Genomic DNA, 230686 nt, shown 5'->3' with positions numbered 1-230686 from the left:
TCCTTGGTGTGTCAGTCAGCCAAATCTCTTTGATTATTAATACCATTTTTGCTTCATTCTTGGTGTCAGGTTCCGTTTCCTGGATGTATTACGCTGACCGTTTGATGGAGTTTCCGTCGGGGGTGCTGGGCGTGGCGCTTGGCACGATTTTATTGCCCTCACTGGCAAAAAGTTTCTCCAGTGGCAATCATGATGAATATTCCCGACTAATGGATTGGGGACTAAGGTTATGTTTCCTATTGGCGTTGCCAAGTGCTGTTGCATTAGGGATTTTAGCTAAACCGTTGGTGGTGTCATTATTCCAATACGGTAAATTCAGTGCTTTTGATGCGGCAATGACGCAACGGGCGTTAGTGGCCTATTCCATTGGTTTAATGGGGCTGATTGTAGTGAAAGTGTTGGCACCCGGTTTTTACTCGCGTCAGAATATTAAAACGCCGGTGAAAATTGCCATTATCACACTGATATTGACCCAAGTAATGAACCTGATATTCATCGGGCCGCTCAAGCATGCTGGGTTATCACTCTCTATTGGGTTGGGGGCCTGCCTTAATGCCAGCTTGCTATATTGGCAGCTGCGTAAACAGAAAATATTCCAGCCACAACCGGGTTGGGCCGTATTTCTAACCAAGCTGGTTATCGGTGTTGTGGTGATGTCGGCCGTGTTACTGGGGCTGCTCTGGGTGATGCCTGCGTGGGATGTGGGGGGGATGGCCTATCGCTTGTTACGGTTGTCTGCTGTCGTTGCCGCAGGGGTGATTGCCTATTTTGCCGCGCTGGCATTACTCGGATTTAAAATTCGGGATTTTGCCCGCAGAACATCCTGAGTCAATCAATCCAAATATAATTATAGATTAAATAAATAATCTAACCAAAGCCCCGATATTTCTCGGGGCTTTTTTTATCTTTTAACGACGCTGTTTTATTGGTTTACATAATAAAAATTTTATTTCTATTAAATAAATGCATCTAAATCGACTAATTATATTACTAATCATTAAAAAGCATCTCATTAGCTTATCATGTACTTTATTGGGCTTGGGTATTATGTATTTTGAATGGGTGTTGATATGCACATCAATTTAAATAAATTCGTTCATATTGACCTTTCACAGTATGTGATTCAATTCGTCTTTATGTTTATGAAATATTTAAAATGTACACTCAAGGTATTTGATAAATGCTTATTATACGGCTATCTATTTTAATCGCTTTTTTCATTTGTAATATTGCCCAGGCAGATAAGACTGACTTGATCGAAAATGATAAAAGAAAACAGTGCCTGGCAATGTCAGGAATTTTTGTTCAAGGGAATACACTTATTTCATTAAAGGATATAGAACGACTCATTAATATCGAAAATGACTGTATTACAAATAATGATATTAACACTCTGGCTAAAGACATTACCAAAGAGTATATAAAAAAAGGCTATATTGCTGCTCGCGTCAAATTTATACCTATAAATGCGCAGGGACAGCTTGGGCTGCGTGTGACTGAAGGTATTGTTGAAAGAATTGCCGGTGGGGATAAACGAACAGATCACAAAATGCTATTTCCTAGCGTGGTGGGTAAACCACTCCAGGTAGCACAGCTTGATCAAGCCATCGATCAGGCCAACAAATTGCAATCTAACCAAGTTACTCTGGATATATTACCGGGCAGTAATGAAAATGGCTCAATTATTCTGATAAAAAACAAACCGTCTACGTCATGGCACTTATCAGGTTCAGTCGATAATTATGGTTATAAAAATATTGACGAGTGGAAGAAAAAAATATCTTTTACCCTGGATAGCCCACTCGGACTGTCAGATGTGATCAGCATTAGCCTGAATAGAACATTAGACAGCCAAAGAGTACGTTATAAAAATGAAACTACTCTATTTTATTCAATCCCTTATGGTGCTTTTACATTTAGTGCTTTTATCAACCAAATGCAGTATAGGCGCTATGAAACACTGACTTACAATAGGGTTAAACTTCATGGGGATGTAAGAGACATTAATTTTCGCTCTGAATATACATTTGATCGCAGTAAAAACAAGATAAACACACTCAGTGTGCAGTTAAAAAACAAGAAAATAAATACCCGTTTTAATGATAAGAAAATCGAGGTAAGTAGTTACCAATTGACTACGCTGCAACTTGGTTTAAATCAATTATTCATTATGCCCACAAGTGCAATTAATATTAATTCTTATATAGAAAGAGGTGTGCCATGGTTCACTAATGATAAAGTTCGTGGTCATAAAAAGGTGTTTAAAATAGATAATGGATTCACAAAAGGAGGTGTCAATTTTAATTTAAATTACGGCTTTCTGGTCCTTAATTCACGGTATCAACTAAACAGTATTTTATCCGGACAATATAGTCATGGTCAATTGCCTGGCTCGGAGGAATTCAACATAACAGAACGTAATGCTATTCGCGGATTTAGCCGGGGAGCGAGTAAAGGGCAATTAGGTTGGTATACAAAAAATACACTTTCACGACATGTATCGAGGGCCAATTTAACCTTTATACCTCGCGTGGGTATAGATGTTGGGCGGGTATTGCAACGTGATAATAAACAAGGCTGGCAAAGCAACGCCGGTTTGAGTGCCGGAGTCACGCTTTACTACAAGAAGGTAAATCTTGATGTCGAGGTAAGTCGTGGTTGGCTGTTATCAGATAGTTCCGGCCGTAAAGAACCTGTCCAGATATTAGGTCGGCTAAGCTACGCATTTTAATATTAATACAATATTGATTAAAAAATTAATAAGGGTAATAACTCATGAGAAAAAAAGAATTTAAACTTTCACCAGCAGGAAAATTAACCGTTCTATTGGCGATGATGCTAACGCCAATATCTGTTATTCACGCAGCGGAGTCGAGTCTGGCAGCGACAGCAGGGGCGCATGGCCCTGATATCCATGTTGCTACCAATGGGGTGCCAGTGATTAATATCGCCCCACCTTCGGCATCGGGAATGTCTCACAATCAGTATGAGGCGTTCAATGTAGGCCGTGAAGGAGCGGTATTTAATAACTCCTTGGAAAGTGTTAATTCAAATGCGGGGCAACTCGGTGCCAACCCCAATCTGCAAGGCAACGCAGCCAGTTTGATTCTAAATGAAGTGGTTGGTCGTAATGCCTCGCTGTTATTGGGGCGGCAGCAAGTTGTTGGTATGGCCGCTGACTACGTTCTGGCAAATCCGAATGGTATTAGCTGTGATGGGTGTAGCTTTGATCCTAATTTCAATCAGGTAACCCTGGTGGTGGGTCAGTCGGTGGTAAATAACGGGGCATTACAGCAATTTGATACTGCAAACAACACACAAAGAATGACAATAAAGAACACCGCTGCCACCGATCTGGCTAATGTATTGACGTTAATTACCCCGACTATCGATGCTGACAGTGCTATTCGGGCGGCTAAGGATGTTAATGTTATTGTTGGGCAAAACAGGGTTTCTAGCCAAAATGAAGTACTCCAGTCTGATACTACAGAAGCCCACGAGACTATGATTGACGGATATTTCCTTGGCAGCATTGCGGCAAATCGTATTCAACTCATCGATACCCGTAAAGAGAGTGGTTTGACATTGGTGGGGGATATCACTGCCCAAGAGGAACTAAATATCAATGCAGCGGGCACCATCTGGCTACAAAGCGATGTTGTAAAGGGAGAATCTATTGATCTACAAGCCAAGAATATAATCATGGCTAAAGACCCTGTATCCACAAAAGGATCGAATAAAACAGACGAACTTATTTTTGTGGACAGCAGTAATATTAACATTACCGCAAGCGAAAATAACCAATTAACCGGTGTTACATTTAGGGCACATGATGTATTAGTCAAAGGCTCTACCGTAATCATTGAGGGTTTGGCGCGTGAAAAGAAAACCATTATAGATTCAGATAAACAGGGTGATGGCATTGGTGATAAAATTACCGAATATACTCAAAGTGTGAAGAAATTCGACGAGAGTTTAATACTCGGTATCGATAGTTTAAATATTGAGGCTACTGATGGAGATTTGGTTATAAAAGGCACGAATCTAAAAAGTGGCGGTGACACAAAATTGGATGCAAGTCGTGATTTGCTTCTCAGCGGGCATATTGGCAAGGAAACGACTGATAAATTAGTTGTAATGAACGATCTGGGGGGGGATCTAAAAAATGGCAATACAAGAGAATTAATTACATTTGAGACGTTAGGTAAAACAAATATATATGCTAATGGAAATGCTGAGTTGAAGGCTGGGCGGAACATCAATATTGCTGGCGTGAAAGTTAATGTAGATGGCTATCTTAAATTAAATAGTGGTAATAATATTAGCGTAAATCCACAAAAAATTGAAAATTCCAAAGTGAGTTATACGGGCTTTACTCAATGGGACGCGTTAGGAGGCAGTGAAAGAGATTCAGATAAAAAATATACTTATATCAATGAACCGTCAGAGTTATCTAGCAACAAGGTTTATATCAACGCCAATGAAAATATTTCTATTATTGCTAGTAAAGTTAATGCGTTAAATGATACATCGATTAAAGCGTCAGGCGATCTGATTTTGGCAGGGGTACTTAATAAAACAAGCGAACGCTCTAGCAAAGAAACAGGTGTTGCATTTAATATTATCATAGATTCTAACAACAAGAAGAACAGCAATGAGCGTTTTATTGATACTGAGATAACATCAGGGAACGGCGTTGCTTTAGATTCAAATAATGTCTTTATTGATGGTGCATTGGTTAATACTCGCGGTAAATTAGACATCGATGCCAAGGGTAACTTCGTTGTCACGGCAGCTCGCCAACAACAACAAAGTGATGAACAAGACAGTCGTCTTAGTTGGGAATGGTTCGCTAAGAAACAGAAAGATAAGCAATACCGGGCAGGGTTTGAAATTAAACATGTTAATAACAAAGAAAAAAACAGTAAAACAAAGAGTCATTTTGCCACATTAATGGGAAAGACAATCAATATTAATGCGGATAAAGACATTAGGTTTTACGGTACTGCGATAAAAACAAATCAGGGGGACTTGGCGTTATCGGCTAAAGAAGGGATCCAGTTCCTGGCTGCAATTGATTCCAATATGACGGATAAAGAGCGTACCATTTACTCCGGTGGTGCACATTATGATGGCGGAATAGATAAATTTGGTAGTGGTGTTGAAGGTAAATATAGTAATAATAAGAGCCATGAGCTAACTAATACCAGTATTGGCGCAAAGACTGATATAAATGGAAATATGACGATTACTGCTGGAGAGGATATCACTCATCAGGGCGCTCAGCATCAGGTTAGTGGGAAATATTATGAAAGAGCGAAAAATATCTATCATATGGCCAGCAATGATAAAACTATCAGTAACAGCACTGAAAAAGAAATTAAAGCAGGGCTAGGTTTTAATATTAATTACAGTAAATATACCCGGCAAATAGAAAAAGTCATAAAGGACCCTGCGAATGTACTTCATCATTTAGGCGGCACAGGGAGTATCAAAGGAATTTCAGATCCTAACGTTGGTGTGGATATCTATGCCAGTGGTGGTAAGACGACTAAATCAGGTCTCAGCTCATTGGCTTCAGTAACAGAAATAGCCGCCGCAGATATTACTTTGCTTGCCAGAGAAAATATCATTGATGATGGCACACAGTATCACGCCAAGGGTATTAATAAGCAAGGCGGACTGTTTAGTTTGGACGCAGGCCATCATTTCAGTCATGCAGCAATAAACTCCAGTCAAAATAATATTGAAAATGAGAAGGGGGAAGGCGCGATTCGGGTCTCAACCATGACAGGTAAAGACATAAAAGTAGCATTATCAGCCGCAGGCGAGACGTCTGAAAAAGATAGCGCGAGCAGCGTGTTGTTACCCTCATCTATTAAGGCGGGTAGTAATGTGCTGATTAACACAATTGGCAATGCCTATTATCAAGCGACGGAAATCTCTTCTGAGCAAGGGGGGATTCATATTAAATCTGGTGGGGATATACATTTTGATCAGGTCATTGATAACCGCAGTAATAACGCCACAGGCACTCATGGGAAAGGTAAATTAGCCGTAGGCGGTGGTGTGGGGTCTAAAGAGTTGCGCCTTGAATTGGGAGGAGGTTACCAAAAGAGTCATGGACATGAGTCAAATGCTAAAGTGGGTCAAATAAAGGCACGGCATGCTGTCACTTTAGATGCGAGTAACATTACTCTCATTGGGACTAAAATAGGTAATGAAAAAGCCAAGGTTGGCAATGTTCAGATGATGGCAGGTCAAAAATTAATATTAGGAGCCTCGCTGTCAGACAGCGCTAATAATGGTCTTAAAGCCGGTGGGAATATCAGAGTCGGAGGTAAGGTCGCCGCTTCTGAGACTGATAGCAGCAAAATGGGTTTCATTGGCGGTGATGGCAATGCAGATAAAGTCAATGAATCCAAAGTGGTCCGTAAAGGAATGAATATATACAGTGCCGGGGTGGTTTCATTGCAGGCGCACAGTGATGATAATCAGGCGATTTATACTCAAGGGCTACAGGTTGATGCAAAAAAAATGGATATCAATACCAATCAAGGGGGCATATTGATGGAGTCTGCGCTAACTGTGTTGCCAAAAGATAATTGGAACTTTGATATTAATGCCGACTTAGTGCTAACCGGTAAGTTTAATAAAGACAGCAATGGTCTTGTTGATAAAAATAGTAGCAGTAAAAGTCATTATACTGGTGCAGGAATAAAAGTGGCTGTCGATAAGCAAGATGTCGTTGAGCACCAAAACACCCATATAAAGACGGGCACTTTCACACTCAAAAGTCATAAAGATACCCGCATGTTGGGTGCTGATGTCTCGGCAGATATCGCACTCGTTGATGTCGGTGGTGATCTCAATATAGAAAGCCGGAAAGATAAACAAGATATCACGGAGGTATTGGTCAATTTTGCCCTGAGTCATACAAATGATAAAAATAGCAGTGTGATCAGCAATCTATCGAAAATTGGCACCAAGCGCTTTGAGGGGGAAATTAAGAATGTGTTAACCAAGGGTATTAATAAAATGGGTACCGCATACAATAAAAAATTTCCGGCCAAAGATACCATGGGAGGTGTTAGTTTTAGCAAAGATAAGCAAACTGTAGCATTGCCGCCACTATCAAACAAAACTCACTCACGAAACCTCGCAGATAAGACGGCCCGTTTTCTTGGCGATAAATTTAAAACAGGATTAACCGGCCCTGCTGGATTCGCAGGCCATGCTAATTTAGATGTCAATATAGTTAAAAATGATGCCGTCGATCATCTGTCAGGTATTTTTGCGCAAAAAATCGCTGATATTAAGGTGTTAGGAAAAACGACATTGATCGCCGCTCAAATAAATAACGCGGAGAGTAAAGTTATTGCTAATATCAAAGAACTGCACGTGGGGAATATAAGTAATAGCTATCATCAGGGTGGTGGTGGTTTTAATCTTGCATCTACTATCCTGGGTGTCGCCCGTGGCACCCTCGCTGATGCAGATTCAGGGAAAAAGTTACTGATACGCGCACCCTATAATACTAACAAGAATAACAATATTCAGGGCGGAATTTTTAATTATTCAAGCGGAGAGTTTATTATGCCTGACGTCCCTGAGAGTAATTAGCGGTCGGTGATTTAATCTGCTGGCTCGTATTATAACAAAGGCACCTAAAGGTGCCTTTTCACTGATATACCCGCCGCCCTGTATTTTGCCGGGCGACGAGAATCGAGAATATAGATGTAGCTACCAATTACATCCGTTCTACCGTCTGAATACCTAAAGTATCCAGACCTTGCTTCAGTGTTTTTGCTGTCAGCATCGCCAGTTTTAGGCGGCTTTGGCGGATCTCTTCACTTTCTGCATTCAGGATCTGGCAGTGTTCGTAGAAGCTGGAGAACAAGCCTGCTAAATCATACAGGTATGAACACATCACATGTGGTGTGCCTTCACGGGCCACCGTGGTGATGACCTCTTCAAACTGCAACAGGCGGGTAGCCAGTGCTGCTTCACGGTCTTCAGTGATAACCAATGGCAATGTCAGGTTGCTTTCATCAATACCGGCACGCTTAAATACTGAAACCACGCGGGTATAAGCATATTGCATATAAGGCGCCGTGTTACCGTCCAGTGCCAGCATGTTATCCCAGTCGAAGATATAGTCAGTGGTGCGGCTCTTAGACAAGTCGGCATATTTCACCGCACCAATACCAACGGCGTCCACCACCTGCTTCAGTTCATCTGCGGGCATATCAGGATTTTTCTCGGCAATCAATTTGCCGGCACGCTCGATAGCTTCATCCAATAAATCGGCAAGCTTCACTGTACCGCCGGAGCGCGTCTTAAACGGTTTACCGTCTTTACCCAGCATCATGCCAAACATATGGTGCTCAAGGGGTACTGACTCAGGAACATAACCGGCTTTACGAACGATAGTCCAGGCCTGCATCAGATGCTGGTGCTGACGGGTATCGATGTAATACAGCACGCGGTCTGCGCCCAAGGTTTCATAGCGATATTTGGCACAAGCGATATCTGTGGTGGTGTAGAGGTAACCGCCATCCTTTTTCTGAATGATGACGCCCATTGGCTCACCATCTTTATTTTTATACTCATCCAGATACACCACGGTTGCGCCTTCGCTTTCCACCGCCAGCCCTTTGGCTTTCAGATCAGCAACAATACCCGGCAACATGGCGTTATACAGGCTTTCACCCATTACATCATCTTTGGTCAGTGTGACATTTAACCGATCGTAGGCAATCTGGTTTTGCGCCATGGTGATATCCACCAACTTGCGCCACATCTGACGGCAATACTCGTCACCGCCTTGCAGTTTCACTACATAAGCGCGGGCGCGTTGGGCAAACGCTTCATCTTCGTCATAGGTTTTCTTGGCTTGCTGATAGAAAAGCTCCAGATCCGATAAGCCCATATCACTGGCATTTTCGTTCTGCATCTTTTCCAAATAGGCAATCAACATGCCGAACTGGGTTCCCCAGTCACCCACGTGGTTAGCGCGAATAACATTGTGGCCCAGAAACTCTAAAGTGCGCACCGCTGCATCGCCGATGATGGTTGAACGCAGGTGGCCGACATGCATCTGTTTAGCCACGTTGGGTGCCGAGTAGTCAACCACGATAGTTTGCGGTTCTACCGGTGCAACACCGAGTTTCGGTGCCGTCAGCGCATGTTCTACTTTTTCTGCAACCCATTGGCGGTCCAGAAAAATATTGATAAAACCGGGGCCGGCAATCTCAACTTTGCTGGCAATGCCTGAAAGATCAAGCAGCTCGATGACTTTTTCTGCCAGTTGCCTTGGTTGCATGCCAAGTTTTTTGGCAACGGCCATTACACCATTAGCTTGATAATCGCCAAATTGAGCTTTAGCAGATTGGCGAACCTGAGCTTCGCTATCTGCTGGAGCACCTGCTGCAATCAGCGCCTGGCTGACTTTATCTGAGAGAAGAGCCTGAATATTCACCGGGTTACCTTAATTACGCACAAAAGACAGATTAATGACGCACAAGAAAATCTCTGTGCCAGTTAATTCAAACAAGGCCAAAGCCTTTCACCACAAAAATGATGGGCGGCAGAGCCGTCTGGCAGAGGGTTAGTCACAAGATGGCAGGATTTATACCATATTTGACCCTCGGCGTCAGCATCAGGCCAGTGGTTGTCGCTAATCTCATGGCTAAATAGATTAACCGGTTATTTTATTAGCAATGGCGAATGCGAAAGAACAAAACGGTTAGATTAAATATGGCTGATTAGCGGTAATAACGGTAGATTATGGCCGCGTTACTGCCCGCAATAACAATTCAAAAGGAGAGCCGGATGCGTAGCCTGAAAGATATTGCCGAATTACAGGACTTATTTACTGACTTACCATGCTTTGAGCAAAAACTGGCTCGCTTCGCCACGCGATTGAATTTGGATTTAATGCAATTTAGCGCTGATCATATTTCGTTACGTTGCCACCAAGTCGAAACCGCGCAACGTTGGCGCAGTGGGTTAGCGCAGTGCGGTGATTTGATGTCCGAGACACTGATTAATGGTCGGGTGATTTACCTGTTCGACTTGGCTCAACCTCTGGTGGTCGGGCCATGGCTGATCGATTGCGTGGAATTACCCTATCCGGGGAAAACGCATTACCCCCATCAGGGATGGGAGCATATCGAGCTAGTCTTGCCAGGGGACCCGCATACCTTGAGGTCACGTGCTCGTGCTTTATTGCCAGCCACATTACCGGAGGGTATCAGCGAGAAATTCAGTTCTCCACAAGGGGAACATGAGCGCTTAGCCAACCCGACACTGGCGGTGAGTGATGGTGAGATAACCATTAAGTTCCATCCCTATACTTTGCGGCAAATTATAGCCAGTGAGCGCAATATTTAACGTTAATGGGTTATTTATTTTGATAGCGACTTTCACTTATGGTTATCACTGTGACTGACATCTACTCATAGATTTAAAATGAGTGCCATAGTAAACGCTTAAGTATGTGTTATTAGTTTCTGTTTTTACTTGAGAGCGATCTTCGCTATTTATTCAACAGGTAAATTATTTAGTTCTTATTTATATGCCCGTAAGTAAGCGGGTATAAATACTGTCGCAGTGGCGTTCGTCAAACGGGAGAGAGAATGACTATATTGGAAATTTGTTGCTATAGCGTTGATTGCGCGCAGATAGCAGAAAAGGCAGGAGCCGACCGGATTGAATTGTGCTGCGGTCAGTCCGAAGGGGGCTTAACACCCAGCGTTGGTACATTAATGCAAGCCAATGAAACTGTTACTATTCCGGTGCATCCTATCGTAAGGCCTCGAGGTGGCGATTTTTGTTATAGCAATAATGATTTTGCAATCATCAAAAATGATATCGCGCGAATCCGTGATATGGGATTTGCGGGCGTAGTGGTTGGTGTACTGGATACCGACGGCCACATTGATATGCCACGGATGCGGGAGATAATGTCCATCAGTGGCCCATTGGCGGTCACTTTCCACCGGGCATTTGATATGTGCCAGAACCCAATGATTGCCTTACAGCAATTAACTGACCTGAATGTGGCGCGGATTTTAACCTCGGGCCAGCAGCCAAATGCTGAGCTGGGGTTGGCGTTATTAAAAGATTTGCTTGCTGCAACTCAGGATAAAGGGCCGGTTATCATGGCGGGCGCTGGGGTTCGTTTGACGAATATGCAAAAGTTTATTGATGCCGGTATCCGTGAGCTGCACAGCTCTGCCGGGCGGGCGGTCCCATCGACGATGAAATATCGCAAAGCGGGCGTCACTATGTGTGCTGACAGTGATGTTGATGAGTTTGCCCATTATTGTGTTGATGGTGATGTCGTTGAGGCAATGAAGAGTTTATTAGTGATGGGCCGCCCTCTTTCACAAAGTGCCTAGCTCTTTCAAGCGTGCTGCCAACCGTTGTACACTGCCCCGGCCAATTACGCCGGGGCTGCCTTATTATGGCTTACGCGCGATTAATACCGCTCGGAGGGGAGCAGGGTAGCCTTCTACCGTTTTACTCGGGTCATGTGGGTCAAGAAACTCGGCTAACGATTCGCTGGTCATCCAGTCAGTACGGCGTTGTTCATCGGTGGTGGTCAGCGCCATATTAGCGATCCTGACATCGACAAACCCACACTTTTCCAACCAGGCTTTCAATGCCGGTGCCGATGGAATGAAATATACGTTGCGCATCTGAGCGTAACGGTCACCCGGGACTAACACCTGTTGGCTATCGCCTGCAACGACTAAGGTTTCAAGTACCAGTTCACCGTCGCTGACCAACTGATTTTTGAGCTGATAAAGGTGGTCCAAAGGTGAGCGACGATGATACAGCACCCCCATCGAGAATACGGTATCAAAGGCTGCAAGTTCCGGCAGCTGTTCGATACCCAGTGGCAACACATGCGCTCGCTGATCCCCCCCTAGCAGTTTACGAATAGCTTCAAATTGGCATAAAAACAGCTGCATTGGGTCGATACCGACGGCCAGATGGGCACCTTCGCCAATCATGCGCCACAAATGATATCCACTACCACAACCGACATCCAAAATGCTACGGCCAGCCAGTGGGCTAATATGCGGTAACACCCGTTGCCATTTCCAGTCAGAACGCCATTCAGTATCAATATCCAGCCCATATAGCGAGAATGGGCCTTTGCGCCACGGCATCAGCGCACGCAACATATTCTCCATCCCTTCCCGCTGACCGGCAGAGATCGGGGGGGACATTTCGGCCCGTACACCGTCACGCAAATCCAAGGTGGTCGGTGTAAGTAACGGCAAATGCTCTACTGCATTAAACCAGGTTTTAAATTTGCCGTGTAACGACTCACGCTGCCAGGCACTGAGCTGAGCGGGCAGGGTATCTAACCATGGGCTTAACGGGCCTTTGGCAATCAGCCGGTAAAAATCGCCAAATTCAATCATTGCGCCTCTCCTGCTTTCAGGGCGATCAGAGAACCAAAGTTAAAGCATTGAAACCAGACTTCTGCGTGTTCAAAACCCGCCTGATGCAAGCGTTGTTTATGGGTTTCAACCGAGTCGGTTAACATGACGTTCTCCAGCATGCTGCGTTTCTGACTGATTTCCAGTTCGCTATAGCCATTAGCGCGCTTAAAATCGAGGTGCATATTGAACAGTAATTCGCCAATATCGTTATCTTCAAAATTGAATTTTTCGGATAACACCAGAGCACCTCCCGGGCGTAACCCTTGGTACACTTGGTTAAGTAGCCGCTGGCGATCTGCCGGTTCAAGGAATTGTAGGGTGAAGTTAAGCACCACCATGGAGGCATTTTCCAGCCGAATATCCAGAATATCGGACTCGACAACCTCCACCGGCGTTTCCGCCCGAAAAGCATCAAGATGGCGGCGACAACGTTCGACCATTGCCGGCGAGTTATCCACGGCAATAATTTTGCAACCTTCAGCCTTAATATTACGGCGCATTGACAGGGTGGCCGCACCCAGCGAGCAGCCGAGATCATAAATCTGGCTGTGAGGCTGCACAAAACGTTCCGCCAACATGCCTATCATCGAAATAATATTGGAGTAACCAGGGACCGATCGCTGGATCATATCGGGGAACACTTCAGCAACTTTTTCGTCGAAGGTCCAGTCACCTAACTTGGCAATAGGGGCAGCAAATAGGCTGTCACGCAGTGGCTCGATAGCCCCAGCCGGATGGCGTTGTGCGTCGTTTTGAGATTGAGTGTCGCGATTTGGCATGACTGTCATTGGCATTAACAAGAAATTTAAGGCGCATATTATAACAGAAAACCAAACGCATTAGCGTGATAATGCGTGAGAAGAGGGCTGATAGACACAGATGAGCGTGAAGGCGGTAGTCAGCCGCCCAAACTAATAGAACTCCGGCGATGGGGACCTCGCAACGGAACAAGCGATAAGCCTATCAGGTCAGACTGAAAATCTGATCCCAAGGCAAGTAGTAAATATTAGCTATAACCATTAATACCAAAGAAACATAGGTGGCACTCATCCCGGAGCGACGCCAGCGAATTTCGCGATGGCGTAAACCATAATAATGTAGCAGGCGGCCAACTATCAGCATTAATCCACAGATATGGATCATCCACGTTTCAGCACCGTTCATCTCCATCATAATGAGCAAAATGACAGCAATAGGGATATATTCTACGGCGTTCCCATGTACCCGGATAGCGGTTTGTAATTCATAAAAACCGCCGTCGCCATAAGCTACCCGGTACTGGTTTCTCAATTTAACCACATCAAATGAAAGCTTTATCAATAACAGTGCGCCCAACACGACATAAAGCGAGCTAACCATTTTCAACTCCATTGCCCAACCATAGACTGGCGGAATAATGATAACCGCCTGTTGGGTCACTGTCGCTAGAAAAATCGATGGATTGTCATTTCTTGAGGTTCAGTTTAGTGTTTGGAAAGATGAGCTTAAAACAACGTCACTTGTTCAGGCCAGTCAGGTGCGGTTGCTAGCGTCGGTATGCGTGCTGCCAACTGTTGCCATAGCTTTTGTGCTTGCTGCGGCGAGTCACTGTTATCTGGTGTGTGAATGAATAAATAAGGCTGATATTGCTGTTCCCACTGTGGCAGCCTTTGTAACCATGGCGAAAATAGAGCCAAATTATCATCTATTTGGTCGCCACCAATAAATCGCACCAAGGGATGACTGCCAGTGACGACGGCATGAACAGGGAGGCGGGGTTTCTTGCTTTGTGCATCCCGTACGGCCGCAGTTGCCGGTTTGGCGGCATGAATAGCGCGGCTATCTAATATTACCCGATTGATTGACCGTTGGTGCAAACCTTGATTGAGCGCCAACTCAGCAGCACCTTTGGCAAAAAACTCAGGATGACGCACTTCGACCCCATAATTGAAGCCTGCGGGCAATTTATCGAGAAATTGCCACAAATGGTTCAACGCATTAGGCCCAAATGCTGCGGGCAACTGTAACCACAACTGGCCAATGCGTTCATGCAGTGGAGCCAAACAGTGATAAAAAGCCTGTAGATCTTGCTCACATTCGCGCAAAGCCGCCTGATGGCTAATCGTCGAGGGGAATTTAAAGCAAAAGCGGAAACTGTCCGGCGTCATATCACGCCAGCGCTGTACTATTTCCAGCCGTGGCAATGCATAAAACGTGGTATTCCCTTCAACACAATTAAAGTAGCGGCTATAGTCAGCTAAATCCTTGATACCCAGCCGGTTCCAGGTTGGATGTTGCCATTGCGGCAGTCCGATATACATATTTTACCCTTCTTACTTGGCGCTACAGCGTTGTTAGCTGCACTCATTCACCCGAATCACTGACTAATGTCAGCTCATCGGGATTCATTCATTTGCTGCCTAGCTGTAACACCAATTAATTTGGGTAAACTTTTATCACTTGGCGCTACAGCGTTGTTAGCTGCGCTGACGTTATAGCGTTACGCGTTAAGGGCCGCAAGAATTTCGCTACTGCTGCGCACGCGGGATATCCGCGGGAAAATATGGGTAAATGCGAACTGCTGCATCTCGCTGCTCGCCGTACTGCAACCATCTTCGGCAATCACCAACTCATAACCGTGCTCCCAAGCGGCACGAGCTGTTGATTCCACACCGATATTGGTGGCAATCCCCGCCAATACGATGGTCTTTATGCCGCGTCGGCGTAATTGTAAATCCAAATCTGTGCCGTAAAATGCGCCCCACTGGTGTTTAGTAATTTTGATATCTTGATCAGCCACCGCGAGTTGTTCTGGGAACGTCCACCATGAGTCTGGCAACCCACCCTCGGGGGCAGGACTTGGCTGATCTACGGGCTGTTTTAGTGCCTCGGCGAAGGAGTCAGACCAACCCACTCGCACTAAAACCACCGGAGCACCCAGCAGGCGAAACTGCTTTGCCAATTGTGCGTTGGTGGCGATGACCTGTTCAGCCCTATAGGGGCCTTTGGCAAAAGGTAAGATCCCTTGTTGTAGGTCAATCAGTACCAGTGCGGTGGTTTTTGCATCAAGTTTCATTCTGTTACGCCTCAATATCATTATGCGAAAGTCTGGATGAGCGGTTCCACCTGCTGACCCGTTGTTGCTAGCATATGTTATCGGGCGGTCCTTGTGAGGGGATAAATTTGTTAAATGATGTGTTAAAACATCGCTGAAAGGGATTTTGTCATGCCTGAGCTGTGCGTTCGCTCTTATCTATACCATGAAATTCCTTTATAATGGCCCCCATTTTTCAAGACTCTTTAATCCAAAACACCTAAGAAAACAGTCGCACGGACAGTGCATAACGCGTGTGGCATCGGCTGAGTAAAAGGATATTGTATGCGTACTGAGTATTGCGGGCAGTTGAATCTGTCCCATGTGGGCCAAAGCGTTACACTTTGTGGTTGGGTTAACCGTCGTCGTGACCTCGGTGGTCTGATTTTTATTGATATGCGTGATCGCGAAGGCATCGTTCAGGTATTTTTCGATCCAGACCATAAAGCCGCTTTTGAACAGGCTTCAGAGTTGCGTAATGAGTTCTGTATCCAGATTACCGGCACCGTGCGTGCGCGCCCAGATAGCCAAATCAATAAAGATATGTCGACGGGGGAAGTGGAAATCTTTGCCAATGCGCTGAATATCATCAACCGTTCTGAGCCGTTGCCACTGGACTCTAATCAGACCAACACTGAAGAGCAGCGTCTGAAGTATCGCTATTTGGATTTGCGTCGCCCGGAAATGGCCGATCGCCTGAAAACCCGTGCAAAAATCACCAGCTTTGTCCGTCGCTTTATGGACAGCCATGGTTTTCTCGATATTGAAACCCCAATGCTGACCAAGGCAACGCCAGAAGGTGCGCGTGACTATCTGGTGCCAAGCCGGGTACACAAAGGCAAGTTCTATGCATTGCCACAATCACCACAACTGTTTAAACAGTTGCTGATGATGTCTGGCTTTGACCGTTATTATCAGATCGTAAAATGCTTCCGTGATGAAGATTTGCGTGCTGACCGCCAGCCTGAATTCACCCAAATCGATGTTGAAACCTCTTTCATGACCGCCGATCAAGTGCGCGAAGTGATGGAGAGACTGGTGCGTGAATTGTGGCAGGAAACCAACGGTGTCGAGCTGGGTGATTTCCCGGTGATGACTTTTGCTGAAGCTATGCGTCGTTTCGGTTCTGATAAACCAGACCTGCGTAACCCAATGGAATTGGTGGATGTTGCGGATCTGGTTAAAGAGGTTGAGTTTAAAGTCTTCTCTGGCCCGGCAAATGATGTCAAAGGTCGTGTCGCTGCACTGCGTGTTCCCGGTGGCGCACAGGTTACCCGTAAGCAAATTGATGAGTACGGCCAGTTTGTCAACATCTATGGCGCGAAAGGCTTGGCATGGTTGAAAGTCAATGACCGTGCAGCCGGCGTTGAGGGTGTACAAAGCCCCATTGCGAAATTCCTCACTGCAGAGGTGCTGGAAGCCATTCTGGCTCGCACTCAGGCTGAAAGCGGCGATATCCTGTTCTTTGGTGCCGATAGCAACAAAATCGTCACTGACGCGATGGGTGCATTGCGTCTGAAAGTAGGTCGTGATCTGGAACTGACCAAACTGGGAACATGGGCGCCGCTGTGGGTGGTTGACTTCCCGATGTTTGAAGATGATAGCGAAGGCGGCCTAACGGCGATGCATCATCCGTTTACTGCACCAAAAGAGATGAGCCCAGAGCAATTGGCTGCGGCACCGACTACGGCTATCGCCAATGCGTACGATATGGTGATTAACGGTTATGAAGTAGGTGGCGGTTCCGTGCGTATTCACCGTACCGAAATGCAGCAACAGGTGTTTGGTATTCTGGGTATCAATGAACACGAGCAGCGTGAGAAATTTGGCTTCCTGCTGGACGCATTGAAATATGGCACACCACCACACGCAGGTCTGGCTTTCGGTCTGGATCGTCTGGTGATGCTGCTGACCGGTACTGATAACATTCGTGATGTCATTGCTTTCCCGAAAACCACTGCGGCGGCTTGTCTGATGACCGATGCGCCAAGCTTTGCTAATCCTGCTTCTCTGCAAGAGCTGTCAATCAGCGTAGTGGCGAAGAAAGGGGCAACAGACGTAGCGGAAGAAGAGAATAAGTAATGAATTATATATACCCAATAGATTTCAAGATGCAGGAAGGCGGCAAGCAAGAGAATCCCGGTGAGCTTACACCGGTAAGTGATTCGGATGATTGAGCGAAGCCAACACACTTGCAGTTTGAAAGATGACGGGTATAAGCGCCCAGAATCAATACTGGCGGTGATCTACGCCAGATCCAGTGGTCGGGTGTTGATGTTGCAACGGCGTGATGATCCTGATTTTTGGCAGTCGGTGACCGGCAGTCTGGAAGAGGGGGAAGCGCCGCGGCAAACCGCACAGCGCGAAGTAAAGGAAGAAGTCGGCATTGATATACTGGGTGAAAACCTTGATCTACTCGACTGCCTGCGTTGTGTGGAATTTGAACTCTTTGTGCATTTGCGCCGTCGCTATGCGCCGGGTGTTACGCGGAATAAAGAACATTGGTTCTGTCTGGCGTTACCCGAAGAGCGGGATGTGGTTATCACCGAACATCTTGCCTACCAGTGGTTAGATGCTGCAGATGCCGCAGCATTAACTAAATCCTGGAGTAATCAGCAAGCGATTGAAGAGTATGTTCTTTATTCAAGCTAGTATTTTTGGAGATACTTATTTATGGCAGGTCATAGTAAATGGGCCAACACAAAACACCGCAAAGCGGCACAGGATGCTAAGCGCGGTAAGATTTTCACTAAAATTATCCGTGAGCTGGTGACTGCGGCACGTCTGGGTGGTGGTGATCCCGGCGCAAACCCACGTTTACGTGCGGCCATCGATAAAGCGTTATCGAATAATATGACGCGTGACACCCTGAACCGCGCAATTGCCCGTGGTGTTGGTGGTGACGAAGATAACAATATGGAAACCATTATTTACGAAGGCTACGGACCTGGCGGCACTGCCGTGATGGTTGAATGTCTGAGTGATAACCGTAACCGTACCGTATCTGAAGTCCGCCATGCATTCACTAAGACCGGCGGTAATTTGGGAACCGATGGTTCTGTTTCCTATCTGTTTACCAAAAAAGGCGTCATTTCTTACGCACCAGGTCTGGCTGAAGATACCGTGATGGATGCGGCATTGGAAGCGGGTGCCGATGATATCGTGGTATATGATGACGGTGCTATTGATGTGTTCACTGCTTGGGAGTCATTGGGCGCGGTGAAAGATGCTTTGGATGCAGCGGGTCTGGTGGCTGAAGGTGCTGAAGTTGCGTTGATTCCATCAACCAAAGCGGATTTGGATGCAGAAACCGCACCAAAACTGCTGCGTTTGATCGATATGCTGGAAGATTCTGATGATGTGCAAGAGGTTTACCATAACGGTGAAATCTCTGATGAAGTGGCGGCAACATTGTAAAACAGCGTCATCTCATCCGGTTGTTCAATGAGTTATGTCATTCTCACTGGCCGCATTCTGTGGCCAGTGTTTTTAGAGGCACCCCCGGTATTGCACAGGTACGGTGCCTTTGCTCATTAATGTTACTCAACATAATATTAATGAGAAGCAATGCAGCGAATAAGGTAAAAAACTGGTATGGCGATCGTATTAGGCATCGATCCCGGTTCTCGTGTCACCGGTTATGGCGTTATTCGCCAGCAAGGCCGTCAGCTCACTTATCTGGGCAGCGGTTGTATCCGCACTGTTGTTGACGATATGCCTACTCGTCTGAAGCTAATTTATGCTGGTGTGACTGAAATTATCACTCAGTTCCAACCTGATTTTTTTGCTATTGAACAAGTGTTTATGGCGAAAAACCCGGATTCGGCGTTAAAGCTGGGGCAAGCACGCGGCGCTGCAATTGTTGCTGCGGTAAACCTGAATTTACCGGTTTCTGAATATGCAGCCCGCCAGGTAAAGCAAACTGTGGTGGGAACCGGGGCGGCAGAAAAAAGTCAGGTTCAACATATGGTGCGTTCACTGTTAAAACTGCCAGCGAATCCCCAGGCCGATGCGGCTGATGCATTAGCTATTGCGATAACCCATTGCCATCTTAGTCAAAATACCTTGCGATTGGGGAATGACCAAATGACATTGGCGCGTGGCAGAATTCGCTAACCCATTACCAGACGCGAACAGGTTAACAGTTATTGTTGGCTGGATATCCATCCAGCCTTTTTTATGCTATAAACAGCCATTATGTTTATACCCGACCGCGGGTAAACGAGGAGAGAGTCAACGTGATAGGGCGCCTCAGAGGTATCATTCTGGAAAAACAGCCACCGTTGGTGCTGTTGGAAACAAACGGTGTTGGCTATGAAGTCCAATTACCAATGACCTGCTTTTATGAGCTGCCGGACTTGGGGCAGGAAGCCATTATCTTTACCCAATTTATCGTGCGTGAAGATGCTCAGCTTTTGTATGGCTTTAATGATAAGCAGGAGCGGGCGCTGTTTCGCGAACTGATTAAAGTTAACGGTGTTGGTCCTAAACTGGCGCTGGCCATTCTCTCCGGCATGTCTGCGCAGCAATTTGTGGCCGCGGTTGAACGGGAAGACATTACCACTTTGGTTAAATTACCCGGTGTCGGCAAGAAGACGGCCGAACGGCTGGTGGTGGAAATGAAAGACCGCTTTAAAGGTCTGAATGGCGATCTGTTCAATAATACCGGCGATATTCAGTTGCCCGCCAGTTCATCGCAAACATCGGATGCCGATATTGAGGCGGAAGCTGCTTCGGCACTGGTTGCTTTGGGCTATAAACCACAGGAAGCCAGCCGTTTGGTGAGCAAAATTGCTAAACCGGGTGCTGACTGTGAAACCCTGATCCGCGACGCTCTGCGTTCCGCATTATAGAGTGAGTCATACAGGATGATTGAAGCAGACCGCCTGATATCGGCAGGTATTATCAGTGATGAAGAGAGCATTGATCGGGCTATCCGACCAAAGCTATTGGCAGAATATGTCGGGCAGCCCCACGTCCGCGAGCAAATGGAAATCTTCATTCAGGCGGCAAAACAGCGTGGCGACGCGCTTGATCATGTCCTGATTTTCGGCCCGCCAGGGCTGGGTAAAACCACATTGGCAAATATTGTTGCTAATGAGATGGGGGTGAACCTGCGAACTACCTCCGGCCCGGTCTTGGAAAAGGCCGGTGACTTAGCGGCGATGCTGACCAATCTTGAACCACACGATGTCCTGTTTATTGATGAAATCCATCGATTATCGCCGGTTGTAGAGGAGATCCTCTATCCGGCAATGGAAGATTATCAATTGGATATCATGATTGGTGAAGGCCCCGCCGCCCGTTCAATCAAACTTGATCTGCCGCCATTTACCCTGATTGGTGCCACCACTCGCGCCGGTTCATTGACCTCTCCACTGCGTGACAGGTTTGGTATTGTGCAACGCCTGGAATTTTATCAGGTGGCAGATTTAGAACATATTGTCGCGCGCAGTGCCAAGTGTATGGGGTTGGAACTGACGCCAGAAGGGGCTCATCAACTGGCGCGTCGTTCAAGAGGGACGCCACGTATCACTAACCGTCTGCTGCGCCGGGTGCGAGATTTTGCTGAGGTCAGAGCCGATGGCGCGATTAACGGCGATGTGGCGATGAAAGCGCTAGATATGCTTAATGTCGATGCCGAAGGGTTTGACTTTATGGACCGTAAGCTGTTGCTCGCCGTGATTGACAAGTTTATGGGCGGTCCGGTAGGGCTGGATAACTTGGCCGCCGCGATTGGCGAAGAGCGGGAAACGATTGAAGACGTACTGGAACCTTATTTGATCCAACAAGGTTTTATTCAACGCACACCACGTGGGCGAATTGCCACCAATCATGCTTACAAACATTTTGGGATTACCCGCGAAGAGTAAATTTTTTGATGCAGGGCTGAGCCAATGCCAGCCCTGATGGAGTGATAGTCAGGCGGTTGCTTGTTCGCCGACAGGTATGTTAATCATTCGATTAAGCCATGGAATGAGTAGCGCCATAACCAGTGCAATGGCCAGTGTGGCGATGCCAATTTTGCCAAAAACATCGGTATAGATAGGCAGTGTTTCGAGTGGGTCTGTTATCCCTTCTGGTGTCGCGGTAAAGGTGGCAACATAACCGCCAATCAGGAACGATGCGGCTTGCGTCAGGAACCACATCCCCAGAATAAAGCCCATCAGATATTGCGGTACCAGTGCCGCCACCATCGCTAAACCTAAAGCACTGATCATCAATTCCCCCAGGCTCTGGAATAAGTAAACCAGAACGATAAACCAAGGTGATGTCAGACCTTGTGCATCAGCAAACCACATCCCCGCGGCGGCCGCTGTCAGAAAACCCAGTGAACATAAAAACATACCTAAAGTAAATTTGGCCGGCATCGATAAGTCACGGTTTTTACTGCCCAGGCGGGTATAAATTGAGGCTAAAATCGGGCTGGCCACCACTACCCAGAATGGATTTAGTGCCTGGAAACTCACCGGATTGATAGTGAAACCAAGAATTTCATGATGAACATTATTGATGGCGAAGAAGTTGAGTGACGTCGGCATCTGTGCATACAGCACGTAGAAGACGATAGCTTCAATCATCAGAATAAAAGCGACATACATTTTATTGCGGCCTAATTTATCCTGCTTAAATGCTTCTTTGAAAAAGATAAATACCACAATCAACGATAAGACGATCAGCACCAGATTGGCAATCACCACATGGTTCATTAACCAAGCACAGAGACATATCATCACCGCACTACCAGCCAGTACCAGTAGCAAGTTTCGCCAATTTAACGGTTTAGCATCAGGCTCGGAACCGATATGACTCACCATATGGCGGCAGCAGAAATAGACCAACAAAGCAAAAATCAAACCAATACCGCACAAATAATAGGTCACGGTATAACCGAAGCGTTCGGCAATAACCGGAGCCAATGACAGTGAAATTAGGGAGCCGATATTGATCGACATGTAAAACAAGGTGAAGGCCCCATCAAGGCGTGGATCTTTGGGGAGATAGCATTTTGACAATAGGCTAGCCGGATTAGCTTTAAACAAACCATTACCGACAGCAATGGTCCCCAAAGCAAAGAAGATTAGATTTGGGTTATATAGTGATAAACCGGTAGCAAAGTATCCGAGAGCCAGCACGATAGCGCCTAATACCATGGTGCGTTTAGTGCCTAATAAATGGTCGCCGACATATCCACCAATCGAAATCAGGCCATAAACCAAAGCGGCAAAAGCCCCAAAAGTGACAAACGCTTGTTCCTGTGAAAACCCTAACTGCTTTACGAAGAAAACAGCAAGAATACCTTGAACACCGTAATAACCGAACCTCTCCCATAGTTCGACAAAGAAAATCATGAAGAATGGTTTGGGTTGCTGAAGTAAACCAGTGGGTGTGGATCTATCCATGAGAACCGCCTCTGCGGAATAATCATTCTGCGTAAATTGGGAGCATACAAGCCCATGCAGAAATGAAAGAGGTATCTGCATAACCATTATATTGCTCATTGATTTGAGTGATAGGCAGGGTATTACACTGCAATTTTATTGTATTTGTGGTTGATCACACTAATTAAAATATAAAATACAGAATTGATGATTGTTGGAATATTTAGCAATAGACGCTAATCGTGAACGAGGTTATTGCTATTAGTGGCGGGAGTTAATGGTTTGAGAACATTAATGGTAAGGGTGGATAGGGGGTTTATTACTCTAACCCCCCTTTAATCGAGCAATTATCCACGCGCCTTTTGTGACAGGCTGAGTACAAACATGACCGCCGCACAAAGTACCACTGAAGGCCCAGCGGGGGTGTCATAGAAAGCAGAGAATGTCAGACCACCGGTCACGGCAACAATACCGATACCGATGGCAATTCCAGCCATCTGTTCGGGGGTTCGGGCAAAACGACGAGCTGCCGCAGCAGGAATGATTAGCAGTGAGGTGATAATCAGCGCGCCAACAAACTTCATCGACAGCCCGATAGTCAGTGCGGTGACCAGCATTAGCAACATCCGTACCCGTTCTAGGTTGACCCCATCAACATGAGCCAGCTCCGGGCTAACCGTCATTGACAGCAGTGCCCGCCATTGCCAACACAGCACCGCTAACACCACAATAACACCTACGGCAATCAACCAGATATCACTCAGTGTTACGGAAAGCAGATCACCAAACAGATAGGCCATTAAATCGACCCGGACATTATGCATCAGACTCACGACCACCAGGCCCAGTGATAATGCGCTGTGAGCCATGATCCCCAGTAGCGTATCGACTGCTAACTGTGGGCGGCGTTCTAACCACACCAAAATCACGGCTAATACCATGGTCATTACAATCACGGCATAAAACGGATTCACATTTAGCAGTAAACCAAAAGCAACACCCAGTAAGGAGGCATGGGCCAGAGTATCACCAAAATAGGACATTCGACGCCAAACGACGAACGACCCCAGCGGGCCGGCCGCTGTTGCCAATAATACTCCTGCTAACCAGCCAGGTAGCAATAATTCAATCATGCCTCACGACTCCCGCTGTTCTTCAAAATAATCTTTCCGTGCAAATCGTGTCGATGATTATGGTGGTGGCGATAAACCGCTAGCTGCTCAGCGCCACGATTGCCAAACATGGCAATAAATTCAGGATGAGTGGAAACAACCTCTGGTGCACCAGAACAGCAGATATGTTGGTTAAGGCATAATACTTCATCAGTTTTGGCCATCACTAAATGCAAGTCATGGGAAACCATCATAACAGCACAGCCTAACTCTTTACGCAGTTGCTCGATTAAGTCGTATAGCGCTAATTGCCCATTAACATCAACACCTTGCGTTGGCTCATCCAGTACCAGTAACTGCGGTTTGTTCAGTAATGCACGGGCTAACAGCACGCGTTGGTTCTCACCGCCAGACAGTCTTTGCATGGGTTGGTCTAATAAATGTGCTGCATGCACACGCTTGAGTGCCGGCAGGATATCCGCCTTTTTGACACCCGGTTTCAAACGCATAAAACGGCTTACAGTGAGCGGTAATGTGGCATCCAAATGAAGTTTTTGCGGAACATAACCGATGCGTAAGCCCGGCTGACGGACAAGCGTGCCGCTGGTGGGAGGAATCAGCCCCAGTACCACGCGAACCAGCGTCGATTTACCGGCACCATTTGGCCCAAGCAGGGTGAGAATTCTTCCCGGTCGCAGTGAAAGGGAGATATCGTTCAGTACCCGCCGGCTACCAAAAGTGACGGATATATTATGTAGAGTTACCAATGTGGACATTATGATTACGTTTGCAGAACCGAGTGAATGTTATAATATTACGCTTTACCCAACAAAACGTCGAGAATTCGTATTATGTTACATAAAAAAAAATGGCTAAAGCGGGCAATGCTAGCCAGCGCAATTTTAATTGCCAACCCATTTAATATTGCCTCAGCGGCGGTCGTTACATCAGTACGGCCATTAGGTTTTATTGCCTCTGCCATTGCCGATGGGGTGTTACCAACGGAAGTATTATTGCCCGATGGTGCATCGCCACACGATTATGCGCTTCGTCCGTCGGATGTCCAGCGGTTACGCAGTGCCGAGCTGGTTATTTGGGTCGGACCAGAAATGGAAGCATTTTTAACAAAACCATTGACACAAGTTGCTGATAATAAAAAGATTGCACTGGCTGAGTTACCTTCAGTTACACCTTTATTGATCAAAGGTGACGAACATGATGAACATGAAGGTGAAACCGCAGGGCATGACCATGATCATGCTGAAGATAATCACAGTGACGAGCACCATCATGGCGAGAACAACATGCATATTTGGTTGTCGCCAACGATTGCGAAACAATCTGCAATCGCTATTCACGACAGATTATTGGAACTTATGCCACAAAATAAGGACAAATTAGATGCAAACCTGCGCCGATTCGAGGATCAACTAGCGCAAAACGAAAAAAATATTGCTACTATGTTGAAGCCTGCCCAAGGTAAGGGATATTTCGTCTTTCATGATGCCTATGGCTACTTTGAAAAACACTTTGGCTTGAGCCCGTTAGGGTATTTTACAGTCAATCCCGAAATACAGCCTGGTGCGCAGCGTTTACATCAAATTCGAACACAGTTGGTTGAGCATAAAGCGGTATGCGTTTTTGCTGAGCCACAATTCAGGCCGGCCGTCATTAATGCCGTTGCTAAAGGAACAAATGTGCGTTCAGGCACCTTGGATCCCTTGGGCAGCGGTATCGTATTAGGCAAGGACAGCTATGTGAACTTTTTGTCTCAGTTGTCGAACCAATACGTGAGCTGCCTGAAGTAAGATTAAAAGGATACTCATAAGTGCAGCAGATAGTCCGAACTATCACCTTGGCGTATAACAATCTCCCTCGACCCCACCGTATTATGCTGGGGTCGTTGACTGTAATGACACTGGCCGTAGCTGTTTGGCGGCCTTTTGTTTATCACCCCGAGCATGAACCTGTCGCTAAGAGCGTGGTATTAGATACCAGCCAAACCCGCATTTTATTACCTGAAGCCAGCGAACCCATCGATCAGCCCACGCCTGATGATGAAATTCCACAAGATGAGCTAGATGCCAAAGATGTTAGTGAAACCGGTGTTCATGAGTATGTGGTTTCAACTGGGGATACCCTGAGCAGCATTCTTACCCAGTACGGCATTGATATCTCTGATGTGTCGCTGTTGGCGACGCAAAACCGTGATCTGCGTAATCTGAAGATCGGGCAGCAAATCTCTTGGACCGTCAATGATACCGGTGATTTACAGAGCTTGACTTGGGAAGTTTCTCGTCGTGAAACGCGGACTTATGACCGTGTTGGCAATAATTTCAAAGAGACCAAAGAGCTACAAAAAGGTGAGTGGAGCAACAAGGTTCTGACGGGTCGCCTTGATGGCAGCTTTGTCACCAGCGCCAGGAAGGCAGGCTTGACGGCTTCCGAGATTCGCGCGGTCACTAAAGCATTACAGTGGCAGCTTGACTTCGCCAAACTGCGTAAAGGTGATCAATTCTCGGTTTTGATGTCACGTGAAATTCTTGATGGCCGCAGTGAGCAAAGCCAGCTGGTCGGGGTGCGTATGCGTTCCGGTGGTAAGGATTACTACGCTATCCGTGCCGATGACGGTAAATTTTATGACCGGCTTGGTTCTGGCCTGGCCCGTGGTTTCATGCGTTTCCCTACCATGAAGCAATTCCGGGTGTCGTCAAACTTTAACCCACGCCGCCTAAACCCGGTAACCGGGCGTATTGCCCCGCATAAAGGTGTGGATTTCTCTATGCCTGTCGGGACGCCAGTGCTCGCCGTCGGTGATGGTGAAGTCGTGATCGCAAAACGCAGTGGGGCTGCGGGTAACTATGTTGCTATCCGCCATGGTCGCCAATACACCACCCGTTATATGCATCTGAAAAAGTTGTTGGTCAAGCCAGGTCAAAAAGTAAAACGTGGTGATCGTATCGCATTGTCAGGTAATACTGGCCGCTCTACTGGTCCTCATTTGCACTATGAATTCTGGATGAATCAGCAAGCCGTTAATCCATTAACCGCTAAATTACCGCGCTCAGAAGGCTTGAGTGGTAAAGACCGCAGTGAATATCTGGCTATCGCCAAGCAGGTCATTCCGCAGTTACAACTGGATTAACCGCTATCCAGTAACCACTATCTACCGGAGTGTTATACCCAGACAGTGGAGTTGCAGGGGGCAGCAAACCTACGAATCCCAATGAACTTAGGTTAAGTGATTCGGGTGAGTGGGAGTAGCTAGCAACCCTGCGGCTTCAAGGAGGAAGGGTATACTATTATTAGCCCACAGAATTCCAAGAGTTCCCCCATGCATAAAGATAAACATGACGCCGCTGGCTTTATTCCGGTATTTAAGAAATCTTTCCTCCACCCACGGTTTTGGGGGGTATGGTTGGGGGCCGGTTCTATGGCCGCGATGGCTTATGTGCCACCGAAATTCCGCGATCCTTTGTTAGCAGGGATTGGCCGTCTGGCGGGCAAGTTTGCCAAGAGCGCCCGTCGTCGCGCGCGGATTAATCTTCTTTATTGTATGCCAGAGCTGCCGGAAGCTGAGCGCGAACATATCATTGACCAGATGTTTGCCACTGCGGCGCAACCGTTGATGATGATGGCAGAACTGTGCTTTCGTGAACCGAAGAAAGTACTCTCTCGGGTTCATTGGCACGGTTTGGAGATTCTTGACGAGTTGCAGCAGCAGCAGCGTAATGTCATTTTGTTGGTGCCACATGCCTGGTCGATCGATATACCGGCAATGCTGCTCGCAGAACAGGGCAAACCAGTTGCCGGTATGTTCCATCATCAGCGCAATCCGCTAGTTGATTATTTATGGAATAGTGCCCGTTTGCGGTTTGGTGGGCGAATTCATGCGCGTGAAAGTGGCATCAAGCCATTTATCAGTTCAGTGCGCCAGGGGTTCTGGGGCTACTATTTGCCGGATGAAGATTATGGCCCTGAGCAAAGTGAATTTGTTGATTTCTTTGCCACCTATAAGGCGACCTTGCCAGCAGTAGGGCGTTTGATGAAAGTATGTCGTGCGGCAATCGTACCGATGTTCCCAGTCTATAATTATCGCGAACACCGCCTTGATATCTATATTCGTCCACCGATGGATGATTTGGCTGATGCTGATGACGCCTATATTGCCCGCCGTATGAATGAAGAAGTTGAGTTGTTGGTCAAACCCAACCCGGAGCAATATACCTGGATTCTTAAGTTGTTGAAAACCCGTAAAGAGGGTGAGATAGAGCCTTATGTTCGTAAGGATATTTAACAGTCGCTATCGTGATTAAACATAAAAAAGCCCGCATATTTTAGTCGCGGGCTTTTGCATTTATTGGCTACAGCAAACTACTCAACACGTAGGATGCGGCTGGTATTGGTCGTACCAATAGTCCCCATCACATCGCCCTGCGTTACAATAACCAGATCACCTGAGACCAGGAAACCTTTATCTTTCAGTCGGCTGACAGCTTCACTGGCCGCCAGAACACCATCAGTATGGGTATCACAATAAACTGGCGTGACACCACGGTAGATTGCCGTCAGATTTAAAGTATGGTCATGACGCGACATCGCAAAGATAGGCAAACCGGAGCTGATACGGGACATCATCAGTGCCGTACGGCCAGATTCGGTCATGGCGATAATGGCCGTGATACCTTTCAGGTGGTTTGCTGCATACATGGTCGACATCGCGATAGCTTCTTCGACATTGTCGAATTGCACATCAAGGCGGTGTTTAGACACATTGATACTTGGGATCTTCTCCGCACCCAGACAAACTCGTGCCATAGCAGCAACAGTTTCTGCTGGATACTGACCGGCAGCGGTTTCTGCTGACAACATAACAGCGTCAGTACCATCTAGCACGGCGTTAGCAACGTCCATCACTTCCGCACGGGTTGGCATCGGGTTGGTTATCATTGACTCCATCATTTGAGTCGCGGTGATAACCGCACGGTTAAGCTGACGAGCACGGCGGATCAGTTTCTTCTGAATTCCCACCAGCTCTGGGTCACCAATTTCTACCCCCAAATCACCACGGGCAACCATCACTACATCAGAGGCCAGGATGATATCATCCATAGCTTCATCGGTTGCAACCGCTTCAGCACGCTCAACTTTTGCCACGATTTGTGCATTACAGCCAGCATCACGCGCCAAACGGCGGGCATAATGCAAATCTTCGCCAGTCCGTGGGAACGAAACAGCCAGGAAGTCCACCCCGATTTTAGCGGCGGTAATAATATCGGCTTTGTCTTTTTCTGTCAGCGCTTCTGCCGACAGACCGCCACCGAGCTTATTAATGCCCTTATTATTGGAGAGAGGGCCACCGACAGTAACTTCGGTGAACACTTTCATGCCCTGGACTTCAATGACTTTTAATTGTACCCGGCCATCATCCAGCAGCAAAATATCACCAGGAACCACATCAGCGGGTAGGCCTTTGTAATCGATACCGACTTTGTCTTTATCACCTTCGCCTTTTGCCATATTGGCATCGAGCAAGAATTTATCATGTACGTTAAGGAATACTTTGCCTTCCTTAAAAGTAGATACCCGGATTTTAGGACCTTGCAAATCGCCAAGAATAGCAACATGGCGCCCTAATCTTGCAGCGATCTCACGGACTTTATTGGCCCGCAACTCATGATCTTCGGCGCTACCATGGGAAAAATTCAGGCGGACTACGTTAGCACCAGCAGCAATAATCTTTTCCAGATTATTGTCGCGGTCGGTAGCCGGCCCCAGTGTAGTAACAATCTTGGTCCTTCTGAGCCGTCTGGACATCTCTTACTCCGTTGACTGATGAAGCATGGTGTTGTTAAAACAGCGGATAATGAATCCGATAGTAAAATGTAATTAAGATCAAATTTTACGACGACATGCGATACGATAACCCTGTTTTACCACACAGCGCCATGCATGTTATCCGCTTGCGGATGTAAAACGATTGATGCATAAATGGCCCCATCCGAGCACCACCAATACATCAATGACAACATTACAAAAGCGAGCTATTTACCCCTTATCGGTTTTGGTAACGTTTACCGCCGCCATACAAGGACTATTTTCCAATAATACGTCAAATTATTACTCCAGAAGATGCGCTAACACAAAACAAAGCGACTTCTGCCCTTGACGTTATTCACCGCTGTTGACGCGCGGCGAACCTTTATCAAAGCGCGATTCTTTCAAGGCGTCTTTCACACGTTTCAGGTTATCCCTGAATTTTGCTCCACGCCGTAGGGTAAACCCGGTTGCCAGCACATCAATTAATGTCAATTGAGCAATACGGGAGACCATCGGCATGTACATATCAGTATCTTCCGGCACATCCAGCAGCAGTGATAGTGTTGCTTCATTTGCCAGCGGTGTATCACGCGAGGTGATAGCAATCACTGTGGCATCGTTTTCACGGGCTAAGTGGGCCAACTCGACCAGGTTTTTCGTCCGGCCAGTGTGAGAGATCAATACCACTACATCACCCTCACTGGAATTCATACAACTCATACGTTGCATAACGATGTCATCGAAATAAATTACCGGAATATTGAAACGGAAAAATTTATTCATCGCATCGTGAGCAACCGCGGCAGAGGCGCCAAGGCCAAAGAACGAAATTTTCTTCGCCTGAGTCAGTAAATCTACTGCCCGATTAATGGCCGCAATATCTAAATTGTTTTTCGCCATATCCAAGCTGGCCATGGTCGATTCGAAAATTTTTGTCGTGTAAGCAGCTACACTATCATCTTCTTCGACATTGCGGTTCACATAAGGTGTGCCATTTGCCAGACTTTGCGCCAAATGCAGTTTAAAATCAGGGAAACCTTTGGTGTCCAGTCGGCGGCAAAAACGGTTAACCGTCGGTTCGCTAACGTTCGCCATTTTGGCTAGTGTCGCGATACTTGAATGGATGGCAGTTTGTGGGGAGGCGAGGATCACCTCGGCGACTTTCCTTTCTGATTTGCTCAGGAGGTCCAGACTATTTTGGATATTTTCCAGCGTATTCATATATCGAGAGTCACCCATGGGTTTTACCGATTTCATTTAAAGGAGAAATCTATGCCGGTTTAATGAAAATATACTACGAGCTGGGACCCGTTGGCAGTGGCATAGGGTGGGAAGTAAGGTTTTTTCACCAGAATATGACCTGTGTCTAATTTTCATAATGGTAAATAGTTGTCAAAAACGTCATAAAATTACATTTTAAAGTTGCACGGCCTGATTTGGCGCGGCTTGGCACCCTGATGGATGTTTTTTAACCTTTTTTGCTCTGCTTTTATCTGGGTTTACTGGCTATAGTCAAAGAGAGTACATTAGTAATGTAAGAAAATTACAAATATCCTGCAACGAGGAGAATAACATGGCGGTAACTAATACAGCCCAGGCAGCCCAGGCGTGTGATCTGGTGATTTTCGGCGCTAAGGGAGACTTGGCTCGCCGGAAACTGCTGCCTTCCCTTTACCAATTAGAGAAAGCGGGTCACATCCACCCAGATACTCGCATCATCGGCGTAGGCCGTGCCGAGTGGGACAAAGACGCGTACACAGCCGTGGTAAAGGAAGCCCTCGATACCTTTATGAAAGAGAAGATGGATGATGAATTGTGGCAAAAGCTCAGTTCTCGTCTCGACTTCTGTAATTTGGATGTCAATGACAGCAAACACTTTGCCAAATTGGGCAAGATGCTGGATCAAAAAAATCGTACCACCATTAACTACTTTGCCATGCCGCCCGATACGTTTGGTGCAATTTGTAAAGGATTGGGCGAAGCAGGGCTGAATAAAGAGCCTGCTCGTGTGGTAATGGAAAAACCGTTAGGGAAGGATTTGGTCTCTTCTCGGGTGATTAACGATCAAGTGGCAGAATATTTCAACGAGTGTCAGGTTTACCGTATCGACCACTATTTAGGTAAAGAGACAGTACTGAACCTGTTGGCTCTGCGTTTTGCTAACTCACTGTTTGCTTCTAACTGGGATAATCGCACTATTGACCATGTGCAGATCACGGTTGCCGAAGAGGTCGGGATTGAAGGGCGCTGGGGCTATTTTGATGAAGCCGGCCAGATGCGTGACATGATCCAGAACCATCTGCTGCAAATCCTGACCATGATTGCCATGTCACCGCCAGCAGATCTCAGTACTGACCGAATTCGTGATGAAAAAGTGAAAGTACTGCGATCATTGCGCCGTATCGACCACACCAATGTGCGGGAAACCACAGTACGTGGTCAGTATACCGCCGGTTTTGTCCAGGGTAATAAAGTACCCGGCTATCTGGAAGAGGAAGGGGCGAATAAGAACAGCAACACTGAAACGTTTGTTTCTATCCGTGTCGATATTGATGACTGGCGTTGGGCTGGGGTGCCGTTCTATTTGAGAACCGGCAAACGCCTGCCAACAAAATGTTCTGAAGTGGTGGTTTACTTTAAAAATCCGGCACTGAATCTGTTCCGCGAGTCTTATCAGCAATTGCCTCAAAACAAGCTGACGATCCGCTTGCAACCGGATGAAGGTATCGAGATTGAAGTGCTGAATAAAGTGCCAGGTCTGGAGCATAAACACCGTCTGCAAACCACAAAGCTGGACCTCAGCTTCTCCAAAACCTTTAACGAGCAGCATATTGCTGATGCCTACGAACGTCTGTTGCTGGAGACCATGCGTGGTATTCAGGCACTGTTTGTGCGCCGTGATGAGGTTGAGGAAGCGTGGAAATGGGTCGATTCCATTATGGATGCATGGGCGGCTGATAATGACGCACCTAAGCCATATCAATCTGGAACCTGGGGGCCGGTGGCATCCGTTGCCATGATTACCCGCGACGGTCGTTCATGGAATGAGTTCGAATAAATATTTAGGTTATGACTATACCCTAAATAATTCGAGTTGCAGGAAGGCGGCAAGCGAGAGACAAATCGGTCGGGAAGCGATTTGAACAGTATTTATGCTAGCCCGTAGGATGAGGCTCATTAACCCCGATGAGCTTACATCAGTAAGTGATTCGGGTTATTGAGCGTAGCCAACGTACATGCAGCTTGAAGTATGACGGGTATATTCCCGATAACAGCGCCTCACCTAGGCGCAATAATAAAGAGTCGTTAGCTGGCTCGCATTGTGATTCTTTATGGCAGACAGAAGCAGGAATACATGTTCTGCCTGCCATATTTCAACTGGCACCCTCGGGTGAGTACATGCCAATCGGCATAAGTGGAGATAACAACTGATGAAAAGCTGGAAAACGAGCGCAGAACAGATCATGACCGCAGGCCCCGTGGTCCCGGTGATTGTGATTAATAAGCTCGAGCAGGCGGTACCGTTGGCAAAAGCCCTGGTGGCTGGCGGTGTTCGGGTGCTGGAAGTGACGTTGCGCACCCCTTGTGCTGTTGAGGCTATCCGTGCTATCGCAAAAGAAGTTCCTGAGGCGATTGTCGGCGCAGGTACTGTGCTCAATCCACAGCAGTTGGCTGATGTGGTTGAGGCTGGCGCGCAATTTGCTATCAGCCCAGGGCTGACTGATGAATTACTTAAGGCAGCCACTGCAGGCTCAATCCCATTAATTCCTGGGATCAGCACCGTTTCAGAACTGATGCTGGGTATGAGTTATGGCCTGCGTGAGTTTAAATTCTTCCCGGCAGAAGCTAACGGTGGTGTTAAAGCATTGCAAGCCATCGGCGGCCCATTCTCGCAAGTGCGTTTCTGCCCAACCGGCGGCATTACCCCGAATAACTACCGTGATTACCTGGCGCTGAAAAGCGTATTGTGTATTGGCGGTTCATGGTTGGTTCCGGCAGATGCGCTGGAAAAAGGGGACTACGCTCGTATTACTGAATTAGCCAAACAAGCCGTGGCGGGTGCAACAGCATAAGCTGTTCTAACCTCCTGAACTGACGAGATAATTCGCATAATCTCGTCAAACTATAAACCTCTGCCATGCAGGGGTTTTGTTTTTTTAGAACCACTAACTTATTATTTTATAATCTCTTTTTTTAAACTATTTATAAAATTGATGGTTTGCTTTATAAAATTGGCTGTGGTAAAAATACAGCAGTGAATTATTCCATTTTGATGAGGGTTTTAGGCGTATCACACTAGGTTTGGCAAACAAGTATGTAGCTAAAGCATGTGTGGCTAAAAAAAAGAGATATATTATGATTAAAACTAATGGAATTACTTTCAAACCTTCTACCTGTCAACTTTTCCTGTCAGCCATTCTGGCCAGTGAGCATCACTGGTGTAGCGAGCTGTAGCGTCTTTATTCTTCCATCTTAAATACCCGTCATGCTGCATGTGCGTTGGCTGCGTTCAATCACCCGAATCACTTACTGATGTAAGCTCATCGGGGGTCTCTTGCTTAGCGCCTTCCGGCAATTCGAATTATTTAGGGTATAAAAAAGTTTATACGCCAAGTGAGTTTCTATTTCTTACGGCCTGCGCATGTCTATTCCTTGTGAATAGGGCATCAAATTAGGATAACCGTAACAAATAGACCTTAGCGTGCGTTTTACCCGTCACTTTTCAAATAGCAGGGATGTTGGCCACTTATTACTCGGCCGTCCATGGGCCTCGCCTCTTTGAGGTCGCTGCTTGCACTTTGAAATCGATAGGGTAGCTGTGTTAGGAGAAGAATGATGATTTATTGGATATTTTTAGGTTTAGCGATTGTCGCAGAAATTATCGGCACGTTATCAATGAAATATGCCAGTGTCAGTGGTGAAATGACCGGGCATATCGTGATGTATTTTATGATAACCGGTTCATACATTTTACTGGCTCTGGCAGTGAAGAAAGTCGCGCTAGGCGTGGCCTATGCCCTGTGGGAAGGGATTGGCATCCTGATTATTACTGTGTTTAGCGTGCTGTGGTTTGATGAAAGCTTATCACCACTGAAAATTGCCGGTTTAGTGACCTTGATCGGCGGCATAATGTTAGTGAAGTCAGGGACGCGTAAGCCGAAGAAACCAAGCAGTCCGCACAACAATTCAGGTGAGCAGCATGCAACAGCTTGAGTTTTACCATATTGCGTTTCTGATTTTGGCGGTCATCCTGGAAATCATTGCCAATATCTTGCTGAAAATGTCAGATGGTTTTCGCCGAGTATGGTTAGGCATATTATCACTGCTGTCAGTGTTAGGGGCATTCAGTGCTTTGGCACAAGCAGTGAAAGGCATTGAATTATCAGTGGCTTATGCCTTGTGGGGCGGGTTCGGTATTGCCGCCACCGTGGCCGCAGGTTGGATTTTGTTTAATCAGCGACTGAACTATAAAGGCTGGATCGGCCTGATTTTGCTACTGGCCGGCATGGTGATGATTAAGCTGTCCTGATATCCCCTTTGTACTTGAAGCAGCAGGGGTGTTGGCTGCGCGCGCAAACCCGAATCACTTACCGGTGTAAGCTCATCGGGATTTGTTTGCTGGCCGCCTACCTGCAACTCCAGTTACTTTGGGTATATCGAGTGACAGTTTTTAATCGAAGCTGATAAGCGGGGAAATGTACTGAATGGGTCCTTATTTGTTTAAAATACAAGGGGCGCGAGCCGTCAGAGTGCCCATCAGTGCAGTCGCCCCGCAGATCGCAAAATCAAATAGCCGCAATAATTTTGATTTCAACTTTGTACTTCGGATTCATCAATTTGGCTTCGACGGTACAACGCACTGGCGCATTGCCATCAACCACCCAGGCATCCCACGCCGCATTCATCGCCGCGAAGTCCGCACTGTCTGCCAGAAAAATGGTGGCATCCAAAATACGGCTTTTATCTGAACCGAGCTGATTCAACATCATATCTATTGCTGCCAGTGTGTTGGCAGTTTGCGCCGTGGCGTCTGCATCCAGATTTTCCGGTACGCTGGTGTAATAGATAGTGTTGTTAAATACCACAGCATCTGACCAACGTTTTTCTGGATTAATTCGTTCAATACTCATTTTCACTCCCTTGTGTGAATGTCAATGTCAGTTATCAGTAGTAGGGTAGCATAGCTTATGATGAGAATGTGTGGTCGCGGGGCGATAGGCTTGGCATAATCACCGCTGATTTCGCCCGGAAGAGAACGCGTGACAGACGATTTTGCAACAGACGGCGCATTAGCGCAGGCCATTACAGGTTTTAACCCCCGAGAGTCTCAGCGCCGAATGGCGGCGGCCATCAGTGAATCTATTGATGCCAAACAACAATTGGTGGTAGAGGCAGGTACCGGTACCGGTAAAACATTTGCCTATTTGGCGCCCGCACTGCGTGCTGATTGCAAAGTGATTATCTCCACAGGTTCGAAAGCGTTACAAGATCAGCTCTATTCGCGTGACTTACCCACGGTAGCGACTGCTCTCAAATACAAAGGGAAGCTGGCCTTATTAAAGGGGCGCTCAAACTATCTTTGTCTGGAACGACTTGAACAGCAATCATTGGCCGGGGGTGAATTAGCCAGTGAGACATTGGTTGATTTGGTTCGTTTGCGTGGCTGGTCAGCCGAAACCATCGATGGTGATATCAGTACCTGTGGCCAGGTGGCTGAGGATAGCTTTGTCTGGCCGTTGGTCACCAGTACCAATGATAACTGTCTGGGTAGTGATTGCCCGCTGTATAAAGATTGTTTTGTGGTCAAAGCCCGCCGTAAGGCGATGGATGCAGATATAGTGGTGGTGAACCACCATCTGTTCTTGGCGGATATGGTGGTGAAAGAGAGCGGTTTTGCCGAACTGATCCCCACCGCAGATGTGATGATTTTCGATGAAGCCCACCAGATCCCCGATATTGCCAGCCAATACTTTGGTCAGCAACTGACCAGTAGACAACTAATGGATTTGGCAAAAGATATTATTATTGCCTATCGCACCGAAGTGCGTGACTCCGCTCAATTGCAAAAAAGCGCCGACCGTCTGACGCAAAGCACGCAAGATTTCCGTCTGGTGCTCGGCGACCCGGGATATCGCGGCAATTTACGTGATGTACTGGAACAACCGGCGATTCAGCGGGCGTTGCTGTTGCTCGATGATGCGCTGGAGTTGTGTTATGACGTGATGAAGCTTTCCCTTGGCCGTTCAGCCATGCTGGATGCTGCTTTTGAACGTGCAACGGTGTATCGCAACCGCCTTAAGCGTTTAAAAGATGTCACTACACCCGGCTACAGCTATTGGTATGAGTGTAATTCACGCCATTTCGTACTGGCGTTGACACCGTTGTCGGTTTCTGATCGTTTTCGTGAGCTGATAGAAGAAAAACCGGGAAGCTGGATTTTTACCTCTGCCACACTGTCGGTTAATGATCAGTTATCACATTTCACCTCAAGGTTGGGGCTAACGAACGCCAAAACGCTACTCCTGCCCAGTCCGTTTGATTACGCCAATCAGGCATTACTCTGTGTGCCACGCAATTTGCCTTCGGCAAATGAACCTGGGGCTGCCCGTAAACTGGCGGTGATGCTAAAGCCACTGATTGATGCCAATAAAGGGCGTTGCTTCTTTTTGTGTACCTCACACCAGATGATGCGTGGTTTAGCCGAAGAGTTCCGCGCCAGCATGACGCTACCTGTTTTGGTGCAAGGCGAAACCAGCAAGGGGCAGTTGCTGGCACAGTTTGTAGCAGCAGGCAATGCACTGCTGGTGGCGACCAGCAGTTTCTGGGAAGGGGTGGATGTGCGGGGCGACGCGTTATCTTGTGTCATCATCGACAAATTGCCGTTTACCTCACCGGATGACCCTTTGTTGAAAGCCCGCATCGAAGATTGCCGTCTACGTGGTGGTGACCCGTTCAATGATGTGCAATTGCCTGATGCCGTTATTACCTTGAAACAAGGTGTGGGGCGTTTGATTCGTGACATCGACGATCGCGGCGTGCTGGTTATCTGTGATAATCGCCTGGTGATGCGCCCTTATGGCGCGATGTTCCTTAATAGTCTCCCGCCAGCACCCCGCACCCGTGATTTGGCGAAAGCCATCGCTTTTCTCAAGCAACGCGATTAAGGGAAAAGCGAGGAGGGGTGTGCTATCATGCGCGCCCTGTATTGAATTCATACTCTTTTCCTGCCGAGGTTGGCATGTCCACGCGAATTTTAGCGATCGATACCGCAACAGAAGCATGTTCTGTTGCATTGTGGAATAACGGCGAAGTTCAGGCGTTGTTTGAGCTTTGTCCACGGGAACACACCCAACGAATCTTACCGATGGTGCAGCAAGTACTGGCTGAATCAGGTTTATCACTGACGCAACTCGATGCATTGGCCTTTGGCCGTGGCCCTGGTAGCTTTACCGGTGTCCGTATTGGTATCGGTATTGGTCAGGGATTGGCTCTGGGCGCAGACTTACCAATGATAGGTATTTCCACCTTACAGACCATGGCTCAGGGGGCATTCCGTCTGACAGGCGCGTCTCGCGTATTGGCTGCGATTGATGCCCGCATGGGGGAAGTCTATTGGGGTGAGTTTGAGCGTGACGCACAAGGCGATTGGCTTGGTGAACAGACTGAGGCAGTAATGACGCCGGCACAAGTCTTGGCACACGCGCCATCACTGAGCGGCCATTGGGCCACAGTAGGCACTGGCTGGCAGACGTATCCTGATCTGGTTAGCAGCGATAACGTGGTGCTGGCTGACGGGCAGATGCTACTGCCGCAGGCAGAGGATATGTTGCCACTGGCATTATCATCATGGGCGAACGGGCGGATGGTGAGTGTGGAAAATGCCGAGCCAGTGTATCTGAGAAATGAAGTGACCTGGAAAAAACTGCCAGGCCGTTAGAACTGAACTGCGCCACGGAAATGTGAAAAATTAACGATATAGCAACTTGTCATCCTGTTTAGAGTCTAAAATATTCAGATAGCTATAGATATGATAAGGAGCAGCACACTATGGCGATAAATACGTCAGCAACTCAATCTATAAAGAATAGAAGCCGTAAATGGACGTGTGGCTGGCTAGGATTGGGCGTTTTGCTTCTGTCCGGCTGTGTTACTGTCCCGCCTGCTATTCAGGGTACCACTGCGACGCCGCAGCAAAATCTTAATTTGGTTCGAACCGATCCGAAGGTCTTTATAGGCCAGGAGGCGCGTTTTGGTGGGACCGTCATCAATGTGGCCAACGAAGCGCATCGCACCCGGCTTGAAATTGCCAGCGTACCCTTAGACTCGGGTGCCAGACCTATTTTGGGGGAGCCGTCACAAGGGCGAGTGATAGCCTATGTTAATGGTTTCCTTGAGCCAGTTGATTTTCGTGGTCACCTGGTGACCGTGGTTGGGCCGATTACCGGTGTTGAAGCCGGTAAAATTGGGATGACGCCGTATGACTTTGTGGTGATAAATGCCACAGGTTACAAACGTTGGAATCTTGCACAACAAGTGATGATGCCACCGGCAATGGGCCCGTGGGGTTACCACAACCCTGGGATGTGGGGGCCGGGATGGGGTGGTTGGTACAACCCGGGACCAGCACAGATTCAAACTATTGTTACGGAGTAGGTAGTCTGACCGGTTTCAATTGCTGCCAGATGTTAGGGTGTAATGGCATGAAGGGCGCTGAATTCAGCGCCTTTTTTACGTCGATAAAACATAAAAGATTATATAATCAAAGAGTTATGGCTTTAAATGCTAAAAATCGCCTGTAATATTTTGATTTTATTGAATTTTAATGGGCGGCATTGGCTGCCTTAGTTATTTTTGAGATCTCGGCGCCAGAAAATAGTGACGTATATCCCAACCTCAAAATTGTTTGAAAGCAAACTGGTAAGCTGAGTTAAAATATTGTTAAAGTTCTGGTGTGAATTTGCGTCTTACTCTGGCGATCAATAATAATTTCAGGAGTGCTACCTTGGAAAAAGTATGGCTAAAGCGTTATCCGGCAGATGTCCCCGCAGAGATTGACCCGGATCGCTATTCTTCTTTGGTGGAAATGTTTGAGAACGCCGCACTGCGTTATGCGGACCAACCTGCGTTCATCAATATGGGGGAGGTGATGACCTTCCGTAAGTTGGAAGAGCGTAGCCGTGCTTTCGCCGCCTATCTACAGCAAGGTTTAGGGTTACAAAAAGGTGACCGTGTCGCCTTGATGATGCCCAACTTGCTGCAATATCCCATAGCTTTGTTTGGTATTTTGCGTGCGGGTATGGTGGTGGTGAATGTTAACCCGCTGTATACCCCGCGCGAGTTAGAGCATCAACTGAATGACAGCGGAGCTGTGGCAATCGTTATTGTCTCCAACTTCGCTCACACGCTGGAAAAGATCGTTTTTAAAACCCAAGTCAAACATGTCATCTTAACTCGCATGGGTGATCAGTTGTCGACGGCCAAAGGGACGCTGGTTAATTTCGTGGTGAAATACATCAAGCGACTGGTACCGAAATATTATCTACCCGATGCTATTTCGTTTCGCACTGCGCTACAAAAAGGTCGCCGTCTGCAATATGTTAAACCGGATATTATCAATACTGACCTGGCATTTTTGCAATATACCGGAGGTACGACAGGGGTGGCGAAAGGCGCAATGCTGACACACCGCAATATGCAGTCGAACCTGGAGCAGGCGAAAGCGGCTTATGCACCTTTGCTGCAACCCGGCCACGAGCTGGTGGTCACGGCACTCCCCCTCTATCACATATTTGCTTTAACCATGAACTGCCTGCTGTTTATTGAGTTAGGTGGGCGCAGTTTATTGATAACCAATCCGCGTGATATTTCGGGAATGGTAAAAGAGCTAAGTCGTTATCCATTCACCGCCATGACGGGTGTAAATACGTTATTTAATGCTTTGTTGAATAATGAAGAGTTCACCAAGTTAGATTTCTCCACACTGCGCCTTTCTGTGGGTGGCGGCATGCCAGTGCAGAAAGCGGTTGCTGAACGATGGGAAAAACTGACTGGGAAACATCTGCTGGAAGGTTATGGTTTGACCGAGTGCTCGCCGTTAGTGACGGGTAATCCTTATGATTTGAAACACTACAGTGGCAGCATTGGTCTGCCTGTCCCTTCTACCGATGTTCGGCTGGTGGATGATGAGGGTAACGAAGTTGGATTGGGTGAACCGGGTGAACTATGGGTGCGTGGTCCACAAGTTATGTTAGGCTATTGGCAGCGGCCAGAAGCGACGGATGAAGTGCTGAAAGACGGTTGGCTGGCAACTGGCGATATCGCAACCCTTGATGAACAAGGTTTTTTACGTATCGTTGATCGTAAAAAAGATATGATTCTGGTCTCTGGTTTCAACGTCTACCCCAATGAGATTGAAGATGTGGTAGCGTTACATCCGAAAGTGCTGGAATCTGCTGCGGTTGGCGTGCCTAATGAGGTCTCTGGCGAGACGGTAAAACTGTTTGTCGTGAAAAAAGATGCCTCACTGACACCTGAAGAGCTGCTAACCCATTGCCGCCGCTACCTTACAGGGTATAAAGTACCGAAAATAGTAGAGTTCCGCGACGAGTTGCCGAAATCGAATGTCGGCAAAATTTTACGTAGGGAACTGCGTGACGAACAAGTTAAGGCTAAAGGTAGCAACCAAGACGCAGCCTAACTTAACAGCGTCACTCAATCATCATCAACAACGCCGGTCATCGCCGGCGTTGTTGTGTTTGTCATAGACTAACGACCAAGAGAATCACGTTTTGAATTATCAGTTGATCACGACCAATAGTGCGTTGCAGCAGGTCTGCGAACAAGCCCGGACACATGCTCATGTCGCGCTGGATACGGAATTTGTCAGAACGCGCACCTACTATCCTCAGTTGGGCCTGATTCAACTGTATGACGGTGAACAACTTTCACTCATAGACCCCTTGCCCATCACTGAATGGCAACCTTTCAGTGAGCTACTGCAAGATTTGAATGTGGTGAAATATCTGCATGCTGGTAGCGAAGATCTCGAGGTGTTCTTAAATGCCTTTAGCCGGATGCCAACGCCGATGATTGATACTCAGGTATTGGCGGCATTTTCTGGCCGAACCCTGTCTTGCGGTTTTGCCATGCTGGTAAATGAGTTTGAAGGTGTTGAGCTAGATAAAAGTGAATCACGTACCGACTGGATTGCCCGTCCACTCAGTGAAAAACAGTGTGATTATGCCGCCGCTGATGTTTTCTATCTGTTACCTTTGGCAGCTAAATTAGTGGAAGCCACCGAAGCTGCTGGGCGAATGGATGCAGCGATAGATGAATGCCAACTACTGTGTCGCCGTCGCAGTGAAACACTTGACCCTGAGCTGGCCTACCGTGAGATAACCAATGCCTGGCAGTTACGTGGCCATCAGTTGGCATGTTTGCAGAAGCTGGCGGCATGGCGCTTGCGTCAGGCGCGTGAGCGTGATCTGGCGGTTAACTTTGTCGTGCGTGAAGAGAATCTGTGGCAAGTCGCCCGTTATCAGCCAACCTCGCTGGGTGAGTTAGATTCCCTTGGCCTGAGTGGGCAGGAGATTCGCTATCATGGGCGTACCTTGTTGGCGCTGGTGGCTGAGGGGAATGCTGTAACGGAAGAGCAGCTGCCGCAACCGGTAGCTAACCTGATCGACCAACCCGGCTACAAGAAAGTCTTTAAAGATATTAAAGCGTTGATCCAGTCAGTCAGTGAACGTAGTGGACTGAGTAGTGAGTTACTGGCGTCACGTCGTCAAATAAACCAATTACTCAGTTGGCATTGGAAACTAAAATCAACTGACACTCAGCCTGAATTATTAAGTGGCTGGCGGGGCGATTTGTTGTCTACGGAATTGGCTGAGATTTTGAAACAGTATTAATCGATATTCAGAGTGGGGTGGGCTTCACTCTGGGTGTTTCAATTTTAATTCATAAGTACTTTATGACTAATTGAAATAGAGATTAAGATTTTTCTTGTTTCAGTGACAGATATATTGAATAGCACAATGGGCTGGATATATATACAGTTAACTAAATGAAAGTACCCCCTGTAAATAAATACAGGGGGTAGTTATTGCGAAGAAATCATTTAGGCGTTTCTTCCGTTTCCGGTAATGTCACGTTAAGTTCAAGTACCGAAATATCATCCCCTTTCTGCTCGAATTGCACATGCAGCATTTCAGGATCGATCTGTATATATTTACAAATAACCGCCAAAATATCGCGTTTCAAGTCAGGCAAATAATGGGGCTCACTGTCCCCACGACGACGCTCAGCGACGATAATTTGCAGCCGTTCCTTGGCTATATTGGCTGTCGGTTTTTTGCGGGACAGAAAAAAGTCTAACAAAGCCATGGTTTATCCCCCAAAAAGGCGTTTCAGGAAGCCCTTCTTCTCTTCTTCGATGAAGCGGAAGGGGCGTTCTTCTCCTAGCAAACGGTCAACGGTATCGTCATAAGCTTTACCGGCATCTGACTCTTTGTCCAGAATCACTGGCTCGCCTTGGTTCGAGGCGCGCAATACAGATTGATCTTCTGGAATAACGCCAACCAGTGGGATCCTCAGAATATCGAGGACATCTTCCATGCTAAGCATATCGCCGCGATTAACACGCCCAGGATTGTAGCGGGTCAACAGCAGATGTTCTTTAATTGGATCCTGGCCATTCTCTGCGCGGCGCGACTTGGAGGACAGTATCCCGAGGATGCGGTCAGAGTCACGAACCGAGGAGACTTCAGGGTTAGTGGTAATAACGGCTTCGTCAGCAAAATAGAGCGCCATCAAAGCGCCGCTTTCGATACCCGCAGGGGAGTCGCATACCACAAACTCGAAATTCATATCGCCAAGATCGTTTAAAATCTTTTCAACACCCTCTTTGGTCAGGGCGTCTTTATCGCGCGTCTGAGAAGCCGGTAAAATGTACAGATTATCTGTACGCTTATCTTTTATTAATGCTTGGTTCAAAGTGGCATCACCTTGAATCACATTAACAAAATCATAAACTACCCGGCGTTCACATCCCATGATCAAGTCTAGATTCCGTAGGCCGATATCGAAATCGATAACGACGGTTTTTTTACCTTTTTGGGCCAAGCCGGTTGCGATAGCCGCGCTTGATGTGGTCTTGCCAACGCCCCCTTTACCCGATGTAACAACAATAATGCGTGCCATGAAATGGATTCCTTGTCAAAAGGGCTTAATTTAAAGGTTGTATAGTTAATGCGTTATCCAGCAGATGCAGACGTGCGGCCTGACCAAAATACTCACGCGGGATCTGGTCACTTAACCAGTACTGCCCCGCGATAGAGACGAGCTCAGCGCCTAAATGTGTGCAAAAAATCTGGCATTGGGCATCCCCGGATGCACCTGCTAGCGCACGGCCTCGCATCATTCCATAGATATGAATATTGCCGTCGGCAATTAATTCAGCACCGGCACTGACACTGCTGATAACAATCAAATCGCAATTACGGGCATAAATCTGTTGGCCGGAACGGACAGGTGTGTTGATGATACGTGTCTTGGTCGGCGCGTTTTCCGGCGGGCTGATAACGGGCTCGGGTGCCATTTTCTGGCCTTTACCCTCACTCAATAACGGCAAACCTGCACGTGCTATCGCCCGTTTTTGACGCTCATCCTGACAACCACTGATGCCAACAATACGCAGACCTGCTGAAGTGACAGCCTGTTGGAGATCTTTCCAGTTAGCACCGTTTGGTAACGTTGCAACGTTAATCACAACAGGGGCGTTTTTCAGGAAAGCGGGGGCTTGATCCACCTTTTCCTGCAATGCCTGACGGATTACCTCCGGTCGTGAATCGTGTAAATGAACGACCGATAGGGTAAAACTACTGCCTTTTAACTCAATTGGCGATTGTGACATCTATCCTGACTCAGTTTCAGCTACGTTTAATCCCCAAAATACCACTCGGGGTACAATATTCTGATGTTCCCAAGCATGTTATAGGTAATATAAAGATAAATCTATCCGTATCAATATATTGAAATCTTAAGGTCATAATGACTTCAATCTGACAAGAAATTACAGCATAACTTCCGCTTATTCGCTAGCCCTGACCTGCCTATATTTGGCGGTTATCACTCCCACCGTTAAATTGTGTATTTTTTCAACAAGCAAACATGCTGATGGCGGGTTTGACGTCGCCCATAAAAGTGACCATTTTTAATCAGAGATGAGTCATTTTTTTATCAGATGAAGTTGTTTTTTATAAAATAGAGTAATGACTCACCATTATTATCACTTTCAAGATGATGAAATAGAGATATTGAGTGTGGTTATTATCGACTTAGTGAAATACCTCACACTATTATTTCAGAGAAATCTCACCCAGTAATCTGTGTATCACCACATTGCCGCTGGCATGGGTAATTAAAGCTGAGTGATAAATGGCACTAATCAGTGCTATTTTTAATGATTCTATATTGAGAATGATAATCATTTTGTGATATTTTGCGGTTTCTGCATCAATCTATCTGAGGAACATCAACGATGAAAAGGAATTTCATCCCACTATCATTTATCTGTGTTATGGCTTTACCTGTTGCATTTACTGCATGGGCTGACTTTGGCTATCACGCCGAAATCCCAAAAGACAGTAAGGTTCCCACCGATTATCTTGAAAAACGTAAGGCGCTTGGATCGGTGGCGACAAGTGCTGAGTCATGGCAAAAGCAATTGGATGAGGAGAAAGCGCGGATAGATGCCGAAGCGGCAAAACGGGAAAACGAAAAGCAGGCTAAATGCCAACAGCAAGAACATTACCCAGCTCGGCGCGCCGAAAATGATAAACGTCAATATGCTGTATCTGATCCCTGTGCTAGCAGTATAGGCATCAATATCTATTGATATCCCAAGCATCTGAGCCAGGCTAGCGTGTTATAATACTATGCTAACTATACCCGTAATACTTCAAGCTGCATGTGCGTTGGCCGCCTTCTTGTAACTCGAATGATTTAGGGTATATACAGTCTCATTATTGAATTTATCAAATAGAGTCCAAACATGCTGTGTGCTATCTATAGAAGCCCGAAACGGGATCAAACCTACCTATATATTGAAAAGAAAGATGATTTTTCCAGAGTGCCGGCTGAATTACTTACCAGTTTTGGCAAGCCGCAATTTGCGATGCTGCTTTCATTAAATGAACGCAAAACGTTGGCGACAGCGGATGTCGAGAAGGTAAAAAGTGCACTCATTGAGCAGGGTTTTTATCTGCAAGTCCCACCGCCACTCGAAAGTTTGTTGAAAATGCACTTGGGCGATACTACCGTATAACGTTGATTTTCATCAAAACTGCCTACCGTGATGGCATCCATCACAACCCTAAGGTGGATGTCCATGTATCAGCCCCGGTTGATTTTATATTTCCAGCTTCCTCTCTGGTTGTTGTTTTACACAGGAATGCGTCGATGAAATTGTCAATGATTGCAGTTGCTCTGGTGACGCTCATCTCAGTGGGATGTGCCAATAAAAATGCTGCGGCCCCGATTGCGGCACCAACACCAGCAACCGCGCCACCAACCATGCTGGATTCACCACCGGCTGCGGCCAAGAACAGTACTAAAATGACATTATCCCAGCAAGGGCGTGATCCAGCGCAGTTTCCTGCTTATGTCGAACAATTAAAGGCCCAAGCTCGTGCAAAGGGGATCAGCGAGGCTACGCTTGATAAAGCGTTTGCCAATATTCATTTTGTTGACCGAGTCATTCAGTCAGACCGCAATCAGTTAGAAAAGAAAGTCACACTGGATGATTACCTGACCAGAGTTCTGACAGAGGCGAAAGTCGCGCAAGGTAAAGAGATTTATCAGCGCTATCAGCCTCAGTTATCACAAGTTACTGCGCGCTATGGTGTGCCTGAGCGTTACATCGTGGCGCTGTGGGGCATGGAAAGTGGGTTTGGCAAGTTTCAAGGTAAAGAGGATGTCATCTCTGCCTTATCCACCATGGCATTTGAAGGGCGGCGTGAGGCATTCTTCACTAAAGAGCTGATAGCTGCATTGCAAATCATTCAGCAAGGCAAAGTTGATGACCCCGAGTTGAAAGGATCATGGGCTGGTGCGATGGGGCAGAGTCAATTTATGCCTAGCTCTTTCCTGACCTATGGCGCTGACGGGGATGGCGATGGGAAAATTGATATTTGGAATAATATCGATGATGTCTTTGCTTCGACAGCTAACTATCTGTCTACTGAAGGTTGGAAACCGGGTGTTGATTGGGGCCAGGAAGCGACGCTGCCCGAAGGATTTGATATTAAGCTGGCGGGCTTAAAAGACAGCCAAGCCAAAAGCGTCGCCCAATGGCAGCAACTCGGGGTAATGGCGATACCCGGCGGTAACTTTGCCAACTCAGATCTCCGGGCTTGGGTCATCGTACCTGATGATGTGCAAGGGCGGGCGTTTCTGGTTTATGATAATTTTCGTACCATTATGCACTGGAACCGTTCTTACTATTTCGCTATTAGTATTGGTATGATGGCAGATAGCGTAAGTCAATAATGTCTGCGAACACCTAATCGTGGTATGACTTGGTTGTGTCGCTGCGGCAAGAGCCAATCAAGATGTAAATTCAGACAGGATGTTAATTCAGGAGAGGCAGTATGTATCAACATAGAGACTGGCAAGGGGCTTTGCTGGATTTTCCAGTGAGTAAAGTGGTTTGCGTTGGCAGTAACTATGCCGAACATATTAAAGAGATGGGGAGTACTGTGTCAGTTGAACCGGTGCTGTTTATTAAACCTGAAACAGCGCTATGTGATATTCGCCAGCCGGTATCGATCCCGAAAGAGTTCGGTGAGGTTCATCATGAAGTAGAATTAGCCGTTTTGATCGGTACTCCGTTAAAACAAGCCAGTGAAGACCGAGTGGCACGCGCAATCGCCGGTTACGGTGTCGCATTGGATTTGACACTGCGTGAGCTGCAATCTGGCTTGAAAAAGGCTGGTCAGCCGTGGGAGAAATCGAAAGCATTTGACGGTTCTTGCCCGATTTCCGGTTTTATACCGGTGGCGGAGTTTGGTGATGCGCAACAGGCTGACTTATCGCTTATCATTAACGATGAGGTCCGTCAGCAAGGCAACACGCGTGATATGATCACCCCCATCATTCCGCTAATCAGTTACATCAGCCGTTTCTTTACTTTGCGTGCTGGCGATATCATTCTGACGGGCACTCCACAGGGCGTCGGGCCGATGAAATCAGGCGATATGCTGAAAGTTATGCTAAATGGTAAAACGTTGAGTACCCGCATAATCTAAGAGCATCGCTACCGCTTATGCCATCAGGCTGGGCGGCAACACTTGCATCTGACCGCCAAAGCGTCTATAACGACCCGCTCATTTATTCACACCGGATACCGATATGTCACAACTTCCTTTTTGGCAACAAAAAACACTCGCTGAAATGTCAGATAGTGAATGGGAATCACTGTGCGACGGATGCGGCCAATGTTGCTTGAATAAACTGATTGATGAGGACACGGATGAAATCTATTTCACCAATGTGGCCTGTGATCAGCTCAATCTCAAAACCTGCCAGTGCCGTAATTATGAGCGCCGCTTTGAATTAGAAGAAGACTGCATCAAGTTAACCCGAGAGAATTTGGTAACGTTTGAGTGGTTGCCACCCACCTGTGCTTATCGGATGGTGGGCGAGGGGCGTGGCCTGGCGAGTTGGCATCCACTGTTAGCCGGTTCAAAATCTGCGATGCACGGTGAGCGGATCTCGGTACGCCATATTGCCGTACGTGAGAGCGAGGTTATCGACTGGCAAGACCACATTTTGAATAAACCGCAGTGGGCCAGATAACCATTGATATATATGTAATTTATATTGAAGCCTCTCAGACAACAGATGCCTATTCAGACGCCAGATATGGCATACTAACGCCGAAATTTAACCAAGAAACTTAATAAAATGAAATATTCAACGTTGGCCGCTGTTATCATCGGCATATCTGCTACTTTAGGTAGCATTTCGCACCAGGTTCAGGCCGCTGGGGCCTCATTGATAAATCTTGATTGTAAATTGAAAGAGGGAGGCAGCCTGACCGCAGTGTTAGACGGCCCGAATCAGCAATTGACCATTGATAAATCAGTGTTCCAGTTTGTAAAAGTTAATCCAGAAGGTCAGGGCGAGGCGTTAATATTCCAAAATGCCAACAGCCAGGAGCAAGTTATTGCTTCTCTCAATATTTCCGCGCTGCCAATCCGTTTGGCGGTGGTTGATGGTGAGCAGGCTAATCAGTACATTTGTACCCATACCACAGCTTAACTAGTTTATAATCGAATTAAAATGAGGCTGCCTTATGGTGGCCTTTTTTCGTTGTATGACCATTTATGGCTGTAAATTTGATTAAACCACTGGATGGATTAGTCCTTAGTCGACGCTGAAGTTACCCACAAAGTAGTAATGTGAGTCCTCCATCTGGAGAGTTAAATAGCTTGATTGATAACACCGCGATAGTTTCTGCTTCTGCAATTATTGAGAAGGGTGCGGTGATTGGTGCGAATGTACAGATTGGTCACTTTTGTTACATTGGTTCTCAAGTCACTATTGGTTCCGGCACGGTGCTTAAATCGCATATTGTAATTAATGGTATTACCGAGCTTGGATGTGACAATAATATTGGACAATTTTCCTCTATTGGAGAGGTTAATCAGGATCTTAAGTACCAGGGGGAGCCTACCCAGGTTATCATTGGCGACCGCAATTTGATTCAGCAAAATGTCACGATACACCGTGGCACGGCTCAAGGACACGGTATAACACGTATCGGTAATGACAATAGTCTGATGAATCATGTGCATATTGGCCATGACTGCATTATCGGTAACCACTGCTTATTGGCGTCGAATGTAGGATTAGCCGGACATGTAGAGGTCGATAATTTCGCCATTATCTGCGCGGCCAGTGCTGTGCACCAGTTTTGTGTTATTGGCACCCATGCCTTGGTCAATGAAAGCGCCTGCGTGGTGCAGGATATCCCCCCTTATGTGATTGCGGGGGGTAATCGTGCCGTGCCGGTGGGTATCCGAGCAGCAGGAATGGGGGACGACTGGTTGAACAGTGATGATTGCCAAGCGGTTCAAAACGCCTATCAGCTTATTTACCATACCGGTAAGTTGGTGGCGGATGTCAGTCAGGACATTGAGGTTTTGGCCAGAGAATGGCAAATACTTCAGTCTTATAAATCTTTTTTCTCTCGCTCAGCGCGCGGGATCATCCGTTAATGCACTGTCATCCAAAAGAAATGGCACCCTGAGGTGCCATTGTCAGATAAAGATATGTTTGAAATTATCGACTAAACAGGTCACGTCTTTTCGGTTTAACGAATTGGCTGATCAGCACCAATACGCCAATCAATAAGTATGCAGCAAAGATACCGACCAACCATTGCGGCATTTCTAATGACATAAATGCCCATTGTTTTACCGAGCAATCACCACTGGCAACAAAAATAGCGGGCAGCCATTTGTCTAGTGGCAGCCATGACGGGAAGCTGACAAAGAAATCACAGGTCGTGAACGGTGAAGGATGGAGTTGCAGCATAGTGTGTACCCAGGCTAGCTGAACACCGCGCCATGCGCTGTAGATCCAGATAAAGATTGCCAGGTAGCGCAAGGGCGATTTAGGTGCAATGGCACCCAACAACGACGCACCGAGAATACCGAATAACGCAGCACGTTCGTAAATACACATTACACAAGGCTGTAACAACATCACGTGTTGAAAATAGAGTGCGACCAATTCTAGTGCAAGTGCAGTCAGGGCCATTAAAAGCCAAGCACCGCGCCCTTTAGAGCAGCGGTTAAGGAATTGCAACATATCTTTATTTTCCATGCAGTAAGCAATTGTACCGGCAGTGTAAACCAATTCATCTTTGCTGCCAGCCACCCAAAGGTAAAATTAGGCAAAAATCAGCTCTTTCTCGCGCGTGACAAGTTATCACAAGCCTGAATTTTACTTTGGGTGAGATATTTGGTTTGTTTTGCCAGCCCATAATCCCTCGAAGCTAATAACAGCCCCCGCGGCGACCAAAAGTGTAGGGCTGGCAGATACTATAATGCAAGCGATCAATGTGTGATGCTAGCTCCGGCTGCCAGATGAGGCAAACTTATCCAGCCACTTTGCATCATCCATTCGGTTATTGGCACTAATAAGTACTCCACGCCTAACAGACCGACGAGGGTCATCACAATAGTATAGGGGAGTGCCATATACACCATGCGCCCATAAGAAAGACGAATTAAAGGGGCCAGCGCGGAGGTTAGCAGGAACAGAAAAGCGGCTTGGCCGTTCGGTGTGGCAACTGAGGGGAGGTTGGTCCCGGTATTGATGGCAACAGCCAATAACTCAAATTGCTGAAGCGAAATAATACCGTGCTCAAATGCAGTGCGCGCCTCATTGATATAAACCGTACCGACAAATACATTGTCGGATACCGAAGAGAGTAAGCCATTAAACAGATAAAACAGTGATAACTGTGCTGATGGTGAAGATTGTAAAACAAACTGAATAATCGGTGAGAAGAGGCTCTGCTCAATAATGACGGCAACCACGGCAAAAAACACCGTGAGTAGGGCAGTAAAAGGCAATGCCTCCTGAAATGCCTTACCCAGTGCATGTTCATTGGTAATTCCGCAGAGGGAGGTGGCGAGTATAATCACCGATAATCCGACCAAGCCTACCTCGGCTAAATGCAGGGCCAATGCGAGCACCAACCAAACACCGATCAAGGCCTGAATCAGAAGCTTCACTTTCTCTTGCTTGCTCCGTTTCGCACTGGCTTGTTGATCATAGTCAGTCAAAACCTGACGAACGCGCTCGGGAAGCTGTGCACCATAACCAAACAGTTTAAAACGTTCTACCAGCAGACAAACCAATAATCCGCAACACAGGACGGGTAACGTCACGGGCAGCATGCGAATAAAGAAGTCGGTAAAGTTCCAACCGGCACTCTTAGCGATAATCAGGTTCTGCGGCTCGCCAACCATGGTCATTACGCCACCCAGCGCAGTACCCACACCCGCATGCATCATCAGGCTACGCAAGAAAGCGCGGAATTGCTCCAACGTTTTACGGTTTTCCTGATTATCGATCCAACTGTCGTCGGTGATATCTTTATCGGTATGGTTTGATGCAACATGATGATAGATAGTATAAAAACCAACAGAAACACTGATAACCACGGCGATTACAGTTAAGGCATCAAGGAATGCCGAAAGGAAGGCAGAGGCGACACAGAAGGCTAATGAAAGAACGATTTTTGAGCGAATGTTCAGCAGCAGTTTGGTAAATACAAACAGTAATAACTGCTTCATGAAATAGATACCTGCCACCATAAACACCAACAACAGCAGCACTTCCAGATTATTAGCAATTTCTTCTGCCACCTGATGTGGGCTGGTCATACCGATGGCAACGGCTTGAATGGCCAATAAACCCCCCGGTTGCAGTGGGTAACATTTTAGCGCCATAGCCAGTGTAAAGATAAATTCGACCACCAACATCCAGCCAGCAATAAATGGGCTGACAAAAAAGAATACCAGTGGGTTAATAATGAGAAACCCGATAATTGCCAGCTTGTACCAATCAGGTGAATTCCCCAGAAAATTCTTGAGTACAGCTTGTCTAATGGTCATATCCATTGTGAGTTACAGTCTCCTTATTAAAATTATTATGGTGCAATTACTGCCTAAAGTTACATTTTACCTTACGTCATTGCTCTAAAAGCAATACGTATAATCTGTACATCATTCCATCTGCGCAATTTTTGCAACTTTATGACTACTTTCACCATTTGTTCGGTCCTGATGCTATGTCACGATAGCGTCGTCTGGTATGATGAGCGCACTAAATTGCTGATATGTATCGCTACGGAACGTCAAAAATATGGTTATAAAGGCGCAAAGTCCTGCCGGTTTCGCGGAAGAGTATATTATTGAAAGTATTTGGAATAATCGCTTCCCTCCAGGCACTATTTTGCCCGCGGAGCGTGAACTTTCAGAGCTGATTGGAGTGACTCGCACTACATTGCGTGAAGTGTTACAACGCTTAGCCCGCGATGGCTGGCTCACTATTCAGCATGGTAAACCGACGAAAGTAAACAATTTTTGGGAAACGTCTGGTCTTAATATTCTGGAAACACTGGCGCGACTTGACCACGACAGCGTGCCACAATTGATAGACAACTTACTGGCAGTCAGAACAAATATCGCTACCATCTTCGTTCGCACGGCAATCCGTAATCATCCAGAGAAAGCACAGGAAATCCTGGCACAAGCTCAAACAGTTGATGATCACGCCGAGGCTTTCACCGCACTGGATTACGGTATTTTCCGTGGTTTGGCTTTTGCTTCGGGTAACCCTATTTATGGGTTGATCCTAAATGGCATGAAAGGGCTTTATACCCGGGTTGGGCGTTACTATTTCTCGAATCCTGAAGCCCGTAAGCTGGCACTGACTTTCTACAGCAAACTGTCAACGCTGTGTGATGAAAAAGCCCATGATCAGGTGTCAGAGTGCCTGAGAGCATACGGTAAAGAGAGTGGTGCTATTTGGCACAGCATGCAGGGCACGATGCCAAGTGATTTGGCCGAAGCACGCCGTTAGGCGAATATCGCGTAAAATTGCAACGCAAAAGGGGCATTAAATGCCCCTTTTTCATGGCAAGATGTAGCGCAATAGCTCGCGCGGTTATCCACCTCGTCTGCCCTGTGCTAGAGCTTATTGGCTCTTGGCGGCACGCTGTCGAGTAGCTCAATCGAGCCATCGTCATTCAGTTGTTCCATATGAATATCAAACCCCCATAGCCGGTGAATATGTTTCATCACTTGCTGACGGCTCTTATCCAGTGGTGCCCGATCATGAGGAATATAGCGCAGGGTCAGGGAGCGGTCTCCGCGCAGATCAACGTTCCATACCTGAATGTTTGGTTCGTGATTACTCAAGTTATATTGAGCAGACAATTCATTACGTATAGCCCGATAACCTTCTTCATTATGAATGGCTGAAATCTCCAGATAGTTATGCTTATCATCATCCAGCACGGTGAATAGCCGGAAGTCACGCATTACTTTCGGTGATAAGAACTGGCTGATGAAGCTTTCATCCTTAAAGTCGCGCATGGCAAAATGCAACGTATCCAACCAATCTTTACCGGCGATATCCGGGAACCAATAATAGTCCTCCTCCGTCGGTGATTGGCAAATACGCTTGATATCTTGGAACATGGCAAAGCCAAGGGCATACGGGTTAATACCGTTGTAATAAGGGCTGTTATACGGCGGTTGATACACAACGTTGGTGTGGCTGTGCAAGAACTCCATCATAAAGCGGTCAGTGACCTTACCCTCATCGTACAGATGGTTAAGAATGGTGTAATGCCAGAAGGTGGCCCAACCTTCATTCATCACTTGTGTCTGTTTTTGTGGATAAAAATATTGGCTGACTTTGCGGACTATTCGCAGCACTTCGCGTTGCCATGACTCCAGCAGCGGAGCATTTTTCTCCATGAAATAGAGCAGGTTCTCCTGCGGTTCACTGGGATAGCGTTGAGCCTGGGCTTGGACTTCCCCTCGATCCTTGCGCGGTAGGGTTTTCCACAACGAGTTGACCTGACTTTGCAGATACTCCTCGCGGCTTTTCTGCCGGGCGGTTTCCTCCACTAAAGAGATCTTTTGCGGACGTTTATAGCGGTCCACCCCATAATTCATCAGGGCATGACAGGAGTCGAGTAGCCGCTCTACTTCTTCCACCCCATAACGTTCCTCGCATTCACTGATGTAATGACGAGCAAACAACAAATAATCCACTATCGAACTGGCATCGGTCCAGGCTCGAAATAAGTAATTATTCTTAAAGAAAGAGTTATGTCCATAGCAGGCGTGAGCCATGACTAAGGCTTGCATGGTAATAGTATTTTCTTCCATTAAATAAGCGATGCAAGGATTGGAGTTAATCACAATCTCGTACGCTAATCCTTGCTGACCGTGCTTATATTTTTGCTCTGTTTCGATAAATTTCTTACCAAAAGACCAATGGGTATAGTTGATAGGCATACCGATACTTGAATAGGCATCCATCATCTGTTCGGAGGTAATAACCTCTATCTGGTGGGGGTAAGTATCTAGCCGGTAATGTTTTGCCACCCGGTCTATTTGGTCCAGATAGACCTGCAACAATTCAAATGTCCAGTCTGGGCCGTCAGTCAGGCGCTTATCTTGCGCGGTTTGTTTCGGTGTTGAAGTTGTCATAGCGCATCCTCACGGTTTTATAACCCTGCAAAATACTGGTCACTTCAATAATCCTAGCTCAAGATTAACAAGTTGAGGCATGGCAAGACCTTATGTCAATGAATATCCGCCATCTTTCAAACAACAGGTAGGTTGACTGCCGGTTCGTGCCAGAATCATTGCTGTCGTATCAGTCTGTACGATTAATTAGATTTTATAGATTATTATTCTGATTTATTGGTCTAATTATGGAATATAAAACTAGTAAAAGAGTCTTACACAACATGCCAATTATTCATGCTGCTAATTGTGGGTATTATGGCGCTTTCTCTCCTTTTAGACGTTTAATTGGGCAAAAATAGCATCTTATCGCTATTTTCCTAACGCTATTGAACTGAAAAGTAATTGCATTGTAAATTAATTGTGAATTAAGTCACGACCTGGCATTAATATGTTGGCTAGATTTTTCTGCTGAGTTAATTTTCTGTCAACAGAATATTATGCTTTAGGTGTTGTTTGGGGGGAGGAAGGTATGCGCATTGTCATTTTAGGAAGCGGTGTGGTGGGGGTAGCCAGTGCCTGGTACTTAGCCAAAGACGGGCATGATGTTACGGTGATTGACCGTCAGCAGGGGCCCGCGCAGGAAACCAGTGCCGGTAACGCAGGTCAGATATCGCCGGGATATGCGGCACCTTGGGCTGCGCCTGGGGTTCCTCTGAAGGCCATTAAATGGATGTTCCAACGCCATGCGCCGTTGGCAATCCACCTTGACGGCAGCAGCTTCCAGCTACGCTGGATGTGGCAGATGCTGAGAAACTGCGACACTTCCCACTACATGCTCAACAAAAGCCGTATGGTGCGTCTGGCAGAATACAGTCGCGACTGTTTAAAAGAGCTGCGTGAAGACACCGGTATTCAGTATGAAGGCCGTCAGGGGGGAACACTGCAACTGTTCCGTACCGAACAGCAATTTGATAACGCCGCCAAGGATATTGCGGTGTTAGATGATGCGGGGGTGCCATATTCACTGCTAACGGCTGATCAACTGGCAACAGTGGAACCGGCATTGGCGAAAGTAGCACATAAACTGACCGGTGGTTTACGTTTACCTAATGATGAAACCGGCGACTGCAAACTGTTTACTGAACGCTTAGCCCAAATGGCCGAGCGGGCTGGGGTTAAGTTTGTGTTCAATCGCTCGGTGGATAAATTGCTGGTGGACGGTGACCAAATCGCCGGTGTGCTGTGTGGCGACGATATTATTAACGCTGATGCCTATGTAGTGGCCTTCGGTGCTTACTCTACGGAGCTGTTAGCCGGGCTGGTCTCGATTCCTGTTTATCCACTAAAAGGTTATTCACTCACTATTCCTATTACAGATCCGGCCTCGGCACCTTTCTCCACCGTGCTGGATGAGACCTACAAGATTGCCATTACGCGCTTTGATGACAGGATTCGGGTTGGGGGGATGGCGGAAATCGTTGGATTTAATACTCAATTGGCACCAGCACGTCGTGAGACGCTGGAAATGGTGGTGGGTGATTTGTACCCTCATGGGGGCAATATCAGTCAGGCCACGTTCTGGACCGGGCTGCGCCCGATGACACCTGATGGTACGCCCATTGTCGGGCGAACCTCGCTTAAGAATCTCTATCTGAATACCGGCCATGGCACCTTGGGCTGGACCATGGCCTGTGGGTCGGGTCAATTATTGGCTGATATTATGTATGGGCGTCGCCCAGCGATTCTGGCGGATGATTTATCTGTCGCGCGTTATAGCGCGGGCTTTCGGCCACTGAATATCACGCCTTTACACGACATTCACCCTGTGCGCTAAAAGGCGCCGATTGATCATTACAGCCCACTGGCGGGCTGTAAATAATTGAATACCGCCCAAGAAGGAAAAAGCATGCCTCGCCCGATATCCGCTACGCTTCATTTATCTGCCTTACGCCATAACCTCAGTATTGTTCACCGTCTTGCCGGGGCCGCTAAAATTTGGTCAGTGGTAAAAGCCAATGCCTACGGCCATGGTCTGGCCCGCATTTGGCAAGGGCTGGATGCAACCGATGGTTTTGCGTTATTGGATTTAAATGAAGCGATAATGTTGCGTGAACAGGGCTGGCAAGGGCCAATTTTGCTGCTTGAGGGGTTCTTTCGTGCGCAAGATATAGTCCTGATCGACCACTACCGGTTAACCACCGTGGTACACAGTGACTGGCAGCTTGACGCCATCAAAGCGGCGCGGCTGAGCACACCACTCGATATTTATTTAAAACTTAATAGCGGCATGAATCGCTTAGGTTTTCCCATCGGGCAGGCAGAGGCCATCTGGCAATGGGCTAACAGTATAAATAACATCGGCAAGGTGACGCTAATGAGCCACTTTGCCAATGCAGATAACCATATTGGTGCCAGCGAGCAATTCACGCAGATTCAGCAGGCCAGTGGGCATCTGGTGGCTGCGCGCAGCTTTGCCAACTCGGCGGCAATATTGCGCAATCCTGAAACCCACTTTGATTGGGTGCGGCCAGGTATTATCCTCTATGGCGCGTCACCCAGTGGTGATGTAAGCGATATCGCTGGCATTGGATTGCGCCCGGTAATGGAGCTGCACAGCGAAATTATCGCCATACAGACGCTCTCAGCAGGGCACAGTGTTGGCTATGGCAGCCGCTACAGTGCCACAGGCACACAGCGCATCGGTGTCGTCGCCTGCGGTTATGCTGATGGTTATCCACGGCTGGCTCCCAGCGGCACGCCCATCAGGGTGGATGGCATACTGACTCATACGGTGGGGTCGATTTCAATGGATATGCTAACCGTAGATTTGACACCCTGTCCGCAGGCACAAATGGGGAGTAAAGTTGAGATCTGGGGGGATAATCTTCCTATCGATGATGTGGCGGCGGCGGCAGGCACCGTGGGGTATGAGTTGATGTGTGCACTGGCGAGTCGCGTTAGCGTCATCACCGAGCGCACTTAGGTTGTTTTTAGTTTATTTTCTGCAAGTTACCACGGACATGCTTACTGGCACGGCGTGCCTGCCAAGCCAGTAGACACCCTGCCAGCATTACGATGGCGAGTGATAATTTAGGCTCAATTGGTAAGGACATTGCCAGCAAGCCTAATCCAGCTCCCCCGGCCATTTGCACAAAACCCACCAGCGCGGAGGCGACACCGGCTTCATTGGCATAGGGCTCCAATGCATAACTGGTGGCTGGCCCCATCATAAAGGCTAAACCGGCACAGGCACTGGCAACGGGTAACATATACACCAGCCAGTGTTGCTGTATTTCTGCCGACAGTTGCGTCAGACCAAATAATAACCCTAGACACCCCAGCGCCATCAACAGGCTGCCGGTCATCAGGCAGGTAGGGCGGCCGATTTTTTGGATAATACGGTTAGCAATAAAACTGACCGCCATGATCCAAAAGCCATTGGCACCGAACACCAGTGAGAACTGTAATGGACTGAGTCCTGCGCCCACCATCAATACGTTGGGTGCCAGCGAGACATAAGTTAAGGCCATGCCCATAGCGCCCGCGTTCACCAGTGCGAAAATCAGAAAACGGTCATCACGTAAGATGCGCAGATAGTTCTTTATCGGCAAGCCCTTAACGGCTTGGGTACCCGCTGGCCGTGTTTCTGGCAGGAAGATAATTATCAGAATTAATACCAGCAAGCCATATAACGCCAGGAACCAGAATGGGGCGCGCCAGCCAAAGGCTTCCGCCAATAAACCACCGAGCAAGGGGGCCAATGCGGGTACGATATTTAACGTCCCATTAAGGAAACCAAAAGCGCGCGCGGCCTCATTACCGTTGAGGCGGTCACGCACCCCACTGAATGCCACCACCGCAGTACAGCAAACAGCGACACCTTGTAACAGGCGAGAACTGACAAACATCAGCGGGCTGACTGCCAGTGCAGCCATCGCGGCCCCCAGCATGTAGAGAATAATACCGATGATGGCTATGGGTTTACGCCCATACTTATCGACTAATGGCCCAGCAATCAGCTGACCAATACCCAGTACCAGAATAAACAAGGCAATAGTGGATTGAATCAGCGACTCGCTACTGTTTAGCCCCTTGGCTATCGCGGGAATCGTGGGTAAGTAGAGGTCGATGCCCAATGGGCCGAGCAGAATCAGGCTTAACAGCAGAAAAAGAAATTTTTGCATAACAAAAAAACAACATCCAGATTGCAAAGGCGACAAGAATAAAGAATTTATCGACGAATGAAAAGGTTAGCCATAGCCAACCAAACGATAGTGACAATGTCACCTATTGGTGTTCTAAATCGACTAATAGGGTACTACAACTAATAATTAATCTCTTGTTATTGATTAGCTACTGCTACTAGTCGTGCGATGCTCTAACCACTGTTCTAGTTTCACGGCAGGTAATGCCTCGGAAAAAAGAAAACCTTGGCCTATTTGATAACCTTGGCGGCTCAATAATGTACGTTGCGCCTCGTTTTCTACCCCTTCGACAATCACTGATAGTTGCAAACTTTCACCAATACGGATCACCGCCTCACTTAACGTTCGGCTGGTTTCGTCATGCTCAAGATCATGGACAAAACTTTTATCCAGTTTGATTTCATCAAGATCCAAATGGCGCAGATAACTCAGACTGGAATAGCCGGTACCAAAGTCATCCATTGATAAACGCACGCCCAGTCGATGAATTTTTTCTATAGTGGCAAAAATCGCCGGATTATTTGCAATTAATATGTCTTCGGTGATTTCCAGCGTGAGATCCTGCGGCGGCAAGTGGTAATGCTGCAAGATATGTAAAATCATGTCCGGCAAGCCTGGATTATGGAAATTGGTCGGCGATAAGTTCACTGAAACCGAGGGCACATCAATACTCCGTAAACGCCAGTCCGCCAACTGTTGACAAGCCGTCTCAATCGCCCACAGAGCCAGTTCGTTGATCAGCCCGCACTCTTCAGCAATAGGAATAAAACGCTGTGGAGGAATGTTCCCCAGTATGGGGTGAACCCAGCGACTAAGGGCTTCCACACCATATAGGTGCCCATCTTTTAACATCACTTGTGGTTGATAAAATAACTCAAGAGACCCGATATGAAATGCATGACGCAGAGCATCTTCCATATCCTGGCGCTGTTGATTGAGATTATTCATCTCTGCACTGAAGAAATTGAAATGACCATGTCCCATATTCTTGGCTTTATGCATGGCAATGTCGGCGTGATTCATCAGCGCATCCATTTCTAAACCATTCTCAGGATACAAACTGATCCCGACACTGGCCGAAGGAATAATATTGACGTTGGCTATCTGACAGGGCTGAGACAGCAGACTGAGCATTTTCTCAACTTTCACGGTAGCCTGCTGCATGGTGCAGGGGGCTAAAATGATAATAAACTCGTCGCCCGATAAGCGGCCGATAATGTCACTTTTTGGCATGTCGTTGCGCAACCGTTGGGCAATCAAGGCAAGTAATTCATCACCGGCGGCCAGGCCGAGTGAATCATTAACTTGTTTAAAACGGTCCAGATTAATGATTAATACTGCCAGTGTGTAATCCATTTCAGCGGCAAGGGCGATAGCTTGTTTGGCATAAACCAGAAACTGAGTGCGGTTAGGCAAGCCAGTCAGGGAGTCATAAAAAGCCAAATGCTGAATTTGCTGACGTGATTGCTCCCGTTCCATCGCCAATGAGCACAAATTTGCGATTAATTTGACCAACTGATGGTGGAACTCGCTGGGGCCTTGCACTTCTTTGTAGTAAAAGGCAAATGTGCCCAGAACATCCCCCTGGCTTGACAGAATAGGCGTCGACCAACAAGCTAACAAACCATGGGGTAGAATTAGGTGCCGATAGTTCTCCCATAATGGGTCAGTGGCAATATCATGGACTTCAACCGGTTCTTTACGAAATGCGGCGGTGCCACATGAGCCAGATACCGGGCCAATAGGCACACAGGCCAGCGCCGCAGTATAAATCAGGGGTAGGTTGGGTGCTGCGAGATGGCTGAGGTAGTTGTGCCCGCTGGCTTGCAAAATACTGGCGGTCACCTCGGGGGCAATCCGCTCAACTTCGCGGCACAGCAAAGACATCACTTCTTCCAGTGGCAGCTCTTTAACCAGTGCTTCCAGCACCTTATATTGCAACACTTCATACATTTTGGTCAGCGTGATATCAGTCAACACACCAATGCTATAACTCGGTTTACCCTGCTCATCAACTAGCGAGTTGATAATGGCGGAACACCAATGCGGCTGTTTGTCTTTGCTGTAGAATAACTCTTTGGGTAGTAATTGCTGATGTGAATTTGGCGAAGTGGAATCAATTAACCCCAGTTGTTCAGGATGTGCACTCTGGAGTAAATCGACCATGCTCTGGCCCAGAGCCTGTTCGGGTGTATAACCGAATAACTTAGTAAAACCTTGATTAATATAAACTGCTTGTTGCCCGTGATCACTATTAGCGGCAATAAACATTGCGCTGTCGCTGCGATCAGTTAATTGGGTTAAAAGTTCTACCCACTCTTGAGTGGCTTTTTGTTGCTCAATTAAAAAAGTAATGTCCTTAGCAATTTTCACCATCCGGGTAACGCTACCCCCTGGGCCTGGTACCGGTTGATAGATGGCGGCCAGCCAGACCGTGGATCCGTCTTTGTGCAATCGTTCAAAACGGCCCTCAACGGACTTCCCCGCCAGTAAAGATTTCTTCAGTGTCTGATACTCGTCGCTACTGGCATATTGTGGATGGCAAAACATAAGATGATGTTGACCAATGACTTCATCACGTTGATAGCCAAAATAATCAAGGTAGTTTTGATTAACCGCAATTATGCGACTGTTGAGATCAAACTCAATGATGGCTAATGAGCGGTCCAATGCACTTAATAACGCACTACTTTCGTCGTATTCAGACTGCGTGGCATCCTGCGATGCTGCTGTTTTTTTGGGCTTCATGATGAATTCCTATGTAAAAGAAGCGCTTGGCAGTCGTATTACGTAAATGAATTACCACTGTAACCATTGGATAGCACTATTTTTAAATAAATAAAATAGGATAAATGACAAATATTCCAATACGAATTAATAGCATCAAGATTAAAAAAATACGGCCGTCTTATTTAAGCTGGTGGTATTTCAATACATCGCTCTGTGTCCACACCATGAACATCATTGTGTTAATCAGCCAGTGATAAATAGAGGAATAAGTAATATTAAGTTTAGTCGATATCCAGATAGCTAAATGTGGGATTGATTGCTGGCACGTGACAGCAATCAATCTATTTCCGACTAAGGTCTATTTTTAAACGGTGGGATGCTTTGCTGGAAGGTAACCGGCCATTACCTGACAAAAACCTCGTCAGGCAATGGCGGATAGATAAAGGGTTATGAGTGGGTATCCATTGAGCCAAAACGACCGCCGTTAAAATCAGCGATGGCCTCGATTATCTGCTGCTGAGTGTTCATCACAAATGGCCCGTGACCGATAATAGGTTCATCAATCGGCTCACCACTCAGTAGCAACAGCACTGCATCATTATTGGCCTCAATAGTTACATTGCTGCCAGCCGCATCCAGTAATACCATTTCGGCATCGCGGGCAACGGCATCGCCATTGACCAATACGGTACCACGCAACACAATTAATGCCGTGTTCCAGCCAATAGGCAGTGAAAATTCCGTACTTTTACCCTGATTCAGCCGTATATCCCAGACGTTTAGTGGTGAGAATGTCTGAGCAGGGCCATTTTTACCTGCATACTCACCGGCTATCACCCGCAGGCTGCCAGCATCTTCAGCTAGCACTACCTGAGGAATAGTTTCACTGCGAATGGCCTGATAACCAGGATCTGCCATTTTGTTTTTTGCGGGCAGATTGACCCACAATTGCACCATTTCAAAGGCACCGCCACGTTGTGCGAACATATCTGAATGAAACTCTTCATGCAGAATCCCGCCACCTGCCGTCATCCACTGCACGTCACCAGGGCCAATAACGCCGCCTTTGCCGGTGGAGTCCCGATGTTCAACTTCGCCGTGATAAACGATGGTGACAGTTTCAAAACCACGATGCGGGTGTTGCCCGACCCCCCGGCGATGTTTGGTCGGGGTAAAATCCATCGGCCCGGCATAGTCCAGCAGCAGGAACGGGCTGAGCTGTTTACCATGGCTTTGATATGAAAACAGTGAGCGAACCGGAAAACCATCTCCCACCCAATGCTGGCGAGGTGCGCGATAAATACCTTGAACTTTTTTCATCGTAAACTCCTTACAAACATCATCAATGAGGTATTGCAGCCCGGTACAACCTCTGGCCGGGCTTCATGTTGGATAAAGTATATAATTAGGATAATTTAAGCAGTAGATAGCAAAATTAGTTATCACTGTTCTATTATCAGAACAATGATGACGTTATCTTTGGCAAGTAATACAGAGGCAGGTTATGCAAGATCTTAATGATCTCTACTATTACGCAGAAGTGGTGGAACACGGTGGATTCAGTGCTGCCGCGCGGGTATTGGGTTTGCCAAAATCAAAACTGAGCCGACGGCTGGCATTGTTGGAAGAGCGATTGGGCGTGCGTTTAATTCAGCGTTCAACCCGCCGTTTTGCGGTTACCGAGGTGGGGCGTACCTACTACGAACACTGTAAAGCGATGCTGGAAGAGGCCAACGCCGCTCAGGAATCAATTGACTTAACACGGGCAGAACCCCGTGGTGTGGTGCGCATCACCTGCCCAGTGGCGCTATTACAGGCCACAGTTAGCACCATGCTGGCGGATTTCATGGTCAGTTGTCCTTTGGTGACGATTTATCTTGAATCGACCAATCGACAAGTGGACCCGATTGCTGAAGCCATTGATATTGCCATTCGGGTTCGGCCACCGCCGTTGCAAGACAGTGATTTGGTGTTGAAGGTGTTGGGTAACCGTTGTCAGTGTCTGGTGGCCAGCCCGGATTTGGTGGCACGACAAGGTATCGTCAATGTTCCGGCAGATCTGACTGGCTGGCCAAGTCTTGGCTTGGGCCGCGCGCCCCAAGAATTTATCTGGCATTTAGCCGGACCAGAGGGCGCGCATGCCGCGATTTATCACCAGCCCAGATTGGTGACGGCCGACATGACAACGCTTCGTAGCGCAGCACTGAGTGGTGTCGGGGCAGTACAGCTCCCGGTTATGATGGTGGCAGATCAACTGATGGCCGGAACGCTGATTCGCTTATTACCGGATTGGGTATTACGCCATGAGATTATTCATGCGGTATATCCATCACGGCGGGGATTACTGCCGTCTGTTCGCAGTGTGCTTGATCATCTGGCGTTGCGGTTTAGCCAACTCGAAGACCAATAGCCAAGCCTTTGCATAGCTGAGCCGCGGGTAACGCGGCAAGTTATACCGACTCAATGCTTGTGGCGGTGATGTGAATCCGGGTAATGCGGGTGAGAGTGTGCCAGTGGCTGATGTTGATGGCGATGCTTATGCGCCACACCGACTGTCACAGGGAAATCATGTGCATGTTGATGATGTGCGTCATGGTGATGTTCATGTTCATGCAGCAATTCATCATGGATATGCTGATGGGCATGCTGTTCAGTGAGATGCAATGCGATCCCTACAGCCATCAGGAGACCCGCCACGACGAGTGGTATAGTGACAGTGTCACCCATAATAACGGCCAATACAGCCCCTAAAAATGGGGCAATAGAGAAATAAGCACCAGTACGAGCAGTGCCAAGATGGCGCAGGCCGATAACAAAGAGTGCCAAACTCACGCCATAGGCAAAAAATCCTACCAGAAGGGCACCGGCCAGATTTGTCAGTGGTGGCAATGTTGCGCCGAGGACAAAAGCCAGCCCGAGATTGACGATACCGGCAACCAGTCCTTTGACTGACGCAATCCAGGTGGCATCCGTCAATGAAACCTTACGGGTCAGATTGTTATCAATCCCCCAGGCAAAGCAAGCACCCAGAATTGCCAGTGTTGGCCACCATCCGGCAAAACGCGCTTCACCCGGCCAACTTAAAATAGCTGCACCGGCCACAATCACTATCATGCCAAGGGCGATGCGACGGTCAAAATTCTCTTTAAACGCGAACCAGGCCAGTAGGGCGGTAAATACCCCTTCGGCATTAAGCAATAATGATGCGCCAGATGCAGGCATACCCGTTAGCCCTATCATCAGCAGAACCGGGGCAACAATCCCTCCAGCCGTAATGGCACCAATAAACCACCGCCGTTCGTTGCGAGGTAGGCTCACGGCTGTTGCTTGGGTGAGCAGACGATAGAGCGCCAGACCGGCACCTGAGCCAAAATAGAGCAGGCCCGCCAGTAGCCATGGACTGACCGTATTGAGTAACTGTTTTGCCAGCGGGGTTCCGGCACCAAACAGCACCGCAGCACTTAATGCGGCTAATACACCGGGCTGTCGTAATCCATCATGCCATTTCATCGATTCAACTCTGAAAATAAGGTCGTAGTGGCAATTTTAGCCCATGAAAAAGCCGGGAAACCATTCCTGTCATGGAAAAAGTTGACCGGCTAATTTTAGTATTAATTATCAACGGTTTGTTTGTGGAACAACTCACGGAATACCGGGTAGATATCTTCAGGTTCTCGGATGTGTTGCATGGCAAAGTTGTCAAATTTTGCCTGTAAGTCTTCATATTCCCGCCACAGAGTCTGGTGTGCGCGCCGGGTTATCTCGATGTAGCTATAGTAACGCACCATTGGCAGGAGCTTTTGGGCCAGTAACTCATGACACAGTGGTGAATCATCGGCCCAGTTATCGCCGTCTGAGGCTTGGGCTGCATAGATATTCCACTGCGTTGGGTCGTAACGTTCCTGAACCACTTCTTCCATCAATTTCAGGGCACTGGAGACAATTGTTCCGCCGGTTTCCTGCGAATAGAAGAATTCTTGCTCATCAACTTCTTTCGCTTGAGTATGGTGACGGATATACACGACATCAACGTTTTTATAGGTACGGCTCAGGAACAGATAAAGCAGGATGTAGAAGCGCTTTGCCATGTCCTTGGTGGCCTGATCCATCGAACCTGACACATCCATCAGGCAGAACATCACCGCCTGGCTGGATGGCTCAGGACGCCGTTCATAGTTCTTATAACGTAAATCGAAGGTATCGATAAACGGAACCCGCGCGATTTTTTGCTTTAATTCAGCAATGGCTTTACGTACACGTTCTTCTTCCAGCAATTGTGCTGGTTCCGTGTTTTCCAGTACGTTCAGCGTTTCTTCCAATTCGCGTAACTCACGGCGCTTACTGGCTGTCATGGCGGTACGACGCGCCAGTGAGTTTTGCAGTGAGCGCACCACGCTGATATTGGCGGGCACGCCATTCGAGGTATAACCCGCACGATGGGTTTTGAATTCGGTCAACTGCTTATACTGATTTTTCTTCAGATTGGGCAGCGCAAGGTCTTCAAACAGTAAGTCGAGGTATTCATCTTTGGAAATCTGAAAGACAAACTCATCCTCGCCTTCACCGTCCTGACCGGCATTACCCTGACCACTGCCGCCGCCTCCACCGCCACCTTGAGGGCGCTCCACTCGGTCATTGGTGACAAAATGGTCATTGCCAGGATGTACCCGGTGGCGTAACCCACCACGGCCCTGATGGAACATCGGCTCATTGATATCATCAATAGGTATCGAAACTGACTCGCCGCTCTCAATATCAGTAACTGATCTTTTATTGATGGCATCGGCAATCGACTGTTTAATTTGCGACTTATAGCGGCGCAAAAAGCGCTGGCGATTGACCATGCTCTTATTCTTGCCGTTAAGTCGTCTGTCAATAAAGTAGCCCATATATCCCCCAAACGACTTTGTCACTGTCCCTGCATCTTTCACGCGGTAGCTGTGTTGGCTGCCATCACTCACCCCAGTCACTTAGTAGACTAAGCTCCTGGGGCTTCGTTCAGTTGCCGCCTTACTACAACGTGAAATCTATTGGGTCTATACCTACGATTCCGTAGTGAATCGGTAAATGGGTTATGACGATTTTCTCACCCGCAGATACCATTCACACAGCAAACGAACTTGCTTACGGGTATAGCCTTTCTCCATCATCCGATCGACAAAATCATCATGTTTTTTCTGCTCATCCGTTGAGGTCTTGGCATTAAAGGAGATAACCGGCAGTAACTCTTCGGTGTTAGAGAACATTTTCTTCTCGATAACCGTGCGCAGCTTCTCGTAACTGGTCCAGTTTGGATTACGGCCATTGTTATTGGCTCTGGCACGCAACACAAAATTGACGATTTCATTACGGAAATCTTTCGGGTTGCTGATACCCGCCGGCTTTTCAATTTTCTCCAGTTCAGCATTCAGTGATTCACGGTCAAACAGTTGCCCGGTGTCAGGATCACGGTACTCTTGATCCTGAATCCAGAAATCGGCGTAGATAACATAACGGTCAAAAATATTCTGACCATACTCAGAGTAAGACTCCAGATAGGCGGTTTGAATCTCTTTACCAATAAATTCAGCATATTTCGGGATTAAATAGCCTTTCAGGTGTTCGAGATATTTCTCCGCAACATCTTGTTGGAATTGTTCGCGTTCGATCTGCTGTTCCAGTACGTAGAACAGGTGCACCGGGTTAGCAGCCACCTCAGCGTGGTCGAAGTTAAATACTCTGGAGAGGATTTTAAAGGCAAAACGAGTAGAAAGGCCGTTCATACCTTCATCAACCCCAGCGTAGTCGCGATATTCCTGATAAGACTTGGCTTTAGGATCGGTATCTTTCAGGCTCTCACCGTCATACACCCGCATCTTAGAGTAAATACTGGAGTTTTCTGGCTCTTTCATCCTTGAGAGAATCGAGAAGCGTGCCAGCGTTTCCAGCGTGCCAGGTGCACAAGGCGCATGGGTCAACTCACTGTGATTTAACAGTTTGTCGTAAATCTTGATCTCTTCTGATACCCGCAGGCAATAAGGCACTTTGACAATATAAACACGGTCAAGGAATGCCTCATTATTCTTGTTATTACGGAATGTTACCCACTCGGATTCGTTAGAGTGCGCGAGAATTATACCGCTGAATGGCAGGGCGGATATCCCCTCGGTTCCGTTATAGTTCCCTTCTTGTGTCGCGGTCAGTAGTGGGTGCAGCACCTTAATTGGGGCTTTGAACATCTCGACGAATTCCATGATCCCCTGGTTAGCACGGCATAAAGCACCGGAATAACCATAAGCATCGGGATCGTTTTGGGCGTGATTTTCAAGTTTACGGATATCAACTTTACCGACCAGTGCCGAGATATCCTGGTTGTTTTCATCACCGGGTTCGGTTTTCGCTATCGCAATTTGTTCAAGGATAGAAGGCCAGACCTTGATAACTTTGAACTTGGTAATATCACCGCCAAAATCGTGCAGGCGTTTTGCCGCCCATGGCGACATAATCGTACCGAGATAGCGGCTTGGGATACTGTATTCTTTGGCCAGAATCGCCGCATCTTCCTGCGGATTGAACAGACATAACGGGTGGTCATTGACCGGGCTACGTTCACCGTTAGCACTTAAAATATAGATAGGCACCCGTTGCATCAGGGCTTTCAGTCGTTCAGCCAATGATGACTTACCACCACCCACGGGACCCAGCAAATACAGGATCTGTTTCTTCTCTTCCAGCCCTTGGGCGGCGTGTTTGAGATAGGAAACGATCTGCTCTATGGCTTCCTCCATGCCATAAAACTCTTCAAAAGCAGGGTAGCGAGCGATAACCCGATTAGAGAACAGTCGAGACATGCGGGACTCAAGCGCGGTATCGACCATGACTGGCTCACCAATAGCCATCAGCAGACGCTCAGCCGCATTAGCATACGCGCTGCGATCTTGCTGGCAGATTGTGAGGAACTCCTGGAGTGTGAACTCTTCGTCCTTGGCCGCCTCATAGCGCTGGCGATAGTGATCAAATATGTTCATAGCGATGCCCGTCCTGTTTGAATGGTTGGGAACATAAAATAGTAGTAGCGCTTTATTGGGTTAAAATTTTGAAACTACTACCTTATTGTTATGGCCGTGTCTCCTCCAAAGGTCAAGTTAAGCCAGACCACAGATTTGCCACCCCTCAAACAATAAATAACCATTATTTGGTAATTAAATCTATTTATTATTAGATTGGTAGTGTTTTGTATATGATTGCTTGAACTTATCTATTTGAATATCTCGATATTTTATTGTAATCAAATCTACGTAAATTTTTAGGTTGTCAGCCTCTTGGTTATCGGCGATAAGTTATACAAGCAATATCGATATCTGGCTGACATGTGTAAAGATTTCGCCACGGGCAACCAATTGATTTACACTAAGTTAACTAATTATTTTGTTACCAATGGGATTTAATCCGTGAAAAAACATTCTTTAAAAGCCAAGCAAATAAAAACACTGGCTGCTTTAGCAGTCGCTACGGCCGTTTGCATGCCGACGGCAATGGCAGGGACCTGGTCTTTGGGGGCTTCTGCGTTAATCAGCCCAGACCCTTATCGGGGTAAGAATGACCGTGTCTATCCGGTACCTATCATTTCTTATGAAAGCGATAATTTCTACTTCCGTACCTTAGCTGCGGGTTATTACCTGTGGAAAGATGACAATAATCGCTTATCAATCGATGCTTATTACTTACCGCTGCACTTTACGCCAGGTGACAGTGATGATCAGCAGATGAAGCAGTTGGATAAACGCCGCAGTACCATGATGGCGGGGATGTCATATTCTCATATTGAGGATTGGGGGACGTTGCGCGCTATGTTCTCTGGCGATGTGCTGGATAATAGTGGTGGTTTTATCGGCGATTTGGCTTACCTTTACCGCTTTAACGTCGATAGCTGGACGCTGACGCCGGGGGTAGGTTTTAACTGGAACAGTGGTGATCAAAACAGTTATTACTATGGCGTGAGCGGTGCTGAATCTGCCCGTAGTGGCCTGGCGCAATACAACCCAAGTGATAGCTGGTCGCCATATCTTGAGTTGTCGGTGAACTACAACATCAATCCGAATTGGAATGCGTTCTTTACCGGCCGCTATGTGCGCCTGGCCAGTGAAGTGAAAAATAGCCCAATGGTTGATGCATCTTACAGCGGCGTGTTGTGGACTGGCGTGACCTATACTTTCCGCTAATTAATGACGCGGTAATGTTGAGCCATAAAAAATGGGGCATAGCGCCCCATTTTTGTGCCTAACGACATCTGGAACGTTAGCTATTTTTACGGCTACGGATGGTCATGGCAAGACGCGCCGGGGCGTCAAGTGTTGCCACCAACGGCTTATTCACTCGCGCTGTTTCCACGCAAACCATGGTTTTAAAACCCTCGTTTGGCATATCAACCATGCTACTAGACAACTCTGCACCTGGATTCCATGCCACTACATCACTTTGGTGATGATGATGTACTTCAATGGTGCGTTTGAGCGCCGCATCTTTTATCAAGCTATAGGCTTCGGGTTGTGTGTAGATACGGTCAGTCTGGCCGTTGAACACTAAATCGCCTTGTTGTGTGGCATCGGCAATTTTTAGCACTTTATCGAAGTATTTCTCACCCAGGCCACTGACTTTAATCTGGTCGATGTCGCCAATCTGGAAGTAAGTATGTAGCGCGGCTACTGCCTGATAATCACCGTGTGATTCCAGCTCCATTTCGCACTCATCACCTAGCTTGAAGCGGGCAATCAATGTGAAGGCATGCGGCCAGTATTTACGGGATTCATCACTGTCTTCCAGTGTGAAGGTCAGGATAACTCCATTCTCGTTTTCATCATGGGCACTGAGAGTCCATGGCAGTAGACGGGCAAAACCATGAGAAGGTTGTGCTGATGGACCAAACCAAGGCCAACAGATTGGCACGCCACCACGAATAGCGACGCCATCTTTAAACGGCGTGTTATTGCTCAGCCAAATGATAGGTTGCTCACCGCTAGGTTGATAGGCCAGCAAATGAGCGCCTTGTAGGCTTACTGCGGCACGCACCTTCGGATGAGAAACCACCACTACCGGCAATTCATCCAGTTGGCGTTGGCTGATGTAAGGCGAAATTTGTTCAACAACAGGTAGGGTGAATACTTTCTCGTTCATTCGTTTGGCCTTATGGGAAAGGGAGCAGGGATCCTTTGAATTTCAGACTCTCGATAATATCACAGGCTGTAAATCTTGTAGCAAATGGACGACACCGTAGTGGTGAATCATTGATATTGCGCAATTTATTATAACTACAAATAAAAAAGCCACCCGAAGGTGGCTTTTGGCAGAAATCTACATCAATCCATTATTACTTGGAGATGTGAGAGATCAGGTCCAGAACTTTGTTTGAGTAGCCAGTTTCGTTATCGTACCAAGAAACCAGTTTCACAAAGTTGTCGTTCAGCGCGATACCGGCTTTAGCATCGAATACTGAAGTCAGTTTTTCGCCGTTGAAATCGGTAGAAACAACGTCGTCTTCGGTGTAGCCCAGAACGCCTTTCAGCTCGCCTTCTGAAGCCGCTTTGATAGCAGCACAGATTTCTTTGTAAGAAGCTGGTTTTTCCAGACGTGCAGTCAGGTCAACAACTGAAACGTTAGGAGTAGGAACGCGGAACGCCATACCTGTCAGTTTGCCGTTCAGTGCTGGGATAACTTTACCAACTGCTTTAGCGGCACCAGTAGAAGAAGGGATGATGTTCTGGGATGCGCCACGACCGCCGCGCCAGTCTTTATGAGACGGGCCATCAACAGTTTTCTGCGTTGCAGTAGTTGCATGCACAGTGGTCATCAACGCTTCAACGATACCGAACTTGTCGTTGATAACTTTAGCCAGTGGAGCCAGGCAGTTAGTGGTGCAAGAAGCGTTAGAAACGATTTCCTGACCCGCGTATTCTTTGTGGTTGACGCCCATAACAAACATAGGGGTGTCATCTTTAGAAGGACCAGTCAGAACCACTTTCTTAGCACCGGCAGCGATGTGCTTACGTGCTGTTTCGTCGGTCAGGAACAGGCCAGTTGCTTCAGCAACAACGTCAACGTTAACTTCGTTCCACTTCAGGTTAGCCGGATCTCTCTCTGCGGTAACACGGATGGTTTTACCGTTAACAACCAAGTGGCCGTCTTTTACTTCTACAGTACCGTCGAAACGACCGTGGGTAGAGTCGTATTTCAGCATGTACGCCATGTATTCAGCGTCCAACAGGTCGTTGATTGCAACGATTTCGATGTCAGAACGTTCCTGAGCAGCACGGAAAACAATGCGACCGATACGGCCAAAACCGTTGATACCTACTTTGATAGTCATATATTCCACCAGCTATTTGTTAGTGAATAAAAGGTTGGTTGTAAAATTACAAAAACCTTGCCGAGCGTCAAGCGGAATCGTGTCAATTATTGCTACAAATCAAACCAACGACGTTAGATCGAACATTAATCACGCGTTTCCAGATACGATTAGCCTCATTTTTATATTGGGGCGAATTATTCAGTTTAAAGTGAGAATCGGTAATATTTGCGATTTTTATCGCATTTATACCCAAAATGATTGGCGTTGCAGGTAGGCAGCTAGCGAACGAATCCCGATGAGCTTACATTAGTAAGTGATTCGGGTGAATGAGCGTAGCTAACAACCCTGCCGCGTCAAGTATAAAGGGTATATGCGGTTGTCACTTTGATGGCATACAGTTTAGGACAATTTTAACTGCTTTGTTGTTAATTTTTTGTTATTATTAAACGTTGTTTTCGTTGACTTTATTCCCTGCCAGAGAACCGCACAAATGGCTAAAGAACTGAACTCTACACCCGATATTGAGAAACTGTCCGATATTCAGCGTCATGTCACCCAGCAGCGCGGGACAGAAGCCCCGTTTAGTGGCAAATTGCTGCATAACAAACGCGATGGCATCTATGAGTGTCTGTGTTGTCATCAACCTTTGTTTATCTCAGAGTCGAAATTTGACTCTGGCTGTGGTTGGCCGAGTTTTTACCAACCTATCAAAGATGACTCTATCCGCTATATTGATGATAATTCACACAATATGATTCGAGTTGAAATTCGTTGTGGTAATTGTGATGCTCACTTAGGCCATGTTTTCCCCGATGGGCCGCAGCCTACGGGCGAGCGCTATTGCGTGAACTCGGCGTCATTGAATTTTGTTGATGACCAGAATGGCGAGCAGATTGCCGGTTGATACTCAACGATTATGCATGTTGAAAAATCGATTCAGCTTATTATTCGTTTTGCTAAGGATACTTTGATGGAGCTTGAAGACCTGATTTCAGTGATGACACCTGAAATTTATCAACGTTTGATGCAAGCGGTTGAGTTGGGTAAATGGCCGGATGGTGTGGCACTGACACCTGAGCAGAAAGAGAATAGCCTGCAAATGGTAATGCTATGGCAAGCCCGTCACAATGAGGATGCTCAGCATATGAGTATTGGCACTGATGGCCAAATTGTGATGAAAACCAAGCAAGAATTGAAACAGCAATTCAGCCAGCCAACATTGGTAAAACTGAAGCCAGAATAGGGCTGTTACCCACAAGATTTATCAAAATCAACGGAGCCGGGTGAGGCTCCGTTGGTGCTATTTTTATTGCCAGTTATTTGCTTGCTGAATCTATTTCAGCCAGCCACTGTGCCAGTGTTTGTAAGCTTGCCCCTGCTTTATGCATCGTATTTAGGGCGTGTTGACTGTCATGCGGTTGTAGGTTGACCCCGCGACAACCGTCACTGATGACCGTTGTTTGATAACCCAGAGCTAATGCATCCAAGACGCTATATTTCACACAATAATCAGTTGCCAGCCCCATAATGAACAAACGATCTATCCCTTGCTGCCGTAACCACTCATCCAAAGGGGTTTTTGCTCGCCGACCATTGTCAAAAAAAGCGCTGTAGCTATCAATATCAGGATCTTGGCCTTTGCGGAACGTGGCATCAATTGCGTGTTGTTTCAATTGCAGATGTAAGGCGGCCCCTGGCTCATTTTGCACACAATGCACTGGCCACCAAACTTGTGGTAACCCATCCAGCTCACCTACGGTACCCGATTCCGCATTTGAATTGACGGCAAAGCTGCGGTGCCCGGCAGGGTGCCAATCCTGGCTGGCAATAATAGGTATCTTTTTGCTAAGGCAGGCATCAATAGCTTGATTGGCAATGGCAATAACCTGATCACCCTCAGTAACAGCCAGCGCCCCTCCCGGACAAAAGTCATTTTGTAAATCAATTAAAAGCAGTGCCGCATTCATTGATATTCCACCGGATCAGTTAGTGTCAGTGAGTTCACCACGCAGGTTTTGTTGCATTAACCGGCGAATGTCTTCAGGGGTTAAAGATTGACTCAATAAATAATGTAGTTTTGTCAGTGCGGCCTCGACCGTCATATCAAAGCCACTGATAACACCGGCGTGGGCCAATGCATTACCGGTTGCATAGCCTTCCATATTGACTCTACCGGAAATACATTGTGTCAAATTGACTACCACAATACCTCGCTCGCTGGCATTTTTTAACTCATCCAGTAACTCGGCTTTTTGTGGTGCGTTTCCCACACCATAAGAACGTAAAATCAGGGCTTTAACGGGCTGCAACAGGAAGTTGCGCACCACCGCGCCGGATATCCCAGGATAAATAGTCACCACACCGATCGGTTGAGGGGTGATGTTATGGACAATCAATGGCCCATTATTGGCTGGTGACTCGACCGACACCATACGCCGAATATGAATACCAGCCTCAAGCAGTACTGACAGATTCGGGGAGGCAAAAGCATCAAAACCATCAGCATGGGCTTTAGTGGTGCGATTGCCACGGAATAATTTGTTGTTAAAGAACAGACTGACTTCATTCACTGGGTGGTTCGCGGCCAGATAGAGGGCGTTAAGCAAGTTGGTTTGCCCATCAGAGCGTAACTCTGCCAACGGGATCTGAGAGCCGGTAACAATCACTGGCTTGGCCAGATTTTCTAACATGAATGACAGGGCCGAGGCTGTAAATGCCATGGTGTCTGTGCCATGTAAAATAACAAAGCCGTCGTATAAGTCGTAGTTTTGCTCAATATCGTTGGCAATATGCTGCCAGTCCTCGGGTGTCATATCTGAGGAGTCAATTAATGGCGCATATTCATGGATAGTGAAATCAGGCATTTCGGGACGATGGAACTCAGGCATCAGCGCAAGTTGGCGTTGCAGATGGCCGGATACGGGGATGTATCCATGTTCCGAGCGCTGCATACCGATGGTACCGCCAGTATAGGCAACATAAATAGATTTCTTCTGCATAAGCATGAGGGCCTGAAAAGTAGTACTGAATAAGATGAGTGAATTATAGGGAGACTGACGAGGAAAAAAAGCCCGGCGGGTGCCGGGCGGAGTATTTTGATTAATTTTCTAGCGGACATCACCACAGGTTAGGCATAACGCATAGCGATTCTGCGGGTCATTCAATGTACTGAGTAAACTTGGCTGCTCTTTCACGGCTTGCGCCATAGCAGATAGCGGGGCAGGTATCCAAGCCTGAATGGCGGCGGGTAACATGGCCTGTACCGATGCGCTCATTTGGCCGAAAATCAAGTCACTAAGACTCGGCTCATCAACAAACCAATTCAACTGCCAGGTTTTCAGTTGTGCCAGCTCCGCGACCTTCTTCACCGCGTCATCAAAGTCACCTAACTGATCCACCAGACCGTTACTTTTAGCATCAATCCCAAGCCACACATGGCCCTGTGCGATTTGATCCACTTGTTCAGGGGTTTTATGACGTGAAGTTGCGACCAGGTCAATAAAGGTCTTGTAGCCATTTTCGATATTAATTTGCATCATCTGCGAAAACTCAGGCGGCAAGTTTTTAGTAATCGAAATATCGGCTAATGGCGACGTGGCTACGCCGTCAGTATGAACACCAATACTTTCCAGTGAATTTTGGAAGGTATTAATCACGCCGAAAATACCAATCGAGCCGGTAAGGGTGCTCGGGCTGGCAACGATATAGTTAGCGGGTGTGGAGATCCAATACCCACCCGATGCCGCCATTCCCCCCATCGATACCACCAAGGGTTTATTGGCTGCGCGTAACGCCGCTAATTCTGAACGAATCAACTCAGAGGCGCTGACACTGCCCCCAGGGCTATTTACTCGCAGAATTACGGCTTTAATTTTTGGATCTAAACGCGCCTGGCGAATCTGTGCTGCCAGCGAGTCGCCACCCACGTTGCCCGGAGTTTGCGGACCATCAATGATGGCGCCGTTAGCAAAAATAACCGCTATCTGCTCGCCCTGCTGTGGTGTAGGTACCGGTTGATAGTCATAAATACTGACGTAATTAAAGTCGTTATTCTTTTTATCCCAACCAAAGGTTTTAACCAACTCGGTTTCTACCTCAGGGCGTGACGCTAATGTATCCACCAGTTTATTGTCCAGCGCATATTTTGCCGGAGAACCGCCAGCGGCTTGCAACCCACTGATAACACCCGCGGCACCTGGGAACAGTTGCTCTGGCGTTAACTGCCGGTTGGCAGCAACAGCAGTAAGATAATTTTGCCATAACCCACCAATCCAGCGGCTGTCTGCTTCACGTGCAGCCGGTGACATATCATCACGAATCATCGGTTCAACCGCGGACTTGTAGGTGCCAACCCGGAAGATATTAGTGGTGACTTTAAGTTTTTCCAGCAACGATTTGTAATAGAGGTTATTACTGGCGAAACCATGCAGATCGACCGCCCCTTGTGGCGATAGATAGATTTTATTAGCAAAGCTGGCTAAATAGTATTGGGTTTGATTATAGCTATCGCCAATTGCATAGATTGGCTTACCGCTGTCACGGAATTCCCGCAGCGCTTTACCTATATATTGCAATGAAGGTTGGTCGGCACCGGTAAAATCACTCAGTGACAGCACCAAACCGGTAATATTTTTATCGGTTTTTGCCAGACGAATAGTTTCGACAATATCAAACAGCGAGTTTTCCTGTAGGCGATTACTGGATGCCCCTAAGAACTCACGCCCCAATTGACGTAATTTATTGTTTACCGCGGGCTGATCAACCACCACGCCACTTAAATTTACCAGCAGCGCGCCTTTAACCGGTTCTGCTGGTTTACTTTGGAACTGAAGGTAAATACCCACACCGACTAAAATTAACAGTATTAAGAACAGATTAAGAATAAATTCCCTGACGAAATTAAGCAGACGCCAGGTCCACTTGAAAAAGCCAGCAATAATTCGCCACAAAGTGCGCATGTTATCTCCAACAAAACCGGGCAAGTACGGTTATCCTAATGACCTGACGAACAAATGTCAGCTTTAAATCACTGTTAAGCCTAGCCGAAAGGTCAACACTGGCAACAAAACGACAACTTATGCTACCGTGCTGAAAATGAAAATCGTTATCAGGAGAGAATGATGGATGCGTTAGAACTGTTACTTAACCGCCGTTCGGCGTCCCGTTTGACCACCCCAGCCCCAACGGGTGAGGCATTGGATCATATTATCCATGCGGGCATGCGGGCACCTGACCATGGCACATTGCAGCCATGGCGCTTTATTTTGATTGAAAATGAGGGGCTAGAACGTTTTAGTCAATTGTTACAACAAGCAGTGCAACATGATGGTGCTGATGACGCCGTATTGGAAAAAGCAAAACAAGCGCCGTTTCGTGCGCCGCTGATTATTACCGTTATTGCTCATGTCACTGAAAACCCCAAAGTGCCCAATTGGGAACAAGTGGTTTCCGCCGGTTGTGCGGTACAAGCGATGCAAATGGCCGCACTGGCTCAAGGCTTTAATGGTATCTGGCGTACCGGCTCCTGGACCCATCATCACGTGGTTCGTCAGGGGTTTGCCTGCCGTGAACAAGATGAAATAGTCGGCTTCCTTTATCTCGGCACACCACAACTGAAATCAGCGACGAAAGTGACCCCACTGGATTACACCACTTTTGTGAGCTATTTCTGATAGTTATATGGTCTATAATCAATAGGTTTCAAGGCGGCAGCGAAGAAGCAAATCGCTTGGGGCCGTCTTGAACATCACAGCTTATGCACTTTTATAGGAACTAAGCTGTGTTTTCGTCTGCTTTGTGACCAACCTATCTGCCCGACAGCGGCCTCTACTTACCAAGCCACGCCATAGGCGCTACCATAGGCAGTCTGGATACTAGGCCTACGAGCATAATTCCTCAATAAACTGCTTATTACTGACCATCACACGGGAGAGTGTTATGACACCGCCAGCGATACGTCTTACCCAATACAGCCACGGAGCGGGGTGCGGTTGCAAAATTTCGCCCAAAGTTTTGGATAAGATATTGCATACCGATCAGCAGAAGCTTCTTGACCCCCGGCTGTTGGTGGGGAATGAAACGCGTGATGATGCAGCAGTTTATGATATTGGCGGCGGTGTTGGCATCATCAGCACTACCGACTTTTTTATGCCGATCGTTGACGATCCCTTTGATTTTGGCCGAATTGCAGCCACCAATGCTATCAGTGATATCTATGCGATGGGGGGTAAACCCATTATGGCGATTGCCATCCTGGGCTGGCCGATAGATAAACTGGCACCTGAAGTTGCCCAACAGGTTATCGAGGGCGGGCGCTATGTTTGCCAGCAGGCCGGTATTTCTCTGGCAGGGGGGCATTCCATTGATGCGCCTGAGCCGATTTTCGGTCTGGCGGTCACCGGAATCGTCAGCACTGAGCAGGTTAAGAAAAACAGTGCCGCACAGGCTGGTTGTAAGCTATTTCTGACCAAACCGCTGGGTATTGGTATTCTGACGACGGCAGAAAAGAAAAGTAAGTTGCGACCTGAACATCAAGGGGTAGCAACAGAAACCATGTGTCAGTTGAATAAATCAGGGGCGGACTTTGCCAGTATTGCCGGTGTCACTGCCATGACCGATGTTACCGGGTTCGGCCTGTTAGGGCATTTAAGCGAGATTTGTCAAGGGTCCGGTGTTCAGGCCAAATTACATTTCTCGGCTATACCGCGATTACCTGCGGTTGAAGAGTATATTGCTGCGGGTTGTGTGCCGGGGGGAACTGGGCGTAATTTTGACAGTTATGGCCATCTGATCGGCGAGATGACCGAGTTACAGAAAACGTTATTGTGTGACCCACAGACTTCCGGTGGTTTGTTGTTAGCCGTATTGCCTGAAGCGGAGGCTCAGGTGCAGGCTATTGCGGCTCAGCACGGTATGACGCTCAGTTCTATTGGCGAGTTGAGCTCTGTGGATAACCGCCGGGCGTTGATTGAGATTACAGAATGACCTTTTCTTTGATGCATTTTTGCGGTGAATGATGCGACTTTTTATTGCTGAAAAACCCAGTTTGGCGCGGGCGATTGCCGATATTTTGCCAAAGCCGCATCGTCGAGGCGATGGATTTATTGCCTGTGGCAGTGATCAAATGGTGACTTGGTGTGTGGGTCACTTGCTGGAACAGGCCCAACCTGATGCTTATGACAGCCGCTATGCACGTTGGTCGTTAGCTGATTTACCTATTATTCCTGAAAAATGGCAACTACAGCCTCGGCCCTCGGTCAGTAAGCAATTGAATGTTATCAAACAACTTTTGCAACAGGCCGACGAAGTGGTGCATGCCGGTGACCCAGACCGCGAAGGGCAACTGTTGGTTGATGAAGTATTGGATTACCTCGATTTGGTGGCAGAGAAGCGGCAAAATGTCCGCCGTTGCCTGATTAACGATCTCAACCCGCAGGCAGTGGAGCGTGCGGTGGAGCGTTTGCGTTATAACCGCGAGTTTATCCCGTTATGTGTTTCGGCATTGGCCCGCGCCAGAGCCGATTGGCTATATGGCATCAATATGACCCGTGCCTATACTATTCTTGGGCGTAATGCAGGTTATGATGGTGTTTTGTCAGTAGGGCGGGTACAAACGCCGGTATTAGGCTTGGTTGTCCGCCGTGACGAAGAAATTGAAGATTTTATTCCCAAAGACTTTTTCGAAGTTAAAGCCCATATTGTCACGCCTGCGGATGAGCGTTTTATTGCCCTATGGCAGCCGAGTGATTCTTGCGAGTCATATCAGGATGAAGAAGGGCGCTTGTTGCATCGGCCACTGGCTGAACATGTGGTTAATCGCATCACGGGTCAGCCTGCATTTGTAACTTCCTATAATGATAAACGGGAATCAGAAACCGCACCGTTACCCTTTTCCCTTTCGACATTGCAGATTGAAGCTGCTAAACGCTTCGGTTTGAGCGCTCAGCAAGTTCTGGATATTTGTCAGCGTTTATATGAAACGCACAAATTGATTACGTATCCGCGTTCAGATTGCCGATACCTACCAGAAGAGCATTTCGCTGGGCGTCATTCGGTATTGAATGCCATCAGCATTCATCAGGCTGACTTATTGCCGTTGGAGGTAATGGACAGTGATCGGCGTAATCGCTGCTGGGATGACAAAAAAGTCGATGCCCACCACGCCATTATCCCAACAGCACGGGCCAGTAAGGTGAATCTAACCACTGATGAAGGCAAAGTTTACCGATTGGTAGCACAGCAGTATCTGATGCAATTTTGTCCAGATGCACAATTTCGTAAATGTGTCATTGAGCTCGATATTGCTGGCGGCAAGTTTGTCGCTAAGGCCCGTTTTCTGGCGGAGGCGGGGTGGCGTACCTTGCTTGGTAGCAAAGAGCGCGATGAAGAAAATGAAGGCTCGCCGTTGCCGGTGGTGGAGAAAGGTGCTGAATTATTGTGTGAGCGGGGTGAGGTTGTTGAACGGCAAACTCAGCCGCCACGACCATTTACCGATGCCAGTTTATTATCAGCGATGACCGGAATCGCGCGGTTTGTGCAGGATAAAGAGCTGAAAAAAGTGTTACGTGCAACAGATGGGTTGGGGACTGAGGCAACACGAGCTGGGATTATTGAGCTACTTTTCAAACGTACTTTTTTATTCAAAAAAGGGCGTTATATTCATGCAAGCCCTGCGGGAAGAGCATTGATTCACGCGCTGCCTGATATTGCTGCACGGCCCGATATGACGGCCCATTGGGAATCGACACTGACACAAATCAGTGAGAAAAATTGTCGTTATCAGGATTTCATGCAGCCACTGGTGGCAACATTGCAAGATTTAATCAGTCAGGCAAAACAAAATCGTTCACCTCAGGTTTTTCGCGGGTTGCCAGCAGCACCGTCTGGGGCGATAAAGAAACGTAAAAAAGCACCGTCCAAAACCAAGGATAATAAGTCATGAGAATATTGTTATTGCTAGGTTGTATTGGTTTTGCCTCGCTTATTTCTGCTGCGGCGATGGCCAATCGTAACAATGTCGATGTTGTTGTTCCTTTGCCACCTGAAATATGGAATAACTCATCAAATCGCAACACGAATAATAATCCGTGCACTCGCTGTTGTGTCTATCAAAATCAGAATTATTCTGAAGGTGCTGTATTGCGAGTTGAAGGTGAAGTGTTGCAGTGTGTGCGTGATAGCAGTGTGATCGGTACCAATCCATTGATTTGGAAGCGGTTGACCAGGTAACAGGCTAACGTTTCTGGGCAATAAACGCATCTAAAAGCGGAACATCGGCGGGTGCCAGAGGGTAACGGTAAGCCTCCTCTGGTGCCAACCAGACCACTGCGGAGTGACAATGCAATGCTAGCTTGCCGCTGAAACTCTCAACGAGCCAGGCATGCAATCTGATGGTCTGTTTATCTGAATCCCATTGGTTGGTGGCGATATATCGGGTCACTGATGCCTCAATATTTAACTCTTCGGCCAGTTCACGTATCAGAGCCTGAGGTTGGTTCTCTCCCGCCTCAACTTTCCCTCCAGGAAACTCCCACAAACCGGCCTGATCACGGCATGAGTCCCGCTGAGCCAGCAGAATCTTACCATTTTGTTCAATAATGGCGGCGACAACATCAATCATTTTTTGTTTACCCAGCTTTGGTCGCGTATTGGTAAGTGGTAGGCCCATTTTGATAGGGCCTCCACTTATGTCATCAGAGCGCGAATTCAGACCATACTGGCGCGTGGTCTGAGGGTTTTTCCATGCCGCGAATTGCATAATCAATTCCTGTCGCAACGCAGCGGGTAGCCAGTGGCTGACTTGCCAACAATAAATCTATACGCAGGCCTCTATTCTCATCAAAACCACGGGAGCGATAATCAAACCACGAAAATTGATTGTTACACTCAGGATTAGCTGCACGGAATGTATCAACCAGCCCCCAGTTTTGTAAACGTTCCAGCCAGGCACGCTCTTCAGGCAGAAATGAACACTTACCTGTGCGCAGCCAACGTTTACGGCTCTCTTCGCCAATACCAATATCCAGGTCAGTTGGACTAATATTTAAATCCCCCATAATCAGTACCTGAGCATCTGCTGAAAGTTGTTGTTCCAGATATTGTTGTAAGTCAGCATAAAAACGCTCTTTTGCTGGGAATTTTATGGGGTGATCACGGCTTTCTCCTTGGGGGAAATAGCCATTAATAACAGTGAGAGGACCATTTGGCGTTGCAATATCAGCCATTATAATACGACGTTGAGCATCTTCTTCATCAGTAGGGAAGCCACGACGAACAGCCAATGGTTCATTTTTGGTTAACAGCGCCACACCATAATGACCTTTTTGCCCATGATAAAAAACGTGGTAACCATGCTGACTGACATCCTCAAGGGGAAACATATCATCATGTACTTTCGTTTCCTGAAGGCCGATAACCTCTGGTTGATGTTGCTCGATTATCGCCGCTAGTTGATGTGGTCGAGCACGTAGGCCATTGATATTAAAAGAGACAAACTTCATGGTTAGCACCGTTTATTCGATAAAAATGATTTCAGATATTAGCAGATACTGAATAAAAATGTAACGCACAGGTAAAGAATAAAGAAATTGGATAATACCGATTGATAACGAAAGTGAAATAAAATAATACCAATGAATTTAGTTGGTAATTCTATTTGCCATTTATAGCTATTAAAATTTAAGTCGCCATTCAGATATCTATTTATGCTTTAAATTAATTATCTGGAAGTGACCACTATTAAAATAAAACGTGAACGGTGGTTTTGTATTTGTAAATATCAATTGTAAATTCAAATTATATATTTTTTGTGAATGTAGTGCAGGGTTATTAGCGGTGTAACCACCTTGAAAGTTAAAGGGTGAAAATATCGTTTTTTTATTCTTTGCAATGGAGTTATTCATTTTAACTACCAGAGCTATCCGATTCCAGCTACGTATGTTAACTGATTTTGTAACGGGGTGGATAAAAAATAGTTATTAAATATCATAGAACTACGAATGGTTGTCTGTTAGAAATATGTGTAATGTTGAGATGCTAATAGACAGAGTCTTACAGTTTTTTCGTAAAAAACGACATCAAAGTATTAATTTCTACGCAGTAATAAATTTTTATAATTTACCTTTCAATTATTTTAAATGCAATTTATATAATAAACTTATTTAATGTTGAATGTTATCTACAGCTAGCCTTGTGCATGTTGACATGCCTGTCATTTTTTCTGATAAATTTTTACGCAAAGGATTAGTGAATTATGTTTCTATCTCGAAAGCTAGAGGCTTTTATGGCCGTAGTCGAAAATGGCTCGCTGAGTAAGGCCGCAAGGGTGATGAACAGGACTACACCTCCGGTAGCAAAGTCGATCAAAGACTTTGAAAATATAATAGGAAAAAAACTTTTTAAAAGAGAGAAATTTGGTATGAGTTTAACAAGGGATGGTGAGATTTTATATAATGATCTAAAAGATTTATATCAGCAAGAAAAAGAAATCACAAAAAAACACCTTACTGGGCACGTATCGAATGTCATCAATATTTACTACGATTGGGGTAAAAGTGAGAACTTGACAAAACTCTATCGGGAGGCAGAAAAGAATAACATTCAAGCTAATATAATTAAATTTTACTATGAAAATATTGATGAAATTGGAGACTATGATGGAAATTCACTTATCCTGTCATCAGAAAAAATCTCTAGCGAAAGATTTACGTTGTTAAATGAAGTGCCAGACAGTGGTTTCGGTATCTATGGACGCAAAGATATAATAAATGAAAGTCAAGATATTATAAATATTCTCCACAAGAATGTTTGGTTGTGCAACCCGACACTATATAGAAGTGACTTTGTTAAGAATCTTGAAGAATCAGTTAAAAAACAACATGATAAAGTTAGTGTTAGGCAGGTGGATAACCTGGCTTGCTGCCTAAACTTTATTTACTCTGGTCGCTATATATGTATTACAGATTCAATAATGGATGATTTTAATGGTGATTCTAAACTGGATTTTATAAATTTAGCCAGTTTTGAAAGTGAGAATAAGTTATATTTTTATAAATCACGCTCACATTCAAGTGTATTAAATAGACTTATTGAGTACATTCATACGATGGTATAAAACTATCTAGACTATTAGCCGGTTGTATCGCTACCCTCGGCGACCTTCCCTGATGGCAATATCTTTGATTTTTATTGTTTTTATTGGATTAGAATAACTCTAGGAGATGGTGGTGGGGGAAGGATTATTCGTCACTGCGTTCCTCACCCTTCGGGCCGCCGCTGCGCGTCGTTGTCTCGCTACGCTCGGCGCGAACCTTGTCGAAGGTTCTTACCTTCCCTGATGGTAATATCTTTGATTTTTATTGTTTTTATTGGGTTGGAATAACTCTAGGAGATGGTGGTGGGGGAAGGATTATTCGTCACTGCGTTCCTCACCCTTCGGGCCGCTGCTGCGCGTCGTTGTCTCGCTACGCTCGGCGCGAACCTTGTCGAAGGTTCTTACCTTCCCTGATGGCAGTATCTTTGATTCTTATTATTTTTATTGGGTTGGAATAACTCTAGGAGATGGTGGTGGGGGAAGGATTCGAACCTTCGAAGTCGATGACGGCAGATTTACAGTCTGCTCCCTTTGGCCGCTCGGGAACCCCACCACTGAATTTGTGGTTTTTATTACTAAGATACTTGGCCGTATCTGTGATGCTACCTTGTCGAAGGTTCTTACCTTCCCCTTAAATGCTCATCTCGATTTATTAATTTGCGGATAAGTTTAAAGTTCAAGGTAAAAATGGTGGTGGGGGAAGGATTCGAACCTTCGAAGTCGATGACGGCAGATTTACAGTCTGCTCCCTTTGGCCGCTCGGGAACCCCACCACTGGCCTAACTGCTTATCAATACTGTCTTGGTAAGCGGGGCGCATCATATCAAATGAAGCGCCCCTGTAAAGACTTGAAATGAAAAAAATAAGTTGTTCGGTGCTTTTTTGTTCTTGACGATGTTTATCTGGGCAAAAAACATCTGTTTATTGCGCGCTTACAGGATAACGGTGCGGTTACCGTAAACAAAAACACGTTGTGCTAAAACACGATACAGAGCACGGCTCAGAACGTTTTTTTCCACATCTCGCCCGGCTCGCATCATATCTTCAGCCGTGTACGAATGATCGACGTGAATAACATCTTGCATGATGATTGGGCCTTCATCCAGGCTATCGTTTACATAGTGAGCCGTGGCACCAATAATTTTCACCCCCCGCTCATAAGCCTGGTGATAAGGGCGAGCACCGATAAATGCAGGCAAGAATGAGTGGTGGATATTAATAATCTGGTAAGGGAAGTGTTGAACAAAGGCTGGTGTTAGCACCCGCATATATTTGGCCAGAACCACGTAGTCTGGTTGGTATTGTTCAATTTGCTCAATCAGACGTTGGTCATGTTGATCACGAGTCAAACCTTCGTGGCTGATGAGATGGAAAGGGATATCAAAGCGCTCCACTAAATTCTGTAGTGCATCATGATTGCCAATCACCGCCGCAATTTCAACATCCAGACCACCATAGGCACTCTTCATTAATAAGTCGCCGAGGCAATGTGCTTCTTTGGTGACCATAATGACAATACGGCGACGCCCTGCGGTATGTAATTCGCGGTTGGTGCCTTCGGGTAAAGCATCATCTAAGTCTGCCAGCAGGGTAGTATCGTTAAAAATACCTTCAAGCTCTGTACGCATGAAAAAGCGGCCAGTCAGATGATCAACAAATTCATTATTCTGCACGATATTCAACTGGTGCTTGTAACAAATATTGGTAATTTTTGCGATTAAGCCTTTAGCGTCAGGGCATATAGTGCGTAACACTTTCTTTTGTACATTCTGGTGTGGCATAAGGTGGTAAATCCTGTCTTAACAGTACTTGATGTTATGTAAATGTTTGATGCTACGGTCCGTAATGAAACGATTTTACTGTTAATGCCCGCAGCATTTCTTATATTTTTTCCCTGAACCGCAAGGACAGATATCATTTCTACCCACCGACGGCCGGACTCCGTCGATATAGTACCAGTGTTCTTTTATTCGAAGGAAGCGGGAACGTTCATGCATTGTGCTTATCTGCATATTATTTGGATCAGTAAAGCGGGCAATGAACTCAACAAAGGCTTCGTCATCATGACTGCCAGTAGTTTCTGCAATAACTGTTAATCCGTGCCATACAGTATTGGTGAAGCTTTGAATTATTCCATCTCGCCATTCTTGTGCCTTGCAGTCTGGATGCCAGGTTTTAATCAGATAGTCCGCATCCTTTTTTACATAGGCGCTATAGCGTGAGCGCATCAGTATTACAGGTTTGGCCGCAACTTGCGTGTTAAGGATATAAGGCGCACAGCATCGTTGATATTCAAAGCTGCTGCCACATGGGCACTGTTCTGACAAAATTTCTCCGAAAAACCAATAATGCCATCTTATCTGCGAATGAATGGTCAGCAACAGAAGAAGGCGGGCAATCAAATAGGGGCAAATAGGGCCTTATCTTACCTAATCACGGGATGAGGTTCAAAGTTGATAATTTTGCGCGGGATATGGGGTGAACTTAAGTTTTGTGATGTTGCTCACAAAAATAGTTGACCGGCGTTTCATTATGGAGTAACTTAATAACTGTGATGTGTATCACATAAAAATAATGATATTTACAGGAGCAACCCATGAAACTGATCAATAAAGTTATCGCTATGTTCGAAAAAATGAGTGTCTCATTTGGTACTATTAACGGTTAATTATTTCCTAAATAATCCGTAAGAATTCATAATATTCTGAGAAAGGTCGAGTTATAGTTAATAACACTATAGCCCACGAGAGCTAACGGTGAAATGACAGCATGTAACGCGATTATCTATTTATTGAATCTTATATTACTAGATAATATTAAATATTTTAATTTGTCTTAACTCCGAATATTTACTCTGAATAGCCACTACTATAGTGGCTATTTTGCTGTGTTATGTCGAGTGTCAAAGCAATAAAGTCAAAAATAGCAACGGTTACTGAATGAACTGAGTGCTACCTCTCTGTTTTATCTTTTACTTAGTGACAACTAGCCACTGTTTTTACCATATAGAAACTAAGTGGGTCGTATTGATAACAACCAAATTCAGACGTAAATTCAAAGCCTAATCGCTGGTACAGTTTTACCGCTTCAGGTTGATGAATCCCTGTCTCCAAATAAACATATTTTAAATTCAAAGAGATAGATTTTTCGAGCAGTGCTGTAACTAGCATTGACGCAATGCCATTACCTCGGCAGTCAGGGATGACAAAAACGCGCTTAATCTCAGGATATGTACTTTCGGGTTGGAAAAGAATGGCGCATCCCACAGCGCGACCTTGTCGTGTTGCAATATAAACGAATGTTTTTTTCTGAGCCATACTCTCAATCGACTCTGTATGATTACTTTCAGCCGGATAGAGTGCTTCTTGATACGCATCTAATTGAGCAATTAATGCAATAAGATCTGGATTAAATAGATCGGTTTGGCATATTTCAATATTCACAGTATATCCTTCCACTTACAGCCTATATCTTAGTAATGAAATGTAAACTATTTGTATCAATTTACCAGAAGGATAAATGTTAACTATAGTTCAATCAGTAGGGTTATAGCACTGGCGAGTAAATATGGATTTTTCCTCTGAGTGAGCGCTAAGTTGTTGCGTGCTAGCGTTAAGAGCCAAGCGGCAGTGTCGATAACAAAATCAGAGTCTGATTTATTTAGTTGAGCGGTAAAGTGCCAAATTGATCGAAAATGGACGAAATAAAAATGAGAAAAATTAAGATTGGACTGGCACTTGGCGCGGGTGCCGCGAAGGGATGGGCACATATCGGGGTCATTAACGCGCTAGGAAGAATGGGCGTCAAAGTTGATGTTGTTGCCGGTTGTTCGGTTGGTGCCTTGGTTGGTGCAGCGTATGCCAGTGATCACCTGAATGTGATGGAACGCTGGGTTCGTTCGTTTAAATATTGGGATGTTATTCGATTGATGGATTTCTCCTGGCGTCGTGGCGGATTACTGCGGGGTGAGCGGGTTTTTAATGCTGTAAACCAAATAATTGAAGTGCAGGACATTACTGAATGTAAATTGCCCTTTGGGTCTGTTGTAACCAACTTAACGACGGGCCGTGAGTTATGGCTTACTGAGGGGGATATTAAACAGGCAATTAGGGCTTCATGCAGCATGCCTGGATTGCTTTCTCCTGTCCGCTTCGGTAGCTATTGGTTGGTTGATGGTGCAGTAGTCAATCCTGTTCCTATTTCTTTGGCAAGAGCAATGGGCGCTGACATTGTGATTGCCGTTGATTTGCAACATGATGCACATCTGATTCGGCAAGATCTGTTTTCCTCACAATCATCTCCTGAAGGTAAACCCCCGGAGATGCCAGCAAGTTGGCATTTGCGCTTAAAAGCACGAATAACCAATATGTCAGGTAATCCAACGATGGCCGTTCCCAGCGCCATGGAGATAATGTCTACCTCAATACAGGTATTGGAGAACAGATTAAAACGTAACCGTATGGCAGGAGATCCTCCCGATGTGTTGATCCAGCCCTACTGCCCACAAATATCAATGCTGGATTTCCATCGGGCGGATGAAGCCATTGCCGCTGGACAATTGGCTGTGGAGAAAAATATAGAGCAGTTACGTCCTTTGGTAAGGGGCTGATGAGTAACAAATGTGTGTGAGTAAAGCAGTACGTAACAATTTCAGACAAGCACAAACAGCCATTTTGGGCCACTATTACGTTTAAGGTTAGCAAGAGAAGCAGTACATGGAAAAACCATTAGCAGGTAAAAATATTTTAGTCGTCGAGGACGAAACGGTCTTCCGTACTGTAATCACTGAGTTTCTAAGGGCACTCGGTGCGGCAGTCCAGCAGGCAGAAAATGGCCTGGAGGCGTTAGAGCAGATTAAGGTCCAATCACCTGACCTGATACTCTGCGATCTCGCTATGCCTAAGATGGGAGGGATCGAGTTTGTTGAGCGTTTACTCATGCAAGGAGTAAAGATCCCTATTTTAGTTATATCGGCTACTGATAAGATGACTGACATTGCTAAAGTCATGCGTATGGGCGTGAAAGACGTACTGTTGAAACCGATCGTGGATTTAAATCGGTTACGTGAAGCGGTGCTGGCATGCCTTTATCCCATACTGTTTACCTCTCATGCAATTGAAGAGACAGAACTTATTCAGGATTGGGATGCATTACGTAAGAATCCTCATGATGCAGCGCAGTTACTTAAGCAATTGCAACCACCGGCACAGCAAACCATTGCACACTGTCGGGTAAATTACCGGCAGTTAACGATGGTCGAGAAACCGGGATTAGTCCTTGATATCGCTGCATTATCAGATAAGGACCTGGCATTTTATTGTCTGGATGTCACCCGCGCCGGGGATAACGGAATTTTAGCCGCACTATTATTACGCGTGTTATTTAACGGGATTCTTCAAGAGCATTTGGCACATCAACAACAGCGTTTACCGCAGATGTCAACGTTACTTAAACAAGTTAACCAGTTACTAAGACGTACTCATTTGGATGGGCAGTTTCCTTTGCTCGTTGGTTATTATCATGTGGAATATAAAAATTTAATTCTGGTTTCGGCTGGTCTTCACGCGAATGTTAGTGCGGGTAAAAATCAGATTCAACTTAGTAATGGTGTGCCTTTAGGTACGTTAAAAACAGCACATTTAAATCAAATTAGTCAGCGTTGTGAAGCATGGCAATGCCAGGTATGGGGAGGAGGGAGTCGATTGAGGTTGATGCTTTCAGCCGATGAATAGTTTATATTTTGAAAGTATTACTCAATAAATAGTTCACGTAATTTATGTATCTTGCTCACTTATTCACTGCTATGACCCTCCAAGTCTCAATGGTTCTATAACGAATCTACGAAATAAACCTCATTTGTTTCAATCAATGAGTATGCCCGAGATGTAAGAAATATCGGTTGATATACTTTCCTCCTTACTTGTGGCTGAAAATTTTCAGTTAACTTTTATTATTCGCTGGCAATAAGGTTGGCTACCTCAGGCTAAATTAAGGTTAGGTCTTGATAATGGTCGGCGGTGTGTCTCTTATCGAATTCCAACTTGAGGATTGATTGCATGAAAGTGACGGTTTTTGGTATCGGTTATGTAGGACTGGTTCAGGCAGCAGTACTTGCCGAAGTTGGTCATGATGTCCTGTGTATCGATATCGACGCAAACAAAGTTTCCGACCTACAAAAAGGCCGTGTCGCTATTTTTGAACCAGGATTAGCGCCATTGGTAAAAGAAAACTACGACGAGGGCCGGCTTCGATTTTCAACAGATGCCGAAGCCGGTGTTGCTCATAGCACGATTCAGTTTATTGCGGTTGGTACTCCTCCTGATGAGGATGGTGCGGCTGACCTTAAATATGTGTTAGACGTTGCCAGCACTATTGCGAAATATATGGATGCGCCTAAAGTTATTATCGATAAATCAACTGTGCCAGTGGGTACCGCGGATCAAGTGCAGCAAAGGATTAAAGCGATTTTACAGCAACGTGGACAAGATATAGCTTTCAATGTGGTATCGAACCCTGAATTCTTAAAAGAAGGCGCTGCTGTTGCTGACTGTAAGCGGCCTGAGCGTATCGTTATCGGAATTGATACTGATGATAATGGTGTGATTGATTTAATTAGCGAACTATACGAGCCATTCAACAGAAATCATGACCGCATGTTAATTATGGATGTCCGCAGTGCAGAACTGACCAAATATGCAGCAAACGGTATGTTGGCAACCAAAATCAGTTTCATGAATGAAATTGCTAATATCGCAGAGCGGCTCGGTGCCGATATCGAAAAAGTACGCCAAGGTATTGGCTCAGATTCTCGCATTGGCTACCATTTTATTTATTCTGGTTGTGGCTATGGCGGTTCCTGTTTTCCAAAAGATATCCAAGCATTAATTCGTACCGCAGAAAATTGTGGCTATCAGCCGCAACTGTTGCGTGCAGTGGAGAGAATCAATAACGAACAAAAGTGTAAGTTAACTGAATTTATTCAATACCATTTTGATTCGCAGCTTGCAGGGAAAACATTTGCACTCTGGGGATTAGCATTCAAACCCAATACAGATGATATGCGAGAGGCCCCCAGTCGGATTTTGATGGAGGCTTTATGGCGTGCTGGCGCTATTATTCAAGCTTATGATCCAGAGGCAATGGATGAAGCTCAGCGTATTTATGGTGCAAGGGATGACCTAAAGTTAATGGGGACAAAAGAATCAGCGCTACAAGGGGCGGATGCTCTGATTATTTGTACTGAGTGGCAGAATTTTAGAGCACCTGATTTTGATATGATCAAGCTCCGATTAAAACAGCCGGTTATCTTTGATGGGCGTAATTTGTACGATCCAGAACGGTTAAATAGCCGAGGTTTTACCTATTATGGGATTGGTCGGGGTACATCGATTAATCGAGCGTAATAAGTTCTAAAGATGATTTTATGTGTTGGGTACAAAACTTAATTAGTTTCTGTTTTGTGCTCAATCTTCATGCCGTAGGGCGGGGGTGACACAACTCTTTCACTCCAAGATTCTCATATATCACAATATTATGGGAAATTTAGTCAGTTATATCGATTATTGTATTGTTATAAATTAGCAGAGCATTCTTATAGATTTACAAGCACAGTGATAACTAAGGGGTATTTATCGAATGCGATATGTTTAGGTTAGGTGCTCCTTGGCAATTGTATGTTAATTCAACAGCCGTATTGATAAGGATTTCAACTATGATTGCAGGGCAAGAGGGAGGTAAAAAAATACCCCCCGTATAATAGGAGGGTACTTTTATCATAATAGTAAATTAACTAATACTATTACAGCAGGAAATCATCCAGTGATTTACCTTCGTCTTCAATGGCTTTCTTAATCACTGCTGGAGTACGGCCTTGGCCTGTCCAGGTTTTAGTTTCGCCATTCTCGTCTACATACTTATATTTAGCTGGGCGTGCAGCACGCTTAGCTTTAGTTGTAGCTTTAGTTGCACTCATAGTTTGCAGCAGTTCATTTGGATCAATACCGTCTGCAATAAGCATTTCACGGTATTGGCTCAATTTACGTGTGCGTTCTTCAATTTCAGCTTGTACTTGAGAATCTTCTTCGCGGCGTTCGTTAACGACCACTTCAAGCTTCTCCAGCATTTCTTCTAAAGTTTCAAGAGTGCATTCACGCGCTTGTGCACGCAGAGTACGGATGTTGTTAAGAATCTTTAACGCTTCGCTCATTGTCCTGGTCTCAAATTATAATTGGTGGGGGGGCGTCTGGATAATAATAGAGTGCTATTTTAATTTCTGCAATAGACAATTTGATTAGCATCCTCGAATTTACGTATTTTATTAGCGAAAAGTTGCTGCTTGCTACTAATAAGCGATGGCGGTTTGTTATTCTCCGTAGTGTTTTTAACGTAAAAGTTCATTTTGCTCGCTAATGACCCTACGCGAAAACATGATTTTCTCACTAAGTTATAAGTTTGCTTTATATCAATAAAGCAAAAATAGACGACTTATCGTGCTAGCGTGTGCAATAACTGATCATGCAAAAAGTGCGATATTGATATAGCTACGATGAAAGATTGAGTAAGGGAAAAGCATGCTGTATTGGTTTTGTCAGGTTCTGACAATATTTGTTATCACTATTTTACCAATTAACCATGGTAATACATTACTTGTATCATTAATGAACCAATCGCGGTACATCCTATCCGACCCTATTGCTATCCCACTCACCTAATCTGGTTAATGTTCAAGCAGCATACGTTCGCTGTATCAATATTGTGAGATTGGTCATGTAATGTACCTAATAATAGCAAGGTGCTTCAAATGAAAGTGTCGGCAGCTACATTAACGCTACCATTACTTAATATAGAAAACAGTAATATAGAGAAGTAGTCTGCTCCTCGTTAAGTCTGAATTTATGATAAACTTGATACTCGTTGTCATTGTGACCATTTATTATACCACTGGAGTTACGGGCCCATGGCTCAACTTTATTTTTATTACTCTGCGATGAATGCAGGGAAATCCACCGCGCTGTTGCAGTCTTCTTATAACTACCAAGAGCGGGGCATGCGTACCTTGGTGTTTACAGCAGAGATAGATAATCGCTTTGGTGTCGGGACTGTCAGTTCGCGTATTGGCCTGTCCTCACAGGCGCTGCTTTATAATAGTGGAACTTCACTATTATCCATTATTGCCACTGAGCATCAGGAAAAGCCTGTTCATTGTATCTTGCTAGATGAATGCCAATTTTTGACCAAAGAGCAAGTTCAGCGATTGTGTCAGGTGGTGGATGAACTGCATATCCCGGTATTGTGTTACGGTTTGCGTACCGATTTTCTCGGCGAACTATTTCCCGGTAGCAAATATTTGTTGTCGTGGGCTGACAAATTGGTTGAACTGAAAACAATTTGTCATTGTGGCCGCAAAGCAAACATGGTGCTGCGGTTAGACGAACAAGGCAGAGCTGTGCATGACGGCGAACAAGTCGTTATTGGTGGTAACGAAAGCTACGTTTCTGTTTGTCGCCGCCATTATAAAGAGGCGATTAAAGCGGCTTCTCTCCAAAATCCTTCCTAGATACTCATTGTCCACCAAGGATGCCTCACGGGATTTCTTATTGAAGCTGTGGGGTAACCAACCTTTTGCTGAGTTTACGCCATATTAAGCCATACAGCTTTATCCCTCGTATTTATGCGGGATGAAAAGCCTTGGTTTAACGTTATATCCTGGACTGGGTCATTATTTTGGCTTTATCGCCACATTTTCTACAATCTTACAAAATTAATAAAAGACACGATGTTGATCCTAATGTCTCCTTAATCAATAGCCGATTCGGGGGATGACGTTATAACGCATTAGCTTGGGTATAGCAGGGGTTGGTGGCGATGTGGCAAGCCGTATTGAGATTAGTCCGGGGATTAGATGCGTGGTCCGTAGGAACGGACTATGGCGATTTGAGCGGTTATATACCAAATGTTTTTAAGTGTGCTTATAAAAAGAAACCCCCAACAGCAATGGCAATTGGGGGCTATATCTTCTGTTGTGTAACCCCCAGCTATAAATGGGGGTTACACATTAAGATTACTATTATTTCTTGGCTTTCTTTTCAGTTTTTGGTGCAGGAGCTGCTGTAACAGCAACTTCTTCACGGTCAAGTTCTTCGCTAAATTCGCGGCCGTAATAAGTATCCATCAAAATCTGTTTCAACTCAGAGATCAGTGGGTAACGTGGGTTAGCACCGGTACACTGGTCATCAAATGCATCTTCAGACAGTTTGTCTACTTTAGCTAAGAAATCAGCTTCTTGAACGCCAGCTTCACGAATTGATGCTGGGATACCCAACTCTGCTTTGATTTCATCTAACCAAGTCAGCAGTTTCTGAATTTTCTGTGCAGTACGGTCGCCCGGAGCACTCAGACCCAGATGATCTGCAACTTCAGCATAACGACGGCGCGCTTGTGGGCGGTCATATTGGCTGAAAGCAGTCTGCTTAGTTGGGTTGTCATTCGCGTTATAGCGAATAACGTTAGAAATCAACATGGCGTTGGCTAAGCCATGCGGGATATGGAACTCAGAACCCAGTTTATGGGCCATTGAGTGGCAGACACCCAAGAAGGCGTTAGCAAAAGCGATACCCGCGATGGTTGCGGCATTATGTACACGCTCACGAGCCACTGGGTTTTTAGCACCTTCATTGTAGCTGGCTGGCAGGAATTCTTTCAGCAGTTTCAGCGCTTGCAGAGCCTGGCCGTCAGAATATTCATTCGCCAATACAGAAACATAAGCTTCCAGAGCATGAGTTACTGCGTCCAGACCACCGAAGGCACATAAAGACTTAGGCATATTCATGACCAGGTTGGCATCAACGATTGCCATGTCTGGAGTCAATGCGTAGTCAGCTAATGGGTATTTCTGGCCTGTTGCATCGTCGGTAACTACCGCAAATGGTGTCACTTCTGAACCGGTACCTGATGTGGTGGTTACCGCGATCATTTTCGCTTTCACACCCATTTTCGGGAACTTGTAAATACGTTTACGGATATCCATAAAGCGTAGTGCCAATTCTTCGAAGTGGGTTTCAGGGTGTTCGTACATGACCCACATGATTTTGGCTGCATCCATCGGTGAACCACCACCCAGCGCAATGATCACGTCTGGTTTGAAGGAGTTCATCTGCTCGGCACCTTTGCGCACGATGCTCAGGGTAGGGTCCGCTTCTACTTCGAAGAAGACTTCAGTCTCGATACCGTGAGATTTCAACACGCTGGTGATTTGATCGGCATAACCGTTGTTGAACAGATAGCGGTCAGTCACGATGAAGGCACGTTTTGCACCGTCAGTTGCCACTTCTTCCAACGCGATAGGCAGAGAGCCACGACGGAAGTAAATAGATTTCGGTAGTTTATGCCACAACATGTTTTCTGCTCGCTTAGCCACAGTTTTCTTGTTGATCAAGTGTTTCGGCCCAACGTTTTCAGAGATGGAGTTACCACCCCATGAACCACAACCTAGCGTCAGAGATGGCGCCACTTTGAAGTTGTACAGGTCACCGATACCACCATGAGAGGCAGGGGTGTTGATTAGAATTCGGGCGGTTTTCATTTTATCGCCGAAATACTTAACGCGTGCAGGTTGGTTATCCTGGTCGGTATACAGGCAAGATGTATGGCCGATACCCCCCATTTCTACCAGTTTTTCCGCTTTATCAACTGCGTCTTCAAAATTCTTCGCACGATACATCGCTAAAGTAGGCGACAGTTTTTCGTGAGCAAATGGTTCTGACTCGTCAACAACCTTAACTTCACCGATAAGAATTTTGGTGTTGCTAGGAACTTTAATGCCAGCCATTTCAGCAATTTTAGTTGCTGGCTGACCAACGATAGCGGCGTTTAAACCACCATTTTTCAGAATGATATCCTGAACTGCTTTCAGCTCTTTACCTTGTAACAGGTAGCCACCATGGGAAGAGAAGCGCTCGCGAACTGCGTCGTAAGCTGAATCAACCACGATGATAGATTGTTCAGAGGCACAAATCACACCATTATCAAAGGTTTTTGACATCAAGATAGATGCAACAACACGTTTAATATCAGCGGTTTCGTCAACCACAACAGGAGTGTTACCTGCACCAACACCGATAGCCGGTTTACCTGAGCTATAAGCTGCTTTAACCATGCCTGGGCCACCGGTTGCCAGAATCAGGTTAATGTCAGGGTGGTGCATCAGTTGGTTAGACAACTCAACTGTTGGCGCATCAATCCAACCAATAATATCTGCTGGCGCACCTGCGGCAATAGCGGCTTGAAGCACGATATCTGCAGCTTTATTGGTTGCGTCTTTAGCACGTGGATGTGGAGAGAATACGATACCGTTACGCGTTTTAAGGCTAATTAATGCCTTGAAGATAGCGGTAGAAGTCGGGTTAGTTGTTGGCACGATACCGCAGATTAAACCAATAGGTTCAGCGATAGTAATTGTACCGAAGGTTTTATCTTCTTCTAAAATGCCACAAGTTTTTTCATCTTTGTAGGCATTGTAGATGTATTCAGAAGCAAAGTGATTCTTGATCACTTTATCTTCAACAATACCCATACCTGATTCCTCTACCGCCAGCTTGGCCAGGGGAATACGGGCATCCGCTGCAGCCAGAGCTGCGGCACGGAAGATTTTATCAACCTGCTCTTGAGTAAAGTTGGCATACTCGCGCTGGGCTTTCTTGACGCGTGCTACTAGCTCGTTAAGTTCAGCGACATTCGTTACAGCCATAATGCTCTCCTGATAATGTTAAACTCTTTTAGTAAATGAGCTGTTGAAGCAACTAGTATAGTCAGGCTCTAGTATGCCGTAAGGTCAAATAGAGCTAGTTTTATAGCTTACTTTCCCATTTTTTACCGATGATTTACTGAAAGAGCTTTTGTTCCACTAAGAATAAGATGAGGGGGAAAATATCATTTTCAACCTTTATACTCTGTTTCTCAGTGAACTTACTCTCTACCACTGCTCAGAGCTTAACTATTCTTAGGTATGTTTTTCGTGATTTAAATCACAAAATCGTCAAGCTGACACCATTCAGCAATTATTTGTTGAGAGTAATTATCATTAACATGAATAAATTGATAATTCATGACGTTAAAGCTTCATTAACACCACAGGACATTAACAAGAGTTATCATTTTAAACGGTAAAAATTTACCTTGTATAAATGCTGTTTTATTACATAGATTCCTATGACTAATTCCATTACATTAGCGCGCACATCTGTAGAAGAGCGCCCTAAGGGTGATTTTTAGTGAAAAGAACTGTGGTCAGAGGCTTGAATAATGCAGGTGCCATTCTGCATGGTTGCGACATTATTTTTGTCGCGAATTTTCCAGGCACGGGCCATAAGGTGTGTTGTCTTGGGGCATTAAATTATAATGGCCTGTTATCTGTGACGTTTTTATCAGCTATTGCGCGGAGTGATGTGTGAGTCAATCATTGTTGGACCTTTCAGGTTACATCAAGTTTTTTGTTGGCTTATTTGCACTGGTAAACCCGGTAGGTATATTGCCGGTATTTATCAGTATGACCAGCTATCAGGCAGCGGCTGGGCGGGATAAAACTAACCTGACAGCTAACCTGTCAGTGGCGATTATCTTGTGGATATCCTTGTTCTTGGGGGATGCCATTCTGAAAATTTTTGGTATTTCCATCGACTCATTCCGTATTGCCGGTGGGATTCTGGTCGTCAGCATTGCGATGTCGATGATCAGCGGCAAACTCGGTGAGGATAAGCAGAACAAGCAGGAAAAAACCGAAACGGCGGTCCGTGAAAGTATCGGTGTTGTGCCACTCGCATTGCCCCTGATGGCAGGGCCAGGTGCCATCAGTTCAACAATTGTTTGGAGTTCCCGCTATCACAGCTGGCAGAATTTGTTAGGCTTGACGGTGGCTGTGGCCTTGTTTGCGTTCTGTTGCTGGTTGCTATTCCGGGCGGCTCCGCTGCTGGTTCGGCTGTTAGGGCAAACCGGTATTAACGTTATAACGCGTATTATGGGGTTGTTGCTGATGGCATTAGGCATCGAGTTTATTGTCACCGGTATCAAAGCGATTTTCCCCGGATTACTTTAATCTATCCCCATATCCCACGGTATGTAGGTCACCGGTATTATTACGGGTGACCTTTGCTGTTTTTCAGCCTGGTATTTAAATATCTAAGCATTATTTTAGTGCAGAATATGTATGTAATTTAATCTATTGCACTTAAATGCTGCAATAATGCTATCTCTATAAAGATAATTTGGCTTAAGGCTTATTTACTCATCTTTAATAAATCATTCAGTGACCCTCAGAGTAAACTAAATACGCTATTTGTTGTTAAAATGCTCACATCATTCTGTAGGGCTTGTGCGGAATTTATCTAGGTGTTATTAGTGATTACTCTGTAATCAGTAGGTGTTTATTCTGGTATTAGTGCTAATGTTAACTTTATGTTTCTAGAACGGCTTTTTTGACATTTTTTTTGCTGTGAATTTAAATTTTAAATGATTTTTTTTGAGCTAAATCATATAGATGATTATTTCTTAGGCGACTAATTAAGATAGGTAATATCGTTAGTTACTCTGTAGAAAAGAGAATTGCTTAACATTTCTGTAAAATTTATTGGCGTCAGATTTCGGGTTCTGTTAGTTTTCGGACAACTTCCCGACAAGAGATTTCTTGTTTTTTAATGAAACTAAACCGAATTTTGATTTTTGGAATAGTTATTGCTAGTCGTTGTGGGCAGCAGATTGACGTAAACCTTGAGAAAAACATCACGAAATCTCGTAAAAGGGCGGTTTGAAATGCAAATAAAGTTTAAGCAACCACCACTGGCAATAATTGGCGCTATTCTGGGTTTGTCATTTTCGGCTGTATCAATGGCGGCGGCAGTTCCGGCCAGTGTGGCATTAGTGATAGATCAGAGTATTACCATTAATAATGGTTCCGAGGTTGCCTCATTAGACCCGCATAAGGTTGAAGGCATTCCTGAAACCAATATTATTCTGAATTTATTAGAAGGTCTGGTGAGCAATGATGCTAATGGGCATATAATTCCGGCAGTTGCCATACGCTGGGATAATGACGGTTATAAAGTCTGGACCTTCCATTTGCGAGATAACGCCGTGTGGAGTGATGGAACTCCGGTCACTGCTCAGGATTTTGTCTATAGTTGGCAGCGTTTGGCTAGCCCTAAAGTGGGTTCACCTTATGCCAGTTATTTGCAGTATGCCCAAATTGAGAATGTTGACGAGGTATTGAAAGGGACCAAAAAACCGGATGAATTAGGTGTTAAGGCATTAGATAGCAAAACCTTGCAAGTGACGCTAACGGAACCGGTTCCTTATTTTATCAGCATGTTATCTCACACCTCGATGAAGCCGGTTAAGCGTGAGGCTGTTGAAAAGTATGGTGATAAATGGACTCTACCACAAAATTTTATCGGTAATGGCGCTTTTCAGTTAAAAGAATGGGTGGTTAATGAGCGGATTGTGCTGGAGCGTAGCCCGACTTACTGGAATAACAACGAAACGGTCATCAATAAGGCGACTTTTTTACCGATAACGTCAGAAGTCAGTGATATTAATCGCTATCGCAGCGGCGAAATCGATATGACTAACAGTGCCATTCCCCCGAATTTATTTGCCAAAATGAAAAAGGATCTGCCATCGCAGGTTCATATCAGCCCATACCTCTGTACTTTCTATTACGAAATTAATAATAAAAAAGCACCATTCACTGACGTCAGAGTGAGAACGGCAATTAAATTAACGCTGGATCGCGACATTATTGCGACTAAAATTATGGGGCAAGGGCAGATCCCTGCCTATGGCTTTACCCCGACATTTACCGCAGGGGGTAATTTCGCATTGCCAGAATGGGCCAACTGGACTCAAGAACAACGCAATGCAGAGGCGAAAAGAGTGCTTGCCGAGGCCGGTTTCAATGCCCAAAATCCATTAAAGTTTACGTTGCTTTATAACACCTCAGATCAAAATAAGCAGCAGGCGATTGCCGCTGCCTCTATGTGGCAGAAAAACTTGGGTTCTACCGTTACCTTGCAGAATCAAGAATGGAAAACCTCTCTAGAAAGCCGCCATCAAGGGCAATTTGATGTTGCCAGAGCAACATGGTGTGGTGACTACAATGAGCCGACCGCTTTTCTGAATATGCTGCTATCGGATAGCAGCAATAATACTTTCTTCTATAAAAATCCAGCATTCGATGCGCTGTTAGCTAAAACGCTGACGACTTCGAGTGTCGAGGCGCGCGCTGCTTTATATCAACAGGCAGAGAACTTATTGGATAAAGATTCTGCAATGGTGCCGGTCTATTATCGAGTCAGTGTTCGACTTATTCGGCCAACTGTCGGCGGATTTACCGGTAAAGACCCACAAGATTTAGTGGATTTAAAAAATCTTTATATGCGTAAGTTGCAGTAAATATTAAGTTATAAAAGTTTATCGCAGCAAAACAGACTTATATGTCAATTGTTCACAAGCGAAAATCGCGGTGGCATGACAGCAAATAAGAGACAGACAAGGTAATAGGGATGTATAGCACAGTACCGATTTTAGTCTGATGCTAATACATATAGGGCATTACATGGCCGGGTTCGTTCCCCGCGCAATGTGATTTAAAGATACCTTTTAAAGGTGAAGCTTGCTCAGTCTCTGAGCGACGCAATAATAAAATCTGGAGTAGATATCAGCATGACCAACATCACAAAGAAAACTTTCCTGGCCGCAGGTATCGCTGCTGCTATGGGTATGATGGCTGTGGGAACTGCCTTTGCCGCCAATGTGCCGGCAGGTGTACAACTGGCCGAGAAACAGGTTTTAGTTCGCAATAATGGTTCCGAACCTCAGTCACTGGATCCGCATAAAATTGAAGGTGTGCCTGAATCCAATATTTCGCGCGATTTATTGGAAGGGTTGGTTATTAACGATCCAAACGGCAAGATTCTGCCTGGTGTCGCTGAAAGTTGGGATAACAAAGACTTTAAAGTTTGGACTTTCCATCTGCGTAAAGATGCTAAATGGTCAAATGGTGACCCTGTAACAGCACATGATTTCGTTTATAGCTGGCAACGTCTGGCGGACCCTAAAACAGTTTCTCCGTATGCGAGTTATGTACAATATGCCCATATCGCGAATATCGACGATATTATTACCGGCAAAAAATCACCTGATACCTTGGGTGTAAAAGCGTTAGATGACCATACTTTGGAAGTCACGTTGACCGAACCTGTTCCTTATTTAGATAAACTGTTAGCTCATCCATCCATGTCTCCAGTTAATAAAACTGTGGTTGAGAAGTTTGGTGAGAAGTGGACTCAGCCACAGAATTTTGTCGGTAATGGTGCCTATAAGTTAAAAGATTGGACCGTTAACGAACGTATTGTGTTAGAACGCAGCCCAACCTATTGGGATAATGCGAAAACAGTTATCAATCAGGTTACTTACCTGCCAATCTCTTCTGAAGTGACTGATGTTAACCGCTACCGCAGCGGCGAGATCGACATGACCTATAACAACATGCCGATTGAATTATTCCAGAAACTTAAAAAAGAGATCCCACAAGAAGTTCATGTTGACCCGTATCTGTGCACCTATTATTACGAAATCAATAACCAAAAAGCGCCATTCACCGATGCACGTGTTCGTGAAGCACTGAAACTGGGTATGGATCGCGATATCATCGTGAACAAAGTGAAAAACCAAGGTGATTTACCTGCCTATGGCTTTACGCCTCCGTACACCAGCGGTGCAGAATTGACCCCACCAGAATGGTTTGGCTGGACCCAGGAAAAACGTAATGAAGTGGCTAAGAAGTTGCTGGCTGACGCTGGCTACACACAAGATAAACCACTGAAATTTAACCTGTTGTATAACACATCTGATCTACACAAAAAATTGGCTATTGCGGCAGCATCTATTTGGAAGAAAAATCTGGGTGTTGACGTTAAGCTGGAAAATCAGGAATGGAAAACCTTCCTTGATACCCGCCATCAAGGCACTTTCGATGTAGCGCGTGCTGGCTGGTGTGCTGACTATAACGAACCGTCGTCATTCCTGAACATGATGCTATCTGACAGCAGCAATAACACGGTGCATTATAAGAGCCCAGCCTTTGATAAGTTGATCCAAGATACGCTGAAAGTAAAATCTGAAAAAGAGCGTGCCGGTTTGTATCAACAAGCTGAGGTATTGCTGGATAAAGATTCTGCTATTGTGCCGTTGTTCTACTATGTGAATGCCCGCTTAGTGAAACCTTATGTCGGTGGATATACCGGTAAAGACCCACTGGATAATATGCACGTAAAAGATCTTTATATTATCAAGCACTAATATATTAAGGGCAGCAGCTGAATTAGCGTGCTGCCCTTATTGCGTTGATAATATAAAGTCGCAGTAAGAGGCTAAAGGTACAGGCAATGTTAAAATTTATTCTACGCCGCTGTCTGGAAGCGATTCCGACACTTTTTATTTTGATAACCATTTCATTTTTTATGATGCGTCTCGCCCCAGGAAGTCCGTTTACTGGCGAGCGTAATCTTCCTCCTGAAGTTATGGCCAATATTGAGGCAAAATATCACCTCAACGACCCGGTTTATAAACAGTATTTCAACTACTTGGGTCAACTTGCGCATGGCGATCTTGGGCCTTCGTTTAAATATAAAGATTACACTGTGAACGATCTGGTGTCTGCATCGTTTCCCGTCTCTGCGAAGCTTGGTTTTGCAGCATTTTTACTCGCAGTAGTATTAGGAGTTAGTGCTGGGGTCATTGCGGCACTGAATCAAAATACCAAATGGGATTATACGGTAATGGGCTTTGCCATGACTGGGGTGGTCATCCCGAGTTTTGTGGTCGCCCCCTTATTAGTGTTGGTTTTTGCCATTATATTGAAATGGTTACCGGGTGGTGGTTGGAATGGCGGAGCGCCGAAGTTTATCATTTTGCCGATGGTCGCGCTGTCGTTGGCTTATATCGCCAGCATTGCACGTATTACCCGTGGCTCAATGATTGAGGTTCTTCACTCTAACTTTATCCGTACGGCGCGAGCGAAGGGATTACCACTGCGGACCATCGTATTACGCCATGCATTAAAACCGGCGTTGTTGCCTGTTTTATCCTATATGGGACCTGCGTTTGTAGGGATTATCACCGGTTCGATGGTTATTGAGACCATCTTTGGTTTGCCGGGCATTGGTCAGTTGTTTGTCAACGGAGCGTTAAACCGCGATTACTCTTTGGTGCTGAGTTTGACCATTTTAGTCGGCGCTTTGACTATTTTATTCAATGCGATTGTTGACGTGCTGTATGCCGTTATCGATCCTAAAATCCGTTACTAGCACTGGAGCACGCCAATTATGTTGAGCAATAAAAATAGCGAAGCTCTGGAAGTTTTCAGTGAAAAACTGGAAGTTGAAGGGCGCAGCCTTTGGCAGGATGCCCGCCGTCGTTTTGTTCATAACCGCGCGGCGATCACCAGTTTGGTGATCCTAATGTTAATTACCCTATTTGTTATTTTGGCGCCGATGTTAGCGCAGTTTACTTATTCAGACACGGACTGGGGCATGATGTCAGCCGCCCCGAATATTGAGTCTGGGCACTACTTCGGTACTGACTCTTCTGGTCGGGATCTGTTGGTTCGTGTTGCTATTGGTGGTCGGATCTCATTGATGGTGGGGGTGGCTGCGGCGTTGGTTGCTGTGGTTGTCGGCACCTTGTATGGCTCTTTATCGGGCTATCTCGGCGGGAAAGTCGATTCACTGATGATGCGCCTGTTGGAGATTCTTAACTCATTCCCCTTCATGTTCTTCGTTATTCTGTTAGTGACCTTCTTTGGCCAGAATATTCTATTGATATTTGTGGCGATCGGTATGGTGTCCTGGCTGGATATGGCGCGTATTGTTCGTGGACAAACATTAAGTTTGAAACGGAAAGAGTTTATTGAGGCCGCATTGGTGGGCGGTGTTTCCACACGTAATATCGTATTGCGTCATATCGTTCCGAACGTGTTGGGTGTGGTGGTGGTGTACGCTTCTTTACTGGTTCCCAGTATGATTTTGTTTGAATCTTTCCTGAGTTTCCTCGGCTTAGGCACCCAAGAACCCTTGAGTAGTTGGGGCGCATTGCTAAGTGATGGCGCCAACTCCATGGAAGTGTCGCCATGGTTGCTGATGTTCCCTGCCGGTTTTCTGGTAGTGACCTTGTTCTGTTTCAACTTTATCGGCGATGGCTTGCGTGATGCCCTCGATCCGAAAGATCGCTGAGGAGTAGCACTATGACGACTATTGATAATCGGTCTGCTGTTCAGCAATCGGCATTGTTGGAACAAAATAGACAGTTGGAACAAAATATCCTGCTGGATGTAAAAGATTTAACCGTGACTTTTGGTACGCCAGATGGTGATGTAACGGCAGTTAACGCCCTTAATTTTGATCTGCGTGCGGGTGAAACATTAGGCATTGTAGGTGAGTCTGGCTCAGGGAAATCGCAAACAGCTTTTGCTTTGATGGGGTTGCTGGCCAGTAATGGCCGGATAGGGGGGTCTGCAAAGTTTAATGGCCGCGAAATCTTAAATCTGCCGGAAAAACAGTTAAACCGTTTGCGGGCTGAGGAAATCTCGATGATATTCCAAGACCCAATGACCTCGTTGAATCCTTATATGCGTGTTGGTGAGCAGCTAATGGAAGTGCTGCAACTGCATAAAAAGATGAGTAAAAGCGAAGCATTTGAAGAGTCAATTCGTATGCTTGATGCGGTAAAAATGCCAGAAGCACGTAAGCGCATGCGCATGTATCCCCATGAGTTCTCTGGTGGTATGCGTCAGCGGGTAATGATTGCAATGGCGCTGTTGTGCCGCCCTAAATTATTGATTGCCGATGAGCCAACAACGGCACTTGATGTCACCGTTCAAGCACAAATCATGACGTTGCTGAATGAGCTAAAGCATGAATTCAATACCGCGATTATCATGATCACCCATGACCTTGGCGTCGTTGCCGGAATCTGCAATAAAGTTCTGGTGATGTATGCAGGTCGAACGATGGAGTATGGTCAGGCCCGCGATGTGTTTTATCACCCAAGTCACCCTTATTCTATTGGTCTACTGAATGCGGTTCCTCGTCTTGATGCTGAAGGCGAATCTCTTATGACGATACCGGGTAATCCGCCGAATTTATTGCGCTTGCCGAAAGGTTGCCCATTCCAACCGCGTTGCCAATATGCCATGGATCGCTGTGGCGTGGCCCCGCCATTGGAGCATTTTGGTGATGGCCGTTTACGTGCCTGTTATAAGCCAGTAGGGGAACTAGTATGAATGCCATGACTGAGAAGAAAGTATTGCTAGAAGTGGCTGATCTAAAAGTCCATTTTGATATTCAGGATGGCAAACAATGGTTCTGGCAGCCATCAAAAACACTAAAAGCTGTTGATGGTGTAACATTGCGCTTGTATGAAGGCGAAACCTTAGGTGTGGTTGGCGAATCTGGCTGTGGCAAATCAACATTCGCCCGTGCCATTATTGGTTTGGTGAAAGCGACCAGTGGCAGTGTTTCATGGTTAGGTAAAGATTTGCTTAGCCTGAGTAATGCACAATGGCGCGCGACCCGTAGTGATATTCAGATGATATTCCAGGATCCACTGGCTTCACTAAACCCGCGTATGACCATCGGTGAAATCATCGCTGAGCCGCTGCGAACTTATCATCCCAAAATGTCGCGTCAAGAAATTAAAGATAAAGTTAAAGCAATGATGCTTAAGGTCGGCTTGTTGCCTAACTTGATCAACCGATATCCCCATGAATTTTCGGGGGGGCAGTGTCAACGTATTGGTATTGCTCGTGCATTGATTCTTGAACCGAAGCTGGTTATCTGTGATGAACCGGTCTCCGCGCTTGATGTGTCAATTCAGGCGCAAGTGGTGAACCTGTTACAGCAATTACAGCGCGAAATGGGCTTGTCACTAATATTCATCGCCCATGATTTAGCGGTGGTGAAGCATATTTCTGATCGGGTTCTGGTGATGTATTTAGGCCACGCAGTGGAGCTGGGGACCTACGATGAGGTTTATCATAATCCACAGCATCCCTATACCAAGGCGCTCATGTCGGCGGTACCTATCCCTGATCCTGACAAAGAAAGGGCGAAAGTGATTCAGCTACTGGAGGGGGAACTGCCTTCACCGATTAATCCGCCATCAGGCTGTGTATTTCGCACTCGTTGTCCGATTGCCGGGCCGGAGTGTGCGAAAACCCGCCCACTGTTAGAGGGTAGCTTCCGCCACGCGGTATCTTGTCTGAAAGTCGATCCGCTATAACATTCTGATAGTGATTGTCCAAAAGCAAAACCCTCGTCAGAGAAATGACGGGGGTTGTTATGATTACGGTATTAGCAGCCATGGGGGAAGGGACGTGTAACGATCACTCTTTCCACAAAATATGGCAAAGTTTATGGTCTTTTTCGCGGCACAGAAGAACTCGCGCAAATACATCATTAATCTCTTCACCATCACTATCAGCAAGGCCGATAACAACTTCGGCGAAAAAATCAGGGTTTAAATCAAAATCGACATGTTCTTGCCAATCTTCGGCTGGATCAAATAACTCCGCACCGCCACGCTCTTCAAACTGAAGGTTAAACAATAAAATATCTGCCGGATCGAGATTGTCCCCCGCCAGCTCCAGAAAGATATCGTAAGCCTGTTCCAGTGTTTCATCTTCAGTCAGGCGGTTATTGAGATCCATTAAGCTTGGCTCTTGTCTATTCTGGTCCATTTGCCGATTCCCATTTGTTATTTGCAGATTGCGCTCATTAAAACATTCTATATGCCGCTTTTACAATTATTATGCTATCTGAAGTCAATAACTCAGAGAATCTACAATAGGCATACCACCAGCCGCCTCAGTTATTACAGTAACGGGCTGAAAAAGTAGAATAATCGTTCAGTAACGCGATGCCAGAGAGGGCGTTTATTCCACAATTCACCATCTAACAGTACCGAGCGGGCAATGTAGTCGTCCTGAACTTGCGCCAAATCTGCACCAAAACCATCATCATCAATGACCAGCGTGATTTCAAAGTTCAACCATAAGCTGCGCATATCCAGATTGACCGTACCAACCAAACTTAGTTGACCGTCGACCAGCACACTTTTGCTGTGCAATAGGCCACCTTCAAACTGATAAACTTTAACGCCCGCTTCCAACAATTCTGAGAAGAATGCCCGGCTAGCCCAACGGACCATCATCGAGTCGTTGTCTCGAGGAACAATAATGCTGACATCAACACCACGTTGTGCTGCGGTACAGATGGCATGCAGCAGGTCATCGCTAGGTACGAAATATGGCGTCGTCATGATTAACTGCTCACGGGCTGCATACACCGCCATTAATAATGCCTGATGAATCATTTCCTCAGGGAATCCAGGGCCAGAGGCAATAACCTGAATGGTATGACCGCTCTCTTCTTCAAACGGCATGATATTAGTATCAGGCGGCGGGGGTAGAATACGTTTGCCGGTTTCAATCTCCCAGTCGCAGGCATATACGATACCTATGGTGGTGGCCACCGGGCCTTCCATCCGTGCCATCATATCGATCCATTGACCTACGCCGGCATCTTGCTTGAAAAACCGAGGATCAACCATATTCATGCTACCGGTGTAAGCAACATAATTATCAATCAACACAATTTTACGGTGTTGACGCAAATCCATTCGGCGCAGAAAGACCCGGAACACATTGACTTTGAGTGCTTCGACCACCTCAATCCCAGCATTGCGCATCATCGCCGGATAGGGGGTGCGAAAGAATTGTTGGCTACCGGCGGAGTCCAGCATCAATCGGCAATGAACACCTCGGCGCGCTGCCGCCATTAACGATTCGGCAACTTGATCAACCAAGCCACCAGGCTGCCAGATATAGAACACCATCTCGATATTGTGACGGGCCAGTTCAATGTCACGTACCAGTGCTTTTAATGTGTCATCGGTGGTGGTCAATAACTGTAATTGATTACCTTTAACGCCGCTGATGCCTTGGCGGCGTTCACATAATTGGAATAATGGGGTAGCGACTTCGCTATTTGAAGTGGCAAAAATGTGTTGGCAGTCTTTCAGTTCACTTAACCAGCGAGCAGTGGATGGCCACATCGCTTTTGCTCGCTCAGCACGGCGCTTGCCGAGATGAAGTTCACCAAATGAGAGATACGCAATTATCCCAACTAACGGCAGAATATAAATAACCAGCAGCCATGCCATAGCCGAAGGAACGGCTCTGCGTTTCATCAGAATACGCAATGTTACCCCGGCAATAAGCAACCAATAGCCAAAAACCGAGAGCCAACTGATTACGGTATAAAATGTTGTCATAAGGGCGGAAGTCCTGTTCACAAACGGTCACTAAAGAGTGTACGCACAGTATTGCAAAGGCGAAACCTTTAATCAGATATATTACTGGATAAAATCTTTTAAGCTAAAGGACTTGCAACGGGTAATTAAATATTTAACGGGATTTTTTTAATCTTCCCACGCTGAGCTAAATAAGCTATTTGGACTAAACCCACGATTTCGCCGTGCAGCGGCTTGGCTCACAAGATGAAAGGTTTATAATAGCCCAGTTCTCAGCTTTGGAAGAATTGTTTCATGAGACGGAGTAAGAATGAGGTGGGCCGTTGGCGTATGCTGCGGCAAAATCAGCGCCGAAGAAATCGCTGGCTTGAAGGTCAATCACGGCGCTATCGCCATATCTATTGTGTCAGGCAGCTCCACGAGCATCAGCATCGTCGGGCGCTATTGTTCACTGTAGCTTATGAATGGTAGTCCGCTGTGGTAGTAATAAAAACAGTCTCTTTATGAGGCTGTTTTTGTTTTAATCATAGTAAACACTGAGCTTTTATTAACTTCCCACCACAAAATATCTCATATTATACTTGCCGGAACTGAGCTGTTGCAGATGAACTTGTCAATAATTTGTTGCTGGCGTTAAATTCTGGAATGATATTTTCTACTTTAAATAGTGTTTTTCTTCGCAGAAAAATCACTCCTATCCTAAATTATCAAAATGCGATAATTCTGATGTTACTACTAATAATAAAAGGTGCAGAATAGTCATTTATAAGTTTATTTCACATCAGAATGACATCGCGCTACCATATATATTAGGTCGCTTCGTTCTAATCATTCAGTTTCAGGGGTGTTACTGTTTGGTTGTTCGAAGCGACCATTCTCCTATGAAATAAATGATTATGAAATAATAACATTGATAATCATCATGATTAAATAATACTTTCTTATCTATCAATGGGTTGATCAGAGTGGTTGCTACTTTTGGGAATCTCTTATATCGTTTTTAGTGATCAATAATAAAAAATTGATCAATTTTATCAATTGATCAATACTGCTGTTCTAATCAAATAAAAGGGTTTTACTGTGGATAGCAGGCTAAACATTGCAGTTGATTGCACTTTTATCTGTGAACCAGTTTACTGGCAGAATGGTAAGTTATTTGCTGTGGAGTTATTGAGTCGGTTCACAACGGCCTCTTTTAAATCGCCTATTTATACTGAGCGCTTCCTTCATCAACTTAATGCTCAAATGAAGGCTAAGCTGCTGTTTGACCAATTATGTGCGGTAAAATCACAGCAGAAATGGTTTATTGACCAACAAATAATACTCTCAATTAATATAGATTTTGATATGGCTCAGACGGTGCTGTATGACGAAGATGTCATATCATTGTTAGCTATGATGCCCTTTATCCGGCTAGAAATAATGGAGAGTTTTCCCAATCTCAGCGATGGGCCGAAGAACACACTATTAAGTAAGCTGGCTGAACGATATTCATTATGGTTGGACGATTTTGGTAGCGGTAATGCTCACCTGGCGGCCGTTGCCAGTGGGTTCTTTGAATGTGTCAAAATTGATAAGCACTTTTACTGGCAATGGGGGGGAAGTGCCACGTTCGATAACCTGCTGACACGACTTCGTGAGCACTGCCAGTGCGTGATAGTTGAGGGGGTAGAAACTCATCAACAGCTTACTCAGTTATCTGATCTCGGGGTGGATGCCATGCAAGGTTATCTATTTAGTTCATTTCCGTTGATTGAGGTGGAGAAGTTGTCGCTCGAATAAAGCTAAATTTTTCCGATAGGACATCAACTTAGGGTACTTTTTGTAGTGGATATCACAGTTATATCTGGCTGATGAGTGGATGATAGAGTCCCTATTTCGGTAAAGGCTATAGTTCATGTCTCAATATAAATTAGCTAAAACAGTATTCTTCGGGGATTTAAAAGTTAGCACCGCACTTTATAAGTACGAGATTTATTGTGAAGAATCTGAGCTGGTATACCATGCTGCTATTTATTCTGAGCAAGTCATTGCTGCTGGCAAACACACTTATCCGGTTTGGGTAAGAAAAGACCATATGATTTTAAAAGCACCGGCGCATATGCTGGATAAAGCAGTTGAGGCATGCGAAGAGCATTGGCTGAAGCACTACAAAGCTTAAGGCGGCGTTAACGTCTTTGTTCTGGCTGGTAGTATAAAATCAAATACGCCTGTATTCAGGCGTATGATCAAGTTGACTATTGTTTACCACCACAGCGCAAAACAATCTGTGTGGTTAATCAAATAACTCTGAGAGGAAACTTTTCTTTTTGTAGTGTTTAGGCTTTGCATATCCGTGATTATCGCGTTCACGTTCTCTGGTGTCAGAGTATGGCGCTGATGTTGATGTCGGTGTACTTTCAGCCGATTTTTCAATGATTTTATCCAGTTCTCCGCGATCCAGCCATACACCACGGCAGTTAGGGCAATAATCGATCTCAATGCTCTTACGTTCAGACATCACCAGTTGGGTATCTTTGCATACTGGACACTGCATAGTCTTCATCTCCGCATTTAACAAAATGACTCAACGTCACGATAGAAAAATCGATATCTGATTAGACAATGATTCTCAGTAATTATAAGTAAAGATAATTAAATACATGTAATCGCCTGACGAGATGGCTACATGCAACCGACTTTGCCTATGGCCGGATAGATGTCAGACATCTGTAGTGATTCAGAATACCCGTTTATAGGGTTTTACAATAACCGACTGATACACACCAGCCGCGCTATAAGGGTCTTGTTCCGCCCAGTGTTCAGCCTCTTGTTGCGAGGCAAATTCGGCGATAACAGTCGATCCAGTAAATCCGGCAGCACCGGGGTCTGCGCTATCAATGGCTGGGTTCGGGCCTGCTGTCAGTAGGCGACCTTGATCCTGCAATACTTGCAGGCGGGCCAGATGTGCAGGGCGAACGGATAAGCGCTTATCAAGTGAATCAGGGACATCCGTTGCAAAGATTATATAAAGCATGTTTCACCTTTAAAATTATCATACCCGTCATACCCGTCATACCCGTCATACCCGTCATACTGCAAGCTGCATTGGCTGCCTTCCTGCAACTCGAATTATTTAGGGTATATACCTCAATATGATGATTTGTATTCGTTGCGCCATAACACCATGTTCTATCCATAAATTCAATAAGGTGCAGAAAGGGCGGCATCTAAAATTCTCAGATGAATACACCGGTAGTTAATAATGAAATAAAATGATAACTAAGCGTAACGAGAAAGTATTATTTGGTTGATATTGCCGTTTAAAGCATCATTTAAGGCTGTTGAGGAAGATTGTTTGCGGTTGCTTATTGAATATGATTGCTATTTGCATTTACACTTAGCTGCATTAGAGGACATTGAATTATTATGCAGCTAAATAAATTTTTCCTGGGTCGACGGCTTACATGGCCAATCGTATTTTCAGTTGGTTTACATGGCAGCGTAGTTGCGGCATTACTGTACGTTTCTGTCGAGCAAATGAAGGTACAACCTGAAATAGAGGATGCACCGCTGGCCGTTACGATGGTCAATATAGCGACCTTTGCCGCACCACAACCAGCGGCGGCGGAGCCACAGGCCGAACCGGAACCCGTTGAAGAAACACCGCCAGAGCCTGAGGTGTTGCCAGAACCTGTTCCTGTACCGATTCCTGAACCGGTGAAGCCGAAACCAAAGCCCAAGCCTAAACCGGTGAAAAAAGAAGTTAAAAAGCCGGTAGTGAAAAAGACCGAAGCACCACCGGATGACAAGCCGTTTAAATCTGATGAGCCAGCACTGGTTGCCAATAATGCGCCGGTAAAAGCCGCGCCGAAAGCGTCAGTCCCGGGGGCATCAACCACGGCTGGGCCAAGAGTCTTGAGTAAGGCGAAGCCAACTTATCCGGCAAGGGCACTGGCTTTGGGGGTCGAAGGGCAGGTTAAGGTCCAATACGATATTGACGAAAATGGTCGTGTCACTAATGTGCGCGTTTTGGAAGCGACGCCGCGTAATACCTTTGAGCGTGAGGTGAAGCAAGTGATGCGTAAATGGCGATTTGAAGCGGTTGCGGCTAAAGATTATGTCACCACCATTGTGTTCAAGATCGGCGGCAATATGGAAATGAACTAAGGTTATTATGATATTACTCAGTCTGCTATTGAGTAATCAGCAAATATCATAATAAGAAAAGGGTCGCTGTTATACAGGGCGACCCTTTTTTTGCGTCAGGACAAACTTGGCCAACGGTTATTGCGTTGCGCCAACCTCGAAATTCCCTCTGCCGTTAGGTAGCGCACGGGCTTTACCGGCATCATCCACCGCTACATAGGTAAATACCGCTTCAGTGGCACGATAGCGCTGCCCGATTGGCTCAGAAGAGACCTTTTTCACCCAGACTTCAATATTGATGGTAATTGAGCTACGGCCGGTTTTAATACAGCGGGCATAGCAACAAACCACATCGCCCACAGCGACTGGCTTGAGGAAGGTCATCCCATCCACCCGAACAGTGACAACTCGCCCTTGAGCTATCTCTTTGGCCTGAATGGCTCCGCCAATATCCATTTGTGACATTAACCAACCGCCAAATATATCACCATTAGCATTAGTGTCTGCGGGCATTGCAAGGGTACGAAGTACCAATTCACCATTAGGTAATGATTGCTCACCGCGAGGTGATAATTGTTCCTGAGTCATCTCTGCCTACTTCTAAAAGTAAATCTATTCACCTGGAATGGCTCACTGAAATTTCAATAAGCGCAAATATACCAACGTCATTGAGGCCGCAGGGCGATGCCTGTCTGCAGTCTCAATGACGTTGGGAGCTATTATTTAAGATTATGACTTTTTCTGTTCTTCCGGCATATGCCGGTAAATATAAACGCCACTGATCAATGTGAATATCAGGGTGAGTGCGGTTAAACCAAAGACTTTAAAGTTTACCCAAATATCTTGCGGTAACCAGAACGCGACATAAATGTTCAGCAGGCCACAAGCTAAGAAGAACAGCGCCCATGACATATTCAGTGTTGACCATACCGCATCTGGTAGCGTTAGCTCTTTACCCAGCATGCGCTGAATCAATGGTTTTTTCATAACCCATTGGCTTATTAACAAAGCAACAGCAAACAGTGCATATAACACCGTCACTTTCCATTTAATGAATAAGTCGCTGTGGAATGTGAGCGTCAAGGTCCCGAATACCAGCACCATAACAGCGGTAACTAATGTCATCTTTTCTACTTTACGGTACTTAACCCAAGTAAAAGCTAACGCGAGTAGTGTCGCGACAATCAGTGCCCCTGAGGCGACAAAAATGTCATACATCTTGTAGAAAACGAAAAATACGACCAGCGGGAGAAAATCTAAAAGTTGCTTCATGAATCAATCCATCATTTGTACACAGCCCGACTATACCGGATTCAGTGGTGTGAGGGTACCAGCGGTAAAATACTATTATCCTTAATTATCCGTCGGAATGCGCGCTCTGCCAGTGGAATTTGCAGAAACTTACGATAAACAAGTAACAGATTTTGTCAGCATATTGCCAGTAGTGCGTTAACCCAGCATGATGAGTAATAATTATTGGGTTAGGTGTTGTGGAGTAAATATGCAGAGAAGATCACTTCGGTACTGGATGCCGGGTTTGACCCAATTGATGGCGTATGAACGTGAATGGCTCAAACCCGATGTCAGGGCGGGTCTATCCGTGGCCGCAGTCGCATTACCTATTGCTATTGCTTATGCTGAATTGACGGGGGTTAGTGCCGCTGTTGGTTTGTACTCCTGTATTTTGCCGATGATTGCCTACGCTTTCTTTGGTTCATCGCGACAATTAATCGTCGGACCTGATGCGGCAACTTGTGCGGTGATTGCCGCTGTGGTCGCGCCACTGGCTGCGGGGAGCAGTGAGGTGCATTGGCAGCTCACCATCATGATGACATTGATGATGGGCACATGGTGTCTGGTGGCCAGTCGTTTCAAACTGGGGGCTTTGGCTGATCTATTATCTCGGCCAATATTGACCGGGTTACTTAATGGGGTGGCAATTACCATTATTGTCGATCAGCTCGGTAAGGTTTTTGGTTTTATGACCCGCCCCCCACAACTGATTGAGCGGGTACTGGCATTACCCCATAATTTAATTAATAGCCATTTGCCCACCGTCGCCATTTCACTACTGACTTTTGTGGTGCTGTATGGTGTTAAGTGGTTACGACCAAACTGGCCTGCACCGCTGTTGGCGATCGTCATGGCGACCTTTGTTTCCTGGGCTGCCAATATGCAGCAATTTGGTGTGGCGGTGGTCGGCGGGTTCGATGGTGGCTTGCCAATGGTGCATTGGCCTGATTTCCAACCCGGCCTGCTGCGCGATATGGTTATCCCGGCACTTAACCTGGCCGTGGTCAGTTTTGTTAGCATGATGCTGACCGCGCGTAGTTTTGCCGCCAAAAATGGTTATGAGGTGGATGCCGATGTAGAACTGCGCGCCTTGGGTATTACCAACATTGTTTCAGCGCTATCACAAGGTTTTGCTATCAGTGGGGCCAGTACCCGTACAGCCGTAAATGACGCCAATAATGGCAAAAGCCAGTTGGTTTCTATTATTGCTGCGTTGATGATTGCGATGGTGTTGCTGTTTTTAACCCGACCGTTGCAATTTATCCCGATCGCAGCGCTGGGCGTGGTGCTGATTTATGCTGCCTGGTCACTGCTGGGATTCAGGAGTTTATGGCAATTACGTAAACGTAATACTCAGGCTTTCTATTTAGCGATATTTACTTTTGTCAGCGTAGTATTGGTCGGCGTGATTAGTGGTATTGGATTGGCGGTACTATTGGGGCTATTGCAGTTCCTGCGCACGGTATTCCGCCCAACAGAACAGTTATTAGGGGTTAATGCTGATGGTATGATCCATTCAATGCGTAGCGGCAATGGGATCAAACCTGTACCCGGCGTGATGATTTATCGTTTTAATTCACCTCTGACCTATTTTAACGTGGCGTACTTTAAGCGGCGGATTTTGAATTTGGTTGACAGCACCCCCCATCAGGCAGATTGGGTGGTTATTGATGCGGTTGCCAGTTTTACCTATGCCGATATTAGTGTTCTATCGGCGATTGATGAGCTTAAACGTGACCTGAAGCAACGCAATATTAAGTTGATACTGGCGGGAAGACGTACCGAACTAACACGCTGGTTTAGAGTTAATAAATTGAAAAGTCAGGATAATGACCTAATTCTGGTACCGGATCTCTATCTGGCACTAAAACTGATTCAAAGTAAGCAGCGGGTGGCAGAGAAACAAGAACCAGAGATAGGTGCCGAGCCTGAAGTTAGTGCATAGGTATCAATCATTGATGAACAAAAAGGGCCGTAATGGCCCTTTTTGCTTTTACTTGGCGGGGTACTTACTCCGCTGGAGTGGCAGGGCGCAACAACATATATAAACGGAACAAATACACCAGCAATAATGCAGAAACCAGATTGCTAAGCGCACTTAAAATAATAGTCGCAATCGGTGTTGGCAAAATAGTCAGGTGGCTTACCAGATACAACAGAATCAATTTGGCCGCTATCCACAGCATCATCGCAGGGATGATTAACCGCACATTGGCAAATGCCAATTTAATACTGACTCTTATGGCCGAGAAAACACCTACTTTCTCTGTGGTCACGATGATCGGTGAGAGTGATAACGCGACAGCAATGACCACACCAGGCACGATAAATATTGTTAATCCTAACTGAATCAACAAAGTACCGATAAACATCAGCAGCAGTAAGCGAGGCAAGATCGGTACTGAAATACCAATAGCTTGCAATGCACTGACCCGACGGCCCATCGATACCATAGAAATCAGGGTTAGCATTCCACCGACTAATAACACGTTACCGACTAAGGCAGAAAAGGTCGCCGCCGCAGAGACTTTAAGCAGCACCATCTGCTGCTCCGGTGTCATCTGCGATACTATCTCACTGATACTGACACTTGCTGATGACGCAATATCACTGTCCGCAGCACTTAAAATACCCAGTTGTTCAGCATCAGGGATAAATGCCTGATTCAGCATGACGGTAATGAACGCAGTCAGTAAAGCCAGCAGCAGGATTGCCGGCAGTTGATTACGTAAAAAGTTAAAACTGTCACGGTATAAACTGTTAGCCGTGATAGGCATGAAAGCTCCTTGGGATCGAAAAAATAGCGCTAGCCGATGATTATACCTTGTTATGAGGCGCTGTGGGATCCTGTCATTAATCTAGCAGTGATTTCTTCTAATCTGATTACCTCGACGTTATCAATAGCTAACGGTGGTAACCCATAGTGCGCACGGGCGCGGTCACAGTGCGGATTATGAATTCCGGCATCCCCTGAGCGTTCAAATTCATAACAGGGTGGTGGGCGGTCGCCATAAATTGTACAGGAAACAGTGTGACCGACTTCACCTTGAAGTGCACTGCAACGGGGGGATTTACAGTTAGTACCGGACATACAGCTTATAAAGGGTGTGACTTGTTCGGTCATGGCGTTGGGCACTGTACCGCCTCCCTCTTTGGCTTCAGCCCAATAGAACGACACTCTAAAATAGGCGCAACACGCACCACAGTTCTGACACGGATTAATTTCAGCGTTCATCTTGAATCTACTGCTCCTTACAAAGTAAACAGCCAACCGATCGCGATTTCACACATACAACATCCAAGCATAGCAGCATGACAACAGTTCCATTTTTCATCAATGACTGTCAGCACAATTTGCGGCTAAATGGTTTTTATGATCCAGATCAATTTCAATATTATTAAGGAATTAAATAACCTTACATAAAATAGGATTTATTTAATTTGTTACCAAAGATGTGATCTCGATTGGATCATGAATACTCATTTATGGGTATATTTTGCTCGCGAATATACCTACAAATGGAATGGATAATGAAAAAAGTCACTTTGGCATTGTTAGCTGTAGCAGCTCTGGCTCCCATTGCGGCAAGCGCGCATCAAGCAGGCGATTATATTTTCCGGGCAGGGACAGCAACAGTCAGACCAAATGCCGGGTCTGATGATGTATTAGGTTACGGTTCCTTCAAAGCGGATAACAATACTCAGTTAGGGCTGACCTTCAGCTATCTGATTACTGATAACATCGGTGTAGAATTGCTGGCTGCTACGCCGTTCCGCCATAAAATTGGTCTGGAGGCAACCGGTACCATTGCTGAAGTTAAGCAATTGCCGCCAACCTTAATGGCGCAATACTATTTCCGCGATAAACAAGACAAACTGCGCCCGTATCTGGGTATCGGCCTGAACTACACCACCTTCTTTGATGAGAAATTTAATAACACAGGGCAAGGTGCCGGTTTGACGGATTTAAGTGTTAAAGATTCGTGGGGTATTGCTGGGCAAGCGGGTATGGACTACATGGTCAGTGAAAACTGGATGCTGAATATGTCGGTCTGGTGGATGAATATCGAAACTGACGTGAAATTCAAAGCCGGGGGTGAAGAGCAAAGTATTCATACCCGTCTTGATCCATGGGTGTTTATGTTTGGCGCGGGCTATCGTTTCTAATTACCCTTCGCTCTTGCCGCTGCAGGGGGGTTAGCTGCACTCACTTACCCGAATCTCTGACCTGAGTCAGTTCATCGGGATGCGTTTGCTGGCCGCCTACCTGCAACGGCAATAACTTTGAGGAATCTCTGATGTGATTGCGGGGGCCTACAAAGGAGGCGCGAAGAGCGCCTCCGAACAGGGGATTATTTGATTTGCATTCTATCACTAACAGATTTCACCCCAGGTACGGTACGGGTGATCTGTACTGCACGGTTTGCATCCTGACGCGAACTAACAAAGCCGCTTAACTGGACCCGTCCTTTAAAGGTCTCAACACTGATTTCAGTAGATTTAAGATTCTTCTCACCCAGTAACGCCGATTTTACCTTGGTGGTCACCACAGTATCATCCAGATATCCACCTGTGCCTTCAGATTTAGGTGTTGGTGCACAGGCTGCTACTGCCATTGCCATGATTACTACAATACATAAGGCTGAAAGGGTCTTAAAAAGCTTCATAAATTACTCTCCATGTTTGCCAATAATTTAACAGGACATTACGAAAAAAATAACTTGTTGAAAGCGTTATTAACACATATTGACGTCGTGCTACTGATCACTCATCGCATCCAAAATGTAAAGAAATGCTTAGGGCGTTACATAATTATTGGTTATGAATAGTGTTAATTCAAATTTGCAGCAGATATATAGCATGGCAGGCGAGAAGTTCGAGCGAATATAGCGCCTGATCGGAACCGACAATCAGGCGCTGGTGGTGAGATTAACCGCGAGTTGCCGCTTTCATTTCAGTCACAAAACGCGACAACTGGGCTAACATCTCAGCGGGCTGTGAGACATTATTTTCAATGATTTTTACAATCGCGGAGCCTGAAATCGCACCGGCCGCACCGGCTGCCAGACTGGTCTTCACTTGTGCTGGCTCTGAAATACCAAAACCTTGTAGTGCTGGGGCGGCATTATATTCACGCAGTTTATCAATCAGATGATTCAGCGCAAGCTGACCGTGATTCTCAGCACCGGTGACACCCGCACGTGACAATAGATAGGTGTAACCACGGCCATGAGAAGCTATCTCGCGCAGTAAATCATCGTCCGCATTGGGTGGGCAGATAAAGATAGGCGCAATCCCATGGCGCAGTGCCGCTGCGCGGAACGGGGCTGACTCTTCAAAAGGTACGTCAGCAATGAGCACTGAATCGACACCGACAGCAGCACAACGCTGGTAGAAACTATCAATTCCATTGTGGAATACCAGATTTGCATACATCAGTAGGCCAATGGGAATCGCGGGGTGTTTTTTACGGATTTCCGCCAGCATTTCAAAGCAGATACCGGGTGTCACGCCAGCGGCAAAAGCCCGCAATGCTGCATTTTGAATGGTTGGGCCATCTGCAAGTGGATCAGAGAATGGTATACCCAGCTCCAACGCATCGGCACCTGCGGCAATTAATGTATCAATAATCTCTAAAGATAGAGCCGGTGTTGGATCCCCTAGCTGTACGAAAGGAACAAATGCCCCTTCTTTTTTGGCTGCCAACTGATTGAAAAGTTGCTGATAACGCTCCATTAAATCTCTCCCCGTGCTTTCAGAATATCGTGAACGGTGAAAATGTCTTTATCACCACGCCCGGACAGATTCACTACCAATATCTGTTCTTTTTCCGGCGACGCTTTAATCATTTTTAAGGCATGGGCCAAGGCATGGGAGGATTCCAGTGCTGGAATAATCCCCTCTTTGCATGACAGCGCTTTAAAGGCATCGAGTGCTTCGTCATCGGTAACGGAAACATAATCAGCACGACCAATGCTATTTAAATAAGCATGCTGTGGCCCTACGGATGGGAAGTCTAACCCCGCAGAAATTGAGTAAGATTCTTCGATTTGGCCGTCACTGGTCTGCATCATCGGCGATTTCATACCGAAATAGATGCCTACTTTACCGTGTTTGAGTGGTGCACCGTGCTGGCCGGTTTCAATACCCAGCCCTGCCGGCTCAACACCAATCAGAGCAACACCTGGCTCATCGATAAAATCAGCAAACATACCAATCGCATTCGAGCCGCCACCGACGCATGCCAGCACCACATCCGGCAGACGGCCTTCCCGGGCTAACATCTGCGCTTTGGTTTCTTCGCCAATCATCCGTTGGAATTCACGCACGATAGTCGGATAAGGGTGTGGGCCTGCTGCGGTTCCCAACATATAGTGGGCGGTTTCGTAGCTGCCAGACCAATCGCGCAGTGCTTCATTACAGGCATCTTTCAAGGTGGAAGAACCGCTGTGCACTGGGATCACTTCAGCCCCCATCAGGCGCATACGGAACACGTTGGGTGACTGGCGCTCAATGTCTTTGGCACCCATATAAATACGGCATTTCAAGCCGAGCAGGGCGCAAGCCAGTGCTGACGCTACCCCATGTTGACCTGCGCCGGTTTCCGCAATGATTTCGGTTTTACCCATGCGTTTGGCCAATAAGGCCTGACCCAAAACCTGATTGGTTTTGTGCGCGCCGCCGTGCAGCAGGTCTTCACGTTTCAGGTATAACTTGGTTTTTGTCCCAGCGGTCAAATTCTGACACAGGGTTAGCGCGGTCGGGCGACCAGCATAGTTCTTTAACAGATCCTGAAATGCTGCCTGGAACTCAGGGTCCAGTTGAGCACTGACAAAAGCCTCTTCCAGTTGCTTCAATGCTGGCATCAAAATCTGCGGCACATACATGCCACCGAACTCGCCAAAATAAGGATTAAGTGTGGTCATTTTTCTGTCCTATGGGGTTACTAAAGTGTGTCCATGAATCATGAATAAAGTTAGCCAGCAAAATTATCCATCAGTAAGCGCGTAACGTCTGGAATACAGCGGCGATCAGTTGTGGATCTTTGATGCCGGGGGCACTTTCTACACCGGAATTGAAATCAAGACCGGCACAACCCAGTTGGGCTGCTGCACAACAGTTGTCAGCGCTTAGCCCACCCGCCAGCAGCACATTATCCAGCGGTTGACCGGCCAGTAATGACCAGTCAAAGCGTTGACCGGTGCCACCGTTGCCGTGGTCCAGAACATAACGCTCGACATGCTGTGAGTTGCGTTGCGGTACACTATCGTCAACACGCAACGCCTGCCAAATTTGGCAACTGGCAGGCAGTATCGCCCGCAGTTGATTGATATAGCTCTGATCTTCTTGCCCGTGCAACTGCACTGCCACCAGCGACAGGCGCTCGGCTGTTTGCTGCACAGTTTCAATTTTGGCATCACGGAATACGCCAACATACTTCAATGGTGCGCCGCTAATCACAGTCCGTGCTTTGGCGATATCCACATAACGCGGTGAACTGCCAACAAAGATTAAACCACCATAGACGGCACCTGCTTGATAAGCTGCGGCGGCATCTTGAGCGCGGGTCAGGCCGCAGACTTTATTTTCACCGAGTAACACACGGCGCACCGCAGCATTGAGATCGGGTTCAGACATCAACGCGCTGCCAATCAGGAACCCGTTGGCAAAGTGACTCAGTTCGCGCACCTGTTGGTAATTATTAATACCTGACTCGCTAATAACCGTGACACCTTTTGGCAGCCGTGGGGCCAGTTCGCGGGTGCGATCAAGGCTTATCGACAAGTCACGCAGATCCCGGTTATTAATACCGACCACTTTGGCACCCAATGCTATTGCCCGATCCAGTTCTTCAGCATTACTGGCCTCGGTCAACACCCCCATATTTAGGCTGTGTGCTACGGCGGCCAGTTGGCGATAGCTGTCATCATCGAGCACCGATAGCATCAGTAAAATGGCGTCAGCCTGATAAAAACGCGCCAATTGAATCTGATAGGCGTCGATAATAAAGTCTTTACACAGCACCGGCTGAGTGACGGCAGCACTGACGAGTGGTAAGAAATCAAAGTTGCCCTGGAAGTACTTTTCATCGGTTAATACCGAGATGGCCGATGCATAATTTTTATAAACTGCTGCAATGTCTGCCGGATTAAAGTTCTCGCGGATAACCCCCTTAGACGGGGATGCCTTCTTACATTCCAGAATAAAAACGGTCTTACTGCCTTGCAGCGCGTGATAAAAGTCGCGCTGGCTCAGGGTAATATCGTTTTGAAAGCTAGCCAGAGGCTGTTGCAATTTCCGAGCGGCAACCCAGATTTCCTTATCGTGCACAATGTGGTGGAGCACGGTTTTATTAAGCCCAGTTTCCTGCATGATTTATCCTCTCGCCGCCAGAGCGGTAACACGATCAAAAGCCTGACCGCTGTGAATCATTTCCAATGCCTGCTGTGCGTTATGGCGCAGGTTTTCCTGACCGTGCAACTTCAGCAATAACGCCACGTTAGCCGCAACGGCTGCGGCGTGTGCCGGTTCACCTTTACCTTGTAACAACCGTGCTAAAATGTCACGGTTTTCTTCCGGTGCGCCGCCTTGTAACGCGCCCAGTGAATAACGGTTCAGACCAAAATCTTCCGGTGCTAATTCATAGCTTTCGATGCTGCCGTTATTCAGCTCAGCAACCTGAGTCGGTGCATGAATCGCCACCTCATCCATTCCCCCACCATGTACCACCGCAGCACGCTGGTAACCCAACACTTGTAGGGTTTGCGCGATGGGTAATACCAACTCAGGGCTGTAAACACCAATCAGCGCCAACGGCGGGCGAGCCGGATTGATTAATGGCCCCAACACATTAAACAGGGTGCGGGTCTTCAACTGCTGGCGAACCGGCATCGCGTGGCGAAAGCCAGTGTGATACTGCGGCGCAAACAGGAAACAAACCCCTAACTCATCCAAGGCTAATCTGGATTGTTCCGCGCTCATGTCCAGGCGAATACCAAATGCGGCCAGCAAGTCTGATGAACCGGAACGGCTGGAAACACTGCGATTGCCATGTTTGGCCACTTTTACGCCACAACTGGCGGCAACAAAGGCGCTGGCGGTAGATATATTGATACTGTTAGTGCCGTCACCCCCGGTACCAACGATATCGGCGAACAGGTAATCCGGGCGCGGGAAGGGCTGTGCATCCGCCAATAAGGCTTGCGCGGCACCCGCTATTTCGGCGGGTGTTTCACCGCGTACTTTCATACTGATTAACGCCGCCGCCAATTGGCTCGCTTCCAGTTCACCTCGCACGATAGAGCTAAACAGGATTTGGCTTTCCGCTTGGGTCAGGGATTTAGCCTGAAACAGTTTTTCCAATAATAATTCTTTTGATAATAATAAGTTTTGCATCTTATAGTCCTTAATTACACCCTACCCAAAGAACATGGTGTTACAGGTGACAGCATGCGAGTAACGAATGTAGCTAACACCGCTACAGCTTCATGTGTGGAGGGCATAATGCCCAGTCCAGCGTCTGCTCAAGCAAACGGGCACCATGGGTGGTTAAAATAGATTCCGGGTGGAATTGGTAGCCACACACCCGATGTGCGTCATGGCGCACCGCCATGACCATCTCACCAAAACGGGCGTTAACGGTTAATTCTGTTGGGATATTGCTGCCCACTAATGAGTGGTAGCGGGCTACTGGCAGCGGATTCGGCATGCCTGCAAACATAGCTTGTCCATCGTGTTCAATGGCCGAGGCTTTGCCGTGCAGTATCTCTCCGGCCTGTCCTACATGGCCGCCATAAGCTTCGACAATGGCCTGGTGGCCAAGGCAAATACCGATAATCGGTAACTGGCCGCGTAGACGTTGCAATAATTCGGGCATACACCCCGCCTGTGCCGGTGTGCCAGGGCCGGGTGAGAGCATCAGCACCGGTTGTTCGAGTTGTTGCAAGCGGGCGATAATGGTATCGGCGGCGATTTGGTTACGGTAAATCACCACCCGATGGCCACTGGAGCGTAATTGGTCCACCAGGTTGTAAGTAAAGGAGTCAATATTATCGAGCAGCAAGATATCAGCCATTAGAAGATCTCCCTGGCATGGTGTGCGCTAGCAATTGCCCGCAGAACCGCACGTGCTTTATTGCGAGTTTCATCGGCTTCGGCCTGTGGAATGGAGTCAATCACCACACCGGCCCCCGCTTGAACCGTGGCGACACCGTCTTCGACATAAGCTGAGCGGATAACAATGCAGGTATCCAAATCGCCGTGTGCGGTAAAGTAACCTACCGCGCCACCGTAACTGCCCCGACGTGCGCCCTCACTGCCAGCAATCAATTGCATAGCGCGGACTTTCGGTGCGCCGCTCAGGGTGCCCATATTCATACAGGCTTGATAAGCATGCAGTACATCCAGATCCTGACGCAGCGTGCCCACTACGCGCGAGACCAAATGCATCACAAAGGAATAGCGGTCAACTTTAGTTAAATCGGCCACATAGCGGCTACCCGGCTCGCAGATGCGGGCTAAATCATTACGGGCTAAATCCACCAGCATCAGATGTTCAGCCAATTCTTTATGGTCAGTGCGCATCTCCAGCTCAATACGGCTGTCTAAATCACGATCCAATTCACCATTGGCACGGCGGCCACGCGGGCGCGTACCGGCAATCGGGTAAATCTCAATCTGGCGGTTGGTGGCGTCATATTTCAGCGCACTTTCCGGTGAAGCACCAAACAGGGAGAATTCGTTATCCTGCATAAAGAACATATACGGGCTGGGATTATGGTCTTTCAATGTTTGGTATGCCGCCAGTGGTGAGGGGCAAGGCAGTGAGAAACGGCGCGAAGGAACAACCTGGAAAATTTCGCCTTCTCGGATTGCTATCTGCAATTGGGCCACCACTGCACCGTACTCTGCGTCTGATTGGTTACACTGTAACGCCATCTCAGGCACTGACTGGGCAGGGATCGGTTGTGGTGCTTGCTGTAGCTGGTGGCTAACTTGTTCTAACCGCTGGGTCAGACGCAAATGTTCGCTAGCGTCGGCGGTAAACAAACTGGCTTGCAACTGCGTCGAGCGATGCTGATGATCCAATATCAACAAGGTTTCGGCTAAATAGAAGCAGAAATCTGGGCAACGTTGGTCCTGGCGCAGCGGGGGTAAATTTTCAAAACCCGCCACCAAATCGTAAGCGAATAGACCACCAATGAATACGGCCTCCCGCTCAGCTTCGGGTGCATCGACCAGTTTTAGTAGCAAACGTAGCGCATCAAAAACCGACAATGACTGTAAACGAGAGTCTTCATCTTGCACTTCGTTAATGATAGGGAAGGTTAATTCACGGCCATTCGGGCGCACTTGAATCTCTACTTGTGGCGGTAACGCAGCATCTAACAGCGGTAATAACGACGCGCCATTGCGACTGAGTGCTTCAATCGTGACTTTCTGCTCAAGGGCGGTAATACGTAAAGCGCTATCAATAATCAGCAGGCTTTTTAAGTTCTGTTTACTGGTCACTTCTGCGGATTCAAGCAGCAGAGTGGCTGGTCGTGCGCCGCAGAGCTGGTGAAACAGCGCGGTTGGGTCATCGCGGTAACACGCCGGGGTGCTCAGTAACTGTAATGTGGGGCGCGAAGTTTGCATCATTTATCTTTCCTGAAAAGTGATTACGCCGAAATCTAACCATAAAAAAGCCCGCTATTAGCGGGCTGAAGCAATCTGCATTGTCTGGTGACTGATATGCGTGATTACATCGCCCGAGAGAGGGAGATGTGCCACCAACGCAGTAAGGAAATCAGGGAAGTTTTCATTATCAGTCACTACTCTCTATGATTGCATTCAGTTTATTCCCCTTGCCCTTGACGCCGTAGGGGGTTAGCTACGTTCACTTGCTGTTTACTCAGACGTTTAAGTGCCCTGTGAACTTGTGTACTAGTTAACTGGTTCATGAGGTAAATGTCAACCCTTGATTGATTGTTTTCTAACAAAGTCTGTGCGGTTATCTATTTCACTTTAATTTCGATACGGTGGCAGAGCACGACTAAGTTTGATTAACGTTAGTGTGTTATTAACAGGTATGATAGCCCGCCACGCTTTTTCGGATTTTTGTTTTGGTTAATAAGACCATTTTGATAAATAAACCTGTTTTGACTGATAACACCACCTTATCTGATAGGGCTGATGCCACCATATCAACGGCCTTTACACTTTATGATTTGCATAGCCATACCACTGCGTCGGACGGCTTGTTAACCCCTTCGGCACTGGTAATAAGAGCAGCGCAGATGCGGGTAGGTGTTTTGGCTATTACCGATCACGATACCACCGCAGGGTTGGCTGAAGCCGCCGCCACCATTGCCCAGCAACAATTGGCACTACGGCTTATCCCTGGGGTGGAAATTTCTACATTATGGGAAAACCACGAGATCCATATTGTGGGATTAGGTATTGATACCCAGCATGCCAGTATTGGCAAATTATTGAGTGAGCAGTCCAACTATCGCTATATTCGGGCGCAGGAAATAAGCGCGCGACTGGAAAAAGCGCGTATTCCCGGTGCCTGGGACGGAGCTAACCGCTTGGCGGGGGGCGGACAGGTAACCCGTGGGCATTTTGCCCGCTATCTGGTGGAGTTGGGGTTGGCGAGTAACGTTGGGCAGGTTTTTAAAAAGTATTTAGCCAAAGGCAAGACCGGTTATGTCCCCGCACAATGGTGTACAATAGAACAAGCTATTGAAGCAATTAAGCAATCTGGTGGGCAAGCGGTACTGGCGCATCCGGGTCGTTACGATTTAACCGCCAAATGGTTGAAACGTTTATTAGCCCATTTTGCCGAGCATGGCGGTGATGCCATGGAAGTTGCCCAGTGCCAACAAGCCCCCCATGAACGAGCGCAGCTTGCACAGTATGCGCGCGACTATAATTTACTGGCATCCCAGGGATCTGATTTCCATCAGCCTTGCGCCTGGATTGAATTGGGCCGCAAATTGTGGCTGCCCGCAGGGGTGGAACCAGTATGGCGTGATTGGCCTGTAGAGCCAGCTAACGCGAACGTTGAATGATGAGGTAGTGTCATGAGTCAATTTTTTTATATACACCCGGAAAACCCTCAGCCGCGACTGATCAACCAAAGTGTTGATGTGTTACGCAAGGGCGGGGTGGTGGTTTATCCGACAGATTCTGGTTATGCCCTTGGCTGCCGTTTAGAAGATAAAGCGGCAATGGAACGTATTTGCCGTATCCGTCAATTAGATGGTAATCATAACTTCACACTGGTGTGCCGTGATTTGTCGGAGTTATCGACTTATGCATATGTTGATAATTCAGCGTTTCGACTTATCAAAAATAATACCCCGGGTAATTACACCTTTATATTGAAGGCGACGAAAGAAGTTCCTCGGCGTTTGATGAATGACAAACGTAAAACTATTGGTTTACGTGTGCCTTCTAACCCTATTGCGCTGGCGTTGCTGGATGTATTAGGCGAGCCTTTGATGTCGACGACATTGATGCTACCGGGTAATGACTTTGCTGAATCCGACCCGGAAGAGATCAAAGACCATCTCGGTAAGCAAGTGGATTTAATCATCCATGGCGGTTCATTAGGGCAGCAACCCACTACAGTTATTGATCTGACTGATTCCTCTCCTGAAGTTATTCGTGAAGGAGCGGGGGACGCCACGCCGTTCCGCTAAATATCTTTAATATCTGGGGTGTTGGATACGGCATAACCGAAAGGTACCGGTATCCAACCCAGATGACATGCTCAATCACGGGTGTTAGAAGGCATATTTCACACTAAGCCCGCCAGCTACACCTTCGCGTTTTCCGCTGTAACCTGACAGTTTCAGGTCCATAGACAGATTCTTTTCTTTAGTCGGTGTGATACGAATGCCCACTTCACCAATGCCCGTGCTCCCTTTAATGCCCGCAGAATCGATATTATCCCCATCGATAGTCCCCTTGGCTTTACCATCAAACTCATATTCATAGGCAACCCCGCCGATAACATCCAGTTTAGGTGTGGCATGATAGGTAACAGTAACGCCGGTATTCACACGCTGTGAGTTCAACGCCGAAAACGTCAGCTTCTCACCCTGGGAATTGGTGACACTGTCACTGCCCACTCGAGTCGACAGGATACTGGCATGGGTGTCTAGTTTCACCGCCGGCGTCATGGCATAGCGATAGCCGGTTTTCAGCTGCCCGCTGACATAAGGTGACGCGCTGTCATAATGGCTCGCAACCCCGCCATTCACACCGAAATCAGCAGAAGAAAAGTCGCTAGATACCCGCCCTGCACGCAGAGAACTGTTGAGGTAAATAGCGTCAGTGAATGCATAGTTGGCAATAATACCTGCACCTTTATAGTCGACATTTCCGTTACTTTTTACACTGGCCAATCCGCTAAAATCATTATAGGCGTCATAGCTACCCCAGCCGGCTTCAAACAGGCCACCGAGGGTGAGTTGCCCCAGATTCTTGGTGATACCGGTGGTCAAAGCGAAGCTATCCATATCAATGTGGGAACCGGTGTTGTAACGGCTCTTGCTGCCGGAGGTAAGACCAAACAGTGCCACCCCATTATCATCACGGTAAAGTTGTGCTGTATCCAACCCGGCAAGCAGGTCGCTGCCTTGATTGATTAAAAACATGCCTGGCAGACGGCCTTCCAAATAGGCTTTAGTCTGTGGGTTTGCGTCAAAACCGGTGGTCGGGCCGTTTTCCCGGCTTAATTGGGTTACGCTATCTAACGACGCTTTTACTGCATCATTTTCCCGATACACTCTGATATCCGCCAGTTTTGCCGTACCAATTGTGACTTTTTGCGTGTTATTTAACGTCGGCTCACCCCCGGTGACATTTGAGATAAGCGTAATAGCATCACCCTTGACCAGGTTGCTGTCCTTACTGATACCGGTCACTGCAATAGCCGCATTGTCGATATTAGCCGCGTTAGTCAGTGCAATCAAAACATCATTATTTTTAATATTGTTGTTCAGATAGAAATTATAAAAGGCAAAATTACCGATCTTATTCAGAGTGATAGGGTTGGCGGAAAAATTAAAAGTATTGCCGGTGAAAGCATCACCATATGAGGTTGCGATACCGTCGAACATATCCGCATATCCCCCCCATATTTCACTACTATTAGCGTTAAATACCGGAGCGCCTGACAGCGTAATGGTGTTATTGATTGCAGTGGCATTCTCGGGGGTTGGTGCGCCACCAAAGCTTGAGGCATAACCGCCATAAATAAGGCCACTGAATACACCGCCATTCAGCGTAAGAGTGTTGGCATTACTTTTCACACTGATACTGCTACTTTCTCCTGGGGTTATTTGGTCAATCATGGTGATAGCTTCTGCGTAGCCACCATAAATAGAACCAATAAAGGAACCATCATTAATAACAATTGTATTGCCACTGCTTGAGGCGCTGGCGTTCGCCTGAGTTTTATCTACGCTGTTAGCGCCATAGGCAAAAGCAAACACATTGGTATAGGCATATCCACCATGCACAGGGCCACTAAACGAACCGCCATTAATCGTAATGTTATTGGTATCACTGGTGGCGCGCGCATCAGCCAAACTTCTGGCGATGCTGCCAGTACCGTAGGCGTTTGCCAAAGCATTGCCATTGCTAACAGAATAACCGCCGTAAATATCACCCTTGAACACACCATTGTTAATAATGATCGTATTCATATTACTGCTGGCGTTTGCATAGGCATCACTTTCGGCAATGTGACTTATCGCCATAGCGCTTACCATGGCATCGCTATTGGCATCGGCACTGGCATAACCGCCATAAATATCGCCGTTAAATAAACCATTATTGACGACAACCGTATTATTATTACTTGCCCCATTAGCATCAGCACGGCTCATAACCGCATCAGTATTACTTACGTTAGACGTTGATGCGACAGCATCAGCAGACCCGCCAAGAATAGATTGCAATGTGGCGGATGCGGGCGTATCGACAGTAACAGTATACCCGGAGGCATCGGTGCTCTCTGAACCCTGCGCCAATACGCCGATAATATCAGTACTTGAGGCTGTAGTGACCGTGCAGGCACTATCAGCCGATGTTCTGGCGGGGTCGTTACACTCAATAGCATAAGCACTGGAGGCCGCACCAGTCATTAACGTTGCCATCAGGCAGCGGGTAATAATATTTAATTTTTGGATTGTAATAGGTTTCATATAGATGAATACATCCTGGTGATAATAATGATTACAAGAAAGATAAAATCGAAATAAGAAAACGGAATAGAAATAAGAAGTGAGAAATTGAGAAAAGAAAGGCTTGGTTTTTAATCGGGTTTAAACTCGCCTTATCGAGTTAGAATTAGCACTGCAGATGGCAGTTGATGGAGTACATCTTAAATTGATTTAGATCACAAAATAATTAGACAGGCATCCAATCGGTGTAGGATTATTCTTGTATTGCACGATTTTTATCCATTTTGGACATGGCACTGTGGATCTCTGGGTAAGTGAAAAGGGTGGTCAGACACTTTTTGAATCCTTGAGTGTGAAATTAGTGTAATATGTCGGGTCACGAACCAGTGTGTGAGGCCGCCTGCACCCTTTTTAGTGCGCCATGCTGTGTTCTAAAATGTATTACATTCAGTGAGTTTCGCTTGATTGCGAGCTTAACTTGTTGATTACAATATATAATTCGACGCCTGTGAAGGCGACATTAGAGGTTGCTCAATGAGCGAGAAGTCAGAAAACCAAAAATTACCAAACTCAAAGCCACAAAGCCCTAAACCGCAGGGCGATAAAATTGTGGGTGAAAAATTACAGAAAGTCTTGGCACGTGCCGGTCATGGTTCGCGTCGGGAAATCGAAACTATTATCCAACAAGGCCGTGTCAGCGTTGATGGTAAAATATCAACGCTGGGTGATCGTGTTGAAGTCACTCAGGCCACCAAAATTCGCCTCGATGGTCATCTTCTTTCTATTAAAGAATCTGAAGAGGCTGTTTGCCGTGTTCTGGCGTATTACAAGCCGGAAGGTGAACTCTGTACCCGTAATGATCCCGAAGGTCGCCCAACAGTATTCGATCGTTTACCTAAACTGCGCGGTTCGCGCTGGGTGGCGGTAGGCCGTCTGGATGTTAATACGTCAGGGTTATTATTGTTCACCACTGACGGTGAACTTGCCAACCGTCTGATGCATCCAAGCCGTGAAGTTGAACGCGAATATGCCGTGCGGGTGTTTGGTCAAATCGATGACGAAAAAATCAAACAACTTAGCCGTGGCGTGCAGTTGGAAGATGGTCCAGCGGCTTTCCGCACCATTAGCTTCCAAGGCGGAGAGGGGATTAACCAGTGGTATAACGTTACGTTGACCGAAGGGCGCAACCGTGAAGTTCGCCGCTTGTGGGAAGCTGTTGGCGTGCAGGTTAGCCGCCTGATTCGTGTGCGTTATGGCGATATTAATTTGCCGAAGGGCCTGCCACGAGGTGGCTGGACCGAATTGGATCTGAAGGCAACCAACTACTTGCGTGAGTTGGTCGAATTGGATTCTGAAACTGTCAGTAAACTGCCTGTTGAGAAAGACCGACGCCGGGTTAAAGCCAATCAAATCCGTCGTGCGGTTAAACGCCACACTGAAGTCGCTGGCCGTCAGGTCGCGGGTCGTCAAGGTTCTGCTCGTAAAAGTTCTACTCGTCAAAATACGGGTAATGCAGCGCCAGCAGCAACGACTGCTCGACGCGGATCTAACAAGCGCGGGTAATTTGTCTAATGGGGAGGGAGCATTTTCTCCCCATCATTGATTTTAAGCATTCACATCCCTCCGTCAGCTATTGTGTTTCTTCCTGAAGTATAAAAAACCACCATCCATCTATTGGATAGTATAATATTTCTATAATAAATGTTTTTACCACATACACACACCGTCAACCACGATGAGATACCGCTAGTCTCTAAATATTCGGCGTGACTATATTGCTCTTGGGGAATACCCCTCGGATTTAAAATCTCAGGAGCATTAATATGAAAAAGTCTCTGTTAACGACCAGCGCGGCTATTTTATTTGTCGTCGGCACCGGATTCTCATCTGTAACTTATGCTTGTGCTGGGCCTCACTCTTACTCTCACTATGGTGACAATTGCCAAAACACGTGTGGTTCGCTCCCTAAACCATTGAAAAAAATCTGCTATTTTGACAGCACACAACACCAAGCGCAGTCGTCAAGCCAAGTGGTCCCTGGGATGGCAACACTAACTCCCGCCATTGGGACATTGACCCCGTCAAAAATACCCATGATCCCTCTAGAGAAGTAATTTGGAAAACTGAGTTTGCCAAAAGGGGCCGTAAGTTTAGATCTCATTATATATAGCGAAAAATGCCGCAGATATTGCCTCTGCGGCATTTCATTGGTTTGCATGAATACTGCGAATTACCAGTCAATACCTTGTTGTGCTTTAATTCCGGCATCAAAAGCATGTTTGACCGGGCGTAATTCACTGACGGTATCGGCCATTTCCAACAAATCGCGGTGGCAGCCACGGCCAGTAATAATCACGGTTTGATGGGCAGGGCGCTGTTTGAGGGCGGTGATGACCTCATCAAGTGGCAGATAGTCATAGGCGACCATATAAGTCAGCTCATCGAGCACCACTAAATCCAGGCTTGGGTCTGCCAACATGCGCAAACCGTGCTGCCAAACACCTTGGCAGGCGGCAGTGTCAGTTTCTCTATTCTGAGTATTCCAGGTAAAACCGGTCGCCATAACCTGAAATTCGACCCCATGCTGTTGCAGCAGGTTTTTCTCACCGTTAGGCCATTCACCTTTAATAAACTGAATCACCCCCGCTTTCAGACCATGCCCGACTGCCCGGGTCACAGTGCCAAATGCTGCAGTGGTCTTACCTTTACCGTTACCGGTAAAAATAATCATGATACCGCGTGTTTCTTGTGCTGCCGCAACCCGTGATTCAACCTTTTCTTTTATTTTTTGTTGGCGCTGCTGGTGGCGTTCTTCAGACATAACATGTTCCTTTATTCTGCGGGGCCGGCTTTACGGCCGGGTTGTGCATCGAAACTGATGCCGGTTTTTCTACGGCTATCATCGCTCATGAGATAAAGATATAGCGGCATAATATCAGCAGGTGTTTTTAATTTAGTTGTATCTTCGTCAGGGAAGGCGGATGCCCGCATCTGAGTTCGGGTGCCGCCCGGGTTAATACAATTCACCCGCAAATTGCTGTGTTTATATTCTTCTGCAAGCACTTGCATCATGCCTTCAGTGGCGAATTTGGATACGGCATAAGCGCCCCAGCCGGAACGACCCTGGCGACCCACGCTAGAACTGGTGAATACCAGCGAGGCGCTGTGAGATTTCAATAGTAGCGGTAAAAGTGCTTGGGTAAGCATAAATGTCGCATTTACATTCACTTGCATCACGTCCTGCCAGACGGCTATATTTTGCTGCGCCATCGGAACTATATCACCTAATAAACCGGCATTATGCAACACACCATCCAGATGTGAAACATGCTGACTTAGGGTGTCTGCCAGCTGCTGGCAATCTTGTTCCGATGCATGTAATAGGTCAAGTGGCAGTGTTACAGCGGGCAACCCTTGAGCCTCAGCTATCTGTTGTTGTACCGCCATTAATTTACTTTCAGTCCGGCCAACTAACACCAGACGAGCACCAAAACGGGCATAGGTCAGTGCCGCTTCGCGACCAATACCATCGCCTGCTCCCGTCACCAGTATAGTGCGGTTATTGAGCAGATCGTCTTTAGGTTGATAATGCATAGTTATTCCTCTTACTGGCGGCGGATATTTTATTCAGGCATGCCGCGATATCTCTTACATTCTTATATTTAAGCGAAACCAATGCAATTTTTCATTTGCGCAAGACGGCAGCTTACGGGTTCGCTAGAATGCAGATATCTCTCTAATAGCAGATGAATAAAGGCGGTATTTGTGGAGTTAATTTCTCTGTACGGACTGTTTCTAGCCAAAGTAGTGACGATTGTGGTCGCCATTGGTGCGGTAGTGTTACTGGTTGTCAGCCAAGGGATGAGAAAACAAGGGCAACGGGGTGAATTGAATCTGGTTGATTTGGGTGAGCAATATAAGGAAATTCAGCGGGAAATGCGGCTAGCGCGCATGAGCCATGCAGAACAAAAAAACTGGAGCAAAGAGTTTAAGAAGCAGCAAAAAGCGGATCAAAAGCTGAAGAAACAGCGCGCCAAAGCCGGTGCGGTGGCAGCGGTAAAACCCTGCCTATATGTAATTGATTTTAAAGGTAGCATTGATGCACATGAAGTGACGTCATTGCGAGAAGAGATTTCTGCGGTTCTGGCGGTTGCTAGCGCGCAAGATGAAGTGCTGCTGCGACTCGAAAGCCCTGGTGGCGTAGTGCATGGTTATGGTTTAGCCGCCTCGCAATTGGAGCGCTTGCGCCATAAAGGGATTCGCCTGACGGTGGCGGTCGATAAAGTAGCTGCCAGTGGGGGATATATGATGGCTTGTGTGGCTGATCGTATTATTAGCGCGCCCTTTGCTATTATTGGCTCTATCGGTGTTGTGGCCCAAATCCCGAACTTCCACCGCTTGCTGAAAAAGAACGATATTGATGTAGAACTGCATACTGCTGGTGAGTTTAAACGCACACTGACATTATTTGGTGAGAATACTGAACAAGGGCGCGAGAAATTCCGTGAAGATCTGAATGAAACGCACCTGTTATTCAAACAGTTCGTACAGCAACAGCGGCCCTCTTTGGACATTGATGCGGTTGCGACCGGTGAACACTGGTTTGGCACCCAAGCGAAAGAAAAAGGGTTGGTTGATGCCATTGGTACCAGCGATGATTTATTGATTGCTGAAATGGATAATCATGAAGTTATCGGTGTGCGTTATTCGCGACGCAAACGTCTGATGGATCGTTTTACCGGCAGCGCGGCAGAAAGCGCTGACCGTCTATTATTACGCTGGTGGCAGCGCGGCGAAAAACCCCTTTTATAATCTGAGAGCATAGGGTTTTTAGTGAAGGAAGGCAGGGGGCTTAGCCCCCTGTTATTTGTGGCTCAATGGCGAAATTAGCCATGTAATAATGGGAGGAGTCACCGGCAATTAATCGATTAAATGGTATTTAGCTGACAAAACATGAGCCAAATGTTTAAACATATTAAATACTGCGGTTGTTTTCGCTGTCGGTAAACCGTCTGCATCCAAGAAAAACTCGCCGCGAAATACCAATACTGGCCCTTTTTGCTCAACCTCAGTTGCCTGCATCCCATGCATATAATCTTCGTGCTGGCGAATAATCTCATTAGCCTCTGCTAATAATTTATTACGCTCAATCGGTGCTGTGTTTCCGTGCATTATATCTCCTTACTACAATGTAATTTCTCTCACTATTGTACTGCGGGTTAGCATTTGTTCGCAAACCGGCTAAGGTTTATTCGAGCCTCTGGCTGTTTTGTAGCCGTGATTGGATAAATTCATATTCCTCGCTAATTAGGTTGCGTAGCGCTTTTTATCAGGTACAGTGTGGGATTTTATACTATTAGGTGGAAGGTTTTGTTGACGCCATGAGGCAGAATTCGCTGCTGTAGTGCTGGGTGTAGGCAAAAATTTTTAGGGATCGAGGGGTCGTCAGGTAAGACTCGGCAGGCGCATTTATGGCTCCGATCAAAAAAACAGGTTGATCTCCTGAGAAAGTACCGCAATATAAAAAAGAGATTCAGAATGCCGCGGTACGGCAAGATAAAAACCTTCTTTTAGAAGAAATAATTTAGGTAAAGGTCATTATGGGTAAAGCCCTCGTAATAGTTGAGTCCCCGGCAAAAGCCAAAACTATTAATAAATACTTAGGGAATAACTACGTGGTTAAGTCCAGTGTCGGTCACATTCGTGATTTGCCGACCAGTGGATCAGCCAGTAAGAAGAGCGCTAACTCAACTGAAGATAAAGCCAAGAAAACCGACAAGCCCAAGACTAAAGTAAAGAAAGACGAAAAGGTTGCGTTAGTGAACCGTATGGGCGTCGATCCTTATCATGGCTGGAAAGCGCAGTACGAAATTTTGCCCGGCAAAGAAAAAGTGGTTGCCGAGCTGAAAGCATTAGCCGAAAACGCTGACCACATCTATCTCGCAACCGACCTTGACCGCGAAGGAGAGGCAATTGCCTGGCATTTGCGGGAAGTGATTGGTGGTGATGATAAGCGCTTTAGCCGTGTGGTTTTCAACGAAATCACCAAAAATGCCATCCAGCAGGCGTTTAATCAACCGGGTGAATTGAATATCAACCGGGTTAATGCCCAGCAAGCTCGTCGCTTTATGGATCGGGTTGTGGGTTATATGGTCTCCCCGCTGCTCTGGAAAAAAATTGCCCGTGGCCTGTCTGCCGGTCGAGTGCAATCAGTGGCAGTGCGCTTAGTTGTTGAGCGTGAACGGGATATCAAAGCATTCGTTCCCGAAGAGTACTGGGAGCTGCATGCTGACTTGCTGGCGAAAGGTGAAGTTCCGATTCAAATGGAAGTCACCCATGCCCATGACAAGCCGTTTAAACCGGTAAATCGCGAACAGACGCATGCTGCACTGAAATTACTGGAAAATGCGCGCTATAAGGTGCTGGATCGTGAAGATAAACCGACCAGTAGCAAGCCCGGCGCGCCGTTTATTACCTCCACCTTGCAGCAGGCTGCCAGTACCCGTCTGAGTTTTGGTGTGAAAAAAACCATGATGATGGCGCAGCGCTTGTATGAAGCAGGTCATATCACCTATATGCGTACTGACTCCACCAATTTAAGTCAGGATGCGCTGACCATGGTGCGTGATTATATTGGCGACAATTTCGGTGATAAGTATCTGCCATCTGCGCCTAATCAGTACAGCAGCAAAGAAAATTCGCAAGAAGCGCATGAAGCTATTCGCCCTTCAGATGTGAGTGTGATTGCTGAGCAGTTAAAAGATATGGAAGCCGACGCCCAGAAGCTGTACCAACTGATTTGGCGTCAGTTTGTGGCTTGCCAGATGACACCAGCTAAGTATGACTCCACCACGTTGACCGTTCAGGCTGGCGATTTCCAACTGCGGGCGAAAGGGCGTACTCTGCGCTTTGATGGTTGGACTAAGGTGATGCCTGCGCTACGTAAAGGCGATGAAGACCGCACTTTACCGGTAATTGAAGTGGGCAGTGATCTGGATTTGCAAAAACTTATCCCAAGCCAACACTTCACCAAGCCGCCAGCACGTTACAGCGAAGCATCACTGGTAAAAGAGTTGGAAAAACGGGGTATTGGCCGTCCATCCACATATGCATCAATCATTTCGACCATTCAAGATCGTGGTTATGTGCGGGTAGAAAACCGCCGTTTCTATGCCGAGAAAATGGGTGAAATCGTTACTGACCGGTTAGAAGAAAACTTCCGCGAATTGATGAATTACGATTTTACCGCGCGCATGGAAAGTGGCCTGGATCAGGTTGCCAACGATCAGGCCGAGTGGAAAGCTGTACTGGATGGTTTCTTTGCCGAATTCAGCGAACAGCTTGAAAAAGCAGAGAAAGACCCTGAAGAGGGCGGTATGCGCCCGAATCAGATGGTGATGACCAGCATCGACTGCCCAACCTGTGGCCGTCAGATGGGGATTCGTACCGCCAGTACCGGTGTGTTCCTTGGGTGTTCTGGTTATGCATTGCCACCTAAAGAGCGCTGCAAAACCACGATCAATCTGGTACCCGAAGCTGAGATTCTCAATATCCTTGAGGGTGATGATGCGGAAACTAACGCATTACGCGCCCGCCGCCGTTGCCAGAAATGTGGTACGGCAATGGATAGCTATCTCATCGATAACCAACGTAAATTGCATGTTTGCGGTAATAACCCTGCGTGTGATGGTTATGAGATAGAAGAGGGCGAGTTCCGTATCAAAGGGTATGAAGGCCCGATTGTTGAGTGCGAAAAATGTGGTTCTGAAATGCATCTGAAAATGGGGCGTTTTGGCAAGTACATGGGCTGCACCAATGACGAGTGTAAGAATACCCGTAAAATCTTGCGCAGTGGTGAAGTCGCGCCACCTAAAGAAGATCCGGTACCGTTGCCAGAACTGCCTTGTGAGAAGTCAGATGCCTATTTCGTGTTGCGAGACGGTGCTGCAGGCGTGTTCCTGGCTGCGAACACCTTCCCTAAGTCGCGCGAAACCCGTGCGCCGTTAGTCGAAGAGTTAGTTCGCTTCAAAGATCGTTTACCTGAAAAATTACGTTATCTGGCTGATGCGCCTGTGGCGGATAAAGAAGGTAATAAAACCATGGTACGTTTTAGCCGTAAAACCAAACAGCAGTATGTTTCATCCGAGAAAGATGGCAAAGCCACGGGTTGGTCTGCTTTCTATATCGATGGAAAATGGGTTGAAGCGAAAAAATAAGTGGTTAAACCGATCGGAGTACACTTAAGCCTATAGTGCGGTACTCCGGTACCACAACAAAAAACCAGCCTCAATGGCTGGTTTTTTTATTGGGCTAATCTACTCAAGTGCTTTATAGTCTTAGTTAATCCGCTAAAGTTATTACACTTTGGCTACTGTCTGCATTTATCAAAAAATACTATTATTTTTAGGCTGATGTACTGTAATACCAAGTAAGAAGGGTATATACAGTTAGCGATGAAATGATATAGTAGTTATATAAAATATTTTCTTATCACCTAATGTTATTATAAGGTCAATACTGACCAGCTTCGCACCATGCAGTTTACGGGTTTTAGTTAATAACTTCTCGGCATACCGGGTGATACCGATATACCAAACTGTGGCGTTCCCACAGTGTTCAACCTAGGATGGTATCGATATGAAATTGCAGCAGCTCCGTTATATTGTTGAGGTGGTCAATCATAACCTTAACGTATCGTCCACCGCAGAAGGACTGTATACCTCGCAGCCGGGGATCAGTAAGCAGGTCCGAATGCTGGAAGATGAGCTGGGTATCCAAATTTTTGCCCGCAGTGGCAAACATCTCACGCAGGTGACCCCCGCAGGGCTGGAAATCATCCGTATTGCCCGTGAAGTCTTATCCAAAGTAGATGCTATCAAAGCCGTTGCCGGTGAACATACCTATCCTGATAAAGGTTCGCTGTATGTAGCCACTACCCATACTCAGGCGCGTTATGCATTGCCGAATGTGATTAAAGGTTTTATCGAGCGCTACCCGCGTGTGTCGCTCCATATGCATCAAGGCTCGCCGACCCAAATAGCCGAAGCGGTTTCTAAAGGGAGCGCTGATTTTGCTATCGCCACTGAGGCGCTGCATTTATATGACGACCTGATTATGTTGCCGTGCTATCACTGGAACCGTGCTGTGGTAGTCAAGCCTGATCATCCTTTAGCAGGTAAAACCCACGTCAGCATTGAAGAGCTGGCAGCATACCCGATTGTGACTTATACCTTTGGTTTTACTGGCCGTTCTGAGCTGGATACTGCGTTTAATCGTGCTGGTCTGACACCGCGCATTGTGTTTACCGCGACAGATGCCGATGTGATTAAAACCTATGTGCGATTAGGGTTGGGTGTGGGGGTTATCGCCAGTATGGCAGTTGATCCGATCCAAGATCCTGATCTGGTGATAGTTGATGCCCGTGATATCTTTACCTACAGCACCACGAAAATTGGTTTCCGCCGCAGCACTTTCCTGCGCAGTTATATGTATGACTTTATTCTGCGTTTCGCCCCACATCTGACCCGTGATGTGGTGGATAAAGCGGTTGCCTTGCGTTCTAATGATGATATCGAGGCGATGTTCCAAAAAGTAAATCTGCCGACTAAGTGATAACTAAATCAACAGCTTACATCTGCCTCTAAAAATCGTGGTCGCTCACTATGTGTGAATTTCGTGTAAGTTATGTGTAACTTTCCGCCGTGAGCTTAGGCTCAACAGAGGAGGAGATCAACCTCCTCTGTTTCACATTTCATTAGAACGCAGGTTTATCCACAACAGAAGTTTGCATGATAAAAGTGTAATTACGCGGTGACTTTGCTTTTGGGAGCTTCAATTTATGAATTTAAAATTTACTTTTTTGGCAATTGGCCTGTTTATTCCTTTATCTGCTTTTGCTCTACCTGATGGCTTTGTGCATCCATCTACCTTTAATGGTTCTGAGAATGAAAAGAATGCAGTATTAGATTATATAAAACAGGATGCTAAAGATAATATGACGGAGCTTGATATAGATAGCCCTTCAACTCTACGTATGTTGGAGAAATCCGAATTATCTGCTTTCAAAAAACTAACTCAAGCAACAGATAAGGAGTTATTGAATAAGGTTATTGATACATACTGTGATGATATAGATATGTGTTCATATTCAATTCTACAGATGATGTATGCTCAAGACTTAAAAGCGAGCAAAGAAGAATTGAGCTGGTAATTTATTATTAGAATTCCCCCTCCATTTTGGCCTCTTTTAAAAGGGGCTACTTTCTAACTTTCTTGCCTTAAAAATATCCGTCTCAGTGTCCGCACTGTTAAGCAAATCAATATCAGTCAAATTATCAGCATTTATAATCCTAAAATATCGTGAGCTGTTTACAGCGCGTAGAAAGGCTGTAGAGAAGAGTTTGTGTATAGCTTTGGGTATGTATAGACAGCCCCTTAAAGGGGGCTAAATAAATGGTTATCAAGGCGCTAGCATGGCGTGATTAGTTATTCATAGTCTTCTTGATACGGTAAACGGTAGCAACTCCACACTGTGCAATTTTGGCTATTTCTTCAATCGTGTTGTTACCTGCTGCAAGTAACCGTAAGACCTTTGCATGCAGTTCTTTGTTTGCCTGCTTGCCTTTGTATTTCCCTTTTTCTTTCGCTATCGCAATCCCTTCATCACGGCGAGCAGCAATAATCCCTCGTTCAAACTCTGCTACAGCACCCATCATAGTGAGTATCAATCTTGATGTAGGACTATTATCAAACGTCTGATTGTTATCAATAAAAGTGACTTTAACGTTTTTCTCGATTAGCACATCAATTAGTTGTAAGAGTTCTTTGGTGTTTCTTGCAAGTCGATCAATTGATTTAACTGTTAACTCATCACCAGAACGTAGCAAGGCCATGAGACGCTTTAACTCTGGTCTGTCTTTAGTCGTCTTGCCAGATTCAGTCTCGGTGACTACCTCGTCACACAGTGGCTCAAGTACGGCTAGCTGTCGCGCTTGATTTTGACCTTTGCTAGAGACACGGGCGTATCCATATTTCATATCACACCTTCATTTATCATTTAAGTTATCTCAATGATAATTTATCAAATAGGTTATATCAAGGTCTAAATGATAGGTTTTTCACTATGACTTCTAACCTATCGTTGGGGTGTACCCAAATGATAAACAGACATAACAGATAGCAAAGAGGTGGTTAGGTGTTATGAATATGAGAATGCATATCAACAACAAACAATAATAAAATTTTTCATTTGTAGTTTCATTGCTGCATGGTTTTGAGGGGTTAAGAGGCAACATCACTTAATCCGGTATTTCCTGCATTTTATTGTGGATTCAGATAGGGCGGGGCTTAGAAGTGCATACAGCCTTATACGAACTGTGTAATCACTGCCTAACCAGACAAATCATTACCCCATCATTATCGGCTATTTAAAGGCTATATAAACCCTATATTAACTGCTGTTTTTGATCAGTACAAACAATCAAATAAGGAAATATGATAGGTATAATCGATAGACTTAACCGATCGATTAAGAGAGTTCGATCGACACAACCAGTTTTCAAAATCACTGATAGTTGTTTAACCTATGCAAAAGAAGTCTTGTTTTAACTTATTGATTAAGATCATTTTTGTGAGGTTTTATGACTAACACTCAGATCAAAAGCATCATTAGCTTTCTTCTCTTTACTTGGTTTGCTGGGGCAGGGGTGGTGATTGCAATCCTTGGTGAGGCACTGAGTTATTCTATACCTATGATTGCTGTAGGTGGGTTGTTCTTCTGGGCTTCGATGAGGAAATAAAGCATCGCCAAAATTTTAGACGATGCTGGTCAAGCATGATTAAACGTAGGCTTGTTCCAATAACCACCAAAGTGAAAGGTTGTTTAGATAATTGTGATGTGTATCTATTTATTTAGTATCGTTTATTGAGAGATACAAGCTATATTTACTGTCTGATATTTATATGGAATTAAATATATGTTCTGTTCTGAATGTGGTAAAGAAATCAGTAATACAGACAAATTTTGTAACTCTTGTGGTAAAGAGCAAGTGATATCCCCTGCTGAAGATAAAGGAATAAATGAGACAGCATCAGCATGGATTGCAAAAAAGAATCGCAAGAGTGAACCAAATGTTAGCGAGAGTTTAGGCCAAAAGATAATCACTAAGCCAAATCCTGTTAATAGTTTTAAGTTTAAATATCGTTACTTGTTTTTAGCTGCTATTGCTTTTGCAGTCATAAAAACGAACTTTTATGATGAACCTTCCAAACCTGTAACCCCAGAGGAAAAGGCAATTGCTGACGCTAAAAGGGAACAAAGAGATCGTTTAGGGCAGGCTAGTGTTATTGCATCAGGTTATAGATGTCCAGACCCTGTAAGTGTTACTCTCAATTATGATGGTAGTTTTAGAATTATGTGCGATGACGACTTGTTGACTTATATAATGAAAGAAGACTTGCATACAGGTAAGGTAACGGTTGAGCCAGATTAATATCATTTCTTGATATTGGGATAAGCTACTTTTAATGCTCACACACAGCAATAAGGATAAAAATTAATGCCTAAGTATAAAGTTTTTTCTGGGACAAGTTCTGATTCTCTCTGGAATGGGGAAGCTAAAAATCACGAGGAAGCTTGGCAAGCGTATCGAAAATATTCAGGTAGCTACGAATATTCGTTATTTGAATATGTTATAGATTATACTTACGATGGAAAATCTCAGGATTTAAATATATACATTACTGAATGTACAGAAATGGATAACAAAAAAGAAGATCATGAGATATTTGAAGAGATAAAAGATAAGAGCCGTATAAACACAACGCAGTATAGAAAAACAGCTAATAGTAGATAGTCTTAATCAAATTAGCATGACACCCATATGTTACAGTGACTATAACAAGCATATGTTATAGAAGTATGACATACGGGTGTTATGGTACTATGACAGGCATGTGACCACTACTAGATTATAACTATATTAATACTAGATTATAACTAAATCAGTTAAAGACTGACTAAGGAATGAATGTTAATGAATGTATAGTTAGTCTCTTAGTATAATATTATGACCTTATAGACTACGTTAACACTTCGTCCATAGGTCTGTGCCTATTGTTGTTATCTCGCTACCGCTCACCGATAACAAGACTGACAGGTAATAATCTGAACAGTTAAACGTTATGATAAGACTATAACTTATTAACTATCATCTTATAACCTTCATTAACCAATCTTACACTATGCAATGATGTAACCATTACACTGTGCAATCTTGGATTCAGGTTTATATGATATTCACTGTGCAAGGTTTTACCTATTAATTAGCCAGACTGCTTGCAAAACGATTTTATTTCTGTTATTGTAATCTTGGGTATATATAACAAAAATAAGTTAGATATATGTTGACATATAGACGGATTTATACTAATATAATAGTAGGAGCAAGAGAGTTTGCTCTGAGATAGAAAAATACAATCACAAATAAAGTAATCCATATGAGGTCACCATAATAGAGGTGGCCTTTTTTGCATTCAAAAAAAAGGAATAAAATGACAACACAACAGCCACAAACTAACACACTTAGATTTACTTCAGAAGATATCCTAAATGATTTAAATACCGGAAAGTTAAAACTAACTACCGCACTTCGATATCAGCGAGAGCGTAACCTAACAGAAGAGCGCCGTCAGTTGTACAGAATTGCAGTTATTAAATTTAAAATAAACGAGTTACAACAAGAATTAATCTCATTAGGAGCATGAAAAATGCAAGTTGAACTGCCTAGAGAGCTGGTGCAATGGTTAGATGATAACTACCCGAATAAATCTAGACCAGCAGCAATAAAACATTTGATTAAACAGGCAATGAATAAAACAAACAACGATAACTCCAATGAAAGGGGAAATAATGACAGAGATCAACAACAACAATAATAATGAAAGAACTTTTTCTAAACAGTATTCTGATGTAATGGCAATCAATAAGATTGAAGTAAATGGGAAGTTATTACCCTTTAGTCTGTCTCTCAAAACAGTTTATATTTATCTTTTAGCTTGGCAAGAAAATAGTGGAAAGGTTTTTCCCAGTATTGTTAGAATTACTGAGGAGTTAGGGATAGGAAGTAAAACTTCTACTCAAAAATATATTAATGGTCTACTTGAATTAGGTCTGCTTAAAAAAGAATCAAGAAAAGGTCTAAGTAATCTATATACAGTTTTAGATATCAATGAAGTAGTAGGATTCAAAACAGACCTGACAGGCCAGTTAAAAGGCACACGTTATGAACGTACAGAACAGCCATTAGTGCAGGGTAAGCAGTTAACCAATGCAAAGGTACCGCCTAAGCCTGTAAGTGCCTTTATAGAAGCAAAATCAAAGGCTAACAAAGTCTCTGATAATGAAGCAGTGAATGAAAGCTTAAAAGTAGAAGAAATAGCCATTAAAGAAATAGAACAGATAAAAGAAAAACCGATAGAAATTTATTCACCAAAGCACAATGAAGATGAAGACGACCTCCCAGATTTTGCAAGGTCAGATTATAAGTATGTTGCAGTTGTTAAGAAGCCTGAGCCTAAACAATACTATTATCCAGATATAGGTTATCAATCTGGTAATTGTGATCATATACCTGAACCATTCTAAATATTATCTTATAGGAGAAACATATGGCATATGCAAAAGACAAAGAACAAACAATCACACTCAGCTTATACATGACCCCAGAGGAATACCAAGAACTTAAAGAATTTTGTTGGGATGAGGGTTGGAGTGTGCCGGGTATGCTAAAACAAACAATGGCACAAATTCAGAGGCAAATAAAAAACAAAAAACAGAAGACTCGTGATGAATTGCCATTAACTATTTTAAACTAGGAGGTGAGTTGATTAAATATCTAACTTTACTGGGTGCGCTGTTTCTGTGTTTTGCAGTATCTTTTTATTTATTCCCAGTAATTACCTTTGTACCTATTGTACAAACACAGTTTCAACTAATGGCTTTGATGATAGTTATGTTAGCCCCTTGCTACAGACGCAATACTGCAAGCTAGGAGAAGAGTTCTCTATAAAGACACCCTAACCTACAGGGTATACCCTAACTCGATTAAAACACCGTGTTTATCACGTAGCGAATGCGGTGTTAACAATAACAACAATAATAAAAAAGGAAACCAAACTAATGATGTACTTCTTGAAAAAACAAAAACAGAAGAAAGCAGTGAAGAAGACAAATAAGATTTTGAATGAACTTGAGAGTATCTATTTAGATCTGAATTATTTCGTTGATAATGAACATATCAATCTATTCTCGTTAATCGAATACACAAACGATAAATTAGACCAATTAGCTGACGTCATTTTAAGTAACGAACATTATCTGACTGAACATCATCAGGATCTAATAGAGCGAGCTAACATTGTTCAGCATATCGCGTTGAAGTGTGGTGAACAGGCTGTAAGAGAATTTGAAAAAGAGTTATTAGAATGTGGGGGTGTTCTTGCATAAGAAGAATATTAAAATAAATAAGAAATAGTCAAGGAAAATCACCACAATATATTGCAGTCATCCCTGTAATAGTGTATAATAATATTAGAGGGATGATTTGAAACTCATTACCACGAATAATAGCCGAAAATTATCTCCTTGAATTATTAAAAAATTAATTAAAAGTAGAAATTAAGCCATCACTTTAATTACAAAATAATGCCTCATCTTCTGGATAAATCCTTGTGGCTTCAGCACCCGCATTGCCAGTAGGTGACATTTCTTAAGGTCTTTACTTTTAGAGATTTTAATAAATGTACGCTCTTCCGTTCATTTCCTCTGATAATCTGATTTCTTGTTTACTTCCTTGTTATTGTTTGTTTGTGCTTAAAGATAAAGGTTCTATCGCTGGATGTGATAGAGCCTATTATTTTATATCTACACTGCGGGAATATATAGTTAAGAGAATTCAGTAAGTTATAACTTCTCATTTTAAACAAGCAAAGTAAACAATCTACAATTGAACTTTCAAATGCCTCTTGTTCGTTGATTTGACTATTCATATTATATTCTCTAAATCTAATACTCTTATTAAATCAACTCAAGGGGCATTTCAAAGTGCTATAACAAATATAAGGAATAATCTATGGCAACAAGTAATAAGAAATTTAAAGTCACGTATTATTCTGACGATATGGAATTGTTAAACAAAATGGCATTCATCGCCAAACAATTTGATATCAAAGCAGAGGAGTATGGTGAAGGTGGCCTGATGATGAGTAGCGCTGTCACTCGAAACGAAGACCATGCAGATTTTGAAGTAAATAAGTCCAATAACAGTAAAGAAGAACCGGATTATTTGCTCCAACTGGTTAAAGCAAAATACAAACAACAATAAAAGGAAGGAAAGAATGTCTCTATTAAAAACAGGTAAAACAGGTACAAGCCCTTTAGGCCAGAATGATATCATCGCGTATGCCGTTGATAACGTCTTCAATCAGAAGCTTGTCACTATGCCGCTCCCAGCTATTACTTATGCTGGAACTTGCATTGATGCAACATCAGGCGCAGCAGCAACAACAGCCTCGACAAAAGTCTACGTCGTTCTTGAAGACTATCCCGCAGGCTCAGCACAGACACTACGGGTGGCAAATGCATTTGGTGTGGTATTACGTGAAGCAGTCCTCCAAGCAGCAGATGCAGCGGGCTTGGCTAAAGCAAAAACGTTACTTCTTGTAGATGGTTTCCGTATTCAGTAACAGAATAGATTAATTCTAAACAATAAAATAACAATAATAAGGAAGAAAAATAATATGGCTTTTAAATTAGCACCTGCAAATCCAAGTGATCAAATCGTAGACCTATCATATATCTATGAGCAGATTAAAATACCCAATCGATTATTCAATGCCCTTGATCTATTTGGTGTTGAGAATCACGACACACTGAACGTGGCATTAGATCGTTTGATTGATAAAGCGGAAGAAGTATTAAATGAAAATGTGCCTTACGCAAGTGACTTCAATACTACAGTAAGACCTCGTTTCTCGAATTACGTTTATCAACTGCCATATTTCAGCAGTGTTGACCAATTGACATCTCGTGATTTAGAGCGATTCCGTGCAGCAGGTCTTGATGCAGACCAAACACTAGGTAAAGCTAGGCTTGAACTAATCGAGAAGCAAGTAACGAAGTATTACAATACTAAAGACCGTTATTATTCTGACTCAATCCTTCGAGGGGTTTCTAAATCTAAATATGCAGGTCAGGGCGATTTAAATTATTATGATGAATTTGGTGCTGGTAGTCAGGTTAATTATGAATTTGATTTCGCTGCAAGTGCTTCTGTACCTAAGCAACTAGATAGTCTGATTCAACAGCAGCAAATTGCTACTCAAGGGAAGAATGGAGATGTATTACAACGCTTCATTGTGTGCTCTGGTAGCCTAGCAACAGAACTTAAATATCACCCTACGGTGGCTGAGACAATGATTTACAACTTGTCTTCACTCAGTGCGGATAACTTCCTTACTCAGTATACTGAATTGCTTCCAGCTTATCAGATGTGGGTCTACAAGGGTGTAGTCTTTATCGATGTTACAGGACAAAACGCTCAATATGACATTCCAGATAATGGAGGTTTCATGTTTACTAAATACACTAAATCAAGTCGTGTCCATGTTCATCATGCAGGGCCAGCGATAAAATCAGCTAATATGATTGGTGTTGAGGGAGAATTCATTCAGTATCAATTACCTAATGACGAATGGGGATTCCCAACAATTGTTTCTGAGTTCTCACTTTTACCAGTAAACAACCTGCCTCAGGCGACAATCTCATTATCAATTAAGGCTTAATTTAGGTGTGAGGGTATTTATTACTACAGTACTTACCCTCTTTACATGCCTGTTTATTTTTATTATGAGTGGGGTCTATATTAGCCCCGTTCTTTTATATCTATCATTTTTATTATATAGAGGTATTGTATTATGGTTATTACCCTAGAGGGTAGCTCACACCGAATTATCAGGCGTATTTCAGGAGCTGATGTACTTAATGTATTAAACATCAGGCAGCTTGCAAAGCTATTCAACATTTCAGAGTCAACGGTACATTGGCGTATGAAAGAACAGAAAATGACATTGGAGGATGCGTTAACGCATCCTCTTCAGTCTAAGTAATAAAGCCAGCCTTAAACCGCTGGCTATTTTTTTATCTGATTTTATCTGAGAAAAATAATAACAAGGAGATAAATATATGAATATAACAGCAGCTACGCTAAGGAATATCGTCAAATTTGATACTGATATCCAAAGTTTAAAACGTGTAAAAGAACAAATGAAAAAGCTGAGGAAAGAATCAATTGGGGCAGTAGGAACCATTTCTCCAGCCTCTGCCAATAAAGCCGTAGCAAGTGCAAAAGCCGTAGCCAATCAGCAGATGGCAGCTATTTCAAAAGTATTCAATCAAGCAAGCAAAGTTAAGTCAGGTTTCGGCACTGGTATCGTGGGTACGCCATCAACCAAAGATTGGGCAGCGGTGACGGCAGCACAAATGAAACAAATGAATAGCGTGGGTAAAACCCAGTCAGAAGCCGCCCGTCAGGCAAAAGAGGCAGCACTGGCAGATAAAAAGCGATTGGCATATCGCAAAGCCCTGAAGGAAGCAACTGACCGTGACATCGCAGCAACGATGAAGCTAAAGAATATGAGCCTTGATATTGCTCGTCTCGATAAACTGAGCGCTGGTGAAAAACTCAAAGCGGTAACAGCCGCCAAAGCTTTAACACAACAATATCGTGAACAACGCCTTGATATGAAAGAGCTAAATTTTGAAGCTAAACGTCTGCTACAAACAACAAGAGCCATATCACGCAGTGAAACTCAAGCACGTAAACAACCACGACAACAAGCAGTTGGTGCAAAGAATGGTAGATTTGGGCTAGCCGCTGGTACAGGTATGGCTGTTGCAGGCGGTTTGGTAGGCGGTTTTGCTGCATATTCAGCAGCACAAACCAGCACAAACCGTGCAATGCTGATCAAACAGATGCAGAAGCAGGACGTAGAGAGTTTTGAGGCACAGGCTTTAGTTCGGTACAGCGTCCTTAACAATATTACAAAAGACCCCATTGATTTGTTGAAAGATATCAATGAGAAAAAAGCAGAATTAACCGAGATGGGGAAAGTGAATCCTAAGACTGGTGAAATTCAAAATGGTGGGGAATTCGCTGATTTATATGAAAAATTGCTTAAGCCTACCGGTGTAACTATGAAGCAAATCAAGGACTGGAGTCCCACCGAGTTTATGGTTCAAGTTGTGGATTCTGGGAAGCAACTCAAGAAGACCAATGCGGAGATGACCTACTTCCTCGAAGGTGTTGATGATGCCAGTTTGTTCTTGGATGCTTTTAAAGACCAAGGCAAACAATTGGTTAATACTTGGGAAGATATGCGCAGCAAGGGACAGCTACTAACTTCTTCTGAGGTTGAGCAGTTAGTACAGCTTAGAGCATTCGGGCAGGCCGTAGGGCAAGCAGGGCAAACGCTAGGGGATAGATTCAGCATAGCCTTATCTGAGGCCATTGGAGGCAGCGAGGGCGTAGGCAAGAGCCTGAAAGACCTCACCCCACTAATTGAAGCCCTTGGAACTGCCGTAGGTAAGCTTACCTTACTTATTTCTTGGATAGTATCTAAACTGCCATTCTTGAAAAGTCAGGAAGAGATTAAAGCAGACAGCCTGAAAAATCATCAAGAAAATCTCACGAAGGGTGGAATTAGACAATGGCTTGCCGAGCTTGGACGTGACGGAATGAAAGCATACCAACCATATGCTAATTCACTGTCTCCACAGGCTATGATTCCTACAGCAAGCAGTCTACAACCAACACCGTACCAAGCTAGTAGCCAGTACCAAGCACCAGTTAATCATATTACTGTTAAACCTGCGGATGTGCATATTAGTACAGACGTAGGGCGTTTAGAGGGGGTTTTTTCTGTACTAGCAAATAACAAGATAAACGAGTACAACAACAATACCATGAATGATTTACTTTCAAGTTACCCAGCACGTTGATTTATAAATAAACAGGGCGGGTTAATCCCCGCCTTTTTTACGTTAAATCTATAGCAGATTTTAATAATATAATTGCATCGTCTGATTTATAAATCCTATCGGTAGTTGTCTTGTGTGCATGTCCTAATAGTTCAAATCTGACATAATCAGGAATGTTCAATTTTCTAAGTCTGTCACTCATACCGTATCTATAACTGTGTGCTGTAACGCCTAGACCTGTATAGATTGAAGAAACAAGCTGAGAAGCCCTATCAGGGGTATATGTAAACGTTGGTTTATCTGTGAAAACACCGAGTTTTAGCAAGTCTTCATGAATAGGTATGGTTCGCCTAGAGGCATAATTCTTAAGCGTTTTATTCCCTTCATCGTTAATAGAAATACACTTAACTCCATCAATTACACGGTAGTCGGCTGGCTGTAGCTGTGATATCTCGCTTATCCTGCATCCAGTGAACCAAAGCAACTGGAGCAACCACCAATTCTGTGAATGCTCAGGGAAGCCCTTAAGTGCCTGCTCATGCTCTAGGTGGAGTATCCCTCTCTTATCAGTAACATTTGATACTTTTTTAAAGCGCATTCCTTCAAATGGGTTTCTTGTGATGTAATCTCGTTGCTTACAGGCAAACGTAAATAGCCCAGACGCTTTGATAAAATAGTCGTTACAGGTATTGGGACTTAATCCTCTATCTACCAAGTGTTGCTTAAAGTCAGAAACATCAGATTTGCTTATTTCTGTTATTAGTTTATTCCCCAAAAAATCGATTAAATAGCGACAGCGTGACTCATTGACTTCCAGCGTCTTTGCCCTCCAATCGTTTTTATTACTTTTTAAGTAATCATCCAGAACAACTAACAGTGTTAAACGCTTCTCTTTGTCTTTCTTTGGTTTTGGTGCAATAGCCCTTACTGGTTGTTTTACAACTGGCACAGTTTGGGGGAGGGAAGGCGGCACGGCATAACCCACCAGAGCAGCTAATTGAAGCTGTTTTCTGCATGAATAGAGCATCTGGCGCACTGTCTCAAGTGGTTCGCAGGAATGCTGATAGTAAACCATCAATAAACTACGAGACATTACCGCAGCCTCATAGGAATCTCTGGTGCCAAGCGTTATATGAATGGCTATCCCATTATGATGTTTGCAAAACGTATACAAACCAGATGGACGACGAAAAACATGTGTAATTCCTGTGTGATTCCGTTGGTACATACTTTCAATACTCCGCTAAGCCTTGTACGGAGCGACTTTTGATCATCGAGGCGATGTTTAAAGACATTAAATTGCCGACTAAGTAATTTATAAAGAAATAAAAGCCATCTCTTTTTCGTGATGGCTTTTCCATAACAGAACTAATAAGTAAAAATTCAAAAGCCAATAGTCACCTCTCCTGTTAATTTGTTTATGAAAATAATGGTGTTATTTTTATAAATACTTTCAGGGGAATATATGTCTTCAACATCTTGTCCATTATTAAGTAATACATTAACTAATGTGTTTTCATTTCATGATGATGTCTATGCCGGAAGTGAAATTTTTAATATAAAAATGGGTGAAGAACAGTTTTTTTTAGAAAAAAAGAATGGAATTAATAAAGTATTAGATGAATTATGTAAACATGGGTGGGTTAATCCATCTGCAAATTATCATGACACAAACCTGCACAATTTACTGAGTTCGTTGGTTGAGACCCCACTGGCAGAAACGATGATAGGTTTCGATAACGCACTGAAATGTGGTTTGCCGCCTGGTTATAACCCAACTTTCTGCTTTGAGAGAAATGGTCAATCTGGTGTGAAGATGCATTATGAGGTGATCCACAGTAAAGAGAGCTGTAATCTTTTTAAATTGACGGGTGAGTTTCTGTTTGATAAAGATTGTCAATTAAGTCATGAAAAACCTTCAATTTCTATTGAATTTTTCCCTCAATGCCCTACGGTGTTAGAAGAGGCTCTGGACTCCAGAACGGTAATAAAGAAATTTTTAGATTGGCTAATGAATTTATTCAATTTAAATGGTTTTGTGTTGGCAAATACTCAATCTGATGTAGATATGGCAAAAAATATTGCGGTGAGCTTTTCAAATATAAATAAGGATGATAGTAATTATTGCGTAATGGAAAATAGATTGAATAAAGAACGAGCAGCGCGTGAAGAACAAGCAGATGATTTTAATAAATCATTGCAATCCATTATTAAAGGGTTTGATGAAATAACTCATTATATAAACAATGAATTAGCTGAGTGTAGTGATAATAAAATTGAACAAATGATAACAAACTTTTCTGGCGTTCTTAAAAATGAGATAGAGAATGATGAGAAAGGTCTTAAACAACTAGAAAGTTATTCAGTTAAATTAACTCAAGATCCTGGAGAGATAGAAGAGATAGAAGAGATAAATGATGGATTAGTGTCTCAGCAGGAAGATGATTATGAATGGGACGATTATGGTTTCAATAATGTAAATAACCCTGTCCATAAATCTGAGTAATTGACACAAATTGGCCATCACCATCGTTTACACCTATCGCTGCCAGTAATTGCCATTGTTGCCAAAATGTTAATGTTTCTTTGTGTTATATTTAATTCAGACCTCATAATTACAAGGGAATAGCCTTGTTGGGATGAATGCTGTTTTAGAGCACTTATAAGAAACAATGGAGGCGCTATGTCGTTGGATCTGCGAAAAACGAGTATGGCCAAGTTGGTCGCTCTTAATCATGAATATCACTACTACAGCCTGCCGCAACTGGCGGCAGTGCTGGGGGATATTGACCGACTGCCGAAATCACTGAAAGTGTTGCTGGAGAATCTACTGCGTCATCTGGATGGCGAACAGGTTCAAGAGGATGATTTAAAAGCCATTATTGATTGGCAGCTCACCGGGCATGCCAGCCGGGAAATTGCTTACCGGCCTGCGCGGGTATTAATGCAGGATTTCACCGGCGTACCAGCGGTAGTCGATTTGGCTGCGATGCGTGAAGCAGTCAAACGGCTGGGGGGCGATGTGGCGCAGGTTAACCCATTGTCACCGGTAGATTTGGTTATCGACCATTCCGTCACTGTTGACGAGTTTGGCGATAAAGCCGCTTTTGGCGAGAACGTCCGGCTCGAAATGGAACGTAACCACGAGCGCTATATCTTCCTGCGTTGGGGGCAGAAAGCCTTTAGCCGTTTCCGTGTGGTACCGCCGGGTACCGGGATCTGCCATCAGGTTAACCTTGAGTATTTGGGGCAGACGGTTTGGCATGAACAGCAGGGTGGGCGGGAGGTCGCTTACCCCGATACGTTAGTGGGTACCGATTCCCACACCACCATGATCAATGGCTTGGGGATACTCGGTTGGGGCGTTGGTGGGATTGAAGCGGAAGCCGCAATGCTGGGCCAACCTGTCTCAATGCTGATTCCCGATGTGGTCGGCTTCAAAATGACCGGTAAGATGCGTGAAGGGATCACTGCCACGGACTTGGTGCTTACCGTAACGCAAATGCTGCGAAAACATGGGGTAGTAGGCAAATTCGTTGAGTTTTATGGTGATGGTCTGGCGGATTTGCCACTGGCAGATCGCGCGACTATAGCCAATATGTCGCCTGAGTTTGGTGCTACCTGTGGTTTCTTCCCGGTGGATGACGTGACGCTGGGGTATATGCGCTTAAGTGGCCGCAGTGATGAACAGATAGCCTTGGTTGAGGGCTACAGTAAAGCACAAGGGTTGTGGCGTCATCCTGGTGACGAGCCAATTTTCACCAGTCAGCTCTCATTGGATTTGAGCACAGTGGAAGCGAGTATGGCTGGGCCGAAGCGGCCACAAGACCGGGTCGCTTTACCCAAAGTGCCCTTAGCCTTTAAAGCGTTTGAAGAACTGGAAATTAATAGCAAAAAAGATAAAGTTGACCATGTTAGCTTCACGCTGGAAGGAAAAACGCACGAGTTGGCATCTGGCGCGGTGGTGATTGCCGCGATCACCTCATGCACTAATACTTCGAATCCCAGCGTACTGATGGCAGCCGGTCTGTTAGCTAAAAAAGCGGCAGAAAAGGGGCTAAAAACCAAACCATGGGTGAAAACTTCACTGGCACCAGGCTCTAAAGTGGTGACTGAGTATCTCAATGCCGCCGGATTAACCGCTTATCTGGATAATTTGGGCTTTAATCTGGTGGGTTATGGTTGTACCACCTGTATTGGTAACTCTGGCCCATTGCCTGATCCAATAGAAAATGCCATCAAAGTCGGGGATTTGACCGTCGGTGCGGTGCTGTCCGGTAACCGAAACTTTGAAGGGCGCATTCATCCTTTAGTAAAAACCAACTGGCTGGCTTCGCCGCCGCTGGTGGTGGCTTATGCTCTGGCCGGTAATTTGAATGTCAACTTGGCACAAGAGGCGCTCGGTAACGACCCTGACGGCAAGCCGGTTTATCTAAAGGATATCTGGCCTAGCGGATTTGAAATCGCTAAAGCTGTCGAAGAGGTTAAAACTGAGATGTTCCGTAAGGAATATGCCGCCGTATTTGATGGCGATGAAGAGTGGCAGTCGATTCAGGTTAATAGTACACCAACCTATGATTGGCAGAGCGATTCCACCTACATCCGTTTGCCTCCTTTCTTTAGTGATATGAAAGCGTTGCCTGATCCGGTTGAGGATATTCACCATGCACGTATTTTGGCGATTTTGGCTGATTCTGTCACCACAGACCATATTTCTCCCGCCGGTAATATCAAGCTTGATAGCCCTGCGGGCCGCTATTTACGTGATCGTGGGGTCGAGATTAAAGAGTTTAACTCCTACGGTTCCCGTCGTGGTAATCATGAAGTGATGATGCGTGGGACGTTTGCCAATATCCGTATCCGTAATGAGATGGTCCCGGGGGTTGAAGGGGGTGTCACTCGTCATATTCCGTCACAAAATGAGATGGCTATCTATGATGCTGCTATGCGCTATCAGCAGGAGAATGTGCCATTGGCGGTGATTGCCGGTAAGGAGTATGGATCCGGTTCGAGTCGTGACTGGGCAGCTAAAGGGCCAAGATTACTGGGGGTGCGGGTAGTGATTGCTGAGTCATTTGAGCGTATTCATCGCTCCAATCTGATTGGGATGGGTATTTTGCCCCTCGAGTTCCCAGCAGGGGTTAATCGCAAAACTTTGGGGCTGACGGGTGATGAATCCATTAGCGTCAGTGGGTTACAAAAACTGTCCCCAGGGCAGAAGGTGGCAGTGACGATAACCTATGCTGACGGGCGGCAACAAACGGTAGATACCCACTGCCGTATAGATACAGGTAATGAATTGGTTTATTTCGAAAATGGCGGCATTTTGCATTATGTTATCCGCAAAATGCTGTAGTTATTAGAATGTTGTCGTTATTAGAATGGCATAGCCATTAGTGACAGTGTCACTACGGTGCTTGTTCGATAAAAAGGGTGGTTGAGAAACCACCCTTTATTGTTCTTGAACGCGGCTAATTATTTGGTCAGCAGATGGCCCATTTTGGCCGCTTTGGTGGCCATATACTGTTCATTCTTGGGATTTTGCCCGACAATCAATGGCACCCGCTCAACGATATTAATCCCCGCCTCGGAGAGAATCTCAACCTTCTTCGGGTTATTGGTTAGCAAGCGCACGGCTTTGACGCCCAGTAATTTATATATATCTGAGCATAAGGTGAAGTCACGTTCATCGGCGGCAAATCCGAGTTGATGGTTAGCTTCCACCGTATCAAAGCCCTTATCCTGTAACGCGTAAGCGCGAATCTTATTCAGCAAACCAATATTACGGCCTTCCTGACGATGATAAATCAACACACCGCGCCCCTCTTCGGCAATGTGCGCCAATGCGGCTTCTAACTGAAAACCACAGTCACAACGCAGGCTAAACAAAGCATCACCTGTCAGGCACTCAGAATGAACACGGGAGAGCACTGGTTTATCACCACTGATATCACCAAATATTAAGGCCAGATGATCATGGCCAGAGGCTAACTCTTCAAAACCGACCATCAAAAAATCACCCCAAGGCGTGGGTAACTTGGCTTCTGCTACACGTTTAAGCTGCATCTTACTGTTCATATTATAACTTCAGACCTTAAGGATGTTATCGCGCATCCTGATGTGGATACCCGCTTTAACCCGTTATATCCCTTCATCTTAGGGCATAGGGTTAAATAAAAAGTTTCTCTGCGATCATTATTAGCTATATTGCCATAACTTTTGGCTCACTGCTGTTCAACAAAGCAGCGAAAAGGAAAGAGAAAATGTCTGACGAGAACATATTTGGGTAATAACATAATTTTGTTTGTGTTATCAATGATTAATGGGACTTATACTGTGTGGTTATAGCCGCTGTACAATTCGTGCTATCACCATGGAAAAGACGATATAGACATCATGTGTAACCAAGGGCCCCAGATGTGGAATATAGCGAAACGAATCACTGTCGGAACACTTATCTTACTCTTACCCACCCTTGTTATCTGGCTTTCTGGTTGGCAGTGGCAACCCGGCAGTAATAATGTTTGGTTGAAAAGTGTGTTCTGGGTGACTGAAACGGTCACTGCGCCATGGGGAATCTTGACCAGTGCGTTGCTCAGTTGCTGGTTTTTATGGTGCCTACGGTTTCGGATTAAGCCCGCGATAGGGTTGTTGGTCCTGATGGGCGGCGTAATTCTTGTCGGTCAGGGTATAAAATCACTGATTAAAGAGCAGGTACAAGAACCTCGTCCATTTGTCGTCTGGCTTGAGGCAGAACATCATATTGATAATCGCTTTTTCTATTCGCTTCCCCGTGCTGAACGCAGTGAGTTGGTCAAACAGCAACTACAGAGCCAAACCATTATTCCGCCGTGGTTGAGCAGTCATTGGCAGTTTGAAACTGGCTTTGCTTTCCCCTCAGGTCACACGGTTTTTGCTGCCAGTTGGGCATTGTTGGCGGTAGGCATATTGTGGCCACGGCGACATTATAAAACCGTCATTTTGCTAATGATATGGGCGCAAGGTGTCATGATGAGCCGGTTGGTATTAGGCATGCATTGGCCACGGGATCTGGTAGCCGCAGCACTTATCAGCGGGTTATTGGTCGCCATTGTGTGTAGCTTAGTACAACGTTGGTTCGGCTCGTTAGCCATTTTGCCACAAGAACAGCGCGAGATAGAAAAACGTGAGCATGAGGAAAATTGAGTGATTAGTTATTATTCTCAGCCCAGTCGCTTAAAATAATATCAATTAGGTGCCCAATCGGCGCTTTATCTTGGTGCAGGGTTTCTTTGCTGGGTAAGGAAGTGCTAATTTATCAAGTAAGGGCGCCACATTTTTGGCATAATTCATCAGGTTGATTCGGCCTTTAGGAAAAAACGTGAAATATTTGCTGATTTTTTTGTTAGTACTGGTGATTTTCGTGATTTCAGTCACGTTAGGGGCAAATAACGATCAAGTCGTTACCTTTAACTATTTATTGGCTCAGGGCGAATATCGGGTATCTACGTTATTGGCAACGCTTTTTGCGGCGGGCTTGGTACTTGGGTGGGTTATTTGTGGGCTTTTTTATCTGCGAGTTCGAATTTTACTGGGGCGCGCAGAGCGGAAAATTAAACGTCTTGAGTCACAGCAAGAGCAGCCTATTGAATCCAGTGCGGCTGTTTCCACACCTGCTGTCAGCAAGGAATAATTTTCTATGTTAGAAATGCTGTTTCTGCTGTTGCCCGTCGCTGCCGCCTATGGCTGGTATATGGGGCGTAGAAGCGCTCAGCAGGATAAGCAACAGGATGCTAACCGCCTGTCTCGTGAATATGTGGCAGGGGTTAACTTCCTTCTCTCTAATCAGCAGGACAAAGCGGTTGATCTGTTTCTTGAGATGTTGAAAGAAGACAGTTCGACCGTTGAAGCGCATCTGACATTAGGGAACTTGTTCCGTTCTCGTGGTGAAGTTGACCGCGCTATCCGCATTCATCAGGCGTTGATGGAAAGTGCTTCTCTGACCTTTGAACAACGATTGCTGGCAATTCAGCAACTTGGTCGTGATTATATGGCCGCGGGTTTATATGATCGGGCAGAGGATATGTTCAATCAATTGGTTGAAGAGCAAGATTTCCGGCTCGGGGCACTACAGCAGTTATTGGTTATTCATCAGGCCACCAGTGATTGGAACAACGCGATTGAAGTGGCGGAAAAACTGGTCAAGATGGGCAAAGATAATCAGCGGCTGGAGATAGCGCATTTCTATTGCGAACTGGCGCTGCAAGCCATGGGGAGTGATGATTTAGAGAAAGCAATGGGGTTGCTGAAGAAAGCGGCTATTGCGGATAAGCAGTGCGCCCGTGTCTCCATCATGCAAGGTCGGGTGCATATTGCCAAGGGTGAATATGCCAAAGGCGTAGAGGCGCTGGAGCGTGTGCTGGAGCAGGATAAGGAAGTGGTCAGCGAGGCATTACCTATGTTGAGCGATTGCTACCAACATCTACAACAGCCCGAGGCGTGGGCGAATTTCCTCAAACGCTGCGTTGAAGATAATACGGGTGCTACGGCTGAACTAATGCTGGCCGAAATACTGGAACAGCATGAAGGCCGTGATGTGGCACAAACCTATATCAACCGCCAGTTACAACGCCATCCCACCATGCGTGTTTTCTATCGATTAATGGATTATCACCTGGCAGATGCAGAAGAAGGGCGAGCGAAAGAGAGCTTGCTGTTGCTGCGAGACATGGTAGGAGAACAGATTCGGACCAAACCCCGTTATCGCTGTCATAAATGTGGTTTTACCGCGCACTCTCTGTACTGGCACTGTCCATCATGCCGAGCCTGGGCTTCGGTTAAGCCGATCCGGGGATTGGATGGGCAGTAAACGTTTCTATTGTCAGAGGTATCGCGACAGTCATCGGGTGACCTGAGCCACCCGATAGTTTTTGATGAAGTATTGTGGTGTTATCTTTATTTTTTCTTCTGAGGCGCTTTCACACCGTCTTTCAATAATTGTCGCAGTTTCTTCAACTCTTTTTGGCTTAACGGCTGCTCTGAAATCTCTTCTACACCTTGGCTATCAATCTCACCTTGATGCAACTTGGCATCTTTGCGGCTGGCTTTACTACTTTTAACATCAACCTCAAAGCTCTTTTCTAATCTTTCGCACACTTCGGTACTCAGGGAAAACTGTTTTTCTAAGGCAGCAGCCTTGATTTTCTCTTTTAATTCCAGAGGGATTTTAATGGTTAAGGTAGATATTTCGCTCATCATATAACCTTTAACTTAGGAGGAAATACCAAGCTAAGCGAGGGAAGCGAAACTGTCTAGGGGATAACACAACTGTCACAAAAAATTCACATTAGCCACGGCAAAAAGAGCGCAAATGCGCTCTTAGAAAGAGATAAAGCGTTAACCGGAGAGACGGGTATTAACGATAGATAATGGCGGTACCGTGCATTTTGTTATTGCCGGTCGCAGAGGTTATCAGGAAAGATTTTGCACCGGCAGCTTTGGCTTGCTGCGCCAATGCATTTTCTAACTCGGTCAAGGTAGTTGCATTACTGGCAGAAATCACGCCAGCTTCATTCAATCCTGCTGATTGATTAGTTTGTATTTGAGTGGCGGCGACGCTAGCAAATGATGCGAGAGACAGAATTAATGCCGGGGCGATGAATTTAATGCTTTTCATGTGAAACTCCAGTTTCTAGTTTATTATATTGAATAATTGATATTTTTTACTTATTCAGTAGACAATTACTGTCTGGCGATGGAGTGAATGATACAGCATTAATATTGAATGAGAATCACAAACAACTGAGCATCTAAATCAAAATATTTGATTGAGAATTTACGTTTCTTGAAGCTGATTTACTTAATGGCAGGTAAGCACAATCTCACTGCTTGACGTAAATTGACCCTCTGCGGCAATTACGACCCATAAACAGCAAGTATTGGTGTCGCTCGATAGCTGTAATTTCAGTAGAGCAGCCTGTAGAATATGAGCGTTATCATTACTTATTGACTGAAAAGGGCTTAAAAATGACGTCTGCAACTAAAACTAATAACAGTGGCCCGATATCTTCTCCGATCATTGTCGCGTTGGACTATGCCAATAAAGACGCTGCGTTAGCCTTTGCTGATCGTGTTAATCCGCAAGATTGCCGGTTAAAAGTGGGCAAGGAGATGTTTACCTTATATGGCCCTCAGTTGGTCCGTGATCTGCATGCGCGTGGTTTTGAGGTTTTCCTTGATCTGAAATTTCACGACATTCCCAACACCACCGCTAAGGCGGTGAGTGCGGCAGCTGAGCTTGGGGTGTGGATGGTCAATGTCCACGCCAGTGGTGGTGCACGCATGATGACTGCCGCCAAAGAAGCTTTATTGCCTTATGGGCACCAGGCACCCCTATTGATTGCTGTTACGGTGCTCACCAGCATGGATGGCGAAGATTTACGTGATATCGGTATTAACATCAGCCCGGCAGAACATGCCGAACGGTTAGCGAAACTGACATGGGATTGCGGTTTAGAGGGGGTGGTGTGCTCCGCCCATGAAGCTGTGCGCCTCAAGCAGGTTTGTGGCGCTGATTTTAAACTGGTTACCCCAGGTATTCGCCCGCAGGGCAGTGAGGCCGGTGATCAGCGCCGTATCATGACTCCTGAGCAAGCCGTCTCTGCTGGGGTGGATTATATGGTTATTGGGCGTCCGATCACCCAATCTCCTGACCCAGAAAAAACACTGAGTGAGATTCTGGCATCATTGAGCAAGGTGGCATAATGACGAATTATAATAGCCGTTTGGTGTATTCAACTGACTCGGGGCGTATCAGTGAGCCTGAGCTAAAACCCGCGCGGCCAAAAGGGGATGGTATTGTTCGTATTCAGCGCCAAACCAGTGGTCGTAAAGGAAAGGGCGTGTGCCTGATTACCGGTGTTGATGGCAGTGATGAGGTGCTGGATAAACTGGCAGCAGAATTGAAGAAGAAGTGCGGTTGCGGTGGCTCGATTAAAGACGGCATTATTGAAATTCAAGGAGATAAACGCGATCTTCTTAAGCAACTGCTCGAAGCCAAAGGGATGAAAGTCAAACTGGCGGGTGGCTGAGAATAATTTACAGTTTCATTTATCAGTTTTCCCCTAATTAATTGACGTTGCAGGTAGGCAGCAAGCAAACGAATCCCGATGAGCTTACACAGGTAAGTGAGCGTAGCTAACACCCTGCAACGTCAAATCATACCGATAACATTATTTGCTGACTTGGTGCCCGATAACCCCACCAACCGCCGCGCCACCTAATGTCCCCAGCGTACTGCCGGTCAACACCGCACCACCTACAGCACCAGCACCGGCACCGATTGCGGTATTGCGGTCACGTTTGGACATATTAGAACAAGCAGACAGGGACAAGGCCAGTGTTAGCGCCAAGGCGGCAGTGGCAAATCGTTTATTGATTATCATCATCATAATTCTCCTGACGTTGGCTAAGTACGGATAGATCAGGTCATATAGTTTGAATCTATCTATCCTGATGTATCCGTGCAAAATTGAAATTACCTAACTAAGTATAGGCGTTGTAGCAATTTTAGCCGAAGTCTCATTTTGTTAGTGTTTAGAATAAAAATCGTCGTTTAGATTTAAATTCAGAATTAATGCTAAAAACTCGTTTTGTCACCAATAGAAACTAGTATAAATATCCGCGAATCATTTAATAGGTAAATAGTCCTAATTTGATCTGACAAGACGGGGAATTAGGGATTGTCTGAGACTAAAGGCACGATTAACCCATTGTCAGTGCTAAATAAAATATGACGTTCTGCTATGTGTACCTCGCAGACTGTACTTTCCAGCCGATCTGCACGCAGTTTATAGCCATTTATCCCATACCGGTTCTTACCTGTGGCGCTGAAAATGAGAGAAATTCAGTCATTCAGGATACGACGATGCTCAACGAACTGAAGCAACAGGTACTGGCCGCCAATCTGGCGTTACCTCGCCACAATTTGGTCACATTCACTTGGGGCAATGTCAGTGCTGTCGATAGACAACATGGGTTACTGGTGATTAAGCCTTCCGGTGTGGAATATGACGTGATGACACTGGACGATATGGTGGTGGTAGAGCTGGAAACCGGCAAAGTGGTGGAGGGCAGTAAGAAGCCCTCATCGGATACTGATACTCACCGGGTGCTTTATCTTAATTTCCCGCAAATTGGCGGCATCGTTCATACCCATTCACGCCATGCAACCATTTGGGCCCAGGCTGGGCTAGATTTGCCTGCGTGGGGTACCACTCACGCAGATTACTTCTACGGCACCATTCCCTGTACCCGGTTGATGACGCAAGAAGAGATTGCTGGCCGCTATGAATGGGAAACCGGCAATGTCATCGTTGAGACATTCCATCAACGGGGCATTAAACCAGAAGATGTGCCTGCGGTTTTAGTCAATTCACACGGTCCGTTTGCCTGGGGGACCAGTGCGGATAATGCCGTACACAACGCGGTTGTGTTAGAGGAGTTGGCTTATATGGGGATTTTCTCACGCCAATTGAACCCGCAACTTGGTGATATGCAACCGCAACTGTTGGATAAACACTATTTACGCAAACACGGTAAAAATGCCTATTACGGGCAATAATCGCTGTTTGGGCCTCTCGTTGAGAAGGTGACCCGTGTTCAGTCTTGCACGGGTTTCTCCAGCCATAGCACGGAGTCAGTGATATCGAGCATTTTTGCTTCGACCTGTGCAATGGCATCATTGATACCTTGATTGTAATAATGCGCGCCCAGCTCACGACTGATGAATTCCAGTAAAAATTCCGCATCAAAATCTTCCAGCTCAATACTCAGGTTCTGCTCCAGATAATCCTGAATTTTACGTGCCATCCGTTGAGTCTGTTCACGCGTGAAGGTGATGTCCGCCATTATTGCTGTTACTCCGTTATGAATGTTGTTCCTCTTATTCGCTGAGGATATCGACTTGAATGCCTTGTGCCGTTAATTGCTGCTGATAACCTGCGGGCAGGCGGTTATCGGTAATGACCCGGTTGATGGACGATAATGGCATCAGTGAGTTCTGATGCACCTGACCAAATTTTGATGCATCGGCCAGAATGATATTTTCAGCGCCTTTGGCTAACACACTATTAATCACATCGGCGCGTAACATATCGCGCCCGGTAAAACCGGTATCTGCCTGATAACCGTCGATACCGATAAACGCCTTGCTGAAATGCACATGGCGCAAACAAAGTTGCGTCAATGGGCCAACCATACTGTCACTTTTTTTCTGATAAATTCCGCCTAGAAGAATCACTTCACAGGAAGACTCTTTCAATTGTCTGGCGATATAACCACTCACCGTCACCAAGGTGATACCAGGGCGTTGTGCCAAATGATGCGCCAACAGGGCGTTGCTACTGCCGCTTTCGATAAATACCGTCTCACCTTCATTGACCAGTGAAGCGGCGTGATTAGCCAATTTTTGCTTCATGGCAAAGTGAGTCATCATGCGAACATCGACATCGTCACTCTCAAGAGCGACGGCTGAACCATGCACTCGTTTGAGCAAACCTCTCGTCTCTAGCTGATTGAGATCCTGACGGATTGTCACCTCAGAGACCTGCGTTTCCTGCGCCAATTCACTGACACTGACTCGTTGCCGGTCGTTTACCAACTGTAAAATTATTTGCTGTCTTGGGTTCATGGCATTCCCGATAATAAAGTGTGCTGAAAATTGAACCAGCCAACGTGGTGGTAAAAGTTCGCCGGTTCACAACAACATCATAATGATAAATAATACCTTAAATAGTAGGGATAACACCCTGTGTTACTAAGGGAAAAGTGAGGCAAGCCACAACTCTGTCTTACAACGCTATCATCGCATTTTTTGCAGTATGTAAAATACATTGCTTTTGATTGAAGTTTAATTTGCTTTCGAATGAAAGTATTTTGATAAAGATCACATTATCGATTCATGATTGGTCTATGATTGCGGCTGATGATTGGTGGTAAATCCATTTGCTTAACTGGCTTATTTGTTTAACCAGTCTGGCTGCTTACATAATCCAAACCGGAGGTTCTTATGGAGCTTTATCTTGATACCGCAGATGTAGCTGCAGTAAAACGCCTGGCGCGCGTACTGCCATTACAAGGTGTCACTACCAACCCGACTATTTTGGCCAAAGCGGGCAAGCCTATCTGGGAGGTGTTACCTGCGCTGCGCGATGCTCTGGGCGGTACCGGTAAACTTTTCGCACAAGTGCTGGCCAGTGACAGCGAACTGATGGTGTCTGAGGCAATCATGCTATCAAAGCGCGTCCCCGGTTTGGTTATCAAAATCCCCGCCACCGCAGAAGGATTGGCGGCTATTAAGCAATTGAAAGGGATGTCTATTCCGACATTAGGTACCGCCGTATATGGTGCCGGGCAAGGGCTGCTGTCTGCATTGGCGGGGGCTGAATATGTCGCACCCTATGTTAACCGACTGGATGCACAAGGCGGTGATGGCATTGCGATGGTCCGTGAGTTACAGCAATTGTTAACCTTACATGCACCGGGCGCGAAAGTATTGGCGGCCAGTTTCCGTACGCCACGTCAAGTAGTAGATTGCCTGTTGGCGGGCTGTCAGTCGGTCACCATTCCGGTGGATGTAGCAGAGCAACTTATCAGCGCGCCTGCGGTAAAAGCGGCAGTAGAACAATTTGAACAAGATTGGCAGGGCGCATTTGGCTCGCCAATCTTGAGCTAGTTGGTGGTGCCTGCTGTTCAAACGGAAAATAAAAACGCCCTGTGAAACATCAACAGGGCGTGACAATGTCACTTTATGATTCAGCTTGCTAGTTTAACAAGGGCATTTCCCCAGTTTGCCGGCCTCACTGGGGAAGCGGGCATTCAGACAATAATGGTGGAATTCCCGTTCGGTCATCGGTGTAGTGTCAGGATGATGTCGGCGCATATGATTAACATAATTGCCGTAATCCTGTACTCCCACCATCAGTCGAAAGCTTTGTGCCACGCGGTGTGCGATAAGGCACAACCAAGCCCGTAGATGAGTCGGGCGGACAGCCACAGGAACCAACGGTACACAACGCGTAATCTGGCGCGGCGTGGTTGCTAACCCTGTTCGGGTACGAAACGGTATACCTGCATTAGCCACGGGCAACCTCCTCACGGAAGACAATTTCAGTCTCATGGGTGGTCGGTTTGCTGGATTTCAGCGCACGACGGACCACAAAGAAAGATGAAATCAGCATGGTCACTGCCACCAGCATAAAGAAGGCACATAAGGCGGCATTGATCTGGTTATTGAACACAATAGTTTCCATGTCTTTAATGCTCTTGGCGGGAGCAATCAGAACGCCTTGCTCAACACCGGCAGAGAATTTCTTCGCTTGAGCCAGGAAACCAATACTCGGTTTTTCATGGAAAATCTTCTGCCAGCCCGCGGTCATTGAGGTAATAAACAGCCAAATTGTTGGCAGGATGGTTACCCAAGCATAGCGTTGCTTCTTCATTTTAAACAGGACGACAGTCCCTAAAATCAGCGCCATCGATGCCAGCATCTGGTTACCGATACCGAACAGTGGCCACAAGGTATTGATCCCCCCTAATGGGTCAACCACACCTTGATAAACAAAGAAGCCCCAGCAGGCGACCGCCACTGTGGTGCCGGACAAGTTACCCAACCATGAGCGGTTATTTGCCAGGCTCGGCACTACGACACCCACCAAATCCTGCACCATAAAGCGACAGGCTCGGGTACCGGCATCCACGGCGGTCAGAATAAACATGGCTTCAAATAGAATGGCAAAGTGATACCAGAAGGCCATCATATTGCGGCTATTAAATATCTCACTGATAATATGCGCCATCCCAACGGCGAAAGTGGGGGCACCACCCGCACGGGATAAAATGGAGTTCTCGCCAACATCTTTGGCAATCATGGCCAGGGTTTCTGGTGTGACTACAAATCCCCAACTGCTAATGGCCAGAGAGGCGCTTTCTACTGTGGTGCCAATCAACGCTGCCGGAGAGTTCATGGCGAAATAGACACCGGGATCGATAACCGAGGCACAAATTAGCGCCATGATGGCGACAAAGGATTCCATCAGCATCGCGCCATAGCCGATAAAGCGGGTGTGACTTTCACGCTCAATCAGTTTTGGTGTAGTGCCACTGGCAACCAAGGCGTGGAAGCCCGAAATGGCCCCGCAAGCGATGGTAATAAACAGGAACGGGAACAGGCTACCGGAGAATACCGGGCCGCTACCATCAATAAAACGTGTGACGGCAGGCATTTTCATTTCAGGCATGGCAAAGACAATACCAACGGCCAAACCAATAATGACGCCGATCTTCAGGAAGGTCGACAGATAGTCCCTTGGCGCCAACAACAACCACACCGGTAGCACTGAGGCGATAAAACCATAAATAACCAGCACCCAGGTCAGGGTGGTGCCGTGTAAGGTAAAGAATGGTCCCCAATAAGGGTGAGCCGCGATATTGCCGCCGTAAATAATTGCGGACATCATCAGTACGAAACCAATTAAGGATACTTCCGCGATTTTCCCCGGGCGGATAAAGCGCATATAAACGCCCATAAACAGTGCTATCGGGATAGTCGCTGCAATGGTGAACAGGCCCCATGGGCTGTCAGCCAAGGCTTTAACCACCACTAATGCTAGCGCGGACAAGATGATAATCATCACCCCCAGCGCGCCCAGCATAGTGATAACCCCGGCAAAAGCACCCAACTCTTGTTTTGCCATCTCCCCCAGAGAGCGACCATCGCGACGGGTAGAGATAAACAGGATCAAGAAGTCCTGTACTGCACCGGCCATCATTACCCCGACCAAAATCCAGATAGTCCCCGGCAAGAAGCCCATCTGTGCGGCCAGAATTGGCCCAACCAATGGCCCGGCACCGGCAATCGCCGCAAAGTGGTGACCGAATAGTACCCATTTATTGGTCGGGACATAATCCAAGCCGTCATTGCGCCGCTCAGCAGGTGTCAGGCGCCGGTCATCCAACTCAAACACATTCTTGGCAATAAATAGGCTGTAAAAGCGGTAAGCGATGCTGTAACACGCCACTGAGGCGATCACCAACCAGATGGCATTGACATGCTCACCGCGGCTGAGTGCCAGCATAGCAAAGGCAAATGCACCAATTAACGCCACGGTCAGCCATATGACGACAGTCTTGACGTTCTTCATGGGTAACGACTCCTTGTTATGAGGAAAATTTAACAGTTATCAGCATCGGTTTTGGAAAAAAGATACAAACCGTTAGTTAACATAGGAGCTTTAATGTGAAAGAAAAGGTGCGAAAGTGAAAAGTGTGATCAATAAATTACTTTAACGTAACGTTCAGTAGTATTTGCTTACATTTTGTGACGCTGAGAGCGCTAAACTGGAGGGAACATCAAGTGGGATTGACGGGGGGCAATTGAAAAAGCCGTGGGATGTTGTGTATCACCACGGCTTAATGTGTTTTTTCTAAATATCAAACCACCGGGCGGGCCACCACATTGCGAGTTTCCATGCGAACCTCGGCAATGCGCACTTCGATTTTATCGCTTTGGCTATAAACCGTTTCACCTTTAATTTGCACGGTACCTGTTTCCTGACTGCATACCATCTCATCACGTACTGCATGAATAAACGGTGCAGGGATAAAGGCCACGGCGCCATTATCCAGCAAACGAACACGCAGACCACCACGGGTAACATCAATAATTTCCGCAGGGAAACGGGTATCAGTACCCGCTTGAGGCTGTAGATAACGGGCATACAACCAGTCACCGACATCGCGTTCGGCCATGCGATTCAGACGACGACGCTCAGCCAATTGAATCGTTATCTCGTCTTGTGGTTTCTCCGCTTGCTGGCCGGTAATAATGGCTTTGAGCAGGCGATGATTGACCATATCACCGTATTTACGAATAGGTGAAGTCCAGGTGGCATACGCCTCTAGCCCCAAACCAAAGTGTGGGCCAGGAACGGTACTGATTTCAGCAAAGGTCTGGAAGCGGCGGATACGGCTGTCGAGGAACTGGGTTGGCAATGCATCAAGATGACGGCGCAACTCACAGAAGCCTGGTAGGGTCAGTAGAGCCTGTGGGTCAGCCTCGACACCATTGGCCTGCAACACGGTCGCTGCCTGTTCAACCAATGCCGGATCAAAACCGGTATGTACGTTATAAATGCCAAAGCCCAAATTATCGCGCAAAGCAATAGCAGCGCAGACGTTGGCGGCAATCATGCACTCTTCAACAATACGGTTAGCAATACGGCGGTGCTCAACAATGATATCCAGCACCTCGCCTTTTTCACCCAATTGGAAGCGGTAATCTGGACGGTCTTTAAACACCAGGGCATGTTCTTGACGCCAGTTGCTACGCGCCTCGCACACCCGTTTCAGCAATAGAATTTGCTCGGCAATATCCGCATCCGGTGGCTGCCAACCTGTGTTGCCGTCCAGCCAGTCAGAAACCTCGTCATAAACCAGTTTGGCTTTGGACTCGACCCAGGCGGCAGAGAAACGAATATCATCACTCAGCGCGCCATCAGCGGCGATAGTCACACGGCACACTAATACCGGGCGGCGCTCATTTGGCCGCAAAGAGCAGAGGTTGTCAGACAAGTGGCGTGGCAGCATCGGAATGTTGAAGCCAGGCAGATAGTTAGTAAATGCACGTTTACGGGCGATTAAATCCAACTCACTGTTTTCATCGACATAGGCGGTTGGATCAGCAATGGCAATGGTCAACAACAGGGAACCGTCACCGTTGTCTTCCACATACAGCGCATCATCCATATCTTCGGTGCTGTTGCTGTCGATAGTAACAAAATGGAGCGCCGTCAGGTCTTCGCGTACTAAGGCGCTATCATGTAAGGTAGATTCAACCATAACCGGGGCTTCACGCTCCAGATTATGGCGAGCTAATGTTACCCACCACGGCACGAAATGATCTTCACCATTGGTAATAAATGCCGTCAAATCAGCATTAAAAGCACGATCGCCTTTTAATGGGTGACGGCGCATTTCAGCCACCGCCCAATCACCGTTCTGGAAGTCGTGGGTTAACTCACGGGCTGGACGACATTGGATGGCATCACGCAGCAGCGGGTGGTCAGGCACGATAGACAGACGATCATCTTTTCGTTGGACGCGACCGACAAAGCGGGATAAAAACGGCTCGACCAATGTTTCTGGCTCAGCAATTTCACGATCTTTATCCGTGTGCAAGGTGGCAATAATCCGATCGCCGTGCATGACTTTCTTCATCTGTGGCGGCGGAATAAAATAACTTCTCTGCCCATCTACCTCAAGAAAGCCAAAGCCTTTCTCAGTACCTTTAACCACGCCTTCAACGCGCGGGGTCTGAGTGTGAAGTTGCTGTTTTAGCTGCGCCAGCAGCGGGTTATCTTGAAACATATCGTCCAGTAAATGGTGTAGTGAGTGGGTTTAATCCGGCTGACAGTTTTACGCGAATCAGCCCCATCGGGCAAGCGGCATATCACGTTGGAGGGGAATTCCTTGTTAAAGGTATGGGCATATCCGTTGCCCATGATTGCCAGCCCTGGCAACAGCCAGAGGGCCGGCTTTAGCTAACAAACTCAGGCAATGCGCTGTGACAATGGTGGTTGCCAGCGTCGAATGGTCACTGGCACTGATTTTGACGTTGGGGTGTGGGTTTGATCACCAAAGCTGGATAAGGGCACCAGTGGGTTGGTTTCAGGATAGTATGCGGCGAGATTACCGCGCGGGATATCATAGCTCACTAACTTGAATCCACTGACTTTACGAGTAATCCCATCATTCCATAAGGTTTCTATTTCCACTAGCACGCCATCTTCTAAAGCTAACGCGGCCAAATCTTGTGGATTAATGAACAAAACTTCTCGCTGACCATAGACACCCCGGTAGCGATCGTCGAGACCATAAATGGTGGTGTTATATTGATCATGAGAGCGCAATGTTTGTAACACAAACGGGGCCGCCCCCCCTGCAATCGGCGGGAATAGACTCTCTGGCAGGGGCGCTGCGCAAAATTCAGCTTTACCACTTGGGGTAGCAAAACGCATTTCAGCGGCGGCACTACCCAGATAGAAACCACCGGGTTGATCACAACGCGTGTTGAAATTATCAAAGCCCGGTATGGTGGCGGCAATATGATCACGGATCAGATTGTAGTCAGCGGCCAATGCCAGCCAGTCCAGCTTTGCACCATTAACCTTTTTGTTAGCGAAAACCGCATTGGCGATGCCACAAACAATGGCGGTTTCGGCGTGCTGGGTATCCGCCAGCGGCTTCCCGACACCTTCAGATGCGTGCACCATACTGAAAGAATCTTCTACCGTAATGAATTGTGAACCACTGGCTTGCATATCGCGCTCGGTGCGGCCCAGTGTCGGCAAAATCAAGGCATCAGTGCCGGTTATCAGGTGACTACGATTTAGCTTGGTACTGATATGAACGGTCAATTCGCAACTGCGTAATGCTTGTGCGGTGCGCTCAGTATCCGGTGCCGCCGCCGCCAAATTCCCGCCAAGGGCAATCAGCACTTTTACTTCACCGCGCAACATCGCCTCGAGAGCTTCCACGGTGTTATGACCCGCACTTTGTGGTGGGGTGAAACCAAAATGGTCGGCCAAACGATCCAGCATGGCTTTTGCGGGTTTTTCATCAATGCCCATCGTGCGATTACCTTGCACGTTACTGTGACCACGTACCGGACATAACCCCGCGCCGGGTTTGCCTAACTGACCAAACAACAGTTGGAGATTAGCCAGTTCCCGCACCGTTATCACTGAATGTTTATGCTGAGTGATCCCCATCGCCCAGGTGATGATAATGCGCTCGGCATGTTGATAAATATCAGCGGCATGGCGAATTTGCTCTTCACTCAGGCCCGACTGTTGGGTGATCTGCGCCCAAGAGGTGTTATCAACGGCCGCCAGATACGCCGCTATACCTTGTGTATGTACCGCAATAAAGGCTTGATCAAACAAACCTGATTCCCCTTGCGCCAATTGATGGCGATGGGTTTCCAATAAGGCTTTTACCATGCCGCGCACCGCCGCCATATCACCACCCAAATTAGGTTGAAAATAAGCAGAACTAATAGGGGAGGATTTTGGTGTCAGCATCTCAAGAGGATTTTGCGGATCGGCGAAACGCTCCAAACCGCGTTCACGCAAGGTATTGAAGCTAACAATACGTGCACCGCGATCTTTGGCATGACGAAGGCTGTGTAGCATGCGGGGGTGGTTAGTCCCCGGGTTTTGTCCGAAAACAAAAATAGCATCGGCCAGTTCGAAGTCCTGCATCTGAATGGTACCTTTACCAACGCCGATACTCTGCTTTAATCCGGTACCACTGGCTTCATGGCACATGTTTGAGCAGTCCGGGAAGTTATTGGTCCCCAACATGCGGCCAAATAACTGATAAAGGTAAGAGGCTTCATTGCTGGCCCGCCCGGAGGTATACAGCTCCAGCTGATCGGGGTTATCCAATCCATTAATATGCTGAGCGATCAACGCCAAAGCATCTTCCCAACTGATGGGTTGGTAGCGGTCAGTTTGTGGGTTATAACGCATCGGATGGGTGAGTCGCCCCTGGTACTCAAGGAAGTAGTCACTCTGCTGGCGCAATGTGGTCAGACTGTGTTCGGCAAAGAATTGGGGTTCCACCGCTTTGCGGGTTGCTTCCCAACTGACCGCTTTAGCGCCATTTTCGCAAAAACTGAAGGTGCTGTGATTATCGTCGCCCCAGGCACAACCGGGGCAGTCAAAACCTTTTACCTGATTGACCCGCAACAAATTGCGAATATTTTTCAACGCTTGCTTGCTGTCCAGGACAAAGCGGGTGGTTGCTTCGAGAGAACCCCAGCCACCAGCTGCGCCGGTATAGGGTTTTATTGCTGATTTAAATTTCATAATGATACGCCGCAGGTGTCTTTTTTGTTTCAAGCAGGTAACAAAATCATTAACTGTTTGAGTCTGTTTTGTCACAAGTTTAGTGGCGCGGCGGTATGGCGTCTAATCGAATACCGCAATCGCGGCATAGAGGGGGTTTATCGTGGTTGATAACATGCGGTGAGACGCGCCAGAAGTGTATCGCGCTCACTGCATAGAGTGGCAGCGTGATGTATCAGCATTCTTATCGTCGGCCGGTGCTCACCGCCACAGGTATTTACTGAGCGTGGTCAGTGAATTAATGCTCGGGGTAGACCTTCTCTTTAAACTCACACAAGTCTTCAATAATGCACGAACCACAGCGCGGTTTACGGGCAATACAGGTATAGCGACCATGCAGGATCAACCAGTGGTGGCAATCAAGTTTAAATTCAGCCGGAACCACCTTGAGTAGCTTGGCTTCAACCTGATCTACATTGCTACCGGGAGCAAAGCCAGTGCGATTACAGACACGGAATATATGGGTATCTACCGCGATTGTGGGCCAACCAAAGGCGGTGTTCAACACCACATTGGCTGTTTTACGCCCCACACCGGGCAGCGCTTCGAGTGCTGCTCTGTCTTCAGGCACCTTGCCATTATGTTTTTCCAGCAAAATACGGCAGGTTTTAATCACATTTTCAGCTTTGGTATTAAACAAGCCGATGGTCTTGATGTATGCCTTCAGGCCATCGACACCCAGGTCAAGCAGGGCTTGCGGGGTATTAGCCACCGGATAAAGTTTGGCAGTGGCTTTATTGACGCTGACATCGGTGGCTTGTGCCGAGAGCAATACCGAAATAAGCAGTTCAAAAGGTGAGGTGTAGACCAGTTCAGTGGTTGGATGTGGATTGTTGTCCCGCAGACGGGTCAGAATCGCGACACGTTTTTCTTTATTCATAAGGCTTTCCCGGCATCTCCATCCTGAAGTTGCGGCGCAGTTGCTACTACTTGTGCTTTGCGCGCTTTTATTTTTTCGTCAATGACATATTTACCGGCCAGCAGTAATCCCAAACCAATAAAGGCACCTGGCGGCAGCATTGCCAGCAGAAAAGGGCTATCCAGATGCAGAATTTCGATACGCAGCACTTTTGCCCAGTTACCTAACAGCATATCCGCGCCATCAAACAACGTACCGTTACCCAGGATTTCACGCAGTGATCCCAGTACAAATAACGCGCTGGTTGCCCCTAGCCCCATAGCCAAGCCATCGAGTGCCGATAACCCCACCGGATTCTTGGCCGCGTAAGCTTCCGCCCGGCCAATCACAATGCAGTTAGTAACAATCAATGGAATAAATATCCCGAGGGATTGATATAACCCAAAGGCATAAGCGTTAATCAGCATTTGCACGGTACTGACCACGGAAGCAATGATCATCACATAGATTGGAATACGAATTTCATTTGGCACCCAGCGGCGCAAAGCCGATACCGCGGTATTGGTACATACCAATACCAGCGTGGTAGCTAATCCCAAACCGAGGGCATTGGTGGCGGTAGAGGAGACCGCCAACAACGGACATAGCCCCAGTAGCTGCACTAGCGCTGAGTTATTCTTCCATAACCCCTGCGCTAACAGATTTTTTGCTTCACTCATTGCCGTTCTCCACAGCCTGGCAGGCTATCAAGCCTTGCTGGCAAGGTTTCCAAATACAGCGTGGTGCTTTTCACCGCCCGCACCACTGCTCTTGGTGTAATGGTGGCGCCGGTAAATTGATCAAAGGTACCGCCATCTTTTTTTACGGCCCAGCGTTTGTCTTGTTCACTTGCTACATGTTGGCCGCTGAAATGGCTAATCCAGTCAGAGATTCTAATATCAATTTTATCACCGAGACCGGGGGTTTCGTGATGTTCTATCACCCGACTGCCCAGCACATTACCGTGGAAATCTGCACCGACTAACAGTTGGATAGCGCCGGAATAACCATCGGGAGCGGTGGTTTCAATCGCGGCAGCCACGGGTTTATTCGCCAACCGGGCCAGATACAAGCGATGAGGCGACAGGTTACCCAACGCGGCATCAGTGACAACGTAACATTCTGCTTGCATATCGTTGTCATAATTTTCAGCCGGGACAACCTGATCCAGCAACGCTTTTTGTTGCAAAGCGGCTTGATGGGCGATGGTTGACTCTGTCAGTGAGTTAACCACCGCCGTCAATCCGGTAGCACCGGCGGCAAACAGCGCCAAAGTAATGCCGTGACGCTTCATGGTTTTTAGCATAACGGCTCCTTATTTACCGGCACGGTTGTGACCATAAACCCGAGGCTGGGTATAGTGGTCAATCAGTGGAACAGTAATATTGGCCAGCAGTACGGCAAAGGCAACCCCGTCAGGATAGCCACCATACACCCGAATTAACCACACCAGAATACCGATTAATGCGCCGAAAATCAGCCGGCCACGGGGCGTGGTGGAGGCACTGACCGGATCGGTGGCAATAAAGAACGCCCCCAACATGGTGGCACCGGAAAACAGGTGCAACATCGGCGGGGCAAAACTTTGCGGGGCAACTATCCAACTAATTGCGGCACAGCCAGCCAGTGCCAACAAGAAACTGACCGGAATGTGCCAATGAATCGCTTTACGCCATAGCAGCAATAAGCCGCCCGCCAGAAAACCGAGATTGATCCATTGCCAGCCTACCCCCGCCAGCGTTGCGGCAAAAATGGGCTGTTGCAGAATTTGATCTACGGGTTGTGAGCGTAGGGCGGTTTTAAAGCTATCAAGCGGTGTGGCCTGACTGACACCGTCATAACTCATCTGGAGTTGATGAATATCAGCGCCACTGTGGGTATATCCGGTAAAGATAATTAAAAGAGAGTCATAAAACCCCACCGGTGCAGCTTGTAATGGCAGCGGCGGTAACCAACTGGTCATTTGTACCGGGAATGAAATAAGCAGAACAACATAACCCACCATGGCCGGGTTGAACGGATTTTGTCCCAAACCACCATACAGTTGTTTAGCGATGACGATAGCAAACAGCGTACCCAACACAATCATCCACCAAGGGGCCAATGGGGGCAGGCTTATCCCCAGCAGTAAGCCGGTGAGCAGGGCGGAGTTATCTTGTAACCGCATCAATACGGGCTGTTTGCGTAACTGCAAAACGGCCCCTTCGGCTAGCATGGCGGTAACCATTGCCAGTGCTACCTGAATCAGGTTGCCATAACCAAAGAAGTAGGTCTGAGCAATAATGCCCGGAATGCAGGCCAGAATCACCAGCAGCATGATGCTACGGGTACTACGTTGATTGTGCGTAAAAGGGGAACTGGCTATTTGCAACCCTTTGTTCTGGGTCGATGCTGCTGGCCTGAATTTCATGAAATTACAACCATATGTCGAATGCTTAACAGAGTTCTTAAACGCAGTTATCGCGCTGGCAAGTCAATACTTGCGGGCATCGATACACTCAGCCGTCAGGGGGATAATATTTGTGCCGCATTCTACCCTATTCAGACAAAGTGTAATACGCCTTAATCATAGGGTTATTATCCATAATGTGTTGAAATATTAAGTAAGCTGCAGCATTTAATAAATCAGGCTAATCTAAAAATTTAACTTGCAATTTATATCGCGATGGTAACAAACATATAGCAAAAACGGGTTTTTGTGCGGCTTGTGGGTATTAGGCTTTGGTCTCAGATAAATAGATTTAACTCTTTGTTTTAATGGGTTTGTTTTTGTTTTATCTGTAGCTAATCAACTGTAAGTTAACGATTTATTAACTTGTGAAATTAGATTTGAGAAAAGCGTTGGCATAATGATAGATTAATGTAGTATGCACTGTAATTATATATTTAAAGAACAATAAGATGATAAACGAAGACATATTGTTTATAGAAGAATTAATTGAGTGGATTGAAATCAATTTAGAAAAGAGGCCCACACTGGACGATGTGGCGAAGATTTCTGGATATTCAAAATGGCATCTACAACGGAAATTTAAAAGTATTGTGGGGGTACAATTAGCCTCCTATATACGTGGCCGGGTACTGACTCGCGCAGCGGTTGCATTGCGCATTTCACGCCGTCCTATCATTGAAATCTCTGATGAGTTGGGTTTCGATTCGCAGCAAACCTTTACCCGTACATTTAAGAAGCGTTTTGGTGTTACCCCAAATAGTTTTCGTCAAATGGAACACTGGGATGTGCAAGGGATGATTCCCCGTTTCGGTTTTTGTGAAAATTACACCCCAGAAATCAAACGGATATCTTTACCACCGCGAGAATTGGTGGGCTTTACACGGCGGCTGGATTTTGACGAACACAACCATTGTAGTGGTCAACACTCCTCCTGTATGGCGATGAAAGATGAAATTCTGCTCGATTTCTTTAAGGAAGTTAATTTCTCATGCCAACGGGTGTACTCGCTGTTTTCTGCCAAAGAGTGTCAACAAGGGCAAAACAGTGTGAATTATTCGACTGCGATTGATAAAGACAAGCGGCATGAAATCCAGGGGCTGCGTGAGGTTGATCATATCTCTATTCCGGCGGGGGAGTTTCTCTCCATATCCCACCAAGGTAGTGCCAAAGAGTGTGTGAAATTCTCAATTTATTTGTTTAATGAAGTGCTGCCAAAATTACGCGAAGAGTTTGGTGGTGGTATCGAAATGGAAGTTATTGAGATAGACAGTTGTCACGCCGAATCAAAAATGCGTGATATCTCGGTGGTTTATAACTATCAGATGTTGACGAACTGATGTACTGCCGCAGTGGCAGTGCGTCAGTTCAGTGTGTTACCTCTTAATCTGGGTTAGCAGTTTGTGCGGCTTTCTTGGCTTTGACCCGGGCAATGGCGGCAGCTACAGCGGCTTTGCGTGGATCTACTTCTGATTTTTCATGTTCATGCGTCACAACCGCGGGCTCAAGCTGTGTTTGTGCGGCTTTCTTGGCTTTGACCCGGGCAATGGCGGCAGCTACAGCGGCTTTGCGTGGATCTTCTTCTGGTTCTTCATGTTCATGCGTCGCAACCGCGGACTCAAGCTGTGCTTGTGCGGCTTTCTTGGCTTTGACCCGGGCAATGGCAGCAGCTACAGCGGCTTGGCGCGGATCAACCGACGACGGTGTTGACTCATCGGAGGCGACAGTCAGCTGTTTTTCTGCCTGACGTGCTCTGGCCTGTGCTTTACGTGCTTCTCGAGCGGCAATAACGGCACTGTTATCCGGTGCTTGCCCTGCGATCACGCTGATAACCGCGTCGGCATTCTTATCCTGGCGAGCTAATCGACTGACAGCGGCTTCAACCTTTTGCTGGTCAGCATCAGTCAGCTTGACCGCGGCTTGTTTATGGCGCAGTTCACGCGCATGCTTTTCTCGTTCCAACCGCGCTTGTTTGGCCTCAAAACGTGCTTTGGCTTCCGCTGCTCGGGCATTTTCCTGATCGAGGGCGCGGATTTCTGCTTTTTCCTGACGGTAATACTGTACTAATGGGATATTGCTCGGGCATACATAGGCGCAAGCACCACATTCAATACAATCGAATAAGTTATGATTGCGCGCTTTCTCGTGTTCTTCACCTCGACTGAACCAATAGAGCTGTTGGGGCAATAAACCTGCTGGACAGGCATCAACACATAAGCCACAGCGAATACAAGCTTGTTCCGGTTCAGATAGCCCCATTTCGGCTTCGGTCGGCGCTAAAATACAGTTACTGATCTTAACGATCGGTACATCCAAACTTGGCAAGGTAAAGCCCATCAGCGGGCCACCCATGATCACCATCGGTTGGTGCTGAGGCTGAAATCCGGCCAGTTTCAACAAGTGCAATACCGGTGTCCCAATTCTGGCCCAGAAATTGCCTGGGTTTGCTAATGCATCACCAGTGAGTGTCACGACTCGTTCAATTAATGGCTCATCGTCGATAATCGCTCGCTTAATGGCAACTACTGTACCCACGTTTTGCATCAATACCCCAATGGATGAGGAGTGCTTGCCGAAAGGCACCTCTTTACCAGTCAGGATTTTGGTGAGCTGCTTGGCACCCCCGGACGGATATTTAGTTGGTACAACCCGCAACTGGATCTCGTCATGGCCCTGTAATACATGTTGTAAAGCCGCAATGGCGGCGGGCTTATTATCTTCAATGCCAATCAACACCTGCTGTGGTTGCAGCAAATGTCTTAGAATATCAATACCGGCGACCAGTTCCTGCGCGTGCTCCTGCATTAACCGATCATCGGCAGTGATATAAGGCTCGCATTCAGCCGCATTGATAATCAGAGTGGTAACACTGTTCACGCCACCTTGTAATTTACTGGCGGTCGGAAAGCCTGCGCCGCCCAAACCGGCGATACCCGCTTGATGAATACGATCCAGTAACGCTGCGGTATCTCGCTGTAAATAGTCGGCCCACGGCTGTTGCTCACGCCAACGGTCTTCGCCATCCGGGGTAATATGTACACACAACTCAGCCAACCCGGAGGGATGTGCAGTGGTATGCGGGGCAATAGCCGTAATAGTGCCAGAGGTGGGGGCATGTACTGGAACTGTGCGGCCACGGCCCACGGTCAGTGGCTGGCCCTTTAATACTTGTTCACCGGTTCTGACGCGCAGTTCACCTTCTGGCCCCAGATGTTGTTGCAACGGAATGATCATTTGCTCAGGCAAGGATGCGATGCGCATTGGCACCGTGCTGGATTGCAACTTCATTTCCGGTGGATGGATACCCCCGTCAAAATCCCAGATATTGTCGTGTTGGCGGGCAGTAAACAGCTTAAACATGTTGCTCCACATCTATCATTTTCACTGGAATCATCTGTGAGGCCACTAACTGGCTGGGAAGATTTTTGACCGGAATAGTGCTCAGATCCCACTTCCAGTTAGCGGTGGTGGTGGCAACCGGAATCATTTCAATACAGTCTGTCGGGCAAGGGGCAACACAAAGGTCGCAGCCGGTACACAGGTCTGGCAATACGGTATGCATAGCTCGGGTGGCACCCACAATGGCATCGACAGGGCAGGCCTGAATACATTTTGTGCACCCAATACAATTGGCTTCATCAATAAAGGCCACTTTACGCTGTGGATGAGCCGCCGCTTCGTCACCCTCTAGAGGTTGTGGTTCAACCGCCAGCAGTTCAGCCAGCTTAAGCATCACTTGTTCGCCACCCGGTGCGCACTTATTGATTTTCTCCCCCTGAGAGGATACAGCTTCTGCATAGGGCCGACAGCCAGGGTAGCCACATTGACCGCACTGGCTTTGCGGCAAGATTGCTTCTACTTGCTCAACCACGGGGTCTTGATCAACCTGAAAACGGCGAGCAGCAAAACCAAGCACCACGCCTGATATCAGCGCCAATGTACTTAATGCACCTACGGCAATCCATAACGACATCATTAGAACTTCACCAACCCGGTAAAGCCCATAAAGGCCAATGACATCAAACCTGCTGTAATCAGGGCGATAGAAGACCCGCGGAATGGCGCAGGAACGTCAGCCACCGCCAACCGTTCGCGAATAGCAGCGAATAACACCATTACCAGAGAGAAACCAGCTGCGGCACTGAAGCCATAAACCGCCGATTGCATAAAATTATGAGATTGATTGACATTAAGCAACGCGACACCCAACACAGCACAGTTAGTGGTGATCAGTGGCAGAAATATCCCCAGCAAACGATAAAGTGCCGGGCTGGTTTTGCGTACCACCAATTCGGTAAATTGCACCACGACGGCGATGACTAAAATAAAAGCCAATGTGCGTAAATACACCAAACCAAGCGGCAGCAAGATAAAGCTGTTTACCATCCAGGCGCAAACAGAGGCCAATGTTAGTACAAAGGTAGTTGCCAGCCCCATACCAATAGCGGTCTCCAGTTTTTTGGAGACCCCCATAAACGGGCACAGGCCAAGAAATTTGACCAGCACAAAGTTGTTTACCAATACAGTACCGACAAACAGGAGCAGGTATTCAGTCATTACGAAGCCTAAAAAAATAAAAGCCGCCTATTATCCAAAATTGGCGGCCTGACGACAACAGATGAAGTGCAGGGTTATTACGATTTACTGGCTATTTTAGGGGGAAAAGGTGCGCAATCCCATTAAAGTTCGGTAAAAGTATGCTTCACGCGTTGAGAACGTTTGATGTAAGGCACAAAAACAGCAGCGGCCAGCAAGGGCCATCCCAGAGTGCGTAAGGCAATATCATCACTGATCGGCGAGAAAGCAAAGGCCTTTAGTGCCAGTAGCACGGTTAACAATAACCAAAGAATAAACCATTTCGGTAGACGACGTGAGCGGCTGTAAAACAACCAGATGACCCATAATGTATAGGCCCACATCACCAAGGTTGTTATCACCGAGAAATACCATTGTAGGGTAAATGCCTGTGAGTTGGTCACCAGATACTCTCGTGACTCTGGGGTGAAGATGGCCATGGCATACAGTACTAGCATCAGGCTGGCGCTGAGCAGTGTGACGATCAAATAAGCCAGTGGGGCCAATAACCAGCCGCCAATGCGCTGATATTCCTGCGGTTGAGACATAGTGAACCTTAGTAATCTATTAATAAGGAGTGATAACCATCTGTCGCTATCACTTCTTTGTATGATACTAGCTTAACCCGCAAATGTGTCCTTCGTCATCTATATCAATATGGTAATACGCCGGTTGGGTACCCAACCCTGGCATGGTCATGATATTTCCAGTGTAGATACGAACAAATCCGGCACCTGCCGACACGGCACAGGCCGTTACAGGCAATACAAAATCATGTGGGACGTTCTTCAGGCTGGCATCGGCACTGATAGACAGGGGTGTTTTGGCGATGCACAGCGGCAAATGGCCGAAACCTGCTGCGGTTATCTCATCAAGTTGTTGGCGCGCTTGAGGCGTAAATGTCACATCGTGGGCGCCATAACGCTGTGCCATAACCTGTAACTTGCTCTCCAGTGTGGCGCTGTCTGGATAGGGTAACGTCGGCTCAGCGCCCTGAGCGCAGGCAGTTATCACTTGTTGAGCCAGTGCGGTGGTCCCGGCACCTCCCAGGGCAAAAGCGTCACTGATTTCACAAGCAAGTGCGCCGGCAGACAAAGCATAGTCGGCTAAAAATCTCAATTCTTCGGGGCTGTCGTCGGGGAAGCGATTAACCGCAACCACCACCGGCAAACCGTAACTTTTCGCGTTATTGATGTGCCATTTCAGATTGGCGCAACCTTGATTGAGCAAGGGAATATTGCTATTGAGGATCTCGGCAGGTAGTGGCTGACCCGGCTTAATATCATACGCGCCACTATTGGCTTTCAGGCTACGCAGTGTCGCCACCAAAACCACACAAGCGGGGGCAATACCGGATTGGCGATACTTAATATTAAAGAATTTTTCCATCCCCATATCGGAACCAAAACCCGCTTCGGTTACCACATAATCCGCTAATTGTAAGCCCAACCGGTCTGCCAGAACCGATGAGTTGCCGTGGGCGATATTGGCAAAAGGGCCTGCATGGATCAGTACTGGGGTGTGTTCACTGGTTTGCATTAATGTTGGATGAATAGTCTCTTTCATTAGCACGGTCATGGCACCGGCGACGCCCAAATCTGTTGTGGTTATCGGTTCGCCGTGGGTGGAGTGAGCCAAAATAACCCGGCCAATGCGTTGTCGCATATCTTGCAGGTTTTCTGATAAGGCCAAGATAGCCATCAATTCAGATGCAGCGGCTATTTCTACATGGTCTGCCCGCTCCACACCGTGGGTACTTTCGCCGATCCCCACACGAATATGGCGTAGCGCCCGGTCGTTGTGATCAACCACGCGTGGCCAGAGGATCCGCTGCGGGTCAATATTCAGTAACGGTAATCCGGTTTGTTGACTAAACGCCAGCCCCAAGCGTTGCTCATGGTACAACCGCGCATCCAAAGCGGCGGCGGCCAGATTATGTGCAGCACTGATGGCATGGATATCACCTGTGAGATGCAGGTTCAGTTTCTCCATCGGTTGTACCTGTGAAGCACCGCCACCCGCAGCGCCCCCTTTCACACCAAAGACCGGGCCAAGACTGGGTTGACGGATACAGGCAACACAACGGTGACCTAATCGGTTGATCCCCTGACTTAAGCCAATCGTTGTTACGGTTTTCCCTTCGCCTAACGGCGTTGGGGTGATACTGGAAACTAAAATCAGTTTGCCTTGCGCACGACCAGGCTGGATCGCACGGATATCAACTTTTGCCATATGATGCCCATAAGGGATGACATCATCGGTGCTAACACCTAATTGCTGAGCAATATGCATGATCGGCAACATTGCTGGGTGACGAATAAAATCTGAATGAGGGGGGAGGTCATCGGCAGTCGAAGGCATTGTCGGTGTCATGGCGAGAAAAAGTCCTGTTATCAGTGATAAAACGGCGGCAGCCAACCACTATGGCTATAAATCACCGCAAAATTATCACATAAAGCGATGAATAATTGACGATACAAATCAATAAATGTGAAGTGACCGAGGTTAAGTGTCCTACCATAGATATTCTTAATATTGGCGGCCTAATATGTCTAATTTATATCGCTCCATTGTGAATTAAAATTCACAAACATAACGAAACTAAGGTGTTTTGAGTTATCAAAAGTTATAAATCCTTACGCGATATGAACGATATATAAAAACCATTCTATGATACCAGCGTTATATGTTTTTAGACTTGTTCAGGCGATTATCTGTTTCTTATGTTGACAGATGTTCCTAATAATTTAGGTAATCTACTCTATGGAAAACCACGTTCATTCCTCATTGGTCTGCGCTGCTCGATTACTCCGTCTGGCGGGGTTGAATTCAGACACTGTTGAGGATTTTAGCCACAAAAATGCTATCGGTTGTTGGACCATGGCCACACGTGCATCATTGCAGCGCTATTTAGCGCAATTTTCACATACCACAGCAGCTCGCTTCAAAATCATAAAAAAGTCATTAAATAATATTAAACCAGAACAATTGCCACTTGCCTTTCGCGATATGCAAGGCAAATTTATCTTATTGGCACGTATTAATGAAAAGCAGGTGCTACTGCAACATGCAGATAGCGGGAAGCCAGAAATAATAACTTATCAAGAGCTTACGTCGATTTGGAGTGGTGTCATCATTTGTTGTAGCCATTCGCGTTTCAATATTCGCTGGTTTGTTCCCGTATTACTGCGCCACCGTAAATCATTGATTCAGGTATTAGTATTATCAATGTTATTACAGTTTCTGGCCTTGATTTCTCCTCTTTTCTTTCAGGTTATTATGGATAAAGTGCTGGTCCATAATGCACTCACAACACTTGATGTGTTAATTATTGTGCTATTAGTCGTAGGCATATATGAAGTCGTATTAAAATTACTGCGAGAATATATTTTCACTCACACGACCACTCGGGTTGATATTTTATTGGGCGGCAAGCTATTTAACCACCTAATCAAATTACCACTAAGTTATTTTAAGCAACGCCATGTGGGCAATATTGTCGCTCGAGTGAAGGAGCTGGACAATATTAGAGAATTTATTACGGGATCCGCACTGACGCTATGTGTTGATGTGGTTTTTACCCTGGTGTTGTTTATTGTCATGTGGTGCATTTCACCACTACTGACGCTCATCATTTTAGGCACATTGCCGTTATATCTGTTATTAGCGGCGCTGACCACCCGGCCATTACAACAGAAAGTTGAAGTCCTGTGCGGTTGTGCCGCACAAAATGGGGCATTTTTAACTGAAACTGTCTCTGGCGTGGAAACGGTAAAAAGTCTGGCGCTGGAACCCCAAATGCATCAACGCTGGGAAATCCAAACACGTGATTATGCTGAAGCGAATTTTCAGGTACAAAACCTGCAAAATCTCAGTAGTCAGGCGGCTCAGTTATTGCAAAAACTGGCTGGTGCAGTGGTGATTGTGGTGGGTGCTTATCAAGTGATGTCGGTGCAGCTTAGTATCGGGCAACTGATCGCCTTTAACATGTTGGCGGTGCAGGCATTGATGCCAATGAGTAAGTTGGTTGATTTGTGGCAACAGAGCATCCGGGCCCAAGTGGGGCTAATGCTGATCTCTGACATTTTGAGCTTACCTGCGGAGCAGTCGGTGAGGGCGGTGCCACTTGACCACCCGATTCGAGGAGATATCACGTTGCAACAGGTGATTTTCCGTTATCGCGTCGATTTAAACCCGGTACTACAGGATTTTTCCTTATCTCTGCGTGCTGGCGAACATATCGGGCTGGTGGGGCCATCAGGCTCGGGTAAAAGTACCGTTGCCCGACTATTACAACGCCTCTATATCGCAGAGCAGGGTGTAATCAATATTGATGGCATCCCAATTGGAAATTTATCCCTCGACATGTTGCGGCGTCAGATAGGGGTTGTGATGCAGGAGAGTTATCTGTTTAACCGTACGGTACGGGAGAACATCGCCCATTCACGACCCACGGCATCATTGGATGAGGTGGTCAAGGCTGCATGTCTGGCGGGAGCCAACGCTTTTATACTCGCCTTGCCACTAGGTTATGACACCGTGCTGTCAGAGGGCGGTGCCTCGCTTTCTGGTGGTCAGCGTCAGCGTATTGCCATTGCCCGTACATTGCTGGCTAATCCCCGTATTTTGATTTTTGATGAAGCAACCAGTGCGTTAGATGACGAGTCGCAAGCGGAAGTACAGAAAAATATGGCCCGCATTATCGCCAATCGTACTGTCATCACTATTGCCCATCGCCTCTCGACGGTGCGACATTGCCATCGCATCGGTGTCATGACACAAGGCCGCATTACTGAGTTGGCTAACCATGATCAACTACTGGCGCTAAATGGCGTTTATGCCCGATTGTGGCAGCAACAGGCTGACTTCAGCCATGAGGAATCAAAATGAAGTTGATGCAATATTGGTATAGAACAGCATGGTTCAATGCCATAAAGAACCGTTGGCAACGCCATTTCTCGCCTCAGCGCACCCGTGATGAATATGATTTCCTGCCTGCCTATCTGGATATTGTGGAACGGCCAGTGGCACCACTGGCACGGAGCACTGCATGGTTTCTGGCGCTGACACTGCTGCTGGCATTGGTATGGTCGATTGTTGGAAGGCTTGATATTCACGCGTCAGCTAAGGGCAAAGTGATTGTTTCTGAACATTCGAAAGTGATCCAACCGCTAGAACCGGGGGTGGTGGTCGCAATTAAGGTGCGCGATGGTGACAAAGTTGAAGCCGGCCAGGTGTTGATTGAGTTAAATCCAATCGGCATTGATGCCGAGCTAGGTAATATCAATCAGCAATTAATGCATCGCTTACTGGAAGCTGCCCGTATGGCGGCGCTGCTGACAGTGAACCCCGCCGCGATGTTTACTCCTCCTGAAAGTAGCCCTGATGATTTGAACATCACCGCCAGGGCACTTTTGCACAAAGAAGTAAACGAGGTCAATGCAGAGTTATCGCGCCAGGAGAGTGAACAGGCGGTTAACCAGGCCCATATTCAAGCGGGTATGACTAATATTACGCACCAGAAAGTGTTAATGAAAAACATTCATCAACGGTTGCAGGCGTTACGAACACTCGCTAAATCCAAGTCAATCGCCGACGTGGAGTTATTGCTACAAGAGCGGGAATGGCTAAATGCCACGGCTGAAAGTAGCCGTTTGGACAATGAACAGGCTATCTTGCAGGCGAAAGCACACCACCTGTCACAAACCCGACTGCACTATTTAGCTGAAAAGAGGCGGAGCTACCAGGAACGATTAAATCAAGCTCATGAAGTTATCAACCAATTGCGACAAGAGCAGATCAAATTGCTAGAAAAGCAGCGCCAACAGACCTTACGTGCACCGGTTACCGGCGTGATTCAACAATTGGCGATTCATACTCTGGGCGGCGTGGTCACCACGGCTCAACCGTTAATGGTATTGGTGCCGGAAAGTCATCAGTTAGAACTCGATGTCATGATCCTCAATAAGGATGTGGGTTTTGTGCTGCCAGGGCAGGCGGTGGAGGTGAAAGTTGATAGCTTTCCTTATACCCGATTTGGCACGTTGTCGGGTGAAGTAAAGCATATTTCTCGTGATGCGATGGAGGACCAACAACAAGGCTTAGTGTTTCCGGCCCGGATCCGTCTGGACAGCGACAGGCTGAGCGTTGAAGGGAAGTCGGTGCGTTTATCCGCAGGTATGGCGGTCAGTGTAGAGATTAAAACCGGCCGGCGGCGGGTTATCGATTACTTACTCAGCCCATTACAAGAATACCAATCCGAAGCCATGAGGGAGCGTTGAGATGAAGAATTCAACATCAACGCAGGTCATCCAGCCATTGGCAGCACTGGCTCGGGCTGCTGCATGTTTTGATCTGGCGGTTGAGCCTGCGCAGTTGGCGCATCAACTCGGATTAGCGCCGGAAAAAATAGATTACATTGCGCTGTGTCGTGGTGCCGGTTGGATTGGTTTGCGGGCCAGAAAAGTCAGTCAGTCATATGACCGTTTGAAACATCTGGCGCTACCTATCTTATTCAGTGATGAGAATCAGTGGTATGTACTACTGGCGCTGAATGATCAGGGTGCGGTGGTTTATTTTGCCGCCACGGGACAGCAGCAGCAAATAAGCCAGCAAGCACTGGCCTGCTTGTGGCGTGGTGACGCTATTTTATTGGCGAAAGCAGAGTTACAGGGACCGAAAAAAGCCTCTTTTGGCTTTGGTTGGTTTATTCCGGTTATTACTAAATATCGCCATCAATTACGTAATATCGTTTTAGTGTCACTGTTATTACAGGCTATTTTGCTGGTGACGCCAATGCTATTTGAAACGGTGATCGACAAAGTCTTAGTGAGCCGCGGCGTCGGGAGCTTAATGGTATTGGGCTGCGCCATGATAGCATTGGCAATTGCCGAACCCTGTTACACCTTCTTGCGTGGCTGGCTGTTCTCACATCTCTCCAGCCGAGTTGGTGCCGAACTTAACACCCGCCTTTATCGCCATTTACTGGGGTTGCCCCTGGCTTATTTTGGCGCACAGCAGACAGGGCAAACTATCGCCAAAGTACAAGAAATGGAGCAGATTCGCAGTTTTCTGACGGGGTCTGCATTAACCATGTTATTGGACCTGATCTTTGTTGGTACATTTATAATTGTGATGTTTTGTTATAGCAGCCAACTGACATGGATAGTTCTGTTCTCTCTGATCTGTTACCTCCTGTTTTGGTGGGCCATTGGCGGTGTTTTACGTCAGCGGGTTGAGCGTCAATATGAAGCCAGTGCAGATAATACGTCGTTTTTAACTGAAGCAATTAGCGGGTTGGAAACGATAAAAACCACTGCCACCGAAAGCCAGTTTAATCGTAGCTGGCAGCAGTCATTAGCCCGTTATGTGCGGGCATCATTTGCTGGCATGAGGATGGCAAATATTGCTGAGCAAGGTATTACACTTATCAATAAAGTCACCTCAGCCATAGTGTTGTGGTTTGGCGTTAAATTGGTACTGGCAGGGGGGTTAAGCCCAGGTCAATTCATTGCTTTTTCAATGTTTTCGGGTTACGTAACTCAACCCATTTTACGTTTGGCTCAGATATGGCAAGATTTCCACCATACGCAAGTCGCTCTGAAACGGATTGGTACCATTTTGGATTATCCAACCGAGCCGGGCTGCACCGGATTATCATCAAGTCATGGGTGCACCGGGCGGTTGACATTTAAACAGGTGCGTTTTCGCTATCGATCAGATACCACCGAAGTTTTACAAAATCTCAATTTAGATATTGCTGGTGGCGAGTTTATTGGCATTACCGGGCCATCCGGCTGTGGCAAATCAACGCTAACGAAGTTACTACAGCGGTTATATATTCCTCAACATGGGCAAATTCTGATAGATGGGCAGGACTTGGCGATTACCGATGCCACGGCATTACGTCGCCAAATGAGTGTGGTACTGCAAGATAGCATCTTGTTCTCTGGTAGCCTGCGGGACAACATCTGCCAGTGCCAGCCTAATGCTGATGATACCCTGGTTGAGTCGATTGCCCGGCAGGCGGGGGCGCATGATTTTATTATGGCTCTACCGCAGGGCTATCAAACCCAGGTGGGGGAAAAAGGGAGTATGCTGTCTGGCGGGCAGCGGCAGCGAGTTGCTCTGGCGAGGGCGCTAATGGCGGATCCTAAAATACTGATTCTTGATGAAGCCACCAGTGCTCTGGATTATGAATCTGAGGCGGCAATTATGCGCCAGTTACCAGAAATTATCCGTAATCGCACCGTCATCTGCATTGCTCATCGATTGAATACATTGCGCCAATGTCATCGTATTTTGGTATTAGGAAACGGGCAAGTATTGGAACAAGGCAGTCATCAGGCGCTACTTGCTCAGGAAGGAGCCTATGCACGGTTGTGGCGGTTACAAACTGAGTAATGCATCGCGCAGTGGGTTATTAATCTCGCTTAAAATAACGCTGGGTGAGAATCTCTCACCCAGCTATCACCAGCCATACAGTGCGTGATTACAACTTGTCACCGTTGGTTTTAATCACCCCTTGATACCAGAAGAAGCTTTTTTTACGCTGACGTGCCAGTTGTTTCTGATGGTCGACATAAACAAAACCATATTGCTTCTGGAAGCCATTCAACCAACTGAGTAGATCGATAAATGACCACGGATAGTAACCACGGACATCTGCACCTTGCTTGATGGCATCTTCAATTGCCACAATATGCTGACGCAGGTAATCAATCCGGTCATCATCAACCACTTCGCCCTCAATGATTGGGTCTTTAGCACCCAAGCCATTTTCAGTGATATAGATAGGGATGTCACCATAGCGCGCCTTGATATTCATGATACCTTCAGTAAGGCCCTGCGGGTAAATCTCCCAATCCCAGTCGGTATAAATCCCGTTAGGATTGCGGACAAATTTAAACAAATCTTTGAAGCCGAACTCATTCCCTTGTTGATGACCGGAACCTTTTTCACCTGAGGTGTTCATGGTCAGATGCGTTTCTTGGTTATTGGCAGCAATAGTTTCACGCTTATAGTAGTTCAACCCAATAAAGTCACAGATATTGTTACGTAACAGAGCATCATCATCGGGGGCGAATTGTGGAACACCCCAAATGGCCTGGGTCTGTGCCAGCAATTCAGCTGGATACTCACCTTTTAACACTGGATCATATAACCAATGGGTAAAGATCCCTTCAGCTAAGCGAAATGCGGCGATATCTTCGGCGGAATCACTCAGTGGCGTGTTGGTTTGCAGGACATTCACAAAACCTATTGTCCCGTCGATACCGCTGGCACGAAATGCTGCAACCGCTTTGGCGTGAGCGACAAAAACGTGATGGCAGGCTTGGATAGCACGGGCAGGATTCTGGACGCCCGGCGGATGACCGCCAGTAATATAGCCAAAACCAATAAAACAGATGGTCTCGTTGAACGTTGACCAGAGCTTGACCCGATCACCATAGTGCTGATAACACAAACGTGCATATTCTTCAAAAGCATCGGTGGTGCTGCGGGTTTCCCAACCCCCTTCATCTTGCAAGGCTTGTGGCAAATCCCAGTGATAGAGCGTAATCATCGGCTCGATGTTGTGTTCCAGCAATGCATCGATCAATTCACTGTAGAATTTAACTCCCGCGGCGTTCACCTCCCCACGGCCTGTTGGCAACAAACGCGGCCATGAAATTGAAAAACGATAACTTTTCATGCCCATCTCCGCCATCAGAGCTACATCTTCGCGGAAACGATGATAGTGGTCGACAGCAACATCACCATTGGTTCCCTGATAGGTGGTACCGGGCAGATGTGCAAAAGTGTCCCAGATAGAAGGGCCTTTACCATCAGTATCATAGGCACCTTCAACTTGATAAGCGGCGCTGGCGGCACCCCACAGGAAATTTTTCGGGAAAGCAGACATAAAATCACTCTCATATAATGGATAAAAAGGGTGTTTGATAAAATCTCTATCCTCAGTGTATTAGGGAAAACGTTATTTATGCAACCGGTTTCTGTAACCGGTTTCTGTGATGCTAAATTGAGTGATTGAACGGCAATAAAACGACAGCGATATACAAGACACCAATCACAAAACCGTAAACAGTGCCTAAACGAGGTGAAGACAAGATGGGTCATTGAATACCACTGTGTATATAATCAGTGTTTCGCAAATTAAGATTTTTTGTTGAAGAAGGAAGAATGATGATCACTCGGCTTGCTATCTCTGGCTACCGTTCGTTACGCGATGTGGTACTTGAATTGGGGCAATTGAATGTCATTACCGGCGCGAATGGCAGTGGCAAGTCCAGTCTTTATCGAGCGCTCCGGTTGCTGTCAGATATTGGTCAGGGGCAGGTTATCCAATCATTGGCGGCGGAGGGCGGTTTACAATCAACCCTCTGGGCGGGGCCCGCGTCGTTTTCCCAGTCGATGAAATCAGGAGAACAACCGATTGAAGGTACCACTCGCCATCATCCCGTGAGCCTCAAATTGGGCTTTGCTGGTGCGGACTATGGTTATGCTATCGATCTGGGTCTCCCCACACCGCGCAGGTCATTTTTTGCATTGGATCCTGAAATCAAGCTTGAAAGCCTGTGGTGTGGCGATACCCTGAACAATAATGCGCTTTTTGCTGAGCGGCGAGGCCCGCGGGTTCGCATCCGTGATGAGCGCGGAATTTGGCGCGAGTCATATCACGGGTTAGCGGCCTATGACAGTATGATGACCCACAGCACAGACCCCCGTGATGCCCCAGAGATTCTGCTTATGCGCGAACGGATGCGGGCCTGGCGTTTTTATGACAATCTGCGTACCGACCGTCATGCGCCAGCTCGCCAGCTTCAAGTGGGGACTTATACACCGGTACTGGCCAGCGATGGTGCGGACTTGGCCGCAGCGTTACAAACGATCAGAGAGATCGGGGATACCGATGCACTCACGCATACCATTACAGATGCTTTTCCCGGAACTACGTTGGCTATTGAACCCAATTTTGAGTTGCTGTTGTCACAGCAAGGTTTGTTAAGGCCACTCAAGGTCGCAGAGCTATCAGACGGTACCTTACGTTATTTATTGCTGGTGGCGGCATTGCTATCGCCACGACCTCCCGAAATGATGATCCTGAACGAACCCGAAATCAGCCTGCATGTTGATCTGTTAAAACCATTAGCGCGGTTGATTGGGCAGGCGGCACAACATACCCAGGTGATTGTGGTGTCCCATGCTGCTGAGCTGGTGGCGGCGCTACAGCAGGAAAGCCACTGTCGCCATATCTTGTTGGATAAACAGTTAAGTGAGACAACGATACAACAAGAGGCCACACCTCATTGGTTATGGGCAGCACGTTAGCGGCAGTGACGGCGATGTTGAAAACATATAGGGCTGTTAAGCTCCTCAGACTGCTGACAAACTTCGACGACACGAGCTCTGGTGGGGAGAATAGGCAGAAGATATTGTATCCGTGGCAAGGATGGTGCGGTTCGAGCCTAAATAGGTGCTTATTATGCGCGGGGAAAATGACGTCTTTACGATCTGCTGGTTTTTCACCGTGGCGGACAGGTTGTCATTAAACTCAGGGGCCGTTAAGCCCCTGGATAGCATGTTTAAATCAATTGATTTATTTAAATCACTAAGTCTATTTAAATTACCAGGTCTATTTAAATCAACAAATTAAATCGCTGTATTAGCCTTAACTCAGCGATTTAGATGGTAATACACTTCGTTCCAGCGGATTTCATTTTTAAATGCAGGAAGCGTCGTATCATTGTCGATCAACAGGAATTCAATACCGTGCATCTCGGCATACAGGCGCAATTCATCCACCCCGACGGCTTGAGAGAATACCGTGTGGTGCGCGCCACCGGCGATAATCCAAGCTTCAGCAGCCGTTGCCAGCGACGGCTGAGCTTGCCAGATAGCACGGGCTACCGGCAGTTTAGGTAAGGGGTGCGGCTGTTCGACAGTATCGACGACGTTGACCAATAAGCGGAAACGGTTCCCCATGTCAATTAAACTGGCATTCAGTGCCGGGCCTGCCGGTGTAGAGAAGATCAAGCGCGCCGGATCGGCTTTACCACCGATACCTAAGTGTTGTACATCCAGCAACGGTTTCTCTTCTTTGGCGATAGAGGGACACACTTCCAGCATATGAGAGCCAACCACTAAATCATTGCCTGGTTGGAAGTTATAGGTGTAATCCTCCATAAACGAGGTGCCACCTTTCAGGCCAGTGCCCATTACTTTCAGAATGCGCAGCAACGCGGCAGTCTTCCAGTCACCTTCACCGCCAAAACCGTAACCTTGTTGCATCAGTCGTTGCACTGCCAGCCCCGGTAACTGCTTCAAGCCATACAGATTTTCAAAGTTAGTGGTAAAGGCTTTAAAACCACCTTGTTCTAGAAAACGCTTCATGCCTAATTCAATACGGGCCGCATCCAGCAAATTTTCACGTTTATTGCCGTTCAGTTTTACCGCATCAGTGAAGCGGTAAGTGGCTTCATACTCTTCAACCAAGGTATCAATATCACCTTTGCTAACGGCATCCACCACCGTGACTAAATCACCGATCCCATAGGCATTAACTGAGTAACCAAACTGGATTTGAGCAGCCACTTTATCACCGTCGGTTACTGCCACTTCGCGCATGTTGTCGCCAAAACGTGCCACTTTAAGCTGTTGGCTTTCTTGTTTGGCTGCCGCTACTCGCATCCATTGACCAATACGTTGATGCGCTGCTTTATCCTGCCAATGACCGGTTATCACGCTGTGTTGTTGGCGCATCCGCGCGCCGATAAAGCCAAACTCGCGGCCACCATGGGCGGTTTGGTTCAGGTTCATAAAGTCCATATCCATGGTTTCCCACGGGATCTGCGCATTAAACTGAGTGTGGAATTGCAATAAAGGTTTATTCAGAATACTCAAACCACCAATCCACATTTTGGCGGGAGAGAAGGTGTGTAACCACGTCATTACCCCGATACAGGCGGTATCATAGTTCGCCTCACGGCACAGTGCAGTTATCTCATCCGGTGTGGTCACCAACGGTTTTAGTACCAGTTTTATTGGCAAGCCCGCTTCACTATTCAGGCTGTTAACCACCTGATGGGCATTATCCATAACTTGTTGCAGGGTTTTCGGGCCATACAGGTTCTGGCTACCAATGACAAACCACACTTCTGATTGCTTGAATACGTCCATCTGATACTCCGTTTAATAAATTGTTATAAAAAATATATTTATAAATCAGTTTGATCGCCAAGATCAGTGTGTCGTCTCGGTCATTGGCGCAGGTGTATCGGTTACTGGCATATAGTGTGGTTCTGCTGACAGACACCACTGTTGATAGCGCTGATAAAGTTGCTGATAGCGAGCAACCTGGCTGGCGTCAGGTGTCAGAGTGCGCTCAATCTTACAGGCCATCTGACGCTGCGCAGCAGGGACATCGCGATATATTCCTGCGGCCACGGCGGCAAAAATTGCCGCTCCCAGCGCGCAACATTGATCAGAGGCAACAATTTGCAGTGGTCGATTCATCACGTCGGCACAAACTTGCATGATAACCGGTGATTTACGCGCAATACCGCCCAATGCCAACACGTTCTCAACCGGAATATCCTGCTGTTCAAAACACTCCATGATAGCGCGCGCACCAAAAGCGGTTGCTGCGATAAAACCACCAAATAGAGTAGGGGCATCGGTTCCCAAATTCAGATCGGTAATAACCCCTTTTAAACGTTGATTAGCATTCGGCGTACGGCGACCATTAAACCAATCCAATACCACTGGCAAGTGATCCAGTGAAGGGTTCTTTGCCCATTCAGCGGTGAGTGACGCGAGGAGGGTAGATTCAATCTGCTTTAACTGGGGTTGCAATTCGGGTTGTGCCAAGGCGGCCTGACGTAATGGCCAACTCAGTAAACGACTGAACCAGGCATACATGTCACCAAAAGCTGACTGACCTGCCTCCATACCAATCCAGCCGGGTACCACACTGCCTTCAACCTGACCGCAAATACCGGCAATGGCGCGCTCACCCACCAACTTGTCATCGGCAATCAGAATATCGCAAGTGGAGGTACCAATAACTTTGACCAAGGTATAAGGTTGAGCACCTGCGCCCACGGCACCCATATGGCAATCAAACGCGCCACCAGAGAGCACAACACCGGTCGGTAGCCCCAAACGCTCAGCCCATGCGGCAGTAATTAAACCCACCGGCCGTTCAGCCGTGTAGGTATCAGTAAACATAGGGTATGTAAGGTCGTCTACCAGACGGGTATCCAGTGCCGCCAGGAATTCACGCGGTGGCAATCCCCCCCATGATGGGTGCCATAAGCTTTTATGGCCCGCGCTGCATCGCCCCCGTTGAATATCCTGTGGGGCGGTGGTGCCGGATAACAGTGCCGGTACCCAATCACACAACTCAATCCACGACACCGCTGCATCACGCACGGCGGCATCGGCGCGTGTCACGTGCAGGATTTTTGCCCAGAACCATTCAGAAGAGTAGACACCGCCAATATAGCGGGAATAGTCGGCAAATTCGCCACTGCGACATAAGCGATTAATCTCTTCCGCTTCTTCTATAGCCGTATGGTCTTTCCACAGCACAAACATCGCATTGGGATTATCTGCAAATTCAGGGCGCAGTGCCAATACCTGTCCTTGCTCATCAATCGGCGCGGGTGTTGAACCCGTGGAGTCAACACCAATCCCGACGATTTGCAGGCGCTGCTCTTCTGACAGGCGGCTGACGACCTGACGGATCGCCTGTTCCATGGCTTCTATATAGTCCAGTGGATGATGGCGAAACTGATTTTGTGCGGCCTGACAATAAAGGCCCTGCTGCCAGCGAGGGTAGTAGACAACTTCGGTATCGATCTCGGTGCCATGTTGACAATCTACCGCCAATACCCGGACGGAATCGCTGCCAAAATCTAATCCGAGCGCTATAGCTTTATTGGTTAATAAAGGACGGTCCGCCGATACAACGCTGGTTGTCATAGTGGTTGCTCCTAACATTTGCAGAAAACAGGAATTCATTGCCAATAACCATAGGAGTGAGTGACAGCAAGATGTGAGGAGCCGATGGCTGGAAGTATGTACTTTTCTGCTTCCTACAGTGTTTTTGTGATGTCAGTCAAAAGTTAGAGAGAGGTTAAATTTGCTGAATATATGGATAAATAAACTGTAATCCCTGGATGTGATAGCGCTCTACATTCTAAAGCATAATTAACGTTAAAACTGTCAGCGTCTTACCGGGTGTGGTGAGGTTAAGTGGCTTTCAATAAAGCATTCAACCGCACTAAAACTGAAAAATAACATTGATAACGTTTCCACTAAAAATCAGATGATTTGGGTGGTTGACGATTAAATAAACAAAAATCATCTCTTCCTACAAAAATAGTTCGGAGAACACTATGCATAAATTAACTAAGGCGCTGGCAGTCGTTGGGTTAGCGGCAGTTATGTCACATTCAGCTATTGCCGAAAGCATGAAGTTGGGTTTTCTGGTAAAGCAGCCTGAAGAACCTTGGTTCCAGACCGAATGGAAGTTTGCAGATAAAGCAGGGAAAGATTTAGGTTTTGAAGTGATAAAAATTGCAGTGCCCGATGGTGAGAAAACCTTGAATGCTATCGATAGCCTTGCCGCCAGTGGTGCGAAAGGCTTTGTTATCTGTACACCAGACCCGAAACTGGGGCCGGCCATCGAGGCGAAGGCGCGCAGTTATAACCTGAAAGTGATCGCAGTAGACGACCAATTTGTGAATGCCAAAGGCAAACCGATGGAAAGTGTTCCATTAGTCATGATGGCGGCGACCAAAATTGGTGAGCGTCAAGGACAGGAACTGTGGAAAGAGATGAGTAAACGCGGCTGGCAACCGGGTGAAACGGCGGTAATGGCGATCACTTCTGATGAACTGGACACGGCTCGCCGACGTACCAGTGGGTCAATGGACGCGCTGAAAGCCGCAGGGTTCCCAGAAAAGCAAATCTATAAAGTACCGACCAAATCCAATGATATCCCTGGGGCATTTGATGCCGCCAACTCCATGTTAGTCCAGCATCCTGAAGTAAAAAACTGGCTGATTGTCGGCATGAATGACAACACCGTGTTGGGTGGTGTCCGGGCGACAGAAGGTCAGGGCTTTAAAGCACCCAATGTGATTGGCATTGGTATCAATGGCGTTGATGCAGTCAGTGAACTGTCCAAAGGCCAGGCTACCGGTTTCTATGGCTCTCTGTTACCAAGCCCGGATATTCATGGTTATAAGAGTATCCAGATGCTGAATGACTGGGTGACCAAAGGTGTTGAACCACCGAAATTTACTGAAGTGACTGATGTGGTGCTGATCACCCGGGATAACTTCAAAGTCGAGTTAGAGAAGAAAGGCTTGATGTAATTCCGTTATACCCAACGTCATGGGCGTGGCGGCTAACCCTCTGGCCGCGTCAAATTCGAAGGGTATACACGCTATGGCGCACGGGGGCAGGCTACGGCTTGCCCCAATGGACCACACAGACGGGTGGTACCGTGCGACCCAAACTTTATAAGGAAGCCATCATGTCAGCACTCCATTCTGCGTTACAAGCCGAGCTGGAAGCCGAACAGTCACCTTATCTGGCTTTTTGTGGCATTGGAAAAAGTTTCCCCGGTGTTCAAGCGCTGGATGATATCAGTTTTACCTGTCAGGCCGGTCAAATCCATGCCCTGATGGGAGAGAATGGCGCGGGGAAATCAACCTTGTTGAAAATTCTCAGCGGTAACTACTCACCGACTCAGGGTGAAATTCACATTAAGGGCAAAGTGGTTAATTTTGCCAATACCACCGATGCGCTTGATGCCGGTGTCGCGATCATTTATCAGGAACTGCATTTGGTGCCGGAAATGACGGTGGCAGAAAATATCTATCTGGGCCAATTACCTACCAAGATGGGCATGGTTGATCGCAAATTATTGCGCTATGAATCCAGTTTGCAGCTCTCACATTTGGGGCTGGACATCTCCCCCGATACCCCACTGAAATATCTCTCCATCGGCCAATGGCAGATGGTCGAAATTGCCAAAGCGCTGGCCCGTAATGCCAAAATCATTGCTTTTGATGAGCCGACCAGTTCGCTCTCTGCCAGAGAGATAGAACAACTGTTCCGGGTGATCCGTGAATTACGCGCCGAAGGGCGGGTCATTTTGTATGTATCACACCGGATGGAAGAAATCTTTGCACTGAGTGATGCCATTACGGTGTTTAAAGATGGCCGGTATGTGCGCACGTTTGACGATATGACCCAGGTGAATAACGACTCGCTGGTACAAGCCATGGTTGGGCGCAATTTGGGTGATATTTATGGTTATCAGCCGCGTGAAATAGGGCCAGAGCGTCTTACATTGCAAGAGGTGAAGGCGATTGGGGTGAAATCGCCAATAAGTCTGACCGTCCATCAAGGGGAGATTGTTGGCCTGTTTGGTTTGGTGGGGGCGGGGCGCAGTGAATTACTGAAAGGGTTGTTTGGTGGCACCAGGCTTAGCAGTGGTCAGGTTTTGCTGGATGGCAAGCCACTGACGATTCGTTCACCCATCGATGCCATCACCGCCGGGATCATGTTATGCCCGGAAGACCGTAAAGCAGATGGCATTATTCCGGTTCATTCGGTACAGGACAATATCAATATCAGCGCACGGCGCAAAACACTGACGGCTGGCTGTTTGATCAACAACCGCTGGGAGCAGGAGAATGCGGCACTGCGTATTCAGTCTTTGAATATCAAAACACCCAGCCCTCAACAACTGATTATGAATTTGTCCGGCGGCAACCAGCAGAAAGCCATTTTGGGCCGTTGGTTATCCGAAGATATGAAAGTGATCCTGTTGGATGAGCCAACTCGAGGTATCGACGTTGGGGCTAAACATGAAATCTATAACGTGATTTATCAACTGGCGAAACAGGGTATTGCGGTGCTGTTTGCGTCCAGTGATTTGCCAGAAGTTCTTGGGCTGGCTGACCGAATCGTGGTGATGCGGGAAGGGGCAATCTCTGGTGAGTTAGACCACGGTTCTGCCACTGAAGAACAGGCGTTAAGTCTGGCGATGCTACGCACCCCGAATATTGCTACTGATGCCGCGCCTGCGGTTGCTTGATTGTGAAGGAGTTATCCATGTCCAGCGTTACTTTGAGTTCTGATAAGAAGAACCCGGCATCAACTGAGTTAAAAGGTGGAGCACACAATAGTCAGTCGCAACCACCACAAGATACACCCGCTAAAAGTGGACTAGGACTATCCCGTATTTGGGATAGCTATGGGATGTTGGTAGTTTTCGCGGTGGTATTTATTGGTTGTGTGATATTTGTGCCTAACTTTGGCTCCTTTATCAATATGAAAGGGTTAGGGTTGGCTATCTCGATGTCGGGGATGGTGGCCTGTGGCATGCTGTTTTGTCTGGCATCCGGCGATTTTGACTTATCCGTCGCCTCAGTCATTGCCTGTGCGGGGGTAACGACGGCAGTTGTTATCAATATGACCGAAAATATGTGGCTGGGGGTAGGCGCCGGTTTGTTACTGGGCGCGCTATGCGGGCTGATCAATGGTTTTGTGATTGCCAGATTGAAAATTAACGCCTTGATCACCACGTTGGCGACGATGCAGATTGTTCGCGGCCTGGCCTATATCATCTCTGATGGTAAAGCGGTGGGTATCGAGGATGAGCGTTTCTTCGCATTGGGTTATACCAATTGGCTCGGTTTGCCTGCTCCTATCTGGATTACTATTGCCTGTCTGGCCTTGTTTGGCTTCTTGTTAAACAAAACTACCTTTGGCCGCAATACCCTGGCTATCGGGGGCAACGAAGATGCGGCGCGCCTGGCGGGGGTGCCGGTAGTTCGCACTAAAATCATCATTTTTGTCTTATCGGGTTTGGTATCGGCGGCGGCTGGGATCATTTTGGCATCACGGATGACCAGTGGTCAGCCAATGACGTCGATTGGTTATGAGCTGATTGTTATCTCGGCCTGTGTGCTGGGGGGCGTGTCACTGAAAGGTGGGATTGGTAAGATTTCCTATGTTATCGCTGGTATCTTGATTCTGGGGACAGTGGAAAATGCCATGAACCTACTCAATATCTCTCCGTTCTCCCAATATGTGGTCCGTGGTTTGATCCTGCTGGCAGCGGTTATCTTCGACCGTTACAAACAGTTGGCTAAACGGACGGTATAAGTTGCACGGTGACAGAAAAGTCCATAAAAAGCCTATCTGGCTCACAGTTCTGTAATCACTATCGGGCAGCGTGAATTCTGCCCGATAAACTGAAATAAGCACATGTGTTTGCACGCCAATCAGATCAGGACTCCAAGGAGGCTAAATGTACCATCGAATGGTTCAGGAACCGCAACCCAATCCCTTGTTACCCGGCTATACCTTTAATGCCTATCTGGTAGCAGGATTAACCCCGATTCTGGCCGATGGACCACTCGATTTTTTTATCGATAGGCCAGGCGGCATGAAGGGCTATATCCTGAATCTGACCATTAAGGGGCAAGGTAAGATTTTTGACGGTGAGAATACCTTTTACAGCAATCCAGGTGATTTGCTGCTCTTTCCCCCTAAGGCATCACACTATTATGGTCGCTCACCGAACAGTGATTGTTGGTATCACCGTTGGGTCTATTTCCGGCCACGGGCATACTGGGCGGACTGGTTGGAGTGGCATAGCAAAACGCATGAAGTTGGGCGGTTATCTTTGCCTAACAACAACTTATTACTGGAATTTGATCGCCTGTTTGCCAATATTGAACAGACGCAAAAATCAGGACGGCGTTTTGGCGAAGAGTTGGGTATGAATCTACTTGAGCGCTTACTGCTGCGCGCAATGGAAGAAGATCCTCTTAGTCCACAACGCATTATGGACCCTCGAGTGATTGAAGCGTGCCAGTTTATTACCGGCAATTTGGCCGGTGAGCTGCGTATTGACGAAGTTGCACGTCATGTTTGCCTGTCTCCGTCACGTCTGGCACATCTGTTTCGTGAACAAGTTGGTATCAATATATTGCGTTGGCGTGAAGACCAGCGGGTTATTCGGGCTAAGTTATTACTGCAAACCACGCAAGAACCGATTGCCACTATTGGTCGCGTGGTGGGTTACGACGATCAACTCTATTTCTCCCGCGTTTTTCGTAAGCGTGTTGGTGTTAGCCCCAGTGATTTCAGGCGTCGTAGCATTGAAACCAATTACCCGCAACGCAGCCTCCGACAGCCAGAATGGCGGGATAATGCTGAGGCCATAGTGCGAATTTAGTCTCGCCACTGACATTCAGCCAAAAATTACCTCTTGTCGCGGGAATCATCATGGTGTCAAATCGATTGATCGACTGATATCAATTGGCAAATATGCTGCGCGAGAGGAAATATAATGGCTGAAAAAATCAAAGTGGGTTTACTGGGCTATGGTTATGCCAGCAAAACGTTCCATGCGCCGCTGATTATGGGCACTCCGGGGCTAGAGCTGGCAGGGGTTTCCAGTAGTGATGCCAGTAAAGTACATGCTGACTGGCCGACAATGACGGTGGTTTCTGACCCCAAAACGTTATTTGATGATCCTTCAATCGATCTTATCGTGATTCCAACCCCGAATGACACTCACTTCCCGCTGGCTCAGCAAGCACTGGCTGCCGGTAAACATGTGGTGGTGGATAAACCGTTTACCGTGACACTGTCACAAGCAAATGAATTGAAGAAACAAGCAGATGAGGCCCACTTATTGCTTTCAGTGTTCCATAATCGCCGTTGGGACAGTGATTTCCTGACGCTGAAAACACTGCTGGCTGAAGGCTCACTGGGGAATGTTGTCTATTTCGAATCTCATTTTGACCGCTATCGCCCGGAGATCCGCCAGCGTTGGCGTGAACAAGCCGGTGCGGGCAGTGGCATTTGGTACGATTTAGGCCCACATCTGTTGGATCAGGCGCTACAACTGTTTGGTTTGCCACAGACGCTAAATGTTGATTTAGGGATGCTGCGCCCCGGTGCGCAATCTGTTGATTATTTCCACGCGGTTCTTAGTTATCCGGGGCAACGGGTAGTGTTACACGGTACGGTGTTAGCCGCAGCAGAAACTGCTCGTTATATCGTGCACGGCATGCAGGGGAGTTACATTAAATTTGGTCTGGACCCACAAGAGGACAGGCTGAAAGCGGGTGAACGTTTGCCACAGGCAGATTGGGGCTACGATATGCGCGATGGAGTAGTGACACTGTCACATGATGGCATCCTCGCTGAGAAACCACTACTGACGTTGCCGGGTAATTATCCTGCTTATTATGCGGGGATCCGTGATGCCATTTTAGGTACTGCTGCCAACCCAGTACCCGCCTCGGAAGCGATAAAAGTAATGGAATTAATTGAACTGGGCATTGCCTCTGATCAACAGAAAAAAACGCTGCCGGTATCGCCAGCAAGTTGATTTTGCAGCCAAATACGCTTATTTGATAGAAACGATAGCCAAAGTCACTGGCGTTGTAGGTAGGCTGCCAGCAGATTTGAACACTACTGGCAGCGGTCTCACCGAGGCAAGGCCTAAGGATGGGCTGCACAACGCAAACAGCTACCCCCTCTGCAACGTCAAGAACCAAGGTTATATTGAAGGAATACAGTGGCATGTCATGGTTACAACGCTTACGGATAGATAAATTTTTATTAGTGCTGATTCTGGTCGTTATTATTGCTTCTATTTTCCCTTGTGAAGGGGAAGTTAAGGTGTGGTTCGAACACCTGACGACCGCGGCCATTGCATTATTATTCTTTATGCACGGTGCCAAGTTATCCCGCGCCGCCATAGTTTCAGGCATGGGGCATTGGAAACTGCATCTGGTGGTGTTTCTCAGCACCTTTGCCTTATTCCCGCTGTTAGGGTTGGGAATGAATGTGTTGGTACCTGGCGTGTTAACACCAACACTGTATCTGGGTTTCCTCTATTTGTGCGCGTTACCTGCCACGGTTCAGTCAGCTATTGCCTATACCTCCGTCGCGGGAGGTAACGTGGCGGCGGCAATTTGTAGCGCCTCGGCATCCAGTATTTTGGGGGTTTTCCTGTCACCGCTGCTGGTGGGCATGTTGATGCATACCCAAGGGGGTGATACCGACACGTTGCATGCGATAGGTTCTATTATCATGCAACTGATGGTGCCATTCATTGTTGGGCATTTATCGCGCCCACTGATAGCTAAATGGGTTGAGCGCCATAAAAAACTGGTTAATATCACTGACCGGTCATCTATTCTATTAGTGGTGTATGTCGCGTTCAGTGAAGCCGTGGTGCAGGGGATTTGGCATCAAATTGATGGTTGGTCACTGCTGGCAATTCTGGTCTGTTCGATGGTGCTATTGACACTGGTATTAGTCATTAACACCATGGCAGCCCGCTGGCTGGGCTTCAATACTGCCGATGAAATCACCATTGTGTTTTGCGGATCGAAGAAGAGCCTCGCCAATGGTATCCCGATGGCTAACGTGTTGTTTCCCGCCTCAGTAGTCGGTGTGATGGTATTACCCTTGATGATATTCCATCAGGTTCAATTGATGGTATGTGCCGTCCTGGCACAGCGTTACGCGAAACGCGTCGCCAGAGAGCATGCCGAGGCGACTGAATCTTTGGCGACGGCGGCGCGGGCAGAAACTAAGTAGCCGGTTGCGATCTGCAATAAAAAACGCCGCTACTTCTATGAAATACCGGCGTTTTTAGTTAATCCCTGACCGATTTAGCCACGGATTTTGTCGCGCAGTGCCTGTTTTTCCTGCTCGGTGATAAATGCCATCGTCAGGCCATTTTGTTGTGCCTGGCGGATTTCTTGCGCTGTTAGGCCTGCAGCAGGTGCGGCAATGTGATATTCATTAGCAATTTCAATCCCTTGTACCGCCGGGTCATCGGTGTTGATCGATGCCATTACGCCATGGCGCAGGAAGGTTGCCAGCGGGTGAGTAGCTAACGAAGAGACGGTACTGGTCTGAATATTAGAGGTCAGGCAGGATTCGATCCCAATGTTGTGTTCAGCCAAATAATCCATCAATTTGCTATCTTCAATGGCTTTCACACCGTGACCAATACGTTCAGCACCTAACTCACGGATAGCTTGCCAGATACTTTCTGGGCCAGCGGCTTCACCGGCATGGACGGTAATACGCAGGCCCGCATCGCGTGCGCGATTAAAGTGACTGCGGAACAAACCGCCAGGGAAGCCCAGTTCGTCACCGGCCAGATCCAACGCAGTAATCCCCTCGCGATGTGCCAGTAAACCATCAAGTTCTTGCAAACAAGCTTGTTCACCAAAAGTGCGGCTGAGGATCCCAATCAGGCGGATATCAATATCAAAATCACGACAACCGGACTGCACCCCATCAATGACGGCCTCGACCACACCGGCGACCGGCAATTGGTGTTTCATTGCCATATAGAAGGGTGAAAAACGCAGTTCGGCATAATGCAAACCGGCATTAGCGGCATCTTCGACATTCTCGTAGGCCACACGGCGGCAAGCATCAAGTGAGGCCAACACCGCAACCCCCCAATCCAGCTTTTGCAGGAAGCTGACTAGATCTGGCTCAGTTTTAGTGATTTGCACATGCGGGCGCAGTTCGGCTAGTTCATCAGCCGGCAGGGCCAGATTAAATTGGCGACCCAGGTCCAAAATAGTTTGCGCACGGATATTGCCATCAAGGTGGCGGTGAATGTCGGTCAGGGGGAGGCGGGGATCAATCATGCTGTGCACTCACTTTTTATCAGAAGTAGATTCTTGTAGGTAAAGTGCAGAACATTATAAAAACAAATGAATGAAAATATCCACTGCGTTGCATAAAAAAGTGACATAAATCACGAATTGGCATGGGCGGACAATATCGCCCGCCCATGACGCCGGCTTTAATTTCAACTATTTATTGCGATTCAACTGCGACCAATCTTTTCTCGGTTCGCACTACCAGCAGATAAGTGAGGATAAATGACAGGCCGAGCGACAAGGTGACACCTAATAGGATGTAGATAAAGTAAGGGCCAATATAGGCCGGTAAGCTGAATATACTTGATAAAATATAGCCGTACAGCCTTACGCCGAAAAAGGCGATAAATGCAGAGGCAATCGAGCTGCTTATCGTCGTGGCAATAAAGGCTTTTTTGTATTTGGTTAGCACCCCAAACAGTGCGGGTTCTGTAATGCCCAATAAGCCAGAAACGGCGGCAGACAGCACCACGGTTTTTTCTTGCCGGGTTTTGACATGGAAATAGATAGCAAATGTTGAACCCGCAATGGCCATGTTTGCCATAAACATCATTGGCATTAACATATCAAAACCTTTGTCGGTAAAGTTTTGCAATGCAATGGGGGTCATGGCGTGATGCATTCCGGTAAGAATAGCAATCGGGCGAATGGCACCGACGATAAAACCAGCAAATACCGATGAGATATCAAATAATCCCTGAATACCGAATGCCAGCAGTTTGCCTAAATAAATGCCGGCCGGGCCGATAAACGTCAATGAAACCAATGCGGTGATAAAAAGGGTTAGTGTCGGGGTAAATACTGTTTTCAGCACATCGGGCATAATTTTATCGACCCAACGGTGAATATAACTCAGCGCCAGAATTGAGAAAATAACGGGGATAACACTGGCAGAATAGTTAAATACCGATACCGGCACGATATCCATAAAATAGATGACACTCACCGCGCCCGGGGTATGAGTGGCCAGCGCTTTGGCGGCATCAATGAGTGTGGGATACATCAGGCAGGCTGCCACCGCCGCTGCCAGATATTCATTAGTTTTAAATATCTTAGCCGCAGAAACGGCAAGGAAGAACGGCAGGAAATAGAATACCCCGCTGGCAATTAAATCGATAATCATCACGGTGTCGCTTTTGGCTGAGATGATTTTTAAGGCGATCAACCCTGCCAGTAAGCCTTTAATCATCCCCGCCCCGGCAATCGCCGGAACGATAGGGCCGAATACCCCAGAAACGGTATCCATAAACAGTGAAACCAGACTTTTCCGTGCTTTAGGTGTTATTGCCGTAGTCGCGCTTGAGGGAACATTCTCATCAGGTGACATATTATCAACAATATCTTGATACCAGGCATTTACCTGTGGGCCGATAATGATTTGTACTTGATCACTTTGATTTTGCGCACCTAATACACCGGGTAATTGTTTGATTTTCTGCCATTCGACTTTACTATCATCAATTAAATCAAAACGCAGCCGTGTCATACAATGCCAGACTTTATTTATATTATCCTGACCACCGACCAGTTTAATTATTAACTGACATACCTCAGTCCTTCCCATAAAACCCTCGCACCTGAGCCATTATTTTTATTCACTGTGAATGATAATAAGTTTACTGAAAGTTAAAAACAAACCAATAAATCATGGGTTACATCACATTATTCGATGGTTAGGGTGTTCTTAGATGCTTTTTCTATTAATTGGTATGGTTTTTTGCGGTAATTTGCGTAATTCACGAACCAAAAAAAACATTTAAATTTTAGGTTTACAAGGTCAGTGTAAATAAGGTGAAATTAGCGAATACGTCATACGAATTTATTTATTCATGCATCATTGGTTGCCACGTTGAAGAGTCGCAATCTGAGTGTTGTAAAGGAGCATTGCATGCAACCCACGTTGATAACTGGCATTGAATGTCAGATAACCCGGCCCGATCGCCATAATTTAGTTGTGGTTAAGATTGAAACTAATAAAGGGATTGTTGGCCTGGGTTGCGCCACATTTCAGCAGCGCCCCCTTGCCGTTAAAGTGATGGTGGATGAATATCTCCGGCCACTATTACTGGGGCGTGACGCTAATAATATTGAAGATTTGTGGCAGATGATGATGGTCAATGCCTATTGGCGAAATGGGCCGGTGATCAATAACGCGATTGCCGGGATTGATATGGCATTATGGGATATTAAAGGCAAGCTGGCGGATATGCCGCTCTACCAACTGTTTGGTGGCAAATCTAAAGATGCCATTGCCACCTATAGTCATGCCGCCAGTGACTCACTGGATGGGTTGTATGTTGAGGTGGATAACTTGCTGGCGCAAGGTTATCGGCATATCCGCTGCCAGTTGGGGTTCTATGGGGGGAATGCTCAGGATCTGCATGCGACCCGCCAGCCAACAATCGGCGCATACTACGATCAAGACCAATATATGGATAACACGTTGGCGATGTTTAAAGCGCTACGCGAAAAATACGGCAATCAATTCCATATTTTACATGATGTGCATGAGCGCTTATTCCCACAACAAGCGGTTCAATTCGCCAAGCAGTTAGAAGCTTATCGCCCTTATTATATTGAAGATATTTTGCCGCCGAATCAGAACGAATGGCTGGAACAGATCCGTAATCAAACCGCGGTACCACTTGCTACGGGTGAATTATTTAACAATCCGGCAGAGTGGAAAGACTTGATAATCAATCGCCGGATCGACTTCCTGCGTTGTCATGTATCACAGATTGGCGGAATTACCCCGGCATTAAAACTTGGCAGCTTCTGTCAGAGTTTTGGGGTTCGCCTGGCATGGCATTGCCCGCCAGATATGACACCGATTGGTGCTGCGGTTAACACCCATTTAAATATCTATTTGCACAATGCAGCAATTCAGGAGTTCGTGGCCTATCCGGCGAATACCCTGAGTGTATTTCCGGGCGCCGTTCAGCCGACAGAAGGCTATTTGTATCCAATTGAACAGGCGGGGATAGGTGTTGATTTTGATACTCGTTTAGCCGATGAATTCCCGGTTGTTTATCGGCCTCATGAATGGACACAAAGCCGTTTGCCTAACGGAACAATTCATACACCATAGTGGGTCTGAGCTGATTCAGCTCTGGCGGAACTTCAGGTTATCCTGATTAAACGGAATAATATAGGTGCAGGAATAGTCGATATCCACGATATCACTGAATGTGTATACGCGGCCATCCTGCAAAATGCCTCGGTTCAGGATATGCATGGCGGCAATACCTTTTTTGCATCCAAGCAGTTCAGCTTGTTCTTTATTGATATTAATCGCCTGATAATGGGTTAATGCATGGGACAGGCGATAGCCTTTGCTGAGAATATATTGCTGTATCGAGCTTTCAATGACTTTTTGGTTCAAATCAGGGAAAGCGGAGACTGGCATGCGCGAATTTTCGATTTGAACCTTACGATTATCAATGTAACGCAAACGTGAGAATGCCCAGATAAAATCATCCGCGCTAAGGTTAAAGATCTGTTGTTCTTCATTATCAGGGCGGCGTTTATGCAGATTAATTAAACGAAAACTGATTTGGTTAAATTTCTTTTCGGTAATTGAATTGTATACCAGTGGGTTATTACCCACGCCGGGATTAATGAAGATCCCAGCACCTTGCACCATATGCACGGCACCAATGGCTGCCAGCTTCTCTAACGCTTTGCGTATGGTAAAACGTGACACGCCATATTCCTCTGCTAACTGGCGTTCCGGCGGCAATTTCTCAGGTAATTTCTCGCCAGACTGATACATTTTACTCAGCAAGTCCTGAGCAATAAATTCTTTCTTTTTCATTTGGTTGTCCAGCACAGATAAACCTAGCCGCGTGATAGTAGTATATCGATTATTGACGTTATCGGCAGCGGGAAAGATGAGATGGGGAGGGGGAGAAACGCCACTCAAGGCATCAAGTGGCGTAATACACGATGCTGTTTTACTTAACTGCCGTTATTGCCCTGCAAAAAACGAATAGCGTTAATCAGCTTATCCATACCGGCTTCGACCTTGCTGCGGGAACAGCCTACATTCAGACGTAAAAAGCCACGCCCCTCTTCGCCATAGGTAAAACCGGGCATAATGGCGACTTTCTCTTTCTCAATCAGCACCTCTTGCAACTGATGGTCATCAATGTTCAAGGGGCGTAGGTCTATCCATGCCAGATAGGTTGCTTGCGGTGGCTGCCAGTTTAATGCCGGGAACGCCACATTAAGGCGCTGTGCCACATAAACCAGATTGGCTTGCAAATAACTGCGTAGCTCATCCAACCATGGTTGCGCCTGCTGGTAAGCCGCAATGTGCGCCACAATGGCCAGTACCGCCGGAGAGGATAGTCCATCACGGCCTTTCAACATTTGAGTGTAGATATCACGGGTTTCACTGTCACTGATAAAACCGTATGCACCGGTTAAGGCGGGGATATTGAATGTTTTGGAACCCGAGGTCAGCAGCGCCCACGGAGTCTGACCTACCTCACTCCAAGGGGTATGCACCTGATTGCCCCAGGTCATATCCATATGGATCTCATCGCTGATAACGCGGACCTGATGGCGTTCACACAGTTCGGCCATTTGCGCCAGCTCCTGTGGTGTCCAGACTTTCCCTGTTGGATTATGCGGACTACACAACAGCAGCACTTTCGTCTGTGGCCGCGCCAACAGTGCCTCCAGATGTGCCATATCACATTGCCACTGGTTATCTACTTTGTGCAGCGGGCAGCTAAGTAGCTGGCGCTGATTACCGAGAATGACTTTATAGAAGGCGTCATAGGCAGGGGTGTGGGTAACGACGAAATCACCGGGCGCAGACCAACAGCGGATTAGCTGAGCGACCATATAGATAACTGACGGGCCGTAGACCGCCATTGAGGTATCGATATGGCAATGAAACCGTTGCAGATACCAATGACGAATTGCACCAAGGAAATCTTCATGCTGCCAGCGGCTATAGCCCAACACACCGTGGGCTATCCGCTGATTCAGCGCTTGCAGAATCACCGGTGCGGTAGGGAAGTCCATATCAGAAATGGTAAAAGGCAACAGGTCAGCAGCACCAAAACGGTCGGCAATATAATCCCATTGGGTACACCAAGTGCCGTGACGATCGACAGGCGTGGAGAAATCAAACATCAGCATCTCGCTTATCAAATATACCCTTGGTCCTTGAAGTTGCGGGGAGTTTCGGCACCTGTTACTCGGCCCATCCCTGGACCTCAGGCGAGGCCGCTGCAAATCACGCTCAAATCGATTCCCGACCGATTTTTCATTTGCTGTGGCCTACCTGCAACGCCAATAACCTTGGGTATAATTTTTCATGTAACTGGTATTTAGGTAACGGCGCTTAGCGAATTACCGTCCTAAGGCGTCGCAAACTGAGTACTGCTTATCAGTGAGTCTAATTCATCTTTCACCGATTGCACTTGTGGACCAATAACAACTTGCAGATTATGGTCATTCAGTTGAATAACGCCAATGGCGCGGTTGGCTTTTAACGCCTCTTTATCCACCAAACTCATATCTTTAACTGACATCCGCAAACGGGTAATACAGTTATCCAGCGAGACAATGTTATCTGCACCACCCAGCGCATGAAGAATAGCAGGGGAGTTATAACCGGATTTACCGGTTGCAGCGCCATAAGTGGCTTTTTCTGCATTGCTGCTAGCGGTGGTTTCGCTTTCGCGGCCTGGTGTTTTGATATTGAAGTGCTGAATAGCAAAACGGAAAATCATGTAGTACGCCACGAACCAGATCCCGGCAACCACTGGCACCCAATACCATTTAGTCGCAGTGCCATGCAGAATACCAAATACCACGAAATCAATGATATTACCGTCGGTATTACCAATGGTGACACCCAGCAACGCCATCACAGTAAAGCCCAAACCGGTCAGGATCGCATGGATCAAATACAGGAACGGTGCTACAAACAGGAACAGGAATTCAATCGGTTCGGTGGTACCGCCAATCACACAAGCCACAACACCGGAAATCAACAACCCTTTAATTTTATGTCGATTTTCAGGCTTGGCACAGTGATACATGGCTAGCGCAGCACCCGGCAGGCCACCGAGGAAGGCGGGCATTTTGCCTTGAGATAGGAAGCGAGTCGCACTTTCTGAGAAGCCGGTGGTGGTTGGACAAGATAACTGAGCCTGGAATATTGTCAGTGCACCACTCACGCTGTGACCACAAACATCCATGGTTCCGCCCGCTTCAGTAAAGCGGATCAATGCCACCAAAATATGGTGCAGGCCAAACGGCAGCAATAGACGTTCGCCACTGCCGAAAATCATCGGCCCGAACATGCCGGCACCGTTAATCAGGCGACCCAGACCGGTGATGCCGGCGGCGAAAAATGGCCAGATCAGCGGGATCAACAACCCCACCAGCCCGAGCACTACCGTCGTCACTATCGGCACAAAGCGAGTACCGCCAAAGAAGGCTAATGCATCAGGTAAGCGAATGGTGTTGAAGCGTTCATGCAGTAAATAAACAATGACCCCGACAATCACCGCCCCCAGAATCCCGGTGTCGATCGACTGAATACCTAAAATATTTTGAATATTATGGGTTTTCAGGACTAATGGATCGGTGGTTGGCAACACACCGCTGGTGGTGAGGTAAAAGTTGGTCGCCAGATTCAGCACGGCAAAGCCGACGAAACCAGAGAAGGCGGCTACACCCTTATTTTCGCGCGCCATACCCAGCGGGATAGCAATGGCAAACATTACGGGCAGGAAACTAAAGGCAAATGAACCCACCTTGCTCATCCAGGTAAATAGTAGCTGGAAGGCAGGATGACCAATTACCGGTAATAGGGTGATGACATCTTTACTGCTGAGTGAACTGCCGATACCCAGCATGATCCCACAGAAGGAGAGCAAGGCGACCGGCAGCATGAAGGTTTTCCCTAAACTCTGGAAAAACTCCCACAGCGTAATTTTTTGTTTTTTTACCGCTGACATAGTGACTCCTGTTTTTCAAAACGCCTGATGTTAAAAATGTCTGCTCTAACCACCGCGCTTCTTAATACGGTGTGTTTATCGATAAATGGCGACTATTTCGCCTCCCTGTCTGGAGGTTAAACAAGATAAAACGTTTAACCCAGATAATATGAGTGATATGTCACAATTACTGATCCTACTTCTGTATTAGAGTAAATCATTAGATTAAACGTTTAACTTGGCTTGTTTATCCGCGGGTATGACCATTAAAAAAATCACAATTACCGATGTGGCTAAGTTTGCCGGCGTCTCAGTGGCGACAGTTTCATTAGCTATAAGTGGCAAAGGGCGTATCTCTGGGGCAACCGCTGACCGGGTCAATCAGGCAATCGAACAGTTAGGTTATGTGCGTAACCGCCAGGCGGCACAATTACGCGGTGGTGAGTCCGGCGTGATTGGCTTGATTGTGCGCGATATCGGCGATCCGTTTTATGCCGCAATGACGGCGGGTTTGAGTGAAGCAATTGAAGCCGAAGGCAAATTGCTGTTTCTGACGCAAAGTGGTCGCGAGGGCAAAGGTCTATTGCGCTGCTTCGATACCCTTATCGCTCAGGGTGTTGACGGCTTGGTCCTCGGCGGGGGAGCTAAACGTGAGATGGGATTGCAGGAGAAGGCGGCAGAGCATGATATCCCATTGATTTGCGCGGCACGGTCGAATGTGTTGGAAGGTGTGGATGTCGTGCGCCCTGATAATATGCAGGCGGCTAAAATGGCCACTGAGTTTTTGATTGGCCGTGGTCACCGGCAAATTGCCTACCTTGGCGGGCACTCGCATTCATTGACGCGGGCAGAGCGCTTGGGAGGCTTCTGCGCCACCTTGGTTCAATATGGCCTGCCATTTCGTTCTGAATGGGTGGTTGAATGTGACGGGCAACAGCAGGCGGCGGCAGATGCGGCAGAAGAGCTGCTACGTTATCACCCCAATGTCAGTGCCATCATTTGTCATCAGGCATCAGTGGCATTGGGGGCTTACTTTGGTATCTTACGCACCGGCCGGACTATTGGTAGTGCTGGTGTAGACACCTATCTGGATCAACAAGTGGCACTGATTGGTTTTGGTGACGTGCCGGCAGCCGAATTAACCGAACCACCACTCACCTTTATCACCAGTTCCGCCAGAGAAATTGGTTACAGTGCCGGGCAGCGGTTACTCCAGCGTATTGCCGGTGTTGACCTGCAACTGCAAAATGTCATATTACCGCCGGTGTTGATCCGCCGAGGGTCTGCTTGATCATGCCTGATCTTGGGGGTTATTCATTAACGCCAAAGCATCGACATCGCCCGCGGTAATCAGATGCAGGTTGCGGCTGATATCTTCTATCGGCCAGTCCCACCAAGCAATAGCCTCGAGTTTAGCTATCGTTACTGGTGGGAAGCGGCTCTTAATCACGGTTGCCGGGTTGCCCCCCACAATGCTATAAGCCGGTACATCACGCGTCACTACCGCTCGTGATGAAATGATGGCACCATTGCCGATGGTCACACCTGGCATGATAAGTACGTCATAACCAATCCAAACATCATTTCCAACGCAGGTATCGCCTTTATAGGGCAGTTCATCCATTGATGGCGTGACGCGCTCCCAACCATTGCCAAAAATATTGAAAGGATAAGTCGAAATACCTGAAATTTTATGATTGGCGCCATTCATGATGAATTGAACCCCGCGTGCCAGCGCGCAGAATTTGCCAATAATCAGTTTGTCACCAATAAACGGGTAGTGATAGAGCACGTTGCGCTCAAAGTTTTCCGAATCTTGTGGATCGTCGTAATAGGTATAATCCCCGATAATAATATTCGGGTTGTTCGTTGTATTTTTGATAAAGCAAACCTGCGGAAAGCCTAGCATAGGGTGCTTGCAGTCGGGGTTGGGGCCGGTCATAAGTTTATCTGTCATTGCAACCTCCTGCGTACTGTTTGGATCCAGAGATAAAAAAACGGAGCCATCAGGCTCCGTTCTATGTGTTATTACTGCGACTTATTGCAACAACTATTGTGCCGGAACCGCAGGTTCTGCTGGGGTTGCTGGCATCTCTTCTGGTGCGCTGCCGGTGTCTTCTTCAGCAGGTGCCCCGCCAAACATACCAAACAGGCCAACAAACTCTTGCAGTGACATTTTCTGGCCATTCAAATTGACCTGATTATCAGCAAAATGGAAGCTGCTGCTGATAACATCATCTTTGGTGGTGGTCAGTTTAAACATCTGGCCCATAGCGGCAATGCCTTGAACCTGTTGTTGTGCCAGCTTCTGAGCTTCTTCCGGGCTGTAGCCTTGCAGGCGTGCGGCCTGGGTCGTCAACTCAGTTGCCATTGGCATCGGGATAGTCAGGGTTGCGTCAACTTTCTTCACTGACTGTGCTAACAGGGGTTCTGCACTTGCTTTAGTCTGCGCCGGATCAACCAAGTCGATATTCAGGGTAAAGGTACTTTCCCCTTTAGCGTTTTTCCAGCTCAGTGGCGCAATGCTCACGGTTGGATTGCCTTTTAACAGCCCTGGAAGATTGGCAATTAACATCTCAGTCATTTGCTCTTGATAGGCAACAGGATCGAGATTTTCACCAGCCTGAACGGCTTTCAGCACTTGTTGATTATACGCGCTGGTAAACTGCTTCAGGTTTTGGCCATCAAGCTTGTCAAAGGCAAAGGCTAATTTACCGGAACCGAAATCATTACCCTGAATTTTTAATGCATCGAGGGTGTAGCTCAGTTTGCCGTTCAGGTCTTTATCCGTTTCACCCAATTGGGTATTAAGGTTAAAGCCAACCAGTGTTGCCATCTCTTTGCCATCAAGACTGAAACCAATTTGCTTGATAGCGACTTGCTGATCACCAATGCTGAGATCAAATTTACCCATTTTGCTGTCACTTTTCAGCGTCAGGCCCTGCACGCTGAATTGTTCCAGTTGGTCCCACTGATTTTTGCTGGTGAAGACGATATTCTCGCTGCTACCACTCATCTTCACATTACGCATATCGCGCGAAACATCGGCATCAATAGTAGCACCAGAGAATTTCATGCTGGTGGTATTTTGCTGATAGTCGATAGGAATAAAGGTAATGGCGGAAGAGGTATCACCGCTGTATGAAATGCGTGAATCCGCAGTAAACGGTGATTGGCCCTTGGTAACATCAAATAGCTTTTTCAATGCAGGGGTATTGGCAAGTTCGGTATGTACCGATGCCATGCTCGGGATCAAATTGAATTTCTTCAACTGCGCGAACGGGAATGGGCCGTGATCGATAGTTTCGATAAAAGCGATTTCATCACCGTCTTTTAACGCTTTTTCACCCACGACACTGCTATCTGCTTGCAGCACATAGCGAACCTGGCTACGGAACAAACCACGTTGGTAATCTGTATAGGCGAGTTTGACACCGGCTTTAGGCAGCAATGTTCTGATCTGCCCGTTTGCGGTGTTAACCAGCTCGCCCATCCGTTGTTCAATCAGTTTGCCGGTATACCATGAGGCTCCAGTCCATGCTGCGCCAAGTACGACAATGACGCTGACAGCCACTAACGATTTTTTCATTGTTCTGTTCATCCTTTTCTAATACACCAAATTCACTATGTTGAACGCGGTAATGAGTTGCTGGTGAAAAACCACCCAAGAGAATGCCTGAAAAACAGTATTCACCAAATTAATATAGGCATAGATTAACCGGACACAAATATTATTGCGACGATAACTATCCTGAAACGGCAAGTGCGAGTTCTGCGTAATAGCAAAACCCCGTCATTGCGACTATGGAATCTATCTATCACGACAGCAAAAAGCCAGTTATTGACAACAAAATGAGTGACTTCGTTCAGTCTGCGTTGTAAACACGCGCAATAGAGCCAATTCCTTGCACTGTAACCGGTGATTCATTCGCCGGGATAAAACAGGATTCGCCTGGTTGTAGTGTTATTTCCTGCTGCTGTTTTTTCAATACCGCCTGACCCTGAATACAAAACACAATTGCCGCACTAGGTTGTGCCAACACTTGAGTCTCGGCCGTTACTGTATGCAGTGAAAAAGCAAAATCCTCAACAGGGATAGGGAAGGCCAGTTCATTGCCTTGCTGTTTTGGCGTGGTCAGCAGAGTATCAGCCGGTTTGGGGATAAATTGCAGATTGGCCATCAGTTCGGGAATATCGATAAACTTGGGTGTCAGGCCCGCGCGTAATACGTTATCGGAGTTTGCCATCACCTCTAGTGCCACGCCGTTGAGGTAGGCGTGCGGTGTTTCAGCATACAGGAACATGGCTTCACCCGGTTGCAGGGTCACGACATTTAGCAATAAGGGGGAGAACAAGCCGCTGTCATCAGGGTAAAAACGCGAGATACTGCGGATGGTATCCCAAGGTTCACCTAACTGGTTATTTAAGGCTGCTTTCAAAATTCCCAGCGCGAGCGTTTTTGGGTCACCAGCCAAACTCAGCAAACTGGCAAACAGAGCCGCTAAGTGTTCAGTATCCGGTTCGCGCAGGAATGTGGCGATATCGGGATGCGCTGCCGCCAAGGGGTGGAGTAATGCCTGAATATCTTCCAGTGTACGGAAACCATTCATAGCCTGAAAGGGTGTTAGCGCATAGACCAGCTCCGGCTTATGGTTGGCATCTTTATAATTTCTTTCGCCAGCATCCAGTGGGATACCCGCCTGATTCTCTTTGGCAAAACCAATTTCGGCGGCGGTTTTACTGGGATGAACCTGAATCGATAACGGTTGTGCCGCACAAAGTACTTTGAACAGGAATGGTAGCTCACCAAAACGGTTGAAAACATCATGGCCCAGATTAGCATCGGGATCTTGTTCGATCACATCACGCAATGAATGCCACTGGCCGTTAGCATCTGCCACCTGTGAGCTGCTCTTCGGATGCGCACCCATCCACAGTTCAGCCATCGGTTTCCCCTGTGGATTTGCTATGCCATAAAGCTGAGTGAGGGCGTCAGTACTGCCCCAAGCGTAGTTTTGCACTGCATTCTTCATCTTTTGCATATTTACATTCTGCCGTTTGTTAAGGGCCAAATTAAGGGTTACACACAAATCAGTTATTTTATATGACTAATCGCGCCTGGCCCTGCCGCCCAATAAAATTGTCCCTTAGTAAACAATGGCGCTACGGGGGTTGCAAGTAGTAATCGGAGGGTGGGGGGCCAATTGAACGAAAACGGGCACTACCGCCGTTTAATGTCGCGAAGAGGGCGTAACATCGACGCCCCTATTTAGGAAAGTGAGAAAACCGCTAAGGTAAATACGGCGAAAATCACCGAGCAAAAGATAGCGCTTGCCCTTGCCATCCAGTGGTACGCAGGAATTGTTCCCAGGTTAAACTGGCCGGATTTACTTGTCGGCTCCAAAGCAGATCTCGCTCTTTACGGAAGTAACCGTACTCTACCGTATACTCAGCCATACCGATTACCTCATCCACTAATCCCCCAATGCTGGAAAATGTGGGGAAGTGTTGACATAGCTCCTCACGTGTAAACGCCGAGCTGTAGCGGGCTTTTTTCCCCGTGACACGGCTAAACGTTTCAACCATCTCTTTGGGTGAAATGATCTCCCCGATAACAGGCAAAGATTGGCCCGCGTACAGGTCCTTATCATCAAAAATCGCTAACACCGCTGGGCCGGTCGCTGTCAATGGGTCGACAAAAGGTGCGCAAAAATCTTCAGGTAGATAGAGAGGAAAGACTAAAGTATCTCCTTCCATTCGTGGCTGATAGAACTCAAGTAGATTAGTGTAAAAAAACGCCATGTAGATAAATGAACTGGTGACGGGCAGTGTACGAATGTAGCTCTCAACCCGGCTCTTATCGGTAAAGTGTGGCACCCACTTTTTCCCTTCGGTAATCTTTTCTACGTTTTCCAGACTAGAGAATACAATATGTTTTACCCCCGCTTCGACGGCGGCATCTGCTATTTGTTTACCTAACGCTGTTTCGTGTGTTTCCGCGTGGCTTGCCTGCGGCGTGATAGCGGGCGTCATCAGAAACGCGCCATATGCCCCTTTAAATGCTTGAACAAACGTCTCTTTATGGCCCAACTCTAGCGGCACTGCCATGAGTTCTGCACCCTGAAGCGCCAGCTCTTGCGCTTCAGGGGAATCTACCCGCCGCGTTAACGCGCGTACTCGGTAGCGCTGACTCTCTAGTAGCGTGCGCACCACACTACGCCCTTGTTTACTCAATGCTCCCACCACTGTGATGAGTGGTTTGCTATTCGATAACATCAACTGTCTCCTGATCATCCCTACAACATGAACTTGCATTATGATGACGGCTGAGGGATAAGAGAAATCGATTGTTTTATATTAAGGAATCCACCAAATGGATACCACACGGATAGACCTAAACCTGTTGGTCACCCTGGAAGCTTTGCTTGCTGAACAGAATGTAACGAAGGCCGCAGCGCGACTTAATCTCAGCCAGCCCGCAGTTAGTGCGCAACTGAATCGCTTGAGAGAGGTATTTGACGACCCTTTGCTGGTTCCTGCGCGACGGGGGATGACGCCGACTGCAAAAGCGCTGGAGTTACTTACTCCGCTGCGTGCGTCTTTGGACCAACTGCGCCGCACGCTGCAATCGCACAAGGATTTTTATCCCGAGCGGGCTCAACTGACGGTCACCATTGCTGGTACTGACTACATACAGGCTGCGGTCGTCATGCCGCTGGTTTTGGCCTTACGGCAAAGATCACCGGGGGTCCGCATTGCCGTTCGTCACTATAATCCGAGCCAGTTGGAACAACAGTTGGCCAGTGGCGAGGTTGATATAGCGGTTATTACACAAGGTGCCTATCATGCGCGTCTAAGAGCACGCCATTTGTTCGATGAAACTTATGTACTCATCGGGCGGAAGGACCACCCGGGGCTTAGAGACAAGTTAACAATGGCAGATTTTAGCCAACTAGAGCATGTCATTGTTTCACCTTCTGGGGGCAGCTTCACCACACCAATAGACGATGCTCTGGCGGCATTCGGATTTCAACGTAATGTTGTTATGTCGGCAGCGTCATTCCTTTTTGTTCCTGAGATAGTCGCCACTAGCGACCTTGTTGCTTTAATTCCACGGCGATTGTGGCAAGTGCAGGGGCAGCCGGATCGATTCACGATGGTTGAGGTTGGCTGGCTTGCGGAGCAATTTGATGTCAGCTTAGTTTGGCATGAGCGCAGTCATAGTCATGCTGGCCATGGTTGGATCCGAGATTTGATGGTTGAACTGAGTGGTCACAAGGATGAGTGTGCTAATTAGCGGTGTGTTTTAGCCGCCGGCTCGTTATGAGAATATTGATCACAAAATGATATAAATGCGAATCAATCGCATAAAGGTGACAGCAAATGTGCCATGATAGTTGTCATGTCGCCAGTGAGACTGGTATGACATACCTCAACCGTTCAGTTCTACATGCTAAGGAGACCGTGATGGCGACCACCCGCAGTGAAAAAGACTCTATGGGGCCTATCGATGTACCAGCAAATCAATTATGGGGCGCACAAACCCAGCGTTCACTGGAACATTTCCGTATCTCGCAAGAAAAAATGCCGACGGCACTGATCCATGCTCTGGCACTGACCAAACGGGCAGCGGCGCAGGTCAACATGGATTTAGGGCTACTACCAGCCGAACGGGCAAAGGCCATCATGCGCGCCGCAGATGAAGTTCTGGAAGAGTGTCATCCGAGTGAGTTTCCACTGTCTATCTGGCAAACCGGGTCTGGTACCCAGACCAACATGAATATGAATGAGGTTTTGGCGAACCGTGCCAGTGAGTTGTTAGGTGGCGAGCGCGGAAACAATCGGTTAGTACATCCTAATGATGATGTAAATAAAAGCCAAAGTTCAAATGATGTCTTCCCAACGGCGATGCATGTTGCTGCGGTTATCGGGTTGCGGCAACATTTGTTACCGGAACTCAAAACATTGCAGGAGACTCTGGCACACAAAGCGGACGCCTTTCGCGATATCGTGAAGATTGGACGGACGCATTTGCAAGATGCTACGCCATTGACCTTAGGGCAGGAGATATCAGGCTGGGTGGCGATGCTATCTCACAGCGTGCAGCATATTGAAGCGACTATTCCTCATCTGTGTGAGTTGGCGTTAGGGGGGACGGCGGTAGGAACCGGGCTGAATACGCATCCAGAATATGCCGTGCGAGTAGCCAAAGAGATTGCGGCGCTTACCCATCAACCATTTATCACTGCGCCTAATAAGTTTGAGTCATTAGCGGCTTGTGATGCATTAGTTCATGGTCATGGGGCTTTAAAAGGACTTGCGGCTTCATTGATGAAAATTGCCAACGATGTGCGCTGGTTGTCCTCCGGCCCTCGCTGTGGCATTGGTGAAATCGCGATTCCTGAGAATGAACCGGGCAGTTCAATCATGCCTGGCAAAGTGAATCCGACACAGTGTGAAGCCATGACGATGTTATGCGCACAGGTTATGGGTAACGACGTGGCCATCAATATTGGTGGAGCATCCGGTAATTTTGAGTTGAACGTCTTCCGCCCGTTGGTGATTCATAACTTCCTGCAATCAATTCGTTTGCTGGCCGATGGTATGCGCGGTTTTAATGAACATTGCGCGGTGGGTGTTGAGCCAAATCGTGACCGTATAACGCAGTTACTGAATGAGTCTTTGATGTTAGTTACCGCGTTGAATACCCATATTGGTTATGACAAAGCTGCCGAGATTGCCAAAAAGGCTCATAAAGAAGGGCTTACACTCAAAGCTGCCGCCTTGAAATTAGGCTATCTGACCAGTGAACAGTTTGATGAATGGGTCAAACCGGAAGATATGGTTGGCAGTATGAAATAACGGCCAGCCAAACAAACGATTAACGTCGGTCCTTATGACTGGCGTTTTTTACGGATAAAAAACCGGTGTTATCAACCGTCAAACTCAGATCTCCGTTTTCTATACGGCAGCGACTATCAGCAATACAACTTGTCTAAAGGAAACATCGATGGATGAGAACCATAAAGAATTCAGCAGGGAAAGTTTTATCGTTACGACAGACAAATCTCGCTTCGATATTCATGCTATGCACGCATTTTTAACATGCTCTTCCTGGGCTCCAGGAATTGATCTGGAAACGGTCAGACTTTCCGTTAAAAATAGCCTTTGTTTTGGACTGTTTGATGGAAAAAGACAGATTGGGTTTGCCCGTCTGGTCACTGATTATGCCACTTTTGGCTATTTATGTGATGTGTATGTGCTTGAAGAGTACCAGGGATTAGGTTTAGCAAAGTGGCTGGTCGAATGCAGTCAGGCTCATCCGGTTACAACCAGCCTTAGACGGATTATGCTCGTTACGGACACTGCCGCTTTCCTTTATAAAAAGACTGGTTTTCAGGCGATCAATCGTCACGACTTTGTATGGCAGATAAACCGTCCAGATATCTATCTTAAAAAATGTATATGAATTCGTTATGGTTATTGCCCGTACTGGAATTGATCTTGGCAACGCATTATTTATTCAACGTCGATATACAGATGCAGCCTTGGCACCAGTAACCGCAGAGGTTTGGCATCCGGCTTATATTTATGCTTAATTTGGTTGATATCGTAGTCTATTAACTCACCTAACTTAGGCAATTCCGCCGCTGATTGTACCTGGCAAAAAGCAATTAACGGCATAGGGCAGGGGTGCTGCACTTGCTTTTGCTGTTCCTGATACCAAACTCGTGCGATAGGCTGCACTTTTACTGGCCGCTTAATCTTCAGGCGGGTATTTTCAGGTAAACGTTTTACATCATTAATTTCCAAGCTAATTAATTCCATCCACTGTTCGCGGCTAAAAGGCGGCACCGCGCGCCCGGCATTAAGGCTTTTATTCAGTTGAACTAAGATCTCTTCACGGGTGACATTCTTAATTATATGTTTGTTGGCCCAGCCGAAACGCACAGAACTAGGATTGATGAGTGGAGTAATGGTGCGGTAAGTATTTAAGGTAATCAGACCATGCAAATGGGTATGCACAAACTCGAAACGTTGCTCACTCGGTAAGCCAGACTCGACGGTTATGATATGTTCCAACTCATTTTTCAACTGATTAATCTGAGCAATAGTATTTTCACATTCCCCCAGTTGCTTATCACTCACGCTGAAACACAGTACCCCGGGTAAGCGCAGGGCCGCTTTACTGCTCGCATTTTGCCCCTGATGATGAATAAACAACCGCTGGTAATGTTGTAACCCCAGTTCTTTTGCTTTATTACCGACTTTTGCGGTAACGCTGATTTTCTCAATAGGTTGATGTTCGGTACCTTTTTCAATTTCAGGCAGCGAAAATACACGGGCTGCGAGTAGGGGGAGCGCATTAAGTTGCTGGTGGAGATGATCTAATGCAATTTCCAGTGCAGCAAAACTGCCATTCATTCGCTCAATCAAATCATACTTAGCCATTATCTTTTCCAATTAAGCTGATTTTAGTTACAACATACATTGTGTCATATCAGTAAAAACAGCACCATGAAAGCCTGTTGTTAACTTTAATAAAGGGGATATCTATTCGTAATGGCAAAAGATTCAACAGCACGGTTTTTCAGGGTGGATTTACTGGTGGGTTAATATTTATTATCTTGAGTGTCAATTTTACGCCACTTTAACGTAGGAAATAATGTTAATTCAAAAGATAGATCAGACCACACTATCCGGGTGGGTAAAACTCCGTACACAGCTCTGGCCCCATCATGGTGGTGATGCGCATCATCATCATGGTGAAAACATAATTTTTTGTTCTGATAAGCTAATTTCATTTGTTGCTATCGCTGACTCAGGCGATATCGTCGGATTCGCAGATGCTTCACTTCGGCATGATTATGTCAATGGTTGCAATAATACGCCGGTCGTCTTTCTTGAAGGAATATTCGTTGTTGATACATACCGGAGAAAGGGAATTGCTGCACAATTAGTGACTGCCATACAAGCTTGGGGGCGAGTAAAAGGTTGCAACGAATTAGCTTCCGATACCGATACCGATACCGATACCGATACCGATACCGATAACATTGCATCACAGAAAATGCATCAGTCATTAGGTTTCCAAGAAACGGAACGCGTGGTGTTCTTTAAAAAAAATATCAGATCTTAGATAGCGGGGCATTAATATCAATACCCCATACAGATAATCAGGATAGGTGCGCTAAAACAATTTTGGTGGCCGCAGCTAAAACGTCACGACGTGGTTCTGCTTCTTTCTTAAGCTGCGTAAAGTAAACCACTAAAACCAGTGGCGCACCTTTCGCCGGCCATAACACCGCGACGTCATTTGTCGTACCATAATCACCACTGCCGGTTTTATCACCAATAACCCAATCAGTCGGCGCACCTGCACGGATAGTTGCCGCTCCCGTGGTATTTCCTTTTAACCACAAGGCTAACTGCTCCCGTTGCGGTGCAGCTAGGGCATCTCCCAGTACCAACTTGTTGACACTGGCTGCCATAGCCGCAGGTGTTGTGGTATCTCGAGGATCATTTGGCAAAGCAGTATTTAACTCAGGTTCCCAACGATCCAGTCTGAATGTCTGATCACCAATACTACGGGCAAACTGGTTAACCGCCTCGAGTCCCCCCAACTGTTTGATTAACAAATTGGCTGCCGTGTTATCACTATACTGAATAGTCGCTGCGCACAGTTCTGCAACCGTCATCCCTTGTGCTAAATGTTTGCGCGTAATCGGTGCATAATCGAGTAAGTCACTTTCACGATAAATAATGTGTTTACTGAGTAGATTTGGCTGAGATTGGCTATGACCCAACACTGCGGCGGCCAACATTAATTTGAAGGTACTACAGAATGGAAAGCGCTGGCCGCCACGATAGTGAACTTTGGTGCCCTTGTCGGTATTGATTAACGCCAATCCTAAACGGCCATTTGACGATTTTTCAAGTTCAGCGAGTTGATTATCTAATGACATTTTCGCCCCAGCCGCCCAGGATGGTAGTGTAAAATTGAGCAATGGCACGGTGAGACCGGCTAATAATAGCGAACGCCGCAACGGTGAATGTTTCATTCCTGAATCTCGCAAGTGGGAAGAAAAATTTGCCTCTAAACACATGGCGCAGATAGGCAAATTGTTAAGAATTTTCATCAGGCAGTTTACAGTAAGTTATATCAAATAGGGGAAGGGAAAAATTTAAACAATGCCGCATATCGAGGAAATTGATGCCGTGTTACATGCCGCAGGCCGCGATAAACAAGGCTAAATGCCATTCAAAGTGACATATTAGCCTTGTTGGGGGCAGGTAGCTCAAATATTAAGCCAATGCTTTAGCTTTCAATTGCTGGTATTCGCTTTCAGTTATCGTGCCTTCATCCAATAATTTCTTGGCATCAGAAATCTGTTCTGCTGGTGATTTCCCCGCAACCTGGCGGATATAATCATTGGTATCAGATACCGACTTCTGTACCGTAGCGCGATAACGCTGCGCCATGCCTTTCCCTCGGGTAATGAGATACAAAAGAGACGTGAGGAGCGGGATGAAAAGCAGAAATACAATCCAGATTGCTTTATAAAAACCGCCTAACTCATGATCACGGAAGAGGTCAGAAATGACTTGAAATAGAATCAGTAAGTAAGCAATAAAGAAGAAAATTGAAAACGTTGTTACCAGTATGTCCCAAAGCGTAAGAAAGTGACTTGCCATATGTTCTCCTGAAAAAAATAAATTAAGGAAATATTTTTCGTAAAATCCCTAAATACGTTAGATACTTAATTTACACGCTAACTAGCAGTAATCCTGTATTAAGTTTCATATTAATAATAGATACATAGGCGACAGGACGTCAAATTATAGTTTGGCGCCGAATAGATCTTATCTCGATAATTAAAGATTAAATTCGTGCGGCTTCTGGCAATTTACGTAATCGCTGCCCGACATACAGTGCTAGCAGTAGCAGCGTCGCAATAAACCCCACCACCCCAGTCCAGCCTAAATTAAGCCAGAAAATGCCCCCCAATGTTCCCGCTACGCTAGAACCGGCATAATAGCAAAATAGGTAGAGTGATGAGGCTTGAGCTTTAGCGCGACGAGCGCGGCGCCCAATCCAACTACTGGCAACCGAGTGAGCAGCAAAGAAACCGGCTGTAAATATCATCATGCCGAAAAGAATCGTAATCACCGGGGGGAAACTGGTAATAATAACACCGGCCAGCATCATACTTATTGCGGCTAATAATACCGGCCCACGACCATATCGGCTGGTGAGCGAACCTGCTTTCGGTGAACTATAAGAACCCGTCAGATACACTATCGATAATAATCCCACCACTGCTTGACTCATATAATAAGGCTGAGCCAACAAGCGGTATCCAATGTAATTAAATAAGGTGACAAAGCTGCCCATTATCAGAAAACCTTCGGCAAACAGCAGTGGTAAGCCTGGGTCACGCCAGTGCAGCTTGAAATTAATCACCAGTGTTCTAGGGCGTAACGACGTTGGGCGGAAATGTTTAGACGGCGGGAGAATTCGCCAAAACATGCAAGCGGCAGCTAAAGCAAACAACCCAATAACCGCCAGTGCAATACGCCAGGAAAAGAAGTCACTCAACACCCCCGTCACCAGGCGGCCACTCATCCCTCCAATGGAATTGCCGCTGATATACAAGCCCATGGAGAGTGCGACAAAACTTGGATGAATCTCCTCACTGAGGTAGGTCATGGCCACAGCAGCAACGCCGCTTAAGGACAGACCAATCAATGCCCGCATCAACAAAATCCCTTGCCAACTGGTCATAAAGGCACAAATTAAAGTACAGATAGCCGCCAGCATTAGCGCAACGACCATGACCGACTTACGTCCAATGGCATCGGAAAGTGGACCGGTAAACATCAGGCCAAACGCTAACATGCCGGTGGCGGCTGAAAGCGATAAGCTGCTGCCCGCAGGTGAGATATTAAAGTCTTGAGATAACAGTGGCAGGATGGGTTGTACACAATAGAGCAGGGCGAATGTAGCTAATCCTGCTGAAAAGAAAGCCAGTGTCACACGGATAAATTCTGGTGTACCACGTTGAATATATGGCCGTTTAGTTAAACGTGTAACCTCGGGAAGCGGAACTAACGAAGTTGCACCATCGTGTGCTGCGGATGTCGGCGCTACGGTGGTCGTAGTGCGCAAAGAGGTGGTCACGGTATTTCCTTATCAATAACCCAATTAAAGACTGTCTGTTTCGATTTAGCCACTATTTAGCTTAATGAGAAGAGCATAGAAATAGCTGAGTTTTTTGTCTAATATATTAATTATTATAAATGAGACTTTAAACATATCAATGGAGCGCAATGAGTATTGAACTCAGACATTTACGTTATTTCATTGCCGTAGCAGAAGAATTGCACTTTGGTAGGGCGGCAGAGCGCTTGCGCATTTCTCAGCCACCACTCAGCCAGCAAATTCAGAGTTTGGAAGAGCAAATTGGTGCCCGACTCTTGGCGCGTAACAACCGTAATGTCAGCCTGACCCAAGCCGGCTCCTTGTTTTTAAAGGAGTCTTACCAAATTTTAGCCCAAGTGCATTCGGCAGCGGAAAAAGCGGGGCGTTTGCATCGCGGAGAATCCGGCGAACTGACTATCGGTTTTACTTCATCGGCACCTTTTATTAGCACGGTATCTAAAAATTTACAGGCATTCCGGCAACTGCATCCTCAAGTGCATATCAAAATGCGGGAAGTTAACAGTAGACAGCAAATTGAACCTTTACTGGATGGGCGGCTTGATCTTGGCGTAATGCGCAATACACGATTGCCGGAGGCACTGCAATATCGTCTGTTGTTACGTGAACCTTTGGTTGCCGTTGTCCACGAAAAAAGCCCCTTAGCGGCTTTACCTTCGGGGAGTGTTAAATTTAGCTCACTGGCAGAACAACCCTTTGTTTTCTTTTCGCGTGAAGTGGGTACTGCCCTGTATGATGAAATCCTCGCACTATTAACCCGCGCGGGTATCACGCCTTATATTACGCAAGAAGTAGGAGAGGCGATGACCATCGTCGGTTTGGTGTCCTCTGGTTTGGGCGTGTCGATACTGCCTGCCTCATTTACCCGAGTAAAAGTGGATGGGGTGAAATATTTACCTTTGGCTGAACCTGATGCCACCACCGAAGTGTGGTTGGTTAATCATAAACATCGGCCAGTAACCGCCCCAGCAGAAGCGTTGATTCGCTTGATGGTTAAGGATACTCAAGCGACGCCAGCCAACTGACTCCGTATAAATAACCAGCAGTAAAGCCAGGAAAACCGGTGATTATGTGCAGTAAATCACATAACTAATCAAATAGTTGACGGCATATACTAAAAGCCCCAACATAGCCGATAATCTTTATTTAGAAGCGCGAAAAATACTCGGTTGGCAGAGAAGGAGCCGGTTCAGTGATAACGGATGGACAGCCTGGGCACATTGATCAAATCAAGCAGACCAATGCAGGAGCCGTTTATCGGCTGATTGATTTGTTCGGCCCAATATCCCGTATTGAACTGTCTAAACGGGCGCAACTGGCCCCGGCCAGTATCACGAAGATTGTGCGGGAACTGGTTGAGGCTCATCTGGTCAAAGAGACCGAATATCAAGATATTGGCAGCCGTGGGCGGCCTGCCATTGGTTTAGTTCTTGATACCGAAGCTTGGCATTATGTCTCTGGGCGTATCAGTCGCGGTTCTATTACTCTCGCCTTGCGTGATCTCAGCAGTAAACTGGTGGTTGAGGATCAAATTCCGTTACCGGATAGTCATCCTGAACCGCTACTTAATCGTATTCTCAATGAAGTTGATCAATTCTTTATTCGGCATCAAGACAAGCTTGAGCGGTTAACTGCGATTGCAATTACTATGCCTGGCATCATTGATGCCCCGGCGGGTATTGTGCATAAAATGCCGTTTTATGATGTTGATGAGATGCTGCTTGGCCCAGCACTGGAACAGCGCACGGGATTACCTGTCTATCTACAACACGATATTTGCGCCTGGACGATGGCCGAAGCACTGTATGGTGCTTCACGTGGCTGTCAGAATGTCATCCAAGTGGTGATTGATCATAACGTCGGTGCTGGTGTTATCACTGCCGGAAGGGTATTGCACGCAGGTAGTCGTAGCGTAGTGGAGATTGGTCATACTCAGGTGGATCCCTACGGCAAGCGCTGTTATTGCGGTAATCATGGCTGCCTTGAGACAGTTGCCAGTATCGAGAATATGTTGGAAATTGCCCAGCAACGATTAAATGGTTCAATGAGTTCGCTATTACACAGTTCTCCACTGAATGTTGAATCTTTATGTGATGCGGCGCTGGCGGGCGATCAGTTAGCTAAAGATATTATTCTGGGCGTTGGCCACAGTGTTGGCCGAATTATTGCCATTATGGTCAATTTATTTAACCCGGAAAAAATTCTGGTCGGTTCCCCATTAAATAAAGCCGCATCTATTCTACATCCGGCAATTGCGTCATGTATTCGTCAACAAGCACTACCTGCTTACAGTGAGAATATTCTGGTTGAACCTACAGCATTTTTTAATCAGGGCACAATGCCAGGAGCTGCATTAGTAAAAGAAGCGTTATATAACGGTTCATTATTGGTGAAGTTGCTGCAAGGGTAAGGTATTAACACTAATAATTATGGGTTAATTATTAGTGGGTATGTACGATGTATTCCTCCTATTATTTGGTGTTATCCGTTAAAAACCTCTCTCAGTTCGGCAAAACCTTGCGCTAACGCAAGCTGTCTGTTGTCGGCATCGCCTAGACTTTTATCCATGTTGCCAATTTCGCTAATGTTAGGCGGAAAGACTTGAGTCTAAGTGGCCAGATTGCGGAGTATTGTTATGTTAACGCGTGTATTTGTGACGGGTACCGACACTGCTGTCGGTAAAACCGTGGTGTCACGGGCCTTACTTCAGGCCTTAAGCCAAAATGGCAGAACAGCGGTAGGCTATAAGCCGGTAGCGACAGAAAGTAAAGAGACACCTGAAGGGTTGCGTAATCAGGATGCACTTATTTTGCAGGCTTCATCCTCTATAAATTTGGATTATCAGGAAGTTAATCCATTCCCGCTGCAAGGGGATGTTATCCATGCCTGCACGGATACGCTGATTAATTACGGTGCAATGACCGAAGGATTACAACGTTTATCCGCCAAAGCCGATACGGTTGTGGTCGAAGGTTGTGGTGGCTGGAAAGTTATGATGAATGACCAGCGTTTCTATTCTGATTGGGTGATACAGGAACAATTGCCGGTTATTTTAGTCGTCGGAATTAAATTAGGTTGCATCAATCATGCATTATTAACAGCACAAGCCATTATCAACGATGGATTACCCTTATTGGGATGGGTCGCAAATCGAATTAATCCCGGATTAGCTCATTACGCCGAAACAATTGCTATGCTACGCGAACGGTTACCTGCGCCACAATTAGGGCAATTACCTTATCTTCCTCATCCAGAAGAGAAGCCGCTGGCGAAATATTTAGATTTGACGGCGATCGGCTGATCATCTATTTATCCCTTTGGGCTGATTAAATTAATAGTGGCTATCCACTATTGCATTAGTTGCCTATTTTAGCGTGAATGATATACCGAAATCGGACGCAACCATCGGGCTATTGTTGTTGAAATAACACAGGATAATAGTAATCCTGGGAGTAGGGTGTATTCGCCCGTCATTTCGCAAACCATTAATGCCGCCATGATAGGGGCATGAGTGGTCGCAGCCAATAGAGTCGCCATACCGGTCAGTGCCATCAACAACGCAATATTGTCACCAAGAGCTGGCCACCAGGCAAACATCTGCCCACATAACATGCCTAACGCGGCCCCAACAAACAAGGTCGGGGTGAATACCCCGCCCGGAGCACCTGAACCGCTACTGGCTAATACAGCCAACAATTTGCATATCAATATACCTGCAATCAATAAAACCCCTGGCGGAGCTGTCAACAGTGACTGCACCACACTGTAGCCATTGCCCCAGACCTCAGGGAAAATCAGCGATAATAGCCCGACAATTATCCCCCCCAGCGCAAGCTGTAATGGGGGAGAAAGATTCAGCGAGCGGAAAGCATCGCCACTGGCGGCCATCCCTTTTAAAAACAAGGGGCCACAGAAGCCAGCCAGCAAGCCTAATAGTGCCATCAGTAAATATTGTATTGGCCACGGTGATGGTAGCGCTTGCACTTGATAAAGGGTTTCCTGGCCACCGTGTAGCAGGTTGGTGGTGAGCAATGCACTGACGGCAGCGATCACTACTGGCCCAAGTGAGGCCAGCATCAACGTACCAAACAGAATTTCCGCAATAAATAGACTGCCCGCCAGCGGCGCATGATAGGCGCTGGCCATCCCGGCGGCGGCACCACAGGCAACCCAAAGCTTCCATTCGTTAGGTTTGGCATAGCGCTGAGCAAAAACGGACGCAAACAAAGCGGCCAACAGCACCATTGCCCCTTCGCGACCAATCGCACTGCCGCTGGAGACCACGAGTAATGAAGCGAGAGACTTGACCAGACTGGCGGAAACATCTAACCGGCCATCACCGATCTCGATGGCCTCCATATAATCAGTTGGCGCACTGGGCTTTTGTTTTCGGTAACGCTGGTATCCCCATAAAAGAGCACCGGCGGCCAAACCACCTAATGCGGGGGTTAATGCGCGTCGCCAGCCAGTAATAGAAGAGGCAGCGGCTACCAGACTGCCATCAGTTCGGGCAAATAACAGCCACTCCAAGCCCAACATTGCTTGATGGAATAACCAAACAATCAAGGCTGCCATCATACCCAGCATGATCGAAATCAGTAGTCGACGCAGCATGGCGCGATAGTAATACAGGTGGGCAGGCCGTTTCATGCAACGCTACTGACTGACATAGTGAGGTAAACCCCATACTTTGGTGATTGATAGGTAAGTTGACGGAGAGTGTGTTACTTGTCATCGATTGTTACTTGCCATCAAATGAATGACCAGTAAAAATTGAGAAATGCAGAAATAAATTATTGATAAAACAAAAGGGTGCACCGAAAGGCACACCCAGACCGGTGACGGCGAAATTACTCGCTGTCGGTTATGCGGGTATAAACAATTTTCTGGCTATCATTTTCGCAATGTCCAACCACCTGACCGCCAGCTTGCTGAACTTGATCATTAGGAACGATATCCAGTTTAAAGCCGGACTCAGGCACCCCATTATTGATAATCTTCTGCGTGATATCTGCTTTCACACTTTCACAAGATGCCAGAGCAGCCAAAGGGGCCAGCGATAACAACAATGTACTGATAATAAGCGTTTTTTTCATCATAAAATCCTTATGTGGATGAATAGCTTGCCTAACATATTGATTCTTAAACCGTGCCTAAAGGATAGTCCAGATTCTCATAACCTCAAGTAAATCTGAGCCATAGCCACCCATTACGGATTAATCTGGCGACCTGATAGCCGATCCAGACAGCGCTGCGTGTTAGGCTCCCAATAGGCGTTCAAATTTTCACTGCGGTCGCAGTTGTCTTTCGCATCTTCAGCCCGATCAAACTTATCAAAGTTCTTTTCAACCCGGGTATTAACTTTATTGCGCAGGCGATGAGTATCATCCCATTGCTGTTGGCTTTGGCGAG

General features: G+C 46.6%; 205 protein-coding genes, 2 tRNA genes, 2 other RNA genes and 5 pseudogenes (2 of these 214 only partly in view). 113 read left to right on the top strand and 101 right to left on the bottom strand.

Features of this window, described 5'->3' with window-relative positions; all coding sequences use genetic code 11:
• The 3 genes from mviN to A6J66_006635 all read left to right on the top strand — a co-directional run.
• Positions 1-827, top strand: the 3' portion of a protein-coding gene (gene mviN / locus A6J66_006645) for a murein biosynthesis integral membrane protein MurJ (GenBank protein ID PNM23906.1). Its footprint begins 709 nt before the window's first position; only the last 827 of its 1536 coding nucleotides appear in the window; the start codon falls outside the window, past its left edge; its stop codon occupies positions 825-827.
• Positions 828-1180: 353 nt separating this feature from the next.
• Complete coding sequence (locus tag A6J66_006640) at positions 1181-2731, top strand: hemolysin activation protein (GenBank protein PNM23905.1); 1551 nt, start codon at positions 1181-1183, stop codon at positions 2729-2731.
• 44 nt (positions 2732-2775) lie between these two features.
• Entirely contained in the window at positions 2776-7623 is a 4848-nt protein-coding gene (locus A6J66_006635; GenBank protein PNM23904.1) for a hemolysin, read from the top strand.
• Between the two features lie 127 nt (positions 7624-7750).
• Here the strand turns inward: A6J66_006635 and A6J66_006630 are convergent, their stop codons facing one another.
• On the bottom strand, positions 7751-9481 hold the full coding sequence (locus A6J66_006630; GenBank protein PNM23903.1) for an arginine--tRNA ligase: 1731 nt from the start codon (positions 9479-9481) through the stop codon (positions 7751-7753).
• 353 nt (positions 9482-9834) lie between these two features.
• Between A6J66_006630 and A6J66_006625 the strand changes: the two genes are divergently transcribed.
• Positions 9835-10395: a VOC family protein gene (locus A6J66_006625; GenBank protein ID PNM23902.1), complete on the top strand. Its 561-nt coding sequence runs from the start codon at positions 9835-9837 to the stop codon at positions 10393-10395.
• A gap of 245 nt (positions 10396-10640) precedes the next feature.
• The gene (locus tag A6J66_006620; protein ID PNM23901.1) at positions 10641-11405 is read left to right on the top strand and encodes a copper homeostasis protein CutC; all 765 of its coding nucleotides are present in this window, start codon (positions 10641-10643) and stop codon (positions 11403-11405) included.
• Positions 11406-11468: 63 nt separating this feature from the next.
• On the opposite strand, the gene A6J66_006615 is transcribed toward A6J66_006620, so the two are convergent.
• The 5 genes from A6J66_006615 to A6J66_006595 form a co-directional block, all read right to left on the bottom strand.
• Entirely contained in the window at positions 11469-12440 is a 972-nt protein-coding gene (locus A6J66_006615) for a tRNA 5-methoxyuridine(34)/uridine 5-oxyacetic acid(34) synthase CmoB (GenBank protein ID PNM23900.1), read from the bottom strand.
• Entirely contained in the window at positions 12437-13240 is an 804-nt protein-coding gene (locus A6J66_006610; protein PNM23899.1) for a carboxy-S-adenosyl-L-methionine synthase CmoA, read from the bottom strand. Before A6J66_006610 ends, A6J66_006615 begins: the two co-directional genes overlap by 4 nt.
• Before the next feature lie 184 nt (positions 13241-13424).
• Positions 13425-13820: a hypothetical protein gene (locus tag A6J66_006605; GenBank protein PNM26916.1), complete on the bottom strand. Its 396-nt coding sequence runs from the start codon at positions 13818-13820 to the stop codon at positions 13425-13427.
• Positions 13821-13945: 125 nt separating this feature from the next.
• On the bottom strand, positions 13946-14761 hold the full coding sequence (locus tag A6J66_006600; GenBank protein PNM23898.1) for a DUF72 domain-containing protein: 816 nt from the start codon (positions 14759-14761) through the stop codon (positions 13946-13948).
• A gap of 179 nt (positions 14762-14940) precedes the next feature.
• Positions 14941-15537: a hydrolase gene (locus A6J66_006595; protein ID PNM23897.1), complete on the bottom strand. Its 597-nt coding sequence runs from the start codon at positions 15535-15537 to the stop codon at positions 14941-14943.
• Between the two features lie 282 nt (positions 15538-15819).
• Here A6J66_006595 and aspS point away from each other — a divergent pair, with 282 nt between their 5' ends.
• The 6 genes from aspS (at position 15820) to A6J66_006565 (ending at position 21407) form a co-directional block, all read left to right on the top strand.
• Positions 15820-17616: an aspartate--tRNA ligase gene (gene aspS / locus A6J66_006590; protein ID PNM23896.1), complete on the top strand. Its 1797-nt coding sequence runs from the start codon at positions 15820-15822 to the stop codon at positions 17614-17616.
• 87 nt (positions 17617-17703) lie between these two features.
• Positions 17704-18186 (top strand): dihydroneopterin triphosphate diphosphatase, encoded by a 483-nt coding sequence (locus A6J66_006585; protein ID PNM23895.1) that lies wholly within the window; start codon positions 17704-17706, stop codon positions 18184-18186.
• Positions 18187-18207: 21 nt separating this feature from the next.
• Positions 18208-18951: a YebC/PmpR family DNA-binding transcriptional regulator gene (locus tag A6J66_006580; protein ID PNM23894.1), complete on the top strand. Its 744-nt coding sequence runs from the start codon at positions 18208-18210 to the stop codon at positions 18949-18951.
• Positions 18952-19128: 177 nt separating this feature from the next.
• Positions 19129-19650: a crossover junction endodeoxyribonuclease RuvC gene (locus A6J66_006575; GenBank protein PNM23893.1), complete on the top strand. Its 522-nt coding sequence runs from the start codon at positions 19129-19131 to the stop codon at positions 19648-19650.
• 122 nt (positions 19651-19772) lie between these two features.
• Positions 19773-20387: a Holliday junction branch migration protein RuvA gene (locus tag A6J66_006570; protein ID PNM23892.1), complete on the top strand. Its 615-nt coding sequence runs from the start codon at positions 19773-19775 to the stop codon at positions 20385-20387.
• Between the two features lie 15 nt (positions 20388-20402).
• Positions 20403-21407: a Holliday junction branch migration DNA helicase RuvB gene (locus tag A6J66_006565; protein PNM23891.1), complete on the top strand. Its 1005-nt coding sequence runs from the start codon at positions 20403-20405 to the stop codon at positions 21405-21407.
• Positions 21408-21455: 48 nt separating this feature from the next.
• On the opposite strand, the gene A6J66_006560 is transcribed toward A6J66_006565, so the two are convergent.
• The 3 genes from A6J66_006560 to A6J66_006550 all read right to left on the bottom strand — a co-directional run bounded on the left by A6J66_006560 (position 21456) and on the right by A6J66_006550 (position 24804).
• Positions 21456-22937: a dipeptide/tripeptide permease DtpB gene (locus A6J66_006560; GenBank protein PNM23890.1), complete on the bottom strand. Its 1482-nt coding sequence runs from the start codon at positions 22935-22937 to the stop codon at positions 21456-21458.
• Between the two features lie 326 nt (positions 22938-23263).
• Positions 23264-24049, bottom strand: a complete 786-nt coding sequence (locus A6J66_006555) for a zinc ABC transporter permease (protein PNM23889.1) — start codon at positions 24047-24049, stop codon at positions 23264-23266.
• Entirely contained in the window at positions 24046-24804 is a 759-nt protein-coding gene (locus A6J66_006550) for a zinc ABC transporter ATP-binding protein ZnuC (protein PNM23888.1), read from the bottom strand. Before A6J66_006550 ends, A6J66_006555 begins: the two co-directional genes overlap by 4 nt.
• Positions 24805-24879: 75 nt before the next feature.
• Between A6J66_006550 and A6J66_006545 the strand changes: the two genes are divergently transcribed.
• From A6J66_006545 to msbB, 3 genes are all read left to right on the top strand, one after another.
• Positions 24880-25836 (top strand): zinc ABC transporter substrate-binding protein, encoded by a 957-nt coding sequence (locus A6J66_006545; protein ID PNM23887.1) that lies wholly within the window; start codon positions 24880-24882, stop codon positions 25834-25836.
• Between the two features lie 20 nt (positions 25837-25856).
• Complete coding sequence (locus A6J66_006540) at positions 25857-27173, top strand: murein DD-endopeptidase MepM (protein PNM23886.1); 1317 nt, start codon at positions 25857-25859, stop codon at positions 27171-27173.
• Positions 27174-27362: 189 nt separating this feature from the next.
• Positions 27363-28325, top strand: coding sequence for a lauroyl-Kdo(2)-lipid IV(A) myristoyltransferase (gene msbB / locus A6J66_006535; GenBank protein ID PNM23885.1), 963 nt, complete (start codon positions 27363-27365; stop codon positions 28323-28325).
• Between the two features lie 77 nt (positions 28326-28402).
• Here msbB and pyk read toward each other — a convergent pair whose 3' ends face one another.
• Positions 28403-29845, bottom strand: a complete 1443-nt coding sequence (gene pyk, locus A6J66_006530; protein PNM23884.1) for a pyruvate kinase — start codon at positions 29843-29845, stop codon at positions 28403-28405.
• Positions 29846-30199: 354 nt separating this feature from the next.
• The gene (locus A6J66_006525) at positions 30200-31069 is read right to left on the bottom strand and encodes a MurR/RpiR family transcriptional regulator (protein PNM23883.1); all 870 of its coding nucleotides are present in this window, start codon (positions 31067-31069) and stop codon (positions 30200-30202) included.
• A 352-nt stretch (positions 31070-31421) separates the two neighbouring features.
• Here A6J66_006525 and zwf point away from each other — a divergent pair, with 352 nt between their 5' ends.
• The 5 genes and pseudogenes from zwf (at position 31422) to A6J66_006500 (ending at position 35378) form a co-directional block, all read left to right on the top strand.
• A complete protein-coding gene (zwf, locus tag A6J66_006520) occupies positions 31422-32906 on the top strand; it encodes a glucose-6-phosphate dehydrogenase (GenBank protein ID PNM23882.1) in 1485 nt (494 codons plus the stop codon).
• A 373-nt stretch (positions 32907-33279) separates the two neighbouring features.
• The gene (locus A6J66_006515; GenBank protein PNM23881.1) at positions 33280-33921 is read left to right on the top strand and encodes a keto-deoxy-phosphogluconate aldolase; all 642 of its coding nucleotides are present in this window, start codon (positions 33280-33282) and stop codon (positions 33919-33921) included.
• Positions 33922-34341: 420 nt separating this feature from the next.
• Positions 34342-34443, top strand: a pseudogene (locus A6J66_006510) (type I methionyl aminopeptidase).
• Between the two features lie 238 nt (positions 34444-34681).
• Positions 34682-35062: a multidrug/spermidine transporter subunit MdtJ gene (locus tag A6J66_006505; protein PNM23880.1), complete on the top strand. Its 381-nt coding sequence runs from the start codon at positions 34682-34684 to the stop codon at positions 35060-35062.
• Complete coding sequence (locus A6J66_006500) at positions 35049-35378, top strand: spermidine export protein MdtI (protein ID PNM23879.1); 330 nt, start codon at positions 35049-35051, stop codon at positions 35376-35378. The genes A6J66_006505 and A6J66_006500 overlap by 14 nt, the downstream gene beginning before the upstream one ends.
• Positions 35379-35634: 256 nt before the next feature.
• Here the strand turns inward: A6J66_006500 and A6J66_006495 are convergent, their stop codons facing one another.
• Positions 35635-35979, bottom strand: a complete 345-nt coding sequence (locus A6J66_006495) for a RidA family protein (protein ID PNM23878.1) — start codon at positions 35977-35979, stop codon at positions 35635-35637.
• A 129-nt stretch (positions 35980-36108) separates the two neighbouring features.
• Here A6J66_006495 and A6J66_006490 point away from each other — a divergent pair, with 129 nt between their 5' ends.
• The 5 genes from A6J66_006490 to A6J66_006470 all read left to right on the top strand — a co-directional run bounded on the left by A6J66_006490 (position 36109) and on the right by A6J66_006470 (position 42759).
• Positions 36109-38013 carry an ATP-dependent helicase gene (locus A6J66_006490; protein PNM23877.1) on the top strand — a complete coding sequence of 635 codons (1905 nt, stop codon included), beginning with the start codon at positions 36109-36111 and terminating at the stop codon, positions 38011-38013.
• Positions 38014-38087: 74 nt separating this feature from the next.
• Positions 38088-38786 carry a tRNA (adenosine(37)-N6)-threonylcarbamoyltransferase complex dimerization subunit type 1 TsaB gene (tsaB, locus tag A6J66_006485; protein PNM26915.1) on the top strand — a complete coding sequence of 233 codons (699 nt, stop codon included), beginning with the start codon at positions 38088-38090 and terminating at the stop codon, positions 38784-38786.
• A 110-nt stretch (positions 38787-38896) separates the two neighbouring features.
• Positions 38897-39502 (top strand): hypothetical protein, encoded by a 606-nt coding sequence (locus A6J66_006480; GenBank protein ID PNM23876.1) that lies wholly within the window; start codon positions 38897-38899, stop codon positions 39500-39502.
• A gap of 349 nt (positions 39503-39851) precedes the next feature.
• Entirely contained in the window at positions 39852-41546 is a 1695-nt protein-coding gene (locus A6J66_006475) for a long-chain-fatty-acid--CoA ligase FadD (protein ID PNM23875.1), read from the top strand.
• 91 nt (positions 41547-41637) lie between these two features.
• Positions 41638-42759: a ribonuclease D gene (locus A6J66_006470; GenBank protein ID PNM23874.1), complete on the top strand. Its 1122-nt coding sequence runs from the start codon at positions 41638-41640 to the stop codon at positions 42757-42759.
• Between the two features lie 205 nt (positions 42760-42964).
• On the opposite strand, the gene A6J66_006465 is transcribed toward A6J66_006470, so the two are convergent.
• The 3 genes from A6J66_006465 to A6J66_006455 are packed head-to-tail and all read right to left on the bottom strand — an operon-like array spanning position 42965 to position 44762.
• Positions 42965-43234 (bottom strand): cell division topological specificity factor, encoded by a 270-nt coding sequence (locus A6J66_006465; GenBank protein ID PNM23873.1) that lies wholly within the window; start codon positions 43232-43234, stop codon positions 42965-42967.
• 3 nt (positions 43235-43237) lie between these two features.
• Positions 43238-44050, bottom strand: a complete 813-nt coding sequence (minD, locus tag A6J66_006460; protein ID PNM23872.1) for a septum site-determining protein MinD — start codon at positions 44048-44050, stop codon at positions 43238-43240.
• A 25-nt stretch (positions 44051-44075) separates the two neighbouring features.
• Positions 44076-44762: a septum site-determining protein MinC gene (locus tag A6J66_006455; protein ID PNM23871.1), complete on the bottom strand. Its 687-nt coding sequence runs from the start codon at positions 44760-44762 to the stop codon at positions 44076-44078.
• Positions 44763-45428: 666 nt separating this feature from the next.
• Between A6J66_006455 and A6J66_006450 the strand changes: the two genes are divergently transcribed.
• The 7 genes from A6J66_006450 (at position 45429) to A6J66_006420 (ending at position 50130) form a co-directional block, all read left to right on the top strand.
• Complete coding sequence (locus A6J66_006450) at positions 45429-45746, top strand: hypothetical protein (GenBank protein PNM23870.1); 318 nt, start codon at positions 45429-45431, stop codon at positions 45744-45746.
• A 156-nt stretch (positions 45747-45902) separates the two neighbouring features.
• Entirely contained in the window at positions 45903-46175 is a 273-nt protein-coding gene (locus A6J66_006445) for a hypothetical protein (protein PNM23869.1), read from the top strand.
• Between the two features lie 290 nt (positions 46176-46465).
• Positions 46466-47398, top strand: a complete 933-nt coding sequence (locus A6J66_006440; protein ID PNM26914.1) for a lytic murein transglycosylase — start codon at positions 46466-46468, stop codon at positions 47396-47398.
• A gap of 101 nt (positions 47399-47499) precedes the next feature.
• The gene (locus tag A6J66_006435) at positions 47500-48156 is read left to right on the top strand and encodes an isomerase/hydrolase (protein PNM23868.1); all 657 of its coding nucleotides are present in this window, start codon (positions 47500-47502) and stop codon (positions 48154-48156) included.
• Positions 48157-48259: 103 nt separating this feature from the next.
• Positions 48260-48706, top strand: a complete 447-nt coding sequence (locus A6J66_006430; GenBank protein PNM23867.1) for a YcgN family cysteine cluster protein — start codon at positions 48260-48262, stop codon at positions 48704-48706.
• 108 nt (positions 48707-48814) lie between these two features.
• The gene (locus A6J66_006425; GenBank protein PNM23866.1) at positions 48815-49171 is read left to right on the top strand and encodes a hypothetical protein; all 357 of its coding nucleotides are present in this window, start codon (positions 48815-48817) and stop codon (positions 49169-49171) included.
• Between the two features lie 170 nt (positions 49172-49341).
• Positions 49342-50130, top strand: a complete 789-nt coding sequence (locus A6J66_006420) for an acyl-ACP--UDP-N-acetylglucosamine O-acyltransferase (protein ID PNM23865.1) — start codon at positions 49342-49344, stop codon at positions 50128-50130.
• Positions 50131-50194: 64 nt separating this feature from the next.
• Here A6J66_006420 and A6J66_006415 read toward each other — a convergent pair whose 3' ends face one another.
• Together A6J66_006415 and A6J66_006410 are read right to left on the bottom strand one after the other, a co-directional pair.
• Entirely contained in the window at positions 50195-50725 is a 531-nt protein-coding gene (locus tag A6J66_006415; GenBank protein PNM26913.1) for a disulfide bond formation protein DsbB, read from the bottom strand.
• A gap of 248 nt (positions 50726-50973) precedes the next feature.
• Positions 50974-52548 carry a sodium/proton antiporter NhaB gene (locus A6J66_006410; GenBank protein PNM23864.1) on the bottom strand — a complete coding sequence of 525 codons (1575 nt, stop codon included), beginning with the start codon at positions 52546-52548 and terminating at the stop codon, positions 50974-50976.
• A 72-nt stretch (positions 52549-52620) separates the two neighbouring features.
• Here A6J66_006410 and A6J66_006405 point away from each other — a divergent pair, with 72 nt between their 5' ends.
• Both A6J66_006405 and A6J66_006400 read left to right on the top strand, forming a co-directional pair.
• A complete protein-coding gene (locus A6J66_006405) occupies positions 52621-52845 on the top strand; it encodes a hypothetical protein (protein ID PNM23863.1) in 225 nt (74 codons plus the stop codon).
• Complete coding sequence (locus tag A6J66_006400) at positions 52793-53512, top strand: fatty acid metabolism transcriptional regulator FadR (GenBank protein PNM23862.1); 720 nt, start codon at positions 52793-52795, stop codon at positions 53510-53512. Before A6J66_006405 ends, A6J66_006400 begins: the two co-directional genes overlap by 53 nt.
• 107 nt (positions 53513-53619) lie before the next feature.
• Here A6J66_006400 and A6J66_006395 read toward each other — a convergent pair whose 3' ends face one another.
• Complete coding sequence (locus tag A6J66_006395; protein ID PNM23861.1) at positions 53620-55155, bottom strand: SpoVR family protein; 1536 nt, start codon at positions 55153-55155, stop codon at positions 53620-53622.
• A gap of 511 nt (positions 55156-55666) precedes the next feature.
• Between A6J66_006395 and A6J66_006390 the strand changes: the two genes are divergently transcribed.
• Complete coding sequence (locus A6J66_006390) at positions 55667-56971, top strand: D-amino acid dehydrogenase (GenBank protein PNM23860.1); 1305 nt, start codon at positions 55667-55669, stop codon at positions 56969-56971.
• A 72-nt stretch (positions 56972-57043) separates the two neighbouring features.
• Positions 57044-58120 carry an alanine racemase gene (alr, locus tag A6J66_006385; GenBank protein PNM23859.1) on the top strand — a complete coding sequence of 359 codons (1077 nt, stop codon included), beginning with the start codon at positions 57044-57046 and terminating at the stop codon, positions 58118-58120.
• A 7-nt stretch (positions 58121-58127) separates the two neighbouring features.
• Here the strand turns inward: alr and A6J66_006380 are convergent, their stop codons facing one another.
• The 3 genes from A6J66_006380 to A6J66_006370 all read right to left on the bottom strand — a co-directional run bounded on the left by A6J66_006380 (position 58128) and on the right by A6J66_006370 (position 63392).
• Entirely contained in the window at positions 58128-59321 is a 1194-nt protein-coding gene (locus tag A6J66_006380; GenBank protein ID PNM23858.1) for an MFS transporter, read from the bottom strand.
• Between the two features lie 165 nt (positions 59322-59486).
• The gene (locus tag A6J66_006375; protein PNM23857.1) at positions 59487-62090 is read right to left on the bottom strand and encodes a PAS domain S-box protein; all 2604 of its coding nucleotides are present in this window, start codon (positions 62088-62090) and stop codon (positions 59487-59489) included.
• A gap of 429 nt (positions 62091-62519) precedes the next feature.
• The gene (locus A6J66_006370; protein ID PNM23856.1) at positions 62520-63392 is read right to left on the bottom strand and encodes a pirin family protein; all 873 of its coding nucleotides are present in this window, start codon (positions 63390-63392) and stop codon (positions 62520-62522) included.
• A 184-nt stretch (positions 63393-63576) separates the two neighbouring features.
• Here A6J66_006370 and A6J66_006365 point away from each other — a divergent pair, with 184 nt between their 5' ends.
• Positions 63577-64482 carry a LysR family transcriptional regulator gene (locus A6J66_006365; GenBank protein ID PNM23855.1) on the top strand — a complete coding sequence of 302 codons (906 nt, stop codon included), beginning with the start codon at positions 63577-63579 and terminating at the stop codon, positions 64480-64482.
• Positions 64483-64532: 50 nt separating this feature from the next.
• On the opposite strand, the gene A6J66_006360 is transcribed toward A6J66_006365, so the two are convergent.
• The 3 genes from A6J66_006360 to A6J66_006350 all read right to left on the bottom strand — a co-directional run bounded on the left by A6J66_006360 (position 64533) and on the right by A6J66_006350 (position 69079).
• Positions 64533-65582, bottom strand: a complete 1050-nt coding sequence (locus A6J66_006360; protein PNM23854.1) for an EamA/RhaT family transporter — start codon at positions 65580-65582, stop codon at positions 64533-64535.
• A gap of 101 nt (positions 65583-65683) precedes the next feature.
• Entirely contained in the window at positions 65684-66961 is a 1278-nt protein-coding gene (locus A6J66_006355; GenBank protein PNM26912.1) for a hypothetical protein, read from the bottom strand.
• A gap of 183 nt (positions 66962-67144) precedes the next feature.
• Positions 67145-69079 carry a PrkA family serine protein kinase gene (locus A6J66_006350; GenBank protein ID PNM23853.1) on the bottom strand — a complete coding sequence of 645 codons (1935 nt, stop codon included), beginning with the start codon at positions 69077-69079 and terminating at the stop codon, positions 67145-67147.
• 38 nt (positions 69080-69117) lie between these two features.
• Between A6J66_006350 and A6J66_006345 the strand changes: the two are divergent.
• Both A6J66_006345 and A6J66_006340 read left to right on the top strand, forming a co-directional pair.
• A pseudogene (locus A6J66_006345) lies at positions 69118-69303 on the top strand (hypothetical protein).
• Positions 69304-69502: 199 nt separating this feature from the next.
• On the top strand, positions 69503-70273 hold the full coding sequence (locus A6J66_006340; protein ID PNM23852.1) for a MipA/OmpV family protein: 771 nt from the start codon (positions 69503-69505) through the stop codon (positions 70271-70273).
• Between the two features lie 76 nt (positions 70274-70349).
• Here A6J66_006340 and A6J66_006335 read toward each other — a convergent pair whose 3' ends face one another.
• The gene (locus A6J66_006335; protein PNM23851.1) at positions 70350-71225 is read right to left on the bottom strand and encodes a D-hexose-6-phosphate mutarotase; all 876 of its coding nucleotides are present in this window, start codon (positions 71223-71225) and stop codon (positions 70350-70352) included.
• 193 nt (positions 71226-71418) lie between these two features.
• Complete coding sequence (locus tag A6J66_006330; protein ID PNM23850.1) at positions 71419-72423, bottom strand: glyceraldehyde-3-phosphate dehydrogenase; 1005 nt, start codon at positions 72421-72423, stop codon at positions 71419-71421.
• Between the two features lie 463 nt (positions 72424-72886).
• Here A6J66_006330 and msrB point away from each other — a divergent pair, with 463 nt between their 5' ends.
• The gene (msrB, locus tag A6J66_006325; protein ID PNM23849.1) at positions 72887-73300 is read left to right on the top strand and encodes a peptide-methionine (R)-S-oxide reductase; all 414 of its coding nucleotides are present in this window, start codon (positions 72887-72889) and stop codon (positions 73298-73300) included.
• A gap of 66 nt (positions 73301-73366) precedes the next feature.
• A complete protein-coding gene (locus A6J66_006320; protein ID PNM26911.1) occupies positions 73367-73639 on the top strand; it encodes a DUF1315 domain-containing protein in 273 nt (90 codons plus the stop codon).
• Between the two features lie 73 nt (positions 73640-73712).
• On the opposite strand, the gene A6J66_006315 is transcribed toward A6J66_006320, so the two are convergent.
• The 3 genes from A6J66_006315 to A6J66_006305 all read right to left on the bottom strand — a co-directional run bounded on the left by A6J66_006315 (position 73713) and on the right by A6J66_006305 (position 77354).
• Positions 73713-74363 (bottom strand): bifunctional nicotinamidase/pyrazinamidase, encoded by a 651-nt coding sequence (locus A6J66_006315; protein PNM23848.1) that lies wholly within the window; start codon positions 74361-74363, stop codon positions 73713-73715.
• A gap of 15 nt (positions 74364-74378) precedes the next feature.
• Positions 74379-75395 (bottom strand): L-asparaginase 1, encoded by a 1017-nt coding sequence (locus tag A6J66_006310; GenBank protein PNM23847.1) that lies wholly within the window; start codon positions 75393-75395, stop codon positions 74379-74381.
• A gap of 108 nt (positions 75396-75503) precedes the next feature.
• Positions 75504-77354, bottom strand: a complete 1851-nt coding sequence (locus A6J66_006305) for a signal peptide peptidase A (protein PNM23846.1) — start codon at positions 77352-77354, stop codon at positions 75504-75506.
• Between the two features lie 162 nt (positions 77355-77516).
• On the opposite strand from A6J66_006305, the gene A6J66_006300 reads away from it, so the two are divergent.
• The 4 genes from A6J66_006300 to A6J66_006285 all read left to right on the top strand — a co-directional run bounded on the left by A6J66_006300 (position 77517) and on the right by A6J66_006285 (position 81624).
• The gene (locus tag A6J66_006300; protein ID PNM23845.1) at positions 77517-78068 is read left to right on the top strand and encodes an NAD(P)H nitroreductase; all 552 of its coding nucleotides are present in this window, start codon (positions 77517-77519) and stop codon (positions 78066-78068) included.
• 265 nt (positions 78069-78333) lie between these two features.
• Positions 78334-79380, top strand: coding sequence for a selenide, water dikinase SelD (locus A6J66_006295; GenBank protein ID PNM23844.1), 1047 nt, complete (start codon positions 78334-78336; stop codon positions 79378-79380).
• A 28-nt stretch (positions 79381-79408) separates the two neighbouring features.
• Positions 79409-81337 (top strand): DNA topoisomerase III, encoded by a 1929-nt coding sequence (locus A6J66_006290; protein ID PNM23843.1) that lies wholly within the window; start codon positions 79409-79411, stop codon positions 81335-81337.
• Positions 81334-81624, top strand: a complete 291-nt coding sequence (locus tag A6J66_006285) for a DUF1496 domain-containing protein (protein PNM23842.1) — start codon at positions 81334-81336, stop codon at positions 81622-81624. The genes A6J66_006290 and A6J66_006285 overlap by 4 nt, the downstream gene beginning before the upstream one ends.
• Positions 81625-81628: 4 nt before the next feature.
• Here the strand turns inward: A6J66_006285 and A6J66_006280 are convergent, their stop codons facing one another.
• Both A6J66_006280 and A6J66_006275 read right to left on the bottom strand, forming a co-directional pair.
• The gene (locus tag A6J66_006280; GenBank protein PNM26910.1) at positions 81629-82015 is read right to left on the bottom strand and encodes a (deoxy)nucleoside triphosphate pyrophosphohydrolase; all 387 of its coding nucleotides are present in this window, start codon (positions 82013-82015) and stop codon (positions 81629-81631) included.
• Positions 82016-82088: 73 nt separating this feature from the next.
• Entirely contained in the window at positions 82089-82895 is an 807-nt protein-coding gene (locus A6J66_006275) for an exodeoxyribonuclease III (GenBank protein PNM23841.1), read from the bottom strand.
• 752 nt (positions 82896-83647) lie between these two features.
• Here A6J66_006275 and A6J66_006270 point away from each other — a divergent pair.
• Positions 83648-84508, top strand: a complete 861-nt coding sequence (locus A6J66_006270) for a LysR family transcriptional regulator (GenBank protein ID PNM23840.1) — start codon at positions 83648-83650, stop codon at positions 84506-84508.
• A 107-nt stretch (positions 84509-84615) separates the two neighbouring features.
• On the opposite strand, the gene A6J66_006265 is transcribed toward A6J66_006270, so the two are convergent.
• From A6J66_006265 to A6J66_006235, 7 genes are all read right to left on the bottom strand, one after another.
• Positions 84616-84742, bottom strand: a non-coding RNA gene (locus A6J66_006265) — RtT sRNA.
• Between the two features lie 43 nt (positions 84743-84785).
• Positions 84786-84912, bottom strand: a non-coding RNA gene (locus A6J66_006260) — RtT sRNA.
• A gap of 43 nt (positions 84913-84955) precedes the next feature.
• A tRNA-Tyr gene (locus A6J66_006255) sits at positions 84956-85040 on the bottom strand.
• Positions 85041-85175: 135 nt separating this feature from the next.
• Positions 85176-85260, bottom strand: a tRNA-Tyr gene (locus A6J66_006250).
• A gap of 159 nt (positions 85261-85419) precedes the next feature.
• Positions 85420-86268, bottom strand: a complete 849-nt coding sequence (purU, locus tag A6J66_006245) for a formyltetrahydrofolate deformylase (GenBank protein PNM23839.1) — start codon at positions 86266-86268, stop codon at positions 85420-85422.
• A gap of 81 nt (positions 86269-86349) precedes the next feature.
• On the bottom strand, positions 86350-86814 hold the full coding sequence (locus A6J66_006240; protein ID PNM23838.1) for a hypothetical protein: 465 nt from the start codon (positions 86812-86814) through the stop codon (positions 86350-86352).
• Between the two features lie 648 nt (positions 86815-87462).
• Positions 87463-87930 (bottom strand): N-acetyltransferase, encoded by a 468-nt coding sequence (locus A6J66_006235; GenBank protein ID PNM23837.1) that lies wholly within the window; start codon positions 87928-87930, stop codon positions 87463-87465.
• A gap of 266 nt (positions 87931-88196) precedes the next feature.
• Here A6J66_006235 and A6J66_006230 point away from each other — a divergent pair, with 266 nt between their 5' ends.
• The 3 genes from A6J66_006230 (at position 88197) to A6J66_006220 (ending at position 91890) form a co-directional block, all read left to right on the top strand.
• The gene (locus tag A6J66_006230; protein ID PNM23836.1) at positions 88197-89096 is read left to right on the top strand and encodes a patatin family protein; all 900 of its coding nucleotides are present in this window, start codon (positions 88197-88199) and stop codon (positions 89094-89096) included.
• Positions 89097-89202: 106 nt separating this feature from the next.
• Positions 89203-90219 carry a two-component system response regulator RssB gene (locus A6J66_006225; protein PNM23835.1) on the top strand — a complete coding sequence of 339 codons (1017 nt, stop codon included), beginning with the start codon at positions 89203-89205 and terminating at the stop codon, positions 90217-90219.
• Positions 90220-90543: 324 nt separating this feature from the next.
• On the top strand, positions 90544-91890 hold the full coding sequence (locus tag A6J66_006220; protein PNM23834.1) for a UDP-glucose/GDP-mannose dehydrogenase family protein: 1347 nt from the start codon (positions 90544-90546) through the stop codon (positions 91888-91890).
• A 395-nt stretch (positions 91891-92285) separates the two neighbouring features.
• Here the strand turns inward: A6J66_006220 and A6J66_006215 are convergent, their stop codons facing one another.
• Positions 92286-92693 carry a DNA-binding transcriptional regulator H-NS gene (locus A6J66_006215; GenBank protein PNM23833.1) on the bottom strand — a complete coding sequence of 136 codons (408 nt, stop codon included), beginning with the start codon at positions 92691-92693 and terminating at the stop codon, positions 92286-92288.
• 510 nt (positions 92694-93203) lie between these two features.
• Positions 93204-93483 (bottom strand): annotated as a pseudogene (locus A6J66_006210) (hypothetical protein).
• On the opposite strand from A6J66_006210, the gene A6J66_006205 reads away from it, so the two are divergent.
• A complete protein-coding gene (locus A6J66_006205; GenBank protein PNM23832.1) occupies positions 93444-94043 on the top strand; it encodes a thymidine kinase in 600 nt (199 codons plus the stop codon). The pseudogene A6J66_006210 and the gene A6J66_006205 overlap by 40 nt on opposite strands.
• 510 nt (positions 94044-94553) lie before the next feature.
• On the opposite strand, the gene A6J66_006200 is transcribed toward A6J66_006205, so the two are convergent.
• Positions 94554-97232, bottom strand: a complete 2679-nt coding sequence (locus A6J66_006200; protein PNM23831.1) for a bifunctional acetaldehyde-CoA/alcohol dehydrogenase — start codon at positions 97230-97232, stop codon at positions 94554-94556.
• Positions 97233-97399: 167 nt separating this feature from the next.
• Between A6J66_006200 and A6J66_006195 the strand changes: the two genes are divergently transcribed.
• From A6J66_006195 to A6J66_006155, 9 genes are all read left to right on the top strand, one after another.
• Positions 97400-97651: a hypothetical protein gene (locus tag A6J66_006195; protein ID PNM23830.1), complete on the top strand. Its 252-nt coding sequence runs from the start codon at positions 97400-97402 to the stop codon at positions 97649-97651.
• Between the two features lie 104 nt (positions 97652-97755).
• A complete protein-coding gene (locus tag A6J66_006190) occupies positions 97756-97935 on the top strand; it encodes a hypothetical protein (GenBank protein ID PNM23829.1) in 180 nt (59 codons plus the stop codon).
• Entirely contained in the window at positions 97932-98576 is a 645-nt protein-coding gene (locus A6J66_006185) for a MarC family protein (GenBank protein ID PNM23828.1), read from the top strand. The genes A6J66_006190 and A6J66_006185 overlap by 4 nt, the downstream gene beginning before the upstream one ends.
• A 713-nt stretch (positions 98577-99289) precedes the next feature.
• Entirely contained in the window at positions 99290-100927 is a 1638-nt protein-coding gene (locus A6J66_006180) for an oligopeptide ABC transporter substrate-binding protein OppA (protein ID PNM23827.1), read from the top strand.
• Between the two features lie 270 nt (positions 100928-101197).
• Complete coding sequence (locus tag A6J66_006175; GenBank protein PNM23826.1) at positions 101198-102835, top strand: oligopeptide ABC transporter substrate-binding protein OppA; 1638 nt, start codon at positions 101198-101200, stop codon at positions 102833-102835.
• An 86-nt stretch (positions 102836-102921) separates the two neighbouring features.
• Complete coding sequence (locus tag A6J66_006170; GenBank protein PNM23825.1) at positions 102922-103842, top strand: oligopeptide ABC transporter permease OppB; 921 nt, start codon at positions 102922-102924, stop codon at positions 103840-103842.
• A 15-nt stretch (positions 103843-103857) separates the two neighbouring features.
• Positions 103858-104766 carry an oligopeptide ABC transporter permease OppC gene (locus tag A6J66_006165; protein ID PNM23824.1) on the top strand — a complete coding sequence of 303 codons (909 nt, stop codon included), beginning with the start codon at positions 103858-103860 and terminating at the stop codon, positions 104764-104766.
• An 11-nt stretch (positions 104767-104777) separates the two neighbouring features.
• Positions 104778-105815 (top strand): ABC transporter ATP-binding protein, encoded by a 1038-nt coding sequence (gene oppD / locus A6J66_006160; protein ID PNM23823.1) that lies wholly within the window; start codon positions 104778-104780, stop codon positions 105813-105815.
• Positions 105812-106813: an ABC transporter ATP-binding protein gene (locus A6J66_006155; protein ID PNM23822.1), complete on the top strand. Its 1002-nt coding sequence runs from the start codon at positions 105812-105814 to the stop codon at positions 106811-106813. The genes oppD and A6J66_006155 overlap by 4 nt, the downstream gene beginning before the upstream one ends.
• A 103-nt stretch (positions 106814-106916) precedes the next feature.
• Here the strand turns inward: A6J66_006155 and A6J66_006150 are convergent, their stop codons facing one another.
• Positions 106917-107240: a dsDNA-mimic protein gene (locus A6J66_006150; GenBank protein PNM23821.1), complete on the bottom strand. Its 324-nt coding sequence runs from the start codon at positions 107238-107240 to the stop codon at positions 106917-106919.
• A 164-nt stretch (positions 107241-107404) separates the two neighbouring features.
• Positions 107405-108865 (bottom strand): cardiolipin synthase, encoded by a 1461-nt coding sequence (cls, locus tag A6J66_006145; protein PNM23820.1) that lies wholly within the window; start codon positions 108863-108865, stop codon positions 107405-107407.
• 273 nt (positions 108866-109138) lie between these two features.
• Between cls and A6J66_006140 the strand changes: the two genes are divergently transcribed.
• From A6J66_006140 to A6J66_006130, 3 genes are all read left to right on the top strand, one after another.
• Positions 109139-109315, top strand: coding sequence for a chpB toxin of the ChpB-ChpS toxin-antitoxin system (locus tag A6J66_006140; protein PNM23819.1), 177 nt, complete (start codon positions 109139-109141; stop codon positions 109313-109315).
• Between the two features lie 609 nt (positions 109316-109924).
• Complete coding sequence (locus A6J66_006135) at positions 109925-110626, top strand: diguanylate phosphodiesterase (protein PNM23818.1); 702 nt, start codon at positions 109925-109927, stop codon at positions 110624-110626.
• 115 nt (positions 110627-110741) lie between these two features.
• On the top strand, positions 110742-111005 hold the full coding sequence (locus tag A6J66_006130; protein ID PNM23817.1) for a hypothetical protein: 264 nt from the start codon (positions 110742-110744) through the stop codon (positions 111003-111005).
• A gap of 114 nt (positions 111006-111119) precedes the next feature.
• Here the strand turns inward: A6J66_006130 and A6J66_006125 are convergent, their stop codons facing one another.
• Both A6J66_006125 and A6J66_006120 read right to left on the bottom strand, forming a co-directional pair.
• A complete protein-coding gene (locus tag A6J66_006125) occupies positions 111120-111380 on the bottom strand; it encodes a hypothetical protein (protein ID PNM23816.1) in 261 nt (86 codons plus the stop codon).
• Positions 111381-111563: 183 nt separating this feature from the next.
• The gene (locus A6J66_006120; GenBank protein PNM23815.1) at positions 111564-111860 is read right to left on the bottom strand and encodes a hypothetical protein; all 297 of its coding nucleotides are present in this window, start codon (positions 111858-111860) and stop codon (positions 111564-111566) included.
• 392 nt (positions 111861-112252) lie between these two features.
• Here A6J66_006120 and A6J66_006115 point away from each other — a divergent pair, with 392 nt between their 5' ends.
• Positions 112253-112993: a TonB system transport protein TonB gene (locus A6J66_006115; GenBank protein ID PNM23814.1), complete on the top strand. Its 741-nt coding sequence runs from the start codon at positions 112253-112255 to the stop codon at positions 112991-112993.
• 117 nt (positions 112994-113110) lie between these two features.
• On the opposite strand, the gene A6J66_006110 is transcribed toward A6J66_006115, so the two are convergent.
• Together A6J66_006110 and A6J66_006105 are read right to left on the bottom strand one after the other, a co-directional pair.
• Entirely contained in the window at positions 113111-113560 is a 450-nt protein-coding gene (locus tag A6J66_006110; protein ID PNM23813.1) for an acyl-CoA thioester hydrolase YciA, read from the bottom strand.
• Positions 113561-113701: 141 nt separating this feature from the next.
• A complete protein-coding gene (locus A6J66_006105) occupies positions 113702-114244 on the bottom strand; it encodes a septation protein A (GenBank protein ID PNM23812.1) in 543 nt (180 codons plus the stop codon).
• Between the two features lie 229 nt (positions 114245-114473).
• On the opposite strand from A6J66_006105, the gene A6J66_006100 reads away from it, so the two are divergent.
• On the top strand, positions 114474-116210 hold the full coding sequence (locus A6J66_006100) for a SulP family inorganic anion transporter (GenBank protein PNM23811.1): 1737 nt from the start codon (positions 114474-114476) through the stop codon (positions 116208-116210).
• A gap of 64 nt (positions 116211-116274) precedes the next feature.
• On the opposite strand, the gene A6J66_006095 is transcribed toward A6J66_006100, so the two are convergent.
• Positions 116275-117042 carry a UPF0259 family protein gene (locus tag A6J66_006095; GenBank protein PNM23810.1) on the bottom strand — a complete coding sequence of 256 codons (768 nt, stop codon included), beginning with the start codon at positions 117040-117042 and terminating at the stop codon, positions 116275-116277.
• A gap of 50 nt (positions 117043-117092) precedes the next feature.
• Positions 117093-117536 carry a YkgJ family cysteine cluster protein gene (locus A6J66_006090; GenBank protein PNM23809.1) on the bottom strand — a complete coding sequence of 148 codons (444 nt, stop codon included), beginning with the start codon at positions 117534-117536 and terminating at the stop codon, positions 117093-117095.
• A 260-nt stretch (positions 117537-117796) separates the two neighbouring features.
• On the opposite strand from A6J66_006090, the gene A6J66_006085 reads away from it, so the two are divergent.
• Positions 117797-118432 (top strand): outer membrane protein OmpW, encoded by a 636-nt coding sequence (locus A6J66_006085; GenBank protein PNM23808.1) that lies wholly within the window; start codon positions 117797-117799, stop codon positions 118430-118432.
• A gap of 185 nt (positions 118433-118617) precedes the next feature.
• On the opposite strand, the gene A6J66_006080 is transcribed toward A6J66_006085, so the two are convergent.
• The 8 genes from A6J66_006080 to A6J66_006045 all read right to left on the bottom strand — a co-directional run bounded on the left by A6J66_006080 (position 118618) and on the right by A6J66_006045 (position 126069).
• A complete protein-coding gene (locus A6J66_006080) occupies positions 118618-118932 on the bottom strand; it encodes a BON domain-containing protein (GenBank protein PNM23807.1) in 315 nt (104 codons plus the stop codon).
• A gap of 262 nt (positions 118933-119194) precedes the next feature.
• Positions 119195-120001: a tryptophan synthase subunit alpha gene (locus A6J66_006075; GenBank protein ID PNM23806.1), complete on the bottom strand. Its 807-nt coding sequence runs from the start codon at positions 119999-120001 to the stop codon at positions 119195-119197.
• Complete coding sequence (gene trpB, locus A6J66_006070) at positions 120001-121191, bottom strand: tryptophan synthase subunit beta (GenBank protein ID PNM23805.1); 1191 nt, start codon at positions 121189-121191, stop codon at positions 120001-120003. Before trpB ends, A6J66_006075 begins: the two co-directional genes overlap by 1 nt.
• Positions 121192-121261: 70 nt before the next feature.
• Complete coding sequence (locus A6J66_006065; protein PNM23804.1) at positions 121262-122638, bottom strand: bifunctional indole-3-glycerol-phosphate synthase TrpC/phosphoribosylanthranilate isomerase TrpF; 1377 nt, start codon at positions 122636-122638, stop codon at positions 121262-121264.
• A gap of 3 nt (positions 122639-122641) precedes the next feature.
• Positions 122642-123661, bottom strand: a complete 1020-nt coding sequence (trpD, locus tag A6J66_006060; GenBank protein PNM23803.1) for an anthranilate phosphoribosyltransferase — start codon at positions 123659-123661, stop codon at positions 122642-122644.
• Positions 123662-123743: 82 nt separating this feature from the next.
• The gene (locus tag A6J66_006055; GenBank protein ID PNM23802.1) at positions 123744-124340 is read right to left on the bottom strand and encodes an anthranilate synthase component II; all 597 of its coding nucleotides are present in this window, start codon (positions 124338-124340) and stop codon (positions 123744-123746) included.
• Positions 124340-125902, bottom strand: a complete 1563-nt coding sequence (locus tag A6J66_006050) for an anthranilate synthase component 1 (protein PNM23801.1) — start codon at positions 125900-125902, stop codon at positions 124340-124342. Before A6J66_006050 ends, A6J66_006055 begins: the two co-directional genes overlap by 1 nt.
• Positions 125903-126006: 104 nt before the next feature.
• The gene (locus tag A6J66_006045) at positions 126007-126069 is read right to left on the bottom strand and encodes a trp operon leader peptide (GenBank protein PNM26909.1); all 63 of its coding nucleotides are present in this window, start codon (positions 126067-126069) and stop codon (positions 126007-126009) included.
• Between the two features lie 336 nt (positions 126070-126405).
• On the opposite strand from A6J66_006045, the gene A6J66_006040 reads away from it, so the two are divergent.
• Positions 126406-127320 carry a phosphatase gene (locus A6J66_006040; protein PNM26908.1) on the top strand — a complete coding sequence of 305 codons (915 nt, stop codon included), beginning with the start codon at positions 126406-126408 and terminating at the stop codon, positions 127318-127320.
• 12 nt (positions 127321-127332) lie between these two features.
• On the top strand, positions 127333-127953 hold the full coding sequence (locus A6J66_006035) for a threonylcarbamoyl-AMP synthase (protein ID PNM23800.1): 621 nt from the start codon (positions 127333-127335) through the stop codon (positions 127951-127953).
• An 84-nt stretch (positions 127954-128037) separates the two neighbouring features.
• Here the strand turns inward: A6J66_006035 and A6J66_006030 are convergent, their stop codons facing one another.
• Positions 128038-130467: a hypothetical protein gene (locus A6J66_006030; GenBank protein PNM23799.1), complete on the bottom strand. Its 2430-nt coding sequence runs from the start codon at positions 130465-130467 to the stop codon at positions 128038-128040.
• Between the two features lie 513 nt (positions 130468-130980).
• On the opposite strand from A6J66_006030, the gene A6J66_006025 reads away from it, so the two are divergent.
• Both A6J66_006025 and A6J66_006020 read left to right on the top strand, forming a co-directional pair.
• Positions 130981-132009, top strand: a complete 1029-nt coding sequence (locus tag A6J66_006025; protein PNM23798.1) for a 23S rRNA pseudouridine(2605) synthase RluB — start codon at positions 130981-130983, stop codon at positions 132007-132009.
• A gap of 260 nt (positions 132010-132269) precedes the next feature.
• Positions 132270-132560, top strand: a complete 291-nt coding sequence (locus A6J66_006020) for a hypothetical protein (GenBank protein ID PNM23797.1) — start codon at positions 132270-132272, stop codon at positions 132558-132560.
• A gap of 116 nt (positions 132561-132676) precedes the next feature.
• Here A6J66_006020 and cobO read toward each other — a convergent pair whose 3' ends face one another.
• Both cobO and A6J66_006010 read right to left on the bottom strand, forming a co-directional pair.
• A complete protein-coding gene (cobO, locus tag A6J66_006015) occupies positions 132677-133267 on the bottom strand; it encodes a cob(I)yrinic acid a,c-diamide adenosyltransferase (GenBank protein ID PNM23796.1) in 591 nt (196 codons plus the stop codon).
• An 11-nt stretch (positions 133268-133278) separates the two neighbouring features.
• The gene (locus A6J66_006010) at positions 133279-134040 is read right to left on the bottom strand and encodes a YciK family oxidoreductase (protein PNM23795.1); all 762 of its coding nucleotides are present in this window, start codon (positions 134038-134040) and stop codon (positions 133279-133281) included.
• 171 nt (positions 134041-134211) lie between these two features.
• Here A6J66_006010 and A6J66_006005 point away from each other — a divergent pair, with 171 nt between their 5' ends.
• The gene (locus A6J66_006005; protein ID PNM23794.1) at positions 134212-135258 is read left to right on the top strand and encodes a protease SohB; all 1047 of its coding nucleotides are present in this window, start codon (positions 134212-134214) and stop codon (positions 135256-135258) included.
• A gap of 108 nt (positions 135259-135366) precedes the next feature.
• Here A6J66_006005 and A6J66_006000 read toward each other — a convergent pair whose 3' ends face one another.
• The gene (locus A6J66_006000) at positions 135367-135618 is read right to left on the bottom strand and encodes a hypothetical protein (protein ID PNM23793.1); all 252 of its coding nucleotides are present in this window, start codon (positions 135616-135618) and stop codon (positions 135367-135369) included.
• A 92-nt stretch (positions 135619-135710) separates the two neighbouring features.
• On the opposite strand from A6J66_006000, the pseudogene A6J66_005995 reads away from it, so the two are divergent.
• From A6J66_005995 to A6J66_005980, 4 genes and pseudogenes are all read left to right on the top strand, one after another.
• A pseudogene (locus A6J66_005995) lies at positions 135711-136020 on the top strand (hypothetical protein).
• Between the two features lie 26 nt (positions 136021-136046).
• Positions 136047-138662 carry a type I DNA topoisomerase gene (gene topA / locus A6J66_005990; GenBank protein ID PNM23792.1) on the top strand — a complete coding sequence of 872 codons (2616 nt, stop codon included), beginning with the start codon at positions 136047-136049 and terminating at the stop codon, positions 138660-138662.
• A gap of 421 nt (positions 138663-139083) precedes the next feature.
• A complete protein-coding gene (locus A6J66_005985) occupies positions 139084-140058 on the top strand; it encodes an HTH-type transcriptional regulator CysB (GenBank protein PNM23791.1) in 975 nt (324 codons plus the stop codon).
• 226 nt (positions 140059-140284) lie between these two features.
• Positions 140285-140656 carry a hypothetical protein gene (locus A6J66_005980; protein PNM23790.1) on the top strand — a complete coding sequence of 124 codons (372 nt, stop codon included), beginning with the start codon at positions 140285-140287 and terminating at the stop codon, positions 140654-140656.
• Between the two features lie 271 nt (positions 140657-140927).
• On the opposite strand, the gene A6J66_005975 is transcribed toward A6J66_005980, so the two are convergent.
• Positions 140928-141482 (bottom strand): recombinase family protein, encoded by a 555-nt coding sequence (locus A6J66_005975; protein PNM23789.1) that lies wholly within the window; start codon positions 141480-141482, stop codon positions 140928-140930.
• Between the two features lie 939 nt (positions 141483-142421).
• On the opposite strand from A6J66_005975, the gene A6J66_005970 reads away from it, so the two are divergent.
• The 11 genes and pseudogenes from A6J66_005970 (at position 142422) to A6J66_005920 (ending at position 150502) form a co-directional block, all read left to right on the top strand.
• Positions 142422-142937, top strand: coding sequence for a zinc ribbon domain-containing protein (locus A6J66_005970; GenBank protein ID PNM23788.1), 516 nt, complete (start codon positions 142422-142424; stop codon positions 142935-142937).
• A 66-nt stretch (positions 142938-143003) separates the two neighbouring features.
• Positions 143004-143300: a hypothetical protein gene (locus tag A6J66_005965; protein ID PNM23787.1), complete on the top strand. Its 297-nt coding sequence runs from the start codon at positions 143004-143006 to the stop codon at positions 143298-143300.
• A gap of 697 nt (positions 143301-143997) precedes the next feature.
• Complete coding sequence (locus tag A6J66_005960) at positions 143998-144210, top strand: hypothetical protein (protein PNM23786.1); 213 nt, start codon at positions 143998-144000, stop codon at positions 144208-144210.
• Positions 144211-144355: 145 nt separating this feature from the next.
• Complete coding sequence (locus A6J66_005955) at positions 144356-145090, top strand: hypothetical protein (protein PNM23785.1); 735 nt, start codon at positions 144356-144358, stop codon at positions 145088-145090.
• A gap of 23 nt (positions 145091-145113) precedes the next feature.
• The gene (locus A6J66_005950; GenBank protein PNM23784.1) at positions 145114-145320 is read left to right on the top strand and encodes a hypothetical protein; all 207 of its coding nucleotides are present in this window, start codon (positions 145114-145116) and stop codon (positions 145318-145320) included.
• Between the two features lie 304 nt (positions 145321-145624).
• Positions 145625-145951 (top strand): hypothetical protein, encoded by a 327-nt coding sequence (locus A6J66_005945; protein ID PNM23783.1) that lies wholly within the window; start codon positions 145625-145627, stop codon positions 145949-145951.
• Between the two features lie 625 nt (positions 145952-146576).
• The gene (locus tag A6J66_005940; protein ID PNM23782.1) at positions 146577-146828 is read left to right on the top strand and encodes a hypothetical protein; all 252 of its coding nucleotides are present in this window, start codon (positions 146577-146579) and stop codon (positions 146826-146828) included.
• A gap of 13 nt (positions 146829-146841) precedes the next feature.
• Complete coding sequence (locus A6J66_005935) at positions 146842-147189, top strand: hypothetical protein (protein PNM23781.1); 348 nt, start codon at positions 146842-146844, stop codon at positions 147187-147189.
• 54 nt (positions 147190-147243) lie between these two features.
• Positions 147244-148287, top strand: coding sequence for a hypothetical protein (locus tag A6J66_005930; GenBank protein ID PNM23780.1), 1044 nt, complete (start codon positions 147244-147246; stop codon positions 148285-148287).
• Between the two features lie 132 nt (positions 148288-148419).
• Positions 148420-148611 (top strand): hypothetical protein, encoded by a 192-nt coding sequence (locus tag A6J66_005925; GenBank protein ID PNM23779.1) that lies wholly within the window; start codon positions 148420-148422, stop codon positions 148609-148611.
• A 1588-nt stretch (positions 148612-150199) separates the two neighbouring features.
• Positions 150200-150502: pseudogene (locus A6J66_005920) on the top strand (integrase).
• A gap of 37 nt (positions 150503-150539) precedes the next feature.
• Here A6J66_005920 and A6J66_005915 read toward each other — a convergent pair.
• The gene (locus A6J66_005915) at positions 150540-151709 is read right to left on the bottom strand and encodes a hypothetical protein (GenBank protein PNM23778.1); all 1170 of its coding nucleotides are present in this window, start codon (positions 151707-151709) and stop codon (positions 150540-150542) included.
• 237 nt (positions 151710-151946) lie between these two features.
• Here A6J66_005915 and A6J66_005910 point away from each other — a divergent pair, with 237 nt between their 5' ends.
• Positions 151947-152987 carry a hypothetical protein gene (locus tag A6J66_005910; GenBank protein PNM23777.1) on the top strand — a complete coding sequence of 347 codons (1041 nt, stop codon included), beginning with the start codon at positions 151947-151949 and terminating at the stop codon, positions 152985-152987.
• A 177-nt stretch (positions 152988-153164) separates the two neighbouring features.
• Positions 153165-155837: an aconitate hydratase AcnA gene (acnA, locus tag A6J66_005905; protein ID PNM23776.1), complete on the top strand. Its 2673-nt coding sequence runs from the start codon at positions 153165-153167 to the stop codon at positions 155835-155837.
• Between the two features lie 119 nt (positions 155838-155956).
• On the opposite strand, the gene ribA is transcribed toward acnA, so the two are convergent.
• Complete coding sequence (ribA, locus tag A6J66_005900; protein ID PNM26907.1) at positions 155957-156547, bottom strand: GTP cyclohydrolase II; 591 nt, start codon at positions 156545-156547, stop codon at positions 155957-155959.
• A gap of 351 nt (positions 156548-156898) precedes the next feature.
• Between ribA and A6J66_005895 the strand changes: the two genes are divergently transcribed.
• The 3 genes from A6J66_005895 (at position 156899) to A6J66_005885 (ending at position 159329) form a co-directional block, all read left to right on the top strand.
• Positions 156899-157666 carry a phosphatidylglycerophosphatase B gene (locus A6J66_005895; GenBank protein PNM23775.1) on the top strand — a complete coding sequence of 256 codons (768 nt, stop codon included), beginning with the start codon at positions 156899-156901 and terminating at the stop codon, positions 157664-157666.
• A 175-nt stretch (positions 157667-157841) separates the two neighbouring features.
• A complete protein-coding gene (locus tag A6J66_005890; protein ID PNM23774.1) occupies positions 157842-158153 on the top strand; it encodes a DUF1049 domain-containing protein in 312 nt (103 codons plus the stop codon).
• Positions 158154-158159: 6 nt separating this feature from the next.
• The gene (locus A6J66_005885; protein PNM23773.1) at positions 158160-159329 is read left to right on the top strand and encodes a lipopolysaccharide assembly protein LapB; all 1170 of its coding nucleotides are present in this window, start codon (positions 158160-158162) and stop codon (positions 159327-159329) included.
• Between the two features lie 86 nt (positions 159330-159415).
• Here the strand turns inward: A6J66_005885 and A6J66_005880 are convergent, their stop codons facing one another.
• Positions 159416-159718 (bottom strand): hypothetical protein, encoded by a 303-nt coding sequence (locus tag A6J66_005880; protein PNM23772.1) that lies wholly within the window; start codon positions 159716-159718, stop codon positions 159416-159418.
• 157 nt (positions 159719-159875) lie between these two features.
• Entirely contained in the window at positions 159876-160136 is a 261-nt protein-coding gene (locus tag A6J66_005875; protein ID PNM23771.1) for a DUF1471 domain-containing protein, read from the bottom strand.
• Between the two features lie 350 nt (positions 160137-160486).
• Here A6J66_005875 and A6J66_005870 point away from each other — a divergent pair, with 350 nt between their 5' ends.
• Both A6J66_005870 and yciH read left to right on the top strand, forming a co-directional pair.
• Positions 160487-161224: an orotidine-5'-phosphate decarboxylase gene (locus A6J66_005870; GenBank protein ID PNM23770.1), complete on the top strand. Its 738-nt coding sequence runs from the start codon at positions 160487-160489 to the stop codon at positions 161222-161224.
• Positions 161224-161550, top strand: coding sequence for a stress response translation initiation inhibitor YciH (gene yciH / locus A6J66_005865; protein PNM23769.1), 327 nt, complete (start codon positions 161224-161226; stop codon positions 161548-161550). Before A6J66_005870 ends, yciH begins: the two co-directional genes overlap by 1 nt.
• A gap of 141 nt (positions 161551-161691) precedes the next feature.
• On the opposite strand, the gene A6J66_005860 is transcribed toward yciH, so the two are convergent.
• Entirely contained in the window at positions 161692-161907 is a 216-nt protein-coding gene (locus A6J66_005860) for an osmotically-inducible lipoprotein OsmB (GenBank protein ID PNM23768.1), read from the bottom strand.
• A 479-nt stretch (positions 161908-162386) separates the two neighbouring features.
• On the opposite strand from A6J66_005860, the gene araD reads away from it, so the two are divergent.
• A complete protein-coding gene (gene araD, locus A6J66_005855; GenBank protein PNM23767.1) occupies positions 162387-163082 on the top strand; it encodes an L-ribulose-5-phosphate 4-epimerase in 696 nt (231 codons plus the stop codon).
• A gap of 38 nt (positions 163083-163120) precedes the next feature.
• On the opposite strand, the gene A6J66_005850 is transcribed toward araD, so the two are convergent.
• Positions 163121-163369 carry a DUF2164 domain-containing protein gene (locus A6J66_005850; GenBank protein ID PNM23766.1) on the bottom strand — a complete coding sequence of 83 codons (249 nt, stop codon included), beginning with the start codon at positions 163367-163369 and terminating at the stop codon, positions 163121-163123.
• 34 nt (positions 163370-163403) lie between these two features.
• Positions 163404-164150: a DeoR/GlpR transcriptional regulator gene (locus A6J66_005845; protein ID PNM23765.1), complete on the bottom strand. Its 747-nt coding sequence runs from the start codon at positions 164148-164150 to the stop codon at positions 163404-163406.
• Between the two features lie 378 nt (positions 164151-164528).
• Here A6J66_005845 and fsa point away from each other — a divergent pair, with 378 nt between their 5' ends.
• A complete protein-coding gene (gene fsa / locus A6J66_005840) occupies positions 164529-165194 on the top strand; it encodes a fructose-6-phosphate aldolase (GenBank protein PNM23764.1) in 666 nt (221 codons plus the stop codon).
• Between the two features lie 93 nt (positions 165195-165287).
• On the opposite strand, the gene A6J66_005835 is transcribed toward fsa, so the two are convergent.
• The 8 genes from A6J66_005835 to A6J66_005800 form a co-directional block, all read right to left on the bottom strand.
• Positions 165288-165602: a DUF466 domain-containing protein gene (locus tag A6J66_005835; GenBank protein ID PNM23763.1), complete on the bottom strand. Its 315-nt coding sequence runs from the start codon at positions 165600-165602 to the stop codon at positions 165288-165290.
• A complete protein-coding gene (locus A6J66_005830) occupies positions 165595-167661 on the bottom strand; it encodes a carbon starvation protein A (GenBank protein PNM23762.1) in 2067 nt (688 codons plus the stop codon). The genes A6J66_005835 and A6J66_005830 overlap by 8 nt, the downstream gene beginning before the upstream one ends.
• A 289-nt stretch (positions 167662-167950) precedes the next feature.
• Complete coding sequence (locus A6J66_005825; protein ID PNM23761.1) at positions 167951-169885, bottom strand: exoribonuclease II; 1935 nt, start codon at positions 169883-169885, stop codon at positions 167951-167953.
• A gap of 182 nt (positions 169886-170067) precedes the next feature.
• Positions 170068-172389, bottom strand: coding sequence for a CbbBc protein (locus A6J66_005820; protein PNM23760.1), 2322 nt, complete (start codon positions 172387-172389; stop codon positions 170068-170070).
• Positions 172390-172666: 277 nt separating this feature from the next.
• Positions 172667-173308 carry an endonuclease III gene (locus A6J66_005815; GenBank protein PNM23759.1) on the bottom strand — a complete coding sequence of 214 codons (642 nt, stop codon included), beginning with the start codon at positions 173306-173308 and terminating at the stop codon, positions 172667-172669.
• The gene (locus A6J66_005810; GenBank protein PNM23758.1) at positions 173305-174006 is read right to left on the bottom strand and encodes an electron transport complex subunit RsxE; all 702 of its coding nucleotides are present in this window, start codon (positions 174004-174006) and stop codon (positions 173305-173307) included. The genes A6J66_005815 and A6J66_005810 overlap by 4 nt, the downstream gene beginning before the upstream one ends.
• Complete coding sequence (locus tag A6J66_005805) at positions 174003-174632, bottom strand: electron transport complex subunit RsxG (protein ID PNM23757.1); 630 nt, start codon at positions 174630-174632, stop codon at positions 174003-174005. The genes A6J66_005810 and A6J66_005805 overlap by 4 nt, the downstream gene beginning before the upstream one ends.
• Positions 174633-174641: 9 nt before the next feature.
• Complete coding sequence (locus tag A6J66_005800) at positions 174642-175697, bottom strand: electron transport complex subunit RsxD (protein ID PNM26906.1); 1056 nt, start codon at positions 175695-175697, stop codon at positions 174642-174644.
• 530 nt (positions 175698-176227) lie between these two features.
• On the opposite strand from A6J66_005800, the gene A6J66_005795 reads away from it, so the two are divergent.
• Positions 176228-177115: an AraC family transcriptional regulator gene (locus tag A6J66_005795; GenBank protein ID PNM23756.1), complete on the top strand. Its 888-nt coding sequence runs from the start codon at positions 176228-176230 to the stop codon at positions 177113-177115.
• A gap of 43 nt (positions 177116-177158) precedes the next feature.
• On the opposite strand, the gene A6J66_005790 is transcribed toward A6J66_005795, so the two are convergent.
• The 5 genes from A6J66_005790 to A6J66_005770 all read right to left on the bottom strand — a co-directional run bounded on the left by A6J66_005790 (position 177159) and on the right by A6J66_005770 (position 182723).
• Positions 177159-179135 carry an electron transport complex subunit RsxC gene (locus A6J66_005790; protein ID PNM23755.1) on the bottom strand — a complete coding sequence of 659 codons (1977 nt, stop codon included), beginning with the start codon at positions 179133-179135 and terminating at the stop codon, positions 177159-177161.
• Positions 179128-179751 carry an electron transport complex subunit RsxB gene (locus A6J66_005785; GenBank protein PNM23754.1) on the bottom strand — a complete coding sequence of 208 codons (624 nt, stop codon included), beginning with the start codon at positions 179749-179751 and terminating at the stop codon, positions 179128-179130. Before A6J66_005785 ends, A6J66_005790 begins: the two co-directional genes overlap by 8 nt.
• Entirely contained in the window at positions 179751-180332 is a 582-nt protein-coding gene (locus A6J66_005780) for an electron transport complex subunit A (protein ID PNM23753.1), read from the bottom strand. Before A6J66_005780 ends, A6J66_005785 begins: the two co-directional genes overlap by 1 nt.
• A gap of 122 nt (positions 180333-180454) precedes the next feature.
• Positions 180455-180898 (bottom strand): DUF2569 domain-containing protein, encoded by a 444-nt coding sequence (locus tag A6J66_005775; GenBank protein PNM23752.1) that lies wholly within the window; start codon positions 180896-180898, stop codon positions 180455-180457.
• A gap of 67 nt (positions 180899-180965) precedes the next feature.
• Positions 180966-182723 (bottom strand): formate--tetrahydrofolate ligase, encoded by a 1758-nt coding sequence (locus A6J66_005770; GenBank protein PNM23751.1) that lies wholly within the window; start codon positions 182721-182723, stop codon positions 180966-180968.
• A gap of 390 nt (positions 182724-183113) precedes the next feature.
• Here A6J66_005770 and A6J66_005765 point away from each other — a divergent pair, with 390 nt between their 5' ends.
• Genes A6J66_005765 through A6J66_005755 form a run of 3 tightly spaced genes read left to right on the top strand, consistent with a single transcriptional unit; the run spans position 183114 to position 188753 of the window.
• Positions 183114-185240, top strand: coding sequence for a type I secretion system permease/ATPase (locus A6J66_005765; GenBank protein ID PNM23750.1), 2127 nt, complete (start codon positions 183114-183116; stop codon positions 185238-185240).
• A complete protein-coding gene (locus A6J66_005760) occupies positions 185237-186631 on the top strand; it encodes an HlyD family type I secretion periplasmic adaptor subunit (protein PNM23749.1) in 1395 nt (464 codons plus the stop codon). Before A6J66_005765 ends, A6J66_005760 begins: the two co-directional genes overlap by 4 nt.
• Position 186632: 1 nt before the next feature.
• Positions 186633-188753: a type I secretion system permease/ATPase gene (locus A6J66_005755; GenBank protein PNM23748.1), complete on the top strand. Its 2121-nt coding sequence runs from the start codon at positions 186633-186635 to the stop codon at positions 188751-188753.
• A gap of 88 nt (positions 188754-188841) precedes the next feature.
• Here A6J66_005755 and A6J66_005750 read toward each other — a convergent pair whose 3' ends face one another.
• Positions 188842-190254 carry a beta-glucosidase gene (locus tag A6J66_005750; protein ID PNM23747.1) on the bottom strand — a complete coding sequence of 471 codons (1413 nt, stop codon included), beginning with the start codon at positions 190252-190254 and terminating at the stop codon, positions 188842-188844.
• 281 nt (positions 190255-190535) lie between these two features.
• Between A6J66_005750 and A6J66_005745 the strand changes: the two genes are divergently transcribed.
• Positions 190536-191681: a DUF2813 domain-containing protein gene (locus A6J66_005745; GenBank protein ID PNM23746.1), complete on the top strand. Its 1146-nt coding sequence runs from the start codon at positions 190536-190538 to the stop codon at positions 191679-191681.
• Positions 191682-192026: 345 nt separating this feature from the next.
• Here A6J66_005745 and A6J66_005740 read toward each other — a convergent pair whose 3' ends face one another.
• Positions 192027-193529: an L-arabinose isomerase gene (locus A6J66_005740; protein PNM23745.1), complete on the bottom strand. Its 1503-nt coding sequence runs from the start codon at positions 193527-193529 to the stop codon at positions 192027-192029.
• Positions 193530-193592: 63 nt separating this feature from the next.
• Positions 193593-195335 carry a ribulokinase gene (locus tag A6J66_005735; protein PNM23744.1) on the bottom strand — a complete coding sequence of 581 codons (1743 nt, stop codon included), beginning with the start codon at positions 195333-195335 and terminating at the stop codon, positions 193593-193595.
• A 416-nt stretch (positions 195336-195751) separates the two neighbouring features.
• Between A6J66_005735 and A6J66_005730 the strand changes: the two genes are divergently transcribed.
• The 6 genes from A6J66_005730 to A6J66_005705 all read left to right on the top strand — a co-directional run bounded on the left by A6J66_005730 (position 195752) and on the right by A6J66_005705 (position 203003).
• Complete coding sequence (locus A6J66_005730; protein ID PNM23743.1) at positions 195752-196735, top strand: arabinose ABC transporter substrate-binding protein; 984 nt, start codon at positions 195752-195754, stop codon at positions 196733-196735.
• A gap of 161 nt (positions 196736-196896) precedes the next feature.
• Complete coding sequence (gene araG, locus A6J66_005725) at positions 196897-198468, top strand: L-arabinose ABC transporter ATP-binding protein AraG (protein PNM23742.1); 1572 nt, start codon at positions 196897-196899, stop codon at positions 198466-198468.
• A gap of 17 nt (positions 198469-198485) precedes the next feature.
• Positions 198486-199541, top strand: a complete 1056-nt coding sequence (araH, locus tag A6J66_005720) for an L-arabinose ABC transporter permease AraH (protein ID PNM23741.1) — start codon at positions 198486-198488, stop codon at positions 199539-199541.
• 145 nt (positions 199542-199686) lie between these two features.
• Positions 199687-200619, top strand: a complete 933-nt coding sequence (locus A6J66_005715; protein PNM23740.1) for an arabinose operon transcriptional regulator AraC — start codon at positions 199687-199689, stop codon at positions 200617-200619.
• A gap of 114 nt (positions 200620-200733) precedes the next feature.
• A complete protein-coding gene (locus A6J66_005710) occupies positions 200734-201783 on the top strand; it encodes an oxidoreductase (protein ID PNM23739.1) in 1050 nt (349 codons plus the stop codon).
• Positions 201784-201977: 194 nt separating this feature from the next.
• On the top strand, positions 201978-203003 hold the full coding sequence (locus A6J66_005705) for a bile acid:sodium symporter (protein ID PNM23738.1): 1026 nt from the start codon (positions 201978-201980) through the stop codon (positions 203001-203003).
• Positions 203004-203077: 74 nt separating this feature from the next.
• Here A6J66_005705 and A6J66_005700 read toward each other — a convergent pair whose 3' ends face one another.
• Together A6J66_005700 and A6J66_005695 are read right to left on the bottom strand one after the other, a co-directional pair.
• A complete protein-coding gene (locus A6J66_005700) occupies positions 203078-204076 on the bottom strand; it encodes an adenosine deaminase (protein PNM23737.1) in 999 nt (332 codons plus the stop codon).
• Positions 204077-204248: 172 nt separating this feature from the next.
• Positions 204249-205655 carry a PTS sugar transporter gene (locus tag A6J66_005695; GenBank protein PNM23736.1) on the bottom strand — a complete coding sequence of 469 codons (1407 nt, stop codon included), beginning with the start codon at positions 205653-205655 and terminating at the stop codon, positions 204249-204251.
• Between the two features lie 324 nt (positions 205656-205979).
• On the opposite strand from A6J66_005695, the gene A6J66_005690 reads away from it, so the two are divergent.
• Entirely contained in the window at positions 205980-207179 is a 1200-nt protein-coding gene (locus A6J66_005690) for a starvation-sensing protein RspA (protein ID PNM23735.1), read from the top strand.
• A 15-nt stretch (positions 207180-207194) separates the two neighbouring features.
• Here A6J66_005690 and A6J66_005685 read toward each other — a convergent pair whose 3' ends face one another.
• The 3 genes from A6J66_005685 to A6J66_005675 form a co-directional block, all read right to left on the bottom strand.
• Positions 207195-207905 (bottom strand): GntR family transcriptional regulator, encoded by a 711-nt coding sequence (locus A6J66_005685; GenBank protein PNM23734.1) that lies wholly within the window; start codon positions 207903-207905, stop codon positions 207195-207197.
• A gap of 143 nt (positions 207906-208048) precedes the next feature.
• Positions 208049-209254 (bottom strand): pyridoxal phosphate-dependent aminotransferase, encoded by a 1206-nt coding sequence (locus A6J66_005680; GenBank protein PNM23733.1) that lies wholly within the window; start codon positions 209252-209254, stop codon positions 208049-208051.
• 209 nt (positions 209255-209463) lie between these two features.
• Complete coding sequence (locus A6J66_005675; protein ID PNM23732.1) at positions 209464-211074, bottom strand: PTS sugar transporter subunit IIBC; 1611 nt, start codon at positions 211072-211074, stop codon at positions 209464-209466.
• A 238-nt stretch (positions 211075-211312) separates the two neighbouring features.
• On the opposite strand from A6J66_005675, the gene A6J66_005670 reads away from it, so the two are divergent.
• Entirely contained in the window at positions 211313-212344 is a 1032-nt protein-coding gene (locus A6J66_005670) for a Mal regulon transcriptional regulator MalI (GenBank protein ID PNM23731.1), read from the top strand.
• On the opposite strand, the gene A6J66_005665 is transcribed toward A6J66_005670, so the two are convergent.
• The 4 genes from A6J66_005665 to A6J66_005650 form a co-directional block, all read right to left on the bottom strand.
• Positions 212345-213010, bottom strand: coding sequence for a streptogramin A O-acetyltransferase Vat(F) (locus tag A6J66_005665; protein ID PNM23730.1), 666 nt, complete (start codon positions 213008-213010; stop codon positions 212345-212347).
• Between the two features lie 93 nt (positions 213011-213103).
• Positions 213104-214642 carry a DUF945 domain-containing protein gene (locus A6J66_005660; protein ID PNM23729.1) on the bottom strand — a complete coding sequence of 513 codons (1539 nt, stop codon included), beginning with the start codon at positions 214640-214642 and terminating at the stop codon, positions 213104-213106.
• 277 nt (positions 214643-214919) lie between these two features.
• Complete coding sequence (locus A6J66_005655; protein ID PNM23728.1) at positions 214920-216095, bottom strand: mannose-6-phosphate isomerase; 1176 nt, start codon at positions 216093-216095, stop codon at positions 214920-214922.
• A 268-nt stretch (positions 216096-216363) separates the two neighbouring features.
• Positions 216364-217329 carry an NmrA/HSCARG family protein gene (locus tag A6J66_005650; protein PNM23727.1) on the bottom strand — a complete coding sequence of 322 codons (966 nt, stop codon included), beginning with the start codon at positions 217327-217329 and terminating at the stop codon, positions 216364-216366.
• A gap of 97 nt (positions 217330-217426) precedes the next feature.
• On the opposite strand from A6J66_005650, the gene A6J66_005645 reads away from it, so the two are divergent.
• From A6J66_005645 to A6J66_005635, 3 genes are all read left to right on the top strand, one after another.
• Positions 217427-218350 (top strand): LysR family transcriptional regulator, encoded by a 924-nt coding sequence (locus tag A6J66_005645; protein ID PNM23726.1) that lies wholly within the window; start codon positions 217427-217429, stop codon positions 218348-218350.
• 170 nt (positions 218351-218520) lie between these two features.
• The gene (gene fumC, locus A6J66_005640; GenBank protein PNM23725.1) at positions 218521-219915 is read left to right on the top strand and encodes a class II fumarate hydratase; all 1395 of its coding nucleotides are present in this window, start codon (positions 218521-218523) and stop codon (positions 219913-219915) included.
• A gap of 148 nt (positions 219916-220063) precedes the next feature.
• Entirely contained in the window at positions 220064-220522 is a 459-nt protein-coding gene (locus A6J66_005635) for an N-acetyltransferase (protein PNM23724.1), read from the top strand.
• Positions 220523-220572: 50 nt separating this feature from the next.
• Here A6J66_005635 and A6J66_005630 read toward each other — a convergent pair whose 3' ends face one another.
• On the bottom strand, positions 220573-221505 hold the full coding sequence (locus tag A6J66_005630; protein PNM23723.1) for a DNA replication terminus site-binding protein: 933 nt from the start codon (positions 221503-221505) through the stop codon (positions 220573-220575).
• Between the two features lie 214 nt (positions 221506-221719).
• Between A6J66_005630 and A6J66_005625 the strand changes: the two genes are divergently transcribed.
• Positions 221720-222193, top strand: coding sequence for an N-acetyltransferase (locus A6J66_005625; GenBank protein ID PNM23722.1), 474 nt, complete (start codon positions 221720-221722; stop codon positions 222191-222193).
• Between the two features lie 37 nt (positions 222194-222230).
• Here the strand turns inward: A6J66_005625 and A6J66_005620 are convergent, their stop codons facing one another.
• The 3 genes from A6J66_005620 to A6J66_005610 all read right to left on the bottom strand — a co-directional run bounded on the left by A6J66_005620 (position 222231) and on the right by A6J66_005610 (position 225235).
• Positions 222231-223115, bottom strand: coding sequence for a class A beta-lactamase (locus A6J66_005620; GenBank protein ID PNM23721.1), 885 nt, complete (start codon positions 223113-223115; stop codon positions 222231-222233).
• Between the two features lie 244 nt (positions 223116-223359).
• Positions 223360-223749 carry a hypothetical protein gene (locus A6J66_005615; protein PNM23720.1) on the bottom strand — a complete coding sequence of 130 codons (390 nt, stop codon included), beginning with the start codon at positions 223747-223749 and terminating at the stop codon, positions 223360-223362.
• 187 nt (positions 223750-223936) lie between these two features.
• Complete coding sequence (locus A6J66_005610; GenBank protein ID PNM23719.1) at positions 223937-225235, bottom strand: MFS transporter; 1299 nt, start codon at positions 225233-225235, stop codon at positions 223937-223939.
• Positions 225236-225384: 149 nt separating this feature from the next.
• Between A6J66_005610 and A6J66_005605 the strand changes: the two genes are divergently transcribed.
• The 3 genes from A6J66_005605 to A6J66_005595 all read left to right on the top strand — a co-directional run bounded on the left by A6J66_005605 (position 225385) and on the right by A6J66_005595 (position 228575).
• Positions 225385-226299 (top strand): LysR family transcriptional regulator, encoded by a 915-nt coding sequence (locus A6J66_005605; GenBank protein ID PNM23718.1) that lies wholly within the window; start codon positions 225385-225387, stop codon positions 226297-226299.
• 167 nt (positions 226300-226466) lie between these two features.
• Positions 226467-227684, top strand: a complete 1218-nt coding sequence (locus A6J66_005600) for an ROK family transcriptional regulator (GenBank protein PNM23717.1) — start codon at positions 226467-226469, stop codon at positions 227682-227684.
• A gap of 225 nt (positions 227685-227909) precedes the next feature.
• Positions 227910-228575, top strand: a complete 666-nt coding sequence (locus A6J66_005595) for an ATP-dependent dethiobiotin synthetase BioD (protein ID PNM23716.1) — start codon at positions 227910-227912, stop codon at positions 228573-228575.
• A gap of 68 nt (positions 228576-228643) precedes the next feature.
• Here the strand turns inward: A6J66_005595 and A6J66_005590 are convergent, their stop codons facing one another.
• The 3 genes from A6J66_005590 to A6J66_005580 form a co-directional block, all read right to left on the bottom strand.
• Entirely contained in the window at positions 228644-229924 is a 1281-nt protein-coding gene (locus tag A6J66_005590; GenBank protein ID PNM23715.1) for a voltage-gated ClC-type chloride channel ClcB, read from the bottom strand.
• Positions 229925-230124: 200 nt separating this feature from the next.
• Positions 230125-230370 carry a DUF1161 domain-containing protein gene (locus tag A6J66_005585; protein PNM23714.1) on the bottom strand — a complete coding sequence of 82 codons (246 nt, stop codon included), beginning with the start codon at positions 230368-230370 and terminating at the stop codon, positions 230125-230127.
• Between the two features lie 113 nt (positions 230371-230483).
• On the bottom strand, positions 230484-230686 hold the 3' portion of the coding sequence (locus A6J66_005580; GenBank protein PNM23713.1) for a hypothetical protein. Its footprint extends 163 nt past the window's final position; the window shows 203 of its 366 coding nt (coding positions 164-366); its start codon lies off the right edge, out of view; it ends in the stop codon at positions 230484-230486.

It is taken from the genome of Yersinia enterocolitica (genome assembly GCA_002082245.2).
Classification (GTDB): domain Bacteria; phylum Pseudomonadota; class Gammaproteobacteria; order Enterobacterales; family Enterobacteriaceae; genus Yersinia; species Yersinia enterocolitica_E.
The sequence above is the reverse complement of the archived record's forward strand: the minus strand, read 5'-3'. Positions and strand labels throughout refer to the sequence as shown.

Bases quoted from the DNA above. Each gene is read 5' to 3' on its own strand.
- A6J66_006640 (PNM23905.1), top strand. From the start codon at position 1,181: ATGCTTATTATACGGCTATCTATTTTAATCGCTTTTTTCATTTGTAAT.
- A6J66_006635 (PNM23904.1), top strand. From the start codon at position 2,776: ATGAGAAAAAAAGAATTTAAACTTTCACCAGCAGGAAAATTAACCGTT.
- A6J66_006625 (PNM23902.1), top strand. From the start codon at position 9,835: ATGCGTAGCCTGAAAGATATTGCCGAATTACAGGACTTATTTACTGAC.
- A6J66_006620 (PNM23901.1), top strand. From the start codon at position 10,641: ATGACTATATTGGAAATTTGTTGCTATAGCGTTGATTGCGCGCAGATA.
- A6J66_006615 (PNM23900.1), bottom strand. From the start codon at position 12,440: ATGATTGAATTTGGCGATTTTTACCGGCTGATTGCCAAAGGCCCGTTA.
- A6J66_006610 (PNM23899.1), bottom strand. From the start codon at position 13,240: ATGCCAAATCGCGACACTCAATCTCAAAACGACGCACAACGCCATCCG.
- A6J66_006605 (PNM26916.1), bottom strand. From the start codon at position 13,820: ATGGTTAGCTCGCTTTATGTCGTGTTGGGCGCACTGTTATTGATAAAG.
- A6J66_006600 (PNM23898.1), bottom strand. From the start codon at position 14,761: ATGTATATCGGACTGCCGCAATGGCAACATCCAACCTGGAACCGGCTG.
- A6J66_006595 (PNM23897.1), bottom strand. From the start codon at position 15,537: ATGATATTGAGGCGTAACAGAATGAAACTTGATGCAAAAACCACCGCA.
- aspS (PNM23896.1), top strand. From the start codon at position 15,820: ATGCGTACTGAGTATTGCGGGCAGTTGAATCTGTCCCATGTGGGCCAA.
- A6J66_006585 (PNM23895.1), top strand. From the start codon at position 17,704: ATGATTGAGCGAAGCCAACACACTTGCAGTTTGAAAGATGACGGGTAT.
- A6J66_006580 (PNM23894.1), top strand. From the start codon at position 18,208: ATGGCAGGTCATAGTAAATGGGCCAACACAAAACACCGCAAAGCGGCA.
- A6J66_006575 (PNM23893.1), top strand. From the start codon at position 19,129: ATGGCGATCGTATTAGGCATCGATCCCGGTTCTCGTGTCACCGGTTAT.
- A6J66_006565 (PNM23891.1), top strand. From the start codon at position 20,403: ATGATTGAAGCAGACCGCCTGATATCGGCAGGTATTATCAGTGATGAA.
- A6J66_006560 (PNM23890.1), bottom strand. From the start codon at position 22,937: ATGGATAGATCCACACCCACTGGTTTACTTCAGCAACCCAAACCATTC.
- A6J66_006555 (PNM23889.1), bottom strand. From the start codon at position 24,049: ATGATTGAATTATTGCTACCTGGCTGGTTAGCAGGAGTATTATTGGCA.
- A6J66_006550 (PNM23888.1), bottom strand. From the start codon at position 24,804: ATGTCCACATTGGTAACTCTACATAATATATCCGTCACTTTTGGTAGC.
- A6J66_006545 (PNM23887.1), top strand. From the start codon at position 24,880: ATGTTACATAAAAAAAAATGGCTAAAGCGGGCAATGCTAGCCAGCGCA.
- msbB (PNM23885.1), top strand. From the start codon at position 27,363: ATGCATAAAGATAAACATGACGCCGCTGGCTTTATTCCGGTATTTAAG.
- pyk (PNM23884.1), bottom strand. From the start codon at position 29,845: ATGTCCAGACGGCTCAGAAGGACCAAGATTGTTACTACACTGGGGCCG.
- A6J66_006525 (PNM23883.1), bottom strand. From the start codon at position 31,069: ATGAATACGCTGGAAAATATCCAAAATAGTCTGGACCTCCTGAGCAAA.
- zwf (PNM23882.1), top strand. From the start codon at position 31,422: ATGGCGGTAACTAATACAGCCCAGGCAGCCCAGGCGTGTGATCTGGTG.
- A6J66_006515 (PNM23881.1), top strand. From the start codon at position 33,280: ATGAAAAGCTGGAAAACGAGCGCAGAACAGATCATGACCGCAGGCCCC.
- A6J66_006505 (PNM23880.1), top strand. From the start codon at position 34,682: ATGATGATTTATTGGATATTTTTAGGTTTAGCGATTGTCGCAGAAATT.
- A6J66_006500 (PNM23879.1), top strand. From the start codon at position 35,049: ATGCAACAGCTTGAGTTTTACCATATTGCGTTTCTGATTTTGGCGGTC.
- A6J66_006495 (PNM23878.1), bottom strand. From the start codon at position 35,979: ATGAGTATTGAACGAATTAATCCAGAAAAACGTTGGTCAGATGCTGTG.
- tsaB (PNM26915.1), top strand. From the start codon at position 38,088: ATGTCCACGCGAATTTTAGCGATCGATACCGCAACAGAAGCATGTTCT.
- A6J66_006480 (PNM23876.1), top strand. From the start codon at position 38,897: ATGGCGATAAATACGTCAGCAACTCAATCTATAAAGAATAGAAGCCGT.
- A6J66_006465 (PNM23873.1), bottom strand. From the start codon at position 43,234: ATGGCTTTGTTAGACTTTTTTCTGTCCCGCAAAAAACCGACAGCCAAT.
- minD (PNM23872.1), bottom strand. From the start codon at position 44,050: ATGGCACGCATTATTGTTGTTACATCGGGTAAAGGGGGCGTTGGCAAG.
- A6J66_006455 (PNM23871.1), bottom strand. From the start codon at position 44,762: ATGTCACAATCGCCAATTGAGTTAAAAGGCAGTAGTTTTACCCTATCG.
- A6J66_006450 (PNM23870.1), top strand. From the start codon at position 45,429: ATGGCTTTACCTGTTGCATTTACTGCATGGGCTGACTTTGGCTATCAC.
- A6J66_006445 (PNM23869.1), top strand. From the start codon at position 45,903: ATGCTGTGTGCTATCTATAGAAGCCCGAAACGGGATCAAACCTACCTA.
- A6J66_006440 (PNM26914.1), top strand. From the start codon at position 46,466: ATGACATTATCCCAGCAAGGGCGTGATCCAGCGCAGTTTCCTGCTTAT.
- A6J66_006435 (PNM23868.1), top strand. From the start codon at position 47,500: ATGTATCAACATAGAGACTGGCAAGGGGCTTTGCTGGATTTTCCAGTG.
- A6J66_006430 (PNM23867.1), top strand. From the start codon at position 48,260: ATGTCACAACTTCCTTTTTGGCAACAAAAAACACTCGCTGAAATGTCA.
- A6J66_006425 (PNM23866.1), top strand. From the start codon at position 48,815: ATGAAATATTCAACGTTGGCCGCTGTTATCATCGGCATATCTGCTACT.
- A6J66_006415 (PNM26913.1), bottom strand. From the start codon at position 50,725: ATGTTGCAATTCCTTAACCGCTGCTCTAAAGGGCGCGGTGCTTGGCTT.
- A6J66_006410 (PNM23864.1), bottom strand. From the start codon at position 52,548: ATGGATATGACCATTAGACAAGCTGTACTCAAGAATTTTCTGGGGAAT.
- A6J66_006400 (PNM23862.1), top strand. From the start codon at position 52,793: ATGGTTATAAAGGCGCAAAGTCCTGCCGGTTTCGCGGAAGAGTATATT.
- A6J66_006395 (PNM23861.1), bottom strand. From the start codon at position 55,155: ATGACAACTTCAACACCGAAACAAACCGCGCAAGATAAGCGCCTGACT.
- A6J66_006390 (PNM23860.1), top strand. From the start codon at position 55,667: ATGCGCATTGTCATTTTAGGAAGCGGTGTGGTGGGGGTAGCCAGTGCC.
- alr (PNM23859.1), top strand. From the start codon at position 57,044: ATGCCTCGCCCGATATCCGCTACGCTTCATTTATCTGCCTTACGCCAT.
- A6J66_006380 (PNM23858.1), bottom strand. From the start codon at position 59,321: ATGCAAAAATTTCTTTTTCTGCTGTTAAGCCTGATTCTGCTCGGCCCA.
- A6J66_006375 (PNM23857.1), bottom strand. From the start codon at position 62,090: ATGAAGCCCAAAAAAACAGCAGCATCGCAGGATGCCACGCAGTCTGAA.
- A6J66_006370 (PNM23856.1), bottom strand. From the start codon at position 63,392: ATGAAAAAAGTTCAAGGTATTTATCGCGCACCTCGCCAGCATTGGGTG.
- A6J66_006365 (PNM23855.1), top strand. From the start codon at position 63,577: ATGCAAGATCTTAATGATCTCTACTATTACGCAGAAGTGGTGGAACAC.
- A6J66_006360 (PNM23854.1), bottom strand. From the start codon at position 65,582: ATGAAATGGCATGATGGATTACGACAGCCCGGTGTATTAGCCGCATTA.
- A6J66_006355 (PNM26912.1), bottom strand. From the start codon at position 66,961: ATGGGCTACTTTATTGACAGACGACTTAACGGCAAGAATAAGAGCATG.
- A6J66_006350 (PNM23853.1), bottom strand. From the start codon at position 69,079: ATGAACATATTTGATCACTATCGCCAGCGCTATGAGGCGGCCAAGGAC.
- A6J66_006335 (PNM23851.1), bottom strand. From the start codon at position 71,225: ATGAACGAGAAAGTATTCACCCTACCTGTTGTTGAACAAATTTCGCCT.
- msrB (PNM23849.1), top strand. From the start codon at position 72,887: ATGGCTAAAGAACTGAACTCTACACCCGATATTGAGAAACTGTCCGAT.
- A6J66_006320 (PNM26911.1), top strand. From the start codon at position 73,367: ATGGAGCTTGAAGACCTGATTTCAGTGATGACACCTGAAATTTATCAA.
- A6J66_006315 (PNM23848.1), bottom strand. From the start codon at position 74,363: ATGAATGCGGCACTGCTTTTAATTGATTTACAAAATGACTTTTGTCCG.
- A6J66_006310 (PNM23847.1), bottom strand. From the start codon at position 75,395: ATGCAGAAGAAATCTATTTATGTTGCCTATACTGGCGGTACCATCGGT.
- A6J66_006305 (PNM23846.1), bottom strand. From the start codon at position 77,354: ATGCGCACTTTGTGGCGAATTATTGCTGGCTTTTTCAAGTGGACCTGG.
- A6J66_006300 (PNM23845.1), top strand. From the start codon at position 77,517: ATGGATGCGTTAGAACTGTTACTTAACCGCCGTTCGGCGTCCCGTTTG.
- A6J66_006295 (PNM23844.1), top strand. From the start codon at position 78,334: ATGACACCGCCAGCGATACGTCTTACCCAATACAGCCACGGAGCGGGG.
- A6J66_006290 (PNM23843.1), top strand. From the start codon at position 79,409: ATGATGCGACTTTTTATTGCTGAAAAACCCAGTTTGGCGCGGGCGATT.
- A6J66_006285 (PNM23842.1), top strand. From the start codon at position 81,334: ATGAGAATATTGTTATTGCTAGGTTGTATTGGTTTTGCCTCGCTTATT.
- A6J66_006280 (PNM26910.1), bottom strand. From the start codon at position 82,015: ATGATTGATGTTGTCGCCGCCATTATTGAACAAAATGGTAAGATTCTG.
- A6J66_006275 (PNM23841.1), bottom strand. From the start codon at position 82,895: ATGAAGTTTGTCTCTTTTAATATCAATGGCCTACGTGCTCGACCACAT.
- A6J66_006270 (PNM23840.1), top strand. From the start codon at position 83,648: ATGTTTCTATCTCGAAAGCTAGAGGCTTTTATGGCCGTAGTCGAAAAT.
- purU (PNM23839.1), bottom strand. From the start codon at position 86,268: ATGCCACACCAGAATGTACAAAAGAAAGTGTTACGCACTATATGCCCT.
- A6J66_006230 (PNM23836.1), top strand. From the start codon at position 88,197: ATGAGAAAAATTAAGATTGGACTGGCACTTGGCGCGGGTGCCGCGAAG.
- A6J66_006225 (PNM23835.1), top strand. From the start codon at position 89,203: ATGGAAAAACCATTAGCAGGTAAAAATATTTTAGTCGTCGAGGACGAA.
- A6J66_006220 (PNM23834.1), top strand. From the start codon at position 90,544: ATGAAAGTGACGGTTTTTGGTATCGGTTATGTAGGACTGGTTCAGGCA.
- A6J66_006215 (PNM23833.1), bottom strand. From the start codon at position 92,693: ATGAGCGAAGCGTTAAAGATTCTTAACAACATCCGTACTCTGCGTGCA.
- A6J66_006205 (PNM23832.1), top strand. From the start codon at position 93,444: ATGGCTCAACTTTATTTTTATTACTCTGCGATGAATGCAGGGAAATCC.
- A6J66_006200 (PNM23831.1), bottom strand. From the start codon at position 97,232: ATGGCTGTAACGAATGTCGCTGAACTTAACGAGCTAGTAGCACGCGTC.
- A6J66_006195 (PNM23830.1), top strand. From the start codon at position 97,400: ATGAGGGGGAAAATATCATTTTCAACCTTTATACTCTGTTTCTCAGTG.
- A6J66_006180 (PNM23827.1), top strand. From the start codon at position 99,290: ATGCAAATAAAGTTTAAGCAACCACCACTGGCAATAATTGGCGCTATT.
- A6J66_006175 (PNM23826.1), top strand. From the start codon at position 101,198: ATGACCAACATCACAAAGAAAACTTTCCTGGCCGCAGGTATCGCTGCT.
- A6J66_006170 (PNM23825.1), top strand. From the start codon at position 102,922: ATGTTAAAATTTATTCTACGCCGCTGTCTGGAAGCGATTCCGACACTT.
- oppD (PNM23823.1), top strand. From the start codon at position 104,778: ATGACGACTATTGATAATCGGTCTGCTGTTCAGCAATCGGCATTGTTG.
- A6J66_006155 (PNM23822.1), top strand. From the start codon at position 105,812: ATGAATGCCATGACTGAGAAGAAAGTATTGCTAGAAGTGGCTGATCTA.
- A6J66_006150 (PNM23821.1), bottom strand. From the start codon at position 107,240: ATGGATCTCAATAACCGCCTGACTGAAGATGAAACACTGGAACAGGCT.
- cls (PNM23820.1), bottom strand. From the start codon at position 108,865: ATGACAACATTTTATACCGTAATCAGTTGGCTCTCGGTTTTTGGCTAT.
- A6J66_006140 (PNM23819.1), top strand. From the start codon at position 109,139: ATGAGACGGAGTAAGAATGAGGTGGGCCGTTGGCGTATGCTGCGGCAA.
- A6J66_006130 (PNM23817.1), top strand. From the start codon at position 110,742: ATGTCTCAATATAAATTAGCTAAAACAGTATTCTTCGGGGATTTAAAA.
- A6J66_006125 (PNM23816.1), bottom strand. From the start codon at position 111,380: ATGCAGTGTCCAGTATGCAAAGATACCCAACTGGTGATGTCTGAACGT.
- A6J66_006120 (PNM23815.1), bottom strand. From the start codon at position 111,860: ATGCTTTATATAATCTTTGCAACGGATGTCCCTGATTCACTTGATAAG.
- A6J66_006115 (PNM23814.1), top strand. From the start codon at position 112,253: ATGCAGCTAAATAAATTTTTCCTGGGTCGACGGCTTACATGGCCAATC.
- A6J66_006110 (PNM23813.1), bottom strand. From the start codon at position 113,560: ATGACTCAGGAACAATTATCACCTCGCGGTGAGCAATCATTACCTAAT.
- A6J66_006105 (PNM23812.1), bottom strand. From the start codon at position 114,244: ATGAAGCAACTTTTAGATTTTCTCCCGCTGGTCGTATTTTTCGTTTTC.
- A6J66_006100 (PNM23811.1), top strand. From the start codon at position 114,474: ATGCAGAGAAGATCACTTCGGTACTGGATGCCGGGTTTGACCCAATTG.
- A6J66_006095 (PNM23810.1), bottom strand. From the start codon at position 117,042: ATGCCTATCACGGCTAACAGTTTATACCGTGACAGTTTTAACTTTTTA.
- A6J66_006085 (PNM23808.1), top strand. From the start codon at position 117,797: ATGAAAAAAGTCACTTTGGCATTGTTAGCTGTAGCAGCTCTGGCTCCC.
- A6J66_006080 (PNM23807.1), bottom strand. From the start codon at position 118,932: ATGAAGCTTTTTAAGACCCTTTCAGCCTTATGTATTGTAGTAATCATG.
- A6J66_006075 (PNM23806.1), bottom strand. From the start codon at position 120,001: ATGGAGCGTTATCAGCAACTTTTCAATCAGTTGGCAGCCAAAAAAGAA.
- trpB (PNM23805.1), bottom strand. From the start codon at position 121,191: ATGACCACACTTAATCCTTATTTTGGCGAGTTCGGTGGCATGTATGTG.
- A6J66_006065 (PNM23804.1), bottom strand. From the start codon at position 122,638: ATGCAGGAAACTGGGCTTAATAAAACCGTGCTCCACCACATTGTGCAC.
- trpD (PNM23803.1), bottom strand. From the start codon at position 123,661: ATGCAAAACTTATTATTATCAAAAGAATTATTATTGGAAAAACTGTTT.
- A6J66_006055 (PNM23802.1), bottom strand. From the start codon at position 124,340: ATGGCTGATATCTTGCTGCTCGATAATATTGACTCCTTTACTTACAAC.
- A6J66_006050 (PNM23801.1), bottom strand. From the start codon at position 125,902: ATGCAAACTTCGCGCCCCACATTACAGTTACTGAGCACCCCGGCGTGT.
- A6J66_006035 (PNM23800.1), top strand. From the start codon at position 127,333: ATGAGTCAATTTTTTTATATACACCCGGAAAACCCTCAGCCGCGACTG.
- A6J66_006030 (PNM23799.1), bottom strand. From the start codon at position 130,467: ATGAAACCTATTACAATCCAAAAATTAAATATTATTACCCGCTGCCTG.
- A6J66_006025 (PNM23798.1), top strand. From the start codon at position 130,981: ATGAGCGAGAAGTCAGAAAACCAAAAATTACCAAACTCAAAGCCACAA.
- A6J66_006020 (PNM23797.1), top strand. From the start codon at position 132,270: ATGAAAAAGTCTCTGTTAACGACCAGCGCGGCTATTTTATTTGTCGTC.
- cobO (PNM23796.1), bottom strand. From the start codon at position 133,267: ATGTCTGAAGAACGCCACCAGCAGCGCCAACAAAAAATAAAAGAAAAG.
- A6J66_006010 (PNM23795.1), bottom strand. From the start codon at position 134,040: ATGCATTATCAACCTAAAGACGATCTGCTCAATAACCGCACTATACTG.
- A6J66_006000 (PNM23793.1), bottom strand. From the start codon at position 135,618: ATGCACGGAAACACAGCACCGATTGAGCGTAATAAATTATTAGCAGAG.
- topA (PNM23792.1), top strand. From the start codon at position 136,047: ATGGGTAAAGCCCTCGTAATAGTTGAGTCCCCGGCAAAAGCCAAAACT.
- A6J66_005985 (PNM23791.1), top strand. From the start codon at position 139,084: ATGAAATTGCAGCAGCTCCGTTATATTGTTGAGGTGGTCAATCATAAC.
- A6J66_005980 (PNM23790.1), top strand. From the start codon at position 140,285: ATGAATTTAAAATTTACTTTTTTGGCAATTGGCCTGTTTATTCCTTTA.
- A6J66_005975 (PNM23789.1), bottom strand. From the start codon at position 141,482: ATGAAATATGGATACGCCCGTGTCTCTAGCAAAGGTCAAAATCAAGCG.
- A6J66_005970 (PNM23788.1), top strand. From the start codon at position 142,422: ATGTTCTGTTCTGAATGTGGTAAAGAAATCAGTAATACAGACAAATTT.
- A6J66_005965 (PNM23787.1), top strand. From the start codon at position 143,004: ATGCCTAAGTATAAAGTTTTTTCTGGGACAAGTTCTGATTCTCTCTGG.
- A6J66_005960 (PNM23786.1), top strand. From the start codon at position 143,998: ATGACAACACAACAGCCACAAACTAACACACTTAGATTTACTTCAGAA.
- A6J66_005955 (PNM23785.1), top strand. From the start codon at position 144,356: ATGACAGAGATCAACAACAACAATAATAATGAAAGAACTTTTTCTAAA.
- A6J66_005950 (PNM23784.1), top strand. From the start codon at position 145,114: ATGGCATATGCAAAAGACAAAGAACAAACAATCACACTCAGCTTATAC.
- A6J66_005945 (PNM23783.1), top strand. From the start codon at position 145,625: ATGATGTACTTCTTGAAAAAACAAAAACAGAAGAAAGCAGTGAAGAAG.
- A6J66_005940 (PNM23782.1), top strand. From the start codon at position 146,577: ATGGCAACAAGTAATAAGAAATTTAAAGTCACGTATTATTCTGACGAT.
- A6J66_005935 (PNM23781.1), top strand. From the start codon at position 146,842: ATGTCTCTATTAAAAACAGGTAAAACAGGTACAAGCCCTTTAGGCCAG.
- A6J66_005930 (PNM23780.1), top strand. From the start codon at position 147,244: ATGGCTTTTAAATTAGCACCTGCAAATCCAAGTGATCAAATCGTAGAC.
- A6J66_005925 (PNM23779.1), top strand. From the start codon at position 148,420: ATGGTTATTACCCTAGAGGGTAGCTCACACCGAATTATCAGGCGTATT.
- A6J66_005915 (PNM23778.1), bottom strand. From the start codon at position 151,709: ATGTACCAACGGAATCACACAGGAATTACACATGTTTTTCGTCGTCCA.
- A6J66_005910 (PNM23777.1), top strand. From the start codon at position 151,947: ATGTCTTCAACATCTTGTCCATTATTAAGTAATACATTAACTAATGTG.
- acnA (PNM23776.1), top strand. From the start codon at position 153,165: ATGTCGTTGGATCTGCGAAAAACGAGTATGGCCAAGTTGGTCGCTCTT.
- ribA (PNM26907.1), bottom strand. From the start codon at position 156,547: ATGCAGCTTAAACGTGTAGCAGAAGCCAAGTTACCCACGCCTTGGGGT.
- A6J66_005895 (PNM23775.1), top strand. From the start codon at position 156,899: ATGTGGAATATAGCGAAACGAATCACTGTCGGAACACTTATCTTACTC.
- A6J66_005885 (PNM23773.1), top strand. From the start codon at position 158,160: ATGTTAGAAATGCTGTTTCTGCTGTTGCCCGTCGCTGCCGCCTATGGC.
- A6J66_005880 (PNM23772.1), bottom strand. From the start codon at position 159,718: ATGATGAGCGAAATATCTACCTTAACCATTAAAATCCCTCTGGAATTA.
- A6J66_005875 (PNM23771.1), bottom strand. From the start codon at position 160,136: ATGAAAAGCATTAAATTCATCGCCCCGGCATTAATTCTGTCTCTCGCA.
- A6J66_005870 (PNM23770.1), top strand. From the start codon at position 160,487: ATGACGTCTGCAACTAAAACTAATAACAGTGGCCCGATATCTTCTCCG.
- yciH (PNM23769.1), top strand. From the start codon at position 161,224: ATGACGAATTATAATAGCCGTTTGGTGTATTCAACTGACTCGGGGCGT.
- A6J66_005860 (PNM23768.1), bottom strand. From the start codon at position 161,907: ATGATGATAATCAATAAACGATTTGCCACTGCCGCCTTGGCGCTAACA.
- araD (PNM23767.1), top strand. From the start codon at position 162,387: ATGCTCAACGAACTGAAGCAACAGGTACTGGCCGCCAATCTGGCGTTA.
- A6J66_005850 (PNM23766.1), bottom strand. From the start codon at position 163,369: ATGGCGGACATCACCTTCACGCGTGAACAGACTCAACGGATGGCACGT.
- A6J66_005845 (PNM23765.1), bottom strand. From the start codon at position 164,150: ATGAACCCAAGACAGCAAATAATTTTACAGTTGGTAAACGACCGGCAA.
- fsa (PNM23764.1), top strand. From the start codon at position 164,529: ATGGAGCTTTATCTTGATACCGCAGATGTAGCTGCAGTAAAACGCCTG.
- A6J66_005830 (PNM23762.1), bottom strand. From the start codon at position 167,661: ATGAAGAACGTCAAGACTGTCGTCATATGGCTGACCGTGGCGTTAATT.
- A6J66_005825 (PNM23761.1), bottom strand. From the start codon at position 169,885: ATGTTTCAAGATAACCCGCTGCTGGCGCAGCTAAAACAGCAACTTCAC.
- A6J66_005820 (PNM23760.1), bottom strand. From the start codon at position 172,389: ATGAAATTTAAATCAGCAATAAAACCCTATACCGGCGCAGCTGGTGGC.
- A6J66_005815 (PNM23759.1), bottom strand. From the start codon at position 173,308: ATGAATAAAGAAAAACGTGTCGCGATTCTGACCCGTCTGCGGGACAAC.
- A6J66_005810 (PNM23758.1), bottom strand. From the start codon at position 174,006: ATGAGTGAAGCAAAAAATCTGTTAGCGCAGGGGTTATGGAAGAATAAC.
- A6J66_005805 (PNM23757.1), bottom strand. From the start codon at position 174,632: ATGCTAAAAACCATGAAGCGTCACGGCATTACTTTGGCGCTGTTTGCC.
- A6J66_005795 (PNM23756.1), top strand. From the start codon at position 176,228: ATGATAAACGAAGACATATTGTTTATAGAAGAATTAATTGAGTGGATT.
- A6J66_005790 (PNM23755.1), bottom strand. From the start codon at position 179,135: ATGTTTAAGCTGTTTACTGCCCGCCAACACGACAATATCTGGGATTTT.
- A6J66_005785 (PNM23754.1), bottom strand. From the start codon at position 179,751: ATGATGTCGTTATGGATTGCCGTAGGTGCATTAAGTACATTGGCGCTG.
- A6J66_005780 (PNM23753.1), bottom strand. From the start codon at position 180,332: ATGACTGAATACCTGCTCCTGTTTGTCGGTACTGTATTGGTAAACAAC.
- A6J66_005775 (PNM23752.1), bottom strand. From the start codon at position 180,898: ATGTCTCAACCGCAGGAATATCAGCGCATTGGCGGCTGGTTATTGGCC.
- A6J66_005770 (PNM23751.1), bottom strand. From the start codon at position 182,723: ATGACACCGACAATGCCTTCGACTGCCGATGACCTCCCCCCTCATTCA.
- A6J66_005765 (PNM23750.1), top strand. From the start codon at position 183,114: ATGGAAAACCACGTTCATTCCTCATTGGTCTGCGCTGCTCGATTACTC.
- A6J66_005760 (PNM23749.1), top strand. From the start codon at position 185,237: ATGAAGTTGATGCAATATTGGTATAGAACAGCATGGTTCAATGCCATA.
- A6J66_005755 (PNM23748.1), top strand. From the start codon at position 186,633: ATGAAGAATTCAACATCAACGCAGGTCATCCAGCCATTGGCAGCACTG.
- A6J66_005750 (PNM23747.1), bottom strand. From the start codon at position 190,254: ATGTCTGCTTTCCCGAAAAATTTCCTGTGGGGTGCCGCCAGCGCCGCT.
- A6J66_005745 (PNM23746.1), top strand. From the start codon at position 190,536: ATGATCACTCGGCTTGCTATCTCTGGCTACCGTTCGTTACGCGATGTG.
- A6J66_005740 (PNM23745.1), bottom strand. From the start codon at position 193,529: ATGGACGTATTCAAGCAATCAGAAGTGTGGTTTGTCATTGGTAGCCAG.
- A6J66_005735 (PNM23744.1), bottom strand. From the start codon at position 195,335: ATGACAACCAGCGTTGTATCGGCGGACCGTCCTTTATTAACCAATAAA.
- A6J66_005730 (PNM23743.1), top strand. From the start codon at position 195,752: ATGCATAAATTAACTAAGGCGCTGGCAGTCGTTGGGTTAGCGGCAGTT.
- araG (PNM23742.1), top strand. From the start codon at position 196,897: ATGTCAGCACTCCATTCTGCGTTACAAGCCGAGCTGGAAGCCGAACAG.
- araH (PNM23741.1), top strand. From the start codon at position 198,486: ATGTCCAGCGTTACTTTGAGTTCTGATAAGAAGAACCCGGCATCAACT.
- A6J66_005715 (PNM23740.1), top strand. From the start codon at position 199,687: ATGTACCATCGAATGGTTCAGGAACCGCAACCCAATCCCTTGTTACCC.
- A6J66_005710 (PNM23739.1), top strand. From the start codon at position 200,734: ATGGCTGAAAAAATCAAAGTGGGTTTACTGGGCTATGGTTATGCCAGC.
- A6J66_005705 (PNM23738.1), top strand. From the start codon at position 201,978: ATGTCATGGTTACAACGCTTACGGATAGATAAATTTTTATTAGTGCTG.
- A6J66_005700 (PNM23737.1), bottom strand. From the start codon at position 204,076: ATGATTGATCCCCGCCTCCCCCTGACCGACATTCACCGCCACCTTGAT.
- A6J66_005695 (PNM23736.1), bottom strand. From the start codon at position 205,655: ATGGGAAGGACTGAGGTATGTCAGTTAATAATTAAACTGGTCGGTGGT.
- A6J66_005690 (PNM23735.1), top strand. From the start codon at position 205,980: ATGCAACCCACGTTGATAACTGGCATTGAATGTCAGATAACCCGGCCC.
- A6J66_005685 (PNM23734.1), bottom strand. From the start codon at position 207,905: ATGAAAAAGAAAGAATTTATTGCTCAGGACTTGCTGAGTAAAATGTAT.
- A6J66_005675 (PNM23732.1), bottom strand. From the start codon at position 211,074: ATGTCAGCGGTAAAAAAACAAAAAATTACGCTGTGGGAGTTTTTCCAG.
- A6J66_005670 (PNM23731.1), top strand. From the start codon at position 211,313: ATGACCATTAAAAAAATCACAATTACCGATGTGGCTAAGTTTGCCGGC.
- A6J66_005665 (PNM23730.1), bottom strand. From the start codon at position 213,010: ATGACAGATAAACTTATGACCGGCCCCAACCCCGACTGCAAGCACCCT.
- A6J66_005660 (PNM23729.1), bottom strand. From the start codon at position 214,642: ATGAAAAAATCGTTAGTGGCTGTCAGCGTCATTGTCGTACTTGGCGCA.
- A6J66_005655 (PNM23728.1), bottom strand. From the start codon at position 216,095: ATGCAAAAGATGAAGAATGCAGTGCAAAACTACGCTTGGGGCAGTACT.
- A6J66_005650 (PNM23727.1), bottom strand. From the start codon at position 217,329: ATGTTATCGAATAGCAAACCACTCATCACAGTGGTGGGAGCATTGAGT.
- A6J66_005645 (PNM23726.1), top strand. From the start codon at position 217,427: ATGGATACCACACGGATAGACCTAAACCTGTTGGTCACCCTGGAAGCT.
- fumC (PNM23725.1), top strand. From the start codon at position 218,521: ATGGCGACCACCCGCAGTGAAAAAGACTCTATGGGGCCTATCGATGTA.
- A6J66_005635 (PNM23724.1), top strand. From the start codon at position 220,064: ATGGATGAGAACCATAAAGAATTCAGCAGGGAAAGTTTTATCGTTACG.
- A6J66_005630 (PNM23723.1), bottom strand. From the start codon at position 221,505: ATGGCTAAGTATGATTTGATTGAGCGAATGAATGGCAGTTTTGCTGCA.
- A6J66_005625 (PNM23722.1), top strand. From the start codon at position 221,720: ATGTTAATTCAAAAGATAGATCAGACCACACTATCCGGGTGGGTAAAA.
- A6J66_005620 (PNM23721.1), bottom strand. From the start codon at position 223,115: ATGAAACATTCACCGTTGCGGCGTTCGCTATTATTAGCCGGTCTCACC.
- A6J66_005615 (PNM23720.1), bottom strand. From the start codon at position 223,749: ATGGCAAGTCACTTTCTTACGCTTTGGGACATACTGGTAACAACGTTT.
- A6J66_005605 (PNM23718.1), top strand. From the start codon at position 225,385: ATGAGTATTGAACTCAGACATTTACGTTATTTCATTGCCGTAGCAGAA.
- A6J66_005595 (PNM23716.1), top strand. From the start codon at position 227,910: ATGTTAACGCGTGTATTTGTGACGGGTACCGACACTGCTGTCGGTAAA.
- A6J66_005590 (PNM23715.1), bottom strand. From the start codon at position 229,924: ATGAAACGGCCTGCCCACCTGTATTACTATCGCGCCATGCTGCGTCGA.
- A6J66_005585 (PNM23714.1), bottom strand. From the start codon at position 230,370: ATGAAAAAAACGCTTATTATCAGTACATTGTTGTTATCGCTGGCCCCT.